Genomic DNA, 230686 nt, shown 5'->3' with positions numbered 1-230686 from the left:
CGAAGAGCGCTAGTAGAGACCAACTCATTAAGCTTGCTTGCCAGCTGCCCAATAGTTGGGTTAGAGGAACGCTAAACCCGGCTCCTAAGGCGCCGCCTAAACAGAGCGCCATGGTGTATAGACCGGTGAGCAGGTCGGCGCTGTCGGGAAGTTCACGCTTAACCAAGGCCGGTAGTAGAGTGCCACCAATGCCAATTGCACAGCCTGCCATTGCCGAGCCGACAAAGAGTCCGCCGGGAAGTGGCAAACCACGCAGAATAAGCCCTGCTGCCAGTAGTGTCAGCGCTGCACTCAGTGCTCGTTCGCTGCCTATGCGTTTAGCCAGCGTCGGAGCAAGTGGCGCGGAGAGGCCTAAAAACAGCACTGGAAGCGTGGTGAGTAGCCCTGCGGCGGTAGCGGAAAGCCCCGCACTCTCTTGTAGCCGGGTGAGTAAGGGGGCGACCGAAGACATAGCGGGGCGTAGATTTAGCCCCACCACAACCATCAGCAAAATAAACGTAATTGAACGACGCGATGCCATATTTATACTTATTTAAAATCCGCTTTTACTTAAGGTGGGGGCGCAAGTCTCCACGAACGGCATCGAGTAGCGTGATGAAATGGTAATCCTGGGGGGTATCCAGGCAGTCCACCCTGACGTTGGTGCGCATACCTTTATCCATATTCAATTGATCGAATATTTCCAACGTTAACTTGCGTGCAGGTTTATCGCCTGGCGCCATGATGCCGTCTTCAAGGGTAAAGGTTTCAAGCAGCGTGACGCGCACACGGGTACTGTTGCCTTCGCTAAGTACGCGGCGCACAAACAGCCAGCCTTCGCAGGGAAGGGCGTGGTTGTCCTCCCGCTGGCGTAAGAAGATCGTGCGGTAGCAAGCGCCTTCAACCGACGCTTTTTCAGCCATGCTGCGGTAGGCTTGAACTACTTGATTAGCTGACGCCCGGGCGTCCTCTAAGCGCTGCACGATCCCTTGATGTTCGCGGCTGAGCTGCTCTTGACGTTGAAACGTCAGCCATTGGCGGTACTCGGCCATTAGTTGAGAAGACGCCATATTCACTCCGTGAAAGGTGTTGGCTGAAATAGCTGCTGGAAACAGCGGCTTGGAATATACGAAGGGGGCACCTTCGCATATTCCTGCGCTCTGAGCTAGCGGCGAACGCGTCGTTTACGCTCACCACCCGTATTGGCACTCTGGCCATCGGGTTTGCGCTTGGCACGCGGCTGGCGCTGATTGCGTCGGCCATTCTCGATAGGCTCAGGTTTGATGCTGGGGTCGGGCTCAAAGCCTGGTTCAATATGTTTTGGCAGCGTCTGTTTGATGAGTCGCTCAATACTGCCCAGCAGGGCGTCTTCGTCAACACACACCAGCGAGACGGCTTTGCCATTGCTGCCAGCACGGCCGGTACGGCCAATGCGGTGGACGTAATCTTCCGCCACATTGGGGAGATCAAAATTGACGACGTGGGGCAGCTCATTGATATCCAGACCACGGGCAGCAATATCGGTGGCCACGAGTACCTGCAGGTCGCCACTCTTAAAGGCGGTTAACGCGCGGGTGCGCGCCCCCTGACTTTTGTTGCCATGGATCGCCATGGAGGGAATATCCTGCTTGGAGAGCTGCTCGGCCAAGCGGTTAGCGCCATGTTTAGTGCGCGTAAATACCAGCACTTGAAACCAGCCGTTTTGCTGGATTAAGTGGGCCAGAAGCTCGCGCTTCTTCTCGCGATCAACGCGGTAAATAGCCTGCTCAATTTTCTCGGCGGTGGCATTGCGCGGCGCTACTTCAATCATCGCCGGGTTATCCAGCAGCTGTTGTGCTAGGGCTTGGATCTCGTTAGAGAACGTTGCTGAGAACAGTAGGTTTTGGCGCTTTTTAGGCACCAGCCGCAGCAGGCGTTTAATATCATGGATGAAGCCCATATCTAGCATGCGATCCGCTTCATCAAGCACTAGAATCTCAACGCAGGAGAGGTCTACATGCCCCTGTTGGTGAAGATCCAGCAGTCGACCGGGGGTGGCAACGAGTACATCCAAGCCGGCTTTTAGTGCATCGATTTGAGGCTGTTGGCCAACGCCGCCAAAAATAATGTGAGAGCGCAGGGCCAGATGCTGGCCATAGGTCGACACGCTTTCGCCTACTTGAGCGGCAAGCTCACGGGTCGGGGTTAGCACCAGCGCCCGTACCTGACGTTTCGCAGGTCGTTTGCCGGTGTTCAGGCGTTGCAGCATTGGCAGCGTAAAACCAGCGGTTTTGCCAGTGCCGGTTTGGGCGCTGGCTAGCATGTCACGACCTTCTAATACGACGGGGATGGCCTGTCGTTGTATCGGGGTAGGTTCGGTGTAACCTTGCGCTGTGACAGCGCGTAACAAATCGGCGTGCAGGCCAAGTTCAGAAAAGCTCATGCGTTCTCCGCAATCACCTAGTGAATTAATACCGTTAAGTGGTTGTTATCACTAGGTGTAATGTTCAAAAAGCGAGGTTGATTCACCATCGCGGCAGCGAAGTGTGCCAGATAATTCAGTGTGCCGCGATGGTCGTTGGTTAGCCGTGGATGACAGGAGACGTGAAGGAGATAGCGCCAAGGCGCACTATCATCTGATGTGCACGGACACACCAGTAAACCTAGGCGTTAGTAACACGTGTCAGTAATAAGACGAATAGTGTAACACGGTTATGCAGCGTCAGCTTGTTTCGCTGTCACGTGTCAGTGATGGGTGCTGGGCATGCAGTGGAATTACCCGAGCTAAGGTAGCGGGCGGTAGTTGTAGTTGTGCCACCTGTTTAGGCGTTAAGGCAAAAAAGTGCTCAGGGGTGAAAACCCCCAGTTGAAAGAGTTGGCGCGCAGTGGCTGGCCCGACACCGTCGAGCGCCAATAGCTGTCGCGCAAAGAGGGCGATAAAGCGGCCGCTTTGCTGTTCATCAAATTCGCCGTTAACCGTTTGATAGTAGTGCCCAGCTTGAACAGTAATAAATTGCTCGATGCGCTGGAGCGCGGCCAGTGTTGAGGTGTCGAGTGTGCGTGCTGCTAGCTGATCGCGAAGGGCGTCGTGGCTATTGAGGGCTGTTTCAAAAACCCCTTGAGACGCTTCGCCCTCTATCAGCGCCGTTACTGTTTCCATTAGGGCGTTAATGGCATCACGCAGTTGTTCAACCGGCACTTCAGTCGTTTGGTTCGGTTCATCTGTCATGTGGGCACCCCAGAGAGGAATAGCATTAAGCTTAGTGCAGCAAGCCCCGTTTAGAAAAGCGCTGACTAATCAAAATAGTCGCCCTGGCGTATTGCGTTGGCGATAAGCTCGGCAGCCTGATCCCAGCTATCGCTTAATGCGCGCACCAGAGCGGGGTAGCCATCCTCTGCAAGGGCTGTTTCCGTGTGGAAATTTTCCATCGCTAGCAGTTCACCCACAGCGTTAAGCAATTGCCATTGGCCGCTAGCCACGGCGACACCGTCAAAGCGGCCCTGGAATTGATCAACGTTGAGGCGCAGGGTCAATGCGTTGGCCTGTTCACCTTCCTCACGCATAACCCTAAGCCTTGGCAGCGCTTGCGCTAAGTTAGCGCGCACCCTTCGCTCTAGCTGTCTGCCCAACCCTTCGGCCCACTGGTGTTCCCGCGCAGCGTTCAGGGTAATATCGTCGAGCTGCATCACGATGCCATCGACATCAAGGTAATGGGCAAGCCGAGGGGAGCTGACCAGTAGCGTGCCCTGTGGCTGTTGGGGAGTGCTTGCCAATGGCGCGCTCGGCAGCATATAGCGTGCAGGGGGCGTGACGCTGCTGGCGCAGGCGGAGACCAGTAAGCAGACCAACAGCAGCAGCAAATACCTAATCCATATCAACATACTTTGCTCCTTAATCACGCGGCGCACGCGGAATGGGGTCTTGGGCATCCAGATTGTCAAACAAAAGTGCTCTGGGGTTGTCATTGAGCGTTCGAGTGAGTGGCTGCAGGTCACGCATCAAGCGATCCAACCGTTCAATCGCCGTTGTAAGCTCCTGGTAGGCAGGCGATGAAGGGGATAAGCCCTGTAGCGTGCTGCGCAGTTCTTCTAGCGTCGCGTTTAGGTTGCCCCCAACAGCTTGTGTTTCCGGGTCATTGAGCAACTGGTTAAGGGAGGTGCTCACATCGCGAACCTCATTCAGCATACTCTCAGAAGCCTGCAGATTACGATCCAAGCCGGTTAACAGCGGCTCGACCTCAAGGGCGTTTAACTTCTCGAGTAAATCCGTCACCTGAGCTTGTATCTGGGCAAAGCCGCCAGGCACGGTGGGGAATACGGCTCGATCCGAGAAGCGTTCGGCAACATACTCATCGGCAAGATCACGCTGGAAGTTTAAATCGACAAACAGGGCGCCCGTCAGCAGGCTGCCACTTTTTAGCGAGGCGCGCAGCCCCAAGCCAAACATGCGCTGGAAGCGTGCCTCCCACTCTTCCAGGTCAATATCGCTATTTTCTATGCCCAGGCGCTGAGGCTCAATCCTAATCAGGACGGGAATCGCAAAGCGTGCGCGCGAGTCGGGCTGGGGTGCGGTAAAGTTCCAGGGCACTGCGGCAACGGTGCCCAGTCGCACGCCGCGAAACTCTACCGGCGCGCCTTTGGAAAGTCCGCGTACCGTTTCGTCTACCAGCAGCACATACTCCAAGTAGCGGTTAAAGGTGCCTTCCCGTGCGGCGTTTTCATCGGCATAGAGGGTGAAGTGCGTATTGGCTTCAACGGGTTGTCCCATCGGCAGGTCTTCGGGTACGCCGAAGGTAACACCGCCCCCCAGTAGTGCTTCTAGGGATTCAACGTTAACCCGAACACCGTCGGCGTCTAAGCGGAAATCAACACCGCTAGCGGTCCAGAAACGGGTGCTATCGGTGACTAAATTGGTATACGGCTCTTCAATAAACACCTGATGCTTCATGGTGCGTGACTCGGGCTCAAAACTATTCTCTTCGATACGGCCTACGGTGTAGCCTTGGTAGGAGACTGGATCACCTACCCGCAGTGAATTGCCCAGTTGACTCGTTAAGCTAAGACGCAGGCCTGCTTGGCCTGCTGGCGCAACAGGGGGGATATCGCTTACCGGGAATTCTCGCCGGGGTGCTGTCTCTGTGCCTGGTTCAAGCTGAATATAAGCGCCAGAGAGCACGGTGCCCAGCCCACTAATACCTTCACGGCCAATGCGCGGCTTGACCACCCAAAAGCGGGTGTCTTCGCGCAGCATATCCTCTACCTCTGGCTGAATGCGGGCGGTTAACACCGCATGGGAAAGGTCGTCAGACAAGCGCACGCTCTGCACTCGGCCAACTTCAACATTACGGCTGCGAATCAGCGTATTGCCCGCTTCGATCCCCTCGGCGCTCTCCATGGTCAGCGTTACTTGGGTGCCACGACTGGCGTAGTTGTCATAAACCAGCCATAAACCGATAGCGATCGCGACGATAGGCACGACCCAAATGGGCGAGAGCCGGGTCTGGCGTGATGTTTTGGCTTTATTTAGATCCTGACCGTTTGTTGGGCTGGGATTTGACGATGCTGGTTCGTTAGCCATCAACAGGTTCCTTGGTGGCCGCTTTACGGCGAAGAAGAGAGTGACGAGGTGGGAGTGGAGTATCCCAAATCAAGCGCGGATCAAAGCTCATAGCCGCCAACATGGTTAACACAACCACAGAGCCAAAGGCGAGTGCCGCCGGGCCTGGTGTAATGGACATCAAGGAGCCCGCGCGAATCAGCGCTACTAAGATGGCCACCACGAAGACATCGACCATTGACCAGCGGCCGATAAATTCTGTTAAGCGGTACAGCCGGGTGCGGCTTTGGGCGTTTAATGCACTGCTACGCCTGACGACTAAGCAAAGCCAGGTTAACGCCACCAATTTGCCGACGGGGACGATCACGCTGGCAATAAAGATAACTACTGCAATCGGCCATGAGCCCATCTGAATCAGTTGCACCACACCGCCAATAATGGTCGAAGGCGAGGAGTTGCCTAAGCTGGTGGTGGTCATAATAGGGTATACATTGGCTGGAATGTACATGATGGCCGATGCACCGAGAAGTGCCCATGTGCGCTGCAAGCTGTTCGGTAGCCGCTGATGCAGTTTTTCATGGCAGCGAATGCAGCGCCCACGGCCCTGTGGCGATAGCCTGTTGATCAGCCCGCAGGTGGGGCAGCCGGTTAGCCCTTGTTCGCCAGCCGGTAGCCCTGTCTGAGTGCCTTCGGGAGCCAGTGGTTCTCCCTCTAGCGAGAACCACATCCAATCGGCGTCCAGGGACTGACTGGTCATCAGTAGCAGTAGTGCAAAAGCACAAAATGCCCAGAAGGAGATGCCTATGGTCACGTCGGCCAGGCCGGCGATTTTTATCAGGCTGACCAATGCGCCGATAATAAACACATCGGCCATCATCCACGGCGTTAAGTGCGCTAATGACCTGGCAATATCACGGCTAAAGGGCAGGGGGCGATCGCGGAGTAGCCCAAACTGCAGCCAGATAACGCCCAGTAGGTAGACCGCGGGCAGTACCACAATGGTCATAATGACCGCTATGGCGACCACCGGCTGGTGAAAGCCGATCAACGTGGTGGCCGTCTGTGTCAGTTCAATGCGGTTACTCACTCCGCTGACAGTAAAGCTAATAAACGGGAACGACACTGCCATTATAAGGGCCGCAAGCGAGGCAATGGCTAGAGCCATGCTGCGCTGGGCTGGGTAGCGGTGGCGTTTAACCAGCACGTGTGAGCAGCGTGGGCAGCTGGCTTTCTCGCCAGAGTTTAACGGCGTCAACGCCGATACCCAGTCACACTCATGACAGGCACGCAAACGCCGTCGCTGAGTTCTGGCCTCAGGTGGCAAACGGTCAACGAGGGGGGCGTTGACCGGCAATGTAGGGCGTTTAATCAATCGTTGTGGAGGCAAAAACCAAAACTCTCAGTGCGAGCCCCTAGCAAAACTACTAGGATGTGGCGGATTAAGCTGTCAAATACGTAGTTTAGCAACTCTATGTCGCTGAAATAATCTTCAAAAACATAGGCTAGCCGCTTGACCAAGGCGTTAGTTTAGACAACGATGCTGCGGCGCAGTGACGAGCTGTTAAATATGCTCGGGATGGCCGCGTAATTCTGCGTCGGATTAGCTTCTCAGTGTCGCAATATAGTGGCAAGGATTGCTAGTAATAGCATCTTACTACCGTCGCTATGAAGTGTTATTTAGATCAGAATCTGTGAGCAGTGCCAATCATTATGCCACGAAGGAAACGAAATGTTGCTTCCCACATTAGCGGTTGTGTTTGGATTAGTCCTATTGGTTTGGAGTGCCGAGAAGTTTATCGACGGTGCTGCGGCAACGTCGCGTTGGCTTGGCTTGTCACCACTGTTGATCGGGATACTGGTTATTGGTTTCGGTACCTCAGCACCGGAAATGATGGTGTCGGTTCTTGCGGCGCTGGACGGAAATCCCGGCTTGGCGGTCGGTAATGCTTACGGTTCAAATATAGCCAATATTGGTTTGATACTCGGTTTGATAGCGCTTATCGCGCCCCTCTCGGTTCACTCTAGTGTTATTCGTAAAGAGATGCCGATATTAATGCTGGTGATGCTAGCAACAGGCTTGATGCTGCTGGACGGGTTTGTTGCGCGCTGGGAGGCTGTTGTTCTTTTGCTGGCGTTGGTTGTTTTTATTGTTGCCAGCATTTTGCGGTCTCGGAATCAGCCCGAAGATTCAATCGTATCTGAAGTGGCAGAAACCCTGGACAACAAGCCGATGTCCAGGGGGAAAGCCATTATGTGGACGTTAGTGGGGCTAGTGCTGCTGATCGCTAGTTCACGTCTACTGGTATGGGGCGCCGTTGAGATTGCGCTGCGCTTCGGTGTGAGCGACTTGATTATTGGTCTGACCGTGGTAGCTATAGGTACGTCACTGCCCGAGCTCGCATCCTCTATCACCGCTCTGCGTCGCAAGGAGCATGATATGGTGCTGGGCAATGTGGTTGGTTCTAACCTGTTTAACAGCTTGGCGGTCGTTGGTCTTGCGGGGTTGATTGCGCCTATCGAATCAGGGCGAGAGGTGCTGGTGCGGGATTGGAGCGTGATGACCGGCATGACGCTACTGATGATCCTGTTTGCGTTTTCTTGGCGCGGCCGCCCACGGCGCATTAATCGTCTGGAAGGGGGCGTTCTGCTGGCCCTATTTGTCGCTTACACCGGCTATATGGTCAGCGTGGTGATAATGTCTCGGTAGTGCTTTTATCGTCATGGCGTGCCGCTATGGTATTTAGGCCATCAAGGTTGGCGCAGGCTGATCGGTGCGTCAATGCGACTCATCTTGGGCAGTGAAGGCTTGTTGTATAATAATTGTCCAAGAGGGGCGCTAGTGACAGGGTCCTGGCGTAAAGCAATAAGCTTAGTGCTTATAACTAAAAGTGTCGTGCCATAAAGGCTCTACTAAGCTTGTGTTAACCCATATGGGATACCGATTCAGGTCTTAGGAGAGTGAAATGGAACTTGATCCGCTGGTATTATCGCGATTGCAATTTGCATTCGTTGTGTCGTTTCACGCTATCTTCCCCGTGTTCACGATTGGCTTGGCGTCCTATATCGCGCTGCTCCATGGCCTGTTCTTCAAGACGAAGAATCCTGCGTGGGATCGCCTCTCGCTATTCTGGACAAAGGTGTTTGCCGTTGTCTTTGGCATGGGGGTGGTGTCAGGCATCGTAATGTCCTTTCAGTTCGGCACGAACTGGAGCAACTTTTCTCAGGCCTCTTCGAATTTCCTCGGGCCCATGCTTAGCTATGAAGTCGTCACGGCGTTCTTTTTAGAGGCAGCCTTCTTGGGCGTGCTGCTATTTGGGCGCGGTAAAGTCCCTCAAGGGGTGCACCTATTTGCGGCGATTATGGTGGCGGTGGGCACCTTTATCTCTTCCTTCTGGATTCTATCGGCTAACAGCTGGCTGCATACTCCTGCCGGCGTTGAGCTGATCGACTTTCGCTTCCACGTGACTTCCTGGAGCGAGGCGATCTTTAACCCTTCGTTTCCTTACCGCTTTATGCATATGGCCGTTGCCTCGTTTTTGACCGGTGGCTTTGTTGTGGCAGGGGTGAGTGCTTGGTTCCTGTTACGTGACCGTGACCCCGAAGCGAATCGTCGTGCACTCTCCATGTGTCTCTGGCTGTTGCTGTTTCTGGCACCGACCCAGGCGGTCATTGGCGATTTCCATGGCATTAACACCTTAGAGCACCAGCCGACGAAAGTGGCTGCCATGGAAGGGCACTGGGAGACCTCTGGCAATGTGCCGCTGTTGCTGTTCGCCATCCCTGACCAGGACGCACAAACCAACCACTTTGAGCTGGGTATTCCGAACCTGGCCAGTATCATCTTGACCCACTCTCTTGATGGGGAAGTGCCTGGCATTAGCGAGGCGGCGCCTGACGAGCAGCCGCCGGTGCTGATTGTATTTTGGGGCTTCCGCGTTATGGTCGGGATTGGTCTGCTGATGATTGCGGTGGCGTTGACGGGGTTAATCTTGCGTCGCAAAGGTCGTATCTACGACAAGCGGCTATTTTTAAAAGGCCTGACGGCGATGATTCCCATGCCGTTTGTGGCTGTTTTGGCGGGCTGGATCGTCACAGAGTCAGGCCGTTCGCCGTGGCTGGTTTACGGCATGATGACCCATGCCGAGGGCTTAACCCCGTCGCTCACCGGCCCTATGGCGCTGTTTACGCTGATTGGCTATGCCTTGGTCTACGGCGTGGTGTTTTACGCGGGCATTTATTACCTCACCCGTGTGGTGCGTAACGGCATGCTGCCGGAAGAGGAACGCGAAACCACCGACGAGAACTTCAAGCGCCCCATGCGGCCTATGTCGGCGGCGCATACGCCTTTTGATGATGACGTTGACCCGGTGAGGAGCTAGACATGGAAATGTTTGATCTAACGTTAGTTTGGGCCTTCATCATCGGTTTCGGCATCATGATGTATGTGCTTATGGATGGGTTTGATTTGGGGTTGGGTATTCTCTACCCCTTTGCTCCCGATGAAGATGCTCGGGATGTGATGATGAACTCGGTGGCGCCGATATGGGACGGCAACGAAACATGGCTGGTACTCGGCGGTGCTGGCTTGTTAGGCGCCTTTCCGCTGGTTTATTCGGTGTTCTTGCCTGCGCTTTACATCGGCGTCTTCTTAATGCTGGCCGGGTTGATCTTTCGCGGCGTTGCCTTTGAATTTCGTTTCAAGTCTCGCCGCAACAGGCGTTGGTGGAACCGCGCTTTTTGCTGGGGGTCGGCGGTCGCCGCCTTCGCTCAAGGGGCTGTGGTAGGGGCCTATATTCAAGGCTTTCCGGTTGAAGATTTCGCCTATGTAGGCGGTGCCTTTGACTGGCTAACGCCGTTCTCAGTGCTAACTGGGCTTGGCTTGATGGCGGGCTACGCGCTGCTAGGGGCGACTTGGCTAATACTCAAATCAGAGGGCCATGTGCAGGATTGGGCCTACAAAATCACTCCGCTGCTGCTGGCGCTGGTGCTGTTTGTTTTCGCCGTGATTAGCCTCTGGACGCCGTTTGTGAATCCTCTGGTCTGGGAACGCTGGTTCGGCAATATTCAACTGATTTGGGTTTTTCCCTTTGCTGCCTTGGCTTGCGCTTTTGTGGTTTTCCGTTCGGTACAGAAGCGTCGTGAAGGGGTGCCTTTCCTGGCGACTATCGGCATTTATGTTTTCACCTACCTGGGTTTGATCGTCAGTAAATGGCCGGTGATTGTGCCCCCGAACTACACGCTGTGGGACGCGGCTTCATCACCCGAGTCACAGCTATTCCTGCTAGTCGGTATGGTGTTTGTCATCCCGATTATATTGACCTATACCGCCTGGACCTATTGGGTGTTCCGCGGCAAGGTGCGTGTAGGCGAGGGATATCACTGATCCATGGTAACTGAAGTCGCGCTTTCTCTTACGCCGCGCAGTTGGCTACAAACGTTGGCTAAGGGAGAGCGCAAGCGCCTGCTGGGCGCTGCTCTTTGCGGCGTGCTGGCAGGTAGTCAAACGATCGTTGTGGTAGTGGGTCTTGCCTGGCTGATTGATCAGTTGGTGGTTCACGATCAATCGCCCATGTCCCTAGTGCCGATATTTTCCCTGCTGGTGGGTTGCGTGCTGTTACGCGCTGCCTTTCAGTGGGGGCATGAAACGCTGAGCCTGGAAGCGAGCCTGCGCATTCGTCAACGTGCCAGGGCCCAGCTACTGGATAAACTATCTGCCTTAGGCCCGGTTTGGCTTACCAGTCAGCACAGCGGCTCCCTGGCCAACCAAGTGGTTGAACATATTGATGCGCTTGAAGGTTATTTCGCGCGTTTTTACCCCCAACTGCGTATCACGCTCTGCTTGCCGCTGTTGATATTGGCGGTGGCAGGTTGGCTCGATTACCTGGTGGCGCTGTTTCTACTTCTTTCTGCACCACTTATTCCGCTTTTTATGGCCTTGGTCGGCATGGGGGCTGAGCGCCTTAACCGTGATCAGTTTGTGGCCGTATCACGATTGTCAGCGCATTTTATTGACCATGTGCGCGGTATGACCACACTGCAGCTATTTGGCCGTACATCAGCCGCGCAGCAGGATGTTTGGTATGCCACCGATGGCTATCGGCGCCTTAGCATGCGTACTCTTCGGTTGGCGTTTCTCTCATCGGCAGTGCTGGAGTTCTTTTCCTCAGTGGCGATTGCGGTTGTGGCCATGTATGTCGGTTTTGGCCTGCTCGGCTACATCGAGTATGGGCCGTCGCAATCACTGACGCTTTTTTCGGGCCTGGCGGTGCTGCTGCTTGCGCCCGAGTTTTTTCAGCCGCTACGCACCCTTTCTCAGCACTACCATGACCGCGCAGCGGCCTTGGGTGCCGCTGAGAGCGTGGTGAATATACTCAATCAGCCAAGCTTGGTGAGCGATTATGGCGCTATGGCGCCGCTGTCGGATAGGTCGGTCATTGAGTTAATGGCGGCTTGCGTTGCTTATCCTGGCCGAGGGCAGGTGATAGGCCCTATCGATTTCACCCTTCAGCGGGGTGAAGTAGTGGCGCTTAGCGGTGCCTCCGGTAGCGGTAAGTCGACGCTGCTTGCTTTACTCGCGGGCTTTATCTCACCCAGCGCTGGAGAGTGCCGGCGGCAAAAAAATAGCCCTTACGCCTGGCTGGATCAGCAGCCCTGTCTCTTGCACGGTAGTTTGATTGATAATCTGCGCTTGGCAGCACCTGAAGCTAGCCGCGAAGAAATGGCCGCTGCACTACATCGCGCTGGTTTTGGACCTCTGTTAACCCAGCTACCCGATGGCTTGGATACGTTAATCGGCGAGCGTGGAGTCGGGTTGTCAGGCGGGCAAGCCCAGCGCTTGGCGCTTGCCCGCGTATATCTTAGCGATGCGCCACTGCTGCTATTAGATGAGCCTACGGCGAGTTTAGACCAGGAAACTGAGCAGTTTGTTTTGGCGGCGTTGTTAGCGCTTGCCCAAGAAGGGCGTACCTTAGTGATAGCGACCCATCATCCGGCGGTGATTGCTGTTGCTAATCGTCACTTGGCGTTTGAGCAGGGTGAGCTGGTCGAGGTGGTCTTATGATGGCTATTTATCGCGACTTTCGTCCCTGGCTGTTACTTTTAGTCCGGCGGCGCCGGCGCTTTTTATTGGGCGCTCTGCTGGTTTGGATCACCCTAATGGCTGGGCTTGCCCTGCTGGGCTTATCCGGTTGGTTTATTACTGCCAGCGCTCTGACCGGTATTGCCCTGGCTCTTGGCATTCCTGCGCGACTCGATGTTTATGTGCCCGGTGGCGGCATTCGTTTCTTCGCCTTGGCACGTACCGTCGCGCGCTATGTTGAACGTCTTTATAACCATAATACGGTGTTAACGCTGCTTGCCGATTTGCGCTATCGCGTATTTGGTTATTTAACACGCCTCGACGACGCTCGCTTGCACGGTGAGCGTGCCAGCGACTGGTTGAGCCGGTTAACGGCGGATATCGACACCCTGGATAATTTTTATCTGCGTCTCTTGGTGCCACCTTTGGTGGCGCTACTTGGCGTGGTGGCTGTGTCGCTTTTTGTGGCTATTTGGTTGCCGGGCATTGCCATGCTGATGGCGGTGACACTGAGCTTTCTCTGGCTAGTGGCGACACTATTGGCGGCTGTCTGGGGATTTTCGCAAAGCTATCAGCAGGTGGTTGACCAGCAGTCGCTGCGGCGTTTAGTGGTCGACCAAGTGCAGGGGGCTGCTGAGTTGATGAGCTATCAAACGACCCAGTGGCATCGGGCCCTGATCGCTAGTCAAGAGCAGCAAGCGTTTAGCAACCAGCGCCGTTTAGGGCGTAAGGCAGCGTTGATTAACTGCCTGGTGAGTGTTGTCAGCGGATTAATGGTGGTGGCAGTAGTGTGGTTCGCTAGCTGGGTGTTTAGCCAGCAGTTGGTTACAGGACCTATTTTGGTGATGGCGGCATTGATAGCACTGGGGGCGAATGAGTCGTTCATTACGCTACCGGCTAGTTTTGTCAAGCTGGGTGCTAGCTATGCAGCGGTGCGGCGGTTAAATGTGCTTACCGGCGATTCATCGTCGACGCCCCCCACTGTTACGCTGCCAAACGGTGTTGGTCTAAGCATTCAAGTTGAACGGCTCTCTCTGCGCTATGCGCAGACATTAGCGCCCGCGTTAAGCGATGTTGATTTCCAACTACCTGCAGGCAAACGAGCGGTGATTACCGGCAATTCCGGTGCCGGAAAATCGTCTTTAGCCAGGGTATTAATGGGGCGCTTAAAAGCGACCGAAGGTAAGGCGCTGGTAGGCGGCATACCATCCTGGCAGCTTTCCACCGAAAACCGTGCCACTCACTTTGCCATGCTGACCCAGCAGGTCGATCTGTTCGATGCTTCTATCGCCGAAAATCTGCGTATCGCCAACCCCGCGGCTAACGATGACATGCTTTGGGCGGTATTGAATGGAGTGGCCTTGAAAGGCTGGGTTGAGCAATTGCCGCAAGGCTTAGCTACGGCGGTGGGCGAGAAAGGCCAGCAGCTTTCAGGGGGGCAAGGCCGGCGTTTGGCATTAGCCCGCCTGATGCTATGCAACCCTCAAGTGGTCATTCTTGACGAGCCGTTTGCAGGCGTTGATGCGGCGACGGCCAAGCACATCGCGGCGACCCTGGATAAATGGCTGGTTGACCGAACGGCTATTTTCTTTGTCCATCAGGTTAGTTCGCTGACTCTATTGCCTGGGGTCGAGTACCACTGGCATCTAGATGCCGGTAAACTTGAGCAATGCCCGCTTAAATAATGAGTGGCATTGATCAATTGATAAGACAGCTAGGAGCCATTCATGCACGAATTTTTACGTGATCTTCCCAAAGTAGAACTCCATTTGCATATCGAAGGCTCGTTGGAACCTGAGTTAATGTTTGCTTTAGCGCAGCGCAATGGCATTGAGTTGCCCTATGCGACAGTTCAAGACGCCAAAGATGCCTACCACTTCAACGATCTGCAGGGTTTTTTGAATCTCTATTTTCAGGGTATGAGCGTACTTCGTAATGAAGAGGATTTTTACGACCTGGCGATGGATTATTTCAAGCGTGCACGGGGGGAGGGCGTTGTGCATATCGACATGCACTTTGACCCCCAGGCGCATCTTCAACGTGGCGTACCCCTTGAAGTGGTAATGACCGGGCTATTAAAAGCCAAGCAGGAGGCTGAAGAGACTCTCGATCTCTCTATCGGCATGATTATGGCTTTTCTACGCGATCGTCCGGCAGAAGAGGCCTTACATGTACTTGAACAGGCTGCGCCATATTGGAAGATGCTGGATGCCATTGGCTTGGATAGCGCCGAGCTAAACAATCCTCCCGCTGACTTTGTCGGCGTATTTGAGCGCGCTAAGCAGCTTGGATTGGTGCGCGTAGCCCATGCGGGGGAGGAGGGGCCTGCTGAGTATATTACAGAGGCCCTGGATCTACTTGATGTTCAGCGCATTGATCATGGGGTGCGCTGTATAGAGAGTGATAAAGTAGTTGGGCGGTTGCGCCGCGAGCAAATTGTTCTAACGGTCTGCCCGCTATCTAACGTCAGTTTGAAGGTGGTAGAGGATCTTCGTGATCATCCGCTCCCGAAACTTTTGGCTGAAGGGCTCAAAGTAACCATTAGTTCCGACGATCCCGCTTACTTTGGTGGTGGTATGCTGACCAATCACCTTGCCTGCGCTGAAGCGTTTGGCTGGGATCAGACAGTCTTTCGTCAGCTAACCCGCAATGCCATCGAAGAAGCCTTTGCTACCCCTGAGCGACGGGAAGAGCTCATGGCTCGCTTGGCTGCAGCGTAAAGGGTTCACGCCTAGTTTATTGGGTCGGTGTGACGGCTATTAAATACAGGACTAGGTTTTTGCTCATAAATGTTCAAATCGCTGTTGACCCTGACGGTGAATCGGGTAGTATACGCACACGTCAACGGGGCACGGCCTCTGCGACCAGCTCTTTAACAATTTGATCAGGTAATTCATGTGGGCGCTTGCTGGCGTTGGTGGCAAATCACCAAATATCAAGGCAAGCGACTCAAGCAATAAGGTTTTAAAGGATTCGTCCTTTGGGATCTGTTTTGAATGAATTCGTTTGAACCTTGAGCCAAGTTTGATCCGCTTTTGTTCCCTTCGGGTGACATGTAAGGATCACATAGATCTTAAACTGAAGAGTTTGATCATGGCTCAGATTGAACGCTGGCGGCAGGCCTAACACATGCAAGTCGAGCGGTAACAGATCTAGCTTGCTAGATGCTGACGAGCGGCGGACGGGTGAGTAATGCATAGGAATCTGCCCGATAGTGGGGGATAACCTGGGGAAACCCAGGCTAATACCGCATACGTCCTACGGGAGAAAGGGGGCTCCGGCTCCCGCTATTGGATGAGCCTATGTCGGATTAGCTAGTTGGTAAGGTAATGGCTTACCAAGGCAACGATCCGTAGCTGGTCTGAGAGGATGATCAGCCACATCGGGACTGAGACACGGCCCGAACTCCTACGGGAGGCAGCAGTGGGGAATATTGGACAATGGGGGCAACCCTGATCCAGCCATGCCGCGTGTGTGAAGAAGGCCCTCGGGTTGTAAAGCACTTTCAGCGAGGAAGAACGCCTATCGGTTAATACCCGGTAGGAAAGACATCACTCGCAGAAGAAGCACCGGCTAACTCCGTGCCAGCAGCCGCGGTAATACGGAGGGTGCAAGCGTTAATCGGAATTACTGGGCGTAAAGCGCGCGTAGGTGGCTTGATAAGCCGGTTGTGAAAGCCCCGGGCTCAACCTGGGAACGGCATCCGGAACTGTCAGGCTAGAGTGCAGGAGAGGAAGGTAGAATTCCCGGTGTAGCGGTGAAATGCGTAGAGATCGGGAGGAATACCAGTGGCGAAGGCGGCCTTCTGGACTGACACTGACACTGAGGTGCGAAAGCGTGGGTAGCAAACAGGATTAGATACCCTGGTAGTCCACGCCGTAAACGATGTCGACCAGCCGTTGGGTGCCTAGAGCACTTTGTGGCGAAGTTAACGCGATAAGTCGACCGCCTGGGGAGTACGGCCGCAAGGTTAAAACTCAAATGAATTGACGGGGGCCCGCACAAGCGGTGGAGCATGTGGTTTAATTCGATGCAACGCGAAGAACCTTACCTACCCTTGACATCTACAGAAGCCGGAAGAGATTCTGGTGTGCCTTCGGGAACTGTAAGACAGGTGCTGCATGGCTGTCGTCAGCTCGTGTTGTGAAATGTTGGGTTAAGTCCCGTAACGAGCGCAACCCTTGTCCTTATTTGCCAGCACGTAATGGTGGGAACTCTAAGGAGACTGCCGGTGACAAACCGGAGGAAGGTGGGGACGACGTCAAGTCATCATGGCCCTTACGGGTAGGGCTACACACGTGCTACAATGGCCGGTACAAAGGGCTGCGAGCTCGCGAGAGTCAGCGAATCCCTTAAAGCCGGTCTCAGTCCGGATCGGAGTCTGCAACTCGACTCCGTGAAGTCGGAATCGCTAGTAATCGTGAATCAGAATGTCACGGTGAATACGTTCCCGGGCCTTGTACACACCGCCCGTCACACCATGGGAGTGGACTGCACCAGAAGTGGTTAGCCTAACGCAAGAGGGCGATCACCACGGTGTGGTTCATGACTGGGGTGAAGTCGTAACAAGGTAGCCGTAGGGGAACCTGCGGCTGGATCACCTCCTTAAACGATGCGTCACAGTCGGTAAGCGTCCACAATGAATTACCTGATCAAAGATAGAGCAAACGGTAAAAAGCACGATCCCCTCTTGGGTCTGTAGCTCAGTTGGTTAGAGCGCACCCCTGATAAGGGTGAGGTCGGCAGTTCAAGTCTGCCCAGACCCACCAAATTTTATCTATCGCTGCGTTATTTTATAACTCGCATAGCAGGCTATGCGTCGTCATAAAATGTCTTGCGCTAAATAAAATTGGCCAGAGGTGACTGTGACGAAGAGTGACTACTAGATGGGGCCATAGCTCAGCTGGGAGAGCGCCTGCCTTGCACGCAGGAGGTCAGCGGTTCGATCCCGCTTGGCTCCACCATTTAGTACTACTTTTTACCTTAAATACCGTTTGTGAACGTTTCGTGACCATTGATAAGTCGCTGCGCTGTAGTCGCTATAAGTGTTGTTATAGCTACAGAATGCCGCTTTATCACTGTTCATTGAACAGCTGCTCTTTAACAATGTATATCATGCTGACAAGAACACTTCGCAAGAAGTGGTCTTAAATTGTGATACGCGTCAGCGTATCCGGCAAAATGAAACGTGATCATTGCGAGTCCAGACTCCTTCGGGTTATAGGGTCAAGCAATGAAGCGCACACGGTGGATGCCTAGGCAGCCAGAGGCGATGAAAGACGTGGTAGCCTGCGATAAGGTTCGGTGAGGTGGCAACAACCTGTGACCCGGACATCTCTGAATGGGGAAACCCACTCATCATAAGATGAGTATCGTGCACTGAATACATAGGTGTACGAGGCGAACCAGGGGAACTGAAACATCTAAGTACCCTGAGGAAAAGAAATCAACCGAGATTCCCCTAGTAGCGGCGAGCGAACGGGGACCAGCCCTTAAGCATGTGACTGATTAGGCGAACACGTTGGGAAGCGTGGCCGTAGCGGGTGATAGCCCCGTAGTCGAAAATCTGATCATGTGAAATCGAGTAGGTCGGGGCACGAGAAACCTTGACTGAAGACGGGGGGACCATCCTCCAAGGCTAAATACTCCTGGCTGACCGATAGTGAACCAGTACCGTGAGGGAAAGGCGAAAAGAACCCCGGAGAGGGGAGTGAAATAGATCCTGAAACCGTGTGCGTACAAGCAGTAGGAGCAGACTTGTTCTGTGACTGCGTACCTTTTGTATAATGGGTCAGCGACTTATATTCAGTGGCGAGGTTAACCGTATAGGGGAGCCGTAGGGAAACCGAGTCTTAACTGGGCGACACAGTCGCTGGATATAGACCCGAAACCGAGCGATCTATCCATGAGCAGGGTGAAGATTGAGTAACATCAATTGGAGGCCCGAACCAGGATCTGTTGAAAAAGATTTGGATGACTTGTGGATCGGAGTGAAAGGCTAATCAAGCTCGGAGATAGCTGGTTCTCCTCGAAAGCTATTTAGGTAGCGCCTCACGTAGTACCGCCGGGGGTAGAGCACTGTTTCGGCTAGGGGGTCATCCCGACTTACCAACCCGAGGCAAACTCCGAATACCGGTGAGTAACGCGTGGGAGACACACGGCGGGTGCTAACGTCCGTCGTGAAAAGGGAAACAACCCAGACCGTCAGCTAAGGTCCCGAAATCCTGGTTAAGTGGGAAACGATGTGGGAAGGCTCAGACAGCTAGGAGGTTGGCTTAGAAGCAGCCATCCTTTAAAGAAAGCGTAATAGCTCACTAGTCGAGTCGGCCTGCGCGGAAGATGTAACGGGGCTAAACCAGGTACCGAAGCTACGGGTTCATCCTTTGGATGAGCGGTAGAGGAGCGTCGTGTACGCCAATGAAGGTGGATTGAGAAGTCTGCTGGAGGTATCACGAGTGCGAATGCTGACATGAGTAACGATAAAGGGAGTGAAAAACTCCCTCGCCGGAAGACCAAGGGTTTCTGTTCGACGCTAATCGGAGCAGAGTGAGTCGGCCCCTAAGGCGAGGCCGAAAGGCGTAGTCGATGGGAAACGGGTCAATATTCCCGTACCGGACATGGTTGCGATGGGGGGACGAAGAAGGCTAGGTGAGCCAGGCGTTGGTTGTCCTGGTGAAAGTGAGTAGGCTGAGGGTTTAGGTAAATCCGGACCCTTTCAAGGCCGAGACACGAGATGAACTGACCACGGTCAGGAAGTCACTGATGCCACGCTTCCAGGAAAAGCCTCTAAGCTTCAGATCATGTGCGACCGTACCCCAAACCGACACAGGTGGTCAGGGTGAGAATCCCAAGGCGCTTGAGAGAACTCGGGTGAAGGAACTAGGCAAAATGGTGCCGTAACTTCGGGAGAAGGCACGCCGGCGTAGGGTGAAGAGACTTGCTCTCCTAGCCCGAACCGGTCGAAGATACCAGGTGGCTGCAACTGTTTATTAAAAACACAGCACTCTGCTAACGCGCAAGCGGACGTATAGGGTGTGACGCCTGCCCGGTGCCGGAAGGTTAAATGATGGTGTTAGCCGCAAGGCGAAGCTCTTGATTGAAGCCCCGGTAAACGGCGGCCGTAACTATAACGGTCCTAAGGTAGCGAAATTCCTTGTCGGGTAAGTTCCGACCTGCACGAATGGCGTAATGATGGCCACGCTGTCTCCACCCGAGACTCAGTGAAATTGAAATCGCCGTGAAGATGCGGTGTACCCGCGGCTAGACGGAAAGACCCCGTGAACCTTTACTATAGCTTCACACTGGACGCTGATGTTGCCTGTGTAGGATAGCTGGGAGGCTTTGAAACTCGGACGCCAGTTCGGGCGGAGCCAACCTTGAAATACCAGCCTGGCATCATTGGCGTTCTCACTCAGGTCCGTTATCCGGATCGAGGACAGTGTGTGGTGGGTAGTTTGACTGGGGCGGTCTCCTCCTAAAGAGTAACGGAGGAGCACGAAGGTACCCTCAGCACGGTCGGACATCGTGCATTGAGTGCAAGAGCATAAGGGTGCTTGACTGCGAGACAGACACGTCGAGCAGGTGCGAAAGCAGGTTCTAGTGATCCGGTGGTTCTGTATGGAAGGGCCATCGCTCAACGGATAAAAGGTACTCCGGGGATAACAGGCTGATACCGCCCAAGAGTTCACATCGACGGCGGTGTTTGGCACCTCGATGTCGGCTCATCACATCCTGGGGCTGAAGTCGGTCCCAAGGGTATGGCTGTTCGCCATTTAAAGTGGTACGCGAGCTGGGTTTAGAACGTCGTGAGACAGTTCGGTCCCTATCTGCCGTGGGCGTTGGATGTTTGAGAAGGGCTGCTCCTAGTACGAGAGGACCGGAGTGGACGACCCTCTGGTGTTCCGGTTGTCACGCCAGTGGCATTGCCGGGTAGCTATGGTCGGACGGGATAACCGCTGAAAGCATCTAAGCGGGAAGCCCCCTTCAAGATGAGACATCCCTGAGGCCTAGAGCCTCCTGAAGGGCCCAGCGAGACCAGCTGGTTGATAGGCACGGTGTGGAAGCGCTGCAAGGCGTTGAGCTAACGTGTACTAATGGCCCGTGAGGCTTGACCCTATAACACCCAAGGGGTCTGGTCGTAATGATGACGCAACATTAAAACACCGGATACGCAGCGTGTGGCCTGACTCAAACGAGCAGGCGGCACAATGAGACGATCACAAACAGCATGATGTACATTAACAGTTACGCCTGACGACCATAGCACGCGTGAACCACCTGATCCCTTGCCGAACTCAGAAGTGAAACCGCTTAGCGCCGATGGTAGTGTGGGGTCTCCCCATGCGAGAGTAGGTCATCGTCAGGCACTTATTTGAAAAATCCCTCAGGGCTTACGCCTTGGGGGATTTTTTTTTGCATGGGCGTGAGGGGTAAATAGTGAGGAGTGAGGGGGAATAGTGAGTAGAAAACGTTGGTGTAGGGGTATCTAACGAATATCCTGTTCCGCCTCACGCCTCACGCCTCACGCCTCACGCCTCACGCCTCACGCCTCACGCCTCACGCCTCACGCCTCACGCCTCACGCCTCACTTCTATAAATCCCTGCGGTGTTGGCAGATGCCACCCGCCCAGGTTTCATAAATCGCGCGGTCATCGGCGAGCATCATTAATGCAAAAAGTCGCTCGCCAAGCGTAGTGCAGTGGCTGATGCGTCGAGAAAGTAATGACGTCGCTTGAGTATCAATCACCACAAAATCTGCTTCCAGCGTGGGAGCCAGTTGGCCAATTTGGCTATCCAGCGAGAGTGCTTTTGCATTCCCCTTGGTTAAACCATAAAAGCCTTGCCAGGCAGTAAGCGGTTGTCCACCTAGTTGACCCACTTGATAGGCCGCTTTCAGCGTACCAAAGCCCGATAAGTCAGTGCCTGCACCTATATCGCTGGCAAAGGTGAATGCCATACCCGTCTGTTTGGCGGCCTCACGGTCAAATAAACCGCTGCCAAGAAAGAGATTGGAGCTGGGGCAAAAGGCAATATTGGCGCCTCGATCCGCCAATCGCTTGCGCATACCGTTATCGAGATGAATACCGTGGGCAAAGGTACTGCGTGGGCCAACGAGGCCTGCTTGCTCATAAACGGCCAAGTAGTCGCGGCTACCTGGAAACAGTTCGGCTACCCAGTCCAACTCACCGCTGTTTTCAGCCAAATGGGTCTGTAACCAGAGACTTGGATCATTACGAAGCAGGGCGCCTGCCGCATCCATTTGTGTTTTGGTCGATGTAGGCGCAAAACGCGGGGTGACACTGTAGCCGAGTCGCTCCTTGCCGTGCCAATCTTCAATTAGCCGCTCGCTATCGGCAATGCCCGAAGCACCGTCCATTAGGGCCTCTGGCGCGTTACGATCCATCAATACCTTACCCACCAGCATACGCAACTGGCGCTTTTCACAGGCGGTGAAAAAGGCATCCACGGAACCAGGGTGGCTAGACCCAAATACCTGAGCCGTTGTAGTCCCTGCGCGTAGCATCTCATCCAAAAACGCGTTAGACAGCGCTTCTGCATGGGCGTGACTCGCAAAACGACACTCTTCCGGAAAGGTATAGTCGTTTAGCCAGTCAAGTAGCTGACGGCCATACGACGCCATGATATCCAATTGAACGTAGTGCACATGGGTGTCAATAAACCCCGGCATAATAAGTTTGTCACGGTAATCGAGAACTTCCGCACCTTTGGGTAGCGACGGCGCCAATTCAGGAAAGTGGCCGACGGCATGAATATGCTGGCCTTTCAACCAGAGTAAGCCATCACCGTAGTGCTCTAAACTGCCCGGTTGAGGCGTATCGCCATCTCCAGGGTCGCGGGCAAAACTGATCAGTTCGGCACGAATAAACGTATCGGTAGAAGAAGTCGTCATATTAACTCGTGGTCGTCGGAGAATCGGTCAATAGCGTTCGCAGAGACTGGGAGTCCAGCCCGCGGTTATCTTGAGAAGTGGGCGTGTCCGTTAGCCAAAGCAGCTCAGCCACTACCGTTAGCGCAATCGCATAGGGGGTTTTATTATTCAGCTTAGTGGCGTGGATGCGCCCAATGGGGCTACGTACCCGCGCCATTTGTTCGTCAGAGTACCCGTCGCGTTTCAGCCGCCCGGTAAAGCTTGCCCACTTGCTGTCTGAACCAATCAATCCAATCGACGCGATGTCGTCGCGCTGAATTAACGCTTGGATCAGCGCATAGTCTTCGTCATGGTTGTGCGTCAACACCAGCGCATGGGTATCTGCAGGCAAGTTTGCGACACATTTCTCTGCATCATGAAGCGGATAACGGTGAAGTCGCGGTTGCTGCTGCCCGACGACAAACGCATCACGACGGCTATCGTACCAGTGCAGTTGCCAGGGAAGCGGGGCGCCTAGCTTGACGATCTCTTGACCGACGTTGCCTGCACCAAAGATAGCGATGTGAGCCGTAGCGCCGGGAAACGCTTCCAGAAGAATATTCACGAAGCCACCACAGCACTGGCCGCTTCGTCCACCTAGAGAGAAGGCTTCTAAGCTGAGTCCGTAGCGTTGTTCAGCCAAACAGGCCCGCGCGGCGGAAATGGTTTGCCACTCAAAGGTACCGCCTCCCAGCGTATCAAAGATGGCATCATCAGTGATCACCATGCGAGCGCCAGGCTCGCGGGGCGTTGAGCCTGCGCTGGTCACCTGGGTGGCTAGCACATGGGGGATGCCGTCGCGCTGTAAACGATGCAGTGCCGCATGCCAGGTTTCCGGTACTTGAAGTTCACTCACAGCGCTCTCTTCCTGATGGCATTGGCCGCGAGCATAACCCGCTCAGGCGTGGCCGGTGTGTCTAAGTGCGGTGATGTGGTGTAATCGGTAAGGCTCGAAAGGGCGTCACGCAACGCCGACCAGACACAAATGCCGAGCATAAAAGGGGGCTCACCGACTGCTTTTGAGCGGTAGAGACTGGCCATGGAGTTGGGATGGCCTTCCAATAGCGCAACATTGAAGATAGGCGGTAGGTCGCCAAAGGTGGGGATTTTATAGGTCGCCGGCCCATCGCTGACCAGCACGCCTTTATCGTTCCACTTCAGCTCTTCGCTGGTCAACCAGCCCATTCCCTGAATAAAGCCCCCCTCCACTTGGCCAATATCGATAGCGGGATTAAGCGAGTCGCCCACATCGTGCAAGATATCAACGCGGTCAACCTGATACTCGCCGCTCAGGGTATCCACGCTCACTTCAGCCACTGCCGCGCCAAATGCATAGTAATAAAAGGGGCGACCCTGGCCGACTGAGCGGTCATAGTGAATCAGCGGTGTAGCATAGAAGCCTTTTTCAGACAGCGATATCCGATGCAGATAGGCCGTTTGCACCAATTCTCCCCACGGAATACTGCGCTCGCTTTCGCCGAACCCGGCCACTAACATGCTGTCTTCCAGGCGCATGCCTTCCCGATCCAAACCCTCGGGATAGTGCTCGGTAGCAAAATCGAACAGACGTTCACGTAGTTTGCTGGCCGCATCCCGGGCAGCCATGCCGTTTAAGTCAGCACCGCTGGAAGCGGCGGTCGGGGACGTATTGGGGACTTTATCGGTTCGCGTAGCGGTAATGCGCACTTTGTCTAAATCCAGCCCCAGCTCCCTGGCTACTACCTGACAAATCTTGGTATGCAGCCCTTGGCCCATCTCGGTACCGCCGTGATTAATCATCACGCTGCCGTCGGTGTAAACATGCAGAAGGGCGCCCGCCTGATTCAGATGCTGGGCGGTAAATGAAATGCCAAATTTGACCGGCGTAAGTGCCAGGCCTTTTTTTATCACTGAGTTCGTGGCATTGAAGTCACTGACCGCTTTGCGCCGCGACCAGTATTCGCTGTCACTTTCTAGCCTTTCAACGAGTGTGTGCAACAGCTGCAACTGATCGACCTGCTGGCCGTAGTGGGTGACGTCGCGACCCTCGCGGTAGAAATTGCGCTTACGCACGGTGAGCGGATCTTCGCCAATCTGGCGGGCAATATCATCCATGGCCGCTTCAATGATCATCATCCCTTGGGGGCCGCCGAAGCCCCGGAATGCGGTATTGGAGGCGGTATGGGTTTTGGCTCGATGCCCGACTACCTGGGCATCCCCCAGCGAGTAGGCGTTGTCGGCATGAAACATGGCGCGATCAACGATGGCGTCAGAAAGATCCGGCGAGTAGCCGCAGTCACCGATCACCGTGATCTCACCCCCCTGAATAACGCCTTCAGCGTCAATGGCGAGCCGGTAGCGATTATGGAAGGGGTGGCGTTTCCCCGTGGCATGCATATCGTCGCTGCGTGGTAAGCGCAGGCGAACCGTCTTGCCGGTGCGGCGAGCAATAATTGCGGCAATACACGCCCAGGGAGACGCCTGAGTCTCTTTGCCACCAAAGCCACCGCCCATACGACGGACTTCGACGGTCACCGCATGAAAAGGGATATCGAGCACCTCCGCCACCAACTTTTGGGTTTCGCTGGGGTGCTGGTTGGAGGTGTGAACAATAACACCCTCATCCTCGGTAGGGTGAACCACACAGGCCTGGCCTTCCAGATAGAAGTGCTCTTGACCGCCAACAAACAGCTCACCTTCAACCCTCTGTTCCGCCTGGTCGAGTGCCTGTTGCCAATCACCCCGCGTCTGCACATGAGTGGGGCGAACAAACTCTTCCCGCTCTGTTGCGGCCACCGGGTCTAAACTAGCTGGCTGCTCATCGATGCTGATAGTGGCAAATTTGACGGCACGGCGAGCTGCCTGCAGCGACGTTGCCGCCACGGCGAACAGGCACTGGCCTGCATAGCTGATCTCATGATCGACAAAAATGGGATCGCCCGGAAAGACCGGCCCGATGTCGGTATGCCCCGGCACCTCATGAAAGGTGATCACATCGACCACCCCTGGCGCCTCTTTCACCTTGCTGAGATCAAGCTGCGTCAAGGTGCCGTGGGCGACAGGTGATAGGCCCAGCGCCACATGTAGCGCATCGGCCGGTACGGCTAAGTCGTCAATATAAGCCGCCTTGCCGGTGACGTGCTTTTCGGCACTCTCATGAAAACTTGCGCTACCCGCCTGGCGTTGGCCAGTACTGTCGACCGTATGGCGCGCCAAGGGGCCAGAGCCTTGAATGTGGTCGTGCAGTTCACGGCGGGCACGGCTACTATCGCCGTCCAGTTTAGTGAGCGTACGCATGGAGCATCACCTCTTGGTCGGGCACTGAGAGAGAAAGGTAGAGCCGTTCAATTAGATTCTGGGCAGCTTGCTGGCGATAATGTTGGCTACCCCGCACGTCACTCATAGGTTGGAAATCATCTTCAAGTGCCTGCTGAGCGGCGCGAAACGCCTCTGGGGTAATAGCGCTGCCCTCAAGCGCTGCTTCGGCTGCTAGCGCGCGTTTGGGAGTAGCGGCCATACCGCCAAAAGCGATTCGTACATCACGCATAACACCCTGCTCAACGCGGTAGCAAAAGGCGCCGAGTAGCGCGGAGATATCATCTTCGCGACGCTTGGAGAGTTTCCAAACGCGCAGTTGACTCTCTTCAGCCGCTTGCGGGATGAAAATTCGTGAAACAACTTCATCGGTCGCCAAGGCGGTCTTTTTATAATCCAGGAAGAAATCCTCAAGCGCTAAGCAACGCTTGCCGGTTACGCTAGCAAGCTCTACCTGGGTATCCAAGGCCAGTAGCACGGGGGGCGTATCGCCAATAGGGGAAGCATTGGCGATATTGCCCCCCAGGGTTCCCCGGTTGCGAATTTGCTGGGAGCCCAACCGGTGCAGCAGATGTGCAAATGCTGGGAAGTGCGCATTAAACAGGGGTTCGAGTTGGGTATAGGTCACCCCGGCGCCTATCCACCAGCCGGTTTGATTCTCAAACAGGGCCTCTTCAATGGTGAGTAGCTCGGCAACCCTAGAAACGTCAATCAACTGATCAAGGGGGGCCAAACGCTGAGTGCTCTCTAGCCAGAGATCCGTGCCGCCGGCCACCAAGCGCGCCTGGGGGAAGGCTTGGCGTAGCTGCGCTAGCGCGACCAAAGACGTCGGTTGGGCAAAAAATACAGCCGTTTCCGCTAAGTCTGTGATCTGCGCATCGCTTTCTGAATCTGGCAATGTAGCGTCAAACCACTGAGGGCGCAGGTAAGGAGTCGCATTCATACTCAGCGCTGCATCCCGAATCGGCCGATAGCCGGTGCAGCGGCACAAGTTACCGCCTAGAGCGGCTTCGAGTCGCTCGGGTGTTAGCGGAGAGGGGCGCTGGATAAGATCGCTATGCAGAGTGAAAAGCGACATGACAATACCCGGCGTACAAAAACCACATTGGCTACCATGGCATTCGATCATCGCTTCCTGAGCGGGGTGCAAGTGACCCTGTTCCGACAACCCTTCAACGGTCACCAAGTGCCTGCCCTGCAGTTGGTGAGCAGGCGTAATGCAGGCATTAGCGCTGGTATATCTGTGTGTGCCTGACGTTGGCTCGCTAATCGCCACGGTACAGGCGCCACAGTCACCTGAAGCGCAGCCCTCTTTGGTGCCCGTTTGGGCCAAATGCTCGCGCAAAAGGGTTAGAATGCTGGTGTCGGGTGAAACGTCACACCGCTGGGGGGTACCATTGAGCAGGAACGCAATCGTTGCCATGCCGAACTCCACTGTGATCGTATAGATCGGGATTGTGCTGACCGATCGGTCAATATGAGTTGAGCTTGGGACAAAACGTCCTCTCTTGCAAGTATTTGCTCGCTGCACAGGAGTGGGGCAAGCTTATGCTAAATGCCACTATTTGGGGCGATTAGCCTATCCACCGACTCTTATCAAGGAACACTGTTAATGACCGCCGTATCCGTCCCTTCTGAAAGCCCAAGCCGGGAAAAAATAGAGACAAGTATCCTGATTGCCGCGGAGCAGGTGTTTTCTCAGCACGGTTACCGCGGGGCAAGCTTGCAAGTGATCGCTGACCGAGCAGGTCTCCCCAAAGCCAATATTTTGTACTATATGGGCAGTAAACAGGCGCTTTACGTGCGGTTGCTTAACCGCATGATGCTTCGCTGGAATGAAGTGCTTGAAGACATTACCCCAGAAAGCGATCCAGCGACGGTGCTCAGTGATTTTATCCGCACTAAAATGGTGCTTGGTCAGCGCTATCCTGAAGGCTCAAAACTCTTTGCGGCAGAAATTTTAGCCGGTGCTCCCTTTTTAAGTGAGTATCTGGCGGGTGAGTTACGCGATTGGGTGGCTTCTCGCGCGGCAATCATGCGCCAGTGGTCGGTACAGGGCAAAATGGACGATGTCGATCCGCGCTGGCTAATCTTCCTGATTTGGTCTGCGACGCAGCACTACACTGAATATAGTGCCCAAGTGTCCGGTATTCTAGGTCGCGAGGCATTAAGTGACGATGACCTTGAGTCTATATCGGCTTTTCTTGAGCACGTTATCCTTAAAGGCTGTGGCATAACTCAGCCTGTTGCTAAAGCACGCCCGCTGGAAAAGTGAAACGAGAATGAGTGTGCTCCCAATTGACCAGCATCTTGATCATTTAAAAGATAGCTTAGCTGCCCACAATCGTCTGGTGCTGATTGCTCAGCCAGGGGCGGGTAAGACAACCCGCATTCCGCTGAGCTTATTGGCGAGCCACTGGGCCGAGGGTCAAAAACTACTGCTGTTAGAGCCACGTCGAGTCGCTGCTCGTTTGGCCGCTACGTTTATGGCCCAGCAGTTGGGTGAGAACGTTGGCCAAACGGTGGGTTATCGCATGCGCGGCGATAGCTGTGTCAGTGCACAAACCCGCTTGGAGGTAGTGACCCAGGGCGTACTCATCCGCATGCTACAAGATGACCCGCTGTTAGAGGGCGTTGCCGGGATTATTTTTGATGAATTCCATGAGCGCAGCCTAGAAGCCGATGTGGGCTTGGCGCTAACGCTGGATGTGCAAACCAGTATTCGCGACGATTTGCGCTTACTGGTGATGTCGGCAACCCTGGATATCGCGGCGCTCAAGCGAGTGTTGGGCGAGCAGGTGCCGGTCATTGAGTGCCATGGGCGCCAATTTCCGGTGGAGACGGTTTATCGTCCTGCTCAAAGCGGCGAGGAGAGCTTGAATCACGCACTTAGAGTGGTCAATGAAGTGCTTTGCATGCCTGATAGTCAGGATATATTAGTGATTTTGCCCGGTGTGGCGGAGATCAATCGTCTAGTACAGGCGTTGGAAAGAGCCTTGCCCGCTCTGGCGGTCAGACCATTGCACGGCAGAATGAGTATCGCTGAACAGCAGGCAGCCCTGGCAGCGAATACATCAAAACAGCGAATTATTGTGTCCACCGCGATCACTGAGTCGAGTATTACCGTGGATGGCGTGAATGTGGTGATTGACGGTGGTCTAGAGCGCGTGCCGCTTTTTCAGCCGCGCACCGGGCTAACCCGTTTAACCACGCGACGCATTAACCGCGCCAGCGCTGATCAGCGGCGGGGGCGGGCAGGGCGTCAGCGAGAGGGCAGCTGTTTTCGGCTTTGGGCTCAGGATCAGACGTTGGTGCCTTACGGTGAGCCGGAAATACAACAGGCGGATCTCTCGTCGCTGGCGCTGGAACTGGCGTGCTGGGGTGTTGCATCGCCCCAAGCGCTAAACTGGGTAACGCCACCGCCAGAGGGCGCCTGGCGAAGTGGCCAAGCGCTGCTGGTGCAACTGGGGGTATTAGATGAGCAGCACACACTAACCCCTCTGGGTAGTCGCTGTGCCCGCTGGCCAGTTGAGCCGAGAATTGCCGTGATGCTGGAGCGAGCAGCAGACTTTAATGCTGTGCCTCTAGCCTGTGGGGTTGCGGCACTGCTAGAGGAGCGTGACAGCAATGAGCGCTCGCTGCACGATGCGTTAGCCCTGCGGCTTCGCCAGCCAAAACGGTTCCCCAGTTGGCAGCGCGAGGCGCTTAGGCTGGCAAAGAGAGCAGGGGTAGCGCTTAGTGCCGCTGCGCTAGAACCACTTGGGCCACTCTTAGCACTGGCTTACCCTGAACGCATTGGCCAGCAAGTAAGCCCTGGTAACTTTCGGCTTGCCAATGGTAAAACCGCCACGCTGTCGTTAAGCGATACATTGGCGCATCAACCCTATTTAGTGGCCGTGGCGTTAAATAGCGCGGCAAGTGGTCAGGCACGTATTGCCGCGGGTGAACCGCTGTCACTTGAATCGCTGCTTTCGCTCTATCCCAGTATTCAACAATGGCAGCCGCGGATAACATGGTCGCAGGAAGAGGGGCGTTTAGTCGGTGAAGAGGTGCAGGCGCATGGCAGCCTCGCTATTGCCAAACGCCCTTTAGCGCATCTGCCGGAAGAGGCGGTGAAAGAGGCGCTATTGAACGCCTTACGTCAGCAGCCTGAAACGTTATTTGGCGATAAGCTACAGCAGTTACGCGGGCGAATGGCGCTGCTGCGTGAATATCAGGGAGAGGCTTGGCCCGACTGGTCTGAAGAGGCATTGCTAGCCACGTTAGACAGTTGGTTAGCTCCCTATCTGATCGGGGTCAATCGGCTGAGTCAAATTGAGAAATTGCCGCTAGAGCGCTACCTGCTCAATTCACTGCCCTGGGAGGCGCAAGGTGAATTTGAGCAGTTAACGCCATTAACGCTTGAAGTGCCTAGTGGCAAGCAGGTTGGCTTAGACTACCTGCCATGTCTTTCCCAACGCCCACCTATTTTAGCGTTGAAACTGCAGGAGGCCTTCGGCTGGCGGGTAACTCCTACCGTTGTGAATGACGCTGTTGCAGTGATGATTCATCTGCTTTCACCTGCGCGTCGGCCGCTGCAGGTAACCCAGGATTTAGTTAGCTTTTGGCAAAATGGCTACCCTGAAGTGCGTAAAGAGATGCGCGGTCGTTACCCCAAGCACCCTTGGCCAGAAGACCCGCTGACTGCCTCCGCCACCGCGCATACCAAGTGTAAGATGTGACAGTTTTGACATCCGCCGCGCTGGTAGCTACTCGCTGCGCTTTTCCGGGATCTCATCTGGAATCCGGTAGCGCACACCATCTACCCGCTCTTCTTCATAGCGCTGATTCTCCTCGTCAGGCACAACCCCGATGACGGTTTCCTGAGAGCCGTCCGGCCATGTATAAGTCGTACAACCAGCTAACAGCAGCAGAACAATAACAAATAGCGCATTGATGGGTAATGCGAGGCGGCGCTTGAGCATAAGGCACTCCATTGGGTGGCGCTGATCCTGAGAATAAGTTGAGTATCTCACATTAAGAAACTATAGGTAGTCATTTGCCTAGCTGTAAATGCTTAGATTTCGACACTTTACCCTGACGTAATGCTTATGTATGCCTATGATAATAGTGATTAACTCATTCAGGGCTGAATAAATGCAAGAGCGTCAATTCCCCTCGGAGGTTCTATGTGGTCGGTGGTGAAGTCAGTGCTAGCAGCCTTGCTAGGCGTTCAGAGCAACCAAAAGCGGGAGGAAGACTTTAGTAGTGGCAGGCCAGCAGCCTATCTTGTCACTGGTGTGGTGATTACGCTGCTGTTTGTTTTGCTGCTTATTTTTTTGGCCATCATGGCGGCCCGCTGAAAAGCGTTGATAGCGTTAAATGAGCAAAGCGTGACGAATCGCACATATTTTCTATACTGCTAATATCTCATTTCATCCTGCCCTAATCTAACGATAAGTAATAACAATAAAATTGGAGGTATCTATGCATTCACGGTGGTGGCTAATCGCCATATTCCTTACTGTAAATGAGTCGCAGGCTCAGTCCAACGGCTGGAATATGCCCGTTGGGGTAACAGATGTAAGCAGCGATATTTATGGCCTGCACATGACCATTTTTTGGATATGTGTCGTGATTGGCGTGGTGGTCTTTGGGGCAATGTTCTACTCATTGTTTCGTTATCGTCACTCCAAAGGAGCAAAGGCTGCTCACTTTCATGAACATACCAGTGTGGAAGTGTTATGGACTGCCATCCCCATTCTTATCCTGGTTGGTATGGCCGTGCCCGCCACAGCCACCCTAAAAAACATGTACGACGCATCAGACGCCGAGTTGGACGTCATGATCACTGGTCAGCAGTGGCGCTGGCGCTATGAGTATCTTGGTGAGGACGTAGCGTTTACCTCCAATATGAGTACCCCGAGAACGCAAATCAGTGGTGAAGAAGCCCGCGGTGAGCACTACTTATTAGAGGTTGACGAACCCCTGGTGCTGCCGATTAACCGTAAAGTACGTTTTCTAATGACCTCGGACGACGTGATTCACTCATGGTGGGTGCCGGACTTGGCGGTCAAGCAGGATACGATTCCCGGCTTTATTAATGAGAACTGGGTAAAAATCAACGAACCGGGTATTTATCGTGGTCAATGTGCTGAGCTGTGCGGTATTGATCACGGTTTTATGCCGGTGGTGGTGCATGCCGTAGAAGAAGAAGAGTTTGAAAGCTGGCTGGCTGAGCGGAAAGAGGCCGCTGAGCAAGAGGCAATGGGGGTAGACCGTGAGTGGGAAATGGCAGAACTAGTAGAGCGCGGTGAATCCGTTTATCAATCGATTTGCTCCTCTTGTCACCAAGCCGAAGGCCAGGGCTCGCCGCCGGCATTCCCGGCACTAGCAAATAACGAACAGCTATTAAGTGATGTGGATTGGCACCTTGATAAGGTGGTAAACGGTGTCTCGGGCGCGGCAATGCCCGCTTTTCGAAGCACCTTAAACCCTGTTGAAATCGCTGCTGTAGTCACCTATACGCGTAATGCTTGGGGTAATGATACGGGAGAGGTGGTGCAGCCTTCTGCAGTGGCTGAGTTAATCGCCCAATGACGTTGGTTTGCCACGCAATCGGACAACAACAATATTTTGGAGAGACACATGGCGCCCAAACTGCCCCCTCAGCCACCACTACAACATAGCTCTACAGCCGTCGCCGACGGTCAATCGCATGGTCATGCCGCGCCGCCAAAAGGTATTTTGCGCTGGCTATTGACCACCAACCACAAAGAGATCGGCTCTCTCTATTTGATTTTTTCGCTGACGATGTTTTTCATTGGCGGCATATTTGCCCTGGTGGTCAGGGCTGAGCTTTTCCAGCCAGGCTTGCAGCTGGTTGAACCTGAGTTTTTTAACCAGATGACCACCATGCACGGTTTGATAATGGTGTTCGCTGCGGTAATGCCCGCTTTCACCGGGTTAGCAAACTGGATGATACCGCTGCAGATTGGCGCGCCGGACATGGCGTTACCGCGGTTAAATAACTTCAGTTTTTGGCTGCTGCCGGTGGCGTTTACGCTGCTACTTTCAACGCTATTCATGCCCGGCGGGGGGCCTAATTTCGGCTGGACATTCTATGCGCCGCTGTCGACGAATTTTGCGCCACCCTCGACAACTTTCTTTATTCTCGCCCTGCATATTGCCGGCATTAGCTCCATTCTCGGTGCTATCAACATTATCGCAACCATTTTAAATATGCGTGCGCCGGGCATGCGTTTAATGGATATGCCGCTGTTTGTTTGGACATGGCTGATTACTGCTTTTCTGCTGATTGCCGTGATGCCGGTTTTGGCGGGTGTGATCACCATGATGCTTATGGATATTAACTTTGGCACCAGTTTCTTTGATGCAGCAGGCGGTGGTGATCCGGTGTTGTTTCAGCATCTATTCTGGTTCTTCGGTCACCCCGAAGTGTACATTATGATTCTGCCCGCCTTTGGGATTGTCTCGGCGATCATCCCCACCTTTGCACGTAAGCCTCTGTTCGGTTACGCATCGATGGTGTATGCCACCGCAGCTATTGCATTGCTGTCGTTTTTAGTCTGGGCTCACCATATGTTTATAGTGGGGCTCCCGCTGGTGGCAGAGCTGTTTTTTATGTACTCCACCATGCTGATTGCCGTGCCTACAGGGGTTAAGGTATTTAACTGGGTCACTACCCTGTTTCGCGGCTCAATTAGTTTTGAATCGCCGATGCTATTTTCCCTGGCCTTTGTGGTGCTATTTACCATCGGCGGCTTCTCCGGCCTGATGTTGGCCATCGCGCCAGCGGATTTTCAGTATCACGATACCTACTTCGTCGTCGCCCACTTCCACTATGTGTTAGTCCCAGGGGCGATCTTCGCCATCATGGCGGGGGTGTACTACTGGTTGCCGAAATGGACCGGTCACTATCCCAACGAGCGACTGGCTCAGTGGCATTTTTGGTTCTCGATTATTGGCGTCAATTTAACCTTCTTCCCCATGCACTTCGCAGGCTTGGCGGGGATGCCACGGCGAATCCCTGACTACGCCCTGCAGTTTGCTGATTTTAACTTGCTCTCAAGTATCGGTGCTTTCTTCTTCGGTGCGTCGCAGCTGCTGTTTGTATTGGGCGTGATCCTATGCATCCGCGGTGGTAAAAAAGCGCCCGCCAAAGCTTGGGAGGGAGCGGTTGACCTGGAGTGGACGGTGCCTAGCCCAGCGCCACTACACACATTTGAAACGCCGCCAGTGTTTCAGCGCACGTCTCACTAAAAATACATAAACCGCACGGGTCACCGGCCTAAGAGGTGTTATGAATAGTCAAGAACAGACACAAGTGGGAGTGCGACGCACGGTTATTAGGACAGTCGCCGTGCTGGTCGGCATGTTTGGGTTTGCCTTCGCACTGGTGCCGCTCTATGACGTTTTTTGCCAGATCACCGGTCTTAACGGCAAAGTGGATGCCACGGCGCAAAGTATCGTGCATGAAGAGGTGGATGAATCGCGTTATATCAACGTGCAATTTATCACTCGCGGCAGCCCCGGCCTGCCATGGCAGATGAGCGTTGAAATGCGCCAGATGAGCGTGCACCCCGGGCAAATGGCGGAAGTCGATTTTACCTTTACCAATAATAGTAATAGCGAAAGCTGGGGGAGAGCCGTGCCCAGTGTGTCTCCCTTCACTGCCACGACGCACCTGCGTAAAATCAGTTGTTTCTGCTTTCAAGAGCAGCAGTTGCAGGGCGATGAACGGTTAACCATACCGCTGGTATTCCAGCTGGCGCGTGACCTGCCTGCAGATATTAATACTATTACGCTGGTATATACCCTGTATCCCGTAGAGCATGCGATTCAAAATGCTTCACTGAATAGCGCTAATAGCGACTTAGAGAATGATGACGACCTGAGCAATGGTCCCGAAAACAGTCTCAGTAACGAGCCCAAAAACAATAAAGCGGTGGGAGAAGCGATATGAGCAGTGGTAGCTATTACGTTCCGGCGAGTAGTCGGTGGCCTGTTCTTGGCTCGGTTGCCCTAGGCGCCATGATGGTGGGTACCGGTATTAAGCTCGTCTACGACACGGGGTTGCCGCTGGTGTTAATCGGCGTAGTGGGCGTTATTGCGGTGATGGGGCTCTGGTTTCGTGACGTGATTAGTGAGTCTCGGGGAGGACTTTACGATGCGCAAATGGACCGTTCATTTCGCTGGGGGATGGGTTGGTTTATTTTTTCGGAAGTGATGTTTTTCGCCGCTTTTTTCGGTGCGCTATTTTACGTACGTATGTTTGCCATTCCATGGTTAGGGGGGGAAGGGGCAAAAGGCGTTTCCGCGTTGTTGTGGCCTGATTTTGTAGCCACATGGCCGTTGCTGAACCCGCCGGACTCATCTATCGCTGGCCCGCAACAAGTCTTTAGCCCGTGGCAGCTTCCTCTCGTCAATACCCTGATTTTAATTACCTCCAGCATCACATTAACCGTTGCCCACGAAGCGCTAAAGTTAGGCGACAGGAAGACATGCCGCAACTGGCTAACGGGCACCGTGCTGTTGGGATTCTGCTTTATCATGATTCAGGGCATTGAGTATTACGAGGCCTACGCGCATTACGGAATTACCTTAGAAGCCGGTATTTTTGGTGCGACATTCTTTATTTTGACGGGTTTTCATGGCGTGCACGTCATTATTGGCACGCTGATATTAGCCACCATGCTGGTGCGTATTATTAAGGGGCACTTCGCCGACGAAAACCACTTTGGTTTTGAAGCCTCTTGCTGGTATTGGCACTTTGTGGATGTGGTCTGGGTGGGGCTGTTTATTTTTGTCTATGTCTTATAGTCGCATTAGCCTAACTGGCCTGACCAATAGCCGAAAATAATAAGGGCTACAAGCAAACAACCTAAACCAATTCTCCATTTGAGAGAACGTAATAAGCGGTGAGAAGAGGCGTTATCTCGAATCAGAAAAACGGCGCCCATGGCCAGGCTGATGACCATCGCGATAAATACGGCGGCAATGAGTAGTTGTAACCACATGATGAAACCCTCTCGGCAATGGCGTTTTTATAGTTGGTGTCTGTTCTGGAGTGTACTGGTGGCGTTAGGCGCCTGTTTAGGACTATGGCAGTGGGAGCGGGCAGATGACAAGCGGTTAGCAATAGCCATGCGCGATGCAGCCCCCGCTTTGGTAAAACCGACAGCACAGCCAGCCCAAGGCGCCCAGGTGACACTGCGGGGAGAATACTTGGCTGAGCAAACACTCTATTTGGATAATCGCATCGTAGACGGAAGGGTCGGTGTGGCGGTACTAACGCCACTGCGTGATATTCACGGTCAGTTGTGGCTGGTGCAGAGAGGCTTTTTAGCCACCGGGCCGCGTCGCGAAACACCCCAGGCCGCAACACCCAGTGGGACGGTTGACCTGACTGGCGAGTGGCAGGAGGTACAGGCGGGCGGTCCGCTATATGGGGAAAACAGAGAAGGGGCACGGCTGCAGCAGCTCAGTCTTGAGCCATGGCGCGCTTCGCTAGGTGCCTTCAGCTACGCTGGCTGGTTGCATGCTTCCGAAGGCGATGGGGTTCTCACCCCGTGGTGGGAAGCCAATGTCATGCCACCCAGTCGGCATATGGGCTATGCGGTTCAGTGGTGGGGCCTAGCCCTGGCAGCCTTGGTGGTCATGTTTATCGGCGGCCAGAGGTTGCGTCGCGATGGGACTCAACAAAAGCGTTCAGGTTATAAAAATAAACAGGGGTGAAAGTATGCAGGATGCCAAACACATTCGCCGCCAGCGGCTCAAGTTAATCCTTATTTTTGTGATATTCGCGGCACCTATGGTCGCTGCGTGGGGAATGGTCGAGTTACGCATTGGTATTCCAGACCGGCATACGGCTCACGGCAAGGTTGACCTGAAATTACCCATGCTCGATGAATGGCCGTTAACCACGCTGGCTGATAATAGCCAAGAAGAGTGGATATTGGTGTTTGACTGCGCCCAGCAGTGCGAACAGCGCATGGATGAGTTTTGGCGGCTACACCGTGCTTTAGGTCGCGAGGCGCCGAGATTAACCCGTTTGCGGATCGGTGGGGATGCAGAGCCGCTACCGGGAGAGATGACCAGCGAATGGCAGCACTTACCCTCATGGCGTGAAGACAACTCAGTATGGGTACTCGATCCCATGGGGCGTCCTGCACTGGCTTTTGAGGCCAATGTAGCCACTAAGTATGTGCTCGAGGATATCCAGCATTTGCTTAAAGTGAATCCTCAGTAAAGCAAGCTAACCCCTGTTGTTAAGGAACCGCCATGCACGATTCATATGCGCGCCGCTTGCGGTGGTTAGTGCGATTAACGCTGGTAGGGGCTCTGTTTACCACGGTGGTCATGTTGGTTGGTGCCTGGACGCGTTTAGTCGATGCGGGGCTAGGCTGCCCTGATTGGCCGGGGTGCTATGGAAAGTTGTTAGTTCCTGATAGTGACTTGGCCACGCTGCGCCATCCTGATGTCCCGCTGGACCCTTTTAAGGCGTGGGTGGAGATGGCGCATCGCTATATCGCAACGCTACTGGGATTGGTGGTACTTAGCGTTGTGGTGTTGGGTTGGCCGTTGCGTCATCGTCGCGATTATCCATGGCATCTGAGTTTGATGCTGCTAGTGGTTATTTTGCTCCAGGGCGCCTTTGGTGCCTTCACCGTTACGCTTAAGTTGTGGCCTCAAGTCGTTACTCTCCATCTGCTGGGCGGGTTGAGCGTACTGTTGCTGTTCTTGTGGGTACATCTTCGCTTACGTCTCGCTGTGGCGCCAACGCCAATAAATGAACCGCGGCGTGCCAATGCATGGTGGGGCATTGCGGCTTGTTTGCTCGTTGCGCAATTGGCGCTAGGCGGCTGGGTAACTAGCAATTATGCCGGTGTGGCTTGCCAAGGATTCCCTACTTGCAATGGTCAGTGGTTGCCCGCCATGGACATCAGCGAGGGCTTTCACCTTACCCAGACCGTCGGGCCCAATTACCTGCATGGACAGTTGCATGCCGAGGCACGTACCGCGATTCAAGTGGTTCATCGTTTGGGGGCGCTGCTGCTGGGGGGCGGGCTGATAGCGCTTTGGTGGCGTTATCGGCATTGGCGGAGTGCTGCAAGGCCGCTCGCGATAGTTGTCGGTTTGTATGCGCTGCAGGCTGCGTTGGGGGTTGCCAATGTGGTGCTTTGGTTGCCGCTATGGCTGGCGCTACTGCACACCGCTGGCGCCATTGCGCTGGCCGCTGGGTTGGTTTGGGCGTGGTGGCGTTGGCGCTATCAAGTGGCTGAGGTTTACTCTACGACAACTCATTCACCTTATAACAACGTTATCGCTCAATAAAAGGGAAGCATGCCATGCGCAATATAACAATGACGCTACCCACGGCTGTGCCTTCTATGCTGTGGGGTTGGAAAGAGCTATTGGGCCTGTGCAAGATTAAAGTGGTGGCCGTTATGTTGGTGTGTACGGCCGTAGGGATGGCATTAGCGACCCCAGGCCTACCACCGCTGACGAACGTAATGCTTGGTCTAGCGGGGATCGGTCTCGCCTCTTGCGGTGCGGCTGCTTTTAATCATGTTATCGACCGCCGCCTGGATGCGGTAATGACGCGAACTGCTCGTCGCCCTGTGGCAAGTAAGCGGCTACCCGTGGCGATCGCTCTAGGGTGGGCGTGCATGCTGTCTGTCGCGGGTGTTGGGCTATTGGCGTGGCAGGTTAACCACTTAACAGCTGCGCTCACCTTTGCCTCCCTGATTGGCTATGCGCTGATTTATACTGCTTTTTTAAAACGTGCTACGCCACAAAATATCGTTATTGGTGGGGTAGCTGGCGCGGCGCCGCCACTTTTAGGTTGGGTCGCTATCACAGGGCACATCAGCTCTGAATCGCTGCTGCTGATGCTGATTATTTTTGCCTGGACGCCGCCACATTTCTGGGCCCTGGCTATTCATAAGCGCGATGATTATGCACGTGCGGGGATTCCCATGCTGCCTGTTACGCATGGCATTCCTTTTACACGGCTGCAAATTTGGCTGTATGGGTGGTTAACCGTGTTGGCCACCTTAATGCCGGTGATGATTGGCATGAGTGGCGCACTCTATCTGTTCGTCGTGATGTGTCTTAATGCACGCTTTATGGTGTGGAATTGGCGAGTATGGCGCGGGCAGGATCCCGCCGCCCCCATTAACGCGTTCTGGTTCTCGATTCGCTACCTATTGGGTGTTTTCGGTGCGCTATTACTCGATCATTACGCTGCCGTGCTTGTTTGGTAAGCCCGTGTAGCAAGTGGCTAGTGGAGTAAATATTTAGCTAGCTGGAACTCAAGCCTGGATGCCATTGGCAGAATGGTGGTATAAGGGTGTACAATTTTCGTCAAGTAATTTATCCGCTTAATGAGGAGTTTCATGAACTCAACGGTAGCGCTGATATTACTGGCCGTGGCGATTGCAGTGATTGTAGGACTATGCATCTACGCATGGGGGTTACGCAAAGAGGTCAGTCGCCGAGAAGCTTATCGGCGCGATGAAGATGCTCGCGCTCAGCAAAACAGCTTAGAAAACCTTGATTATGTCGCCAGCGCACTGGTTCAGGAGCAGGTCGATATCACTGAGGGCGCTTGGCGCTGTAAGGTGCTTCTTGAAATCATTGATCCTAGCTTAACGGAACGAGCGGAATTTAAGGCATTTCTTGACCACCATAGTCGCACTAAACACCTGAATACGCATTCCGCACGTCAGCAATTGACCGCCCGAGAGCGTATGCAGGAGGACAAAGAGCGGTTGATGGTGGAAAATGATATGCGCGAAGCTGTACTCGAAGCCGCTCGGGCAGTGTTAAAGTGGCGTGCTCAAGGTAAAAATGCGTTGCATTAACTATTGGATTTTGGCGGTTTAAACCGCCAAAATGCATAGCAAACTAATTTTTAGTGCCCATCGCGGCATTTTTGCTATGCTGAGGGATGTCGGTATTGGCAAGAAGTTGATATCTTGGCATTGTTGCCTTCTAGCGCTTAGGCGTTAATGATAGGTACACCGTTCTGTATTGACTGGGTTCTAGGTAATGAGTACGTCGTCATTAGTACTGAGAGCTTGGTTCATTAACCAGTGGTTCAGAACAGGCGAAAAATGGATGCTCTCGCAAATAAGAAGCATTGGATAGATTTGGTCACTTATGACCATTTCAGCATTGGATCAAGAAGGAGTCTTGCATGAAAAAATCAACGACTGGGTTGCTAATCGGTTCCGCCCTGGTAGTCGGCCTCTCTGGCTGTGCCAGTTCGGCCTCACAATCTTCCGGCCAATCAAGCGCTAGCAGTGACCGTAGCTGGTATCAGCATCCTGCGGTATGTGGTTTGGCCGGCGGTTTAATTGGTGGCAGCATTGGCTACGCCACCAGCAGCAGTTCTGATGAAGAGAGCGGTGCTGCTACTGGTGCCGCTGCTGGTGCTGCTATCGGCGGTCTGCTATGTGCTGACCGTACGCCTGAGCCGGTTGCACCACAGTGCCCAAGCTATGGCGAAGTGCCTGCTGGTGTTGCTGTTGACGCTGAAGGTTGCCCGCTAGATTCTGACGGCGACGGCGTACCGGACTACCGTGATCAGTGCCCAGGCACACCTGCTGGCGTTGAAGTTAATGCCAATGGTTGCCCGCTTGACTCCGATAACGACGGCGTGCCGGACTACCGTGATCAGTGCCCGAATACACCAGCTGGCGTAGAAGTTAACGCACTTGGTTGCCCGGATAGCGTTGTTCTACAAGATGTTAACTTCGAGTTTGACTCTGCTCAATTGACTTCTAACGCTCAGAATGTCCTGAACGGTGTTGCTGAGCGTTTGGTTAGCAACCCTGATGTGCGTGTAAGCATCGAAGGACACACTGATTCACGCGGTTCTGATGAGTACAACAAAAACTTGTCACAAGAGCGTGCACAGTCTGTTGCATCTTACCTCGCTAGCCGTGGTGTAGAAGCCAACCGCATGCGTGCAGTAGGTTACGGTGAAGAGCAGCCGGTCGCGTCTAACGAGACTGAAGAAGGCCGCTTCCAGAACCGTCGCGTTGAATTGGACGAGTGGAACTAAGTTCACTTATCCTCTGAGGGTTGTTGATTGCCTATAAACGGCTAGCTGCAACCCACAGGTAAAGAAACGGGAGGCTTATGCCTCCCGTTTTTATTTTAAGCGGTAGGTAAGTCTGCTAGGCTTGCCGCTGCTTTATAGCGGTACACTTTGCACCTCCCAAGACCATTGATAGCGAAATGTGATCCTTGGTATGGATCACCACTGCGCTCAAGGAACCTGAATGCCTATTGTTACTCTGCCTGACGGCAGTCAAAGAACGTTTGAAGCACCGCTGACCATTATGCAGCTCGCAGAATCCATTGGCCCTGGTTTGGCTAAGGCCTGTATTGCTGGGAAAATCGATGGTGTGCTGGTAGATGCCGCTGACCTGATTGAACAAGACGCGAAAGTGGCCATTATTACCGCGCGTGACGATGAGGGTCTGGAAATTATCCGTCACTCCTGCGCCCATCTAATTGGTCATGCGGTCAAGCAGATGTACCCCGAGGCCAAAATGGCGATCGGGCCGGTCATTGATGACGGTTTTTACTACGATATCGAGTTTGGTCAATCTGTGACGCCGGAAGACCTGGAAGCGATAGAAAAGCGTATGCAGTCACTGATTGAGAGCGAGTACGATGTCGTACGCGAATACGTTAATCGCGATCAGGCAATGTTGACCTTCTTGCATCGTGATGAGCCGTACAAGCAGGAAATTGTTCGCGATATTCCCGATGACGCGAAAATCCGGCTTTATCATCACGAAGAGTACACTGACATGTGCCGCGGGCCGCACGTGCCGAATACCCGCCACCTAAAAGCGTTCAAGCTGACAAAGCTAGCCGGTGCCTATTGGCGTGGCGACGCTGCAAACACCATGCTAACGCGCATCTACGGCACCGCATGGGGCGATAAAAAGCAGCTTAAAGCGTATCTCAAGCGTCTTGAGGAAGCCGAGAAGCGCGACCATCGTAAGCTCGCCCGCAAGATGGACTTATTCCATATTCAAGAAGAAGCGCCGGGCATGGTGTTTTGGCACCCCAATGGCTGGACGATGTATCAGGCCTTGGAAGAGTACATGCGCAACATTCAGCGCGAGCATGGCTACCAGGAAATCAAAACGCCTCAGGTGGTTGACCTCTCTTTGTGGAAAAAATCCGGGCACTGGGGTCATTACAGTGATCTGATGTTCACCACTGAGTCTGAGAAGCGCGAATACGCGGTCAAACCCATGAACTGTCCTTGCCATGTGCAGGTATTTAATCAGGGGTTGAAAAGCTACCGTGATTTGCCACTGCGTTTAGCCGAGTTTGGTAGCTGCCATCGTAATGAACCTTCCGGCTCTCTGCATGGTCTGATGCGCGTGCGCGGCTTTACCCAGGATGATGCGCATATTTTCTGCACCGAAGGCCAAATACAGGCTGAGGCAGAAGATTTTATAGCGTTAACGCTGCAAGTTTATAAAACGCTCGGTTTCGAAGATGTTGAACTGAAGCTCTCAACGCGCCCGGACGACTTCCTTGGCGAAGCTGAAGTGTGGGATCAGGCCGAACAGGGGCTTGAGGCGGCATTGAATGCAACGGGCTTGGCGTGGGATCTACAGCCAGGTGAGGGGGCTTTTTATGGGCCTAAAATTGAATTTGCACTGCGCGATTGTCTGAATCGTGTCTGGCAGTGTGGTACCCTACAGCTCGATTTTAACTTGCCAGGGCGTTTAGGGGCACAGTACGTTGATGAAGATGGCGTACGTAAGACCCCGGTGATGCTTCACCGCGCGATTTTAGGCTCCTTCGAGCGTTTCTTGGGGATTCTGATTGAGCACTATGCGGGCGCTATGCCATTATGGCTTGCGCCACAGCAAGCGGTTGTCATGACCATCACCGATTCACAGCGCGAATATGCGCTTGATTTGGAGAAACGCCTGCAAAAAAGTGGCTTGCGTGCTAAAGCGGACTTGAGGAACGAGAAGATCGGCTTTAAAATCCGTGAGCATACGTTACAGAAAGTTCCCTATCTCCTTGTGGTGGGAGATAAGGAAGTCGAAGCTGACTCAGTGGCCGTGCGAACACGCAGCGGCGAAAACCTCGGTACAATGACGGTCGATGAATTTATTGAACGCCATACTGCCGAGAGAGCAGCCCTGGCGACATCGTCAATTGCCTAAGGAGACGGAACGATCAAGAGAAGCAACCAGCGCGGGCGTCCAGCAGACAAACGCCCACCAATGAACGAGCGAATTGTCGAAGAAGAAGTGCGTCTTATTGGTAGCGACGGTGAGCAGCTGGGCGTTGTGCCCACCACCGAAGCGCTAGAGCGTGCTGAATCTGAAAGCTTAGATCTCGTGCAAATTTCGAATGCCGATCCCATCGTCTGTAAGATTATGGATTACGGCAAGTTCGTTTTTGAGACCAAGAAGCAGAAAGCGGCTCAAAAGAAGAAGCAGAAGCAAATCCAGGTTAAGGAAGTTAAATTCCGTCCTGGCACCGATGAAGGCGATTATCAGGTAAAGCTTAAAAACCTGACGCGCTTTTTGGAAGGTGGTGACAAGGGCAAAGTCACACTGCGCTTCCGTGGTCGTGAAATGGCGCACCAGGATATCGGCCGTAAGCTGATGGAAAGGATCGCGGCAGACCTGGAAGAGATCGGAGTGGTAGAGGCCTTTCCTAAAATGGAAGGCCGCCAGATGATCATGATTATTGCCCCGAAAAAGAAGTGATCCAACGGCGATGTCAACGGGCCACCGTTAAACCGGTGGTCGGCCCTGGGTTTTCTAAAAAATATCGAGCGGAGTTTTCCTCATGCCGAAAATCAAAAGCAACAGCGGCGCTGCCAAGCGCTTCAAGAAGACTGCTAATGGCTTTAAGCACAAGCAGTCTCACCGTAGCCACATCTTGACCAAGAAATCGACCAAGCGTAAGCGTCAATTGCGTGGAATGAAGCAGATCCACGCGTCTGATAAAGCGCTCATCCAGCGTATGCTGCCGAATCTATAAGTCGGGTTTTCGTTTTTCTGAGTGCACAATTTTTTTGCCTCAGCCTTAAAGTCAGGAGTGTGTTATGACTCGAGTTAAACGTGGCGTAGTAGCGCGTCGTCGCCATAAAAAAGTATTGAAGCTTGCCAAAGGTTACTACGGTGCCCGTTCGCGTGTTTTCCGCGTTGCCAAGCAAGCCGTTATCAAAGCGGGCCAGTATGCTTACCGTGACCGTCGCAACCGTAAGCGCCAGTTCCGCGCGCTTTGGATCCAGCGTATTAACGCTGGTGCACGCGTAAACGGCATGTCTTACAGCCGTTTTGTAGGCGGTCTTAAGAAAGCCGGTATTGAAATCGACCGTAAAGTATTGGCCGATTTGGCGGTACACGAGAAGGCTGCATTTGCTGCCATCGTGGAAAAAGCCAAGGCTGCCCAATAAGGTAGTATGCACTGGGCGTATGCCCGTGTTACGTGCCTGAGGTCATTTCAGAGTGACCCATCCAGGGGAAGAGCAGCCGCTCTTCCCCTGTTTTTTTGTCACCTTCAACGTGCCACGCCATCTTCACGGATGGACACCGCTTAATTCGGAGTGAAACGGATGGATCACCTTCCTACTCTGGTATCTGAGGCGCGCGACGCCATTCAGGCTGCGCAGAGTGTCGCCGCACTAGACGAGTTACGAGTACGCTACTTAGGTAAGAAAGGTGAGGTAACTGCCTTGCTGAAAGGCCTGGGTAAGCTGTCAGCCGAAGAGCGCCCGGCGGCGGGCGAGCGTATTAATCAAGCCAAGCAAACGCTGGCCGACGAAATTGATGCCAAGCGCGAACAGCTTGAAAGTGCTGCGCTGAGTGCTCGTTTGGCCGCTGAAAGTATTGATGTCACCTTGCCGGGGCGTGGCCAGGCCGGTGGTGGGTTGCATCCCGTGACGCGTACCCTCGAGCGTATAGAGGGTCTGTTCACCCGTATTGGTTATGATGTGGCGATAGGGCCAGAGATTGAGGACGACTATCACAATTTTGAAGCCCTCAATATTCCCGCGCACCATCCCGCTCGTGGTATGGCGGATACGTTCTATTTTGATGCCACGCGCTTGCTGCGTACTCACACTTCGCCGGTGCAAGTGCGCACCATGAAGAGTAGCGAGCCGCCCATCCGTATCGTCTGCCCAGGGCGTGTTTATCGCAGTGACTCTGATCTGACCCACACGCCGATGTTTCATCAGGTTGAAGGGCTGTTGGTCGATGAGGGGGTTAGCTTTGCTGACCTTAAAGGTACCATCGAAGACTTTCTGCAGGCATTTTTCGAGCGCGACGATCTTTCGGTGCGTTTCCGACCCTCCTACTTCCCATTCACTGAGCCTTCCGCCGAAGTGGATATTCAGTGCGTGATGTGTAGCGGGGCTGGCTGTCGCGTCTGTTCCCATAGCGGCTGGCTGGAAGTAATGGGCTGCGGCATGGTGCATCCTGAGGTATTTCGTCACTCGGGCATTGATACCGAGCGCTATACCGGATTTGCCTTCGGAATGGGGGCTGAGCGTTTGGCAATGCTGCGCTACGGCGTGAATGATTTACGCCTGTTCTTTGAAAACGATCTGCGTTTTTTACGTCAATTCGCTTAAGACCGCCGCCGAATACAGGATCAACCATGAAATTTTCAGAACAGTGGCTGCGTGAGTGGGTTTCCCCGCAGCTTGAAACGCAGGCAATGGCCGACCAAATCACCATGGCGGGCTTGGAAGTTGACGCTGTTGAAGCGGTAGCCGCCGTCTTTAGCGGTGTGGTGGTGGCTGAGGTGCTGAGTAAAGAGAAGCATCCTGACGCCGATAAGCTAAATGTCTGCACCGTTAATGACGGTAGTGGCGAACCTGTTCAGGTTGTCTGCGGGGCGCCCAATGTCGATGTTGGCCAGAAAGTACCCTTTGCCCAGGTGGGTGGTGTGCTGCCGGGCGACTTTAAAATCAAAAAAGCCAAGCTGCGCGGCGTTGAGTCGCGGGGGATGATCTGTTCGGCCTCCGAGCTGGGGCTTGAAGAGGAGACGTCGCCTGGCATTCTGGTGCTGTCGGCTTCAGCTCCAGCGGGTGTCGACTTCCGAGCGTTTATGCATCTCAATGACATGACTATTGAGGTCGACCTGACGCCCAATCGCGGTGACTGCCTAAGTGTTAAAGGGCTGGCGCGTGAAGTCGGCGTACTCAATCGCTTGCCGGTTCGCGGTCCCGCAATAGCACCAGTGGCGGCGGAGGTTGAAGATAGCTTTGCGATAAGCATAGAGGCGCCAGAGCAGTGCCCACGCTATCTCGGTCGTGTCATCAAAGGCGTCAATGTTCAGGCTGAAGCACCCCTGTGGATGGTGGAGCGCTTGCGCCGCAGTGGCGTTCGCTCCATTGACCCCGTAGTGGATATTACCAATTACGTCATGCTGGAGTTGGGCCAGCCGATGCACGCCTTTGATCGTGACAACCTGCAAGGGGGGATGGTTGTGCGCATGGCCAAACCAGGTGAGCGGCTAACGCTGCTTGATGGTAATGACGTGGCGCTGCGTCCTGAAACGCTGGTGATTGCCGATCATTCCGGCCCGCTAGCCATGGCAGGGGTGATGGGGGGTGAAAACTCCGGCGTTAATAAAAATACCCAGACTATTTTCCTTGAATCAGCCTTCTTTACGCCGCTTGCCATTGCCGGGCAGGCGCGCTCTTACGGACTGCACACCGACGCATCGCATCGCTTTGAGCGCGGTGTTGATCCGCAGCTGACGCCAGTGGCCGTCGAGCGGGCCACACAGCTGTTGATTGAGATCTGCGGCGGTCAGGCTGGGCCTGTTGTGGAAGCACAAAGTGTCGAGCATATGCCCGTAGAGCGCGCGATTCTGTTGCGCAGTGCGCGTTTAGAGCAGGCGCTTTCCAAGGCCCTCGATAGCGATGATGTGACCGATATTTTGCAACGCCTAGGGCTTGATGTCAGCGTACAGGATGACGGTTGGGCAGTCACCGCGCCAAGCTGGCGTTTTGATCTAGCCATCGAAGAAGATCTTATCGAAGAAGTGGCGCGTATCCACGGCTACAATAATTTGCCGGTACGTCGCCCTGCGGCGCGCTTGGCGTTGCGCTCTGCCGATGAGGCAACGCTCACCCAGGCTCGCTTGCGCCGCCAAATGGTGGCCCGCGGTTTTCAGGAGGCGATTACCTACAGTTTTGTGGCGCCCGAGCTGCAAGCGGTCATGCTGCCTGATGCTGTAAGCCCAGCGCTCGCTAATCCTATCTCGGCTGATATGTCGGTGATGCGCGCTAGCCTGTTTCCCGGCTTGGTGCGTACCATGGAGTACAACCTTAACCGCCAGCAAGCCCGTGTTCGACTGTTTGAAACCGGTTTGGTCTTTAACGGCGAGCTGGATGCATTGTCACAAGTGCCGATGCTCGGCGCCCTGGTGTGTGGCCCAAGGGAAGCCGAGGGCTGGAGTGATGCTAAAGGCCGCGTCGACTTTTACGATCTAAAAGGTGATTTAGAAAGTGTCCTGGCCTTGGGTGGCGACGCTGACGCATGGCGCTTTGAGCCAGCTGAGCACCCAGCGCTTCATCCTGGTCAAAGTGCGCAGCTGCTGCACCATGGAGAGCCCGCTGGCTGGATTGGCACCCTGCATCCGCAAGTGCGCGCCAAGCTGGGCTTAAAAATGGATGCGGTGCTGTTTGAAGTGCGCCTGGATGCACTGAGTCAAGGTCGGATTCCTGCTTTTGAGCCGCTATCACGCTTCCCTGAGGTGCGCCGTGATCTAGCGTTTATACTCAAAGAGGCGACACCTGTGCAGGCGCTACTGGATTGTGCCAAGCAACAAGCAGGCGAATATCTGCAGGATATTAAGCTTTTTGATGTTTATGTCGGTAAAGGTGTCGCCGAAGGGTGCAAGAGTATTGCATTGGGCTTGACCTGGCAGCATCCATCGCGCACGCTAAACGACGAAGAAATCAATCAGTTGGTCGATTCGATTGTCACACAAGTGCGTGTCAAGCTGGATGCGGAGCTGCGCGGCTAAGTTAGTAGTATAGGTAAGTACTATAATTAGTACCTACGTACCTGGGCCACGCCACGATGCTTATCACGTTCTTGGCAATGCGTTTGCCACTGTATGTTGACTACAGGGCGTTTGTTGCTGTGTTTGCTGCAAGGATAAGGAGAAGCCTTATGGGTGCGTTGACCAAAGCAGAGCTAGCTGAACATTTGCATGCGGAGCTAGCGTTGTCTAAACGAGAAGCGAAGGCCATGGTCGAAGCTTTTTTTGAAGAGATTCGAGCCTGTCTACGTGAAAACGAACAGGTTAAGCTGTCGGGGTTTGGTAACTTTGATCTGCGTGATAAGCGCGAGCGACCAGGACGTAACCCCAAAACCGGGGAAGAAATACCTATTTCTGCTCGTCGAGTCGTAACGTTTCGTCCAGGCCAAAAGCTCAAACAGCAGGTCGAACACTATGTAGGCGGTGAGTAGTCTATTAGTCTATGAGGTGCTATTGATTCCAAGGTGGTGGGTTGTGCTCATCGCCACCAATGCTCATAGCTAATCAGACTCATGCTTTGTAAAAGGAGTGCCTTCGGGCGCTCCTTTTCTTCTTGTGATGAGCGTTGGGGTCAGAACGCCTTTGTAGTGTGAGTTCATTGATGCCCTTAAATGCCACCACTTTCAATCAGCCAAGTAATCACCACTTTAATGACGTAGCCCAGCATGCCAGCGCCCAGCACCACAAACAGCATGATGGTGCCAAACTTGCCAGCGTTCGACTTTTTAGCCAGATCCCAAATAATAAAACACATAAATATGATTAAACCGCCAATCATTAGCGGGGTGATCCAAGCCTCGAAGGTTTGCTGCATAGCCACTCCTGTGTGCTGCGTGTGAGTCACCCGTTGCGGGTGATGTGTCTCATTCTAACCAGCCATGTTAATATTTGAGCAAATTCATCGGGTATTTGTCGACTTGACGGTTGGCACTGTGACACTTTGACAGGGGAGTGACGATGCCGAAGCTGAATATTTTGGTGGGCACCATGTATGGCGGTGCCTTAGATGTGGCAGAGCAGGTGAAACCCCTATTTGAGCAGGCGGGTTACGCTGTGGCGATTCTTGAACAGCCTGCTGTCGATGATATTGTCGGTGGCGATGCTGACTTGGTGCTGTTTTGTGTGTCGACCACGGGCAGCGGCGATTTTCCCGGCGGTTTCGTGCCCTTTGTACGCAATTTGCGCGATCAAAGCCCCTCGCTTACCTCGCTTCGTTACGGGCTCATCGCGCTGGGTGACAGCTCTTATGGCGATACCTTCTGTGGCGCAGGTCGCGCGCTTGACGAACTGCTGGCGGACCACGGTGCGACCCGGTTAGGTGAGCGCCTAGAGATTGATGCCATGGAAACCTTTATGGCCGACGATGCTGCCGTGCCCTGGGTGGAAGAGTGGATCGTTGCCCAGCAATTAGAGGTAGCTTAAGCGATGCAGCGAGCGCCTACTTCACCTGAGCGCATTAGCGTTGCGCTGGGCTTGTGTATCGTTATGCTGGCGACGCTGCCTCGCTACGTTGCGGGCGGGCATGAAACCCGCCAGACGCTGATTATCATTGCTCTGGCGCTGGTTGCCTTTGTAGCCGTTATACAGTGGCGCTTATTGGCCTTAGAGGCGCGTAGGCGGTTGCCACAACTGTGCAAACGGTTAGTGGTCATGCTGCTGCTAGGAATGGTTGTCATGGGTGGTTGGCACGCGCTGTTTACGGACTGGATTAGCTGGCAGGTATTCATCTCCCACGGGGCAACCCTTGGCGTGCTGATGCATGCGCTAAGCCTATGGTGGTCAGGTGAGCGTCAAGCTGGCTAGGATTTTTCTGCAGCGATTGAAAAAGTCGCTGCAAGACGCACAAAACAGTAGAATGGCAACAGTAATGCAGTGTGGGGGCCAATAATGAAGCCAAACACACCCTAAAACGGTTAATTGCTCGCTTATTGCCTTGTTTTTATAATCACTGCCCCCATGTTGCGAGCATGGTGCTTGCCACTATGCGTTGGGGTTCTTAAAATTGCCCCTTTGATCTTTTTAGACGCAATCAGCACAATTACATGCAATCAACACAACGCCCAGCCGTTAGAGGACAATTCATGCAAGTTTCTGTCGAGACGACCTCCCAGATCGAACGCCGCATTACCATTCAGGTGCCGGCTGCCGAAATTGACGAGGCCGTTAGCGCTCGCTTGAAAGACACCGCGAAGAATGTTCGCTTGAATGGTTTTCGCCAGGGCCGGGTGCCAATGGCAGTAGTCCAGCAGCGCTACGGCCAAGACGTACGTAACGAGGTGGTCAGCGAAGTAATGCGCGAGCGATACGTGCGCGCTATTACCGAAGAAGGCCTAAACCCGGCTGGCTTCCCGCAAATTGAACCTTCCGTTAACGAATCAGGCAAAGACCTTGAGTTCGTGGCGGTCATGGAAATCTACCCGCAGGTTGAGCTGACCTCCATCGAAGGGACTGAGGTTGAACGCCCGGTGGTTTCCGTCAGCGATGCTGATGTCGACGAAATGATCGATACGCTGCGTAAGCAAAACGCCGGCTGGGAAGAAGTAGACGCTGCTGCAGCCGACGGTGACCAAGTCGCTATCGACTTCCAGGGCTACATCGGTGATGAGCCGTTTGAAGGCGGTAGCGCCGAAGGCCACACGCTGGTCATTGGCTCCAATAGCTTTATTCCTGGTTTTGAAGAGCAGTTGATTGGCGCTAAGGCGGGCGAAGAGAAAACGCTGAACGTCACTTTCCCGGCAGATTACCAAGCCGAGCATTTGGCCGGTAAAGACGCCACCTTTAAAGTCACGGTGCATAAAGTCAGCAGCCAGAAGCTACCCGAAGTCGACGCTGAGTTCATTGAGCGCTTTGGTGTTGAAGGCGGCGACCAGGAAAAATTCCGCGCTGAAATCAAGAAAAACATGACCCGTGAGGCGTCACAAGCCGTTGATAATCGGGTTAAGCAGCAAGTGCTTGATGCGCTGAAAAAGGTTAACGAAATTCCTGTGCCTAGCGCCCTGGTTCAGCAAGAGACAGATGGCATGAAGCGCCAAGCGGCGCAGCAATTTGGTCTGGGCGAAGATTTTGATGTCAGCCAGTTGCCCAACGAACTGTTCGAAGAGCAGGCCAAAGGCCGCGTTCAGGTTGGTCTATTGCTAGCTGAAGTAATCAAAGCTAACGAACTCGATGCTGACGATGACGCTATCAAAGCTAAAGTGACCGAGTTGGCTGAGCAGTACCAGGATCCTGATGAAGTGGTCAGCTACTACATGGGTAATGAAGAGCTGAAAACCCAGGTTAAATCTGCCATTCTCGAAGAGAAAGCGGTTGCTAAGCTACTTGAGCAAACGAACATTAAAGACGTTGAAATGTCTTACCAGCAAGCCCTTGCTGCTGCGCAACAGCAGGCAGAGCAAGGTGAGGGTGCTGAAGAAGGCGAGCAAGCTAGCGCCTAACACCTTGGAACGTGGCGCACCTTTATGTCGGTGCGCCTTTCCCTTCCCGGACGCAAGGAATCACCTGAATGAGTGAGTTTGATATTCAAAACGCCGGTGGTCTAGTACCCATGGTGGTTGAGCAGAGCGCCAAAGGGGAAAGAGCCTACGACATTTACTCACGCCTTTTAAAAGAGCGTGTGATCTTTTTGGTAGGCCCTGTAGAAGACTACATGGCTAATCTGGTTGTCGCCCAATTGCTGTTTCTGGAGTCGGAAAACCCCGATAAAGATATTCACCTGTATATCAACTCGCCGGGTGGGTCGGTCACCGCGGGTATGTCGATTTACGACACGATGCAGTTTGTGAAACCAGATGTCTCTACAGTGTGTATTGGCCAGGCGGCCAGCATGGGCGCGCTGTTGTTGACAGCAGGCGCGGCTGGTAAGCGCTACTGCTTGCCTAACTCGCGGGTGATGATTCACCAGCCGCTGGGCGGTTATCAGGGGCAAGCGTCTGACATCGAAATTCATACCCGTGAAATTCTGGGTATTCGTGAGAAACTGAATCAAATTCTTGCCCATCATACGGGGCAGGATATTGAAGACGTTTCGCGTGATACCGACCGGGATAATTTTATGAGCGCCAATAAAGCCAAAGAGTATGGTTTGATTGATGCAGTGCTGGATAAGCGGCCTACATCCTGATAGCGTGATAGGATTCTGCTTTTCTAACGAGCTTTTCCGGCGGCGAAAGCCGCCGCAGTGATAGAGGTATGCGAATGGCCGACGGCAAAGGCAAGGACGAAGGTGGCAAACTGCTCTACTGCTCGTTTTGTGGCAAAAATCAAAACGAAGTGCGTAAGCTGATTGCGGGCCCGTCCGTTTATATCTGCGATGAGTGTGTCGACTTATGTAATGACATCATTCGCGAGGAAGTTCTCGAAGCCGATGCCGAGAGCGATGAGGAGCGTTTACCTACGCCTCGCGAAATACGTCATACGCTTGATGATTATGTTATCGGACAGGATCGCGCCAAAATGGTGCTTTCCGTAGCGGTGTATAATCACTACAAGCGTCTGAAAACAGATGTACGTGACGGCGATGTAGAACTAGGTAAATCAAACATTCTGCTGATTGGTCCCACTGGTAGCGGTAAAACGCTGCTGGCGGAAACAATGGCACGGCTACTGAATGTACCTTTTACCATTGCGGACGCAACCACGCTGACGGAAGCCGGCTATGTCGGTGAAGATGTTGAAAACATCATCCAGAAGCTGTTGCAGAAGTGTGATTACGACGTCGAGAAAGCCGAGCGCGGTATCGTCTATATCGATGAAATCGATAAGATTTCACGCAAATCGGATAACCCTTCAATCACTCGCGATGTGTCGGGTGAAGGTGTTCAGCAAGCATTGCTGAAGCTGATTGAAGGCACGACAGCTTCTGTGCCGCCTCAGGGCGGACGCAAACATCCGCAGCAGGAGTTTGTCCAAGTTAATACGGGCAATATTCTGTTCATCGTCGGCGGTGCTTTTGCGGGGCTGGATAAAGTTATTCGCGATCGCGCTGAGAAGGGCGGCATCGGTTTCAACGCGGCGGTAAAAAGCAAGGAGTCCTCCCGCGGGGTGGGTGAGCTGTTGGCCGACGTAGAGCCTGATGATCTGGTTAAATTTGGTTTGATTCCAGAGTTTGTGGGTCGCTTGCCGATCATCGCGACGTTGATGGAACTCACCGAAGATGCCCTGGTGCAGATTCTTACCGAGCCCAAAAACTCGCTGGTTAAGCAGTATGCCAAGCTGTTTGAGATGGAAGACGTAACGCTTGAGTTCAGAGATGAAGCGTTACGTGCGGTGGCTGAAAAAGCCATGGAGCGTAAGACAGGTGCTCGCGGGCTGCGCTCTATCTTAGAGTCGGTGTTACTGGATACCATGTACGAAATTCCATCACTTGACGGCGTCAGTAAGGTCGTTATCGACGCTTCAGTTATCGCTGGAGAAAGTGAGCCACTGTTGATCTACTCTCAGCAGGAAGAAGCACGTGTCGACGGCACTGATGGTTAGTGGTTAGTCGAGTATTGCGGCCCAGCTTCAACCGCTTACGCTAAACCAAGGGGTCGCCTAGGCGACCCCTTGTTCTTGCAGAGTTATTGCAGAGCTATGGTGTAGAGAGTTCTGGTGTAGAAGACTCTTATAAAGCGTGTGATGAAATCTAGCGATCTAGCTAGAGAGCTACAAAGCCTAATTCGTGAAGTGTTACTGCCTAGCCGATTCAATGTTAACGTTTTTAAACGTCAGCATTTTGAAAAGTGTGCAGTACTTTTCCAAGTACTCCTTTAAGTACTCATCCGATTTGTCGAGGAACGTCTGCGATGCAGCAGAACGCCGAACAGACACAATGTCTACCCCTGTTACCATTGCGCGATGTGGTTGTTTATCCGCAAATGGTCATCCCCCTTTTTGTAGGTCGTGAAAAGTCTATCCAGGCGCTCGAAGCGGCGATGGAGGCTGATAAGCGTGTGCTACTGGTGGCTCAGCGTGAAGCGTCTCAAGATGAGCCTGACAACGCGGATCTTTACGCAATGGGCACCGTGGCCGATATCATGCAACTACTTAAGTTGCCTGATGGTACGGTCAAAGTCCTTATTGAGGGCAATTTCCGGGCGGATGTTCTGAGTGTGGAAGAGAACGCCGCAGGCTACACTCAAGCCCATTTAACGCCCCGGGAGAGTGAGCCGCTTACCAGCCGTGAGCAGGAAGCGCTGGTTCGCGTGCTACTCAACCAGTTCGAGCAGTACGTTAAGCTCTCCAAAAAAGTCCCCAACGAAGTGCTTAATTCGTTGTCGGGGATTGAAGATCCAAGCCGTTTGGTGGACACCATTTGTGCCCATCTGTCGCTTAAGATTGGCGACAAACAAGAGCTGCTTGAGATGGATCGCGTGCGCGATCGTATTGAGCACCTGATGGCGCTGATTGAGTCAGAAATCGACCTGCTTCAGGTAGAGAAGCGCATCCGCTCGCGGGTTAAAGAGCAGATGGAGAAGACTCAGCGCGAGTACTATCTCAACGAGCAAATGAAAGCCATCCAGAAAGAGATGGGTGAGCTGGATAATGTGCCCAATGAGGCCGAGAAGTACGAGCTGGCGATTAAAGAGTCCGGTATGCCGAAGGAGGCGTCTGAGAAAGCCACGCAAGAGCTCAACAAGCTCAAAATGATGGCCTCAAACTCCGCCGAAGCAACCGTGGTGCGCTCTTACCTGGATTGGTTAGTCGCTGTTCCATGGAAAAAGCGTACCCGCGTCAAACATGATCTTGTCAAAGCGCAGCAGGTGCTGGATGAAGATCATTACGGGCTGGAAGAGGTTAAAGCGCGCATCCTGGAATATCTTGCCGTGCAGAAGCGCGTGCGCAAGATGAAGGGCCCTGTGCTGTGCCTCGTCGGGCCGCCTGGGGTGGGCAAGACGTCGCTTGGCCAGTCCATCGCCCGTGCCACCAATCGTAAATATGTGCGTTTGGCGCTGGGTGGTGTTCGTGATGAGTCGGAAATTCGTGGTCATAGGCGTACCTATATTGGCTCGCTGCCGGGTAAGTTAATGCAGCGGATGAGCCGGGCTGGGGTTAAAAACCCACTGTTCCTGTTGGATGAGGTCGACAAGCTAGGCATGGATCACCGCGGTGACCCGGCGTCTGCACTGCTCGAAGTGCTCGATCCCGAGCAGAACAACAGCTTCAGCGATCACTACCTTGAGCTTGACTACGATCTCTCCGAGACGCTGTTCATCTGTACCGCTAACTCGATGAATATTCCCAGCGCCTTGCTTGACCGTATGGAGATTATTCGTCTGCCGGGTTACACCGAAGATGAGAAGTTGGCTATCGCTAAGCGCTACTTATTACCCAAGCAACTAGCCGCGAACGGTTTAAAAGGCGATGAGTTAACGCTGGAAGACAGCGCGCTTTTAGAGCTTATTCGCTACTATACCCGCGAAGCGGGTGTGCGTGAGCTGGAGCGGCAGATTGCCAAAGTGTCGCGCAAGGTGTTGCGTGAGCGGCTTGAGAAAGAGCGTGACCCGCAAGCCGCCCAAGCGGGGCAGAGCTTAACGGCTGAGCAAATTGAGCACTACGCGGGCGTGCGCCGCTACAGTTATGGCTTGGCGGAACAGGACGACCAGATCGGCCGAGTAACAGGGCTTGCCTGGACATCGGTGGGTGGTGAGCTGCTCAACATCGAGTCAGTGGTGACGCCGGGTAAAGGGCGGATCAACAAGACCGGATCGCTGGGCGATGTGATGAAAGAGTCAGTGAGTGCCGCCCACACAGTGGTGCGCGCCAGGGCTGAAACTTATGGCATTGATCCCGAGCGGTTTGAAAAAGAGGATCTGCATATCCACGTGCCGGAAGGGGCAACGCCGAAAGATGGCCCCAGTGCGGGTATTGCCATGGTGACGGCGATCGTTTCCGCTTACACCCAGCGTGCGGTACGCTGTGATGTGGCAATGACCGGTGAAGTCAATCTGCGCGGAGAAGTATTGCCGATTGGAGGGTTGAAGGAGAAATTGCTGGCAGCTCGCCGCGGTGGTATAAAGACAGTGCTAATTCCTGAAGAAAACCGTCGTGATCTCAAGGAAGTACCTGACAATATCAAAGGTGCATTGGATATTCGTCCGGTACGCTGGATAGATGATGTCTTAGCCGTAGCGCTAGCTGATAAGGTAGAAGACGGTGCGCCATTGAAAAGCACCGAAGCATCGTTTAGTAATACCGTTGTTGCTAGTACCCATTAAGCTGTTAAAGTCCTCGTTGGTATTTAATTTTACTTAATATTTGCCCGCCGCTTGTGTGGCGGGTATATCGCAGTATGGTTGCTTGACAGATGTTTCAAGGCATTGCTATAAAACGCAGCTATGCTTTGATCGTCGTATCCATCGGTAACCATGCCGTTCAGAGCCATTTTTTGAAACAGTCAAGGGGTGAAGAGTGAATAAGTCCGAGCTGATTGAAGCCATTGCCGCGTCTGCAGATATTCCCAAAGCAGCGGCAACCCGCGCATTGGATGCCATGGTGGAGTCTGTCACCGATAGCCTTAAGAAGGGCGAAAGCGTATCTCTGGTAGGTTTTGGTACCTTCGCGATCAAAGAGCGTGCTGCTCGTACTGGCCGCAACCCACAAACGGGTGAGCCAATTCAGATCAGTGCTGCCAAAGTACCCAGCTTCAAAGCAGGTAAAGCGCTGAAAGACGCCGTCAACTAATTTGACCGCGTTTGCTGTAACCTAATGGGCGCATCGCATTGGCGATGCGCCCATGTTATTTTCTAACCCACTATTTATTAGGGGTTAGCGGGCCGATCTGTTTGGCTGTGACTATCTGAGGCTAGCATGCTGCAAAGTATTCGAGATGGCTCCAGGAGCTGGGGTGCCAAAATTATTATTGGTGTTATGGTCGCTGCCATGGCACTTTTCGGGATTGAGTCACTGTTTGGGCTTTTTGGCGATGATCCAAACGAAGTAGCGAGTGTTAACGGTCAGCCGATTATGCGCCAGCAGCTTGAGCTTGAGGTTCAGCGTGCGCTGCGTTCCGGCCAAGTACCGCCAGAGCAAGAGCGCGCTCTGCGCCGCGATATGCTCGATCAGTTGATCACTCAGCAACTGCTATCCCAGTATGCTGAGGAGGGTGGTTTTGCCGTTTCTGAACAGCAATTAGATCAGTTAATTGTCAGCCTGCCGGAGTTTCACGACCAAGATGGCCGCTTCTCCGCCGAGGTATTCCGCAATCGCCTCGCCAGTGCAGGCTATACGCCGGTTGCCTTCCGTGAAGAGTTACGTGTCGATATTCAGCGGCAGCATTTACAGCAAGGCTTAGCCTTCAGCGATTTTAGCCTGCCGAACGAACAAGAGCGCCTAGCCGAGCTACAGCGCCAGCAACGTAGCTTTCGCTACCTGATCCTGGATAGCGACGATGTCGAGGCTGATGTCGGTGTTAGCGAGGACGATCTCCAGGCTTATTATGATGCCCACCAGGAGCGCTATGAGCGTCCTGAGCAGGTGCGCCTTGAATATGTGTTAATTGACCGCCAAGCCATGGCGGAGGGGCGTGACGTAGACGAAGAGACACTGCGTGATGCATGGCGTGAGCAAAACCGTGATGCCGATCGCCGTGTATCCCATATAATGATCACCTTTGGTGATGAGCGCAGCCGGGATGAAGCGCAGCAGTTGGCTGAGACCGCCCGAGAAGCGCTGGACAACGGTGAGTCGTTTGCCGATACAGCCGTTCGCTACTCTGATGATACCGCCAGTGCGGAAGAGGGTGGTGATCTTGGGGTAATTAGCCGTGGTTTCTTTGGCGACAGCTTTGATGAAGCTGCCTTTGGCCTTGAAGAGGGCGATGTTTCCCAGCCGGTTGAGCTGGATAGCGCTTTCCATATTATCCAAGTGACGGATATTCAGGGGCCCACCTTTGAAGAGCAGCGCGATGAATTGGCGCGTGAAGTCGCACTACGTGATGTAGATGATGAGTTTAATCAGCGGGTTCAGCAATTAATCGATGAGAGCTTCGCTGCCGATGACTTGCAGAGTGTTGCCGATGATCTTGATCTGACCCTGCAGGAGAGCGACTGGCTCGCCAGTGATGATGAGGCGGAAGGCGTGTTATCTGAGCCGGGTGTAATGTCGGCGGCGTTTAGCAGCGATGTGCTTGAAGAGGGCTACAACAGTGAAGTGATCGAGTTGGATCAGGATCGTCGTTTGGTGCTTCGAGTTGCCGAGCAGCGCGATGCGACATTGCTGCCGCTGGATGAAGTACGTGAAGAGGTTGAAGTATCGGTAGCCGCCGAGCTGCAGCAACAAGCGCTGCGTGAAGAGGCGCAGGCGCTGGTCGCCAACCTGCGAGAAGATCAGCAGGTGGATGTTGATTGGCTCGAAGCCAATAACGTAAGCCGCCAAGCTGACACCACTGTGCCTCAGTTGATTGTTCAGGAAGCCTTCCGCATGGCGCGCCCCGAAGAGGGCGAGAGCGTCTATCGCACGGTTGAACTCCCGCAAGGTGTTGCTGTGGTGGCTCTGGATGGCGTCAGAGATGGTGAGGTCGATGAACAGATGGAGGCGTTTGTTGCCCAAATGGCCGAGCAGTTGCGTGCTCAATCGGTGCTGCAGGGATTAATTGATGACCTACGCAGCGATGCGGATATACAGCGGTAGGCACGCTTAAGTCCGAGTTTAAAATAGTAATAGCAAAAAAAAGCCGATCTCGTGATCGGCTTTTTAATGCGTAAAATGCGCTTAGGCGTCAGGCAGTTGCGTTAAAGAAAACTGACGCAGCCGTGGCGCCGTGTGGTCGCTGCGCTCGATAATAATATCCCAGCCGTGCTGAGCATCCCAGTCGCCTAGCACATAGCGTTTGGCCGGCACATCTTCTACCGTCAAGTCATGGACGTGCGGACGGTGGGTGTGACCATGAATCATGGTGCTCACACCGTGGCGCTCCATGACATGGATGACCTCCTGGTGAGTGACATCCATGATCGCCTCAGCCTTATTGGCATTGGCCTCACCCGATTGCGTGCGCAAACTCTGGGCAAGCGCTACGCGCTGCTCCAAAGGTAGCGCAAGCATTTGTGCCTGCCATTCAGGGTTGCGCGACTGCTGGCGAAAAGCCATATAGGCTTCATCCCGAGTACACAGGCTGTCGCCGTGCAACAGCACAATCGGTACGCCCTGAATTTCCACTTCCTCAATATCCGGTAGTAGAAACGCCTGACAGGCATTGATAAAGCGCTCGCCGAGCAGAAAGTCGCGGTTGCCGTGCATTAAATACACAGCGGTGCCATCGCTGCTAAGTTTGCGTAAATGCTTGATAACCTCTTGGGCAACACCGCAAAGTGGGTGCGTATTGGCGTCGAGTAGATCATCGCCAATCCAGGCATCAAAAAGGTCACCAAGAATATACAGCGCGTCGGCTCCTGGAGCGGTGTGCTCTAAATAGCGGTAAAACCCCTGGTTGATCTCTGGGGTATCGCTACTCAGATGAAGATCGGCAACAAGCAGTGTGCGCATAAGGCTCCCGGCGTTATTCTGCGCCTTTGACGTACGCGCGCTCGATAATGACATCTTCAGAGGGCACGTCGGCGTGCATGCCGCGACGGGTCGTCGCTACGTTTTTAATCTCGTTGACCACATCCATGCCGTCAACGACTTCGCCAAAGACCGCATAGCCCCAGCCTTGCAGGCTTTTACCGCTGTGATCAAGAAAACTATTATCGCCCACATTGATAAAAAACTGGGCAGTCGCCGAGTGTGGGTCTTGGGTGCGAGCCATTGCCAGCGTGCCAATGGTGTTTTTCAAGCCATTGTCAGCTTCGTTGTCGATAGGGTCACGGGTCGGCTTTTGCTCGAAGTCTTTGTCGAAACCACCGCCTTGAACCATAAAACCATCGATGACGCGGTGAAACAGGGTGCCGTCGTAGAATCCGTCGCGAACATACTGCTCAAAATTCGCTGCGCTAATCGGCGCTTTTTCGTGGTTAAGGGCGATGGTGATGTCACCATGGTTGGTCTGTAATACGATCATAGATAAATTCCTGTTCAATAAAGGCGTTCGCCTTGGCGCTGTGCATCGGCGTCACGTTATAATAGCGGTTTTGACCTGCACCGCGAAGGGCCATAGGCGTATCCTATGTTTTCACAGCATGTTTTCACAGCATGTCTTCACGGCTCAGTACGCCATCCACCACGAGGTTATCAACACCATCATGACCAACGAGACCACCCCAGCGCCGAACTTCATTCGCAACCAAGTACGCGACGAAATCGAGGGCGGCCAGGTCACTAAAATCGTGACGCGCTTCCCCCCGGAGCCCAATGGCTTTCTGCATATCGGCCATGCGAAGTCTATCTGTCTAAATTTCGGGTTGGCGAAGCAACTGGGTGGCGAGTGTCATCTACGCTTTGACGACACCAACCCGGCCAAAGAAGAACAGGCCTACATCGATGCGATCAAAGAGGACGTCAGCTGGCTAGGCTTTGAGTGGGCAGGCCCAGTGCGCTTTGCCTCCGACTATTTCGACCAGCTCTACGCCTGGGCGCAGCACTTAATGCGTGAAGGCAAAGCCTATGTCGACGACCTGTCGCCGGATGAAATCCGTGAGTACCGCGGTACCCTGACAGCGCCGGGTAAACCTAGCCCCTACCGCGAACGTAGTGCCGAAGAGAACCTGGATTTGCTGGCGCGCATGCGTGAAGGTGAGTTTGGCGAAAGTGAAAAGGTGGTGCGCGCCAAGATTGATATGGCTTCACCCAATATCAATCTACGCGACCCCATTATTTATCGCATTCGCCACGCCACCCATCACCAAACCGGTGATAAGTGGAAAATTTACCCCTCTTATGACTTTACCCACGGACAATCAGACGCCATTGAGGGCATTACCCACTCGATCTGCACCCTGGAGTTTGAAGATCACCGCCCGCTGTACGAGTGGTTTTTAAATAATCTGCCGGTACCTGCGAAACCGCGCCAGATTGAGTTCGCGCGGCTGAATCTTGACTATACCCTGACCTCCAAGCGCAAACTGAAGTTGCTGGTGGATGAGCAAATCGTGGATGGTTGGGATGATCCGCGTATGCCAACGATCTCGGGCATGCGTCGCCGTGGCTACACGCCCGCGTCGATTCGTAAATTCTGCGAAATGATAGGCGTTACCCGTGCTGACGGTGGCTTAGTGGATATCGCCATGCTGACCCACGCTATTCGCTCGGACCTGGAAGACAACGCGCCCCGCGCCATGTGTGTGTTAAAACCGTTAAAAGTCGTGCTCACCAACGTGCCGGAAGACCACGAAGAGGTTTACGAAGTGGCGGGCCACCCCGCCCGAGACGATATGACCATGCGCAAAGTGCCGTTTAGCCGCGAGCTGTATATCGATCAAGACGACTTTATGGAAGATGCGCCCAAAAAATTCTTCCGCCTAGCGCCCGGTAAAGAAGTACGCCTGCGCAATAGCTACGTGATTCGCTGTGACGAGGTGATCAAAGACGCCGCCGGTGAGATCAGCGAACTGCACTGTTCGGTGGATTTCGATACGCTGGGTAAAAACCCAGAAGGGCGCAAGGTCAAGGGCGTTATTCATTGGGTTAGCGCTAGCCACGGCGTTCCAATGGAGGTCCGTCTTTACGACAACCTGTTCACCGTTGAACAGCCTGATCGTGATAAAGATGTCGATTTTCTAGAGCATCTTAATCCGGAGTCGCTGGTCGTTTGCCAAGCCATCGGAGAGCCCAGCTTAGCCTTCGCAACGCCCGAGTCACGCTTCCAGTTCGAGCGCGTCGGCTACTTCTGCGCTGACCGTCACGACTCTACGCCAGAGCATTTGGTGTTTAACCGTACCGTGGGGTTGAAAGATAGCTGGGCTAAAATCAAGCAGAAGGGCTAAAACAAACATGGATAGCCATATGCATATTTACAATACGCTGACGCGCCGCAAAGAACCTTTCACCCCGCTGGAAGCGGGTAAAGTGAGCATGTATGTCTGCGGCATGACGGTGTATGACTACTGCCACCTGGGGCACGCCCGTGTCATGGTCGCCTTTGACGTTATTACCCGCTACTTGCGTGAACGTGGCTATGACGTTAACTACGTGCGCAACATTACCGATATTGACGACAAAATCCTCAAGCGCGCCGACGAGAATGGCGAAAGTATTACGGCGCTGACTGAGCGCATGATTGACGCCATGCACGAAGACGAGCAACGCTTGTTTGTTTTGCCGCCCAGTCATGAGCCCCGCGCCACCGGCCATATCGACGATATTGTGGCGATGATTGAAACGCTGATTGAGAAAGGCTTTGCTTACGCGGCAGATAACGGCGACGTCTACTACCGGGTACGTAAATTTGCCGATTACGGCAAACTCAATAATCGCCAGCTCGACGATATGCGCGCAGGCAGCCGGGTTGATGTGGATGTTCATAAAGAAGATCCGCTCGATTTTGTGCTCTGGAAAGCCGCTAAACCAGGGGAGGCGCACTGGCCGTCACCCTGGGGTAACGGCCGCCCAGGTTGGCATATTGAGTGCTCGGCAATGTCGACCTGCTGCTTAGGTGATACCTTTGATATTCATGGCGGTGGGCCGGATTTAACCTTTCCGCACCATGAAAATGAGATTGCTCAATCAGAGGCAGCCACGGGTAAAACCTACGTCAACACCTGGATGCATGCAGGTGCCGTGCGGGTGAATCAGGAGAAAATGTCCAAATCCCTGGGCAACTTTTTCACCATCCGCGACGTGCTGGCCGAGCACGACCCAGAAGTGGTGCGTTTTCTGCTGGTGGCTAGCCACTACCGTAGCCCGATCAACTACTCGGTTGATTCACTGACTGAGGCGCGTAAATCGCTAACGCGCTTGTACACCGCGCTGGAAGGTATTGAGCTAGGAGGCGCAAATGGTGATGCAAGCGGGGACGCTTCGGCTTACCGTAAGCGCTTTACTCAGGTAATGGACGATGACTTCAATACGCCTGAAGCCTTGGCAGTGATGTTTGAGTTGGCACGAGAGGTTAATCGCGCTAAGCAAGAGCAACCTGATGGCGCCGCCAAGCTTGCGGCCGAGTTAAAGCAGCTAGGGTCTGTTTTGGGACTGCTCCAGCAAGCGCCGCAAACGTTCCTAAAAGGCACCCAGCAGCAGGGGATGCCACTAAGTGAGGGCGAGGTCGAAGCCAAAATTGCTCAGCGTATCGCGGCTAAAGCCAATAAAGACTTCGCCCAGGCGGACGCGATCCGCGATGAACTTGCTGCGATGGGAATCATGCTCAAGGATTCCCGAGAGGGCACGTCTTGGGTGTTTGAAGCGCCTTAATAAGGAACCTTAATCACTCGTTGGTAGCTCATGCGCTAACTTAAACGTTGAAGGCTTTTATGCTGCAACGCTGAAGGCTCTTATGCCGACAAGCTGAAGGCTCTTATACTGAATAAGAGCCTCAGAAGACAATACCAACGTAAAAGGAACTCAAAATGCGCTTTTCAGCTAATGCTTTAATTGCTGCCTGTGCCGTATCTGCTATCTCCCTTTCCCAGGCCAGCGCCAATGAGCCTGTCGTAGTGTCATCCAAAATCGACACGGAAGGTTCGGTATTGGGCGAACTGATTATTCAAACCCTGGAACGCCACGATATTACTACTGAAAACCGTTTACAGCTGGGTGGCACCAGCGTCGTACGCACGGCTTTAGAAGCTGGTGAGATTGACCTTTACCCAGAATACACGGGTAATGGTGCGTTCTTTTTCGATATGGCCGATAGTCCGGTATGGAATAATGCCGATCAGGCTTATGAAACAGTACGCGAGCGTGATGCGCAGCAAGGCTTGATATGGCTGCAGCCCGCCAGCGCTAATAACACCTGGGCAATGAGCATCCGGGAAGATGTCGCCGCTGAAAATGAGCTGGTGAGCCTGGACGATCTTGCTGCTTATTTAGCCGATGGCGGCGATTTTAAATTTGCCGCAAGCGCTGAATTTGTTGAGTCTGCTCAAGCACTGCCAGCGTTCCAGGAAGCCTACGGTTTTGAGCTCAGTGATGATCAACTGTTGGTGCTCTCTGGTGGCAATACCGCCGCCACCATGCGGGCGGCCGCTCAGCAGACCAGTGGCGTTAATGGCGCTATGACCTATGGCACGGACGGTGGCTTAAGTGCGCTGGGATTGGTCGTACTGGAAGACACGAAGGGCGTGCAGCCGGTGTATCAGCCAGCTCCCGTGGTGCGTGAAAGCGTACTGGAAACGTACCCAGAAATTGAAGCGCTGCTCAATGAGGTGTTTACCACTCTCGATTTGGTCACCCTGCAAACGCTCAATGCCGATGTCGCCGTAAATGGCCTGTCGCCATCTCAAGTGGCTAGCGACTACCTCGATACGCTTAATAATTAATGCCTGGTACTCTTATAAATTAATGCTAATGCTAGGGATAACTAATTAATGTCGTTAATGGATGCACTGCCTACCCCGCGGCTTCGTTGGGAGGGGCGGCACCCTAACATTGTGCTCGTTAGCCTTAGCTTTCTCATGCTAGCCTCATTCTGGACGTTTGACGTCGTTAGCATGGCCCCCAACCGGATTGTGTTGGGGACGGGGCATGGCGCACTGGAGGCCTTTGGTTGGCCTGGCGCGCTATTGGTGACCCTGCTGCTCTCTTGCATCGGTATTCTCGCCTGGCAACCGAGCCATCGTCACTACCGGGCGCTACTTGCGGCGGTAGTGGTCATAATGGCGCTGATGCCGGTTGGGTTGATGGCGAGCAGCTATTTACTGATTGACCCTGAGTTGCCCCAGGCGCGTTTAGGCTTAGGCGCGGCGTATTGGGTAGTGTTATTCGTACTGCTGCTGTGCTTGGTAGAACTACGTTTGCGTTTAAACCTAACGCGAATATGGCCCACGCTGTTGCTGTGTGGTGTCGCGCTGGTGTGGTGGCTATGTGCGGCTTTTGGCTTGGAGACGCTCGCGCTTGTTCAAGAGTTTAGAGCACGTGACCAACAGTTTTTACGCGCCGTTGTGCAGCACATTAAGCTGGTAAGCCTCGCCGTTAGCGTCAGTATTGTGCTTGGGATGGCACTCGCCATGTTAATGCGCCGCTATGCCCGACTACAAAAAGGTGCTTTTGCACTCCTCAATTTTCTACAGACGATACCTAGCCTGGCGCTATTCGGACTACTGCTGGTGCCGCTTGCCTGGCTTGCCGCCAGCGTGCCTGTGTTAGACCAACTTGGCGTTAGCGGTATTGGCACGACCCCCGCCTTAATCGCACTGATCGCTTACAGCCTGCTGCCCATTGTCCGCAATACCTACACGGCGCTTGAGCAAGTGAGTGCCGATACCTTGGAAGCCGCAAAAGGAATGGGTATGCGTGCCGGCCAGCGGTTTTGGCAGGTGCGGCTACCGCTGGCGCTACCGGTGCTGTTGGAAGGGGTAAGGATTACCACTGTTCAGGCAATTGGACTCACCGCCGTTGCCGCTCTGATTGGTGCGGGCGGGCTGGGTACGTTTATTTTTCAAGGCTTAGGCCAGGCCGCCATGGATATGGTGTTACTTGGTGCACTGCCGATCTTAATGCTGGCTCTGGTGGTGGATGCGAGCTTAGGTGCTCTTGCAGAAGCGCTGCGCCCCGGAGGAATGAGATGATTGAGCTGTCCCATGTATCCAAGCGGTTTGGGGATGAAACTGCGGTGGACGATATTTCACTACGGGTGCCAAAGGGCAAGTTTTGTGCATTAGTAGGTACCTCGGGCTGTGGGAAATCGACCACCTTGCGTATGATCAATCGCTTAATTGCGCACAGCGAAGGCGATATCATCCTCGATGGGCAGGCGATTGACGTCTACGACCCGGTGAAGCTGCGTCGTCGAATTGGCTATGTGATTCAACACACGGGGCTGTTTCCTCACTGGAACGTTGCGCGCAACATCGGCCTGGTTCCGCGGTTATTGAAGTGGTCAACAACCGACGTTCAGTCGCGGGTTGCGGAGCTAATGCATTTACTCGGCTTGCCGGTTGATGAGTTTGGGCATAAATATCCCCATCAGCTTTCCGGGGGGCAGGCCCAGCGCGTGGGCGTTGCACGTGCCCTGGCGGCAGACCCAGACATTCTGCTGATGGATGAGCCGTTCGGCGCGCTGGACCCTATTACCCGCGAAAAGCTGCAGGATGAGCTGGCCAAGCTACAGGCACGACTGCACAAAACCGTGGTGTTTGTGACCCACGATATGGATGAAGCACTTAAGCTGGCGGACCACTTAGTGGTGATGCGTGAAGGTCGAATTGTGCAGCAAGGTTCACCGCTGGCGCTATTACAAAACCCCGCCGACCCGTTTGTCGAGTCGCTGTTGGGTGGGCTGGAAAGGGGACTCAAACAGGCAGCATTAACCCGGGTGAAAGATCACATGACCTCCATGGGGCCTACCTTGCCCGCGCAGTCGCGGATCCCTGGGGTATTCTCGCTACGTCAGGCACTCTCCATGATGCTGCGCGACCATACCGACCGGCTGACCGTCGTCGACCAGCATGATGTGCCGGTCGGCGAACTGTCGTTGCGTAGAATTATCAAGGAGGCTCAACTGGATAATGGACACCCACGTGAGTAACTCCCTAAGCGTTGCCCAGCCCGATAAAAAAGCCCCCCAATGGCTATGGCCACTGCTGTGGAGTGCGCTACTGCTGGTTAGCGTCGTGGGCATGTCTGCTGCCGAACCGCTGTTTCGCTGGATAGAGCCTGAAGCACGGCAAGTTATTTACAACCGCGCCGAGTTTTACGTTCTGCTAGGCCGTCATCTCTTCGTGGTCGGTATCGCCGCAGTCGTAACCATTATCGTGGGGGTGGCCGCGGGCATCGCGGTGACCCGCAGGTGGGGCAGCGATTTTCTACCGCTGGTGGCTCAACTGGCATCACTGGGGCAAACGTTTCCGCCGGTGGCCGTTTTAGCGCTGGCGGTACCCGTGCTGGGTTTTGGCACCTTACCTATTATTGTCGCCTTAATGCTCTACGGGCTACTGCCTATCGTGCGCAATACCCTTGCCGGTCTGCACGGAGTGGAGAGCGATATTAAAATGGCTGCCCACGCCATGGGCATGACGCCAGCGCAAATCCTACGCCAAGTCGAACTGCCGCTGGCAGCACCGGTCATTTTGGCGGGCATCCGTACTTCGGTGACGATTAATATTGCTACCGCAGCGCTCGGGGCGACCGTGGGTGCCAGTAATCTGGGCGACCCGATTATCTCCGGCATCGTCAACGGCAATATGGCTTATGTGGTTCAGGGGGCGCTGACCATTGCGCTATTGGCGCTGACGATCGATAGCCTGTTTGAACTGCTGCAGCGTCAACTACGTTCCCGCCTCTCTGCGCCTTAAGCTCTCTCTGCACCTTAAGTAGCATCCCTAAAGTTCTTGTGCTGCGGTACTGTCCTTATTGTTGTGGTAACCCTGGATGTTGCGTTGGCCTATGGCAGATAAATCCACTGGCATAAACGGTCAATACCAACAACACTGCCCTCAAAAGGGGTAAAACAAGGACAATAATGATGACACAGTACGTACACCAGCCGGACTTCATGACCGGCGATGAATTTTCGATTCCCACCTTTAGCCTGCTTAATCCCGAGGGTGAGCTCTATAGTGGCGCTGATGAGCCTGCGCTTGAGCGTGATCACGCCCGGCGTATCTATCAGGCAATGCTGGCGACGCGCATTCTCGATGAACGCATGATGGCGGCTCAGCGCCAGGGGCGGCTGAGCTTCTACATGCAGTGTACCGGCGAAGAGGCCGCTGTAGTGGGCGCCACCGCTGCGCTAAATGACGCCGATATGATTATGGCGCAGTACCGCGAGCAGGGCGCCTTGATGTATCGCGGCTTCTCGATCGACGAATTTATGAATCAGCTGTTCGGCAACGAGCTGGACTACGGCAAAGGCCGTCAAATGCCGATTCACTATGGGTCGCGCAAGCTGCACTACATGACCATCTCGTCTCCCTTAGCGACTCAGATTCCTCAGGCCACGGGCTACGCCTACGGCCAAAAATTGGCTGGTAACGGTCACTGCACGTTAACTTTTTTTGGGGAAGGCGCTGCCTCCGAGGGTGATTTCCACGCCGCGCTGAATATGGCTTCAGTGCATCAGGTGCCGGTGATTTTCTTCTGCCGTAACAATGGATATGCCATTTCCACGCCTGCCGTCGAGCAGTTTGCCGCCGACGGTATCGCTCCGCGTGCCTTTGGCTACCATATGCACGTGATTCGGGTCGATGGTAACGACGTGCTGGCTGTTTACGAGGCAACTCGGCAGGCACGCAAAATCGCCGTTGAGCACAATCAGCCGGTGTTAATTGAGGCCATGAGCTATCGCCTTGCCGCGCACTCTTCTTCCGATGACCCTTCTGGCTATCGCTCGAAAGATGAAGAGGAGGTGTGGCGCGCCAAAGACCCACTGCTGCGACTGCAAAAATGGCTCTTGAAGAAGCAGTGGTGGAGCGAAGAGGAGGAGACCTCCCAGCAGGAAACCCTGCGCCGCGAAGTGCTGGAAACCATGAAGCGGGCAGAGAAACGCTCGTCACCGCCGCTGGAGAGCCTGATCAGCGATGTGTATGCCGATATCACTCCGTCGCTGCAGCGTCAATTCGATCAGTTAAAACGCCATATTCGTCGCTACCCAGAGGCTTATCCCCGCGGTGCGCAGTCGTTGGATTTAGACGTGGGCACCGAGACTGATACCCAGGGAGAGGCGTAACATGGCTACCATGAACATGCTCCAGGCAATTAATAATGCACTGGATATCGCCATGGCAGAGGATGAAAAAGTCATCTGCTTTGGTGAAGACGTGGGTATCTTTGGCGGTGTCTTTCGAGCTACCAGCCACCTGCAGGAGAAGTACGGCAAAGCGCGCTGTTTCAATACGCCACTTGTCGAGCAGGGCATTATCGGCTTTGCCAACGGCTTGGCAGCCCAAGGCTCGGTGCCTGTTGCAGAAATACAGTTTGCCGACTATATCTTTCCGGCGTTTGACCAGATCGTTAACGAAACCGCCAAGTTCCGCTACCGCTCAGGCGATCTGTTTAACGTTGGTGGTTTGACCATTCGCACCCCTTACGGTGGCGGTATCGCTGGTGGCCTCTATCACTCTCAATCACCGGAAGCTTATTTCACCCATACACCTGGATTAAAGGTAGTGGTGCCGCGCAACCCCTATCAGGCCAAAGGGCTACTGCTCGCCGCTATTCGCGATCCGGATCCGGTACTTTTTCTGGAGCCGAAGCGTCTTTATCGCGCTTCAGTCGGTGAAGTACCCGAAGAGGATTACCAGCTACCCATTGGCGAAGCCGAAATCACCAAAGAGGGCACGGATATTACCGTGGTGGGCTGGGGCGCGCAGATGGAGGTGATCGGCAAAGCGGTCGAGCTAGCCGAAGAGCAGGGCATCGCCTGTGAAGTGATTGACCTGCGCTCACTGTTGCCCTGGGATGCGGATACGGTGGCTGAGTCGGTGCTGAAAACCGGCCGGCTCGTGGTGAGTCATGAAGCCCCCTTAACCGGCGGCTTTGCCGGTGAAATTGCCGCGACTATTCAAGAGCGTTGTTTTCTCTACCTGGAATCGCCCATTGCCCGGGTGACAGGGCTGGATACGCCTTTTCCGCTGGTGTTGGAAAAAGAGTATCTGCCTGATCACCTGAAAATTTTTGAAGCGATTCGCGAAAGCGTCAACTTTTAGTGCCTATTAATGCCTAAGTACGCATGGGGAGAAAAACAATGAGCGATTTTTTACTGCCGGATATTGGCGAAGGCATCGTCGAGTGCGAAGTGGTTGAGTGGCGCGTCGCGGAAGGCGATCAAATTGAAGAAGACCAGCCCATCGTTGAAGTGATGACCGACAAGGCGCTGGTGGAGATTACCGCCCCCGAAGCGGGTGTCGTCACCAAGCTGTATGTGGCTCAGGGGCAAATTGCCAAAGTGCATGCGCCGCTATTTGCTTATCAGGTGGAGGGGGAGAATCAGACCGGCGACCCGACTAGCAACAATAAGAGTGAGGCTGAGACAGAAACGGCCCAATCGGCCGCCAGTGAAAAGCCGAGCGAACGGCCGGCAGAATTCTCCACCGCTACAGCTACACCGGCTGCTGGCCGCTTATATAACAAGGTTCCCGCCAGCCCTGCCGTTAGACGCCTGGTGCGTGAACACGCCTTACAGCTCACGGAGATCGCGGGTAGCGGTAAAGATGGCCGAGTGCTAAAAGAGGATGTGCTAACGCATCTTGACCAAGCATCGCAAACCGCTACCCCATCCAGCCAAGCAGCGGTTAAAACCCAAGCCGAAAGCAGCGCGCCCAGGGTAGAGCCACTGCGCGGCGTGCGTGCAGTGATGGCCAAGCGTATGGTGGAAGCGGCGAGCACCATTCCCCATTTTCACTATGGCGAAGAGATTGACGTGACCGCACTGCTGGCGCTGCGGGAGCGCTTAAAGCCATTGGCAGAAGCCCAGGGTGAACGGCTGACGCTAATGCCGTTGTTTATGAAAGCCATGGCACTGGCGGTCGCCGAAGAACCCATCGTTAATGCCCAATTAAATGCCGCCGGGGATGAGCTGCATTATTATCCCCAGTGTAATATCGGTATGGCTGTCGATAGCAAAGCGGGCCTGATGGTGCCCAATGTTAAAAACGTTGAGCGCCTAACCCTGCTGGAGATTGCGCGGGAAGTCGGCCGGTTAACCACGGCGGCACGAGAAGGGCGGGTGGATCAAGCGGATCTAAAAGGCGGCACCATCAGTATTTCCAATATCGGTGCGCTGGGAGGCACCTACGCCGCACCGATTATTAACGCCCCGGAAGCCGCTATTGTGGCGATTGGTAAAACCCAGTGGCTACCGCGTTTTGATGAACAAGGCGCCGTGCAGCGCCGCGCGATTATGACCATCACCTGGGCGGGCGATCACCGCTTTATCGACGGTGGAACCATCGCACGCTTCTGCAATACCTGGAAAGGTTTTCTGGAAGCGCCAGACAGTATGCTGCTCCATTTGGCATAGCTTTTGGAATAGCCTCTGGAATAGCCATTGGAAAAGAGATGATCTCTCAGGCACCGCTTCAGCAGTTCTATATACCCGAAGAGCAGTCGGTCTACCTGCTGAGTCATCACGATGCCCGCAAGCTGAAAGACTGGGTGGCGCTGTGTCAAGCGCAGCTCACCCAGTTGGGCTATCAAGGCATCGAGTTAATTGGCAAGGGCGCCTACGGCTTTGTATTTGCCGGAAGCACCGTCCACCAAGGCGCTACTGCCCACTACGTGTTTAAGTTCTCGCGCATTACCCTACCTACCCATTTGCAGGAGCGCCTCGAAGAAGAGGCGTTCATGCTCGATCAGGTCTCGCACCCGCGAATACCTGGCCTGATCGCCTACCAGCGCTCCCGGGGCCAATCCATTTTAGTCATGGAGCGTGCCCCTGGCTGGAATTTAGAGCAGGTATCGCTTAAGCGGGGACGCTTGTCGCCTAGGCTGATCGTGCGTATCGCCGCCCAGTTGGCTGATATTCTTGCCGCCCTTCGGCGTGAGTCAGGCCCTCAGGCTCGTCCGGTCGTGCATGGCGATATAAAGCCTTCCAACCTGGTGTATGACAACGAGCACGAGTCTATCGCGCTAATCGACTGGGGTTCATCGGTATTTGCCCAGCTAGATGCACAGCTGCAGTTTGTGGGCGCTAATGTGATGGAGCTGATGTCGGATAATTTGCAGCAAACCAATGCCCGTCTGGGCGATGTCTACTTTATCGGCGAAGAGCAATTGAACGGCGCGCTGTCGTCACCACGATTTGATGAGCAGGGGGCAGCGGGAACCCTGTATGCGCTGGCGTCAGCGCAGTCGTGTCGCTTCGGCTGTCGAGCGATTCCCGCCAGTTCGCTGGGTCTGCCGATGGAGTTTGCCCGAACCCTGGATGGCATGCTCGACCCCGACCCTCAGGTGCGGCGCAAAGCCGGCGACTACTTTTTAAACAACATGCCGCGTATGGCCAGGGTGGTGATGATTGATCTGCCTGCATCGCTGAATGTACCGCTGGTGCCTGTATGGGCGCGACCCGCGCATCAGGAGATCGATACCGTGGTGTACAGCTCGCGCAAGGCCTTTCTACGCGAAGTCTTTTCACAGGAAGAGCATGCCCAAGAAACCCTGAATGATGTCAATGATGTGCAGTTAGACCGCTACTACAAGCAGTTTATGCAGGGTATGGGTGAAACCGAAAAAGCCTTTTTGGCATCGGTCAGCCGACTGGGGAAGTACCCGGTAGTGGGCGGCTTGGCGGTACGCTGGGAGCGGGAGGGTGTGTATATCGACTCGTCGTTAAATTTACACGACCCGGCACTCAAGCCTGCCTTCATCGAGGCGGTTAATAATATGGTGCATCTGGCGCGGGCAATTCATCGCCAAGGGGTATTTAAAAGCTGCCTGTTTAATGCCCGCCAGACGCTTCATTTAGAACGTGCTTCTGTCGATGAGGCGTTTGTCAGCGAACCCAGCATGGCCATTGGCTACGAACTGAGTGCGGTGCCGGAGCTTGAAGATCGCACCCGCCAACACAGCTATTTTGAAGATGGGCCCGATCCCGAAGAGCTACTCATACTGCCTGAATCGATAATGCGCGTGCTGCAGCAGCTCAATGATATTCACCATACTGGCATGATCATTTTTGAAGCGCTGCCCCAGCACCTCAAAATACATAGCTACTACCGCCTGCTGGATCCAGCCCGAGAGGGCGAGTTCCGCACGCTGCTGGCGCACATTCTTGCCTCGGTAGACCAAATCGAGGGCCTAGGCGTCTCGGGCTACATGAAAATGCCCTATAAAGACACCCGCTACTTTACCCACCTGGCAAGCCAGCCTGAGCGCTATTACCCCCGCGACCCAAAGGAATATGCGAAAAAATTAACAGAACAGTAAAAGCACCCTCTATTTCTGCTCTGAGCTGTTCATTGCATCCGTCTGATCCGCCAACCACGCTGTCAGCTGTTCAGTGAGCTCGTCGCTGGCGCTGCCAAACGCATCCACCACGTTGGCAATAGCGACGCTGCTCGCTTGAGCGCTGGTGGTGAAGCTCTGAGTGGCAATAGACGTGCGGTTTTGAGCGCTGACGAGCTGTACATCGAGCTGTACTTTCACCGTGGGCGGCTGGGTCACATAATCGCTCTGGAAGTGGCGTAGTTCGCTGAGTAGCAGAAGCTCGGAAGGCAGGCTGTCGCTTCCCACACTGGCAAAGAGGCGACTCTGCTGTAACCCTGCGATCAAGCGCGTCTGGAGTAAGTCTGGGGCATTCTCCTGCCAGCGGGCGCCTTCATACACATTAACGGTATTGCCCTCTGGGTAGACCACAATGCGGTTGCTGCTGAGTAAATGGCCCGCTTGTGGGGCAGCCACCGCGAGACGTTGTCTAGTCGTCAGCGAATTGGATGAGGGGGTAACGGGCTGTATATCGGCACTGGGCAAACGATACAGCGTCGCTGGCTCACTTTCGGGCAATATTGAACAGCCACTACTCATTAGCAGTACGGCAGAAACGCAGACAACAGAAACGAAAGCAGCGGGGCGTAACTTCATGGGCGGAACTCCTCTACCTGATCACGGCCGAGGAAAAAGTCCGTTGGGCTCTCCTCTAGCTGGCGGGTAATACGATCTAGCGTAGCGAGCGTGGAGCGCAGCGAAGAGAGCGCCGGGGCAATATCTTGCGCACCCTGTAAGCTACCTTCGATGGCCCCAGCGTTAGTCTCCACTAACTGCTCGATGCGCTGTGCCGCACGTGCCACATCGCGGCTTGCATCGGCAGCGCTCTCCATCACCAGGCGGCCATCCTGACGCAGCAACTGGGTTGCTTCCTGGCTAAGTGCATCAATGCTGCTGAGTGTGGTCGTAGCTTGACGGGTCGCCTCGCCGAAAAGTGCCATGTTTTGGTCTAGAGCGTCCTGCTGGGTGGCAATCATTTCGGTGATCTGAGCAATATTGGTTAAAATACTGCCTGCCTGCTCACGGTTGTTATCGTCAAACAGTTCGTTGACGTTTTGCAGGATTGAATTGATGTTTTCGATCATATCTTCGCCCTCATCAAACAGCGTAGCGATGGGCGAAGGGTCTGCGTTTATAAACGGTGCTTCGATATTGGTTTGGTCAATTAGCAGTGGGGCTTCAGGGGTGCCGCCATGGAGCTGAACAGACATGCTGCCGGTGATGCTGGCAAAGGCGAGCTTTGCCCGGGTGTCTGTCTTGATCGGCGCGTCATCGTAAACGCGGATATGGGCAATCACTTGCCGAGGATCGTCAGGATTGAGGTTAAGCTCGGTGACGTCACCTACCTCAATACCGTTATATTGCACACGACTGCCGACTGATAAACCGCTCACGCTGCGCTCAAATAGAATACGGTAAGGCTGATAGCTACGTTCGCCTGCTGCATAGCTCATCCATAGCGCAAACAGCAGCGCCGCGGCGGCGGTGCCCAGCGTGAATAAACCGATTAACACGTGATGCGCGCGGGTTTCCATCTACCCTCACTCCTGTGTGTAAGCATTCGTTGAAGAGGCAGTATGAGCACGTTGCGCGGCTCGACCACGCGGCCCATGAAAGTAATCTTGAACCCATTCATCGTCGGTCTCCGCGACCTTGTCGATGGTATCCACCACCAACACGCGTTTCTGCGAGAGCACGGCGACCCGATCACAGGCGGCGTAAAGCGTATCCAGGTCATGGGTGACCAGAAAAACACTGAATCCTAAAGCATTGCGAAGGGTGACCAGCAACTGGTCAAAAGCCGCCGCGCCAATAGGGTCAAGCCCTGCCGTCGGTTCATCAAGAAATAGAATGTCGGGGTCCAGTGCTAAAGCCCGGGCCAGCGCCGCGCGCTTCACCATGCCGCCAGACAGCGATTCAGGGAACTGAAGCGCAGCCTGGGGCGGTAAACCGACCAGCGAGAGCTTTACTCTGGCAAGATGTTCGGCATCTTCACGGGGTAGCTTGGCATGCTCAATCAGCGTTAGCGCAATATTCTCTTGCAGGTTCAGCGAACTAAACAGGGCTCCGCGCTGAAACAGCACGCCAAAGCGCCGCTCTATTTGGCTGCGCTGTTGGTCGTCTAGCTCGTTAAGCGTATTGCCAAGCACTTCAACCGTGCCGCCATTGGGGCGTTTCAAACCAACGATACTACGCAAAAGCACTGATTTACCGGTACCTGAACCGCCCACAACGCCAAGAATTTCTCCGCGCTTAAGGGTTAAATCCAGGTTTTCATGAACTACATGGGCGCCGAAACGGTTAACTAATCCCTTTACCTGAATTACCGGTTGATCGGATTGTTCTGTCGATTTAGCTGAATCTATCACCAGCCCATCTCCATAAAGAACAGCGCGGCGACGGCATCAATCAGAATCACCATAAAAATCGACTGAACCACGCTTGAGGTGGTGTGTTCGCCCACAGATTGTGCGCTACCGCTGACCTTAAAGCCTTCAAGGCAGCCGATAACGGCGATCACAAAGGCAAATACCGGTGCTTTGCTAAGCCCTACCAAAAAGTGCATCACCGACACGTCTTTTTGCAGCGTGGCCATAAACTGGGTGAGTGAAATATCCAGTGACAGGGAGGTGACCATAGCGCCACCGGCTAAGCCGCTGAGCATACCCACAAAGGCGAGCATGGGCAGGCTAATTAACATCGCCATTACCCGAGGCAGCACCAATAGCTCGATCGGGTCTAGCCCTTGGGCTTGCAGGGCATCGATCTCTTCGTTGGATTTCATGGCGCCAATTTGGGCGGTAAAGGCGCTGGCGGTGCGCCCTGCTAATAGAATCGCGGCCAGCAGAACACCGAACTCGCGTAAGAACGAGAACGCCACAAGATCAATGGTATAAATCGTCGCGCCAAAGTCCTGCAAAACAGTGGCCCCAAGGAAGGCGACGACAGCACCCACCATAAAGGTGAGTAGGGCGACGATAGGCACCGCATTAAGGCCGCTCTGCTGAATGTGGGCGACGGTGGCCGTTAAGCGCCAGCGGCGCGGCCGTAATGCCAGATGGAAAAGGGTGGCAATGACCAGGCCAATAAACGCAAGCAGCTGGCGCTGTTGAGACCACAGCCCCACCATTTGCTGACCAATGCTGGCAAGTGCTTGATTAATCCGTGAGTGGGAAGGTTTATCAACGTTGAGCGGCGCGTTCATGGCCTCGGCAATGCGGATCAGCAACGCCTGCTGCTCCTTCGGCAGTTCGCTTGCCCATTCGGTGACTGATATGGCTTTTTCAACACCAATCAGCTCAATAATCAGTACCGCACCCGCTGTATCTAGCCGAGTAATCGCGTCTAAGGAAACAGTTTCATGTGTTGCCTGGCCAACATCACTCTGGGTAAGCGCTGATTTAATATCGCGGTAATGGGCAAGCGTCCACTCACCTTGTAGCGCTAACGTTTGATCATGACGCGCAATCCACTCGCTTGGCATCCTAGCTCCTTGGCGCTCTGGGTATCGATGCGCTTGTTTAGCAGGCTATGATGCATTCAAACGAGTGTTAGTTAAAGTCTTCCTAGGTCTAAGTTATCGAGCAGAAGGGTTCCTTGGCGCCAATTCTTGCTTTATCTGGTTAGCGACTTCTTTGAGCCTTGGGCCTAGATTGTTGACCAAGCGGTCATGGTCCAAGCGCAGGCTGGAGCCACCGCAGTTGATTGCCATGACCTCTGCGCCATCTTCGAGGATCAGCGGCATGGCTACCGCGCTAATATCGCGCTGCCAATCCTGTTCTGAAAGACAAAAGCCATACTGCGCATAGTCTTTAAGGCTCTGTTGAATGCCCGCTTCATGCTGCGGCCAGTCGTCACCGTATTCGCTTGCCAACTCTTGAAGCACCTGCTGACGGCGTTCGTCGGATAAGCCGCAGAGCCAAGCGCGACCAATGGCGGAGGTGACGATCGGCAGTCGTGAACCGGTATCCAGGCGAATGATGAGGGGGCCATGGCCGTGGCAGGTTTCCAGATAGACCATATCGCTGCGATCAGCGCCGCCCAGGCTAACGTTGCAGTCCGTGGCATCGGCGAATTTCTGTAGATGTGGGCGGGCAATTTCACGAATGCCCATATTGGCGAGAAAGCGATACCCCAGCGCCAAAACGCCGGGGCCGAGGCGATACTTCTCTAAATGCGTGTTGTGCTGCAAATAGCCAAGCTGGGTCAGGGTGTAGGTTAACCGTGACACCGTCGGGCGGGGAATATTGGTACGGTTGGAGAGTTCGGCGTTGCCTAAATACTCTTCACCCGTGCCAAAGGCGCGCAGTAGCTCTAAACCGCGCGCTAGCGCGGTCACAAAATTACGATCTTTTCCTGGCAGCTGCGGGTCGTCAGCATCAGTGTCGGTGGGGTGCATTGAGTATCCCAACAATAGGTGGCTTATGGCGCCCAGTATTGCATATCTACTTAGACGCAGCTGTTATGCCCATCAACGAAAAGGCGTTGGTTATAAAACTATCTCACCCATCCAGACGCTCAATAATCGTGGCGATGCCCTGGCCGACACCGATGCACATGGTGACCAGCGCGTAGCGTCCGCCAGTGGCTTCTAACTGACGTAAGGCCGTCAATGCCAAGCGCGCGCCAGAGGCACCCAGCGGGTGCCCGATAGCAATTGCGCCGCCGTTGGCATTTAAGCGCGTGTCGTCACAGGAAAGCCCCAACTGCTGAACGCAGCCGAGTACCTGAACGGCAAAGGCTTCGTTAATTTCAATCACGTCGATTTGCTCAAGGGTCAGCCCTGCGCGGGCAAGGGCTTTTTGCGAAGCGGGAACGGGGCCCAAGCCCATCACTCGCGGCGCAACACCGGCAACGGCGCTGGCAACAATGCGCGCGCGTGGGGTTAAGCCTACACGCTCACCGGCAGCCTGGGTGCCCACAATCAGGGCGGCGGCGCCATCGTTAAGGCCTGAGGCGTTGCCTGCGGTCACCACGCCGCCCTCAAACAGTGCGGCTAACTTGGCCAATTTATCTTCCGTGCTTTGCGGACGTGGATGCTCGTCTTTATCTACCAGCAGGGGGGGCTGTTTGCGCCCTTGAGGAACCTCAACACCCAACATTTCGCCGTCGTAGAAGCCGGCTGCCAGTGACTGGGCGTAGCGCGCCTGGGAGCGGGCGGCAAACGCATCGCTGGCATCGCGGCCAATGTTGAGATCATGGGCAATGTTATCGGCGGTTTCCGGCATGCTGTGGCTGCCGTACTCTTTGGCAATCCAGGGGTTGGGGAAGCGTGAACCTATCACCGTGTCGAACATCGGCTGGTTGCGGGCAAAAGGGGAGTCTGCTTTACCCAATACATAAGGTGCGCGGGACATGGACTCAACGCCACCGGTCAAAAACAGCTCGCCTTCACCCAGTCGAGCTGCCCGGGCAGCATCCATCATCGCCGCCAAGCCACTACCACAAAGCCGGTTGACGGTTTGGCCCGCCACTTCAATAGGCAGGCCTGCCAACAGTGCACCGTGGCGGGCCACGTTACGGGAGTCTTCACCTGCCTGGTTGGTGCAGCCTGCCAACACCTCTTCATAGCTTTCCGGCGCAAAGGGGTTGCGGGCTACCAGCGCTTTCAGCGTCAGCCCCAGCAGTTCATCGGGGCGAATAGCCGCCAAGCTGCCACCGTGGCGGCCAAAAGGGGTGCGTAAACCGTCGTAAATATAGGCGTCTTGCATGATGGTTTTCCTGTTGTTGTTAAGTTGTTGTTAAGCAGTCGTTAGCGACATTTGCAGAGCGGCACGACGGCGCAGCCATGGGCTAGGGCGATAGCGTGGGTCACCGGTGGCCTCGAGCAGGTTATTGAGTATCGTCATAATGCGCGTGGCGCCGTAATGGTCACCCATACGTAGCGGGCCCAAGGGGTAGCCCAAACCCAGCTCAACTGCGCGGTCGATAGTGGCGGGTTCCGCGACGCTTTGCTGGGCAATCTCGGCACCAACGTTAACGATGCAGGCAACAACGCGTTGAAGTACAAAGCCGTTACTGTCTTGAAGCGTGCTCACCGGGGTGCCGTCGTGGTTGAGTAGGCTTTGCGCTGCTTGAATGAAGGTGTGCTGAGTTATCGGTGTGGTCATCATGCTGCGGCGTTTATCTAGCCCCGCGAGCATATCCACCGCCACGCACTGTTTGGCGTCCAGCCCTTGGCGCAGCGCACAGCTAGTAGCGTCTTCACCAAAAGGCGTCAGCAGGCAGAGCGCTTGCTCAGTGGGCTGTGGGCCGGTCTCTAATGGCCAGCCCGCCGTGTTGACCAATTCAGCGAGCGCTGCGGCGGATTCGGGGTCGTCTTGACTGATCCACACCGGGCAAGGAGACACCGCCGCGATAGCGGGCTCATCCGCCATTTGTTGCTTGCCTTCCACATAGCGGTAAAAGCCTTCGCCGGTTTTACGCCCCAGCAAGCCTGCAGCCAGGCGCTGCCGCGTTAGCGGTGAAGGTCGGAAGCGCGCTTCCTCATAATACTGGTGATACACCGATTCCATCACCGCGTGGGAGACATCCAGCCCGGTAAGATCCAGCAACGTAAACGGCCCCATTCGGAAACCACCCTGATCAACCATAATGCGATCAATGGTGGCTGGGTCGGTAACGCTTTCGCCTAGAATACGCAGCGCTTCGGTGCCGAAGGCGCGCCCGGCGTGGTTGACTAGAAAGCCAGGCGTATCGGTAGCCTGGGCAGTAAAGTGGCCCATGGCTTTGCCCAGAGCATTCAACCGCTGGGTGACCTCATCGGCGGTGCGTAAACCAGGAATGACCTCGGCAATCTTCATCAGTGGGACGGGATTAAAGAAGTGGAAACCAATCACTCGCTCAGGGTGTTGGCAGGTAGCGGCAATGGCGGTGACGGATAGTGAAGAGGTATTGGTCGCTAGCACGGCCTGCTGGCTGACAATCGTTTCTAAATCACTGAACAGACCCTGCTTGGCCTCAAGCTTCTCGACAATGGCTTCTACGACGATATCGCAGGGGGCCAGCGCGGCGAGTTCGCTTGCCTCTGTCAACTGCTCACTATAATGCTGCGCCTGCTCTTTAGTGATGCGCTGCTTATCAGCACTTCTCTCCCATAGGCCGTTAATAAACGTTTTGGCTTCTTTTACAGCACCCTCCTTAACATCGAACAGTATGACCTTTAGGCCTGCTTGGGCCGCCAGTTGAGCGATTCCACGGCCCATGGCGCCAGTGCCGACAATGCCAAGCGTGGTGAAGGGGGAAGGTGTTGATTCGCTAGCCATACGCCAAATCCTCGCTGCAAGTGAGTGCTTTATAGATTTTGATTCTGCATTGCAGAACTGTGTTTCAATTATTGACTGCCATCCTAGGCTATGCAAAAGTGCCTGACAAGAATAGTGAACAATAGTTTTGCTATGCAAAATATGCGCATTGTCCATGCTCAGCGCTACTTCTAATGATAACGCTAACTATAAAACCCGTTGCCACCAGGAGCCGTCATGATTCGCGATCCCGAACTGATTAACCAGCTTGTCGATACCATCGCCCGTTTTGTCCGTGAACGCCTAATTCCCAATGAGGCGAGACTGGCAGAGGAGGACGCGGTACCGCCGGAAATCCTTGCTGAAATGAAAGAGATGGGGCTGTTTGGGCTTTCGATTCCAGAAGGGTACGGCGGCCTGGGGCTGACCATGGAAGAAGAAGCGTTGGTGGCGATGGAGATAGGTAAAACGTCGCCCGCCTTCCGCTCGGTGTTTGGTACTAACAACGGCATTGGTGCTCAGGGCATTTTGATTGATGGCACCGACGAGCAGAAAGCCAAGTATGTGCCGCGTTTGGCAACGGGGGAGATTCTTAGCTCGTTCTGTTTGACCGAGCCGGATTCAGGCTCCGACGCGGCCAGCCTGCGGACGACCGCGGTGCGCGACGGCGACCACTACATCTTGAACGGCACCAAGCGCTATATCACCAATGGTCCCGAAGCTGACCTGTTCACTGTGATGGCACGCACCAACCCGGAGAATAAAGGCGCGGGCGGTATTTCTGCGTTTATTGTTGAAGGCGACACACCTGGCTTAGTGCGCGGCGCGGCGGATAGCAAGATGGGACAAAAGGGGGCTCACACCTGCGATATTATTTTTGATAACTGCCGGGTCCCCGCCGAAAACATTATTGGCGGTAAAGAGGGGCAAGGTTTTAAAACGGCCATGAAAGTACTGGACCGCGGACGGCTGCACATTTCTGCAGTCTGTGTCGGTGTGGCTGAACGCTTAGTGGAAGAGTCTTTACGCTACACCATGGAGCGTAAGCAGTTTGGTGCTGCCCTTGCCGAGCACCAGTTGATTCAAGCCATGCTGGCAGATAGCAAAACCGAAGCCTACGCAGGCAAAACCATGGTAATTGACGCTGCACGGCGCAAAGATGACGGCGAAAATGTTTCGACACTGGCCTCCTGCTGCAAACTGTTCTGCGCCGAAATGGTAGGCCGTGTGGCCGACCGCGCCGTTCAGGTGCACGGCGGCGCTGGCTATATGTCCGAGTACGCCGTTGAGCGCTTCTACCGTGATGTACGGCTATTCCGTATTTACGAAGGTACTACGCAAATTCAGCAGATCGTGATTGCTCGGAATATGGTGCGGGAGGCGTCCTAATGGCTTTGTCGGTACCTTACCAAGCGCCGGATGAAAGTATTTTTGGACGTCTCGCTAGCGAACTAGTGGCTGAGCTTCCCGAGCGGCTCAGCACCCGCGTGCTTGAAAATGCCAAACGTATGGGTGGTCAGCCCGCCATTGTGGATGGCAGTGTGCGTTGGAGTTATGCAGAGCTGGGTGAAGAAATACACGCCGCCTGCGACTGGTTAAGCGCGTTGGATATTCGCCAAGGCGACCGGATTATGACGGTGAGCGAAAACTGCCGCGCCCTGGTCGTGCTATTGCTGGCCGCCAGCGAGATGGATGTGTGGGTGGCGATTGTGAATTCGCGCCTCTCAGCTCAGGAAGTTGACCTGATCCAGGGCAACTGCTTGCCCCGGCGCGTGTTCTATACCTGCGATGCGTCGCCAGAGGCGTGCCAGCACGCCGAGCGCCACGCCGCCGACCGCTATCAGCACCCTCAGTTGGGTGGGCTGGCGATTTCTTCTCTCTACGAGAGCGAACCCGAGCCGGTTTGCGCTAGCGGTGCCGATCAGGTGGCCGCAATGATCTACACCTCGGGCACGACCGGCACCCCTAAAGGCGTCATGCTGACTCATCGTGGCATTCTCTATATCGCCTCAATCTCAGGCGGTATGCGTCACTTAAGCGAAGGCCAACGGGTGTATGGCGTGCTGCCAATGTCTCACGTGTTCGGTCTCTCATCGGTCTGTATGGGGTCGCTGTATAACGGCGCCTGCCTCTATACCGTGCCGCGTTTTGATGCAGCGCATATGCTGGACACACTAAAGCAGGAGCGAATCACCGTGCTCCAGGGCGTGCCTGCTATGTATGCCCGGGCGTTAGAGTTTTTAAAACGCGAGCAACGCACTCTTGAAGCGCCTGAGCTGATTTACATGTCTGCGGGTGGTTCGCCGCTGGATAGCGACACCAAAGTGCGGGTGGAGGCAGCCTTTGGCCTAACGCTACATAATGGCTACGGATTAACCGAGGCCAGCCCCACCATCAGTCAAACCCGTATTGATGATCGCCATACCAACAGCACTGTTGGTCGTGTATTGCCCCTGTTGGAGTATCGTCTGGAGCCGCTAAGCGATAGCGGCACTGCCGAGCAGCCCGGTGATGAAGTGGGTGAACTGTGGGTGCGCGGCCCCAATATTATGAAAGGCTACTTTCGCCAACCGGAAGCCACCCGCGCTACTCTGACCGAAGAGGGTTGGCTCAACACCGGCGACATTGCCAAGCTCGATCATGATGACCAGCTGTATATCGTGGGGCGTAGCAAAGAGCTGATTATCCGCTCGGGCTTCAATATCTACCCACCGGACGTGGAAGCGGTGATCAACGAGCACCCGGCAGTAACACTGACTGCCGTGGTAGGGCGCCAGATCGCCGGTAACGAAGAAGTCGTGGCCTTTGTGCAGTGCGAGCCGGGCGTTGACGTTGATATGGCGGAGCTCAAGGCGTTTATCGCCGAGCGGTTGGCGCCTTACAAACGGCCTACTCAAATTGTATTGATGGATACGCTACCTTCCACCGCCAGCGGCAAAATTCTTAAAGGGCGGTTGCGGGATTTAGCACAGCAGGAGAGCGGGTTATGAGCCCTTCGCAAATACATACGCCAGATACGTCTCAACAAGCGCTGATGGGCTATCACGAACTGCTGGGCATGCAGGTGGTTGAGTGGCAGCCAGACCGCGCCGTGGTAGAACTCACTATCGAGCCCAAACATCTAAACCGTAGTGGTAATGTACACGGTGGCGTATTGGCCTCGATGCTGGATAGTGCGCTGAGCTTGGCAGGTCTGCACTGTGACGTACCCGGTAATATTCGCCGGGGAATGACGCTATCACTGACTACCACCTTTGTTGGACCCGCTCGGCAGGGCGTGCTAAGGGCAACAGGCAGTGTGCGCGGTGGCGGTCAGAAAACTTATATGAGCAGCGGCGAGATCGTCGATGAACAGGGCACTTTAGTGGCCATGGGTGAAGGTTCATTTCGGCGTCGCAGGGGTAGCGAATCGCCTGAGGGCTTTGCGGATAACAACCCCGGGGAGCCTGCTGAGTGAGCCCAGCCCGTCTGCGGGTCTCGCTACTGCTGCTAGTCACTCTGGCAACGCTATACCATCTGGTGGTCGGCAACCTATTCTGGCAGGCCGTTGGCATTGGCGCATTGCTGCTCTATTTAGCAACGCTGGCGGGGCAGCTTACCCGTATGGCCAAAGGGTTGCTGCTGGTGGCGGGCGTGTTGACGCTAGTCGCGTTGTGGCGATCGCCAAACCCCGCTCAACTGCTGTTTGAGGCCAGCGGGCGTTTTGCTTTTTTTGCCACCTTTGTGGTGGCGCTGAGTATGCTGCGCTTACCTGCCTATCGTTCCCGTTTGGTGCGCCGATGCGGTCAGAGTATGTTGCATCACCCCCCCAGCCGCCGTTACCCCATTTTGTCGTTAGGTTCGGCACTGTTTGGAATTATCCTTAATATTGGCGTGCTTAATCTGTTCGCCGCCATGATCGAAAAAAGCAACACGCTAGGTGCCGCCCAAGGGCGCGCCTGGGTTCGCGAAGCTCGACAGCGGCGCATGATGCTGGCGCTGCTGCGTGGGTTCTCCCTGGCGCCACTTATTTCGCCCATGGGTATCGGCGTCGCCGTCGTACTGTCGAGCCTTCCTCAAGTCACCTGGCTTGAGCTTGCGCCGTATATTTTGGGCGCCGCAATACTGATTTTTCTAGCGGGTTGGGCAGTGGATTACTTAACCGGTCCGCATCCGCCTGCCAATAAAGCACAGGCAACTTCACCTTCTTTACGCCCGCTGGCGCAGTTTAGCGTGTTGCTTGTCGGTATTGTCGCGCTGGTATTCTCTATTGCCTGGCTGCTTGATTTACGGCTGCCTATTGCCGCGCTGTTGGGCGCACCTACCGGTGCATGTCTATGGCTTGCCTGGCAGCGACGCAGGCTCGGCTATGGCGGGCTACCTGCGGCAATGACGGTGGTGCATCGTCAGCTACCTTGGTTGCTGTCGCCCAGTACCAATGAAATCGTGGTGTTGGGAGCAGCGGGCTATTTAGGCCACTTATGCGTTGGACTAGTGGATACACAACAGTTGGCACCGCTATTAACCGTGTTAAATCAGTGGGGCGCCTTTAATGCCGTGCTGGCTATGCTAATGGTGGTGGGGCTTGCCCAAATAGGCGTTAATCCGATTGTAACGGTGACGCTATTGGTGGGCTTACTGCCTCAATTAGCTATTGAGGGCCTGACGCCGCCGCTAATTGGCGCGTCACTCATGGTAGGTTGGGCGCTGGCGCTAATGTCGTCGCCGATGACGGCATCCATGCTGATTTTATCGCGGTTTACCGGGGTGCCCGCCACGCGCATTGGCTACCGTTGGAACGGCCGATTTCTGGTAACCTCGATTCCACTGTTAGCGGGGTGGTTTGTCTGGTCACCTTTTTAAGGGGCGCCACAATAAAGAAGCGCTTGACCTTTGTCCGGCGTTTTTTTATTGTTCTTGTTATAAAGTGAAATAATATTCTGCTATGCGAAACTATATGTTTATTAATCGCATGAAGTATTTATTAATCGCCTGGAGCACGCCTTATGAAAATTCTCGTCGCGGTTAAACGCGTTATCGACTACAACGTCAAAATTCGCGTTAAAGCGGATCACTCGGACGTCGACCTTACCAATGTCAAAATGGCCATGAACCCGTTCTGCGAAATTGCTGTGGAAGAAGCAGTACGCCTGAAAGAGAAGGGTGTGGCCACCGAAGTGGTTGCCGTCACCGTTGGCCCCAAAGCCGCCCAAGAGCAGCTGCGTACGGCACTGGCGCTGGGTGCGGATCGTGCTATTCATATCGAAACCGATGAGCGCGCCGAATCCCTGGCCGTGGCCAAGCTACTGGCTAAAGTGGTCGAGGAAGAGCAGCCGGGCTTAGTGGTTCTCGGCAAACAGGCCATCGACACCGACAACAACCAGACCGGCCAAATGCTTGCCGCGTTGACCGGCCTGCCCCAGGGGACGTTTGCGTCAGAAGTGGCGGTGGACGGTGACAAGGTGCATGTGACCCGTGAAATCGACGGCGGTCTGCAAACCATTGCCCTGACGCTGCCGGCGATTGTGACCACCGATCTGCGCCTCAACGAGCCGCGCTACGCTAAGCTCCCCGATATCATGAAGGCCAAGAAAAAGCCCCTGGAAGTCAAAACCCCCGCCGATTACGGTGTCGAGGTTGCCTCCAAGGTGAGCCTGCTAAAAGTCGAATCGCCAGCGGAGCGCAAGGGTGGCGTTAAAGTCGCCTCGGTAGACGAACTGATCGATAAACTCAAAAACGAAGCCAAAGTACTTTGAACAAGGTGCTTTTACTTTGAACAAGGTGCTTTAAAGAGGAGCTGATTCCATGAGCATTCTGGTACTTGCTGATCTACACGAAGGCCAACTGGCCGGTGCGACGGCTCACGTGATTGCGGCCGCCCAAGCCATCGGCGGCGATATCGACGTTCTCGTTGCCGGTGAAGGGGTGCAAGCCGCGGCCGAGTCTGCCGCCAAGCTCGACGCCGTGAGCAAAGTGCGCGTCGCCGATAACGCCGTTTACGCCCACCAGCTGGCCGAGCCCATGGGTACGCTACTGGTCGAACTGGCAGGTGATTACACCCACGTACTTGCCAGCGCCTCCACCACTGGCAAAAACGTGCTGCCGCGCCTGGCGGCGCTAAAGGACGTCAGCCAACTGTCGGATGTACTTGGTGTAGAAAGTGCCGACACCTTCCTGCGCCCGATCTATGCCGGTAACGCCATCGCCACGGTTAAAAGCGATGACGCGCTGAAGGTCATCACCATCCGCACCACCGGCTTTGACGCGGTAGGCGCTAGCGGCAGTGCACCGATTGAAGCGGTCGACACCGTGGTGGAAAACACCCAGTCCAGCTTTGTCAAAGAGGAGCTGGCGAAGTCTGATCGGCCTGAGCTGGGCGGTGCCAAGGTGGTGATCTCCGGTGGTCGCGGCATGGGCAACGGCGAAAACTTCAAGCTGCTTGACGGCATTGCCGACAAACTAGGCGCGGCCATTGGCGCTTCCCGTGCCGCGGTAGACGCAGGCTTTGTACCCAACGATATGCAGGTCGGCCAGACCGGTAAGATCGTTGCCCCGGATCTCTACATTGCCGTGGGTATCTCCGGTGCCATCCAGCACCTGGCGGGCATGAAGGATTCCAAGGTGATCGTCGCGATCAACAAGGACGACGAAGCACCTATTTTCCAGGTGGCGGATTACGGCCTAGTGGGGGATCTGTTTGAGATCCTGCCGGAGCTTGAGAGCAAGCTGTAAATGCTTCTGGCATCCACGTATTGGTCGGAACAACCCGTAGCGGGGGTCTTTCGCCAGGGGTGGCGAAAGTAGCGCCCATGGATGGGTTCACAGCGCCCCCGCGTAGGGTTGTTCCGACCATGCCATTGCAGTGTGACATCTTCTTGAAAGGCCCAGTGGGGCCTTTTGCAGTATTGCCTCACAATAACAACCAGCGAGTTTCCCATGCTAACGCGCCTAACCGCTTCATTAACCCTGCCGGTGATCGGTTCACCCATGTTTATCGTCTCCGGGCCAGAACTGGTGATTGCCCAGTGCCAAGCGGGCATTCTGGGTGCTTTCCCCGCGCTCAACGCCCGACCTGCTGACGTATTACGTGAGTGGCTACAGCAGATCACTCAAAACCTGGCAGACTACGACGAACAGAACCCCGAACAACCCTCAGCGCCCTTTGCGGTGAACCAAATCGTGCACCCCACCAATGATCGCCTAGAGCACGATGTCGCGCTATGTGCCGAGTTCAAGGTGCCGCTGGTCATCACTAGTCTGCACGCACCTAACCAAGTGGTGGAAAAGGTGCACGCCTATGGCGGGCTGGTGTTTCATGATGTGACCACGTTGCGGCACGCCAAGAAAGCGATTGAGGCGGGGGTCGACGGGCTGATACTGGTCTGCCACGGTGCGGGCGGCCATGCCGGACGCTTAAACCCTTTTGCGTTTGTGGCCGAGGTGCGGCGCTTCTACGACGGGCCGCTGGTGCTGGCGGGGGCGATTACCCAAGGCGAACAGATCGTTGCCGCTCAAGCGCTAGGCGTTGACTTGGTGTATATGGGCACGCGCTTTATTGCCACCCAAGAGGCAAACGCTCAAGCCGCCTATAAGCAGATGGTGTTAGACGCCGCCGCGGGGGACATTGTCTATACCAACCTGTTTACTGGGGTGCACGGTAACTATCTACGTCAGAGTATTGAACAGGCAGGATTGGACCCGGATGCGCTGCCTGAAGGCGATAAAAGTGCTATGCGCTACGGCTCGGGGGGTAGCAGCAAAGCCAAAGCGTGGCGGGATATCTGGGGGGCGGGGCAGGGCGTAGGCAGTATTTCCACACTTAATAGCGTGGCAGAAGAGATAGACACGCTGCGCCAGGACTACCAGCAAGCGCTGAATCATTTACGCCGGCTTTGACGAAACGCCGCCAGGCGTATCTGGAAATCTTCAGAGGCTTTGCACTGATCCTGTAACTCGCCCTCCAACGCCATCGTGTCATTCAGCGAGCGTTGTGCGGCTTCACGCAGGGCGCATTTGGTAGCGCTTAATGCCTGGGACGACTGCGCGACCAGCGCTTGGGCCAACGAACGCGCCTCCGCTAGCACCTGGTTATCTTCGACGACGCGGTTAGCCAAGCCGAGTGCGACGCAGCGCTCACCCGCAATGGGGGTTGCCAAGGCGGCCATTTCAAACGCCTGAGCATGGCCAAGCTTGCGTACCAGATGCCAGCAGGCGCCCCCGTCGGGAATCAAACCAATATTGATAAAGGCAAGCTTGAGATAAGCAGAGCTGCCCATCACCACCATATCGCTGGCGAGCACATAAGAAACGCCTATACCTGCAGCAGCTCCGTTAACGGCCGCTATCACCGGCTTATCCATCGTCATTAAACTGCGCAGGGCGGGTAGAAAGAGCGTTTCCAGCCGCTCGCTGGCGGGCTCAGCCGTGGCTTTCTCAAACTCCGCCAGATCAGCGCCAGCGCAAAACGCGCTGCCTTCCCCACGCAGAATCACGCAGCGAACCTGTTCATCAATTGCCACTGCCGCTAGCGCCTCATTGAGTGCCAAGGCGGTGGCTTCATTGAGGGCATTACGTACCTCTGGGCGCGCAATCGCTACTTCGACGATGCCATCATCAATAGCGCTGACAGTGACTAACTCGCTGAGAGGGTCTGGCATATAGCGCTCCACTTTAACTTTTCAAGGCAACATTGTTAGGCAATATCGTTAGGCAACCTTTAATAGTTCGCTGACCGTTTCAAGGTGGTAGTCGCTGTCGCCTAAATGGTGATCGAACATTACCAGATGCTTGGCGTAACTGGCGACATAACACTCTTCGGACATCCCCATACCGCCGTGGAGTTGGATCGCCTGTTCGGCAATAAAACGCGCCGATTCGCCGCAGTACGCCTTGGCCGCGGCAATTTTATAATCCCGCTCACTGGCTGGCAGGGTTAGGCTAGTGGCAGCTAAAATCGCCATTGAGCGCGACTGTTCCAGGTGCAGATGCATATCCACCATGCGGTGCTGAAGCGCCTGGAAGGTAGATAGCGGCATGCCAAACTGCTTGCGCTCTTTCAGGTAGGCCAGGGTCTGATCGCAGGCCTCTTCCATTGCACCGATAGCTTGGGCACACAGTGCGGCACGACCAAGGGCGAGAACCTCGGCCAGCGCATCGCCGACATCGTCACTCAGGCAGTTGGCTGGCGGCAGCGTGACGCTGTCCAGGGTCAAATCACCGGCGGGCTGGTCGTCGATAGTGCGGTAAAAGTGCGACGATGTGCCCGGTGCATTCGCAGGGACGATAAATAGTCCTAGCTTGCCGTTATCCAATCGAGCGGAAACCAGACTAGCCGCTGCTGCTTCAAGGTTCAGGACGACATCTTTTCTGCCGCTTAACTGCCATTGCCCATCTTGCTGGGTCGCTTGGGTAGCGATCGCCAAGGCGTCGTAACGGGCGTTGTGCTCTTGCCATGCAAGGGCTAGCTGGTGTTCGCCTTCAAGCAGCGGGGTTAGCCACTGGGTTTGCTGATCGCTATTGGCAGTTAACGCCAGCAGTTGACCTGGCAGCACCAGACCGGCCAGATAGGCTTCTGGCACCAAGCCGCGTCCCAGCGCCTGCATGATAATCATCAGGTCGGTGCCGTCGCCGCCTAATCCGCCGACGTCTTCGCCAAAGGGCATATGCAGCAGGCCCAGCTCGGCAAAAGTGCGCCATAGCGCAGAAGCACCATTGGGAGTAGCGGCAAGCATAGTACGGCGCTGTTCGGGCGAAACCTGGTCGGCCACCAAACGGGTGAGCGTCTCTTCGAGCATGCGCTGCTCGTCGGTTAAAGCAAAATCCATGGTGACCTCACATGTTTAAAATGGTTTTGGCGACGATACTTTTCTGTATCTCGTTGGCACCGCCATAAATCGACAGCTTGCGACGGTTGAAGTACTGGGCGCTGGCGGCTGCGCTTTGGGCGCGCTCGTCATCCAGGCTGCCTTCGCCATGCAGGAAGTCGGGGAAGAATGGCAGTGCGGCGGGGCCAAGGGCACGGCGGGTGAGTTCGCTTAGCTCCTGGCGAAGCTCTGAGCCACGTACTTTGAGTAGTGAGCTTTCTGCACCGGGTACGCCGCCATCCCGGGCCGCGGCAATCACGCGTAGGTTGGTGACTTCCAGCGCCATCAATTCAAGCTCGGCTTTGACGACACGGTGGCGAAAGCTGGGCAGCTCCAGCAGCGGCTTGCCGCGATGCTCGATTCGGCTGGCCAGTGACTTTAAGTGACGCAGCGCCTGCTTGGCGTGGCCAAGCCCTGCAATGCCGGTGCGTTCGTGGGTGAGCAGGAATTTGGCGCAGGTCCAGCCCTGGCCCTCTTCACCGACACGGTTTTCAACCGGCACTCGAACGTTATCTAAAAAGACTTCATTAACCTCATGGGCGCCATCCAGGGTAATAATGGGCCGCACGGTAATGCCAGGGGTTTGCATATCAATCAGCAGAAAACTAATGCCTGCCTGCTTTTTCGCCTCTGGGTCGGTACGTACTAAGCAAAACAGCATGTTGGCGTGCTGGCCTAGGGTCGTCCACGTCTTCTGGCCATTCACGATATAGTGGTCGCCATCGCGCACCGCGCGTGTATTCAGTCCCGCCAAATCAGACCCTGCGCCGGGCTCAGAGTAGCCTTGGCACCACCAATCCTGGTTGCTCAAAATACGCGGCAGGTAATGCTCCTTTTGCTCAGCGCTACCGAATTTCATAATCACCGGCGCCACCATATTAACGCCAAAGGGCACGACTGTCGGCGCGTGGGCCGCGGCGCACTCTTCATCAAATATATGCCGCTGCACGGGCCCCCAGCCTGGGCCGCCATGCTGTTTAGGCCAGTTAGAGGCTAGCCAGCCCTGTTCGCTGAGGAGGTTCTGCCAGCGCAGGTGATCATCGGCACGCAGGTGGCGCCCTAGGCGCACGCGTTCACTAATATCGCTGGGCAGCGCATCGGCTAGAAAATGGCGAACCTCTGCGCGAAAGGCCTGCTCTTCGGGGCTAAAGGTGAGGTTCATCGGGGGGTGTCCTTTAGGGTTGATTGACGGTGAGGCCCACCTAAGTGACGCGGGTATCCCAGTACTTCCACCGCCAACAAATCGATATCGCTCTCGCGGTAGCAGAAGCCGTTCTTTGCGATGCCGACGCTCGCCTGTTCAAGGGCAGTTTGTCTGTCGCTCGCTGTAGCCTGCTGGCTAGCAAGTTGCAGCGTATTCAGAAGGCTTTGCTGTCGGCTGACCACAACGTTTAACCGCAATGCTTTAAGAGTGAGTGCCGCTCGCTGTTGGGTAAGTGGCTCTGCGCTTAAGTTGACCAGCTCTACCATGCTGCCGTTTTCAGCAACGATAAGGCTTAGCGCGCTATCGCTGCCGCGGCTGATGCCAATGTTTTCTAGTGCGATGGTAGGGAGCGCTGTGCCTGATTCCCTCGCTGCATTTGGCGCCAATAGGCAGAGTTCAGTAGCGTTGTCTGGTGCACTGGTTAGGGTAATGCCCGCCTTTTGTGCGGCTTTTTGCAGGCGCTCAAACAGTGGATCTTCGCCGATTAGCGCAACGTGTTTAAACGCGTCGGCTTTCTCAACCTCAGGCACCATATGGGGGCTACGCGCAGCGAAAAAGAGATGAATCAGTCCGGCGCGTTGAGGGGAGTCCATACAGGCCAAAAACAGCTCCCGCTCACGGCGCAGGCCGTCTTGGAGTGATTCAGCCGTCACAGAGGCCTCCACAGCTTCCACAATGCGAAACGGTGAGAAGAGCTCGGCAGCGTCTTGATGCAGCCGTTCCAACATAGCGGAGATTGCCTGGGGATTAGCCGTTGGCGCTGGCAGTTGGCCCGTAACACGTGCCATTGGGTTGTCTGCAAGCACTGCTTGGGCCGCAGCTAAACCCGCTTCAAGCGGTGTTTCAGCACTGCTAATGGCGTCGATAATGCCTGCCTCAAGTGCTTCTTCTGCTTCCACAAAACGCCCGCTGGTGATCATCTCTAAGGCGCGCTCAACGCCTACTAAACGCGGTAAACGCTGGGTGCCACCAGCGCCGGGCAGTAGACCCAGCTTAACCTCCGGAAGACCCACCCGGGTTCCCGCCAGTGCCACTCGATAGTGGCAGCCCAAAGCCACTTCCAATCCACCGCCCAGGGCTGTGCCGTGCAGGGCGGCAATCAGCGGTTTTGGGCAGGCTTCCAGTTGGTTAATCACATCGGGCAGCAGAGGGGCTTGAGGCGGCTTACCAAACTCACGAATATCTGCCCCGGCAATAAAGGTGCGGCCATCGGCGAGCACGACCAGCGCTTTAGCATCTGCGTCAGCAACACCCTCTTTAAGCGCATCGACTAAGCCACTGCGTACCGCGTGACTTAAGGCATTGACCGGCGGGTTGGCTATTTGAATAACGCCTATATCGCCGTGACGCTGATAATGAACGGACATAGTTAGGCTCTCGTATTTCGCATGATAGTGAATTGAAAAGAGTACGCTTGGTGCCCCATCTGTTACGCAGCAGAGGCGCTTTGCGAACGCCGATGGTGGCGCTGGCTTAAGCGTGCCATCAAAACACCGGGTACCAGCGCGGCTGCGGCCAGACCGATCAATTCCCACTGGCTAAGCGGCACCATCCCACCACCCGGTAGCGCCAGGAGCAGGCCAGCGATCAGTATCAGGGCACGAATCACGATCTCTTGCAGTGCGCCATAGCCCAGTCGACCAACCCCCATCAGGTAGCCCTGCATGGCAGAGGCAAACAGGATGATGCCGATGACCGCCTGGATAAAGACAGCCACGATCATCAGCGGCGCGCCCTGCATAATCAGCGCGGGGTTGAGTACGAATAGGAAGGGAATAAAGTAGATCACGCTACCCAGACGCATCGCCTGCAGGCCCGTTTCCATGGGCCGGGCACCGGCCACGGTAGCCGCGGCAAAGGCACCCAGTGCCACTGGCGGGGTAATAAAGCTCAGCATGCCCCAATAGAGAATGAACATATGTACGGCCATGGGATCCAGTCCGCCGCCTTGAATCAGTGCAGGGGCTAGAGCAACGGCGAGGAAGATATAGGCAGCCGTCACGGTCATGCCAATACCCAGCACAAAACTGGTAACTGCGCCCATAATCAGCAGCAGCGGCACGCTGCCACCGGCAATATTGATAAAGTCGTTAGCGATGGTGCCGGAAAGGCCGGTCATCGAAAGTGCGCCCACCAGCATGCCCACGCCAGCCAAAATAGCGATTAACTCGGCAAACAGCTTGGCCGCAGACGACAGCGTATCGGCTACATCCTTCCAGCCCCAGCGGTTATGTTTGGAAAGCTGGTTGAGCACCAAAAGCAGCGCGGTGGCGTAGAAAGGTGCCACGGCTTCGCGCTGCATAATCAGCAGCATCCAAACTAATAAAGCAAAGACAAAAATAAAGTACCAACCCTCTTTGAGGGTTTGCCATAGCGAAGGCAGTTCAACGGCGGGCAAGCCTTTAATGTCGTGGCGGGCCGCGTAGGCATCAATCTGAATAAACAGACCCAAGAAATACAGAATTGAAGGAATGACGGCAGCCAGTGCTACCGCGGAATAGGGAATGTCGAGAAACATGGCCATGACGAAAGCGGTTGCGCCCATCACCGGTGGCATCAATACACCGCCGGTTGAGGCGCAGGCTTCCACACCGCCAGCAAAGGAGCGGCTCATACCGATACGACGCATGGCGGGAATCGACAAAACACCGGTGGTTAGTACGTTACTAATAACGCTGCCGCTCATCGAGCCCATCAGGCCGCTGGAGAAAATCGACACCTTAGCGGGGCCGCCGCGCACATGGCCCAGCAGCGCAAATGCCAGGTTGATAAAAAACTTACCGCCGCCGCTTTTTTGCAGCACGACACCAAAGACCAAAAAGCCGATCACCAGGCCCGCGAACGCCTGCAGCGGCACCCCCATGATGCTTTCGGTACTCATGGTGTGGTACATAGCGGTCTGTTCAAGCGTCGAAGGAAACGCCTGGATAGGGCCGGGGACGATATCCGCCACCAGCGGGTAAAGAGAGAAGACCCCCGCAATAATAGCAATCGGTAAACCGCCTGCCCGGCGGGCCGCTTCGATAATGAGCAGCCAGTAGGCATAGCTGGCATAAATAGCGATCTCAGGCGCAGAAAACGCCCAGCCGCGCTCTAAAATAGGGACTGCGTTATAAACAAAATAGCCGCCAACGATTAGCGTTATAGCGCTCAATAGGTAGTCGTACCAAGGGATAGGCTGTTCTTGTTGGCGACTCCGCATGGGCCAAAGCAAGAAAACCAGCGGTAGCAGTAGTGCCACAACGGCATAGTAGAACTGTGTTTCCAAGCCGGTTACGAACGTCAGCAAGCCAACGTTGAAAAGATAATCCAGCGTCATCGCCATCAAGATGACGGTGACCGTGGCGGGGATCCAGCGCAGCGCAGGGGGAAGCTGACGAATTTGGCTGATTTTTTCTTTAACCTGCTGATTATTGGCAGGTGAGGTATCTGTGGTCATGAGGGCATCCGTCAATCAGCAGGGGGCGGCAAGTGCCGCCCCGTGGCGTATTACTCGAAGATCGGTTCGAAACCGGCATCGCTAAGCGCGGTGGCTCGGGCTTCCATCCAGTCGGCAGTAAACGCCTCGTCATCACTGGGGGCGTCTTGCATAAAGCTTTCCCAGGCGCTTAGCAGTACATCCTGACGTTCAACCAGCTCATCCTGATGGGCCTGCATTTCATCAGTCCATACGTCGATCTCTTTGTAGTACTCCACGACCGCATCGTGGAACGGCACTACCCATTGAAGATCTTGCTGTTCCAAGGCGTAGCCAAGCGCCCCTGGGGCGTTATCTTTGTAGTCGTCGAAATTTTCCTGCATGGCCTTGATTAGGCCATAAGCGACGTTGTCATCCAGGTCTTGGTTGGCGACCACAATGGGGTATGGGTAGCTAGCGCTGGGCACCGGGTTTTCGGCGCTGATGCCACCAGCCCCAGAAGTGACTTCGTGCGGGCGGAAGTAGGGCGCAACGGCGGCCATGCGCTCCCAGCCTGCTTCGTCGTTGGGGTCTAGCACTGGCCAGCTAATGCCGCGCGGACTACTGGCCAGCTGCTGGGCTGGCGGGGTCACCGTGGTGGTAAAGGAGGCATCCACATCGCCAGCGATAATGCCATCGAACGAGCGCCCGTAGCCGGGGTAATCAACCCGCTCTACGTCATCCCAGGTCAAGCCACCAAAGGCAAGGTAAGCTTCGGTGCCTTTATTGAGCGCATCGTCACCGCGGATATAGGCGATGCGCTTGCCGGCCAGGTCAGCGGGCGTTTCAACGTCCAGGTCGCCCGCAACCGCAAGAGAAAGACCAAAAGAGGCAGTGGAAGTGGTAATGACGCGTAGTGGCTGAGGACCCCAGTCGCGGTCGGCAAACATCATTACCCCTTCAGCGCCGTAGTAGCTGGCGATCCCGCAGGCGCAAAGGTCAACGCGGCCCTGCTTAAGCGGCGTCATCCGTGAAACATCGTTGTCCCCCGGCAGGATACGCACTGATGAATCGTATTTGTTCTGCAGCATATTGCCGATGGCGACGGCTTGGGCATAGCCGCTTGAGTTAGTGCCATAGGCCGTCCAGGCCATGGTGCCGGGGAGTTCAATGTCACTGGCGTGGCTGACTGCTGCGCCGAGTAGCGATAAAGGTAAGGCGGCGATGAGTAGGCGGTGAGCAAATGGATGCATTGGGATGCTCCTTTATTGTGGTTGTGTTTAAGGTTTTAGTTACGTTTTGCTACATAGTGTTTTGCTATGCGGTACTTGGTTTTGCTAAGTGGTCGGCTGATAGTAGAGAAGCCGCTGGGTGGCTGTCAATGCTGTTGTCAGCAGCGGTGCCCGTTGGTATACAACAGGTATAAAAAAACCAGGCAAAAGCCTGGTTTTTCAGAGCGGTAGCGAGAGCAATGCAGTTAAGAAAATTCACGCCAAGCGGCGTAGGTGCTTAAAAACACCCGCCCGGTAAGCGCATCCAGAAAGTCACTCTTCTTTAGCTGATCCATCACCGGGCCTTTGACCTCGGATAAATGCAGTTTTACATCGGAGTCTTTTAAGCGGGCGTTGATGGCATCCAGGCTTTCTAGCGCCGAGGCATCAATCAGGTTAACCGCCGAACAGATCAATACAACGTGCTCAAGCTCGGGGTGGCTCGCTACCAGGTTATAGACGGTGTCTTCCAAATAGCGGGCATTGGCAAAATAGAGGCTCTCATCAATGCGCAGCAGGGCAACGGTATTGACCGTCTCGACATCGTGGCGGGTAGTATTTCTAAAGTGTTCGGTGCCGGGGACGCGGCCTACCAAGGCGCTATGAGGGCGGCTGGTGCGGTACAAAAATAGCGCAATAGAGAGCGTTACCCCGCTGATGATGCCCGCCTCAACGCCTTCGCACAGTGTCAGCAAAATCGTCACCGCCATGGCGGCAAAGTCGCTGCGGGAGTAGCGCCAGGTTTGCCGCAGCATGGGGATGTCCACAAGCGTCAAAATCGAAACGGTGATCGTTGCGGCCAGGGTCGCGATGGGCAGGTAGTAGAGCCAGCCGGTGAATGACATAGTGACCAGCGCAATACCTAGCGCCGCAAAGGCACCTGCCGCAGGCGTTTGTGCGCCTGCATCGTAGTTGATGACCGTGCGGGATAACCCCCCAGTGACTGGCATGCCGCTGGAAAGCCCGGCGGCTAAATTGCTGGCACCAAGGCCCACAAGCTCCTGATTGGGAGAGATACGCTGGCGCCGCTTCGCGGCCAACATCTGGCCCATGGAAACCGACTCCACAAAGCCGACCAGACTAATCAGCAGCGCGGGGATCACAAGTGCCCGCCACAGTGAGTAGTCTCCCAATGGGAAGCTCAGTGCGGGTAACCCGCCTGGAATTTGTCCCACAACGCTGACGCCTTTATCGCCCAACTGCCAGTACCAGGTAACCAGGGTGGTAATCACGACGGCAAAGACCGGCCCTGCTTTGGCAATCAAGTCTGCCAGGGTGCGTGGCAAGCCCATTGAGTGCAGGGCGGCTTTACCATGGCGTCGCATAACGATCAAAAACAGCAGCGTTCCACTGCCGATCAGTAAGGTGGGTAAGTTGAAAGTGGCTAAATTAGGCACCAGGGTGACAAGGCGTTCCACCAGGGTAAAGCCACTACTCTCAACCCCCAGCAAGCTGCCCAGCTGGCTAGCAGCGATCAATATGCCCGACGCCGTTAAGAAGCCGGAAATAACCGGGTGACTGAGAAAATTGCTGAAAAAGCCCATTTTAAGCAGCCCCATGATTACCAGCATGCCACCGGAAAGCAGGGACAGGATGAGCGCGGCCTGTAAATAAGTCTCTGTGCCTGTGACCGCCACGGAGGAGAGTGCGGCACCGGTCATCAAAGCGATGATGGCGACCGGCCCGACGGCAAGGGTCTTGCTGGTGCCAAACAGGGTATAGACCAGTTGCGGCAGGATGCTGGCGTAGAGGCCTACCACTGCAGGCAGTCCGGCTAGCAGCGAATAGGCCAGCGACTGGGGAATGACCATCACCGTGACGATCAAGCCCGCCAAGAGATCGGCCCCAAACAAGCGTTTATGGTAGTGGGGTAGCCACGTCAGGATCGGCAAATAGCGCTTTAGCATGGGTTCCAGGTGTTATCGGAGTGGCAGAATAAAGAGAGTAAGGGATATTCCATTTCATTGCAGTGCTTATATTCATTTCTACTGCGGTAAGCCAATGATGAACCAGCGCTTATACACTTTCGTTCTGCCCCCAAAGTGCTACTTCTTTCATTAGCGTAACACGCTAAGCTTAGCCGCAAAGGGGAGTTAAGCCCCCTAAAATAGGGTTTTCGATACTCAATAACGTCAATAAAAAGAGTACTGCTCATGCGCTTACTGCGATTGTTAGTTCCGGGGTTTTTGTTGGCGCTGTCCGTAGGTCTTGTCGTACAGGGCGGTGTCTGGATTTATCTGGCGCTCCTGTCCGCTGCACTGGGGGGCGGCGTTGTACTGCTCAGTGCGCTTGAAAGCGTGTACCGGGCCGACCAACGTCGTCTTGAACAGCGCCAGCGTGGCTTTAAGCCCCTACGTGATTACCGTTCGTTACGTGGTATGGCGTACCGGTTAATGAATCGCGCCAGCAGTACCGCGATTGCCTCGGCAGAAGTGTCACACTATGCCGACCTGATGGATCAGCGCCTTTCCAAGCAAGAGGCCATGGCCCGTGAGGCTTCATCGAGCATGACGGCGATTAATGCGGCCATTATGCAGGTCAGTGCCAGCGCCAGCCAGGTGGCGGCACTGGCAGAGAGCGCCCGAGAAGCTAGCCATCACAACCATGCTGAGCTGGACGATATAATCCAGGATATGAGCGACGTTGCCGACCGCTCCAACCAAGCATTGGAAATGCTGACTGCGCTGAACGATAAGATTGAGCGCGTGCGCAGCGTCACCTCCATGATCGAGGATATCGCTGAGCAGACCCATCTGCTATCGCTCAATGCGTCAATTGAAGCAGCACGTGCGGGGGAGCACGGGCGTGGGTTTGCGGTAGTCGCGGGTGAAGTGCGTAATCTGGCACTAAAGACCTCAACCGCGACCCAGAGCGTCGATGAATTAGTTAAGGATATGCATCAGAGCGGTCAATCGGTGGTCGCTACCATGGGTCAGTTAATGACCCGCATCAGCGAGCGTTCCAAAGGATTGCAAGTGGTCGGCAATAGCCTGGGTACGATGACCCAGGAATTCGATCAGGTGCAGAGCGAAATTACCCGGGTTGCCGGTGCGATGGAGAACACACGCCAGCATAGCCAAACCGTGGCGGATGGCCTTAGCCAGCTAGAAGATGATGTGGATGAAGGCAACCGTAATATGCATGATTTGGCCGAGCAGGCGCGGGCGCTGATGGAAGCCGCAGAAGGCGTCGATGGGGAACTGGCTCAACAGCATTTAGAAGGGCGCCACCAGCAGGTGTTCCGCGCGGCACGCTCAACGGCCAATAAATTGGGCAAGTTGCTGGAAAAAGCGATAGCCAGCGGGGAGCTTTCAGATACCCACCTGTTCCAGCCCCAGTATGAACAGATTCCGGGTACGCAGCCGCCACAGTATACAACCGGCTTTGATAGTTTCACCGATAGGTATCTACCTGATCTGCAGGAGCCTTTGCTCACTCAGCTAGGTTTGAGCTACGCAATTGCCTGTGACCGTAAAGGCTATGTGCCTACCCATAACAAGGCAGTTAGCCTCGCGCCAACCGGTGATTACGCCCACGATCTAAAATTCTGCCGCAACAAACGCATTTTCGATGACCCAACCGGCAGCCGCTGTGGCGCTCATGAAAAGCCGTTACTGCTGCAAACCTACAAGCGCGACACCGGCGAGATCATGCACGACCTCTCGGTACCGGTGTATGTCCAGGGTAAGCACTGGGGCGGTTTCCGGGTTGGCTACCAGCCTGAGCGTGATATAGCGGCTCCCCCTGCGTTGCAGTCAGAGACCGCTCCAGCGCCACCGCTTGCACTAACTAGCCGCAGCGTAGCGCGGGCGTGACTGCCACGCCGACCAGGAGTAAAGCGCGAGCCCGATCCAAATAAGCACAAAAGTGGCCAACTGGATAATGCCCAGGGGCTCGCCGAAAACCGTTAGCGCGATGAGAAATTGGATACTGGGATTGATGTACATAAGAAAGCCAATGGTCGCTAAGCGTAGCCGACGGGCCGCGCCGGCAAAAGCCATAAGCGGCAATGCGGTCAAGACACCGCTGGCGATTAGCAGACTAGTGGTAGATGTATTTTGCAAAAAGTGCGAACTGCCGTTCCAGCTTAGCCAAGTCAAGGCGATCAGGGCGAGGGGAAATAGCAACAGGGTTTCTACAAACAGTCCTGATAAGCCGTCCAGCGGCACCTGCTTACGAAACAGGCCATAACTGCCGAAGCTTAACGCCAGCATCAGGCTAATCCAAGGCAGTTCACCCAGCATCACAAACTGGATGGCAATGGCCACGCTGGCCAGCCCCAAGGCGACCAACTGCAACTTTGCCATCACTTCCCGCAGCACCAGCATGCCCAGGGCGACATTCACTAGCGGCGTTAAGAAGTAGCCCAAACTTGCCTGCAGTACCTGCTTAGACTCCACTGCATAAATATAGATACCCCAGTTAAACGCAATCAATAGCGCGCAGGCCAACACGCGGCCAAGCCGCTTGGGTTCACCCAGTGCAGTGACCACCGGCGGCCAGCGGCGCAGTAAGGTAATCAAGCCGACCAAGAAAAGACACGCCCAAATGATACGGTGAATCAATATTTCAAAGGCGGGAACGCCGTCAAACAGGGCAAAAAAGAGCGGAAAGCAGCCCCACATGGTGTAGGCGGTTAGCCCAAACATAACGCCTTTGACGGCAGCGGGATCGCGTGTTGGAGTAGGAAGCATAGCAGCCTCATTATTTAAAGATGCTAATCTAGCATAAACTTTGCAATCACACTGGCGGAATGGAGGTGTTCAATGAGTGACTCTGGAAACAGCCAACTTAGCAGCACGCTAGTGCAGTGCGACCTGCGCTGGGAAGACCCCCAGGCCAACCACGCCCATCTTGAACAGTTGCTAGGCGAACTGGATGGCCGCGATACGGATCTGATTGTATTGCCGGAAATGTTTGCCACTGGCTTTACCATGAACTCCCGCGAGATGGCTCAGCCGATGGCAGAGAGCCAAAGCGTTGCTTGGCTGCAGGCCCAGGCGAAGGCGCGCAAATGCGTGATGACGGGCAGCGTGGCGATTGAAGAGCAAGGCGAGTTTTATAATCGCTTGATCTGGGCCACCCCAGAGGGCGACTTAACCCACTACGACAAGCGCCACCTGTTCCGTATGGCCGGTGAGCATGAGCGCTATGGCATGGGTAGTGAGCGCAAAGTGGTGGAACTCAACGGCTTTAAACTGCTGCTCAGCGTTTGCTATGATCTGCGTTTTCCTGTGTGGATGCGCCAGCAGCCAGCAGAGGGGGAGCATTTCGAGTATGATGCGCTGCTGTGTATTGCCAACTGGCCAGCACCGCGTCGTCACCCTTGGCGCACGCTGCTACAGGCCCGTGCGGTAGAGAACCTAAGCTATGTGATTGGCGTTAATCGCGTTGGAGAAGATGCCAAAGGGCTTGCCTATAGCGGCGACTCCCTGTTGGTCGACTTCAAAGGCGAAGCGTTAATTGATAAACCTGCCCATACCCCGTTTATAGAGACGGGCACGCTGGATAAAACTGCCCTTGATGCTTTTCGTGAAAAATTTCCTGCCTGGCAAGATGCCGACCATTTTAAGCTGCTGCCAGGAGTCGGTTAATGATGCGCCTTGATCGCTTTTTGAGTGAAACCTCACCGTTAACCCGCAGTCTCGCCAAGCGGGCACTCAAAAATGGCGAAGTGACCCTGAACGGTGAGCCGATCAAACAGTCGGCGACCCAAATCGATACCGATAATGATGTGGTGGTACTCAACGGCGAGCGGCTAGCGCTGGTAGGCGTTCGCTACATTATGCTGCACAAGCCCGTCGACGTTGAATGTAACGCCCGCCGCGGTCTCTACCAAAGAGCAATCGATCTAATTGATCTACCCAAAGCGGATCGGTTGCAGCCGGTAGGGCGGTTAGATGTAGATACCACGGGCTTACTGCTATTAACCGATGATGGTCAGTGGTCTCACCGCGTCACATCTCCGCGCCATCGCTGCGCCAAGGTGTATATCGCCGAGCTAGCCGAGCCTATGGAAGGCGCCGCGGCGGAGTGGGCGATTGGCCAGGTCGCCGATGGCCTGATGCTGGATGGGGAAGAGACACCGACCCAACCTGCAACGTTAAGACTTCTTTCGCCTACCCAGGCGGAGCTCACCATTACCGAAGGGCGCTATCACCAGGTGAAGCGGATGTTTGCCGCCCTGGGAAACCATGTGAACTCACTGCACCGAAGTTCCATCGGCGATTTAGCGCTGGATGAGAACCTGGCGCCTGGCGAGTGGCGGGAATTAACCAGCGACGAAATCGCGCTTTTCTGAGTGCCGGTTTAAGGTCTGCTTTAGCCGCTTCCTCAATGGATGAGCGGCTTTATTTTTAATTTAATATTTATACCGTTATCTTACGTTTTCGCCCCAAGTTATTGCCTGGAGATTGTGCGAATCAGGTGGAAAGTCGTAGGCGGAAACTGCCTTCCAGCAGTTCCGTTAGCCGTTGCTTCGTCTTAAGGGGCTAGGTGGGCAGCAGCAATCAGCGCTTGGGTATAAGCGTGCTGGGGCGCTGAAAGCACCTCTAGGCAGGGGCCTTGTTCGACCACTTCGCCATCCTTGAGCACCATAATGCGGTGTGCCATGGCGCGGACAACGGCTAAATCATGGCTTATAAACAAATAGCTAAGCTGCCGCCGCGACTGTAGGTCACGCAGTAGCGCGACTAACTGCTTCTGCACGGTACGATCTAGCGCTGAGGTCGGCTCATCCAGCACCAGCAACTCTGGTTCTAGGATAATCGCTCTGGCTACGGCAATGCGCTGGCGCTGACCACCGGAGAACTCGTGGGGATAGCGGGCGGCACAGCTTTCGGGCAAACCTACCTCGTGCAGGGTTTGATTAACCCGCTGGGCGACTTCTTCAGTGGTGAGGTGAGGGTAGTGAAAGCGCAGGCCCTCACTAACGATATCGAACACCGGCATACGGGGTGAGAGGGCGCCATAGGGGTCTTGAAACACCATCTGCAGCCTGTGGCGATGACGGCGCAACGCATCGCCGGTCAGGGAGCTTAGCTTATCGGTACCAAGGCTAACCTCGCCATGGCTGGTAACCAGTCGCATGACCGCCGAGGCCAGCGTGGTTTTACCTGAGCCGGACTCGCCCACAATGCCCAGAGTCTCTCCCGGCGCAATATGGAAATCGGTTGGTTGAACGGCTACAAAAGCGGGCGGCTGGCGCTTAAATAAGCCGGTTTTAGGGCGCTTAAAGCTGACGCTTAACTGACGAGCGGTTAATAGCGGCGCTGTTTGCTCAATGGCTTGGGGCCGACCCTCCGGCTCGGCAGCCAGTAACGCTTTGGTGTAATCACTCTGCGGATGCTGAAAGACCTGCTCCACCGGGCCGATTTCCTGAATGCGCCCCTGGTACATCACGCAAATTCGGTCTGCATAACGGCGAACTAGGTTTAAGTCGTGGCTGATAAACAGCATACCCATGCCATGGTGATCGCGTAGTTCACGCAGCAGAGCGAGAATCTCCTGCTGTACCGTGACGTCCAGCGCAGTGGTGGGCTCATCGGCAATCAACAGTGAGGGATTGTTGGCAATCGCCATGGCAATCATCACCCGTTGACGCTGCCCACCCGAGAGCTGGTGGGGCCAGGCGTCCAGCAGTTCGTCCGGGCGCGGTAGTTTTACTTGTTCCAGCAGCTCTTTGCTGCGCTCACGGGCCGCCTGGCCGCGCAGTCCTTGATGCAGCCGTAACGCTTCACCAATCTGCTTACCCACCCGATGCAGTGGATTGAGCGAGGTCATCGGCTCCTGGAAGATAAAGCCGACGCGATTACCGCGTATAGTGTTCCACTCAGTTTCCGTTAAAGTGGCCAGATTGGTATCACCCAGCCAGCGTTCGCCCTGAACGCTAGCGTTACTGGGCAGCAGATTTACCATACCCAGCGCCGATACCGATTTGCCGGAGCCTGACTCACCGACAATAGCCAGGGTTTCGCCCGCATTGAGAGTGAGTGAGAGTGACTGGACCACCGGGTTGCCATCAAAGGCGACATCAAGATGTTCAATGCGCAGCAGGGGATTATGCATGCTGAGTCTCCTGGGCAGGCCCAGCTTGGCGCTGCTGCACGTGACGAGGATCAAAGGCATCGCGCAAGCCTTCGCCGATAAAGACCAGCAGCGAGAGCATGATCGCCAGGGTCATAAACGCCGTGATACCCAGCCAAGGAGCGTGAAGATTATTTTTACCCTGGGCTGCCAGTTCACCTAGCGAGGGAGCGCCGGGGGGCAGGCCGAAACCGAGGAAATCCAGTGCGGTGAGCGTGCCAATTGCACCGGTAAACAGAAACGGAATAAATGTCAGTGTCGCGACCATGGCGTTGGGCAGCACGTGGCGCCACATGATCAGGCGTGACGGCAAGCCCATGGCTTTGGCCGCGCGCACGTACTCGAGATTGCGCGCGCGCAGGAACTCGGCGCGCACGATATCCACCAAGCCCAACCATGAGAAAAGCAGCATAATCCCCAGTAACCACCAAAAACCTGGCTGAACAAAGCTGGCCAAAATAATCAGCAGGAACAGCACCGGCAAGCCGGACCAAATTTCGGTGAAGCGCTGCCCAATCAAATCAATTTTGCCGCCAAAGTAGCCCTGCACGCCGCCCACCACAACGCCGATGACTAATGACCCGGCGGTGAGTACCAGGGCAAAGGCCACCGAAAGACGAAAACCATAAATGACCCGTGCCGATACATCCCGCCCCTGGTCGTCGGTGCCCAGCCAGTGGCGGCTATCCGGTGGAGCCGGGGAAGGGCGGGTCATATTCATATCCAGAGTCTGATACGAAAACGGAATGATAGGCCAAAGCGCCCAGCCGTGATCTTTAATCTGTTGTTGAACAAAGGGATCCAGATAGTCCGTTCGGGTCGGCAGGAAGCCGCCAAACTCGGTTTCTGGGTAGTCCACCTGCATGGGAAAGTACCACTGGCCTTCGTACTGCATAATGATCGGTTTGTCGTTGGCAATCAGTTCGGCAAACAGGCTAACAATAAACAGCGTGGCAAATAACCAGAGTGACACCCGGGCACGACGATTGGCTTTAAAAGCGGCCAGCCGACGGCGAGTGATAGGTGCTAAACGTGACGATAAAGCGGCCATTATCACGACTCCCGAGTCGAAAAGTCGATACGCGGGTCTACCCACACGTAGGTCAGATCGGAAATCAGCTTGAGGATTAAGCCGATCACGGTATATAGAAACAGGGTGCCGAAAATTACCGGATAATCCCGCTGCATCACCGCTTCAAAACCGAGCAGTCCCAGCCCATCCAGGGAGAAGATCACTTCGATAAGCAGCGCCCCGGTGAAGAAAATGCCGATCATCGCAGCGGGTAGGCCGGCGATAATAATCAGCATGGCGTTGCGAAACACATGGCCGTAAAGCACGCGCCGCTCGTCGGCGCCCTTAGCGCGAGCGGTAATCACATACTGCTTGTGAATCTCATCAAGGAAGCTGTTTTTGGTAAGCATTGTCAGGGTGGCAAAGCTGCCAATCGAGGCGGCGATTACCGGCAGCGTGATATGCCAGAAGTAGTCTTTGACCTTGCCCCAGGCTGAAAGCTGGTCGAAGTCGGGTGAGGTCAAACCGCGTAAAGGGAATAAGTCCCAGTAGGTGCCCCCGGCAAACAGGACAATGAGCAGGATGGCAAACAGGAAGCCCGGAATGGCATAGCCGACAATCACTAGTCCGGATGACCAGACGTCAAATCGGGAACCGTGACGCAGTGCCTTTTTGATGCCTAACGGGATGGAGATTAAATAGACCAGTAACGTTGTCCAAAGTCCTAATGATATGGAGACCGGCAGCCGCTCTATCATCAGTTCGGTGACCGGGCGGTCACGGAAGAAACTGGTGCCAAAATCGAGGGTGAGGTAGTCCGCCATCATGCCGATAAAGCGTTCATGGGCGGGTTTGTCAAAACCAAACTGCTGCTCTAGCTGTTCGATAAAGCGCGGATCAATGCCCCGGGCACCTCGGGAGTCGTCGCTGACCTGGACGTCGGCGCCGCCCATATCCAAGCGAGTGCTGGCCATGGCGTCAGCACCCTCAAACCGCGCCAACATCTGATCAATTGGCCCGCCCGGCGCCGCCTGAACAATCATAAAATTGAGTAGCATGATGCCGAACAAGGTCGGAATCATTAGCAGCAGTCGGCGTAAGGTATAGCGGGCCACAGAGCACTCCGAGGTTTATGACGATGAAACCGTTAAGGATAAGCCGTTGCAATCAGTCGTTGTCATCGCGGCCGTGTTAGCGTCCGCGTTGACGGCGCTGTAGTGCTGCTTCACGGTCGGTGTCTACCCACCACGCATCCATATCCATGGCGTACTCTGGGAACGGCTCGGGGTAGCCAAACTTATCCCAAATGGCGATACGGGTCTCCCCTGAGTGGTAGTGGGGAATCACATAGAACCCCCAGCGCAGCACACGATCCAGCGCGCGGGTGGCGGTATCCAGCTCTTCACGGCCATCGGCACTAATGATCGTTTCCACCAGGGCATCGACCGCAGGGTGTGCCAGCGCCATCCGGTTGCGGCTTTGCGGCGCCTCGGCGGCGGCACTGGTCCAGAAGTCACGCTGCTCATTGCCCGGATTGTTCGACTGAGGGAAATGACTAATCACTATGTCATAGTCGTAATTGCGCTGCCGATTTAAATATTGATTAATATCAACGATACGCAGCGATGTCTGCACCCCTAAGCGGGCCATATTGCGCAGCATGGGTTGAACCACCCGTTCAAGTCCAGAATCGTAAAGTAAGACTTCCAGACTTAAAGGACGTCCGCTGTCTTGGTTGACCAGCACGCCGTCCTCAACCCGATAACCTGCCTCACGGAGTAAATCAAGCGCTTTACGCAGCCGTTCGCGTAGCTCGACGGGCTCATCGATAGGCAGCGGCTCGGTAAACAGGCGATCAGAGCCATGGGAGGCCATTAACTCTTCACGGAAGGGCTCCAGCAGCGCTAGCTCTGCCTCTGAAGGCAGCCCGGTGGCTTCCATTTCAGAATTTTGGAAAAAACTCTCGGTGCGTTGGTAAGTACCGTAAAAAATATTGGTATTAAGCCACGGGAAATCGAAGGTAAGGCTCAATGCTTCTCGTACCCGTGGGTCTTGAAACTTCTCCTTCTGCAGGTTGAAGACAAACGCCTGCATCATGGATGGATTAACGTCCGGCACGGTAAGTCGCTTGACCAAGCCCTCTTCGTAGGCAGGAAAGTCGTAGCCAATTGCCCAGGTGGCGGCGCGGGCATCGGTACGAAAATCGGTCAGACCGGCTTTAAAAGCTTCCCAGGCAATGTCGCGGTCACGGTAGTAGTCGTAAATGATGCGATCGATATTGTAACGACCCACGTTGACCGGTAAATCTTTACCCCAATAGTTCTCATCGCGCTGATAAACAATGCGCCGACCAGGGTCGACTTCGCTAATACGGTAGGGCCCGGAGCCTGGGTGCGCGACTAGGGTGGGTGAGGTGAATTCCCGGGGCTCCCAATAGTGGCGGGGGAGTATGGGTAACTGGGCAATGATTAACGGCAGCTCTCGGGACTCGGTATCGTTAAACGTAAAACGCACCTGATGCTCGTTTAGCGCGATGGCTTCCTCTACCCCAGCGTAGTAGCTGGCGTAAAACGGGTTGCCTTCTTCGCGGAGCAAGTTAAGCGAGAACACCACATCATAGGCCGTAACCGGCTCACCATCCTGGAAACGTGCTTCAGGGCGCAGGTCGAACTCAATCCACTGCCTATCTGGATCAAGGCGTACACCCTCAGCCAGTAAGCCGTAGAGGCTAAAGGGCTCATTAGGGTTGCTGGCCATTAGGGTGTCGTAGATTTGTGAAATGCCGGTAACCGGCGTACCGCGAATAATAAACGGGTTTGTCGAGTCAAAGCTGCTGCCCACGGCGGTATGGGTAATGGTGCCGCCTTTGGGGGCCTGCGGGTTTACGTGAGGGAAGTAGGGGAAATCTGCTGGTAGCTCGGGGCTATCGTACAGCGATAGCGCGTGAACGGTTTCAACCGGCACCACGTTATGCGCGTCGGTATTTAAATCACCCACCACGTTGGCGCTGGAGGTGGTGTCAGAAGCATCGCTATTAGTCGCTGTTTCTGAAGCGCTGGCCTCTGAAACAGTGTTCTCTGAAGCGATGCTCTCTGAAGCCAGTACCGATACGTTGAATAGCAGGCCACTGATGAGTAGAAGCGATTTCGCAAAAAACAAACCACGCGGCATTGGTGACATCCCATGTGAACAAAGCCAACTATGTTAACCCGGTTTAACGCCCTGAAAGTGTCAGCAGTTGGCCTGGTTGTAAAGCGCCGGGGCGGTCAATCGCATTCCAGCGGATAAGGTCTTGCTGGTTGACATTATAACGGGCTGCAATCGCCGAGAGGCTATCGCCACTTTCAACGCGGTGGGTATCGGCGCTGCCATTTTGTGCAACCGCTTGGCGACTGTCTTGTGCTTGACTACCGTCTTGTGAGAGTTGCGCGAGCATCTGCGTGTCGACCTCTTCAGGTACCAGCAGGGTCTGAGCACTGCGTGGATCGATACTGCCATTCAGCAGGCCTGGATTGAGCTCGGTTAACGCCGTCTTACTGACATTCAGCAGCTGCGAGGCTTCCGAGAGCGTCACCGCGTGGGTCAGCTTCACTTTCGCGAAGGCTGGGTCAACGTGTATTTCCGGTAAGCTGACGCCGTACTCCTGAGGATCGTTAATGATCGTCGCGATGGCTTTCAGTTTGGGCACATACTGCATGGTTTCGTAGGGCAGCGAGAGATCCCAATAATCGCCGTTTAAACCTTGAGCCTGGGCCTGATGCTGAGCACGGTTAACGGTTCCGGCGCCTGCGTTATAAGCGGCTAATGACAGCATCAGATCACCTTCGTACCACTGATCAGCCTGCATTTCCAAGTAGTCCAGCGCTGCCTCGGTGGAGGTCAAAACGTCTAACCGGCCATCGTAGTTTCCATTACGTACCAACCCCAACGCATCCCCGGTACCGGGCATAAACTGCCATAGCCCAGCGGCACCGCGGTGGCTCCGCGCGCCTGGGTCAAAGGAGCTCTCTACAAAAGGAATTAATGCCACTTCACCGGGTAGACCGCGCTCACTAACCTGCTGGGTAATCCAGGCGAGCCAAGGGGTAGCGCGTTCGGTGATAGTGGCAATATTTTCGGGGCTTGAACGGTAGTACTCAATCCACTCGTCTACCCGCGCTTGGGCCTCGGCGGGTAGTGACTTCTCTTGCCACTGAAAGCTTTTACGCAGCGTTGTCCAGGCGTCTTGAGGCTCCAGTTCCAGCGCTTCCCAGAAGTGGATCTGGAACGGCGTTGGGCGTGGCTTTGTAGCGTCTACTGGGGTGCCTGTTGATGCAGTTGGTCTTTCATAGGCTGTGGCAGAGGCTTGAGAGCTTGCCGCAGCGGCTAACATTAGGCCCATAATTACGGTACTGCCAGCGCTCAGCATCAAGCGCTGGCGAATCGTTCGATAGGTCATAGTGGCATTCGTTTGGTTTCGATAGCGTTCTTAAAAACGGTTCTTCCACTCGCGTAGAGTGGTGAACGTAGCGAGATCATCATTATTAACACCCTGGGTACCTGCCGCCTGGCGCACGCTATCAGTGCCCACGCGGAGGTAGGGATTAATCTTCAGCTCGCGTCCTATCGTGCTGGGTAAGGTGGGGCGATCCAATGCCCGCGCCTTCTCACACTCCTGCAAAGCGTGTTTGACGTCTTCGTTTTCAGGATCCGCAGCACGAGCAAACGTTAGGTTTGCCTGAGTGTACTCATGGGCTGCAAAGACCAGTGTATCTTCAGGGAGTTCCGCAAATTTTTTCAGCGCGGTATACATTTGCTCCGGCGTACCCTCGAATAAACGACCGCAACCGGCGCAGAAAAGTGTGTCACCGCAGAACAGTAGCGCAGGGATACCGGCGGTGAAGTAGCTGATATGATCCAGCGTGTGGCCGGGTGTCTCCATAACGTCAAACAAACGGCCCATAATGCGAACTTCGTCGCCGTCGCCCACGGTTTCATCAATGCCTGCAATGTTAGGATTGGCCGGGCCGATCACGTGAGGCGAATAGCGTTTAATTAATTCCGCTAAACCACCGGTATGATCATGATGATGGTGGGTAATCAGAATACAGTTTAGGGTTAGCGACTCACGCTCAAGAAACTCGATCACCGGGGCAGCTTCACCGGGATCCACCACGCAAACGCTTTGACTATTATCTTGTCTTAATAGCCAAATATAGTTGTCGCTAAGGGCGGGGATCGGTGTCACGCTCATCATCGACGAGATCCTTTAAGTTACGAAAAAACACATCAAACTTTGCGCTTATCAGCGCTAAATCGGTGCGTAAAAGACGTTAAAAAGCCGTTACTGTGGAGGGAAGCGCTGTTCATGTCAAATTCGACGACGGCCACGACACTGGCTAAGCGCTTACAAAGTAGCCAGCCTTATTGGCAAACAGAGGCGGGGCGTTCGCTTTGGGAAACTCAGCGCGCCTGCTTAGGGCCCGTGGTGGAATCGCGGGTGGGCGGCCACAGCTTGGAAATGAGCATGGGGCCGACACTGATGACCATGTCGGCCATTCCACACCCCATACGCTGGTCGCCTACGCGTCAGTTAGCCGATACCGATAGCACCTTAATATGTCCGCCGGATCAGCTTGCGCTGCCGGATCGCTGTTTGGACGTAATGGTCATTCACCACTGGCTTGAGCATTTAGCTGATGCCCACTTCACGCTTCAGGAGGCCGCACGGGTGACCGCCGATAACGGCATTATGGTGCTGTTTGGTTTTAACCCTATCGGTGTGAGCGGGCTTGCCCGGCAATTGCGAAAGGGGCAGCAGGCGTTTCCCTGGAACGGTAGCTGGCGCTCCGCTAGCCGCCTGCGCGACTGGTTGGCGTTTGTCGACTTTGAGGTGGAGCGAGTAGACTATTGCTGCTTTCGGGGGCGGATGAATGCCAAGTGCGGTGAATATTGGGAGTCGTTAGGGCGGCGGCATAACCTGCCGTTGGGCGAAAGTTATATGATTCAGGCTCGCCGACAGCAGCGCCAAGCGCCGGTGCAGCGCCTGAAATTTGGCTTGAAGGCACCGGCATCCCCGGCGTCGTTGGGTGTTACCCGCTCAGGCACATCTGCCCATTACTCGTCTTATCAAGAGTATCCGACTCAAGTGGCTCCCGCTAAAAGGCATGAACCTGAGTCGCAAAAAACCGGGCCATTTAAAACTAAGTCACGCAAAACTGTTTCATTTCAACCAGGGGATCAAGAGTTTGACTAAAGAGGCGGCCGGAGATCTACCCCGGGTAACGGTGTATACCGATGGAGCGTGCCGTGGCAATCCAGGCCCCGGCGGTTGGGGCGTCGTGCTGGCGAGTGGCGAGCATGAGAAAACCTTGAAAGGTTATGAGGCGGATACCACTAATAACCGCATGGAGTTAATGGCGGCGATCATGGCACTGCGCACCCTTAATACCCCGTGCGAAGTGGCGCTATGGACCGACTCCCAGTATGTTCGCCAGGGTATCACCCAGTGGATTCATAACTGGATCAAGCGCGGCTGGAAAACTGCTGCCAAGCAGCCGGTCAAAAATGCCGAGCTGTGGAAAACCCTGCACGAAGAGACCCAGCGCCATAAAGTCGAGTGGCACTGGGTAAAAGGGCACAGCGGGCACCCAGGCAACGAGCGTGCCGATTCGCTGGCCAATGAAGCGATTGATGAGCACCAAAAAAGGAGAGCATGATGCGTCAGGTGATCTTAGATACTGAAACCACGGGTATCGACCCCAAAGATGGCCATCGCTTAGTCGAAATTGGTGCCATTGAAATGGTCAATCGCCGCTTCACTGGTCGCACTTATCACCAATACATCAACCCCGAGCGGCATATCGACGCTGAAGTCGTCGACGTTCACGGGATTGATGACGCCAGAGTTGCTAACGAGCCGATATTCGCTGCAATTGCCGATGAGTTTTGGGCGTTTATCGAAGGCGCAGAGCTGGTGATTCATAACGCCCCCTTCGATGTGGGCTTTATTGACCACGAGCTCGGCATGTTGAATCGGCAGCGTAAATCCCCTCTGTTGGGGCCCGTCAGCGATCATTGCAGGATACTCGATACGCTGACTATGGCGCGCAAAATGCACCCCGGCCAGCGCAACAGTCTTGACGCATTATGTAAACGCTACGATATCGACAATGGCCACCGGGTGCTGCACGGCGCCCTGTTAGACTCTGAGATTCTCGCTGAGGTCTACCTGGCGATGACCGGTGGGCAAACCGCGCTGACCTTAGACGCGGCCAGTGCCGCGGAACAAGAACAGGCGGATACCTCCAATGAAGGGCTGTCGATTCAGCGTGTCTCCCTAACGCCTGGCCAACTGCGCGTGGTGCGCCCAACCGACGAAGAACAAGCGGCCCATAAGGCCAAGTGCGAGGCGCATAAGCTGCATTGGTTTGAGGGTGCGGCCAGCGATGCTTAGGCGAGAAATTCCCCATCATGAACAAGCCGGGCGGGTAATTCGTCTATCGCGCAGCCTGTTGGCGCCCGCACCGCTAAGCGGCAGCGAAGCATTAACGCCGTTGCAGCCCTACCAACCCTGGACAGAGCAGATGCAGCCGCTTTGCTACTGGGATGACGAACCGGTGGCGCTGCTCGTTGAGCCCCAGGCCGGAAGCGGTTGGATTGACGGTCGCCAATGGATGAGCGAACTCTCCACCGGCTGGTTTAGCCTGCTCTCTACGGCGCTACAGGTAGGTGCTTGGTTAGAGAACCATCGTTTCTGCGGACGCTGTGGTGCACCGGCCACCAAACTCACAGCGGAATTCGCGATGCACTGCCACGCCTGCGGGCACCGCAACTATCCGCGTATTTCCCCGTGCATTATCACCCTGGTAACCAGCGGGGAAGCGATGCTGCTTGCCCGTGGCCCGCGCTTCCCACCCGGGCGCTACTCCACCTTGGCAGGTTTTATCGAGCCAGGGGAGTCAGCGGAAGAGGCGGTACACCGCGAGGTGTTTGAGGAAGTGGGCGTGCATATCGATCAACTGCGTTATCACCAAAGTCAGGCGTGGCCATTTCCGCACTCGCTGATGTTTGGCTATTTTGCTGAAGCGACCACTCGGCGCATTCGTATCGACGGGGTAGAGATTAGCGATGCGGCGTGGTTTTCACCCCGTCAGTTGCCCTCTCTGCCGCCGCCTTACTCGATATCCCGCGAGTTGATCGAAACGCATTTGGCACGCTGGCGCGAGTAAATGGCGCCGCGTGCCGATATCGCCATTACTCGCTAGGGAATAAGCTTGTCAGCTTTGTGGCCAACATGACATTGCCGGTGGCTTTCAGCTTGCCGGTCATAAAGGCCGTCATGCCATTGATCTCGCCACTCATAATGCCTTTCAGCGTGTCAGTGGTTAGGCTTAAGCTGACAGAAGGATCGTCGTGCTCACCCTCTTGTACGTCCAACGTGCCATCTTGGATGTTTAAGTAGTAGCTGCCAGCATCGGTAAAGTGAAACTGGAAAACTTCATTCATGCCCTTTGCTGCTTGCGGACTGAAACGCGCTTTTAGCTTCTCAAGGGTAGTGTTTGACATAACATATCTCTCAGTTAGGTAGATGAACTTAAGTAGATGGGACTAAGGCTAGCGACCACCGCCAATATAAACAATCGCAAAGGCAAGCGAGGTTATTTCATACGTGCGTTCCAATCAAGCACTGTCCCGATCAGGTATATGCCAAAGTACACGTCATAAAGGAATCAACCCTCTAAATGGAGAACGTCAATGAGTGAATGGGTAGCAGAAATAGGCACCTTTGTTGTGCAAACCACTATCGTGATGGCGCTGATAGGCGTTGGCTTGCTGCTGATTGCGCGCACCAAGCAAGACAAAGAGAGTGACCTGAAGCTCACTATCGAGCCGCTAAACGATCAGCGCCGCCGCCGTGGTCGGCGTTTACGGCTGGCTGCTACCTTGCCGGGGGCGCGTAAAAAGCTGCTGAAAGTATTTCGTAGCGAAGATAAAAAGCGCCAGAAGGGGCATAAATCGGAGCAAGATGCTGCCCCAGCGTCGCAGGTTTGGGTGCTCGACTTCCACGGCGACCTGAAAGCCTCCCAAACTGAGCATTTTGCGCAAGAGGTGTCCGCTATTATCGACGTTGCCGCTAAACAGGATGAGGTAGTGGTGCGCCTTGAGTCTGCGGGTGGGCTAGTGCATGCCTACGGCCTGGCAGCCGCCCAGTTAGACCGGCTGCGCACGGCAGGGCTGACCACCACGGTGTGTATCGATAAGGTGGCAGCAAGCGGTGGCTACTTGATGGCGTGTACCGCACAGCATATTAAGGCCGCGCCCTTTGCGGTGATTGGCTCTATCGGCGTGGTGGCACAAGTCCCCAATATTCACCGCCTGCTCAAGCGCCACGATGTTGACGTTGAGCTGCTTACCGCCGGCAAATACAAGCGCACCTTGACCGTGCTGGGTGAAAATACCGAAGAGGGCAAAGCAAAGTTCTTAGAGGATTTAGAGAATACTCACCGCTTGTTTAAAAGCTATGTGGCAGAACGGCGCCCCACCATGGACATCGATACACTCGCTACGGGCGAGATTTGGTACGGCAGCGAGGCATTGCCCCAACAGCTTGTTGACAGCGTAGGTACCAGCGAAGCCTATTTGGTTGAACGCATGACCGAGGCGCAAGTCTTCCTAGTGAAACTAGAAGCACCTAAAACCGTCAGTCGGAAACTGGGCTTGGCCGTGTCGGAAGGGATCGAAAAAGCGGCGCTGAAGGCGCTGGGTGTAATCGACGCCGCTGGGTGGCAGCGGCGCTGAGATTAACCTTAAAACATCAGGCAGCGTAATGGTGTGCCAAGGTGGCGATTACTGCCTTGGCACTTTCACTGCTTAATGAGTAATAGATCGTTTGTGACTCCCGCCGGGTATCGACGAGCTCATCACGCCGCAAAATAGCCAGATGTTGAGAAAGCGCTGACTGGCTTAACGCAAGTTGTTGATTAATTTGCGTTACTGACAGCTCTTTCTCGGCAAGAAGGCAGAGTATTTGCAGCCGTTTCTCGTTGGCCAACGCTTTAAGCAGGTTAGTACCCGCTTCAATCGCGCGACAGTTATGTTCAAGCAGGCGTGTGGCGGCGCTTGTAGAAGCAGACATAAAGTTCTCCTTGCCTACACTGTTACATCAGCGTTTTATAAGCATTGTTATACGTTGTCGAGGCATCGTCGCGTCGCGAGGATTAAGTTGTTTAATGATCAGTAATTTAGCGAGTTTTGTCCAAGCTGCTGTTTAACGATTAATCAATGGTAGTTGTTCGCCATCTTGTCGACAATGTCGAGGGCTGTCTAGCGCTTTAGTCGCTATTTAGCCCATAGTATGAGGGTGAGGCGTCGGTTTCCTTTGTAAAGTGTCAACAATCCTTTTTGATCGCTACTACAAAAAAGATAGGGACACCATGAGCCGCTACCAACACACCTTCCAACGCTCCATCGAACACCCGGAATCGTTTTGGGCCGAGCAGGCCAAACGTATTCCCTGGTACACGCCGCCGCAAACCATACTCAGTTTTGATGGCCAGCACCCTGCACAAAAACATGCACGCTGGTTTAGCGACGGTGAAATGAATCTTAGCTACGCTGCGCTGGATTACCATGTTGAAAATGGCCGCGGTGACCAGGCGGCGATTTTTTGGGATTCGCCCGCCGCCGAGGCCAAGCTAACCATTAGCTACCGGGAAATGCGTGACAAAGTGGCGTACTTCGCGGGGGCGCTGACCCAGCTAGGTGTCACCAAGGGGGATCGTGTGATCATCTATATGCCGATGATCCCCGAAGCCCTGGTGGCTATGTACGCCTGCGCCCGTCTTGGCGCCATTCACTCGGTGGTGTTTGGAGGCTTCGCCCCCCATGAACTGGCGGCACGCATCGAAGACGCCGAACCTAAAGTGGTGGTTGCCGCTTCCTGCGGTATCGAATTGGGCAAGGTGTTGCCCTATAAGCCAATGGTAGACCAAGCCGTTGCATTAAGCGCCCATAAGCCGGATGCCTGTGTGGTTTATCAACGCGCAGCACACCGTGCTGAACTGGGAGCAGGCGATCATGACTGGGAAACGCTGGTCGCCAAGGCGCCGTTTGCAGAGTGTGTCCCGGTAAAGGGCACCGACCCGCTGTATATCCTGTATACCTCGGGTACCACTGGAAAGCCCAAGGGGGTTATGCGCGATACGGGTGGCTACGCGGTGGCGCTGGCTTATTCGATGCAGGCGATCTACGCCATGGAGCCCGGCGACGTATTCTTTACCGCCTCGGACGTGGGCTGGGTCGTCGGGCACTCGTATATTGTTTATGCGCCTTTGTTAGTGGGTTGCACCACAGTAGTGTACGAAGGAAAACCGGTAAAAACTCCTGATGCAGGCAGCTTTTGGCGGTTGATTGAAGAGTACCGGGTTAAGAGCTTCTTTACCGCGCCCACCGCCTTTCGCGCGATTAAGAAAGAGGATCCCGATGCCAAATTGCTGCAGAACTATGATATCAGCAGCTTGAAGCACCTTTACGTGGCCGGTGAACGCCTTGATCCTCCTACATTTCATTGGCTGGATGACCTTTTGGATGTGCCGGTGATAGACCACTGGTGGCAAACCGAAACTGGCTGGCCGATTGCCGCTAATTTGCCGGGCATTGAGTCAACGCCGACCAAAGCGGGGTCAGCGACATTCCCGGTTCCCGGCTTTAATGTACAGGTGCTTAATCGCGACGGTGAGCAGGCCAAACCCATGGAGCAGGGCAGTGTGGTGATCAAACAGCCCATGCCTCCGGGGTGTTTGACCGGCGTTTGGCGGGACGAAAAGCGCTTTCATAGCGCCTATATGGCGGCGTTCCCCGGCTACTATTTAACCGGCGATGGCGGCTATTTTGATGAGCAGGGCTATCTGTTCATTATGGGCCGCACCGATGATGTCATTAGCGTCGCGGGTCATCGGCTTTCAACAGGGGAAATGGAAGAGGTGGTCGGTGCCCACCCAGCGGTGGCCGAGTGCGCTGTAATTGGGATTCATGATGATCTGAAAGGGCAGCTGCCAATCGGCTTAGTGATTCCCAAAGATGGCTTTGATGGTGATGAAGCCACACTAGAAGCCGAACTGATTGCGCGGGTTCGCGAACACATTGGCCCGATTGCCTGCTTCAAGCAGGTGTTAGTGGTAGATCGTTTGCCCAAAACCCGTTCGGGTAAGATTTTGCGCAAGCTGCTGCGCACGATTGCTGACGGTCAAGAGTTTGCTATTCCCTCCACTATTGATGACCCCACCAGCTTGGCGGATGTTCACGCCGCCATGCGTGAGCGCTCGGTAGGCGCGGCGGACAGAGCCACTCCGCTGGATTGACGTTTGGCAGGCCCAAGCCGCCCGAGATTGAGGGCGGCTTTCATTAGCCGACTTTTAATACCCCACAGAAGCCGTATAATGCGCTCCCCAGAACAGCGCCAGCTTTATCAACGTTGATGTAGCGATGCGCTTACTACCCCGAGGGTTCCCTAACCCCTCTTCGCTATTAAAAAAAGGTCTACCCGTATGTTTGCATTGAGTGAAACTCAGCACCGCCGTTGCCTAATGGTGATGGTGGCTTTCCATATCGGCATTATTGCCGCCAGTAACTATCTCGTTCAGCTGCCGTTTACGCTGTTTGGTTTTCACACCACCTGGGGGGCGTTTAGCTTTCCGTTTATTTTTCTAGCGACCGATCTAACCGTGCGTCTGTTTGGTAAAGGGCCCGCACGGTCGATTATTCTGCGCGTGATGCTACCCGCGCTGCTGGTCTCTTATGTGGTCTCAGTGGTGTTTCCCCGTGGCAGCTTTGCCGGTATTGAAGCGCTGTCGGAGTGGAATCTGTTTGTTGCCCGTATCGCACTGGCTAGTTTCTTGGCCTATGTGATCGGCCAGCTGTTGGATGTTCAGGTGTTTGACCGCTTGCGCCAGTGGGCATGGTGGGTGGCGCCGGTCTGCTCAACGGTGCTGGGTAACCTGGCCGATACCTTTGCATTCTTCTCGGCGGCGTTCTATAACAGCCCAGACCCGTTTATGGCCGCCAACTGGATCGAAATTGCTGCCGTCGACTATGCCATTAAACTCGCCATCAGCCTGCTGTTTTTCCTACCGCTGTATGGCTTGCTGCTTGCCTGGCTAACGCGCCGTTTGGTGGTTTGGACAGGTCAGGTGGACGCCGCACCCCGAACGGCGTAATGGCGTAATGGCGTAATGGCGTAATGACGTAAACACCACACAGACCGCAAAGCTTAGGAGCTAGCATGACTGCCGTTGCCACCGTTGATCTGCATTTTATCGATATGCCCGCCGAAGAAGCCGCCGCGGATACCACCCCACTGGTGATTATTCACGGCTTGCTGGGAAGTGCCGATAATTGGCGTTCGCACTTGAAAGTGTGGCAGCGCAGCCGCCGTGTGATTGCGCTGGATCTGCGTAACCATGGCCGCTCGCCCCATGCAGAAGGCATGCGTTACGCGACCATGGCGGATGACGTTATAGCGCTACTGGATAAGCTTTCGATTGAGCGCGCTCACGTGCTGGGCCACTCCATGGGCGGCAAAGTGGCGATCAGTCTGGCGCGCTTGGCGCCCGAGCGTGTGGCATCGCTGATAGTCGCCGATATTGCCCCAGTGGCTTATGAACATGGCCATGACGATGTGTTTGCCGCGCTGGACAACGTGCGGAAAGGGCAGCCCAAAAACCGCCGTGAAGCCGATGACCTGCTGGCTGAACATGTGGATTTCCGGCCCACAAGGCTGTTCTTAGCCACCAATCTGGTGCGCAATGACGATAACGTGATGGCGCTTCGGGTAGGCTTAGATGAGATCAAGCGTGGGTATGGCGACATTATCGGCGTGCCGGATGGCGAGCAGCCCTACGATGGCCCAGCGCTGGTGCTGCGTGGCGGCGATTCCCACTACGTGGCCGACGATATGCTGCCCGCACTGCGTGAAGTGTTGCCCCGCGCCCGTGTGGTAACGCTTAAAAATGCCGGTCACTGGCTACACGCCGACCAGCCGGATGCCTTTCAGCAGGCGGTCGAGGCGTTCGTCGACGCCCAGTAGATGCACGCGCAGTCATACAAACAGGCGCTGCCTTATCAGAGCGGAGTGACCGTTAAGCCGTGCTGCTCTGGATAACGCAAGAAACGGTTCAAAATTCGGTAGCTATCCACATCGAAGCTTGCGGACGTTTCCGCAAGCGTTTGCGCGTTGTTAAAACTGGTCGCGCTGCCTAGATAGCACCACTGGCGAACGACATGCCATGCAGACCCTGTAGCGCCCGCTGACTTCTCCTCAATAGCAATACTGCCCGGCCAGGGCCACACGTTGACCTGAAGCTGGGTGAGTGCTTTTTGCGCCCGCTGGGTATGCGCTGCTATCGACTCCTGACCATTGCACGCTCCACGGCACTTGCCCACCTGATTGGCAAAACAGCGCCCCTTACCTTTTTCCAGCCCCAACACCCGAGGGCAGAGCTGCTGCTCTTCAGCAATGGCGCGCAATGCATTCTTGGCCTCGCGTGCATTACGAAACAAGCCATACAGCGTGCCGCTTATAGGCTGGGTCAGGGCGTTACCGCTAAGCAACTCAGGGTGGTCGGCTTCCTCCGCCCAGTGCCAGGTAGTTAACTTGCGCTGTTTGCGTAGCTGCCGGTTCATAATCGGCATTAACGTTTTAACCAGCTGCGCCTCACGCAACTGGGCGCCTAAATCGCCAGCGGTCTCTTCCCACTCGATATGCTGAACCTGCTGGGCGAGGCGCATCTCTTTGTCGTCCTGGTGGTCGCGTTGAAAATGCCCTAGTACACGGCTGCGCAAGTTGACGCTTTTGCCCACATACAGGGGCAGCCGGTTGTGGCCATAAAACAGGTAGACGCCAGGGCGGGCGGGCAAATCTTGCAACTGGGCGCTATCCAGATGGGCAGGTAGCGTGCGGTGGCGGCGTTCATCGCCCAGCAGGCGCTGCCACGCTTCGTCGCTGTGTTCTGCCTGCCATGCCTGCCACAGCGACCACAGTGCATCCACATCGTCTCCGGCACGGTGGTGGCGGGTGGGTGTAATGCCGTAGCGGTTAAGCAGCGCTTTCAGATTGTGCTGACGCTGTTGGGGCGCTATCCGTCTTGATAACCGCAGTGTGCATATCAGCGGCGCCCGGAAATCCTGCCCAGCACGCTTAAATTCGTTGCGCAGAAAACTGTAGTCAAAGCGCGCATTGTGGGCCACTAATTGCCCGTCGCCCAACCACTCTCGAAGCGACTCGGCTATCTGTGCAAAGCGTGGCGCATCAACAAGCATGTCGTCGCAAATCCCGGTCAACTGGGTGATCTGCGCGGGTACCTTGCACTCCGGATAGATCAAGCTCGACCAGCGGTCAATCAGCTCGCCATTGATGACTTTAAGGGCGGCTATTTCGGTGATTCGATCCCGCGTCGCGCGGGTGCCAGTAGTCTCAACATCAACAAAAATTAAAGCTGTTTCGCTCATGGGCCGCCAGGTTCGTGGATAAAGAGCTATCAATACGCGGTTATAGAGTGTGGGGATTTACCGCCAGGCGCGATACTGGCAGCGTGTCTTCAATAATGCCCGCTTGTTGCAAAAAGGTTTCAAAGCCAGCGTAGCGTCGGCTGTCCAGCGCTGCAGGGCTCAATGCCATACGGCGCAGAATATCCTCCCAGGCGTTGGCGTTAATGTCATTGTCGAGCACAGGGTGCGCGCTAACCAGCAGATCCCAGGCTGCGTCAGGGTTGTCAATAATCCAGTGGCTCGCCTGCTCAAGGGCAAGCACGAAGCGAGACCAAGTATCAGCGCGGCGGGCAAGCGTATCGCTATTGGCCAGCACCACCAAGCCGTCATTGCGTGGAATATCTAACTCATCGAAGCGAATGACGTGGGTGTTAATACCCTCAGTCGCCAACTGCTGGGGAAGGTAGTGGTAAAAGCCATCGGCGACGGCGTCAATTTGGCCTTCACGTATCGCCCGGATGGGATCAAAGTGCAGGTTGACCGGTGGCGTAAAATCATCGGTTTGCTGCACCGAGCGGGGCAGTAAACGCGGAATGCTCAGATCGCGGCCTTCACCGGTGGTATAACCGTAGTGTAACCCTGCCAGGGTACTCTCTGTTTCTGCCTGCTCTTCACCGGTCACGATTACCGCTGTTAACGACGTTTCAATCAATGTCGCGATCCGGGTGATGTGCGCGCCATTATGGACTTGCAGATGAAGCAGCGGCTGACGGGTTAACGCCAAATCGACTTCGCCTGCGGTTAGCAGCTTGATGGCGATAGAAGGGTCGGCCGGTGACTGAATCTCCACCTCAAGCCCCTGGGCAGCATAAAGCCCTCGCTCTTTAGCAATCACCAAGGCCGCATGCTGCGGGCTCAAGTACCAATCCAGCATCAGCGTCACGCGTTTAACCGGGGGAGGCTCAAGCGGCGGTGCTGGAGTTTGCGCCATGGTGGGCACTTCCTCTTCGCTTTCGCTGTCAATGTTTCGCCAAAACGCTTCCGGCACCTCGACGTCTGTATCCAGCGTCAGCGGGTTCGTTTCTTGAGGAGTCTCTTGTTCAGAGCTCTCTTGTTGAGGGCTTTCTTCGCTCTCTTCATTAGCGTAAATAACTGAATTAGAAAACAGTAAGGTAACGATGAGACTCAATAGAATGGGGTGCCACCAGCGTGATAGGCAACGCAACATAGTCAGTAACTCCAGAGGTCGTAACGGCGAAGTGTAGCCGCCTGGGAAAGCTTCTGACCAGCCCTTTGACAATAAGAGGGCGCGGAGAAGAGACAGTAAATTCAACGGTTACATGCAATAATAGCGCTGTATTGATGTAGAGACGGAGAGTCATGGACGCAATTTATATGTTCTTTTTGGTAGGCGGTTCGCTAATGGCGCTCAGTATTCTGGCCAGCCGTTTATCGTCGATGATGGGTGTGCCGCTGCTGCTGATCTTCCTTGGGCTAGGCATGCTGGCAGGGGAAGAGGGCGTGTTGGGCGTCGTGTTTGACGACTACTCCATGGCCTTTGCTATCGGCCACCTCGCGCTTGCCATGATTTTGTTAGACGGTGGCTTACGTACCCGCCTCAAAACCTTCCGGGTAGGTTTTAAACCCGCGCTCTCTCTGGCTACCTTTGGGGTCTTTATCACTAGCGCCATTGTTGGCGTTATCGCCATGTGGATTTTTGACCTAACCATCATTCAGGGCCTGCTGGTTGGAGCCATTGTGGGTTCCACCGATGCTGCAGCAGTTTTCTCCATGCTGAGCGGTCGCGGCGTTAATCTCAACGAACGGGTAGGGGCAACGCTGGAGATTGAGTCGGGTACCAACGACCCGATGGCAATTTTCTTAACCCTGATGCTGGTCGAGCTGTTAGTGGGGGATATTGGCGGCCCCGTTCAAACGCTGCTGTTTTTCATTTCCCAGTTTGGTATTGGTTTGATTGTTGGCCTGGGGGGCGGTTGGCTGAGTGCCAAGCTGCTACGCTGGCTCGATTTAGCGCCGGGCCTTTACGCCATGTTAGCGCTGGCACTGGGGTTCAGCGTGTTCGGTTTAACCAGCGTGCTGGGCGGTAGTGGCTTTTTGGCGATCTATCTTGCCGGCTTGATGATTGGTAATCAGCCCGGGCGCCACCTTAACTTTATTCTACCTGTGCACGATGGCTTGGCGTGGCTAAGTCAAATCGGCCTGTTCCTGGTGCTTGGCCTGCTGGTCACCCCCAGTGAATTGTGGGACGTGGCACTGCCCGCTGGTTTAGTGGCGCTGGCGCTTATCTTTATTGCCCGCCCACTGGCCGTGCTGATCACCATCAAGCCGTTCTTTAAGTTCCGCTGGCGGGAAACCTTCTTTATCGCCTGGGTAGGCTTGAGAGGGGCGGTGCCTATCGTACTGGCGATATTCCCGGTCATCGGCGGGGTCGAAAACGCCTCGCTCTACTTTAATGTCGCGTTTGCTGTGGTGTTGATGTCGCTGCTGATTCAGGGCGGCTCGCTGACGCTGATGGCCAAGTGGTTGAAGGTGGAAGTGCCGGTAGGCACCGTGCCTAACCGACGCGGCCCGCTAGGCATATTGCCGGAAAACGACTTTGAGCTGTTCGTGTACGGGGTCGAGAACCAGGATTTAGAAGACGTGCCCATTCGGCTGCTGCGTTTTCCATCAGGTGCTTTGATTTCCGCGCTGTTCCGCGACCACGCCATGCTGCACCCCAAGGGCAGCACACGCTTGAAGCTGGGCGATGTGATTTGTGTGATCGGCCGCTCAGAGGACTTGTACGCGCTTAACCGACTATTCAATGGCGATGCCAAGCTCAAGCAGGAGCGCGCCTTCTTCGGTACCTTTACCCTGGATGGCAGCGCGCAAATGCAGGACATCGCCCAAGCCTATGGCCTAACGCTCAGCCCCGGCGAGCAGAACATGACGCTGGCGGAGTTTATTGCCCTGCGCGTGGGTGGCCACCCGGTGGTCGGGGACGACGTGGATTGGCACGGCATCCATTGGGTAGTCAGCGATATGGAAGGCGGCAAGATTACCCGCGTCGGGTTACGTTTGTACTAAAAGGCGTTGACTTCCAAGGAAAAGCTGTTAGTATACGCACCCATAAGCCGGAGGGATGGCAGAGCGGTTGAATGCACCGGTCTTGAAAACCGGCATAGGTTAATAGCCTATCCAGGGTTCGAATCCCTGTCCCTCCGCCACTTATTCAAGGGAATCAGCTACTTAGCTGGTTCCTTTTTTTATGTCTAAGCATCGGAAAAGGGCGAAAATATAACGAGGGGAACACCTACCGTTATACTGCTCCAGCCAGACCAGTGCATAATAGACTAAAGTCTAGTCTTCTAAGAACTCTCCCGCTCCCAGCGTGCTTACCGTCAACACTCGCTTGGCACGTAGATAGACCTCAGTCGTTCGCCGGTCGCTGTGCTGCAAATTGGTCATGGCGTTATAGCCTTGGTCATCTGCATCAGTTGCGTGCTTGGCGCGTATATCATGCTCGGTAAACCGTTCGATATGGCCCTCATGCATCGCCTTACGCATCCCATACTGCCAGCGGCTGTGAAACTTATCCTTGTTGTAAGGCATGCCGTCCCGCTTACAGGACAGCGTAGGGCCTTGCTTGCCACGGCCTAGGTTGTCGGCCTTTATCTCCTGCACTAAACGCCTTAGCTCATCATCCCAGGGGATCACAGCTTGTTTGCCTGCTTTGCTGCTGCGTAAAGCGATGCCGTCTGGAGTAAGTTGGTCTAGGCGCAGAGTGAGAAGGTCGCGTTGACGTAGTCCGGTTTTGTACTTCAGCAGGGCATAGCGGCGCACCCACGGGGAAGTGAATTTCAGGAAGCGGCTAAACTCAGCGTGCGTGATATAGCGGTCACGCGGCTTGAGCTTGAACTTGGTCACCGGATCGGCGGGGTTGTGCTCGACAATTCCCCAGCGCTGGGCATATCGAAAAATGTGCTTGAGCAGAGCCAACTCATGGTTGGCCTGCGTTTTGGACTGAACGCCGCGGGCGTCCATATAACGATAAATGTCGTGAGCCGTTATATCTCTTGGCTCGCATTCAGCAAATACTACATACGCTCCAGCACTTCGCCTTTGCTGTTTTCAAACGCCAGCAGGTGGCCCCAATCTTCTATCAGCTCGACCATTTCCTCCTGGTCGAAGGTGCTGCCATCGGCATTTAGGTAGGCAGTGAACTCTGGTGTTTTGGGCAGGTTCAAGGTAGCGGAATGATCGCAATGGCCAGGGCGCTCAGTAATGCCGATATCCAGATAAGAGCATGCCGCCATGGCGTCGCGGAATACAGGAGCTTCACTCTGGCGACCCGCCACGTAGGCAATAAAGTCTTTCAGACCCTCGGTTTTGAATTGCCCACGAAAGCGGCGGCGCTGGTCTTGATACTTTTCCATGTCCACCAGTGTTGACGCACATGACCGTTTCGGTGGTGTGTTCTTCCGACTGTGTGCCGTGTTCGGTCGGAATCTTGAAGGCCAGCTTGTGGGTAACGCCGACCCGGGCACCTGAGCCAATGTTCTCGACTGTTAGATCAATCGACACTTTGGCTTTCTTCTTCGGGTTGTCCGTTGCCAACGCTGCTGCGTGGCTAAGGACTTTACCCAGGCGTTCAGCCAATACGCCGTCTGGTCACATCGGTTGGGTGTGACATACGAGTACTACGTAGCGAGGGTGGGTGTGAATGGGAGGCATCAAAAAGGCCACCTCAGTGGGTGGCCTTAAATCAGCGCGTATTAAGCGATGGTGTTACGTTAGCAGTCTTCTGCAATCCAACGATTTTCTTGGGTCGTCGTAATTGTTTCGCTACTAATCAGCTCGGTCTTGGAGGTAGTGTGCTCTTCGCTATGCTGCGTAATGGTGATATTAATCTCAACATCTTGATCACCGTATGAATTAGACGCAGAAGCATGAACTGTGTTGCCGCTCTGCGGGGGCGAGCCTCATTGAGCTTGAGGGTGATTTTTTGCATATTTCAACAGTAGCTAAATTTCAACTGCTTAGATAGATGGATATAGCGTAGGTTTAATGCTTTTCTGCCTCATTACGAAAGGTCAGTCAGTGCTTCAGGGTGTTTTTCAGCTACTCGTAGCAATGTGCGTGCAGTGCCGGTAGGCACGCGACGGCCTTGTTCCCAGCCGCGAAGCGTACCAGGGCTTACGTCCAGCAGCTTAGCAAACTCACCTTGAGAGAGCCCCATGCGATGGCGAATTTCTGCGGCCTTGGGTACTTCTACTTGCGTCTCACGAGCGGCTTTGCCTTGCTTCATTTGGCGTATGGAAGCCAGCAGCGTATTGCCAAGCTCTTCACCGGTCATAAAGTCATCACTCTGCATCTTCAATCTCCTCTTTAATCTGCTTGAGGATGTGAGAGGGGATATTCCCACGTACTGATTTAGCGTATATCACCAATAGCCAAATCTTTCCATCCGGTAAGCAGTTGTAATGAATGACACGTACGCCGCCGCTTTTCCCTTTACCCTGTAGCTTCCAACGCACCTTTCGGCACCCACCCGATCCTGGGATAACATCACCAGCTTCAGGGTTTTTGGCTAACCACTCGAAGAAGGCTGTTCTTTCAGCTTCACTCCAAAGTGAGTCAGCGCTGGCTTTAAAGATATCTGTTTCGGCGATCGTGTACATAAGCCTATTGTGCGTCACTGACGTATAAATGGCAAATGCAAATTTCCAGATGGTGTACTAGATAGGTGGAGGGGGAGATAGATTTGGGGAGGTAATTGAGGGCTTCAGATCAGTTTGGATTCAGGATAGCAGTAGGAGGGGATAGTCAGTAATATCAGATAACGGAAAGGCGCAGTATTGGGATGGGAACAGAGCTAAAACACATGAGTATAACCGAGTATCAGTTATACTGATGCATTCTAAGTTACTGTTATATTTGGAAAAATAGAGGCTAATTCTCTGGTCTTGAAAACCGGCATAGGTTAATAGCCTATCCAGGGTTCGAATCCCTGTCCCTCCGCCACCTCGATACTAAAGCCCCTGATTCGTCAGGGGGGCTTTTCTAGGCTCTTCGCTTCCTCCCAAGTAAGCCCTTTATAAAATGCACCGGTCTTTCACTGTAATCCGGAAGTTCGTAATGCGCGCACTGGTGCACGCGCTCTTAAATCCTTCCCGCAGATTTCCAAGTCGTTCACCATCTGCCTTCGAGACCACCCATTCGTTTTCCTTCTTCGTCTGGGGGTGTCGCAGCTACCACCTTAGCGGGATTCGGCGTGGCTTTCTATTCCCGTACTTGCAGCCGATTACCTAAGGCAAATCAACCGTCATTCATGGGGTTGAATGATTGCTTGGTAATCCGCCTTAGGCAGTGCCTGCAGGTTCATATACGACACGTGAACGGCCATTTCCGTCAGCGTGAATGTCGCCAGCTCGTCGATGAGCGAAAGGGCAAGATCGTAGCTGGAGAGGCTGGTGGCAATCCCTGGTGTCCAGTGGTGAGCTTTGATGGCGCGGGCTATCAGCACATCTCTATCAGCATCTAGTGGGAATGCAGCGCCTCGGTAGGCTTCACGCCAGTGGTCGCAATAACAAGCAACGACAAACTCCCGGAAGGTATTAATCAGCATTTTGTGCAGCGCTTCGACGTTTTCGACGCCCGACTCTGGCAGGTTGCTGTATTCCCGCTGCATCTGCTCGAGCTGATCCCAACGTTTGTGGTAGGCGGCCTTGTCCAACGCTTTCCCCTTATCCCTAGTTTAGAAGCCACCAATATAGCGATATTGGATGGCTTTGCTCAATTCCTCTTTGGCCTGAGACTGGGCTTTCTATTTTAGGGGATTGCTATGAAAAAGGTTTCGCCTATTCGCCATTATCAGATGAGCAGTAATGCGATATGCCCTAACCGATAAAGGGTAATAATCACTCTTCATCAAGCCTCAAGTGATCAGCTTTAATAAGCGTTCCCACTTGTTGAGAGCAACCACTCCGTTTGTGCGCCCGAGCTGCACACAGGTATCGTTAAAAGCAGGCTTACGAAGGCCTTCTATATCGGGAAAATCAATCAAAGCGATTCTACACGTTTCACATTCGTATTCTTCAAAGCTGTAAGTCGTTTTCTTCATGTAGAGCCTCTGAAAGCGTCGCCTTGCCTTGCGACATTGAGCTGCATTCTTTGAATGCTCGACCAGACCGATGGGGGGGTGGCGTGAAGAGTTCAAAGGCGGAAGGGCTTGGGAGGTGATTTATCATCGTTATATGGATTGGAAACTCAATCAGGAGCTAAGGCTATGAGCTTGATTCAAAAGCACGGCCAGAACATGAATGGAAGAGATTTTATCGTTGGTGACATTCATGGGCAGTACGACCTGCTGCTTGAGTCCATGGCGCGCGTTGACTTCGATAAGTCAAAGGATCGGTTGTTTTGTGTAGGCGACTTGATCGACCGGGGGATGGATTCTTTCGAGTGCTTATCGCTAGCCTTTGAGCCTTGGTTTTTTGGCGTGCGTGGCAATCACGAGATGTTGGCCATAGATGCGCTTGAGCATGGTGGAGAGGCGGAAGACCTTTGGATGATCAACGGCGGCACCTGGTCGATAACTGAGAATATGATCGAAGTCCGGCAAATTCTTCGTGAGGCGCTGAAGTATCTGCCTTACGCCCGCCAGATAGATGTTTTGGGGCAGCAGATTGGCATCGTTCATGCCGAGCCGCCTGCGGACTGGTCGCAGGTTGAGATGGCGGATGATGTAGGCAAAGTGGCAATGATATGGGGCCGGACTCGTATAAAGAGAAGGGACACGACGCCAGTGGTCGGCATCGATGCTGTAGTGGTCGGGCACACCATTGTTGAGCAACCTACTTGGCTGGGCAATGTGTTCTATATCGTCACGGGTGCTTTTCATACGGGCCGGTTGACGTTGATCAATGCCCGAGAGGTGTTGGCATGAGCTGGCGCTAGCAAACCACTGCCAAAAAGCTACGCCGTCCTCGAGCACTAACCAAAAGCGGCGCGCCCCGGGCAAAACCTGTTGATTGGGAAGGGCAGGAGCAAGCCGTCCTGATCCGTTGGCTGTATGGCGAGAAGATGCGCGGTCATCCGGTAGGTGAGTTGTTTGATGCCACCTTCCACGTGCCCAACGGTGGCCACCGCAATAAGAAAACCGCGAGCGACCTAAAGCGCCAGGGCGTTAAGGCAGGTGTGAGCGATCTCCCCGTTCGCCAAGCCCGCGGCGGTTGGTTTAGCCTGTACCTGGAGTTCAAGGCCACCCCGCCCAAGGATGCGCCGTTAGCCGATAGCCAATTCAAGTGGCTGGAAGATAGCGAATATGAGGGCTATTGCGCCGTGCTGGCGCTAGGGCTTGAGGAGGCAAAAGCAGTGCTTAGGGAATACGCTAGTTGGCCCCGTACGCAAATAACCGGCGAACGGCTGGCGCTGGAGAGTGGTACCGAGTGGAGGAAGGGGTGATGACACAGCAGAAGGGGAGCCAGATGCAGTTTGATGATTGGAAGCGAGTAGCAAACCCCTGGCGTGTCGTAGAGGCGGCAAAGAGTGATAAGCGAGCGCGTGATGCTGCAGTATCACGCATCATAGACACCATGCTGGAACTGCAGCTGGATTATCGCCAGATAACCCCGGTTTCCAGCCGTTCAGTGTGACGGCTCTAGCAGGTGAGGTACCTGGAGGTGGTGGCCGCAGTGACCAGGCCATGCTGGCCGCGCTTCGCTACCACCCTCAAAGCCAATGGCATAAAGCCTGCGGCGTACTGCTCGATCAACTGCCCAAACGCCAGGCTGCTGCGATGCTGATACAGGCCGCTCGCATTCGCCCCGAGAAGATTGGCCATAGCATTTGGATGGTGACTGCCAGGCAGATGGTTGAGCGGCAGGAGGTGTTGCTTAGGGCGCTTGGGCTAAATGAGGGAGTAAGGCATTTTGAGAGTGTTGAGGTGTTGCAGGTGGCGGGTAAGCGAGGGCGTAAGCGGCTTTGGCAGGTGTTGGCGGTGGGGGAGGTGCGCCAATGAACTACCTTTAGATTATGCAGGCATATATCGGTCTAAAATCACGAATAGACCACAAATATTTGACGTATTCATTTTGCTCTTCGACCTGGCTACGGTTACTCTGGTCTTCACAAATGAAGTGACTAACCAAATTAGGCCATAGAGAAAGATGAGCATCCCAAACCCAGACATACTCAGGTGGGCGCGTGAAGGGGCCGGGCTGAGTCTTGAAGAGGCAGCGAGAAAGCTTTCTCTGAAGAGCAAGGGCATGTCTGGTGCTGAGCTATTGTCAGCATATGAGACGGGTACAAAATTGCCGACCCAAAAAAAGCTAATGGATATGGCAAAACAATACCACCGTCCGTTCATTACTTTCTTTCTCTCAGAGCCGCCCATGAGTGCTTCTATGGGCGAGGATTTTAGACTGCTTCCGGATACACAGTTTGACGAGCACGAGGGAAGTGTTAAAGCACTTGTGCGAGACATATACATTCGTCAGTCTATAGTCAAAGAGGCGCTGATTGACGGTGATGAAGATGTTGGCATTGAGTTTGTCTCAGAAGGCAGTACAGATACGCCAATAAAAAAAGCCTGCCAAGTTGCAATCAATTATTTTAATATTAATATAGAAAATTATCGCCGCAATGCAAATCCACATGATGCCTTCAACTACCTAAGAAGATGTGTGGAAAGGAAAGGAATTTATGTTCTTCTTGTAGGCGATTTGGGGAGCCACCACTCATCCATTAGTACTGAGGCTTTTCGCGGCTTCGCTTTGTCTGATCCAATAGCGCCTTTTGTAGTTATTAACCAAAATGACTCGAAAGCAGCTTGGAGTTTCACGCTCTTGCACGAAGTCGTGCATGTTTGGCTGGGAAAAACGGGCATCAGTGCTCAGAATAACGAGCATATTGTTGAGCGATTCTGCAATGATGTTGCTAGCAACCTACTAGTGACTAGTGGTGAAGTCATAAAGCTATACGATGAAGCCATGCACTCAGATGAGGATTTCCTGCCTGCGCTGCAGAGGCTTGCTCAAAATTTGAATATTAGCGCCTCACTCGTAGCTTATCGGCTATTTAGGCAAAATATGATTTCACAAACTGAATGGGTTCAAGTTAGAACTGAGCTGCGAGATCTTTGGCTCAAGAGTAAAGCTCAACAAAAATCTAAAACGTCAGATGCTGGAGGTGACTTTTATAACACGCGCCGACATCGTGCGGGTGGGGCTCTAATTGAGCTTGTACGTCGCTCTTTGCATGATGGCGTTATTACAGAAACGAAAGCAGGCAGAGTGCTCGGTGTGAGCCCAGGTAATGTTGCTCAAATGGTGGGGCTGTGATGTCTGCACAAAAAAAAGAAATTTTCTTGCTCGATGCAAATATCATCATCCATGCTCACGATCTATATTATCACATGGATCGAGTTCCGGAATTTTGGCGGTGGTTAGAGTTTCATGCTGATAATGGGTCAATCAGAATGCCAAAAGAAACTCATAGCGAAATCAAAGGCGGTGTTAAAGCCCAGCATGTGCAATGGGCTAAACATAAAGATGTGCGAAAAAGCTTAATTCTGGCTGAAGACTTCGAAATAGCTCTTCTTAATAGAGTTATTAGTGAAGGGTATGCCTCTGATTTGAACGAAATTGAAACTGAAAAGATTGCAATGGATCCTTTCTTGGTAGCTTATGCACTCAAGGATCCACAGAATCGAATTGTAGTGTCTAACGAGGTCTCAAAGCCGAGCAAAAAGCGTGCCAATCGAAAAGTGCCAGATGTCTGTGATGCTTTGGGCGTTCGGTGTTGTAATGTTTTCACTCTTCTCCGCGAGTTAGATTTCCGTACGGACTGGCAAAAAGTAATTTGATGGTCTGAGTCATCTAAGATTTGTCTCATAGATGCTTACAGCTTTTCATCAGGCTATAAGGACACATGTAAAATATGTCCATGTTTTTTGCTGGTCAAACAATATGATATAGTCAACATTTTGAAAAATCGAAAGCTACAAGTATTGGCTAAATAAAGATATTAGCTTTTATGGGTGAAAGCACGCGTGAGAGTCAATGCATGTCTGGGAGGTTAGGTGTGTATTTATTCTTGTGATGTCGAAGTTGTTAGCTAGTTAATACTGTCTTTGAATATGCAGTAAGTCCATGACCGTTTCTGGCTGATACAGAGCAGTCAGGCAGGACTGCTGCCTGACTCCCATGAGCAATCCTAGTCAATAAATCTGTGGGATTACTTTCATCGCGTTGTTAATTCTGACGCCCTTTTTTTAGTATTTTCCAGGCCTGGGTGAATAACACCATCAACAGCAGGGCGATGATTCCCTGCGAAATAGGACGAGTAAATAGGGATCCCCAGTTATCCTGGGAAATCAGCATTGCCAAACGTAAGTTTTGTTCCGCCATTGGCCCTAACAACACTCCCAGCACTACTGGCGCAAGTGGGAAGGCTAGTCGATGGAGTAAATAACCGAGCAACCCAAAGGCTAGCATTACATAGAGGTCTGTCATGTTCCCTTTGACGGTATAAACACCCACGGCCATGAGCACCAACGTCGTTGGTACCAAGAGTGCGGTGGGCATGCGCAAGACCTGAGCAAATAGGCGGGTGGCCACCATGCCTCCTAGTAACAGGAGTAGCATCGCAGTAAACAGCATTTGCCACATGAAACCGAAGACCACATCAGGCGACTTCGTAAACAGTTGTGGGCCGGGCTGAAGTCCATGAATCATCAGCGCGCCGAGCACTAAGGCAGCAACCAAATTGCCAGGAATCCCTAATGTTAGGGATGGAATCATTGCAGAAGCATTGTCGGCACTGTTACCTGATTCAGCTGCTGCAACCCCCACAGGATTGCCCGTGCCGAAAGATTCGGGGTTCGTGGACTTGCGCTTCGCTTCGTTATAACTCAGTAATGCTGCCAGATTGCCACCGGCACCTGGCAAGATACCTACACTAACGCCTATCATCGACGAGCGAGTCCAAGTGCGCCAGTGCTGACGTATCAGTCCCAGTGCGTTGCCGCTAGCATCAACCTTGAAGCTTCCTGCATCATAGTAAGTCGCGTTGCTTTTCTCCGCCATCTCCAGTACTGGCGGTATCGCGTAGAGGCCGATGAGTACAATGATCAGGTCGAACCCCCCACTTAAATAAAGCGAATCGAACGTATAGCGTTCCGCTCCACTGATTGTGTCAACGCCTACAAGGCCGATGATTACGCCCAAAAGGGCGCTGAGCATGCCTTTGCTGATATCACTGCCCACCAATACGGCGATGCTTACAAGTCCGAAAACGGCTACCCAGAAATACTCGGTGGGCCCAAAGGCAAGCGTGACCTGTGCCAAAAGGGGGGCTAGCGTCATCAACGCTATGGCGCTAATAATTCCACCGATGGCGGACGACCAGCACGCGGTCTTGAGAGCCAGCCCGCCCTGGCCGTTACGTGTCATAGGGTAACCGTCGAATGTTGTCGCGATTGCAGCTGGCGTTCCTGGGATTTTTAGTAAGATGGCCGGAATAGCTCCACCGTACATTGAGCCATTATAGATACCTGCTACCAACCCTAGAGCAATTACAGGATCGAACCCATACGTCAGTGGGAGCATGAGAGCGATTGCCATGACCGGGTTGAGCCCAGGTAGGGCTCCGATCAAGATACCCACCAAGGTGCCGACGAAGAGGCTGACTACGGAGCCAAGTTGCAAGGCCACAGGTAGTGCGTTGAACAGGGAATCAAACATATCGTGTAACCCTATTTAGGAAACCAGGAAAAATTCGACGGGCAAGGGTCGTTTTAGCACCATCGCAAAAAGCCCGTATAAGAGGATGATGAAGCCCACCGTAATACCTAAAACCACGATGGGGCGCCTTTCACCCAGTACCAGAGCCAGCAGGATGATGAACAGGGTGCTAGTGGAGTAGAAACCCACGGTTGGCATGGCTAAGTAGTAGATCAGGCAACAGGCGACTGTCGCCATAAACCTTCCCGGATGATCGATTAAGGCGGCGGCGCTGCTCAAGCCGCCATTTTGATGCGTTTGCACCACGCCCTTAAAGACCAGAGGAAGTGAGAAAAGGCACATCAGAATGCCAACTCCCATGGGCACGTAAGCTGCACCGGCATCAAAGCCACTCCCCACCCAGACCACCGTGCAGCCAAAGATGAGGAAGGCGATGCCAGAGATAATATCTCTGAAGTTCATGAGCAAGTTACCGTCCATTCAGGCATGAATTAGTTTTTCTTAAGCCCAAGCTTTTCGAGCGTCTCTCCAATCGCTACGGTTTCCTGATGCAGACGCTCACGGAGCTCTTCACCTCGTACGAGATTCAGCGTCTCTCCTTGAGATGTCAGGAACGCTTGGAACTCAGGATGCTCGACGGCGCTAGCTACGGCATCGGCGATGACATTAACGCGCTGTTCATCCATGCCCTCCGGTGCCAGCATCATGCGCCATAGCACGGTTTCCAGTTCAGGATGACCGAGTGCTGCTAGGCCTGATGCCTGGGGTAGTGCTTCGTTATCGTCGGCTGAAGTCACGAGTAAGCACTTTGCTTTTCCGTCCTCAACATAGGGAAGTGCGGGTGTGATGGAGCCACCGTAGATATCCACGTGTCCACCCAGGAAGTTTTGGAGGGTCTCACCAGCGCCGCCAAAAGGAATAGGGCGGGCTTCAATGTCATAGGCTTCAAAGATACGCTCTGCTGCCAAGCGCATGGTTCCACCGACCCCGTCATTGCCGTAGGTGTACTGACCAGGGTTATTCTGTAGCTCGGCAAGGAATTCCTCACCTGTTTCAGCTGGAAAATCGGGGGCTACACACATAGTGTAAGCACTCTGCGAAGTGCTGGTGATCGGGGTCAATGTCTCGTAAGAGTACTGAACACGCTGCATGTGCGGTACGGTAGTGATAGGACTATTCCAGGTAGAAAGCAGCGTGTAGCCATCGGGCTTGGCACGGGCAATCTGGTTGACCCCAATAGCACCACCTCCACCAGCGACATTAAGCACAGCAAGTGACTCTCCTAGCTCTTCTTGCAGGTACTGATTGAGCATGCGCGCAACGTTGTCAGTGCCGCCGCCGGCTGGTGCCGGTACGATTATTTCGATGGGACGATTCGGATAGTCGTCAGCCATGACAGGCATAGCGGTAAACGCTGATAGCGCAACTAAAGACGTAAGCTGTAATGTTTTCATTGTTAGTTACCTTTTTTTGGAATGCAGGGTGATGAGGTGTGCATTTAATGCGATCTCAAGCAGGTTGATCACCGAGCGTGACACGGTAGCGGAACCGCTCTGGCCTTCCGTGTACTCGTCGAAACTCGATGACTCTGCCTGCAGGATTGCGGGCAATGCGCTGGATGGCGGCGACCGGAGCCCCAGTGGCTAGTTCTAGATGCTTTGCACTGGCCTTGGTGGCGGTGCCGAACGACAGCTCGTCGGTTGCCGACGAGATCAAAATCCCGAATTCCTCCAGAAATACGGGATACAACAAAGGGCCCATCGCTTTTGGGTTTAGCGACAACAGCCCGTTGAAATCGGGTAAGCGTAGATAAATTTCTTCAAACAGCAGTGGGTCGCCTGACCAAAGGCGGACACGTTCCAACTTTATACAGTGGCTGACTGATTCTTCGCCGAAGGCCTGCTTTACGTCGGCGGGAAGGGCGACTTCCTGATGACTGAGAATTCGACTTTCCGGGATAACGGGTACATCGGGATCTTCCACATCATGTACATGGAAAAAACGAAACAGATCGGCTCGGAAGGCGGGTTGCTTAACGAAAGTGCCGGTACCTCGCCGCCGATCCAGCAGCCCCTCATCGACCAGCTGCTTCAGGGCCATCCGCATGGTTGCTAAAGCAACGCCATACTCTTCGGCTAAACGGTTCTCCGAGGGAATCATGTCGCCTGGTTTCCACTCACCATTGGCGATCCTTGAGCCTAATTGATCACGGAGTTTGGCGTACAGGGGTAATCTTCCGTCCGTATTAGCAGAGAACTTGGCTTGCATAGGGTCACCCAGTGGTTATCTTGATTTCTTGAGGTCATTGAAGACCCGTGTATACTTCCAGTCAACCAGTTCTCTAGAGAACTAGACTTATGTATAACAGCTCAGGGATACGAAATCCCCAGTCAGAACGTAATGAGGTGCCAAAAGTGAAATTAGGTTTTGATTGTCATGCTCATGTCTACGGGGCTGTTAAGGAAGCCAACGGGTCTAACTACAGTCCATCCCGTCCTGCACCACTTTTGAATTGGCAAGAAAACCTAGAAAGCTGCAAATTAAGAGGCGGGGTACTGGTGCAGCCGAGCTTTCTGGGAAACGACAACCGGCAACTGCTTGAGATTCTCTCCAGACTAAATCATGCGTATCGCGGAGTCGTTCAGCTAGCCAAGGAGACGACGCTAGAGGAGATAGCCGCCCTTGATGCTGCAGGTATTGTAGGGGTGCGATGGAATCTCATTGAGGGGCGCAGCGCATTGCCAAACCTCAAGGATCCTCAATGGATAGACTTTCTAGATAATATTAAAGCTATGGATTGGCATCTTGAGCTGCATCTGGAAGGGAACCGGTTACCTGAAATTTTTCCAGCATTACATGAGCATGGCGTGAAATTAGTCATTGATCATATTGGGCTGCCAGTCGAAGACGTTCCTATGCAAGACCCAGGCTGCCGTCTTCTGCTTGCGTCAGGACAGGCAGAACGAACCTGGGTGAAGCTCTCAGCCCCCTATCGTTCCCCTGTGTGTGATCTTAGACCGCATGTCCAGGCTTTGTTGCATCATCTTGGGCGTGATCGGTTAGTGTGGGGTAGTGACTGGCCGTGGACGCGCCATGAGAATAAACACACTTACCGCGATACTTACGGATGGCTCAATGACTGGGTTAGAGATGCTGATGATCGTCAGTACATTCTAGATACTAGTCCTAAGGCTTTGTTTCAACTAGGGTAATCCTCGACATTCTTCATTGACGGTACTGAGCGAACCACTGCCGGGTAGTGCTAGTAGTTTATTGACTGCTAGCTAAACCATAAACCCACGAGATTCATGAGTTGCCAAATCAATGTGCGGTGTGCGGTGTCGTCATCACATTATTCTTGGCAGCCAGGGCGAGTTAGCAAGGAGAGCTTCTTCGGCTAACACATCAAGCCACAACTGCACGGATATTTTACTCAAGCACCCGCTCATCGACAGAGTCTTGGCTTGCTCAAGTGGTAAATAGCTGTCGTCTTTTCCTACTCATAATAGTTTTCCTGCTCAGCGATACGTTTGCCAACGCTGACTGGCTGTCAAAAAATGCACGCTGAACACCTGGTGTTCATACTCCTGTTGACGTCGCTGCCTAGCATTACCTTGCTACGCAAGGAAATTTATTAAAAAAACCAATTTGGTCATTTCTCTACTTCGGTCACGTTGTGCCGAAACAAAGCCCAGCAGTAAGCTCCTTACTCAGGCTTACATAGCCTGCAAGATAAAAACAATTAATAACGCTAGGAGAAACGCAATGTTCAAGAAAACCGTTCTTGCCGCATCAGTCATCATGATATCGACCACGGCAGCTCAGGCTGAAGGCCCTTACCGCATCGGTATAACCCAAAATAATGTAGGTGTTGATAGCTATCAAACCACCTATGAAAGTGCTTTTGAAGAGGCCGCCGAGCGTGAAGGCAATGTCGATATCGTGGTGTTAGATGCCGGTGGTGATGTTGCTCGTCAGATTGGCCAAATGCAGGACCTCATTCAGCAGCGAGTTGATGCCATCATTATTTGGCCGACCAATGGTCAGGCCGTTATTCCGGCGATTCGTCAAGCGCATAATGCAGGCATTCCTGTGATCGTTACCAACTCTAAAATTGCTGAAGCGGGGCTAGAGTACATCGCTGCCTTCTCTGGGCCTGATAACGTACAGCAAGGCGTTTCCTCTGCCGAGATGATGTGTGACGCCTTAGGTGGCGAAGGGCAGATCGTACAAATTGCTGGCCAGCCCGGCTATACCACTGCGATGGAGCGTGCAAAGGGATTTGAGGATCGGCTAGCTGAAGCGTGCCCGGGTGTTGAACTGATGGAAACGCAACCAGGCAACTGGAACCGTGAACGTGCTCAGCGTGTTATGGAAGATTTTTTGACCAAATACGACCGTATTGACGGCGTTTATTCGGGCGATGACAACATGGGTGTTGGCGCTCTGAATGCGGCTAAAGGCGCTGACCGAGCTGATGAGATTATTTTCATTGGCGCCACTAACTTCGCCGTTGGCTACGATGCGATTGAGCGTGGTGAGTATTACGGCTCTATTTATCAGTCTCCCGTAGATGATGCTGAAGCTGCTCTGCAGACAGCACTGGATGTTCTGGCGGAAGAAGACCTGCCGAAGATGAATTTCTTCGATACCCCCAAAATCACCGCTGAAAATCTCAGCGAGTTCGACCGTCCCGTTTTCTGAGGTAAGGCATGCTGCCCGGAGTGACTGCGTTTAGTGTGCAGTTTCCGGGATACAGCATGCGCCTGAAAGCAGGGTTTCCTGCGCGTGGAGTGCGCGGAAAGCATCAATGGAAATATGTTTGCCCATTGCGCTAACCGGTCTTTCCAAGTGATTTTATAACAGGTGATTAGCATGGCTTCCGCTGAACAATCTAAATCCAGGCTGCCGACAGGAAAGCTTAGTAAGGCTAGCGTGATGAGCTTTCTGTCAGCTCAGGGAATTCTCATTTTTTTCCTGCTCGGCATGTTCGTTTTCTCTTTCTTTTCTGAGCAGTTTCTTTCCCAGTCGAACATTATGACGGTGATCCGCCAGGCCTCGATTATTGGCATTATCGCGGTAGGCGTCACCGTGGTGATCATTGGTGGAAACTTGGATCTTTCGGTGGGATCGATGCTGTCATTTTCGACGGTGCTCGTCGTGGATTTACACGACAAGATAGGTCCCACCAATGCCATCCTGATGATGTTTGCATTGACGCTTATGATCGGTGCCGTCAATGGTTTTTTAATCGGCTTTCTGCGCCTTAATTCGCTCATTGTGACGCTTGCCATGCTGTCGGCGATCCAGGGCTTTGTGCTGATCTATAGCGGCGGCCAGAACGTTGATATTGCTAACCAAGATGGCACGTGGTTCGCCTTCTTTGGTCGTGGCTATATCACGGGAATTGCTGTTCCTATCCTGCTGTTTGGGTTGTTGGCCATTCTGGTTCAAGTAGTCATGTCCTACACCGGCTACGGGCGACGTATCTTTGCTGTCGGTGGCAACCCAATGGCTGCCGTTTACTCGGGTATTCGCAAGAACTGGTGCGTCTTCAGCACTTATCTGATTTCAGCCTTTTGCGTGGCATGTGCGGCACTGGTGCTTGGCTCTCGTGTTATGGGTTCCCAAAACAACGTTGGCCAGGGATACGAGCTGTTGGTGTTGGCCGGCATCATTCTCGGTGGCACCAGCTTACTGGGTGGTTCAGGCAGTATTTGGAAAACTGTGATTGGTGTACTGATCCTGGGCTTTATTCAGAATGGGCTGCTGTTGATGGGCTACCCCTATTACATCCAGTGGATCGTGACCTGGGTAATTATCATCCTGGCCGTATGGCTGGACCTCGCTAACAAGCGTAAGCGCTTGTTGACGACCCACTCATAACGCGGAGGAGTGACAGATGACTTTTTTAAAAGGGTTCTTCCGTGGCAAAACGGCTATCCAACCGATATGGGTCTTCGTCCTAGCCATCTTCATTTTTTTCAGCTTCACGTCAGAGTACTTTCTGTCGTTTGGCAACATTTCTAATATTTTGGTGCAGACGTCCACTATCGGCCTAATCGCATTAGGCATGACCTTAGTCATGATCAACGGCAACATCGATTTGTCGGTTGGGGCAACCTTAGGGCTGGCTGCTTCACTGGCGGTAGGTTTGCAGGAAACCAGCATGATACTGGCAATCCTTGTGGCACTCGGCTCAGGCATTCTGCTGGGCGCCATTAATGGTTTCATCGTTTGGAAAACGGGTGTTAACGCTTTCATTGTCACGTTAGGGGCCATGCTGGGGGTGCGGGGCCTGATTTTCTTGTACACCGGTGAGCAGTCGTTTTATGCATTGAATTTCGCTTTCTCTGACTTCGGTGCCAGCACCATTGGGCCTTTTCCAGTACTGGCGATTATCTTCCTGATTTGCACACTGATCATGCACTTGGTGCTCACGCGAACGGGCCATGGCCGTAATACCTTTGCGGTGGGTGGCAATCCGGAAGCCTCGATTGATGCGGGGATTCGCTTGGGGCGCCACATGATGATCAATTTCATTATTGTTGGTTTCTTCGCTGCATTAGCTGGCGTGCTGCTCGCCAGCCAAATGGGCGCGGCAACTCCCAATTTAGGTCGTGACTATGAGCTCTGGGTGATTACGGCCGTGGTGTTAGGCGGTACCAAGTTGACCGGTGGCTACGGAAGTATTGTTGGCACTCTGGGTGGTGTACTCGCCATTGGCATTCTGCGTAACGGCATGAACTTGATGCAGGTGCCCGCTTTTTATGTGCTGGTGATCCTCGGCGTCATCCTTATTTCCGTACTGATTATCGACAAGAAGCTCAATGTACCCTCGGCTAAGGAGGTGCGGATATGAGCCCTTCACAAGAAAACCTGTCTCAAAATTTAAATGAACAAGGCAGTGCCACGAAGCGGCAGCCGGTCAACGCGGATCCGATACTTCGTCTAGAAGGGATTACCAAACGTTTTCCTGGTGTGGTTGCTTTAAATAACGTGGATTTTGACGTGCGGCCCGGCGAAGTGCATGCGCTGCTGGGTGAGAATGGTGCAGGCAAGTCGACGTTAATGAAGGTACTGGCGGGTAAGCACCAAGCCAACGAAGGCAAGATCATTCTTGGTGGGCAAGAGATGGCTTTCGAAAATCCCAAGCACGCTAAGCGCGCAGGGGTAGTGCTGATCCACCAGGAGCAGTCGCTGGTTTCCGAGATGACGGTAGCCGAAAACATCTTTCTCGGCAGCCTGCCCAGAAAGCCATTCAATCGCGTTGATTGGCACAAACTGCGTGAAGATACCAACGCTATTCTGGCGGCTCTCAAATGCAGTTTTCAACATGACGACCTAGTAGGGTCGCTATCGATTGCCAAGAAGCAGATGGTTGAGATCGGTCGCGCGCTGGCGTTTACCCCGCGAGTAGTGGTGTTTGATGAGCCGACGGCATCACTCACCGACTACGAAAAACCCGTGCTGTATGACGTAATTAATTCGCTATGTGAGCAAGGTGTAGGGATTGTTTATATCTCCCACCGCATGGATGAGATTTTTCACCTATCGCACCGCATTTCGGTACTGCGTGACGGTGAGTACACCGGAACCGTCAATACGGCAGATACCAACGAGGACGAGATCACCCGAATGATGATCGGTCGCAGCTTGGAGCTCGATCATGCCAGTAAACCGAGTGATTTCGGCGACAACATGCTGGAAGTGCGCAACCTCTCGGTCAAACGAGTATTCGAAGATGTCAGTTTCAATGTCCGTAAAGGCGAGATTGTCGGAATGTATGGCCTGGTGGGGGCGGGGCGTTCCGAAGTTGCAGAAACGATCTTCGGTTTGCGCACGCCCTCCGCCGGTGAAGTGGTATTGGACGGCAAGGTGGTGGCGTTTCGTAACTCCCATGATGCGGTGGTCAATGGGGTCGCGTTAGTGCCGGAAGACCGTAAGGATCAGGGGTTGATTCTGGGTATGAACTGTCGCGATAACATGACCCTGGCAAGCCTCTCCAGTGTGTCGTCGTTGGGCTTTATGACGAGTTCAGAAGAGCGCCAGGTCTACGATAAGTATCAACAGGCGATGAAAATCAAAACGCCCAGTTGGCGTCAGAAGGTGGGCAACCTAAGCGGTGGTAATCAGCAGAAAATTGTTATCGGCAAGTGGCTACATACCCACCCTAAATTACTCATTCTCGATGAGCCTACCCGCGGTATTGATGTGGGTTCCAAGTCGGAAATCCACACCCTCGTGAAAGATCTGGCCAAATCCGGCTATGCAGTGTTGGTGATCTCCTCAGAGATGCCGGAAGTCCTAGGGCTGAGTAACCGCATTATCGCCATGTATGACGGCCGCGTGACCGCTGAGTTTGATGGCGACAACGTCAGCGAGGATGAGCTGGTACAAGCGATTACTGGGATGGGCAAGCAGGCACAGGCGAGCTAGCTCGCCTGTTGCGACGGGTGCGCTCTGTCAATCGCGCACACATACCACATCAGACGTATAAGGAATGTTTCATGCAACCCTTTGTTTATGATGGCCTGCCATCCCGCGTGGTGTTTGGCCAAGGAACCCTGTCACGGCTAAGAGAAGAGCTTGAGCATCTCGGCTGTACACGCGCCCTGGTGCTGGCAACGCCCCAGCAGCACGAGCAGGCAAGACGCGTGCTCGAGCAGTTGGGTGAGAAGGGCGTTGGCGTTTACGCAGAAGCCGCCATGCATACGCCGGTCGAGGTGACCGAAAGTGCCTTGCAGGTGGTGAAAGCGCTAAACGCGGATTGCACCATTGCTATTGGGGGTGGCTCGACCATTGGCTTGGGTAAAGCGATTGCGCTGCGTACGGGCTTACCTCAGATCGCTATTCCCACCACCTATGCCGGTTCAGAGATGACGCCGATCCTGGGTGAAACCCGCGATGGTATCAAGACCACTCAGCGCACCTTGGACGTACTGCCGGAAACGGTGATTTATGACGTTGACCTCACCTTAACGTTACCCGCTGTGATGTCGGGGACTAGCGGTATTAACGCCATTGCCCATGCAGTAGAGGCACTTTATGCCCGCGACTGTAATCCGGTGATTGCGCTGATGGCGGAGGAGGGCATCGCGGCGCTGGCAAGAAGCCTGCCCGTAATAGCTAGCGGCCCTACCCATGCTGAGGCGCGCTCTGATGCGCTTTACGGCGCCTGGCTGTGCGGCATTTGCCTTGGCTCGGTGGGTATGTCGCTGCACCACAAGCTTTGCCATACCCTGGGCGGTTCCTTCAACCTACCCCATGCGGAAACGCACACCATTGTGCTGCCTTATGCGCTGGCTTATAACGCGCCTGCGGTGCCTGATGCGATGGCTCGTATTAGCCGCGCGTTGGGCTGTGACGATGCGGCCGCTGGCCTCTATGACCTGGGGCGTGCGGTCGGTGCGCCCAGTGCACTCTCCGAGTTAGGGTTTAGCGTGGAAGATGTTGACCGGGCCACTGAGATTGCTACCCGCAACCCTTACTGGAATCCACGTGACGTCGAAGCCAGTGGCATTCACCGTTTGTTAAGCGATGCCCAATCGGGTCTTCGACCCCAGGCGGGTAGTGGGGGTGGGCAATGAACAAACTGTTTATTAACGCCACTCTTGTCACTATGGATCCGCAGCTGGGTGAGCTAAGCGATGGCCAGGTTCTGGTTGAGGGTGACCGTATTACCGCCGTGGGTCATGACCTGACCGCCGACCCCAAGGCACAAGACGCCGAGGTGATTGACTGTGACGGAGGTATCCTTATTCCCGGGTTGGTTAATGCCCATATGCATACCTGGCAGACCGGCCTGCGTGGCGTTGCCGCCAACTGGACGCTTCTTGAGTATTTTCGCCACGTACACCGGGGGCTTGCCGCGCTATTCACGCCGGAAGACATCTACATTGCCACCCGCATGGGCGCGATTAATCAGCTTAACTGCGGTACCACAACGCTGGGTGACTGGTGCCACAACAACCCGACCCCTGCGCATACTGACGCGGCGGTAAAAGGCTTAAAGGAGTCCGGTATTCGTGCGCTGTTTATGCACGGCTCGCCCAAGCCCGACCCAAAACCTGGTCAGCCGCACTTTAGCGAAATTCCCCACCCGCGCCATGAAATAGAACGCTTGTTGAGCGGTGAACTGGGAAACCCGGAAGGGCTTGTCACCTTAGGCATGGCCATTCTTGGCCCTCATTATTCGACCCTGGATGTGACCCTGCAGGACTTTGCCTTGGCCAAAGAGTTTGATCTGGTCGCCTCAATGCATCAGGGCGGCGGCGAGGCAGTGGCGCCCGGTGCATGGGACGAAGTGGAAGCGCGTGGTTTGCTTGGCCCCGACATCAACATTGTGCATGGCCAAAGCCTGGATAATGGCCAGATATCGCGGTTCTGCGCCAGCGGTGTGACGTTCTCGATTGCGCCGGAAAATGAGATGACCCAAGGCCACGGCTTTCCGGTGACGGGGCTGGTGCGCCAATACCGAGGCGTGGTGTCACTGGGGGTTGATCTTGAGTCTGTATTGTCAGGTGACATGTTCAGTGTAGCGCGCATGGCGCTGGGTATGCAGCGTGCCCTTGATAACGATGCATCGCGTCGTGAGCAAGGCAAGATTCCTGATACTTCCACGATTACCACCCGAGAAGCGCTGGGCTGGATCACGCTGGATGGGGCGAAAGCCCTCGGTCTTGACGACCGCATTGGTAGCCTGACCCCTGGCAAGCAGGCCGACCTGGTACTGCTGGATAGTAATCAGCTGAATATGCAGCCAGTCAACGACCCTGTTTCTACGGTGGTCATGCAAACAAGCCTTGCCAACGTCGACAGTGTGATGGTGGCTGGGCAGTTCAAAAAACGTGGCGGCCGTCTGTTAATCGAGACTCAGCAGGGTATCGCTGAGCTTGCCAAATCTGGCCACCGTATTCACTCCGAACTGCTGGCGCGTGAAGCGCAATCGACACAGGAGGCAACCCCATGACAACCGTTTCCACAACGTCCCCTTCGTCCTCTAAAGTGGCTTGGGTAGGCTTAGGTAAGCTGGGCTTACCGATGGCCGCCAGAATTATTAAATCAGGCACCGCGGTAGAAGGATTTGACCTTTCCTCGGAGCGGATGGCTTTAGCAACGCGTATCGGTATTACCCCCCATCAGAACCTGACTAGTGCCGTTGCCGATTGTGCACTGGTGTTTGTCTCGATCCCCGATGACCGCGCACTGATCAATCTCTGCATTGAATCGGGTGAGCTTGTGCGTCACATGATGCCCGGCACTATTTTGATTGAGACCAGCACGGTAAGTGTTGAAGCCTCTGCACGAGTGGCCGAGGCGGCGAAGGCCCATGGCATTGCCTATTTGCGCAGCCCCGTGTCAGGGAATCCGGTAGCAGCAGAGGCGGGCACGCTGTCGGCGATGGTCTCTGGCCCACGCGAAGCGCTGGAAACGGCTAAACCCGTATTTGACGCCTTTACCAAGGCGCAGTACTGGCTGGGCGATGAAGAGCAGGCCCGGGTGGCCAAACTGGCGATCAACCTGATGATTGCAGTGAGTGCCGGGATGATGAGTGAAGCCCTGACCCTGGCGCGCAAAGGCAACATTGAATGGGACGCCATGTTAGAGCTTATATCTGACAGCGCGGTGGGTTCGCCCATGGTGAAGTACAAGGTACCACCACTTTTAGAGCGCGACTTTACCTCGACGTTTTCCGCCGCCCAAATGGCCAAAGATCTTGATCTGATACTCGATTGTGCCCACGGCTCAGGGGTGTCTACGCCGCTGGCAGCGCAAATGCGCGAAGCCTATACCGCGCTCATCGCCACGGGGCATGGCGATGATGACTATATCGCCACCGTACACCACACCGAGCGCCTTTCAGGGCTGGGTGAACCGATGCCAGCAAAGCATGGAGGGCAATAAGATGCGTAACTTAACAGCCGACAATATTACCGCAGCGGTGATCGATGAGTTTTCCAGCTGTGATGATGAACGGCTTAAAACGCTGCTTAATGGCTTGGTTAAACACCTGCATGCCTATCTGCGCGAGGTGCAGCCCAGTGAGAAAGAGTGGACCCAGGCAATTGAGTTTCTAACCCGTGCGGGGCAGATGTGTGACGACGAACGCCAGGAGTTCATCCTGCTGTCTGACACTCTTGGTGTGACGATGCTGGTCGATGCGATTAACCACTCGAGCAGTGATACTAACATTACCGAAAGTACTGTGCTGGGGCCTTTTTACGTGGCTGACCCTCCCCAGGCGAATCAAGGTGATGCCATAAATTGGGGTGTTGAAGGCGAGCCGCTATTCGTCGAGGGCAACGTGCACGATGCCCAGGGTAAACCGTTGGCGAATGTCACCATTGATGTGTGGCAGTCCGACAGTGAAGGCTTTTATGACGTTCAAAAGCCTGAGCTGGAAAACGCCTCATTACGCGCGCGCTTTCATACCGACCGCCAGGGTCATTATGCCTTCTGGACGGTGACTCCTTCACCTTATCCGATTCCCACTGACGGGCCTGTGGGCAAAATGCTCGACATCACCGGGCGTCACCCATATCGACCTGCCCATGTACATTTCATGTTGATGGCACCGGGGTATGAAACCTTGGTGACCCAAATCTTCGCTGAGGACGATCCCTACCTCGATTCTGACGCGGTATTTGGTGTCAAAGATTCACTGGTCAAGGAGTTTGCTCAGCAGCCGGCGGGGCAGGCGCCCGACGGTCGGCAAATGGAAACGCCTTACCGCTACTTTCACTACGACTTCGGTTTGAAGACGGCCTGAACGTTTCACCCTGAACGTCCAGCTCGTACTGAGCTGGCTAAATCGAAAGAGGAAATAACATGACAACGATTGATCAAACGGCTATCGCAACCCTGTTTACAGAAGCACGCACCCACAACGTTTGGCAGGATCGTGAGGTCAGCGAGGAGACCCTGCGCGAACTGTATAACCTGATGCACTTTGGGCCCACTTCTATGAACTGCCAGCCCTCGAGAATTATTTTTCTGACCACCGATGAAGCAAAAGAGCGCCTGAAGCCTGCTCTGTTACCGGGTAACCAAGAAAAAACCATGAAGGCGCCTGTGGTTGCTGTCATTGGCTTTGACACTGAGTTTTATGAGCATCTGCCGCGTATGTTTGCCCACAATAAGGATGCCAAGTCGCTGTTCGAGGGTAAGCCTGACTTTATTCACTCCACGGCCTTCCGCAATAGCGCCATTCAGGGCGGCTACCTTATTTTAGCAGCGCGTGCGCTAGGGTTGGATGCAGGCCCCATGTCCGGCTTCAATAATGCCGCCGTGGATGAAGAGTTCTTCCCGGATGGCAAAGTGAAGAGCAATTTCCTATGCAACCTAGGCTATGGCGATGCCAGCGCGCTGTTCCCACGTGGCGATCGTTTCTCCTTCGATGAAGTGTGTACAGTGCTGTAAACATTAGCATCGCTACGCTTAATTGTTTGCCTAAACGAAAAGGGGCCGTGACTGTCATGGCCCCTTTTTTCGATCGTAATAAGAGGAGCTGCGGCTCAAGGCTGAAGAGGCTTTCAGATGGTTGTTGACTGGGTGTTTGTGGCGCTAATGGTGACGGCTGTGCTACTCACGGGTATTTCCAAGTCGGGTTTTGCCGGTGGGGTAGGCGTGGTGGCTGTGCCGCTAATCTCACTAAAGGCGAGCCCGACCTTTGCAGTGGCGGTGATGCTGCCGCTACTGATCGTGATGGATGTGTTTAGTCTAAAGGCGTGGTGGCGACAGCGGGTTGATCGTTTATTGTGGCTTATGTTTCCACCTGCGGTGCTGGGTGTGGCGATAGGCTATTTCACCTATGGCTGGTTTGACGAAGCGCTACTGAAGCTATTGCTAGGTGTTTTTTCGGTGCTGTTCGGCCTGTGGGGGTTGTTCAAACCGCTGCGCGGAAAGCGGCTGCCTGGTTGGGTGGGGGGCTTGTGTGGTGGGGTGGCAGGGTTTACCAGTTTTATCGCCCATGCTGGCGGCCCTCCGCTTAACTTTTACTTACTGCAGTGCCAATTAACCAAGCAGCAATTTTTGGGGACGGCTGTCGTCTTTCTAGCGATTACTAACTTGGTGAAGCTGGTTCCCTATACCCTGCTGGGCTTGGTGAATATCGATAACCTGACGATAGCACTGCTGCTGATGCCTGTTGCGTGGTTGGGGGTTCGGTTGGGGCTGGTTATTCAGAAGCGCATCGATGGTGAGCTGTTTTTCCGAGTGATCCTGTGTTTACTGATTTTGCTGGGCATTCGGCTAATTATGGACGGTATAGGCTGATTGTCAGCCTTATGGCTATGTGATGTTTTGGAGTCGTCATGAGAGACGGTCATGTTGAGATAAATGAGGCTAAACCAGAAGGGCCTTACGATAAGCTGTCGCAAATGCCCGCCTCAAAAATTTCTAATACAGAGTTCGCACGATTCATCGATTTCATTGAAAAATTCGAAGACGAAACTGAAAGCACGCTTTCCATGTCGTTGGGCTATCGAGAGATGCGTATGTTACTGCACGTTATGCGTAATCATCTTGCGGGAAGATTAACCACCCCAACATCATTGGCTGATGCGTCTGGCCTTACCTATGGGACGGCAAAGCGCGGCATCGAAAGCATCATGCAGCGCGGTCTGCTGATCTCACGCCCACGCACTAAGTCAGGTAAAACGGTTTCGCTGCATCCTTCCGCCCAAATGATCCAGGAGTGGGAAAGCTACGCTGAGCGAATCAAGGGGTTCCTTGGGCCATTGTTCGGGATAGACCCGGCATCTGATACCGCCAGTAAGATATTTCTTGGCACCTCATCAATAGAGCGCGTGATATCGACCCCAGCCGTGCTGTCTGCACGACTGGAGCTGAAGGGCGGGTTACGTGTGCTGGCGCATGCTGACCCCACATTTATGGCCATGCATAACCTGAAGCGTCAATTGGAATCGATTTTTGGGCTGGAAATTCGTAACAAAGCAAAATCCATCGATAATTTGCTAGATGAGATTTTAGACAATGCCCGTTTGGCTAAGTCGCGTTATGACGTCGTGGCCTGTGACCTACCCTGGTTTGGTGAGCTAGCGGCGAGTGGAGTGCTTATGCCTCTCGACGCGTTAATCAAACGCGATGATTATGATCTCTCCGATTTCCACCCAATGGCTATTCAGAGCTCCAGATACGCAGGCAGCCAGTACGGAATACCGGTTCAAACAACCCCCGAATTGCTTTGCTATCGCCAGGATATTTTCGAAGCAGCGCAGTTGCCGCCTCCCACCACAACGGAAGCGCTGGTTAAAGTGGCAAGGCAGTTACATGCCCCTTCCAAAGGACGTTACGGTATCGCCTGGAATGCGGCGAGAGGAACGCCCCTTGGGCACACCTTTAGTTTTTTAATGGCGAAGTTCGGCCAGCCGTTGCTTAATTTACCCATCTGTCAGGGCGGTTATGACTTTCAGCAAGCCGCGGGCGAGCAACTGCGACCTATGTTCGACTCAGATGCCGCTTATCGGGCCTGCGAATATATGCTGGATATTTTGAAATATTCGCCGCCTAATATTCTCACTATGTCCTGGTACGAGCGAGCCAAATCGTACGCTTCTGGGGAAGTCAGTATGGCCTATTGCTATACACTTCTGGCGCCTCTGTTTGAGTTAGATAAGCAATCACCGGCGTATGGCAACACTGGCTACTTACCCCATCCAATTGGCAATCACGGTCGCGCTATAACTCCCATCGGCGGTTATGCCCTGGCCATTCCTGCTAACTTGGCACCAGAGCGAGTTGAGGCAGTCTGGACGGCGCTTAAGCACCTGACCTCTGCCAACATGTCCAAGCTTTATATTATGAATGGCAGCCTGGTAACGCCTCGCTTTAGTGTCAGCCAGGATCCTGAAGTGTCTGCATTATCGCCGCTGATTAAAATCGTCAATGATATGGCTAAACAGGACATTTTACAGGCCTGGCCACGCCCGCCTGTACCTGGAATAACTGACATCATTAGCATCGCGGGGAATGAGATATTCGACGTGCTGGATGGACGGCGCTCGATCAAGAAAGCGCTCTCTATTGCTCAAGAGCGTGCCGATAAGGTAATGCGAAGCAGAGGCGTTTACTGATTGAGCGGCAAAATGAACGATCCCCATGTTCCAGTAAGCAAAACATGGGGACGATCAACGCGGGTAGCTACTGCATGATCATACCGCCATCGATCATAAGCAGTTGTCCTGTCATGTAATCCGATTCCTGACTGGCCAGAAAAGAAGCGGTACCGACCACATCTTCAGGGTAAGAGTAACGCTTCATTAGAATCATTTTCTCAGCAAGTTCATCCATCGACTGTCCCTGCTTATCGAATTTGCCGATGCTAACCAAATCTTTATCGAGCTGTTCCCATAGTTCAGTGCGCACTACGCCGGGGCCATAGCCATTAACGGTAATATTGTGATCCACGAGCGCTTTAGCACCGCCGTTGATCATGGCTAGCACCGCATGTTTGCTGCAAGAGTAGGGGACTACATCGTCAAACGCTTGGCGAGAAAGAATCGAGCCAACGTTAATGATTTTATAAGGGCCGTTGTCTTTACCCTGGCTGATCATCTGCTTAGCGGCTTCCTGCATGCCAAGCAGGCAGCCCAACGCGTTAACATCCATAATCTGGTGCCAGTTTTCCTCGGTAATATCGAGAAACATCAATGGCTTGTTGATACCCGCATTATTGACCATCACGTTCAAGCTGCCAAAGGCGTCGACAGTGGCTTTAACAGCGGCAGTTACTTCAGCACGGTCGGTCACATTGAGTTTGACCGCAATGGCGTCGCCGCCGTTTGCCTTGATACGTGCGGCAACTTCTTCGCACCCTTCAAGGTTGATATCCGCCACGCAAACGTTTGCTCCTTGTGCAGCATAGTGTTCGGCAACGGCGGCCCCCATGCCACGTGCAGCGCCGGTAATCAAGCAGTTTTTACCTTTAAGTCGAGTGTTGTCCATGAGCTTACCTTGTAAGTTTTGTTTTGGGTCAGTCCACGCTACCAACGTTAATTAATCCTGGTGACTTGGCGCATGGAGCCTTTGTTAACAAGGGCTTCCGTCGTTTATTCGTCAATGCGAATGACAGTTTTTTATTACCTTGTGTTGACATATTCTCGGGATGTCGTCTTCGCAATGACAGGTTGGTCTGTTGCTAATATGACCAGATTGGACGTTTCAGTGGGCGTTGCGATGGGAAAGCGAATCTAATGAGAGCTTGATGACATCTTCTTAGTCGTTGGCAGTGGGGTCGTACTTGTGTTGCGCCTGATTACCTTCGCTTAGACGCTCAATGGATGCGTTACCTTGCTTCGCCAGGGTTGCCAAGCGGTTGATCTGCTCGTCCAGGCGGGGTAGGGCTTCCTGACGATAGTTTGAGAGATCATCAATGGCGCCCATCACCTCCCCAAACGCTTCCTCAAGCACTTGCATGTCGAGCATTGCGGAAGAGGCTCGTTTCTGGATGTCTACGCCTTGCTGGCGCAGCGCCTTGGCAGTGCCGCCAATCATCTGCGAGGTGGTCGTGTTGAGGGCTTCGACGCGATCCAGCACTAGACGCTGGTTGGCCATTGCCATGGCGACCGTCACTGCCACGGTGAGGGCTGAGACGGTGACATTGATGGCTCTGTCCACACCGCGCATCAATTCCCGGTTGTTGCGGATGATCACTTCCAGCGCCAGCACACCCTGCTGGCTTACCGCCAGCTGCTGCTGGAGATCAACGATGCGCTGCCGAAGTGGAAACAGTAGTTCTTCCTCAAGAAATTGACGCCGTGGGTCATCGCTGTCTCGGGCGGCTATCTCGTCGCACAGGCGTTGATCAATCAAGCGCCCCAGGGCGATCTGGCGGTTCAGCTCGGTTAGGATGTCATTGAGGGCTTTCTGGTCATCGCTCAGCGTCAGGTTGTCACGATGTAGCATGTCGCGACCGCTTTCCAGATCCTCAATGATCGCATCCAGGGCTTGCTGAGCATTCTCAAACTTATGGAAATAGCGCTGTAGCCGACTATCGATACCGGGAATGATCGCTAGAACGCGATCCAACGCGCTTGGCATCAGGCGATGACGTGAAGGGTCGAGACCCTCCATGCGGCCGCGTAGATCGGTCAGTGCCTTGGCAACGGGCCCTCCTTCATCGCCCTGGTGGGCCAGCTTGCGCAGTGGCGTTTGTAGCATGGCGCTGCGGTGGGCGGCCTGCTGTTGCAACTCAAGGCCCATCTCGTCCACGGCCCGGCGCTGGCGAACAGTTGACGCCTCGTCACCCTCGGCAAGGATATCCTCGACAAAGCGGTCGGCCATCGCCTCAAGCTCAGGGTCGCCGGAGCCGGCTTGACTCGTGCCCAACTGGCTGGCGATCTCGTCCACCGGGGGCAGGGAGAGGCGAGGTTGGTCATCGGATTGCTGCGTCATGGGCATCTCCTGAGCTGTCTAATAAAAACGTATGAATACCGCTCGCAGCCAGTGGCCGCTGGATTACTCCTTACGGGCATAGCGATCCGCGCCTTCGACAAATTGGCGCAGATCCTCCAACGCCTTCTCGGTGGTGACCGAGGCCTGTGGTCGTGCCGTCTCAATACGCGCCATGGAAACGGCGGTATCATCAAGCACGGTCAGGGCGGATTCAATGCGGGCGGAGAGCTTATTTAGCCGATGTTCGGTCTCTACCAGCAGATCCAGGCGTCGCACCAGCGCGGCGCGTTCTTCATCGCTTAACCGTTTGCCCTCCCGGTCCAAACGATCCCGAACGTAATTACCATCGACGCTAACCACCCCGCGCGCCTGCGAAGCCATGGTCGTCAGCGTATCCACCGCGCCGAAACAGACCTGGGTAACCAACCCCCGCGAGCGCTCGAAGGCCAGCTCGCCAGTTTGGAATCGGCCACTCAGCACGTTCATTACATGGCGGTAGCGGCTATAGAGGCGATCTGAAAGGATCGCTAGGTCAGGGCGCTGCACGTCAAGTAGGCTCTGTTTGGCTTGACACATGGCGAGCACAAGGTCGTCGGATCCCACGGGCGGCCTTGCTGGATCAAGCACTAACACGCCAGCTTCATAGGCCTTGCGCTCCTCTTGGGCACGGCGCTGATGGGCTTCGGCCTCTCGTTGTGCTTCCCAGCGACGTTCGCGGCGGCGGGCCAGCCAGCCGCGCAGTCTTCGCTCGATAGGCAGCGCCACAGGAATGGCAACAATACCCGCTAGCCAGCCCAATAGGCTCGGGCTGAAACCACCCCATAGGGAGGTCAGCCACAGCAGCATACTGATAAAAGGGATGATCAGGCAGTAGCGGGCGATGACCTGCAGGCGGCCCTGGGTCGCCACTGGAAGTGCCAGCCCAGGGTTGAATAGGCCAACCAGTAGCCAGGGCAGGCAGGTCATAAACAGGCCATAGGAAAATCCCTGCAGGAATCCCAACATAGATGCGGCTATCCTTCGGTCATGGAACGCAAACACGAAGTGTAGAGTAACTGAGGTTGGGACGCTAAGCACCCGTTGGGCAACTGCAGGGCATTGGCTGACGCTGAGGTGTTATTTAACCTTGCAGGTATTGATGCCCAGTAGCTTGTAGGCTGGGCAAAAGTTAAATAGCCCGGTGGCTAACGGCACCACGCCGATCCAGCCCCAAACACCGATGGTTCCGGTTAGGGCCAGTACGATCAGTGCAATGCCTACCAGGATGCGTAAAATCTTATCGATACCGCCTACGTTGCTAGTCATGACAGGCTCCTCAAAAAAACTGGGTTCAAGTGCTTAAAAATAGCCGCAGTAGCGGCTGTCAGTGCCAGGGCAGTGGTGCTGGTTTATGGGCGTTATTGATACGATTACCTCGTTGGGTTTTTAGGCATAGGTATCAATCATTTTTATTGGCTTTTGATATAAGTTAATAACCTGTACTTATATAACGAGCATAGCCGCCTTTTTGCTCATGAACACGAGGCAAGTGGTCGCAGCTTGATCTATATCAAGCCTGTGGGGCTTTTAGTGGTTGCGAACAGCTGTATCGCTGGAGAAGGGCGCAATTACTTGGATGGGCAGGGGCCATGACGGCGTCTTCCAGATAAAGAGCATGCGTCTATCCGGAGAGGGGTATGCTTAAATCGTCACAATATCTGCGGCAATCTAGGCCGGTATAACTGGGATTCTCCTGGTTACCGTTGCTGCGTTTGAGAGGTTTCATGCTGTTAAAACTGCTTCTCTGGGTGATCCGTTTATTGGTGATCTTGATGTTAGTGGTGGCCTTGCTGCCATTAATACCCAGCGGTCAATGGTGGGTCAGGCTGTGGGATTTTCCGCGCCTGCAGCTAACGGGCGCGCTGGTTCTGCCACTGCTGCTCCTGGGTGTGCACGCGTGGCTTAAGCGTCCACGAAAAGAACACGCCGTGTGGGGCGTTGTCATCCTAGCCATAGCGGGGTGGCACTTAACGCACATCCTGCCGTTTACATCCGTTTGGTCGACCGAGGTGCCTACCGCTGAGGTACAGCCTGGTGAAAACCGGACGACGCTCAAAGTGCTGACGGCCAATGTTACTTACACGAACGATCACTACGCTGAAGTCCTGGAGATGGTTCAGCGTGAAGATCCCGATCTACTGCTGCTAATTGAAGTCAATAGCGCCTGGGCCGAGGGACTGGCGCCCCTTGATGAAGATTATGCCTATCGAGTAGGCGAGGTACGCGGTGAGGGCCTTGGGATAATGCTGTGGTCACGAATTCCGCTGCTGGAAGATGAGGTTAAGTATTTGGTCTCTGAGCGTAGGCCCTCAATTTTCGCGACCATCGACGCGCCAGGCATTGGGCCCGTGCGCTTTGTTGGCGCCCACCCGGTGCCGCCAGGCTTAGAGGAGAGAACCGTCAGCAACGAGGATAAACGTCGGGACAGTCGTGAACGCGATGCAGAGCTGATGCTCATTGCCCGTAATGTTGAACAAGACCCGGACAACCGCTGGATCGTCACTGGGGACTTCAATGACGTAGCGTGGTCTGACACCACTAAGCTTTTTGCCGATTTGAGTGATCTTAAAGATCCTCGCCGTGGTCGGCGACTGCTCAGCACCTACCATGCAGAACACCCATGGTGGCGATACCCGATTGACCACCTGTTCGTTTCTGATGGGTTCCATCTTATTGATATCGACAGAGTGAAGGTGCAGGGTTCGGATCACTTTGGTCTTTCTACCACGCTAACCGTTGGTCAAAAAGATCAAGGAAAACCAGAGGCTTCTCCCGAGGAGGAGGAGGAAGCTCAAGAGATGGTCGAGGAAGGAGCTGAAGACGCTGCCGAGCATGATGGTGGTTAATCACAGGCAGCTAGGGGCATCGATAAAGCCGGGTTTTTGTTAATTTTTAAAATAGGTGGGGCTATTGTGCCCTAGAAGACAGGCAGAATTATTCTTTAATAATCTTTAGATAACTTCTACAGCTATTCAACAGGAATTCTACAGTTTAGTTGCCATTTGTAACCGTATCGACTAGCTTAATTACTAGGGGTGCGCTAAAAAATACCCTAATGCTGGCTTACTCAATCGCCACTGAGCACCACTGACTGCGGCTCAGCTCACTTGGTGCGCTCTAATCCCAGCGCAGTCAATTTGGGTCAACCAGCAAGGAGGACATTGAATGTCGATAACATCAGAAAAGCAATTACCCGAAGCAGTAGCGGCTTGGCGTGATCCAGAATTGGACTCGGTTAAAGGCACTGAGACCCCTAAAGATCCAAATAAGGGTTACATCGCCCTACTTGGCTGGAGTGTGAACGCGATCAAGGCTGCGCAAAAATTTGACCGCCGCTATGTCGTTGTTGCGCCGGAGTGGGCCGCGGATTTTTGTACTGCTAACAATATCCCTTTTCTCCCCTGGGACTTCATTCGACTGAATGATCGGTCGATGGAAATTGCTGAAAGATTGAAAGAAGAAGGCGTGGACGTTGCCATCCCGCTGTTTGAGGAAACCGTTGAGTGGTCCGGCGCGATCAACTCCGTGCTCCTTGATAGTCCGCGGATGTTCGGACAGTCCATCCTTTTCCGCGACAAGGCCCTAATGAAGCGCCGTGCTCAGTTGGGTGGCATTCGTGTCGGGATCTTTGAAGAGGCTCATGAGAAAGAGGACATCGTCCGCTTCATGAAACGCGTCAACCAAACGCTGCTCAAATTGGACGGTGATCCGGATGACCCGATTCACGTCAAAGCATTCGACAAAGCCGGTTGCCTTGGCCACCGGATGATTCGGACGATAGACGAAATCGAGAATATTCCGGATGACGAATATCCGCTGCTGATGGAAAGTCACTTAAGCGGCTGGGAGTTTGCCGTAGAAGCCTGGATTCACGATGGCAAAATTCAGTTCCTGAACATTTCTGAATACGTGACGCTGGGCTATTCGGTCTTCGTACCCGCGACCGCGGAACTGGAAAGCTGGCGCAATGCGATCACCAAGCAGATTGAGTTGCTGATCAAAACGTTCGATATCCAGTTCGGTTTGATTCACCCCGAGTACTTCGTCACCGCTGATGGTGAGATGTACTTTGGCGAGGTTGCCTATCGTCCGCCTGGCTTTAAAGCGTTTGAGCTGATCGAAAAAGCCTACGGGTTCAACGCCTATCAGGCGTCGATGCTGGTGTTCGATCCGAAAAGCAGCAAAGAGGAAGTGGCTGCCTTCTTCCCACGCGAAGTGGTCGATGCGAAGGGTTATGCCGGTTGCTTTGGTGTATACCCTCGCCGTCGTGTTGTCAGCAAGCTGGAAATGCCGGAAGAAACGATTAATCATCCGTATTTCGAGTCACACGAACTGGTCGCGCCAACTGAAGAGACCGTTCCTGACCGCTCGGCCTTCGGGACGCATTGGGGCTTGCTATTCTTCTTTGGTGACGACCCCATCAAGATGCGCGATTTGCTAAAAGCCCAAGAGGATCTGGACTTCTACGTCTAACGTTCGTTAACGCAATGCGCTGATCTATGGGCGCGTGTATCAGTATCAGGAGTACTCAACCTCCCGATGCTGATATACGCGCCCTTTATTTTTGTCTGCGCTCCGAGAGAAAATTGATGCATCCTATATTTATATTAAAAATCAATTGCTTATTATTTTTCTGACTTTTTCTTTGTTGTGCACCATACGGTACTGACTGGCTAGACGCGTTGGTACTACCGTGCTAAGTTATTGTTAATAAACGGTCTAACATCTGACTGATAACACTTGAAGTGTTTTTGGTCTGCCTGAATGCTTAAAATTCCACTGCTATGTTCGATAGCGCACGGTAAGTGTTTGCTTTAAGGGCCATCCTACAGGTGAGCGAGGCAAAGGATATGCCTACACAGGGACGTTGCGCTATGCGCTGCAGGGGACGCAGCGCCCCTTTCTCACAGTAAACCGATTGTTCGATAGTATCTCATTCTTCGTACCGCGCTTTGTCCTTGGCATCAGGGATCGTTACCTGGCGCTGTTCTCAACGGGTGGTTTCTATCCTCGGTTTGGCAGAAGTAAACTGGCAAAGGAGGGCATATGCCGACATCTTCAGTTAGCCTTGATCGTCTGACCGACATGAAGCAATTCGGAACTGACCCTGGGTCGTTGCATGCGGATACTTACATACCTAAGAACTTCCCAAAGAACGGGCCGCTCGTGGTCGTGCTACACGGCAGTACCCAGTCGGCAGAGAGTTATAATCGCGGTTCAGGCTGGTCTTCCCTCGCTGACGAATGCGGGATAGCACTCCTGTATCCGGAGCAAAGAAAAACCAATAACCCGCTTAGTAGCTTTAACTGGTTCAAGTCTGGCGACAGCCGCCGGGGAGATGGAGAACCGCTCTCTATTCGCCAGATGATCGAGCAGGTCGTTGATGATCACGCCATCGACCCGTCGCGCATCTTCGTCACCGGGATGTCTTCGGGGGGCGCCATGACATCTGTGATGCTGGCCACCTATCCTGAGGTGTTTGCAGGTGGGGCGATCATCGCTGGTTTACCCTACCGCAGCGCGGACAACCTTATAGAGGCGATGGTTCGTATGAAGGGGTATGGGGGCCCATCGGATCACAGGCTCGACGCGCTTGTGCGCGAAGCCTCGACCTTTGAAGGCCCTTGGCCAACGATATCGGTCTGGCATGGCGGTAGCGATTCGACCGTCGATAATGCCAACGCCGATTCCATCGTTCGGCAGTGGCAGCAGATCCACAAGGTTGAAGGGCCACCGACACGTGTAGAGGAACTCGATGGTTTTCCCCGCCAGATCTGGTGCAATGCGGGTGGGCAGGAGGTGATCGAGGAGTACATCATCAAGGGAATGGGCCACGGCACACCGATCATGGCCGGTGGAGACGAAGGCCTAGGGGAAGCAGACAAGTATATGCTGGAAGTCGGCATTTCTTCGACCCGCCATATAGCGCATTTCTGGGGCCTTACGGAGTAGTGGAGCGGTGGTCGGGCGTGTCCCGCGGCCACCGCTCTTTAAATCTGCGCATTACCTCCGCCCCAGTCACATTTGCCTAACATAGCTGCCTGGGGCGTACTCCATGTCGGGTAGCCTTTTGAACCAATGCCTGGCGCCGGAGCTAGATGTCCTGAGTGCTCCTTCTTAGCCTCGCCAGTGAAGCCCGCACAAACCTATCCAGACTGCCGCATTGAGTATCGTCGAACAGCATAAGCACTATCCCCCTCCAACGATTGCAGTATTTATTTCAAGTCCTATAGTTCACACCAAATACGCTCTCGGAAGTCTTCACTAAGCTCTGACACGTTGCGCATACGGTTAAAAGTGGCTTCTGTCATATCACCAGCAATTTGGTGATAGCAAGACGCTACTGATTCCGGTGTCAACGGCCCATTGAGGCCCAGCATGCAGTGGGTGAGCTTGCTATATACCGGTGCCATGGTCGCAAGAAAATCGATTTCATGGCGCAATGCGTCGTTAAGTGTTGCTAGCCAAAGGCATTGCAGCTTGGCCGCCGAATGGGTCGTTTCAGTCCACGGCTGATACCAAAAAGTGAGAAAGTCTTTGTTATCGAGCATGTTGCTATTGGCGATGTTAAGAGCGGCGTTTGGAAACGTTGATGTTGTCATTTTCTTGGCTCCTCAAGTGAAGTAATAAGTATAGTGCTCATCAATTTCACAGCCGTATTTAATAGCCGCTGGTTTGACCGACATCAATGTTGTAGTGGGGTAAATAATGGCTAATGAAATGTGCCGTGGCGGTAGTGCTCAACCTGTAGCGGCGATGCCTGATTCCCTCTGTTTTTGCTGCTTTAGGAGACGGTATGGAGACACCCACTGCCGAAAACGGAACGTTATTAGATAACCGACCAGCGGAGGTTCATGCTCGGCATGCTGATGATGTCCTGGCCGACTTGGCGACTTCGCCTTCAGGACTAGCGGTCGATGAAGCTTCAAGGCGCTTGGAGAAGTACGGACGTAATCAGTTACCAGCAGTGGCTGGTCGACACCCGCTGCTTCGCTTTCTTTCTCATTTTCATAACGCGTTGATCTATTTCCTGTTAGCGGCCGCTGGCGCTGCATTGCTGCTGGGGCATTTTGTCGATGCAGCGGTCATTGTGGCAGTGGTATTGATCAACGCTGTGGTCGGCTTTGTGCAGGAAGGCAAGGCGGAAAAAGCGCTCAGTGCCATCCGTAACCTTATCGCACCGCACGCTCATTTAGTCAGAGAAGGAAAGCACGTCGAAGTACCCGTCGATGAAATCGTTCTGGGCGACATCGTATCCTTGGAGGCAGGAGATCGAGTGCCTGCAGATCTGCGTCTTATTCGTGCCAGTGCATTGCGAATCGAGGAAGCTATCCTGACCGGCGAGTCGGTGGCTGCAGAGAAGCGGGTGACACCAGCGCCAAAGGAGGCCGCACTTGGCGATTGTCACTCCATGGCTTACTCGGGCACGTTGGTGGCCACTGGGCAGGCGACAGGGGTTGTGGTGGCCACCGGGATCGATACTGAGATCGGACGAATCAGTACGCTGCTGCGCGATGTTCGACCACTCACTACGCCACTACTACAGCAGATCAACCGCTTCGGGACGCAGTTCACCTGGATTACCTTGGTCGTGGCGGTCGTATTGTTTGCCTTTGCGGTGCTAGTGCGCGGGCATATCTGGTCGGAGGCGCTGATTGCCGTGGTGGCCTTAGCCGTCGCGGCGATCCCAGAGGGGCTGCCTGCCGTTATTACCATCACGCTCGCTATCGGCGTGCAGCGTATGGCACGGCGCAACGCCGCTATTCGGCAGCTTCCTGCGGTGGAGACGCTGGGAGCTACGTCGGTTATCTGCTCCGACAAGACCGGCACGCTAACGCGCAACGAGATGACCGTACGTCGGTTGGAAGCCTGCAGCGGCCGAATGATGGTGTCCGGGTCTGGCTATGTACCGGAAGGGCGACTGACAGCGGAGACAGCGGCGAACGTGGAGGATACACGGCCAACGGATATCGACTGCCTGATACTGGCCGGGCTGCTGTGTAACGATGCCCAGTTAAACCATACCGATGGAGAGTGGCATGTGATTGGCGACCCCATGGAAGGGGCGCTGGTGGCGTTGGCCATAAAGGCTGGCCTGGAACCCGAGTCTACTCGGCATGAGTGGCCCCGCCTTGACGAGATTCCTTTCGATGCCAAACATCGCTTTATGGCCACGCTCAACTGCCATGCATCTGAGGGGGCGCGTATTTTCGTCAAGGGTGCCCCAGACGAGTTGCTGCAACTATGCTCCCTTCAGGCGGGTGGCGAGGGAAGTAGGTCCCTGGAACGGGATGCCTGGACGGCACGCATCGCAGAGGCGGCTGCTCAGGGGGAACGGGTGCTCGGCTTAGCGACTAAGCGGGTGTCGTCCGGTACCCACAAGCTAACGTTTGCTGACCTCGATGACGAGTTGATTTTTGTTGGCTTAATAGGCTTTATCGATCCGCCACGAGAGGAGGCAATGGCCGCTATTAAAGAGTGCCACTCCGCCGGCATTATGGTGAAAATGATTACCGGCGATCACGCCGCGACAGCCGCGGCTATTGCTCGTCAGTTAGGGCTCGATGACGACCCGCACGTACTGACGGGGCGAGAGCTCGACGATATTACCGATAGCGAGCTGACTGGCATTGTTGCCGCGACCAGTGTTTTTGCCCGAACCAACCCCGAACACAAACTGCGCATTGTTCGAGCGCTGCAATCGACTGGCGCTATTGTCGCCATGACCGGTGACGGGGTTAATGATGCGCCGTCATTAAAACAGGCGAATGTCGGCGTCGGCATGGGACACAAGGGCACCGATGCGGCAAAAGAGGCATCGCAGATGGTTCTGCTCGATGATAATTTCGCTTCTATTGTGGCCGCTGTAAATGAAGGCCGAGTGGTCTACGACAATATTCGCAAGGTGACAGCGTGGACGTTACCAACTAATGGGGGGCAGGTGCTGGCTGTCGTTGCCGCGATTCTGTTTAATTTCGCTATGCCGATGTCAGCGGTCCAGATCCTGTGGATTAACCTTATCACGGCGGTCACACTAGGCTTGTCTTTAGCATTCGAAGGGGCCGAACCGAATGTTATGCAGCGTCGGCCGCGGCCAGCGGGGCAGGGCTTACTGACCACTTTTCTGGTCTGGCGCATCGTGTTTGTATCTTGCCTGTTTCTAATTGCAGCACTGGGTATTTTCTTCTACTCACTGGGCCGTGGGGACGAGCTAGCCATGAGCCGCACCTTGGTGGTTAACACTATCGTGGTACTGCAAGTGTTCTATCTGTTCAATGTGCGCTATCTACACATGACCTCCTTTAACTGGCGTGGCGTGCTGGGAACCCCTGCTGTGCTGACAGCGGTCACTGTGGTCTTCATTGCTCAGCTTGCCTTCACGTATCTGCCGGTCATGCATGGCCTGTTCGATACTCGGCCGCTAGGTATTGCGGACGGGGTGTTAATCATCAGTATCGGTATCGCCATGATGATAGTGCTGGAAGTTGAGAAGACACTGATGCAAAGGGCCGGTTGGCTGGGGCAGTGAGCATGCAAGGGCATGCCCATCAAAAGGGCAAACCCGCTTAGCAAAGGGGAAGAAGGTGAACGTCACGTTGTTAACTTTCTGCGGAGAGTAACTCACTCAATTGCAGCTGTGAAAGCCGCGTATTGGCCATGTAGTAAACAATGTCGCCGTCCTGCAATGGGCGGTCAGTAGTGGGGTTAAGCATATTACCGTCGCTGTCGTCACTGCTGTTAGCGAGTCCTAGCACGGTAGCGTTGCAGACTTTTTTCGCTTGCATAAACAGGTCACCAAAGGTGGCACCGGCAGGCGGTTGGTTTAGCCTGGTTTGGTACTGGGTAGCGCCACGATCAACCGCAAGCAGTTCATTAACGACTCGTGAAATTCCCGCATCAGACGCTGAGCGTACCAACATTTCAAGCGCTAGTGCTTGGGTGCATTCGATGCCGGGCAAGGTGCGTCGCAACATGGCTGCGGTGTCGGGATTAGCGCAGTGGGCGACGATATGGGCGTTTTTTGCTTTAAGGCTGTAGGCGCTCAGCGCGACAGTGGCAACACGGTCATCGCTGGTATCGTAAATAATGATGCGGCTGGCGCTCTCAACTCCTGCCCGCTTTAATAGGTCGGCATTGGAGAAACTCTCCCCTTTAATAAATTTCAAATCGGCCGGGCGAGGATTGCTCATCTCTTTGATAACGCAGAGCACTATTTCATCAGGCAGGCTCTTATCGGCTTGGAGAATGTCCAAAATGCGCTCTGTGGTTTCACCGTGCCAGCCAATAACAAGCGTATGGCCGGATAGATGGCTAAAATCGCCTTTTCCTTGCATTTGTAGTCTCCAAAAATTAGAGAGAGTGACAGTGGCTTTACCGATTAAGGCAGCAAACAGCGAAATGCCGCCAGGGATAAGATAGAGCGTGGCGATCCACTTGCCAGCCACGGTGGTCGGGCTAAAATCGCCGAAACCCACGGTACTGGAGACGACCACATAAAAATAAACCCAATCGGTAGCGGAATCAGCCATTGCTTCGCCGACCAGTGCAAACAGCACCCAGGTGGTGCCCATGTGGGCGAGCACAATCAGGAGAAGAAAGGTCCACGAAATTTGTAGCGTGGAGGCTTTTAGAACGCGGAGCAGTCGCTGAATAACGGGCATAACGGTCTCTTACAGTAATGGTGTGGCAGTCTAATTTGCTCGGCGTTGATTAGCTTTTGAAGCACTAGCACTTAAAGCACAGCAAGGCGCGCCTGCTATCGTGCTCTGAATAAACAAAAGGGCCGCTATATGCGACCCTTTCATATTTGTTAACGGGACTTGTCAAACAAATCGTTTGGCGAGCCAGGAAAATGCGCTATCGGTTAGCGATTTTTTACCGTGGTGCTCGCGGTGCTGACTCCACACCATACCGCCAGACACAACCGCTAGGCTCATCAACATACCGGCAAGAATAAGTTCATTCATAGCCTTTCATCCTCATCTGAGGTTTTATCGCGCTCTACATAACCATAGCCGAACGACCCTACAAAAATCAATATTATACCTAGCCCCACGCCGAGCCAAACGTTATCGGTATTTAGGCTGGGGTTTGTGACTACCCAGCCGGCAGTGAAGCAGGTAGCAACCACAATAACTCCCACGTTCCGAGTCGCCTCTAAGAACTGTTGTCGAGTCGCTCGGGCGCCAATTCTACGCCGATGGGCTGAAGCCCTGCGTTCTTGTAAACTTTTCTGGAGCCTCGCTCGCAGGGCCTCCTGTGGGTCCTTACCGCCATGAGGTTCTTTCATGCCACCAGCCTGCCATTAATCCAGAAAATCAACGTGAAAACAATGCGGTATTAAAAACCTGCCTTATTCACTTGGGTGCCGCGTATGCAGTCACCATAGACCATGGTGTCGCCAGCCTCTTCTGCTAGTTGGCGGCAGTCTGCGGTTCTTGAAGAGGTAGGGCCTGAACTACAGCCTGCAAGTATCAAGGTAAGTAGGCAGAGGGCGGTGAGGGCTTTCATTGGCAACTCCTTGTCAGCAAATAATCCTTTCGGCATTTAACCTCATAGGTATCGCATGTGTCGATGATATGTTTCGGAACATCGCGCTAAACGTGAATGTCATAGCTAGGGCTTTGTTTTTCTAGGATAGGCATATGGATCGTGTATTTGCATGGGATCACCACCACCGTCAGATCGTTTACCGCATCCCCGGCCATCAGCATGAAGATGGCCGGGAAGATAGCGATCTCTCTCCCGTATGGTTGCCCGCGGAGGAGTCAGACTTACCCGATGGGGTGACGGTTGAGGATCTGCGCAAAGTATCCGTTAAGGATTAGCCGTTAGTGGTCTGATCTGTTGAGCCGCTGCTATACGTGCTGTTCAGGGCTTTTAAACAGGTATGTTCAGGCTCATAAAATAGATTGTGTTTGGCTAGCGATCAGCTAAAATTCGATTGCTAGCCCCTCTATCTCTGGATATACCGCCATGTTGAAAGGTTTGATTGTCTGTTTTGCGGTGCTATTTGCGCAATTGGCGGTACTGCATGTGATTGATGCTCGTCTTTACAACTCCCCTCAAGATGCGCGACAAACGGCGGCGACCACCGTTACCCCGCATAAAGATGAAAAAGACGATGAAGAAGAAGTGCAAAGTTAAACGTTAGCTATCTTCACTCAGGTTTTCCCAACGGGTGTGGTACTAGACTGCTCTGCATTTAAGTTCTTAGCGGCGCCCAGCGCCGCTGACGTTGTTGGCTTTAAAGCATTTCATCCAACCAGACGTTGAAGGCCTCCCAAGAGCGTTGATCGGCGCGCTCGTGATAGGCATCACTACCAAATACGCTAAAGGCATGGGGCGCTCCAGAATAGATGCCTACTTCATAAGTAACGCCTGCGGTTTCCAGCTCCTCCGCCAGAGTAGCAACATCCTCTAAGCTTACCGCGCTATCAGCGCCGCCGTGGGCGATAAAGATAGGCGCCGTTTCACTTGAGTAGGCCTGGCCTTCGGGCGTTGTTAGTCCACCGTGAAAGCTTGTATAAGCGGCTATGTTGTCGGCTTCGCCGGAGCGGGCGATCTCTAATGCCACCGCTCCTCCAAAGCAGTAGCCCATGATCACCGTTTGTTCGGCAGCGCCTTGCTCTCGTGCTTGGGCTAAGCCGCCCAGCGTGAGGGCGCGCATCCGCTCTCTATCTTGGTAGAGCCGATTGGTAGCGGCGCGCTTATCATCGACTGCCTGGGGGCGATTGCCTTCACCATAAAGATCCACAGCGAACACGTCGTAGCCTTCATCGGCCAGCATATCGGCACGCTGGCGCTCATAATCATCCAACCCATCCCAGTCATGAACGATCAGTACACTGCCTTTAGCGTTGTCACCCGCGGAAACGAAGTAGCCCTGAAAATTCTCTTCATTCAGGCTGTAGGCAATATCCTCTCCAGCGGGTGAGAAAGCCATGGCAGGCAGAGCCAGGGTTAAAAGTGTTAAGGTGCTGACAGGCAGTAGAATTTTTTTCATCTTTCTGGTGTCCAAAGAAGTGTTCAACAAGCATAGACAATGATTGTTGAACTGTTTCAACGTTGAATAACCATTTAAGAGAAAGTCTTTGTGTATTAGACAAAGGCTTGCGTCTGGAACTCGGTAACGGCATTCTTGTCAGTTGTTGGAAATACCATTTAGGGAGCATGAATACATGGCTTACAACGATCTACGTACGGCACGTCCTCAGTCGAGCGGCGTTGCCAACAGTGTCAGCACTAACAAGGTGTTGCGTAACACCTACGCGCTATTGGCAATGACACTGCTGTTCTCAGCTGTCACCGCGGGTGCTGCTGTGGCCCTCGGTATCCAGCAAATGAACATCTTCGTGTTCTTCATTGGTGCTTACGGCTTAATGTTCCTGGTTCACAAAACCGCGAACTCAGCGGCTGGTTTGTTGGCGACGTTTGCCTTCACCGGTTTTATGGGCTTCACCCTTGGGCCGATTCTTTCTGCCTACCTGACCCTGCCTAACGGCGGTGCGTTGATCATGAATGCGCTGGCCATGACAGGCCTGACGTTTGTTGGCCTTTCCGCGGTCGCGTTGACTACTAAGAAAGACTTTAGCTTTTTGAGCAACTTCCTGATGGCAGGTGCCATCGTGTTGATTCTCGCTATGGTGGCTGGAATCTTCTTTAACATTCCGGCGCTTTCGTTGATGGTGTCCGCCGGCTTTGTGCTGTTTGCTTCTGCCGCCATCCTGTATCAAACCAGTGAGATTATTCACCGTGCTGGCGAAACTAACTACATTCTCGCCACGGTGACGCTCTACGTATCCATCTACAACCTGTTCGTTAGTCTGTTGTCTATTCTGGGTATTATGAGCAACGACTGATCTAAACAAGCGGTAGACGATATGACAGGCCCTATTGCAGGGCCTGTCTTTTTTTAGGGTAACTGTTACCAGGTATTATGATCATGCAGTACGGCTTATTGGTGATGGGCGCGCCATATAGCAGCCCGGCACCTCACTCTGCATTGCGTTTTGCCCATGCCTTACTATCGCGCGGGCATCAGATTACGGGTGTGTTTTTCTATCATGATGGCGTCCATAATGCCTCATCGCTGATGGCTCCACCCCAGGATGAGCTTAACCTGCGAGAGGCCTGGGTTGAACTGAATCAGCAACAGGCGGTTCCATTAGACGTCTGTATTGCCGCAGCGCTGCGGCGCGGACTGATGAGTGAGTCGGAAGCGCAACGGCATGGCAAGCAGGCTTTTAATGTAGCGCCTCCCTTTGAGTTGACCGGACTTGGTCAATTACTTGAGCTTCAGCAACGCGCTGATCGCTTAATTACCTTTGCTTAAAGGAGGGCCAATGGTGACACCTGAAGCGCTACTAGTAATAATCCGCCATGCACCTCACAGTTCAAACTTGTTACGGGAAGGGTTAGATGCTGCATTGGTCGCAGCGGCCTTTGGCCAGCCCGTGCATTTGCTATTTATGGGCCAGGGGATAATGGCGCTGCTGAAAGAGCAGGGCAGTGGTGCGCCCGGCCAAAAAGCTACGCTGCCCACCATCGATATGCTGGAAATGTACGATATCGACCAGCTTTTGGTTCCTGAAGGGGCGCTGCAAAGTATGCAAATATCCGCCGATTCGCTGATAGAAAACGCCACCTTGATAGCGGATCAGCAAATACCTGGGTTATTTCAGCAACACGCCACGATACTTAACTTCTAGGGTGAGTGCATTATGATCCTACACATCCTTACCAAAGCGCCTGATAGTAGTGCAGCTACGCAAATGCAGCAGGCGGTAGGAGATCAAGATGCCGTGCTGTTAATCGAGGCCGCGGTAACAGCTGCGCTCGATGTGTCCTGGGATGCTTGGCAGCAGTACCCGTCGCGTATATTCCTACTCTCAGAAGATCTTATCTCCCGCGGACTGGCCAATATTGCTGAAGATAACGAGCTGCCTACCCTAGAGATGGAAGGCTTTGTTGCACTTACTGAACAGTATGAAAAGACGGTCACCTGGTACTAACTATGTCAGAAGCAAAAATATACCGTTATCTTGATTCACCAAAAAAATATCCGCTAGATCCTGAAGGTTACTTAATTTATCAGTCCGAGTGGGATGAATCCGTCGCGAATTTAATGGCTGCCGAAGAGGGCTTAACGCTTACCGCTGAGCACTGGGAAGTGATTGACGTTGTGCGAGCATTTTATCAGCGTTACGAAATGGCACCGGCGATGCGACCACTGGTAAAAGCGACCAAGAATGCCTTGGGTGAAGAGAAAGGGCGCTCGATTTATTTGATGCAGCTATTCCCTGGCAGCCCGGCAAAGCGCATTGCTCGCCTGGCCGGTTTACCGAAGCCTACTAACTGCTTATAGCTGAGCCTAGGCCGTGTCGCCGCGGGTACAGACCGACAGAACAACGGCATCGTCTATGCTGGTGGATACCAGGGCGTGCCCCATGTCACTATCGAAATAGATGCTGTCGCCCTCGGCCAGCACTAGCGGGGCGTAGAATTCGGTATAGAGCATGATATCGCCATGCAGCACCATCAAAAACTCTTCACCATCGTGGCGTACCCACTGGTGATACTCGTCAAAGCTACGCGCCCGGACAATGGTTTTGAAGGGAATCATACGCTTTTGGGCTAGCTGATGACCCAGTAATTCGTGCTCGTAAGTGGGGGTGGGGTGCAGTTGCCCTTTGCCTTTACGTGTTAGGTCGCGCCGTCCCATGGTGTAACGCTCCCGCTTAGGCGGCGTGAGCAGCTGAGGAAGGTCGATATTTAAGCCGGTAGTGAGCTTCTGCACCACGCTAAACGTTGGCGAGACCTGGTCATTCTCAATTTTCGATAGCGTTGAGCGGGCAAGCCCTGTCCGCTGGCTAACGTCTTCCAGCGTCCACTGATTCGCGAGGCGAATTTGCTTGAGCCGCTCGCCTAAACGCAGCGGCTCAACAAAGGGTTTGCTTCCCGATGCGATACGCAGCGCGGCATGATGCTCTTCAGTTGTAGCGGTCATAGGTCGTCACATTGGCTGCGTTGTCAAACGATGCGTGTCTATAGGCGCGCGTGATATGCCAACATGATATCACAGCCAAGAAGTGGCTAAGAACGGTTGCCCGAGGCGAGTAAGCTCATGGTACCTCAGCAAAAGGAAGGCCCAAAAGTGCTTTTAGATGCGCCTCAACGCCACTCGCCAGCGACTTCGGGTTATAGCCCCCTTCAAGCACCGATACAATGCGGTTATCGGCATACAGCGTGGCGATCTCCATAGCCAGATGGGTTATCCAGTAGAAGTCCTCATCCTCTAAACAGATATCCCCCATGGGGTCATCCCGATGGGCATCGAAACCGGCGGATAGCATCACCAAGTCAGGTTTAAAGGCGTGCAGGGCAGGTAGCCAGTGGTTCTCAATAATGCGCCGAAACTCTGGGCCATCGGTACCCACTTCCAACGGTGTGTTGACAACGTTTTGCCACTCGCTGCGCAGATAACGCCACGGGTAAAACGGATACTGGAAGCTGGTGCAGATGAGTATCTCAGGGTCGTTTTTAAAGATATCGATGGTGCCATTGCACTGGTGCACGTCAAAATCCAGAATCGCGATACGCTTGGCGCCGTATTTGGCTCGCGCATGGGCCGCGCCCACGGCGATATTATTGTAAAAGCAGAATCCCATCGCATCGCTAGCTTCTGCGTGGTGGCCTGGTGGTCTAACCGCACAAAAGACGTTATCTGCCTGACGCTTAAATACCTGATCCACACCACGAATAACCGCCCCGGCAGCAACCCGCGCGGCTTGCAAGCTGTCAGGGTTCATCATGGTATCGCTATCTAGCGTAACAATGCCTTCGGTGGGCAAACACTTATCCAGCGAGCGCAGATGGCGCAAGGGGTGTACTCTGGCAAGAGCCTCTTCGTCGGCTTCCTTGGCATCCGCCTGCATGGTTTGTTGTAATAATCCGGCAAGCGACAGGCGAGCGCGAATAGCCTCCAGACGCTGAGGGCTTTCAGGATGCTCCGGCCCCATGTGATGCAATGAGCAGTCTGGGTGGGTAAGGTAGGCGGTAATCATTCCAACGCTCCATTATTATTGATGCCACCTTAATCGCCTTCAGGCCTTGGGCGACAGTGTCAATAAGTCGTACAGCTGCGATTCATGTTCAGGGGAGACGCATTTTGAGCACGCGCTTTTTACACCATTTTTTCGAACCTCGCACACTAGCGGTGTTTGGCGCCTCTGAAAAGCCTGCGTCGTTAGGCGGTTTAGTGCTGAGAAACATCCAAGAGGGCGGTTTTAAGGGGCCGCTTTGGGCGGTCAACCTTAAAGGCTACTCCCAGGTCTTTGGCGTGCCGTGCTTTAGTCGTGTAAGCGATCTACCCGAAGTGCCCGACTTAGCCGTGGTCTGCTCGCCTATTGAAGGCGTTCCCAGCCTGATTAAAAAGCTTGGGCAGTACGGTGTCAAAGCGGCTCTGGTTCTCTCAGGCGGTGCTTATCTGGACCGCGATAAAGGCAATAAGGGCTCTATCCGCGAGCGAATGCTCAGTGCGGCACGGGTTTCGGGTATTCGTGTGCTGGGCCCAGAGTGCATGGGGCTGATTGTACCGGGCAAAAAGCTGAATGCCTCTTATGCCAGTCAGCCAGTAAAAGCGGGCCGCGTGGCCTACTTGGGCCAATCCGGTATGCTCGCCAATGCGATGATCGATTGGGCCGCTGGGCGTGATGTTGGGTTTTCCCATTTGATTACCGTTGGCGATAGTGTGGACGTGCTGCTCCCGGATCTGATCGATTACGTTAATCAGTTCTCTCCCGCTCAAGCCATTATGCTGCACTTGGAGCGAATCAGCGACGCTCAGCACTTTATGACCGCGGTGCGGGATGCGTCACGTAACCGCTTGGTGTTGGCGATAAAAAGTGGCCGCACCCCAGAGTCAGATATATCCGGTATGGCGCCCACCCCAGGGATTGCCAATCGTGATGTAGTGTTTGATGCCGCCTTTGCCCGAGCAGGGGTGGTGAGGGTCGACGACTCCGATGAACTGCTTGATGCATTGGAAACCCTGTCGCGCATGAAACCCCTCAAGGGCGATCGTCTGGCCATTGTGTCTAACGGCTTAGGGCCCGCGATGCTGGCCATTGATAAGCTGATTAGTGCGGGCGGCAAATTGGCTGAATTTAGCGACGAAACCCAGGCAGCGCTGCACCGCAGCGAGGTCGATATGAGCAAGCCAGGGGAGAACCCGGTGGACGTGGGGGGCAACGCTTCGCCGGAGCGATTTGTCCAAGCCCTGGAGATTGTCGCTGCTGACGCCAATGTCGATGCGGTACTGGTGGTACACGCGCCCACCCGAATGGCGCCATCGCTAGTGACTGCCCAGGCGCTGATCGATAACCGCAAGAAGTTTCGCCGCAACCTGCTGACCAGTTGGATGGGCTTAAAAGAGGCGCTTAATGCCCGCCATATATGCAATTTAGCCGGAATTCCGACCTATATTTCACCCGAAAAAGCCGTTAAGGCCTTTATGCATATGGTGATCTATCAGCGCGTTCAAGCGCTGCTACAGGAGATCCCACCCAGCCTGCCGTTTTCCACTAGCCCGGAAATACGCGCCCAGTGCCGTACGCTGATTAAACAGGCAAAAGAGCAGGGCAGACAAACCTTAACTCACTCTGAAACCGCCCAAGTGCTTGAGGCCTATGGTATTCCCACGGCACCCAGCGTCTATTTGGCCAATGCCGATGAAGCGCTCGCCCGCGCTGCGGAGATTCCTGGCACCAAGGCGCTTAAAGTAGTGCATGAAGGCAACTGCCGCCCATATCGCTACCGTAAGCACCCGCATAAAATTTCGGCGGGTCTGCTGCAGGATTTAGACACGCCTGAACAGGTGGCGGAAGGCGTTCGCCAACTAGGCGAAAAAGTCGCTGAGAAATTCCCCGAATACGCGATCCGCGAGTACTGTTTGCAGCCCATGCAGCGTGGCAAGCACTCGATGCAGATTTGCGCGGGCATAACCCGTGACCCAGTCTTCGGCCCGCTTATCGTGTTTGGCATTGGCGGTTATAAAGTTAACGTACTGGCTGACCGCCAGGTCGCGCTACCGCCGCTCAATATGAGTCTGGCCGCCGATGTGGTGGGCAGAACCCACGCCGCCTCATTAATTCGCGAACATTCCGCCGACCCTGAGCGTGACATTCAGCACCTTTGCCAAATGCTGGTCAAACTATCGCAAATGGCGTCTGATCTAAGCGATCTGCGCGGGCTAGAAGTCAATCCTCTGCTGCTGAATCGTGACGGTATGGTCGCCGTCGATTTCGCCCTGGATCTTGGTTCGCCATCGCGCTTTGCGATCATGCCGTACCCTGAAGAGCTGCGTGAGTGGGTGACGCTGAAAAACGGCTGGCAGGTCGAGGTCAGGCCTATTCGTGCCGAAGATGCCCACCTAATCACCACCTTCCATCGCCAGCTCTCGGAAGAGAGTATTCGTTTCCGCTATTTCCACAATAAGTCCAACCTGACCCAGCGTGACTTATCGATCCTCTCGCATATCAATTACGACCGTCAGATGGCGTTTATTGCCGAGTATTTAGGCGACGATGGCAGCAAAGAGATGCTTGGCGTGGTCCGGGTGTGGAACGACCCAGATAATATTCGTACCGAATTCTCGGTCATTATCCGCGATGATCTGCAGGGCCTGGGTATTGGCAGCCTGCTGATGAAGAAGATGATTGATTACTGCACTAATATTGGCACCCTGGAGATGATCGGCAAAATTATGGTCGATAATCATCCTATGCGCGCGCTAATGAAACACTTAGGCTTTAAATGCCGCTATAACATGGAAGAGCAGGTAATTGATGCCGTGTTGCGCCTCAACGAGCCCGAAAGTGAGTGGCAGCGACACCGCCTTGAAAGTATGCCGGATTAGGCCTTTTAACAACGTAAAACCGCTACAAGGCCTGCGTACAACACGCAGGCCTTAATTGAATTGGTAAGCTTCGTTTTAGACGTTACGGCGCCATGCGGAAACGGCTCCATTCACCGCCGTCGCGACGTTCAAAGCGTAGGCGGTCGTGTAGGCGGCTAGGCTGGCCCTGCCAAAACTCAATCATTTCCGGACTGACACGATAGCCACCCCAGTGAATCGGGCGGGGAATGTCCTGTCCATCGTAGGCTTGTTCAAAGCGCTTTTGGCGCTCTTCGATCCAGTTGCGGTCAGGGATCACCACACTTTGAGTCGCAATCCAAGCGCCCAACTGGCTGCCTCGGGGGCGACTGGCAAAGTACTCATCAGACTCGTCGGCGGAGACCTGCTCAACGGGGCCTTCAATACGCACCTGTCGGGAGAGCGAGGGCCACCAGAAGGTCATGGCCGCGTAAGGCACATTGCTCAGCTCGCTGCCCTTGTGACTGTGGTAGTTAGTAAAAAAAACCATGCCGCGTTCATCGAATCCCTTGAGCAGCACCACTCGGGCGTGGGGGCGGCCTTGGCTGTCAACGCTGGCTAGCGTCATGGCGTTGCCATCTTTACCTTCTTTTTCCAGCGCAAGGGTGAACCACTCATCAAATAACACGAATGGATCGTCGGGTGTCTGGGACTCTTCTAGCCTGCCGCCTTCATAATCACGCCTAATGTCGGCTATGTTACGTGTCATCGAATGCTTCTCCCTGTAGTTTCATCCATGTTCGCTGGTCTGCCTTTAAAGCTCAAGTGACCGACATCAATGGATGTTAAACGCGTTGACGCACTGCTTTTATTTACCCAATGTTCTGGCTAACGATGGCGGCTAACTGTCTCACATTCTATGAGACAGGCTCAATTAATGCGAAGCTATCTCATCATTCCGGGCTCACCCACTGTAAGCTCATCACTGCTAATGAGGATAGGTTATGCGCGAGAAGGTAGCGATTGAGGTATGGGATATTTGGGTTCGCCTATTTCACTGGGGGTTAGTGGCGGCGGTGTTGGTCTCCTTTTATACCACCAAGACCAGCGGTGCGCCCTTTCTATTTCCGGTTGAAGTGCACGCCCAAGCGGGCTACCTGGTAATAGGTTTACTCGTCTTTCGTGGGCTGTGGGGCCTACTGGGTAGCGTGTATGCGAGATTTAAAACGTTTTTATATCCACCCGTTGAAACGGTTGCTTATTCCCAATTGCTGCTAAAGCGTCGGCCCGGCGCTTATGCCAGCCATAACCCGCTAGGCGGGTGGATGGTACTGCTGATGCTGCTTTCGCTTAGTTTTCAATCAGTTAGCGGCCTGTTTTTAAGTGACGATATCTTTTTTCAGGCGCCGCTCTATGGCGTATTTGGCGATGGAGCAGGTGGCCAGCTTAGAACCCTGCATCAACTCAATAGTGATCTACTCATCATTCTAATCGGGCTGCATCTAGCTGGCTTGATCGTACATCGGCTGCTGGGTGAACCGCTAGTAACAGCAATGCTGGTAGGTACCAAGCGCTTTCGCCAGCAGCCAGTCGATGCGCGTAACGAACCGTGTAATGTTGCCACGCTGCGTTTACGTGCCATCGGCAGTTTATTTATTGCTGCTGGCGTCGTCCTATGGCTGTGGTTTTAAAGCACTTATTTTTATTGCCCCGTTTTCTGTTGACGCAACTGTCGACTGCGAAAGCGCGCATAGCCCATGCAGCCAGCAAACAGCACCAGCGCGACAACCGCCTCTAGAATTCCGCGCAGACCTTGCCCAGGCAGGGTTATTAACATCACGCCTTGGGTGAAGTAGAGCAGGCTAACAAAAGCGAGCCATGCGTGCCCGCGTGCGCGTTTACCAATGATGGAGGGTAAAAACAGCACCAGGGGAAGCACGAACGCGACCACAGGGCGCCAATTAAATTCGTCGCCTTGGAGTACAAGGCCACGGTAAACAACCAGTAGCAGCAGTATGGCAAAGCTGGCTAATACCACCTGTCGGCTTCGAAGGGTCAGTTTATCAAGCCCATGGCGTGCTTCTACATCTTCCAGCCACTGCCTCATAATGCCTCCTGACGCATAGCGTGCAGTGCCAAGGCAAGACGCGCCAATCGTTTACCCTGGGCAACACATAGTGCGCGCTCGTGCTCGTCGACCGAGCGGTCACTCCGCGTCCCTGCCAAATGGCTCGCACCATAGGGGGTGCCGCCGGTGCGTGTCTCTAGCAAGGTGGTTTCGCTATAAGGCACTCCTGCATAGACCATACCGTGATGCAGTAGCGGCACCAGCATGGTGAGCAGGGTGCTCTCCTGCCCACCGTGCAGGCTTGAAGTAGAAGTAAAAGCGCTGGCTGGCTTGTCGATTAAAGCGCCGTTCATCCACAGGCTGCTGGTAGAATCGATAAAATACTTAAGCGGTGCGGCCATGTTGCCAAACCTAGTAGGGCTGCCCAGTGCTAACGCGCTGCAGTTGCGCAGGTCGTCCAGGTCAACGTAGACCGCGCCTTCAGCAGGAATTTCTGGGTCAACGGCTTCGCAGGTTGTTGATACCGGCGCTACCGTGCGCAAACGCGCCTGAATGCCGGGCACACTTTCCACGCCGGCCGCGATCTGCTGCGCCATGGTGGCGGTCGCGCCTGAACGCGAGTAGTAGAGAACCAAAACGTAAGGGGTCATCTCACTCATCACTATTCCTGAATGGGTTCATAAAAGCTGGCTGGGCAATAGGGCACCGCGCAACTGCCTATGGTACCAGAGCTATCGGCAAGTCCGTGTACGGTAGCCAGGCTTTTTGTCGCGCTGGCAGGCGTTGGTAGACCCAGGCGCGAGTGCCATCGTCGAGGGTTATCGCCACCCGCTCGTAGCGAACTCCAAGTCGCTCGTAGCGGTCAAGGCGCGCCAGCTGTTTGGCGTCCACACGTAACAATAGGCCCTCCACGTTACTCCCCGGCTGCGGTGAAAGATCGAGACCGTTGCGCTGGTACCCCTCAAGCACGGCTTCCTCAGGGTCGCCGAAGCTACCCATAACGACCAAGCGCACAGGTGCATAGCGTAGCGTGCCGTAAACAAACACCTGATGGGTGCGCTGTTCGATAGCGGGGAGGTCGTCAGGGCGGTCATAAAACCAAGGGCTGAGCATGGTTAACCAGAGCCACCCGGCTAGGGCGAAGAACCCCACAGCGCTTAACATTAACAGGCGTTTTAGCCACACCATACGTTGCCTCACTATCTTTAACTCACTATGAACGATACAAAAATGGCTGGTTAGCTTGGCGCGCCCAACAGACAATGACAAGTTCTAGGTTATCGACTTATTGAATCTTCTTAAGCAAAGTGCCTGGATTTGCTAGGATAGCGAGTAGACCTTAACGGAGGAGCCTGCAATGAATCAGCCACTTCGTGAACATACGGATTTTCGTGCTCTTGTTGGCGATGTTAAGCCACTGCCACCGAGCAACCGTGCAGACCCAGGCGCTAACCGTACGAGCCCTTCTGAATCACAGTTGGCCCGGCGAGAATGGGCAGAAGAAGAGATGGGCGCGCGCAACTTTCTATCCGACGATTTTGTCGATCTGCTGCCCCCCTTTGATCCCATGGAGTATCGCCGTGAGGGCATTCAGCAGGGCGTTGTCGATAAATTAAGGCACGGTGGCTATAGCGTTCAATCGCAGTTGCATCTATTAAGGCGGCCATTAAGTGAGTGTCGCCGAATGCTGTTTCCGTTTATTCAAGAAGCCTACGCCCACGATTTACGCTCCGTTATGATCGTGCATGGCCGTGGCCGCGAGATTGATAGTCCAGCGAACGTGCTGCGTTCGTACCTAGCCAAGTGGCTCAGCCAGTTCGAGGAAGTGCAGGCGTACGTATCCGCACAGCCTTCGGAAGGGGGGCTGGGGGCTACCTGGGTGATGCTACGCAAAAGCGACCGCGCTAAGACCAATAACCGCGAGCGCCAGCAAAAGCGCCGGGGATGACGGTTTTACAATAACGCTGTTCACAAATAAAAAAGGGCAGCTGACGCTGCCCTTTAACATTACTTGATGGATGGAATGTGCGTTTAATCCCTAGTGGCTAAGCGGCGTTCAAACAGCGCCTGACGCTCTTCCACATCAGGCTGGTAGCGAACGCTGATAAAGCTGAGCGCACGCAGGGCATCATCTGGATGCTGGTCATCACGCAGCGCCATCGCACTGAATCCACAGCGGCGCATGTAATCCAACTGATCAACCAAGACGTCGCCTACAGCGCGCACTTCACCACGGTAGTCGTAACGCTCGCGAAGCAGGCGAGCGATGGAGTAGCCACGGCCATCAGTGAAGGCGGGGAAATCAATGGCGACCGCCGCAGAACTACCCAGCTGCTTGGCTAATTCTGCCGTCAGCTCGGTATCGCTGGTAAGTAGCGGTGCCAGCTCATCATCATCTTGATTCGCTTGCCATAGTGGCAAAGGCACAAACGCTGGGCGTTGCTCGGGTAGCGTGTCTTCATCATAGGAGACACACCAAGCGTTCTCCGCCGCCACCTCGCCGTTGGCAATCAGGTGATCGACATGAACCGGTGTTTGCTCAACCGCTTCAGTTTGCGTCTCAGCTGTTTTATTAGGCATAGACACGCTCCTTAAAGGGTTTTAGGCCAATACGGCGGTAAGTATCCAAGAAGCGTTCGTCCTCATGGCGCTGTGACACATAGACTTCCAATACTTTTTCCACTACGTCCGGCACGTCTGAGCGGAAAAAGGACGGGCCTAAAATCTTACCCAGCGAGGCATCGTCGGTGGAGTTACCGCCAATCGATATTTGGTAGAACTCTTCACCTTTTTTATCCACGCCCAGGATGCCGATATGGCCAACGTGGTGGTGGCCACAGGCGTTCATGCAGCCGGAGATATTCAGATCCAGCGGGCCAAGATCATACAGGAAGTCTAGATCTTCAAAGCGCTCCTGCAGTGCTTGGGCGATGGGAATCGATACCGCATTGGCCAGGCTGCAGTAGTCGCCGCCAGGGCAGCAGATAATATCGTTGAGCGTGCCCACGGTGGGGTTCGCCATACCCAGCGCTTCAAGCTCTTGCCAAAGTGCTTCCAGCTCGTCGACCGGAACGTCAGAAAGCACCAGGTTCTGCTCGTGAGTGACGCGCACTTCACCAAAGCTGTAGCGATCGGCTAAATCAGCCACGGCTTCCATCTGATCGGCGGTGACATCACCAGGCGCGTGCTCGCGGCGCTTCAGCGATAGCGTCACGGCTTTATACCCAGGCACCTTATGATCGGTTACGTTGTTAGTGACAAATCGTGCAAAGCTGCGATTTTCTGCACGCAGGCGGTCAAATTCTTCGTTTGCGTTTACTGCAACCGGGCGACGATCAGGCTCGGGGAAGTGAACTTTAGCCGCATCAACCGCTGCTTGGTTAAGCGTCTGCGGGCCGTCTTTCAGGTGCGCCCACTCTTCATCAACCCGACGACGAAACTCTTCAATACCCAGCGCTTTGACCAGAATTTTAATCCGCGCCTTGAACTTGTTATCCCGGCGACCAAACTGGTTGTAAACCCGTACGCAGGCTTCCAGGTAGGTCAACAAATGCTGCCAGGGCAGATCTTCACGAACCACGTCCGCAATCATCGGGGTACGGCCCAGGCCGCCACCGGCCAACACTTTTATACGCAGCTCGCCGTCGGCGTTGTACCAAAAACGCAGCCCAATATCGTGAACCTGGATCGCGGCACGGTCTTGGGCCGCACCGCTGACCGCGATTTTGAACTTGCGGGGCAGATAGGCGAATTCCGGGTGCAAGGTTGACCACTGGCGGATTAACTCACACCAAGGACGTGGATCTTCCACTTCATCGTTGGCGATGCCGGCAAACTGGTCGCTGGTGGTGTTACGAATGCAGTTACCACTGGTTTGAATGGCGTGCATCTGCACCTTGGCGAGATCGGCCAGAATATCCGGCACGTCTTCAAGGGCAGGCCAGTTCAACTGTAAATTTTGCCGCGTAGTAAAGTGGCCATAGCCGCGGTCGTAACGGCGAGTGATCTCAGCCAAGGCACGCAACTGGCTGCCTGCCAGCATGCCGTAAGGAATCGCAATGCGCAGCATGGGCGCATGGCGTTGAATATAGAGGCCGTTTTGCAACCGTAACGGACGGAACTCTTCTTCTCCCAAACGCCCGGCGCGGTAGCGTTCCATTTGGTCACGGAACTGAGCGACACGCTCATCAACCAGGGTTTGGTCGTGAATATCATAACGGTACATGGGGCACGATCCTGCTAAAAGCGAAATGGTCACGTTGAGACGGACGTTAATATAGTGTCACCTTAACGCGGGCGTCATATTCTACAAAAGAATATATAATTATCTTTTTATCTCTAAAAGCTATTTAGAACACATATCATGGGCCAGTCAACGAGTTAGAAAGCGGGGGCCAGCCAGCGGCGGCGCTGCCATACCCATAAAAATCCGGCTGAGTTTATCAATCGATAAAGCAGTTGCATAAGCCAAATACCTAATAAACCCTGTTCTAAGCCAATCCCCACCCACCAGGCCAGGGGTAAAAAAAGCAGCCACTGCATCCCCAGGGTGAGCATCATAACCGTGCGCTGGGCGCCTGCGCCCATTAACGCCTGGGCAAGCACCAGGGCGGCGGCATCCAGCACAATCATCACGCCGGTTAGCTGCAGCGGCAGTTTACCCAGCGCGACTAGCTCGCTACTGCTGAAAAATATCCCAAGTACCTGTTCGGGTATCACTAACATTGGCAGCGCCAGCACAAGTAGCAGTAGCCATGCGACCCGCAGCGCATCCAGACCCCAGCGGTGGGCTTCGTGCTGAGCATCTCGGCCTAATGCCTCACCCACTAAGCTCATCGCCGCAACGCCAATACCCACTCCCGGCAAAATTAGCAGCAGTGAAAGATTAATCAACACATGGCCAACCGCGACACTGGCCGTGCCTAGCTGGCTAAGTAACCAAATGAGTACCGCATATCCCGCTGCAAATAAAAACTGCTGCAAAGAGTGAGGAGCGGCAAGTACCAAGGTCGTACGCAGGGTGGCTAAGCAAGGCATGCGTGTCAAAAAATGGTGGATAAATGGGCTTTTTATGCTCACCCAACACCAAACAATCAAGCCAATAAACAGCGATAGTGTTGTGCCAGCACCCGCACCGCTCGCCCCCATTTTGGGTAGCCCGGCAAATCCATAGATCAACCCAGCACTGACCACCACATTAATCAAGTGAACCGCCACGATGATACGCAAATAGAGATGCGTTTGCTGGCGACCGTTCCAGTAGCCACGAAAGCAGAGCGTTAGCGCAATGGCCATCAGTGACACCACCCGCCAACGAAAATAGCTAACCGCTACGCCTTGAACGTCATCGGCCTGGCTAATCAAGCCAATCAGCAGCGGTGCTTGCCACCAAGCCCAGACGGACAGCGGCAGGCCAAACACAAGCCCAATCACCAGCCCCGAGTTAAGCGGTTGGGCGATCTCTATGTTGGCAGCACCGACGCGATGTGCAGTTTGTGACTGCACGCTGGAGGAGAGTCCAAACACGACAGCGCTGAGCATAAACATGGCGTAACCGCCCACTCCCACGCCAGCAAGGGCTACCTCGCCTAAATGCCCTACCAGTGCGGCATCGATCAAGTTGAGCATGCTCTGGGAGAGCATGCCCAGCATGATCGGTAAGGCAAGACGCATAACCTTGCCGTGACGGCCAACTGACAGCATTAATCAGCTCGGGTCGTAGGAGAGTACCGGCGAGAGCCAGCGCTCCATTTCCTCAAGGGGCATCTGCTTACGTGCGGCGATGGCCTCGACCTGATCTCGGGTGATCTTACCGGTAGAGAAGTATTTCGACTGCGGATGGGCAAAGTACCAGCCGGAAACCGCCGCTGCGGGCCACATGGCGAAGTTTTCGGTTAGCGCCAGACCGGTATTTTCAGTGGCATCGAGCAACCGGAATAGCGTGGCTTTCTCGGTGTGATCCGGGCAGGCGGGGTAGCCAGGGGCAGGGCGGATACCCTGGTATTTCTCGGCGATCAAGGCATCGTTGTCCAGAGTTTCTTCCGGCACATAGCCCCAAAACTCTTTGCGCACCCGTTCGTGCATGCGCTCGGCGAAGGCTTCCGCAAGGCGATCCGTCAACGCCTGCACCATAATCGCATTGTAGTCGTCACCGGCGGCCTCATACGCTTTGGAGAGCTTATCGACACCGTGGCCGGTGGTGACCGCAAAGCCACCAATCCAATCGGCTTTGCCGCTCTCTTTGGGGGCAATAAAATCGGCCAGGCTGTAGCAGATGCCGTCGCGGCCTTTGGTGGTTTGCTGGCGAATGTGATGCAGACGCTCGACGACTTCGCTGCGCGACTCATCCGCATAGACCTCAATAACGTCGTCATCGACGCTATTGGCGGGCCATAGGCCGATAACACCGCGGGCCTGGACGCGCTTCTCCTCAACCAGCTTGCGCAGCATGACTTTGGCGTCTTCAAACAGATTGCGGGCTGCCTCGCCGACGACTTTGTCGTCGAGAATTTTGGGGTACTTGCCCGCTAGCTGCCAGCTCATAAAGAACGGCGTCCAGTCGATGCGTTCGATCAGCTCTTCCAGGTCGTAATCATCGAAGGTTTTTAACCCCAACATATTGGGCTCGGCGGGGGTGTGGTTGTTCCAGTCGGTGCGAAAACGCCGCTTGCGCGCCTGAGTGTAGTCAAGATCCGCTGCTTTGGGGCGGCGCTTGGCGTTACGCTCGCGAACCTTTTCGTACTCTTCACGGATTTCGGCGACGTAAGGTGTTTTTAAAGCAGGCGTCAATAATTTGCCCGCTACGCCAACGGCCCGGGAGGCGTCGGTCACATAAATCACCGGATGCTCATACTGCGGTTCGATTTTGACCGCGGTATGCGCTTTAGAGGTGGTGGCACCGCCAATTAGCAGCGGTAGATCCATGCCGCGGCGCTGCATCTCTTTGGCGACGTGCACCATTTCATCCAGCGACGGGGTAATCAGGCCCGAAAGACCGATAATATCGGCGTTGTGATCTTTGGCTGCCTGTAAGATTTTGTCGGCGGCGACCATAACGCCCAGATCAATCACCTCGTAGTTATTACACTGCAACACCACGCCGACAATATTTTTACCGATATCGTGGACATCGCCTTTGACCGTGGCCATCACGATCTTGCCTTTGGCCTTGGTCTCTTCGCTCTTTTCGGCCTCGATATAGGGGATCAAGTAGGCGACGGCCTGTTTCATCACTCGCGCGGACTTAACCACCTGCGGCAAGAACATCTTGCCATCGCCAAACAGGTCGCCGACCACGTTCATGCCGTCCATCAGCGGGCCTTCAATGACCTCAATTGGGCGTTCGGCCTCGGCGCGGGCTTGCTCGGTGTCATCTTCGATATACACCGTAATGCCTTTCACCAGCGCATGTTCAATACGCTTATTGACCGGCCAACTGCGCCACTCGAGATCCTCTTTCTTGGCCGCGCCGCTACCGTCGCCTTTATACTTATCGGCAATATCCAGCAAGCGCTCGGTGCCGTCGCTGCGGCGATTGAGCACCACATCCTCTACAGCGTCGCGTAGCTCGGCGGGGAGGTCGTCATAAACGGCGAGCTGGCCCGCGTTGACGATACCCATGGAAAGGCCCGCGCGGATCGCATGATAAAGGAACGCCGAGTGAATCGCTTCGCGTACTGGGTTGTTGCCACGGAACGAGAACGAGACGTTAGACACACCACCCGAGATCATTGCGTGGGGCAGGTTGTCGCGAATCCATTGAGTCGCTTCGATAAAGTCGACCGCGTAGTTGTTGTGCTCCTCAATACCGGTGGCGATGGCAAAGATATTGGGGTCAAAGATAATGTCTTCCGCGGGGAAGCCGATTTCATCCACCAGCAGGCGATAGGCGCGCTGACAAATTTCGGTTTTGCGGGCGAAGGTATCTGCCTGGCCATCTTCATCAAAGGCCATGACGACAATCGCAGCGCCAAAGCGGCGGCACTTGGTCGCCTGTTCGCGGAAGGCGGCTTCGCCCTCTTTAAGCGAAATGGAGTTCACCACCGCCTTGCCCTGGACGCACTTCAGGCCCGCTTCGATGATCTCCCACTTGGAGGAGTCGATCATAATCGGTACCCGGGCGATATCCGGCTCGCCAGCGATCAGGTTTAGAAAGCGCTCCATGGCTTCCTTGGACTCGAGCATGCCCTCGTCCATATTGATATCGATGACTTGCGCACCGCTTTCGACTTGCTCCAGGGCGACCTCTAACGCCGTGGTGAAGTCCTCTTCTACTATCAAGCGCTTAAAGCGCGCCGAGCCGGTGACGTTGGTACGCTCGCCGACGTTGACGAACAGCGAATCGGCTTCAATATTGAACGGTTCTAGACCGGATAAACGGCAGGCGCGGCTGCGCTCAGGAATGACCCGGGGCGCCATATCGCGAACAGAATCAGCAATGGCGCGAATATGCTCGGGCGTGGAGCCGCAGCAGCCGCCGATAATATTGACCAATCCGCTTGAGGCAAACTCGCTGACGATCTCCGACATCTCTTCCGGTGTTTGGTCGTACTCACCAAACTCGTTGGGCAGCCCCGCGTTGGGGTGGGCGGAGACAAAGGTGTCGGCCTTGGTAGAGAGCTCTTCCAGATAGGGGCGAAGCTCCTCGGCGCCCAGGGCGCAGTTTAAGCCCACCGAGAGTGGCTGAGCGTGGCGCACCGAATTCCAGAACGCTTCTGTGGTTTGACCCGAAAGCGTGCGGCCAGAGGCATCGGTAATGGTGCCGGAGATCATTACCGGCAGGCGCTCACCGCGGTCATCGAATAGCTCTTCCAGGGCATAAATCGCTGCCTTGGCGTTAAGCGTATCGAAGATGGTTTCGATCATGATTAGATCGGCACCACCTGCAATCAGCGCCTCGGCGGCTTCATAGTAATTCTCGCGCAGCTCATCAAAGGTGACGTTACGCTTAGCGGGATCATTCACATCCGGCGATAGCGAGGCGGTGCGCGAGGTGGGGCCTAACACACCGGCAACATAGCGGGGCACGCCGGTTTCGGCGGCCACCGCATCACACACCTCGCGGGCCAGGCGTGCTGATTCGCGGTTAAGCTCAACCACCAGCGATTCCATGCCGTAATCAGACTGTGACAGCTGAGTGCTATTAAAGGTGTTGGTCTCAATAATATCGGCACCGGCTTCCAGGTAGTCACGGTGAATCCGCGTGACCACTTCGGGGCAGGTAAGCGCGAGCAGATCATTATTGCCTTTGAGATCCGAGGGCCAGTCGCTAAACCGTTCGCCGCGAAAATCTTCCTCGATCAACTGGGCATTCTGCAGCATGGTGCCCATGCCGCCATCCAGAATCAGGATGCGTTCAGCAAGGCGTTGGGTGAGGGTTGCGATCAAAGCACTATCAGCCATGGCAGGGGGAGTTCTCCAGCGTCACAGTCGTCAAAGGGGATGTTGTTATCGTCGGAAAAGCAGCATCTGTCGTTATAAGGCGCATAATGATAACAAAAGGGATGGCAAAAGGCGCCCCTACGGAGGCTATACGCAAGATAAGGAAAGATAATTAATAGTCGCCCGTAAAAAGAGCTGTTTAAAATAGCCGACTAAAACAGTCGGGATTGTGTCAGCGCGCTGTTTTGCTTACCATAGACACAAATGACATGTGAAGTGGCGCCGCCACTACCACGGGAGGAAGACAGCCCTCATGACCACGACTAGCGAAAAAGAAACCAGTGTTGATACCCAAGGTATTGATATTACGAACAGTGCGCAAGAATACTTGGCAGAACTGCTGGAAAAGCAGAACGTTGAGGGTATTGCCGTACGCATTTTCATTACCCAGCCGGGCACACCCTACGCGGAAACCTGCCTAGCTTACTGCCGTCCCGGCGAAGAAGAGCCGACCGATGTCACGCTGGAGCTCGAGAAAATCAATGTATTTCTCGATAAAAACAGCTTAGCGTTTTTGGAAGAAGCGGTGGTGGATTTCAACGCCGACCGCATGGGTGGTCAGCTGACGATCAAAGCGCCCAACGCCAAGATGCCTAAGGTCAATGCCGATAGCCCGCTGGAAGACCGTATTAACTACGTACTTTACAGCGAAATCAACCCTGGGCTGGCGGCCCATGGCGGTGAAATCAAGCTGGTTGAGCTCACCGAGCAGCAGTATGCGGTATTAGCCTTTGGCGGTGGTTGCCAGGGCTGTGCAGCGGTCGATTTAACGCTGAAAGATGGCGTTGAGAAAACCCTGATGGAGCGCATTCCCGAGCTTGCCGGCATTCGCGACGTCACCGACCATACCGATACGACCAACGCTTACTACCGTTAAACCAACGGTATCGCACCAAAAGCCCAGCCTTTAACAGCTGGGCTTTTTTATATTCTCCGTTTTAAGACCAGTCTTTTAAGAACGCAGCTTTGATCACTGTTCTGGTTCATTACCCTTGGCACTCTGATGTGAAAGCGCGTCGGGAAGTGCCGTTAGCTGTGTTTGCAACGCCTCCATACGGTTCCACAACTTCTCTTGCCACGCTTGCTGTAGCGCGGTTTCGCGATCGGCATGCTGTTGGGCCTGCTTCTTGAGCGCCACCTTCGACTCATCCAGCTGTAGGGTAAGCGCCTTCAACTGCTTTTCCAGAGATGTGATTTGTTGCGCCTGGTCACTAAGCCGCTGCTCGCGTTCGTTGCCTTCCAGCTGCAGTTGATGCAGGGCCTGCTGCTTTGTTTTTAACTCCTGACTTAATGTCTCCACACGCTGCTCAGACTGCAGCTGACGTTTTTGGTAACTCTTCTCCTCCTGGGCGCGTGCCTGTTGAGCACTATCCAGCATCGCCATCAGCCTGCCTTCCGCTGCCTCATGACGCTGCTCTTCTTGTGCCAGCCGCTGCTCCCACGCCACCTGCTGCTCACTAAGGGCTTGGCTATGCGTATCTCGCTGCTCCTCTATCTGGCTCTTTAGCTGCTGTTGCGCCTGCTTCAGTTGATTGACTTCACTGTGTGACGCTTCGGCAAGCTGGTGCCAGTGGCGCTCACTGGTTTGACTCGCAGCTAATTCCCGGTTTAACGCCTCCATGCGCTGATCAATATGGCGTAAATGCTCGGCGAGGGCGCTTTCACGCTGTTCGGCGTTGGCCGCCTGCTGTTTAGCCTCCTCAGCAAGCTGCTGGGCATCTGCCACTTGACGGTCTGCATCTTCGCGATAGTGGAGCAGCGTTTGATTCGCTACCTCTTGGGCTTCGCGCCATAGCTCGCTGGCCATAGTCACCACGACTTCCGGCACCCCTCTGGGTGGTGGCACGTCGCGATTTTGCTCCCGCTCGCTGCGCCACTGGCGAAAGTGATCACTAATCGTGGTGAAGCTACCGGTGCCCAGCACATCGCGGATGCGCTGCACGCTGGGCGTGTCGCCGCGAGCCTGCAGGGTATCTATCGCTTGTTGCACATCGCTGTACTGAATGCCGTTGCGGGCCATGAAGCGCTCCTTCCTTGCGGGCTTTTCTTACCGGATTTGTCGTCGCCATTGTCGGCATTAATGATTCAAAAGGCAATAATTACGTATTATGTAATACGTAAAATTATTTATGATATTGCGTATAAATTCAAGATTACCCGTATTATCTTGAATTTATTCAGCTACAGCGGCACACTTACGACCTATAGAGTGTCAATAAACCCTATAAACAAGGGCTTGGATAAGGGTAGAGAAAGGTATGGCGAATAATGTTATTACACCCACTGACCTGCTATTGCCGCTAAACACCTTGCCCAATGACGGACGCATTAGCGCCCAAAATGATGCCCAGGCGGTGATGGCGTGGCTGGAGGAGTACGTGGATAGCCCGCAAACCTGGAAAGCTTACCGCCGTGAGTCGGAGCGCCTGCTGCTGTGGCTGGCTAGCCAAGGGCTTACACTGGCCGACATAAACCGCGAAACGCTGCGCCAATTCGAAGCCTTTCTCACCGACCCACAGCCCTGCGAGCAATGGGTCGGGCCATCAAAACCCCGCTCGCATCCGGCGTGGAAGCCATTTCGCGGCGTGCTGTCGCCTGCCAGTCGACGCCAAAGTCTGGTGATACTGCAGGGTATGTTTGCTTGGCTGGTGGAAGCCGGGTGGGTTAACCACAACCCGTTTCGTTTGATGCGCGATAAATCGCGTCGACTGAATAACCAGACGCCGCGTATAGAGCGGTACCTGGAAAGCGATCTATGGGCGTGGCTATGGACGTGGCTGAATACACCGTTAGCGGCTGGGGAGGGGAGTCGCGCCCGTTTTGAACATGCACGACGGCGCTTTATCTTTGGCTTTGCCTATTTGCTGGCACCGCGCATTAGCGAGATGGCCGATGCACGCATGGGCGATTTCCAGCGCAGTGAAGGCCGCTGGTGGTGGCATGTGGTGGGCAAAGGCAGCAAGATGGCACGCATTCCGCTGCCTGAGGATATGCTGAACTGCCTTCAGCAGTGGCGCCAAGCACTGGGGCTGCCTGACACCCACAGTCAGCTGGAAACCGCTATGCCGTTGCTTCGCGCCCTGGATGGTCAGCGCGGCCTGGGTCATAACCAGCTTTATCGACTTATTCGAGAGACGTTTCAGCAGGCGGCGCAAGCACTTGAGGCTAGCGGCGGCGCACCTGAACATATTGCCGCACTTCACCAAGCAACGCCGCACTGGTTGCGGCATACCTCGATCACCCACCAGGCCCAGTCGGGTATTAGCCTGCGCCATTTGGCCGAGAGCGCACGTCATGCGCGACTGGATACCACTTCGCGCTATCTCCATAGCGAAGACGCTGAGTGGCACCGTGAGCAGCAGCGGCATCGATTAAACAATTCACTTCCTGATAGCTCCCTCAAGCCGCCTTTGAGTCGTTATAATGAGGTAGATTCATAAACATGCAGATACCACCGAAAAGGAAGCACCATGAGCACTTCCGGCGCCGAACAGGCCCAGCAAGAGCTGATCGAAGATTTCGAGATATTTGATAACTGGATGGACCGTTACCAGTACATTATCGATATGGGTAAACAGCTGCCTGACTTTCCCGATGAGTGGAAAATCGAGGAGTTTAAAATTCAGGGCTGTCAGTCCAATGTGTGGCTGCGCCATGAAGAGGAGGGCGATAAGCTGGTTTTTAAAGCGACGTCTGATGCAGCCATCGTGTCTGGCCTGATCGCCGTACTGCTGCGTATTTACAGCGAGCGAACAGCCGCTGAAATCCGTGCCACTGAACCACATTTCTTGGCTGATTTAGGCCTGGACAAACACCTCTCGCCAACGCGTAGCAACGGTTTGCACGCCATGCTAGAGAAGATCTACGCAGTTGCACAGCAGAAATAGCCAAAACAGAAGCAGGTAAACGCATTAACGAGGATGATGGTCACAGCAGGAGGACGGCGCCTGTTCATCATCCTCGCGGCACAGCTGCTCGCTACGGCCGCCGGGCACCGGATCCATACCGCCGGGATTGCCTGGGTGGCATTTGACGATGCGTTTAAGCGCCATCCAACCCCCTTTTAAGGGTCCATGCACCTGAATTGCTTCAATGGTGTATGACGAGCAGCTGGGCCAGAAGCGGCAGCGGGGGCCCAGCAACGGACTAAGCGTATATTGATAGACCCTGACGCAGCCAATCATCACTTTCATCACCGCCCAGCGTGAAGCTGAGCACAGCGTTGAAATAAATCGAGTCATGGCTAAGCATTTCATGTGTAGAGCTAGGTTTTCTTGCCGTAGAGCGTGTCAGGATCAATCAGCGGATTACTGGTGATCGAAGCCTGCTCTTCGTTAACGGCAATATAGAAACAGCTGCGCCGCCCAGTGTGGCAGGCAGGCCCGGTTTGCTCGACGTGCAACAGTAGCGTATCGCCATCGCAGTCAAGCGCGGCGGAGATAAGCTGCTGCTGCTGACCCGACGTCTCTCCCTTCCGCCACAGCGTTCCCCGCGAGCGCGAATAGTAGCAAACACGCTGGGTGGCTAAGGTCTCTTCAAGTGCCTCGCGATTCATCCACGCCATCATCAACACTTCTTTTGAGTCGTGCTGCTGCGCAATTGCCGGAATTAAACCGTCGGCATTAAAGCGCACAGCCGCCAGCAGAGTGGAAACTGCAGGCAGGCTATCTTCGGGGGTGGCACGCTCTAGTTGTTTAAACAACGCCTCCGGCGCGACTTGATCAAAACGGGACATGATTTACTCGCTGACTATACGAAAAAATTAGCTGTTCGCGATTAGCTGGCTCAGACTCAGTTCGATCGACAATCCTGGCAGAGCCCTTGGAGCTCAATGGTTTGGCGCTCAACGTTAAAGCCTTGGCTTTTTGCCAGCGCTGCCAGTTGGTCGCTGATCTCGTCCAAATGCAGCTCTTCAACATAACCGCATTGGCGGCAAATAAGCAGCTGAAAACCGTGAGCATGCTCTGGGCAAGCACAGGCCACATAAGAGTTCTGCGACTCAATCCGATGCACCAGCCCTTGATCAATTAAGAACTCCAGCGCCCGGTATACGGTCGGGGGACGGGCGGCTGCGTGCTCAGTAGAGAGCTTATCGAGCAAATCGTAGGCTTTTAGCCCACCGCCATTTTCAGCAATCATCTCAAGCACGCGTCGGCGAATAGGAGTGAAACGCACGCCGCGGATATGGCACTGAGACTCCGCCTGCTGTAGTAGTGTACTCGCTTGGGTCATGGGCAACTCGGTTGAACGTGATTAGCCTACTCGATAGTAGTCTACGCGCCGGTGGAAGGGGTGTCAGGGCTTTCTACCCGCTCGCTATCTACCAGTTCACTCTGCCGCGCGAAATGGTGCTGGGCAAAGGCCACACGCTGCTTAGCCGGCACGCCATCGGGTTGACGCTCAATAAGATCCAGGCGGCGGCGCAAGCCTTCGCCATTGGTCATTTGAATGGCCAAGCCAGGACGCGCGTTTAGCTCAAGCAGCATCGGGCCGTACTTGCGATCCAGCACCATATCGGTACCCAGGTAGCCAAGCCCGGTCATCTCATAACAGCCCGCTGCCAAATTAAGCAGCGTTTCCCACTGGGGCACGACCAAACTTGCCAGGTCGTGACCGGTATCCGGATGGCTAAAGCAGGGCCGGTCAAACTGGACGGCACGCAGGGCCGCCCCGGTGGCTATGTTTAAACCCACGCCCACCGCACCCTGGTGTAGGTTAGCTTTGCCGTCAGATGCCGCGGTGGAGAGGCGCATCATGGCCATAACGGGGTAACCTTTAAAAACAATTACCCGTATATCGGGAACCCCTTCATAGGTGTAATCCATTAGGCTTTCATCGAAATTAATCAGCGTTTCAATCACCGCCACGTCGGGCGAGCCGCCTAACGAGTACAACCCCGACAAAATATTCGACACGTGCCGCTCAACATCGGTAAGAGAGAGCTTGGCACCACTTGGCTTGATAAAGGCGTTATCTTCGACTTTTTCAACCACCAGAATGCCTTTGCCACCGCTCCCTTTGGCAGGCTTGATAACAAAGCCTGCGTGGCCGGTGAGCATTTCGCCAATGTGCTTAACGCCAAACTGAGTGGTCACGGTGCCAATCAGTTCGGGGCTGGTAATTCCATACTGCTGAGCCAGCAACTTGGTTTTAAGCTTGTCATCGACCAGAGGGTAAAGGCGGCGCTTATTGTATCGACCAATATAGCGAATATTGCGCCGATTCATACCAATGATGCCTTTATCCCGCAACCGTGTGGGCCAGGTCCAGTTCTTCAGCCAACTCATGAGGGTTTCTCATCATCAGTGATTGGCTTGAAGCGGCGCAGTTCCAGTAAACGGTAGCCGGTGTAATTACCCAGCAGCAAGATCAGCGCCATCAATATCAACTGCACACCCAGGAAGTTGAACGTTATGTGGCGCACCCAGGGGTTATTCATCGCCAGGTAGGCAAGAATGGCCGTGACCAAACTACCGCCACCCTGGATTAGCACCTGCTTGGGGCCTTCCTCTTCCCATAGAATCGACATCCGCTCGATCGTCCAGGCCAGGATAATCATTGGGAAGAAGGTAATCGTTAAGCCCGCACTAAGCCCCATGCGGTAGGCCAGCACAGTGAAGATCGAGATAATCGCAATCACCGTAATAATCACCGCAGAGACCCTGGCTACCAGCAATAAATTCAAGTAAGAGAGATAGTTACGAATAATCAAACCCACAGCAACGATAAGCAGGAAGCCAATCAAACCGGTTGGCAGGGTGGTTTGAATGAAGGCGAGGGCGATCAACACCGGCATAAAGGTACCGGACGTTTTAATACCCACCAATACACGCAAAAACACCACCATTAACGCGCCAATGGGAATCAGCAAGATAGTTTGGAACAGTGCTTGCTCTTCCAGAGGCAGGCTGTGAATAGAGAAATTCAGCAGCGTGTCTTCAGAGTAGTGGTTGCGCACCGCCGCCGAAGCCGGCTGGTCGTGGGTCATCATGGAGAACGTAACCCGTGAGTTGGTACCGCCTTGAACCTCCAGTACCGCTCGACCACCGGTTTCCCACAACAATAAATTGTCAGGCTTGCCTTGTTCGCCCGTCAGTGGGTGAAAAATGGTCCACTCTTCGCCGGACTGATCAAACACCTGGATCCAACTGCTGAGCGTTTGGCGACGACGGCCATCTTCCAACAGCAAGCCGCTCACCTCACGTGCCTGAACGCCCGCCTGGTTCAGTAACCGCACCACCAGTGCCGCCGGATTTTCTTGCGTCAGCAACAGACGTGCATTTTCCTCCTGACGCTCACCATTAATATCGCGAATTAGCTCGCGGGCGAAGGTGGCATTGTTGGCGCTGCGTGCCCAGGCTTGTTCAATCAGCTGGTTGGCCGCCGTGTCGTAGGGGCTTTCCCAGGGCGTGGTAATGGGTACTTCAGGGGCTGTTTGTACCGGTGAGCGAGCGTCTTCCGACACCAACATTTGCACCGAGTAGTAGAGCGTTTGGCTACCCACTGCTTGACGAATTGTCCAGCGGGCAGTGCGGCCTAATTCATCCGCTTGATAAGCAAGTCCATAGCCTGACGATGCGGTGTTTTCAGTCAGTACCCGGTAGCCTGCCTGATGAGAGGGCAGTGCCAAATCGACCTGAACAGGACCGTCTTGCGCATTGAAGTTAATGCCCGCCTCAATTTCCCACACCTGGCGTTGTTCGCCGGGCAGCCAAGGAATTTCAAACTGCACATGGCGATGCACGCTGGTCGCAATACCTGCGATCAGCAAAAAGCCGACAATAATATAAAACATTAACCGTGACATGGAGATTCCTTTCTACGTAAAACGCCAGGGGAGAGTAGTTACTCTTCAGTATCGTCTTCATCAACTGCTTCATCTTCAGCAGCTTGATCGGCTGGCTCACCGCCAGGAAACTCGGGGCGGTCATGCAAATATGTATCGGCCACATCAATCACCGCAATATCCATTAAAAAGCGCCGCCCAAGCAGCACTGGATAATCTAAATGGGAGCGATCATTGAGCGTGAATTCGACATTTTCACGAATTGGCCCTAAGGTCATTAATAGCGAAATGACCGGCCGCGACTCTTCACCTGAGGCTTGAACAATACGCACTCGGCGAACAATGGGCGCTTCAATCCATTCATCACGCTGTGATTCAACGGCCACATCATCTTCGTTTAATGCCAACTTGAAACGCACCCAGTTTTCACCATCACGTTCGAAACGGGTGATCTCTTCAGCAGAAAGTGACGACGTGTTGGCACCGGAATCGACACGCGCTTTGAGATAGGTACCCAGACTCGGTAGCCCTATCCATTCACTGCGACCCAGCAGTGTTTTGGTGGTTAAGCTCTCATCAATTTCACACTCTTCGCGAATGATGACAGGCTCTTCACCGCGGGCTTCCAACTGCTGCACATCTTGACGAAGGTAGCGCAGCAAACTGCCCACTTCACGCATGTCGGCAGTCAGTGCCTCTTGGTGGTCAAGCTGGCGTTCCTGCAGTGCCGACTGGGTGTCGCATTGCTGGGTTAGCTGGCTCTCTAATTCCAGGATACGGGAGTTGAATGAGGCTTCGCTTAAAGGGGGCGGTTGATTCGTTTCCGGCTGGGTTGCTGCACAGCCTGTGATCGCGAGCGACAAGCCAGCTATAAGCCACAAAACACCTGGGCGCATAACGAGAGATATCCTTGGACAATAGGTTGGGGAATGATAAGGAGATGGGGGGCGAGTGTCCAACGCCATCACAGCTTTTCGGACACCTATTAAAGACGACCAGAACACCCTATTTAACATAATATATATTAAGCGAACCCGGTGGTGCGCAGTAGTCACAGCCACTTAGGTGCTCTATGCTATAGAAATACTTTACCATAGTTGTACCGACTTCCATTTCAATATAGGAAATATCTCCATGACCCGCTCCCTGCGCATTAGTTTTTTCACACTGCTTTTCTTGCTGGCTGGTTGTGCTGGCGTTGATGTTGAAGACTACGCTGATTCTGAACCCCGCCTGGATATCGCCGAATACTTTGCGGGCACCACCCGAGCCTGGGGCATGGTGCAGGATTACTCCGGCGAGGTACAGCGACGTTTCACCGTAGATATCCAAGGCACCTACGAAAATGACACTCTCACACTGGATGAGTCTTTCGTTTTTTCAGACGGTGAAACCGATCGCCGCGTTTGGACATTTGAACGCGTTGATGAGCACCGCTGGATTGGCACCGCCAACGATGTAGATGGCCAAGTTGAAGCACACCAATACGGTCATGTCTTCCACATGCGCTATCCGTTAGATATCGAAATTGATGGCCGAATGATCTCATTTACCATGGATGACTGGATGTACCTTCAGCCAGATGGCCGTTTGATCAATCGAACCGCCATGCGCAAATTCGGCTTCACGCTGGGTGAAATTACCCTGGTGTTTGAGAAAATATAAGCCCATAGTAAATTTCTCTGCATAAAACCCAGGCTCAACAAAAAAGCAGCCCGCTTCATTTAGCAGGCTGCTTTTGTTATCTCATGCTAGCGCTATGCTTACTCTGGGGCTGCGTATGAGCCATCTTCCTGGTGAACTTCATTACCGGTGATCGGCGGTGTGAAGACACAGGCAACGGTCATGCCTTTCTCTTTACCGCGCAGCAGGTGTTCGTCATGCTGGTCTAGCAGATAAATATCACCTGCTTTGATGGGCCAGATTTTGCCGTCGGCCAGGGTTTCAACTTCACCTTCACCTTCATAGCAGAACACTGCTTCATAGTGATTTTTGTAGTGAATATGCGTCTCAGTGCCAGGAAAAATGCGGGTAATATGGAACGAAAAACCGGCATTGTCATTGGCCAGAACAAGGCGCGTGCTGTCCCAGTTACCATTTTCAGCGGTCACTAGACGCTCTGTTTTACGCGCTTCTTCAAGATTACGAACGATCATAGGAGTACTCCATTGAAAACGGCTGGCGACTACCAGCCGCTATATCCCTAACTAAAAAAACCTGTGAGCTTACTGTTTCAGCGTAACACCTAATTCTAGTGCCAAGTTACTCGCTAGCAACAGCCTTGACGCACGTTTCGAGGATATCCAAGCCTTCCAGCAGGTCTTCATCGCTGATGGTTAGCGGGCACAGACACTTAACCACTTCGCCGTCCTGACCACTGGTTTCAATCACCAGTCCATGCTCAAAGGCTTTGCTGGTAATCTTATCGGCAATGTCACCCGATACGACGTCAATCCCGCGCATCAGACCACGACCACGCTCAGTGGCGGGCATGCCGTGCTCGGTCAACAGCGCCGCTAGCTTCTGAAAACGCTCTTCTACAATACGTCCTTTACGCTGAACATCGCGTTCAAAGGTGTCATTAGACCAGTATTTTTTCAACGCTGCGGTGGCGGTCACCATTGCCAGGCTGAAACCACGGAAAGTGCCGTTATATTGGCCCGGCTTCCATTTATCCAGCTCTGGGCGCATCAGCACATGCGCAAATGGCAAGCCGAACCCGGAGAGTGATTTCGAGTTGGTGATAATGTCAGGCGTAATACCCGCATGCTCGAAACTAAAGAACTTACCGGTGCGACCACAGCCTGCCTGGATATCATCAATAATCAGCAGAATGTCGTGGGCACGGCAGATACCTTCAAGACGCTTCAGCCACTCCAGGCCTGCCACGTTAATACCGCCCTCGCCCTGCACGGTTTCAATGATGACACCCGCTGGAATATCCAGACCGCCAGATTTATCGCCGAGCAGCTTTTCAAAATAGTCCAGGGTATCGGTATGTTCACCCATGTAGCCATCGAAAGGCAGGAAGCTAGCGCCCTGAGTGGGTATGCCACCAGTGGCTTCACGGAATTTACGATTACCCGTGGTCGCCAGAGCGCCCATGGTGACACCGTGGAAACCATTGGTGAAGGTGACAATATTATGCCGACCTTTAGCTACTCGGGCTAGGCGAATAGCGGCTTCTACAGCATTGGTACCGGTTGGGCCAGGTAGGTGTACTTTGTAGTCAAGCCCACGGGGCTTAAAAATAACTTCTTCAAGCGTTTCTAAATAATCACGCTTAGCATTGGTCCACATGTCCAAACCGTGAACGACACCGTCAGTCGACAGGTAATCGATCATCGCCTGCTTCATGTGCGGATTATTATGGCCGTAGTTAAGCGTGCCCGCGCCGGCGAGGAAATCAATATACTCACGGCCGTTCTCATCGGTTAAGCGCGCATTTTGCGCTTTGGTAAACACCACCGGAAATGAACGAGAATAAGTACGTACATTGGATTCCATGCGTTCAAGCGTCTGGGTCTGCATTGCGACCTCCTTGGTTGATCATTTTGCCTTTAGGCGTTAAGCGTTACTTGCCCGGAGCAACATAAGCGGGAAAACCGTCAATCCACAAAACCACGTATTAGATGCGGTCAGTTTGGAACGGGCCAATACGCACCAGGTTTTCCGGGTCATGCTCCCCTCCGAGCTGTTCGGTAGAGAAGTATTCGCGGCTATTGAGCGGCGCATGCCAGCGCGCCGCCAAACGGCGAAACAAGCCCCAAGAGGCTAGATTGTCAGGTGTGATGGTGGTTTCAAGGTGATGCACATCGTCAAGTTCGGGGCGCGACATAATAGCCTCGACCAAGCGGCGCGCTAACCCAGTGCCACGGGCTTTTTCACCAACAGCCACTTGCCATAAAAAGTAGGTATCGGGGGCATTGTCCTTGACATAACCAGACACAAAACCCACGACTTCACCCTCTTCATTGGTAGCGACTGCACAGGTATCACGAAACTGGGTGGCGAGTAGCAGGTAGGCGTAGGCTGAATTAACGTCCAGCGGCGGGCAGGCTTTAATAAGCTCGTAAACTCCCCAGCCATCATCCGCATTGGGTTTGCGAATAAATAGTGGTGTCTCTGCATGACCGACAACGGCATCAGCGACTGTCGGCCGTGCAAGGTCGGCAGAGGGGGTAAACGGTTGTGTCGGCGTACTCATAGTTATGCTTCGCTGTAGCGAATTTGATGATCATTATAACAGCTGATTATGAGCAATTCAAAAACCATATTATTCTCCAACTCACTTTCCATAATTTTTTGTTATGAGCGGATAATCCAAAATGCCCGTTCACGCCAACCACTTCGCCGCTCTCACTTATAGAATAGTGCAAGTAGCCGGGAAAAAAGCGTGCCTACGGGCACGCCTCACGGTCTTTAAGCTATTACCGGCGGGTGAGCGTACGTAGCGTGACAAACTCTTCAGCCCCGGTTGGGTGAATGCCCACGGTGCGATCAAAGTCCTGCTTGGTAAGGCCTGCTCTAACCGCAATGGCAATGCCCTGAATGATTTCCCCCGCATCGTCACCGACCATATGAGCTCCCACCACCACGTCTGTCGCATCATCCACGATCAGTTTCATTAGCGTACGCTCTTGGCTACCCGACAGCGTATGCTTCATGGCACGAAAATCGGTGCTATACACGCGTATATGGGTAAATTTATCCCGCGCAGCCTGTTCAGAAAGCCCTACGGTACCAATATTGGGATGGCAAAAAACAGCGGTTGGAATCGTGGTGTAATCCAACGGCTGCGGGGTCGTATCGGCAAAGTGAACATCAACAAGCTGCATCGCCTCTGCCAAGGCTACCGGGGTTAGTTCAGGCCCAGCGATTAGATCGCCTAGCGCGAGAACAGAAGGCAGCGCTGTTTCAAATCGCTCATTAACAGGGACTTTTCCCGATTCATCCAAGCTCAACCCCAACGCTTCAAGCCCTAAATCACCAATGTTGGCTTTTCGCCCAGTGGCTGCGAGCACCACATCGACTTCAAGCACATCACCGTTGGTAAGATGCACGTTGTAGGCATCGTGGCTGGGCTCAATGCGCTCAATGTTGGTGTTGAAGTGAATATTGACGCCCTTCCTTTGCATTTCAGCGCAGGTAAACTCGCGAACCTGCTGATCAAAGCCTTTCAAAAACATTTCGCCGCGGTAGATGAGATGTGTCTCACTGCCCAGCCCATTAAAGATACTGGAAAATTCCACCGCAATATAGCCACCGCCCAGCACTAGAAAACGCTTGGGGAAGGTATCCAGATCAAAAATCTGATTGGAATCCAAGGCGTGCTCACTGCCAGGAAAATCGGGTACCCAGGGCCATCCACCGGTAGCGAGGAGGATTTTTTGCGCCGTTACCGATATATCGCCTTGCTCGCCACTCAACGTTACCGTATGAGCGTCAGCCAAGCGTGCTCGGGCGTTGAACAGCGTGACCCCAGCACCTTCCAGCATGCGCTGATAAATGCCATTGAGGCGTTTAATTTCGCTGATCTTATTATCACGCAGCGTGGCCCAGTCAAAGCTGGCAGGGCCTGGTAGCTGCCAACCAAAACCTACTGCATCGTCAAAGCTGTCATGAAAATGAGCAGCGTACGAGTAGAGCTTTTTGGGCACACAACCAACGTTGACGCAGGTTCCGCCCAGGTAGCGGTCTTCGGCGATCGCCACCTTGGCGCCGGTGGCGGCAGCCATACGCGCCGCGCGCACACCCCCTGAGCCTGCGCCGATCACCAGAAGGTCATATTCGTATTCAGAAACGTCTGCCATGCTTTGCTCCTGGGGAGTTAGAATTTGTATTAATCAATAGTCGTAGTGCCCATGGGCCAAGTGCGGTGGTTGACCTGACTGCCAAGGGAGGTTAAAACCTTCTGCGGCTATTTTGAACTAGCTCATATTTTATACAGTCCCTAATTTTATACTGCGTAGGGTTTGATATTCCGTTTACCTACCAGCAATTTGAAACCCCTCAACCTTACTGGAGACGCTATGTCTGACCCTATAGCCACACTACTTGATAATAATCGCGCCTGGGCTGAGCGCATGTGCGAAGAAGACCCCGACTACTTTAAACGCCTCTCGAACCAGCAAAACCCGGATTATTTATGGATTGGCTGCTCCGATAGCCGCGTGCCTGCGAACCAAATTATCGCTCTCCCGCCTGGAGAGGTATTTGTCCATCGTAACGTCGCCAACCTGCTTCACCATACCGATATGAATGCCCTCTCGGTGGTTCAATTCGCGGTGGATGTCCTTAAAGTCAGCCATATCATGATTGTCGGCCATTACGGTTGCGGGGGCATTAAGGCCGCCATGATGGGAGGTGAATGCGGCGTGGTGGATTACTGGCTGCATTCGGTGCGCGAACAGTACAACCACCACCGGAGCTCGTTGGATCATCTCCCGCTGGAGGATCAAATCGATCGCATGTGCGAACTCAACGTTAAAGCCCAGGTGAATAGCTTATGCCGCACCAAGATTTTGCAGCGCGCCTGGCAGCGTGGCCAGCAAATCTCCGTGCATGGCTGGGTGTATGGGTTAAGCGATGGTCGCGTTAAAGACCTGAATTGCACCGTAAGTGGCCTAGAACAAGTGGAAACGCTTTACCGTATTGATCGTATCCAGCAGGGCGACTAAGCGCCCTCCCCCAGCGTCTACTTTTCAAGTCGCTATTCTCCGATACCTACCGCTACGCTAGTCGTAGCGGTAGGTACGATGACAGCTCTTACAGCTTGCCCCTACCTCTGAAAGCGCGCTAGCAGTGTCACGGGGATTCTGTTGCTCGGCCACGTCTATCAAATTGGCGATTTTATCCTCAAGGTCGGTAAAACCGGCAGCGAACTGATCCCACTCCTCCCAAATAGAGGCCCGCGCCTCGGAACCACTACCATGTGTCCCGTTGATAAAGGCTGGCAGTAAATGCTCTGCACTGGCGCGCTCTTGAAGCTCCATTAGGCGTGGCGTGGCGACCTCAAAATCCTGGTTATTAACCAGGTCAAAGCGCAGCTGACGCACCAGACTTTCAATATCTTTAAGCTCCTCACGGCGCCAAATCACGGCTTCGCGTTCGCTTGCGAATGGCGTGTCGCTAACGGCCTGCGGCATGGCTAACGCATTTAGCTCCTCACCAGCCCAGGCCAGCGGCGTGCAAATTAGTAACGCCAAGGCACTGCCCACCGCGGCGTGACCAGAAGCCCTTTTCAAGCGATGACGTTGCTGCATACTGGCTTCCTGTCGATGATTCGCTGATAAACAATTTTAACAAGCGTTGTTAACCGATGGGGCACGTGACACCTGTGCCTTTTAAGCCGCAGTAACCATGGGGATTTTTATCAAGGTACTGCTGATGATAAGCCTCTGCATAATAAAACGCTTCGAGTGGCTTAATCTCAGTGGTGATCGCTCCCCTACCCGCTTTGTCGAGCGCCTGCTGATAGGTAGCCGCACTCTGCTCGGCTGCCGCTTGCTGCGCTTCGCTGGTGGTGAAAATGGCGGAGCGGTACTGGGAGCCAACATCATTACCCTGACGGTTGCCCTGGGTCGGATCGTGCTGTTCCCAAAAAACCTGCAGCAGCGTTTCCAGCTCTACTTGCTTAGGGTCATAAATTACCCGCACCACTTCTGTGTGGCCAGTACGCCCTGTGCATGTCTCATCGTAGGTGGGGTTAGGCGTCTCGCCGCCAGCATAACCTGCCGCGGTGACGAAGACTCCGGGCAACTGCCAAAACAGACGCTCAACGCCCCAGAAACAGCCCATACCCAGCACGATCTCCTCGTGACCTTCGGGAAATGGCGGATGTAGCGAATGGCCGTTAATGGTATGTACATCGCTTGTCTTTATAGGCATATCGCGCCCCGGTAGTACACGGCTCGCATTTGAAGCCGTATTGGAAAATGTATTTGAAAACAATGACATATCGCCCTCACTTATTGCTGCTGTATGATTTCAGGATCACCGGATCGGGTGAAGGTGTAGATTAAATCCACCGCTTGGTTGGTACCCGATACGGCCTGTACATAGAGGTTGCGCCACAGCGTGTAGCGTAGTGTTAGTTCGGCAATCGGCGAGAAAATTCCCACGCCGTAACTAATCCTTAAATCATCGGTGAGTTGGCCACTAACGGCGACTTGACTGTCGTCACCGGCACCGGCGGTATCCAGCGTTAAGTCGTCAATACCGAAGGCTTCGCCAATGGAGCCCACCGCCCCACCGGTGCGCCCTAATGACATACCTATTAGTGCTGTTGTTAGCGCGCTATCAACACCGCCCCCTGAAGCATCCGGCGCGCGCCCCCGTAACAGATAGGAGAGTGCACGAGATTCATCCATCGCCGGTTCAGAAAAGATCAGGACGTTCGGTGCTTCAGCACTGCCCGTCACCCGCAAGCCCGCGATCACATCATCTTCGGTCACGTCAGGGTTGCGAATAGCCTCGAAGTCGAGTGTCGGCAGACCTGGCGGGCCGCTAAACAGCAGTTCACCGCGACGAATAACCAGGTCTTGGCCGAACGCCTGGAAACGTCCATCAACCAAATTAACATCGCCAAACAGCTGCAACGCCCCGCTGCTTTGGCGAATTTCCAGCGCGCCTCCTAATCCCGACTCAAGACCGTAGGCTGAAATTTGCATATCACGGCCCAGGGTTAAGGTTACCAGCACATCAATGGCCATGCCGCTGGCGGCAAGCTCATCAGCAGCGCTGGGCCCGTCTTCATTGGCAGCCGCGCGCTGGGCCTCTATTTCCGCCTGACGATCGTCGCGTTCGGTAATAATGACTTCGTCGCCACTCGGCGTGACGGCTGATGAGGGCATATCGCCAATTTCAAGCCGCGCCCAGGGTAAATTGACATCCCCTCTTACTTGTAGCCTTTCCGGCGTGACCCGGATACGGATATCCGGCGCTACCTCAAGACGGCCAAACTGGGGGAGTACCACCAAGATAGGCTCTTGAACGGCATTCAGGTCAACGCCTATCCGCCAATCATCGCCGCTTGGCCAATACGCATCACCGGTAATTTCCAGGCGGCCCCGCTCGGCGGCCAGGTAGCCATCTATATCGCCCTGTTCACCGTCGAAAGAGACCACCATTTCGCCACCCTGAACATCGACAGGAATATCCGGACCACTCACCCCTATACCGCGTAGCCCAAGCTGACCCTGTAAATCAGGCTGAGCGGTCGAGCCGGAAATTTGCACACTGCCACTAAGATCCCCCTCCAATCGGTCCATGCCTACCAACATGGGCCGATAGGGCTGCAGCGACACATCATTGGCGCGTAGTTCACCTGACAGTGCACCGGCCCCCAAGGGATCATTAATGGTTAGGTCTAAATTGAGATCGCCCGCCTCGGCAAGCGAAAGCGATACATTGGTGTCTGCCCGGGCTTGGGTGGCTTCAATCTGCGCGTCTAAACTAATCTCCGGCAGTGGAACAGGCTGACCATAATCATTAACGGCGGTAATCGCAAGTTCGCTAAGAATTTGCAGATCGGCCTGCCATTGGGCGCCACCCTGGCGCCAGTTAGCAGCAAGATCCGCCGTTGTATCGCCCTCTAACTGCCACTCTTCCGGCAAAAAAGGCTCCAGCATTTCCATCGGCACTTCACGTACCGAAAGCACAGCATTGCCCTGCTGCGCAGAGGCATTGATTTCCTCTTCAGAACAGACCAGCCCGCCCTGCTCACGGCGCAGACAGAACGACGATAGACGTGCCGCGCCATTCGCTAGGTTGTAGCGCACGTCCAGGGGGGCTTCCAAGCGTATATCTCCAGCGTCAGAATCGATTTCCAGCGGTGTTACGCGAGCTTGATACACCTGGCCCGGCTGGTCAAAACGGCCATCCAAGGCAATCAGTGCACGGCTTAAAACATTATTGTCTGCCCCCAGGGCAGACAGCTCAAGCTGATGTTCAGAGAGGCGCCCGGAAAGGTTTGCCTCAATGTTTGCCAGCGACTGCCCACCGGCATTGACGTTTTGTAGCGCCAGTTGTACGTCAAGCGTGGGGTCATCGATGCCCTGTACATCGGCATCCAGCGTCAACCGTTCAACCCGGTTCTCGCCAAAACGCACGCCATCACCCTGTAAATTGGCAAGTAACTGGGGCTGATTAAAACTGCCACTAGCCTCTAGCGTACCCACGACAGTGCCAGCCAAGTCTGGTGAGAGGGTTTGCAGCTGGCGTAGTGCAATATCCGCATTTAACGACATGGCCTGTTCGCTGACTTGACCGGCTGCTTCTAGGCGATTATCCCCCTGGGTGAACAGCAGTTCATCAATATCCAGTTCCAGGTTGCTGTTAGCGTCAAAGGCCGCTTGCAGGGTTAACGGGTAGTCACGCAGTTCACCGTCGATCGCTAAGTTGGGCACGCTAATGGCCCACAGTTCCCCTTGCTGGCGCAGCCTAAGCTCAATGTCGCCGTTTAAATCGCCCTCTAGCTGATCGACGAAGTGGGCCGGATTAAACTGATCCAAACGAATGGTCGTGTTGACCTGTAGCGGTGCTGCCCAGCTGATATTGCCTTCGCTGCGCAGGGAGCTTTCGTCGACCACGAGGGTGAGAGGTTGCCAGCTAAACTGCTCAAGATCACCCTCTCCGTCGACGTTAATTTGCGTACGCGGCAGGCTGGGGCCCTCAACCGCCATAGCAAGTTGCGCGCTATAATCGCTAAGGCTTCCGGTTATTTGTAGATTCAGGTCATCAACTATATAGGGGGCGGGGGCAACATCGCCATCGGCTTGGGCAGTCTCTTCTTCGCTGCTGTCATCTATACGCTCATCGCTGCTGTCAGTTTCGCTTGCAGGCAGCGGCCACTGAACTTGATCGCTTTGCAACTGTAGTTGAAACGGTAGCGTTGGTGCTAGTGCGTCGACTTGACCGCTTAGTGACGCATTGACCGCACCGGATGCCTCCAACTGCGCTTCAAGTGCATCCAGTGTGCCGGACAGCGTTAACGTTAACGTCTCGCCACTAAGTTGAGGATAAATCTCAGGTAAAAACAACGCTACGTTTAAGCGGGCATCGAGTGGATAGTTGCCGCTTAAGGTTGCGTTAGCCGTTAACTCAGCCTCAGCATCCGGGGTAACCAAGGAAAGCTCGGTTAACTCAACGTTATTTCCCTCGGTTAGCAACCCTAGCCGCAGACGCTCAACGCGATACTCGGTGGCCCCTTCAAGACGAAAATCGTTGAGCGTGAATTCAGGTAGCTGAATATCGATCGGTAGCGTGATTTCGGGTAATTCCAGGCGCTCGCGTGCTTCGAGCTGCTCTTCTAACGATTCAACTGCTGCCACGGCCTCTTGTTGCGGCTGGTTGAGCAATATAGCGGCATCGATGGTTGCGGCATCAAGCGGCGTTTGTATGCCTTGCGTTAGCAGGGTACCCGCCGATGGGGGTAAATAAACGCGGGGCTGCTCCAGGTGCGTTGGCGAGAGGCGCACTTGGGTGCCTTCAGCAATGGCCGCCGAGCTTAAAGATTGCCACGCTATCTCGGTACCATCGGCTAACCGCAAGCTGACATCGTCCAGTAGTAGCGAACGCAGTTCGATGGGAAAAGGAAAATGAATAGCCAACGGCGCTCCTTCCTCTTCGGGAGGTGGTGGCTGCTCGCTGGATGAACCTAAGCGGATGTCGGCGCCCACTACACGCAGGGTGTCGATACATAAGCGCCCTGACAGTACACAGTCATCCGCCCACTGGAGCTCAAACTCATCCACGCTGACGCGGGTTTCACCCAGCTGTAGTTGGAAATCTTCGAGCTGAAAATGGTCGAGCAACCCGCCTTCATGATGAGCGTAGGAAAAAAAATCACGCTGCTCACCCTGTGAAAGCAACACCCCGGTGCCCCAGGGAGATAACGCCACCCCAACAATCAGCGCCACAATGCCGAACAGCCAAATCGGTAGCACGATAACTAAACGCACAAAGCTCCAGAACAGAAGCCAAGCGCGATACCGGGGAGACAATATACGGCGTTTATCAGATGAAGCTGGTGCAACCTGGGACAAATCTTTCTCCTAGAATTCCGGGCCGATAGAAAAGTGCAAACGCCAATCGTCTTCATGGTCAAAGGGGTGGGCAATGTCAAAACGAATCGGCCCTACCGGTGAGACCCAGCGCACCCCGGCCCCAGCACCGGTTTTCAAATCATTGGGGCCCCAGTTATCAAAGGCGTCGCCGTTATCCACGAAAGTGGCCCCCCACCAATTTCCCGTCACCCGGCGCTGATACTCAAGGGTTGAGGTGAGCATTTGTTGGCCGCCGCGCAGTCGACCCTCTTCGTTGCGGGGGGATAAGCTCTCATAGGAGTAGCCGCGTACACTACGGTCGCCGCCCGCGAAAAAACGCAGCGATGGCGGTATTTTAGCAAAGTCATCCGTTTCAATAGCGCCCAAACTAATTCTCGCCAAGAAGCGGTTATCGTTGCCGATCATACGAATCCACTCCGTATCCCCCGTGATGCGCGCGAACTTAGCATCCGAGCCCCAGACGGTGTCCGAGTACTCTACAGAAAGCTGCTGGCGGTCACCCCATAATGGAAAGCGCTGAGGGCGTGTTCGGGTGCGAGACCACTGGATACCTGGATAGAATAACCATACTTGATCCGCTTCACCGCCCTGCTCGAAGTCCTCGTAGGTAGTGCGGAAATAGAGTGTTTGAACCCAGTCGTTATCGAATTGCCATCGCCGAGCTAGTTCGACAGTGCCTTCTATTGACTGAGTATCGCTATCGTCGATATTACGGATGCCGTATTGAAGCCGGTAGCTATCGCGCAACGGGTCTTCAAGCGGTACGTTATACACGCCGGTAAAACGCTGCTCCGGGGCGGATAAATAGAGATCATGATCAAGGCTATGGCCATAGCGATTAATCCACGGCTGCTCCCAACCAAAGCGCAGTCGCGGCCCGACATCAGTGGCGTAGCCAATACCCACTTCAAACTGATGACGGTCAGCCGGTTCAACGCTGACATCAATAGGCAACTGGGTATCACTGGGTTTATTAAGGCTTAGCGCGCTAGCCAAAGCAGCGCTGGTAACGCGTGGGCGCTCTGGCTGTGAAGCCGTTGCTTCACTCCACCAAGGGGCTCCGCCGCCGGCAGGAGCAATCACCAGCTCTTGAGCAGTTTCAAGGCGTGGACGCACGGAAACTGAGCTAAACCAGCCGGTTTCCGCAAGCGATTGATTATAGTCGGCTAGGGTTTGCGCCAAATAGGGATCACCGCTTTCAAAGGGTTGCATGCGGAGCAATCGATCTAGTTCAATATGGCTGCCGGTGATCGAGGTTTCACCAAACTGATAGCGAGGGCCGCTATCAAAATCCATATAGAGGCGGGCACTTTGCAAATACGGGCGTACTTCCATACGCCGATCGGTAAATCCCCAGTCAAAGTAACCTCGCTCGATAGCCAATCCGGAAAATTGGCTGCTGAGTCGATCCCAAGGGGCATGTCGCAGCACATCCCCCTCTTCCAGAGGAAAGTCTTCTACGGCCTGCTGAAAAGGCCGATCTTCACTGGCATCGCCTGCCACATTGATGGACAGAATTTCAATTTCAACCTGAGGCCCAGGCTCAATTTCAAGCTGCACACGCTCGTCAGTGGCGCTTTCAAGGGTTATCTCAGGTTCGTAATAGCCATAAACGCGCATGGCTTCCTGGGTGCGACGGCGAATTTCACCTTCTAAACGCACCTCAGTATATTGCGTTGCATCGATATTCTGTAAATAGGCTTGGATGTTGCCTTCAACCTCATCGGAAACACCCGTAATCGTTGCCTCTAGTGCCCATGTTCCAGGTGATACGCACAACATCGGTAGCACTACAATAAACGAGCGTCCTGTGGCTGATGTCCATCGCCGTTGTCTTCCCATACATTTTTATCCCAACCTAAATCAGCGGCTTCATCGACTAAGCCCAACGCATTACCATATTTAAAGATTAAGCAGTCACTCTCATACTTACGACGCAACACAGCTTATTAACGCAACATTTCTAGCTGAGCACTGAAGGCAAGCTGTGCTTGGCGTACTTGGCGCACATCGCTTTCTAGCGAATTTAGGCGTTGAGCCCACTCTTGCTCCAATGCTTCCAAGGCCTCTTGATCCGCCGGCGCTTCTACCTCCGCCAGTGACGCTGAAAAAGATGTTTCCAGCTCATCAAAACGAGCCTCTATCGCGGTTCTTTGCGCTGACAGCTGCTCTTCCCAGTCACTGCTAACATCGTTGATCTGACTATCCAGTACCGAGAGACGCTGTTCGGTCAATTGCTCCAGGTGGGACACTTCCTCCACAAGGTTTTGACGACCGGATGTACCCGTTTGTTCCAATGCATCGAGAGATTCCCGCATCGCCATGAGCTGTCCGTCGCGCGACTCGGCCTGTTCCCTGAGCTGGGTCAACTGTTGCATCAGCGTATTGATCGAATCACTGGAAACCATATCCTCGTTAGTGGTGAGCAAACTGTATAACTCTTCGCGGGTAGTGGCCAACGACATAGAGAGCTGCTCCTGCTCTTGGAAAAGCGTCGACATCTGAGCTTGTACAAAGGTTATCGTATCTTGTACGTCAGTGTCATCCGAATCCAGGCGAGCATGCACATTGGAAACCTCTCCACTCACTCGGTGCAGCTCAGCTAACAGTCGTTCACGCTCGTACCAAAGTCCTGCCGCCGAGGCGCCCAATAGCGCAATGATCAGTAGCAAACATAACCATAGCGGCCATAGGGTGGGCCCCTTTCGGTGGCGCAAGTGTTGCGCCGTCAAGCTTTGATCCACATCGGGCACGATACGAGAGGATCCGGTGGCGTCTGGCATGACATTTCCTCAAAGAGTCTTCGGGTCGGCACGACGGCCAATACCTCGGTACATTAATCCACAGCTGGCAACAAACTCGGGATCGTAAATATTGCGCCCATCTAATACGAGTTTAGCGTTTAATAGCGAACCGAGCCGGTGCCAGTCAGGGTTCCAATACGTTTTCCATTCGGTCACCAGCATCAGCACATCGGCCCCTTCACAGGCTTGATAGGGGTCATGAGTATAGGTGCGCAGGTCGTCGCGCTCGCCTACCAAGGCGCGCAGAGCAGGCACCGCCGCGGGGTCATGGAGCTGAACCTTAATACCCTGCGCCCATAGCGCCTCGAGCAGCGTTAATACCGGCGCATGGTCAATACGTGCAGTGCCGGGCTTAAACGCAGCCCCCCAAATCGCCACGGTTTTACCCGCCATTTCGCCAGCAAAGTGAGCCCACAGCTTGCGAAACAGGGTCTCTTTTTTCTGCTCGTTAATATCCATCACCTGCTCAAGCAGCGCGGAGTAACGGCCACTTTGCAGTTGAACATCGGCCAGGCGCATCAAATCCCGGGAGAAATTCGGCCCGCCAAAGCCACACCCTGGGTAGAGGTACTCAAAACCGATGCGTGAGTCGGCGCCCATTCCCTGTCGAACATGTTCAACATCTACCCCCAGGGTATCAGCCAAGCCAGCAATTTCATTCATATAACTGATGCGCGTAGCGAGCATGCCGTTAATGGCCAGCTTAGTGAGCTCTGCCGCGCGGCGTGGCATACACTGAAATACTTCGCTGCGGCGATTAAACGCGCGTAACAGCTCTCTGGTGACCTGCTCTCCCGTTGCATCATCACAACCCAGCAGACGCCTGGTGGGGCGAGTAAAAGAGTCCCACGCGCGGCCCTCTTCCAGCGTATCGGGAAGCGCCACACTGGTGTGTTGTGCTCCCATCAGGGCATGCAGGCGCTCGGTTTCGCCGACCGGAAACGTTGAGTTATTGATAAGCACAATGCCCTGCTGCTCAGCTAACAGCGGATCTTCAACCAGAGCACTCGCCGAATTGCGCTGCGCGGGAGATAACGCCAGCCAAATCACTTCAGGTGTGGCAGCCTCCTGAAGCTGTTCTATGACTTGAAGCGTCCCCTCCGCCAAGCCTTGTTCCAGATGTGCCATCAGAAGGGGTTCGCTGCGTAGCCAGTCCACCTGGGAAAGTGCGGACCAGGGGGCATCAGCGTGCGGTAACCACTGCACCTGATGTCCCACCCAGGCCAACGCCGCCGCCGCTGTCGCCGCGCTTAATTCGCTACCGTAAAGTAACACCCGCATGGGTTACTCTCCTTGGTGGTAACGTGATAGCAGGGCTTTGAAACCCTCGCCAAACTCGGGATGACGACGAGCATAAGCAAGCGTCGCTTCAAGGTAACCCAGCGGTTGGCCACAATCGTAGGTAGTGCCCTGCATACGGTAGGCCTGAACGCCCGACTGCTCGCGCAATGTTTCCAGCGCATCGGTGAGCTGTATTTCACCCCCGGCGCCCGGCGGCGTAGCTTCTAAAATGGAGAAAATATTCCCTGGCAGCGCGTAACGACCAATCACCGCCAGATTTGAGGGCGCGGCATCGCGCTTAGGCTTTTCCACCATACCCACTAAATCTGCCGACTGATTCGGTGCGGGCACGTCACCGGCTGGCGCCACGATGCCATATTTTTCAACTTGTTCCCAAGCCACCTCTTCCACCATCAGCTGCGCCGTTTGCTGCTGATCATACGCCGCTAACATACCGGCTAAATCCGTTGCTGAATTGGCACTATTATCGACCAACACATCGGGAAGCAGCACCGCAAAAGGTTCGTCGTCGCCAATGATCGGGCGAGCACATAGCACCGCATGCCCCAGTCCTAGCGGTACACCCTGGCGAATACTGATAATGCTAACGTTATCCGGCACCAGGTTGCGCAGCATCTCCAAAAGCTCGTGCTTACCTTTCGCTTCCAGGCTAGCTTCCAGCTCGGCGTGGGTATCGAAGTGGTTTTCAATCGCGCTTTTATTGCTACTGGTGACCAGTACAATTTCACGAATGCCTGCGGCAATCGCCTCTTCGACCACATATTGAATGACGGGCCTATCGACAATCGTAATCATCTCCTTGGGAATGGCCTTAGATGCAGGCAAGCAGCGAGTGCCAAACCCAGCGACAGGAAGTACGGCCTTGCGAATCATAGAGAGGTCCTTTTCATGCGTTCCGACACAGGAGTGGTTAGAATGTCCATAATACTGAAGGCGCGGATGGATGCCACCTCGCCAATGGACGATAACGAGTGTTAATGGTTAATAACCAGTGATTAGGCGTCAACTTTTTGCTTAATACTCAATGACAATGGGAGTCACAACATGCAAGCGACACCACAGGATAGCACTGCTGGTCACTATCAAGGCAACGTCGATGCAGCCGAAGTCGCTAAATTTGAAGCACTCGCTAGCCGCTGGTGGGATCCGCAGGGTGAATTTAAACCGCTCCATGAGATAAACCCTTTGCGCCTCGACTTCATCGATGCCCGGGCAGGCCTGGCGGGTAAAAAGGTGCTTGATGTGGGCTGTGGCGGCGGTATTTTAAGCGAATCGATGGCTAAGCGAGGGGCTAACGTCACCGGTATTGATCTTGGTGAAGCACCGTTAGCAGTAGCCAGGCTACATGCGGAAGAGCGTGGCGTTGAGGTTGATTATCAGCACATCAGCGTAGAAGCCATGGCGGTTCAAAAGCCCGGTTTTTACGATGCGGTGACCTGCATGGAAATGCTTGAGCACGTGCCCGACCCGGCATCTGTCATTCGTGCCTGCAGTGCCCTGGTTCGCCCAGGTGGCTATGTATTTTTCTCTACGCTAAATCGCACCGCCAAGTCTTACGCTTTCGCCATTTTAGGGGCCGAGTACGTGCTTAGACTGCTGCCCCGGGGCACGCATAACTATGCAAAATTTATTCGCCCTTCAGAAATGGCCGCCTGGTCTCGCGACAGTGGCTTGGAAGTACGTGAGCAGACAGGTCTTACCTATAACCCGTTAACCCGCCACTACCGCTTGGTTAGCCATGACGTTTCGGTTAACTACATGATGTACTGCCGCAAGGTGAGTGAATAAATGCCGATCCAAGCGCCTCAAGCGATACTCTTCGATCTAGACGGCACCCTGGTCGACACCGCTCCCGACTTAGCTCAAGCAACCAATGCGCTGCGTGTTCATCATGGCTTAGCCCCGCTCCCTTTTGAAGTCATTCGTCGCCAGGTCTCTAACGGCGGTAGTGCCCTGGTCACCCTGGCACTGGGGTTAGAATCCACATCAGACGGGCATTCTCAAGCGCGTCAGTTTTTGCTTGACGCCTATGAGCAGGCAGTTGCCGTTCACAGTCGGGTTTTCTCACCACTCGATGTATGGCTGAAGGAGTGGCATGGCGACCAGCGTCCCTGGGGAATTGTGACCAACAAACCGCGCCGCTATACCTTACCACTGCTGGAAGCCTTGGCTCTTCAGCCCGGTGCGCTGCTGTGTGCAGATGATCTAAACGTGAAAAAGCCAGCACCTGAGCCACTTTGGGAGGCTGCTCGCCGCCTAGGCGTTGAGCCTGCACAGTGCTGGTATATCGGCGATCATGCGCGGGATATCGAAGCCGCCATCGCTGCAGGCATGACCGCCGTAGCGGTGGGCTATGGCTATATCAGCGAAGAGGATGACTACCAGCAGTGGCCTGCCGATTTATGGTTTGCAGAGTGCGAGGCACTCGTCGATGCCCTCGGGGCGTTTAAACGCTAGCCGCCGAGCACATCGACATTTGAGTGTTTATACCCTGGGCGGCTGGGCATCAAACTTTTGGCCGCTCGTGCCTGTACTGTCGCGCCCCATCAGCCATAAGTAGGTAGGCATGATGTCTTCCGGGGTGCGTAGCGCTAAAGGATCTTCGCCGGGAAACGCGGTACGCCGCATTTGGGTACGCGTTGCCCCTGGGTTGAGCGAATTAACCCGGATATTGGGTTGGTTATCCAGCTCGTCGGCCAATACCTCAACAAACCCTTCGGTGGCGAACTTAGACACAGAGTAAGCGCCCCAGTAGGCGCGACCTTTGCGGCCAACGCTTGATGAGGTAAAAATCACCGAAGCATCCTCAGACGCTTGTAGCAGTGGCAATAGCGCCTGGGTCATCCAGATAGGCCCGTTAATATTCACCTGCATCACCTGCTGCCAAAGCTCAGGGTTATACTGCTCAAAGGGCGTGATGCGACCTAACAGTCCGGCGTTATGCAGTAAGCCATCCAAGCGGCCAAACTCTTTATCCAAGGTTTCCGCCATCTCATGAAAATCTTTGAGCGTGGCGCCTTCAAAGTTGAGCGGAAAAATCGCAGGCTGGGGGCCTCCGGCCGCTTCGATTTCATCGTAAACGCGCTCTAGCTTGGCAATGGTACGCCCCAATAGAATCACAGTGGCCCCGTGCTGGGCATAGCTTAATGCCGCGGCACGGCCAATGCCGTCCCCTGCGCCGGTTACCAACACGATGCGATTTTCCAACAGGTTGGGCGCTGGTTGATAGTCGATCTTGCAGCTCATGGTGATTCCCTGAAGCAAAAAAAGAGCAAAAAATATTAACTTGCTGATTGACGTAAAAAGTCATTGGCAAGGCCCGCGGCACTGCTTTGCGGGTAGTCATCACGTACTTGCTCAAGCAGCTCTCTACTTCGCTCTGCTTCGCCTTTACGCGCTTTCACCAAGCCTAGCTTATAGATCGCATCCGGCACTTTACTGCTGCCGCTATACTCATCGATTACACGGCTAAACGCTTGATCAGCAGCATCCAGCTCGCCCTCTGCAGCATATAGTTCACCGAGCCAGTAGTGACCATTAGCCGTTAGACTAGTATCAGGGTGGTCGCTAACAAAAGCTTCAAAGGCCGCAATCGCTTCGTCAAAACGGCGCGCCTGAACATGCGCAAAAGCCGCTTGATAGTCGGCCTGGGCATCCTCACTGACATTGCGACTTGAGGGTGCATTGACCACTTCCTCGGCAGCTTCAGGCTCTACCGCTGGGGTGGACTGCTCAATCTGGGTTGGACCGCTGCTCATCAGACGATCTTCAATATCGAGATATTGCTGCTGCGACTGGCGACGCAACTGCTCCAACTGGTGACGTAACTCTTCAATCTGACCACGTAGCTGCTGGATTTCCTGCTGGTGCTCCTGTACTTGGTTAAACAGTACAAGATTGCCACTGGACGCTTCCTGACGCTGCGTCTGCTGATAGAAGCTGCTGTTGGAATCGTTGGAAAGGTCTTGAACGAGCGGCTGTTGGGCGATGGCCGTTAGGGGCAATACGGACAGCGGGAGCACTAAGGCTCCCGCACCGCACAGCCTCTCAACGTAACGCTTGAGACTGTAATTCATGATGACTCCGGAGACGTAAACGGCGTGCGGTTAGCCGCACGCCGGATTCATCAGTAGTTAAATACGACGCGACGGTTCTGAGCGTAGGCGCTCTCGTCTTGGCCATTAACGGCTGGACGCTCTTCGCCATAGCTAACAACGCTCATTTGTGAAGAAGAGACGCCTTGAATATTCAGGAAGCGCTCTACTGCACCGGCACGACGCTCACCCAGCGCCATGTTGTATTCACGGGTACCGCGCTCATCCGTATGCCCGTGGAGAACCACCTGGGCATTAGGGTTGGCACGTAAATAGCGCGCATGAGCCATGACCACAGACTCGTACTCGCTTTTAATCGTATCGCGATCGTAATCGAAATAGATCGTGCGTACTTCTGGAATGCGTGAATCAGCCTGCTGACCAGCGCCTGAACCAGAAGTGGAACCATACTGACTGCCCGTGCCTGTACCTGAGGTGCTGGAACCGGTCGTGCTGCCATCCTGGCTACCGTACGAGTCACCGTCTTGGGTTCCGCCGGTGCTGGAACAGCCAGCGATTACTACGATAGATAGCGCTGCTGCTAATGAGCGAGCCAACGGTTTAAGTTGCATAATCAGACTCCTTGCCTGAAAACTAAAATTTCAATGTTAATCAATTTAAGAAGGGTGACCAAGCTGGATCACGAACATCGCCTTGTGCTGATGGCAGCCTGAATGATGAACGGCCATCGGCAGAAACAGCACTTAGCACCCCACTGTTACCCTGCTGGGTAGCGAAGATTACCATGGTCCCGTTCGGCGCAACACTAGGAGATTCATCTCTTGTTGATTCACTTAATACTACCAAGCGGTCGCCGCTTAGATCTTGCCTCGCTACTTGATAGCCACGGCTAGAACGGTGGATCAGGAATATCTGCTCGCCCTCGGGTGAGTAGCGACCGCGAGCGTTGTAGTTTCCGGTAAACGTCAGCCGTTGGGCCTCGCCACCACCCAATGCATATTGATAGAGCTGGGGGCCACCGCTACGATCCGAGGTAAACAGCAGGCTGCGTCCATCCGGTGCCCATGCGGGTTCCGTATCGATGCTGTTGTTATTAGTAATGCGCTCTACAGAACGGCTGCCGACATCCATAATATAAATTTCAGGCTGACCATCTTTAGACAGCGACATAGCGATACGCCGCCCGTCGGGTGACCACGCTGGCGCGCCGTTAATGCCTTCGAACGAGGTTGCTTGCACGCGCTGGCCAGTCGCTACATCTTGGATGTAAATAGCAGGACGCTCAGTTTCAAATGAGACATAGGCGAGCTTAGTGCCATCTGGCGACCACGCCGGTGACATGATCGGTTCGTCAGAGGTCAACACCTGCTCGCTACGGCGACCATCGGCGTCGGCAACGTACAGGCCAAACTGCATGTCGTCCCCTATACCCTGGGCCGTGACGTAAGCAATCTTGGTCGAGAAGGCACCACGAATATCGGTAATCTCTTCAAAGATTTGGTCGCTGATGTAGTGAGCAGCACCGCGCAGATCATTGCCCCTGACGGTGACGGTTTCACCCATCATCCGGCGTTGGCCGCTAATATCCATTAGCTCAAACTGCAGCTCAAAGCCGCCATCCGTCTGTTCGGCCGTACCTACCACCAAATAGCGCACGTCTAGCGAACGCCAAGTGCCGAACTCAACGTCGCCGGACTCGCTAGGCTGCTCAAACATATCGCCGCGCGCCAATGGGTCAAAGTATCCACTGCGCTCAAGATCATCTTGAACAATCTGTGCAACATCTTCAGGCAGGCCGTCTGAGCCTGCGAATGGCACAACACCTATCGGCAGTGCTTGATCGCTGCCTCGCGTGATTTCAATGGTTAAGTTAGCACTTGCCACACTGCTAAAAGTGATCAGCAAGCAAAATAACCAAAATTTCTTTAACACTTGAGTTTGCATCAACGGACTCCCCCTGGGGAAAAGTTCAAAGTGATATTGCGTCGGACTTCGCGCTGTTGATCTTCTGACAATTGTAGTAGCTCAGAAAACGGTGCCGCTTGCTCAACCGCCTGAACAATTGATTGATCAAAGGCACTATCGCCACTTGATGATGTTACGTTTACTAATAATACCTCCCCTGACGGCCCCAGGCGCACATTCACAGAAGCCCGCATACTATCACTTGATCCGCCGGGAATTATCCAGGCTTGTTCAATGGCGCGTTTCATTAAGTTACTAAAATTATTCGCAGCCTGCTCCGCTTGTTGGGCATTGGCAGCTGCTTCGGCTTCCCCTTCAAGCTGGCGCTGCATGGCTGCCTCTGCGGCTGCTTCCGCTTGACGTTGACGCTCTGCCTCCGCTTCACGACGTTGCTGCTCTTCAGCTTCACGTTGTCGCTGCGCCTCAGCCTCGCGCTCCCGTTGAGCCTCCTCTTGCTCACGAAGACGCTGCTCTTCAGCTTCACGCTGGCGTTCGGCTTCTGCTTCTTCGCGCTGCTGCTGTTCTGCCGCTTCACGCTGACGTTCAGCTTCTTCCGCTTCCCGGCGCTGTTGCTCTTCCGCTTCGCGCTGGCGTTCTGCTTCGGCCTCTTCGCGTTGCTGTTGCTCTGTGGCTTCCTGCTGGCGCTGCGCCTCTTCCACTTCACGTTGGCGCTGTGCGGCAGCTTCCGCTTCGGCTTCACGTTCAGCTGTTTCGGCCGCTTGCTGTTCAGCCTGCTCAGCCGCCTCTTCTGCTCTGCGCTGGGCTTCAGCCTCTGCAGTAGCACGCGCTTCTTCTAATGCTTGCTCTTCAGCTTCCGCCGCCTGCTGGGCGGCCTCTTCTGCTGCTTGCTGCTCGGCAGCAGCCTGCTGTTCACTGGCTGAAGGCTCCTCACTAGCTGAAGACTCTTCCGGCTCGGTAGGGGCTTCGGCGGGCGCATTCAATGCCGCTTGCTCTTCTGTGGCCTGCTGAGCCTGATCGGTAAACGTTTCGGTACTGACCAGTGTCGCCTGAACAATCGAGGAGCTATCGGGCTCTGCGTCTCGACTAGGCAGGCTGATCAAGCTAAACGCTACAATCGCGACGTGCACGCCTATCGCCAGCACAGTCGGCCATTTATAGCCGACATCTTGAGGATCGCGCGGGGCTTTCGGTGCCATGTGCAGCTTACCCTTACCCATCTTGCGGCGGCTCGGAAAGCAGCCCCACATTAGCCACACCGGCGCCTTGCAGGGTACTCATCAAGACGACAATCTGCCCATAGGCCACATTACGGTCACCGCGCACCATGACCGGTGTACCCGGACGGCGCTCAAGAATCGTCGTCACCCGCTGGGACATCTCGTCCAGGGTAACCGATGTGGAGTCTTCTCCCAGCGTGATGAAGTAGCCCCCGTCGCTGTCCACCGAGATAACGATGGGATCATTATCTTCCTGGGTCTCAATGGGTTGGGAGGTGACTTGCGGCAACTCTACTTGTACGCCCTGGGTCAACATCGGCGCGGTGATCATAAAAACCACTAGCAGTACCAGCATGACGTCGATAAAAGGGACGACGTTAATCTCCCCCATCGGCTTGCTTTTATTACTGCGATTGAACGGTCCTTGCATGGCTCTCTCCCTTAGCTGGCGCTCGGTTTGCCGTCACGACCTTGCAAATTGCGGTGCAGGATCGCGTGAAACTCTTCGGCAAAGTCTTCGTATTTGCCCAGCAGACGAGAGGATGAGTTGGACAGGCGGTTATAGAAAATCACCGCAGGAATCGCCGCAAATAGCCCCATGGCCGTTGCGATTAGCGCTTCGGCAATCCAAGGAGCCACCGTGGCAAGAGTGGCTTGCTGGGTGAGCGATAGGGCCTGAAACGAGCCCATGATGCCCCACACGGTGCCGAATAGGCCGATATAGGGGCTCGCAGAGGCCACTGTGGCAAGAAAGACCAAGTGTTGGGTTAAGCGATCCTCTTCCCGCGACCACGCCACGCGCATACTGCGCTGCACACCTTCCAGCACGGTATCCGGGTCGCGGGTTTTAGGCATCAAACGGTTAAATTCGCGAAAACCGGCTTGAAAAATATGCTCGGCGCCGTGGCGCGGGTCATCAGTAGGGATCTCACGGTAGAGCTCGTTTAAGTCGACACCTGACCAAAAAGATTCCTCAAATTGGTTGTACTCTTTCTTGGCACGGCCCAGCGCAATACTGCGCTGAAAAATCACTACCCAAGAGAGGATCGACCCCACCAGCAGTAGTAGCATTACCAGTTGCACTACCGTACTGGCATTCATTATCAAATGGGGAATGGACATGGTGTTATCGTTCACAGGTGCCCTCATCAATCTATTAGGGTCGGTATTGCCGACACAGTGAATGACCTCTTGGTTAAGAGGCCCGGGTCAAAACGTTAAGCGCTGCTGGCCATGCTTTGGGTCGCAAACGCTCGGTGCTCAAGCAGGCTATCTCGACTGTGGCAGAGCAAAGGAGTTCCTCAGCACGCCAAACCTGCTGTTCAAATGTCATCCGACAGCGCCCAACATCGCTAACGTTGGCGCTAATTTCCAACGCATCGTCTAAACAAGCCGGTTTCGCATAGTGACAGGCCAAGCGGTATACCACTAGCTGTGTACCTTCGTCTAGCAGCGTTTGCTGATCCAGGCCCAACTGGCGGAGCCATTCGCTGCGCGCACGCTCCATAAACTTCAAGTAGTTAACGTAGTAGACAATACCTCCCGCGTCAGTATCTTCCATATAAACACGCAGCGGCAGTCGGTAGCCTTCGCTTATGTAACGGCTCACGGACGGCGCTCTCCTTCCATGTCGGTTGCCTGTTCGTGGGGCACACGCTCAAAGTGCAGCCACGCTTGACGGGTAACCACCCGCCCACGAGGGGTGCGCATCATCAAGCCTTGTTGAATAAGATAGGGCTCAATCACATCTTCGATAGTGTCACGCTCTTCGCTGATGGCAGCGGCGAGCGAGTCAATGCCCACCGGCCCGCCATCAAATTTATCGATCATGGCCAGTAGCAGCCGTCGATCCATATGATCCAAACCGTGGTGATCCACATTAAGCATATTAAGGGCGGCATCAGCCATGGCCACATCGACGACGCCGTTACCTTTCATTTCGGCATAATCGCGCACCCGGCGTAGCAACCGGTTGGCTATTCGCGGCGTGCCGCGGGAGCGTCGGGCTATTTCAATGGCGCCATCGTGGCTGGTCTCAACCCCTAACAAACGCGCTGAACGCGAAACAATTTCCGTTAATTCTTCAAGATTATAAAACTCAAGCCGCTGAACGATACCAAACCGATCACGCAGTGGAGAGGTTAATAATCCTGCCCGGGTAGTCGCGCCCACCAGGGTAAAGCGGGGAAGGTCCAGCTTAATCGAACGTGCTGCAGGCCCTTCACCAATCATGATATCGAGCTGAAAATCTTCCATGGCAGGATAGAGCACTTCTTCAACTACCGGCGACAGCCGATGAATTTCGTCAATAAACAGTACGTCGCCAGGCTCTAAATTAGTCAACATGGCGGCTAAATCGCCGGCCCGCTCGAGCACTGGGCCGGAAGTCGATTTCATACCGACCCCCATCTCAGTGGCAATAATATGCGCGAGGGTCGTTTTACCTAACCCTGGGGGGCCGAATACCAGGGTGTGATCCAGACTCTCTTCGCGCTGCCGGGCAGCACCAATAAAGATTTCCAACTGTTCCCGTACACGCGGCTGGCCAATATAGTCATCCAGCCGCTTAGGACGAATAGCGTAATCAATGCGCCCCTCACCCTGTTCAGGCTCTGCGGCGATCAGCCGATCGTGTTCTAGCATAGGTGCTCTTCTTTATGGCGATTGCAAAAGGTCTACTCGTTATCCGCAACATCGGACTTATATCACTGTCTGGTTAGCAACTCATGCGCTGGGTAAGGGCGGCTTTGATCAGTGCTTCGGTGGACTGATTGGGGTCGATGTCGGCGAGCATTTTCGACGCCTCAGTCAGTTTATACCCCAAGCTAACCAAAGCGGCTTCCGCATCGGCAAGATTATTGCGGGCAGAGGCACGGCCATTGGTTGCTTCAAGGGGGAGTAGCGCGTTGCTGCCGTCTTCCCATTCTGGAAAACGGTCTCGCATTTCAATTATCAGCCGCTCAGCGGTTTTCTTACCCACCCCTGGCAGCGTTGTCAGCGCTTTACTGTCGTCATCACGCACGCAGCGCATAAAGGCGTCTTCGTCCATACCTGACAGGATGGCCAGTGCCAGCTTGGGCCCTACGCCATTGACCTTGATCAAGGCGCGGAACAGTGCACGCTCGTGCTCACGACCAAACCCATACAGTAGGTGTGCATCATCACGAATGGTCAGATGAGTGAATAATGAAACGCTCTCGTTCACCGCCGGGAGCGCGACCAGGGTATTCATTGAGGTTTCCAGCTCATAACCTACACCGTGAACATCAATCACAATCCAGGGTGGTTGCTTCGCCACTAGCTGGCCACTCAGACGTCCAATCATAAATTCGCTCGCACAGGGGTGAAAAAGAGTGAAAAACAGATGATTACTATAAAGCGACTCTGTACAGGTGACCAGTAGTTCAAGGTGAGTGGTGAGGCCAGATTTCCGCGAGGGCGCTACTTTCGCCATCTGACCGCCATGGATGGCGGAAATGCCGAAATTGTTGGGAACACTTTCCGGCCCTGGTCAAAAGACCCTCGCTTCAATCTGCCCTCAGACACGGCTATGGGCACATTGTCTAAGCGTCATTTAAAGCCGCCAGCGGCCAGTGGAGCGACGCCGTCCCCGAGATGGTGCGGCGGGTAGACCCTGGCCGCTAAAGGCGTGGCCGTTATAGGCATGGGTTAGCGCAATGGCTAACGCATCCGCAGCGTCGGCTTGAGGAGTAGCAGAGAGCTGCAGTATCGCGGTAACCATATGCTGCACCTGCTCTTTATCCGCGCCGCCCTGACCGGTAACTGCCTGTTTAATTTGACGCGCAGCGTATTCAGCCAGGCTTAAACCATGGTTGGCCATGCACACCATGGCCGCACCGCGAGCCTGACCAAGCTTCAGCGCTGAATCAGGGTTTTTGGCCATAAAGACCCGCTCAATAGCGACCTCGCTGGGCCGATGCAAACCGACGACTTCACTTAAACCGGCGTAGATTTGCGCCAAGCGCTGCTCTAACGCCCCTTCCGCGGTACGAATACAGCCACTCGCTACATAGCAAGGTTTAACCCCGACCACATCAATCACCCCATAGCCAGTCACCCGGGACCCTGGGTCAATGCCTAAAATGCGGATAGGTACGGCGGGCGGTGTTGCATCCATAGCATTAACCTATAAAAACACCGACGCCGTAGCGTCGGTGTTAGGCAGTCAACCAACCGACTTATTCGGCGGCTGTTTCTGCTTTAGCTTTTTGGCGCAGGCGAATGTTCAAATCTTTCAACTGCTCGGGGCTGACTTCGCCCGGCGCGTTGGTCATCAAACAGGCAGCGCTCTGGGTTTTCGGGAAGGCGATCACTTCACGAATCGTCTTAGCACCAACCATCAGCATTACCAGGCGATCCAAGCCAAAAGCTAAGCCACCATGGGGGGGCGCACCGTACTGCAGCGCATCCAGCAGGAAGCCGAATTTCTCTTGGGCTTCTTCTTCACCAATGCCTAGAATCTCAAACACTGTACTCTGCATGGTTTGGTCGTGGATACGAATAGAGCCGCCGCCCAACTCGGTCCCGTTGAGCACCATGTCGTAAGCGCGGGAAAGCGCATTGGCAGGATCTGCCTTCAGCTCTTCCGGCGTACAGGAAGGCGCGGTAAAGGGGTGGTGCAGCGGGCTCAGGCGACCATTATCGTCGGCTTCAAACATCGGGAAGTCGACCACCCACAGCGGCGCCCACTCCTGGGTGTAGAGTTCAAGGTCAGCACCCAGCTTAACGCGCAGCGCGCCAATGGCTTCGTTGACAATACGCGCTTTATCGGCACCGAAGAAGATAATGTCACCATCTTCTGCGCCCACGCGGTCGAGCAGCTCTTCAACGATGTTTTCCATAAACTTGACGATCGGTGACTGCAGACCTTCAAGCCCTTTGGCACGCTCGTTGACCTTAATCCACGCCAAGCCTTTGGCACCGTAGATGCCAACAAACTTGGTATATTCATCAATCTCTTTACGCGACAGCTTGGCACCGCCGGGTACTTTCAATGCCGCGACGCGACCATCATCTGCGCTAGCGGGGCCAGAGAAGACTTTGAAGTCAACCTGCTGCATCAGGTCGTCCACATCGGTCAGTTCCAGCGGGATACGTAGATCCGGCTTGTCGGAACCGAAACGATCCATCGCTTCCTGCCAGGTCATGCGGGGAAACTCAGGCAGTTCAGCTTTTAGTACGTCCTGGAAAAGCTGACGAATCATGGCTTCAGTAATGCCCATGATGTCGCTCTCTTCCACAAACGACGCCTCGATATCAATCTGGGTAAACTCAGGCTGACGGTCGGCGCGCAGGTCTTCATCGCGAAAGCACTTGGCAATTTGGTAGTAACGGTCAAAACCCGCCACCATCAATAGCTGCTTAAACAGCTGCGGTGACTGGGGCAGCGCAAAGAAACTACCCGCGTGGGTACGGCTGGGCACCAGGTAATCCCGAGCACCTTCTGGCGTGGCGCGAGTGAGTACCGGCGTTTCGATATCCAGGAAGCCCTGGTTTTCGAGATACGCCCGCACGTTGTGAGAAATACGCGAGCGCAGCCGCAGCTTCTCAATCATATCCGGGCGACGCAGGTCGATGTAGCGATGCTTTAAGCGCACCTCTTCACCCACTTTGTTATGCTCGTCCAACTGGAATGGCGGGGTAACAGCGGTGTTGAGGACTTCGACATCTTTTGCCAACACCTCAATCATGCCCGTCGGCATGTTGGGGTTTTGAGTGCCTTCTGGGCGCAGCCGAACGCGACCAGTAATACGCAGGACAAATTCACTGCGGGCACGGTCGGCATTAGCGAACGCCTCGGCGGTATCAGGATCAACCACGAATTGAGCGATACCATCGCGATCGCGCATATCGAGGAAAATTACCCCACCGTGGTCACGGCGGCGATGAACCCATCCGCATACCGTAACCGTTTGATCCACCAAAGTTTCGTTCAGCTGGCCGCAATAATGGCTGCGCATGTCAAATCCTGTTCTGTTGCGTGGCAATGTAAGTGTCGCGGGTCGTTTCGACCCTGATTGCCGCGGCTATGCCGCGGCGCCCTTGTCTTTGGGAGTAATGCTCTTAGCGGTAGCGCTGGAATCGCTGGATTTTCCGGCATCTGCAGAGGCAGTTTTGCCATCAGCGACGAGGTTCTTTTTGCTACCCGTTTTGAAATCGGTTTCGTACCAACCGCCGCCGGCCAGACGGAAACCCGCGGCCGAGACAAGCCGTTCCAAGCCATCGCTTTGGCATGCAGGACAATCCTTGAGAGGATCGGCGCTAATTTTCTGCAATTTTTCCATGCGATGGCCGCAGGCCTTGCACTCATATTCATAGATGGGCATCTTAATGACTCCTAATAAGCTCAACCCTAACAAGCCTGGTTCTTAAAGCTAAGTTTTTAAAGACTAAGCTCTGAATGACCCAGTTTTTAATAACCCAGCTCTGAAGGCTCAGTTCTGAAAGAAAAAGAACAATGGCGAACACAAACGCTGCCAGGCTGCAATATGTGGCCAGTCGGGGTAAATTCCAAGGCTGCGGTTGATAAAGCGCCACCATTATACCCTTTTGTGCCCCCTGGCGAGCAAGGTTATACAGCCCCAGGCAGTTAATGGAGAGAAGAAAATGCCCCATGCGGTGATACTGGATGCAGAAAGCCTCGGCCCGGAGATCAATTTAGACGCTATCCGAGAGTCGGTCACACACCTGGAGGTGTTTGAGCAAAGCACGACCCAGCAAGCGCGGGAGCGCCTGGCCGGTGCAGACATAGCGATTGTGAACAAGGTGGTGCTGGATGCCGAGACCTTGCAACAGCTACCCAACCTGCGGCTGATATGCGTATTGGCAACAGGCCTCAATAACATTGATCTTGAAACCGCAAAACAGCAGAACATTACAGTAAAAAACGTTGCGGCTTACGGCACCGCCAGCGTTTCCCAGCACACCATGATGCTAATGCTGACATTAGCCAATCGCCTTCCCCTCTACCAACGCGATGTCGCCGCAGGCGAGTGGCAGCGCAGTGCTTTCTTCTGTCTGCAGGACTACCCAACACTCCAGCTGTCAGGCAAACAGTTAGTGATGGTCGGGCAAGGTGAGCTTGGCACTGAAGTAGCACGCTTGGCGGAGGCTTTTGGCATGCAGGTCACCTTTGCCGCCCGTCCCGGTAATGAAACGAATGATAAGCGCCCTGCCCTGGATGATCTGTTACCCGATGCAGATGTGATCAGCTTGCACTGCCCGCTAAGCGAGGCTACCAAGCACCTGATCAATCGCGAGCGTTTAGCGCGCGCCAAACCGTCGCTGATACTATTGAACTGCGCCCGCGGCGGTGTGATTGATGAAGTAGCCGCGCTGGCAGCGCTACGCAGTGGCAAACTAGGTGGATTAGGGGTTGATGTTCTGCCCGCCGAGCCGCCCAGAGATGGCCACCCGCTGCTGGATGCGCTCAGCGAGCCACTCAACTTAATCGTCACCCCTCACAATGCCTGGATCACCCCAGAGGCACGCCAGAATATTGTCAGCCTAACGGCGAACAATATTGCCCATTGGAAAGCCTCTTAACATCACTGGGTCGCAAAGTGATCCGGGGCGTGGCAACCATCCAGTACGTCGAGTTCGACGTGGGTAACCCGCGCCCCCTCTGAGCCCTGCCATAGCCACTCACTCAGCAGCTTGACCGCATCAGAGTGGCCGCACATCAATACTTCAACCCGGCCATCGGGCAAGTTCTTGGCGTAGCCGGTGATGCTATGTTGAAGGGCTTTCTCTTGAGTAGCACGGCGATACCAAACACCCTGCACCTTACCGGTCACTAGAGCACGTACACAGCAATCGCTCATACTCTCCTCCTTAGCTTTCACTTCTTAGCAAAATGCTAAACAAACTCGCGTTTGACAACCACGGCACTATTGCGCGGGATAAGCGGGCGCCCACGGCGCAGCAGCAATGAACGGGTAAACGCTGCTCCAAACAAAAGAATAAGCGAACTGTAATAGACCCAGAGTAGAATCATTACCACTGACCCGGCGGCGCCATACGTGGATGCTGTTGCCGTATAGGCTAGATAAATCGCAATCACGCTGCGGCCTAGGGTAAACAACACGGCGGTTACAACAGCGCCAATCAGCACATCCTGCCAGCGTAGCACTACGTCAGGCAGGACTTTAAAAATGGTGGCAAACAGCAAGGTGACAACGCCCAGCGAGATCAGCGACTCTACGGATGTCGTTAACAAGCTGGCATAGGGAACTAAATTATCGGCTGCTTGCAACATGCCTCGCAGCACGACGCCCATCACCAGTGAGACCAGTAATATAAACCCAATAGAGAGCACCACCGTTAGTGATAGCAAGCGACTTTTAATAAATCGTAAAGCACTATTAGAGGTAGGCTTTGCCGTTACCCCCCAAATGGTATTAAGCGAGAACTGCATCTGGGCAAACACCGTTGTCGCCCCGATCACCAGCGCCCCCACGCCTAATAGTGTTGGCAAAATACCGGACTCTTCAATTCTCGACTGAGCGACGGCTTCTTGAATAGCGACCGCTGCGTCCACCCCCAAGGTACCTTGCAACTGAGCAACAATCTGCCCTTGAGCCGCCTCTTCACCCATAACAACCCCGATCACTGTGACGGCAATAATGATCGTAGGCGCCAGTGAGAAAAGTGTATAGAACGCTAGCGAGCCAGCGTAGCTAAAGGCATTGCGCTCCAACCATAGTGACGTGGCGTCTTGGACTACTTTCCACCAAAAGATAGCAGTGCGTTTGATCATGTTCACTCCCTGTGTACCGGGTGCCGGTGCTGGATATCGAGGCGTTTTACAAACGTTATCAATAGCCTATTTTTTTCTAGCATACCTAACCACAGCGTTTAGCGCAGTTTTCTGGTACGTTGCATCTTTGAGATCACCACACCCAAAAGGAAGCTTGGATGGCCACTGACACTTCGCGCCCCGTGACCGCCTGCAACTTCGACTTCGACTGTTTGGTGTTCATTGGCCGTTTTCAGCCACCGCACCTGGGGCACCTGGCGATAATCCGTGAGGCGCTTAAACGCGCACGGCAAGTGATTGTGCTGGTAGGCTCTTCGTGGCAAGCACGCTCACTGCGTAACCCCTGGCGCTTCGATGAGCGTCAAGCCATGCTGCGCGCGGGCTTTGACGACACCGATAATCAACGTTTGGAAATTACCCCGCTACTTGATGCACTCTATAACGACGACGTGTGGGTGCGCGACGTGCAGCGCAAGGTGCGAGATTTAGCTGCGCCTGCCAATGCCCGCCTACCGCGCATTGGCTTGATTGGAGCCAGTCGAGGCCAATCAAGCTACTACTTGTCACTGTTTCCTCAGTGGGAGTCGGTCAGCGTTCCGTCGGTGGAGGGGATTTCAGCCAGTCAAATACGCGAGCGCCTGTTTCGCTCTCCTAGCTCAACGGATGATTACCTGAGTACCGGTGCGTATCACGATTTACCGCCGGGCGTTGTGGCGAGCGTCAAACACTTTTGCAATGAGCGCGCCTATCAACGACTGCTGGAAGAGCAGCAATTATTGGATCAGTACCGTCAGGCATGGGCTCACGCGCCTTATCCACCTATTTTTGTCACGGTCAATGCGGTGGTAGTACAGTCTGGCCATGTGCTGCTGGTGCGGCGCACCGCGGCACCGGGAAAAGGCCTTTATGCCCTGCCAGGGGGATTTATTAACCCTCACGAGCGACTGCTGGACGCCTGTTTGCGCGAACTTCGCGAGCGCATCCGCTTGAAGGTTCCCGAACCGGTGCTCAAAGGCTCGCTGCGTGGTCAACGCCTGTTTGATGAGCCCCATCGCAGTTGGCGTGGTCGCACCTTGGCAGAAGCTTTCTACTTTGCGCTACGCCCTGATCAGCAGTTGCCGCGCTTAAAGCCCGTGAAAGGCGGCGATCATGCACGCTGGGTAGCGCTTGCCGACCTTGAGCCCGACAGCTTGTTTGAAGACCACTTTTTCATTATTCAGAACTTCCTGGGGTTGCCTGCCGATTTCGGCAGTGGCTAGACTACTAACATTCACCATTCACCATTCACCATTCACCATTCACCATTCACCATTCACCATTCACCATTAACTAATTAGGCCTGAAGAAAGTCTCGCGGCAGCTTCATCATCTGCCGCCACAAACGCTCCACACCCGGTTTATGCACCATAGAGCAGCGATATAAACGAATTTCCAAGGGTATATCCCAACTCGGGGCGCCTGCCCTTACCAAGCGGCCACTTTTTAACTCCTCGCGAATACAAAAATCGGGTATCCACGCCACCCCAACGCCTTGTAGCACCATTCCTTTTAAGCCTTCGGCCATGGCGGTTTCGTACACGGTGCGTAGCTTCATGCGCAACGGGTCATTCTTGAGCAGCATACGCACGCTGCGTCCTAAGAAAGCCCCCTGGGTGTAAGAAAGATAGGGAATGGAGGTGTCGTGCTGGAGTGAAAATTTTGCTTTGCCATGCTCGTCTGGCAACGAAACGGGCAGCATATTGACCTTACCAATCGAGAACGAGGGGAAGACCTCGGCATCTAGCTGCATAGTGGCAAAAGGGTCGTAATAAGCGAGCATCAGATCGCAGTTGCCCTCCCGCAGCACATGAATCGCTTCGCCCACATTCATGGCGACCAAGCGAGTCGGCAGCTCACCCAAGCCCTGCTGCAGGCGAGAGATCCACGGCGGATAAAAACTCAGCGCCAAAGAGTGCGCGGCGACAATATCCAGCGCCTCGTTAGCAATCGACAGGCCGCGCAAATGGCTAAGCGATTCGTTTAATTGCTCGACCAGGTTGCGCGCAGTGACCAGAAACAACTGCCCTTCTGGCGTTAACCCAACGGGGGTCGTCGAACGGTCCACCAAAGTGACATCAACGGCCTGCTCCAGCGCTCGAATACGACGACTAAATGCCGGTTGGGTAACGTGTCGCTGGCGTGCTGACGCAGAAAAGCTGCGCGTATTGGCCAGCGCTACAAAATCTTCCAGCCATTTTGTTTCAAGATTCACCCCATGACTCCTTGTATCACCCTGCTTTCACGCATGTTGGCTTTCCTTTTGGGCTAACTTAATTATTGAACCGGGGCCATTAAATAGGCCGCACGCGAGACGACTTTCATCCACACCGGACGCTGGTTAATTTCATCGATGGTCACACGCCGACAGTGTGAAAAGTCTTTTTCCAGCATCTCTTCAACGCTGGTCGCAAAATCGCGGCTTGGTATAAACGCGGTAATCTCAAAATTTAACCGAAACGAGCGATTATCCAAATTGACAGTACCCACCGTCGCTGCCTCGCTATCTACCAGCATGACTTTTTGATGTAAAAACCCCGGAAGATAACGGTATATTTTTACACCAGCCCTTAACATATCGGGTAGGAATGAGAACGCCGAGAGGAAAACTAGCAAGTGGTCGGGACGCTCGGGGATCATGACCCGAACGTCGACACCGCGCATCGCCGCAAGGCGCAGCGCGTCCTGAACTCCCTGGTCGGGAACAAAATAGGGGCTGGTCACCCATAGCCGCTGCTTGGCGCTATGAATAACCTGCTGCACTAGCAGGCTGGCGGTGTCCTGGCGGTCAGCGGGGCCAGAAGGCACAATAACCACGTGATGGTCGGTGGTGGGCGATGTATCCGGGGACCAGTTCAGGCTAATCACTTCATCGGTGGCCCAATGCCAATCTTCCCAAAAAGCCTCCTGCAAGCCCAATACACTGGGCCCTTCCAGCTTAAGATGAGTATCCCGCCAAGGCCCATGGCGCGGATTCTCACCGAGATACTCGACCCCAACATTAAAACCTCCTACCCAGCCCTCCTTACCATCTATCACGGTCACTTTACGATGGTTGCGGAAGTTAAGCTGAAAACGATGCTTAAGGCCTCGCGATGAGCGAAAGGCACTCACGGCTACCTCATCAGTGATTAAATCATTGAGGTAGCTATCGGCTAATTTACGGCTGCCCACCTCATCATAGAGAAAATACACCCGCACGCCACGCTGCGCAGCACGCTGTAAATGATGCTTCAGGCGCTGCCCAAGGGCATCATTGCGAACAATAAAAAACTGCAGCAAAACATACTGCTCAGCGCGATCAATACCGTCAAACAAGCTTTCGAAGGTCGCGGTCCCATCGATGAGCAGTGTCGCTTGATTGCCATGGGTAAGCGGCATCATGGCAAGCTGTTCCACCGCCTGAATATCCGCACTGCTGGAGGGGGCCACATAAGGCTGAACATTGGCCCGGTAGCGCACGAGCACTCGGCGTAGAACGGTGTCTCGCTGGCCTCGGGCAGATACATAGCCATAAAAACGCGGTCGCCCGAAAAACCAGTAAGCAGGAAGCGCCACATAGGGGAACGTCAGTAGCGATATGATCCATGCCACGGCCCCCTGGGAGGTGCGGCTGGACATCAGTGCCATAATCGCGGAGACAAAGCCTAGCAGGTGTATCAGTAAGATGCCGGTCCCTAGCAACCAGGAGGTCATATCAACGTCCTCATAAAGCAAGGGCCTCGCCGTCAGCGAGGCCCTTATGCGTTTAAAGCCTAATCAACCTTACCACTCCATCATGCCGACTGGGCAATAATCTCTTTCCACTTCGCCGGACCGGTTTGATGTACCGATGTGCCCAGGCTATCAACAGCCACGGTCACTGGCATATCTTCGACCTCAAATTCGTAGATCGCTTCCATACCCAGATCTTCGAAGCCCACTACCCGCGATTTTTTAATCGCCTGTGCTACAAGATAGGCAGCGCCACCGACGGCCATTAAGTAGACAGCTTCATTATCACGAATAGCATCTATGGCGAGCTGCCCACGCTCTGCTTTACCTACCATGCCCAGCAGTCCAGTCTCTTCCAGCATGGTGCGGGTAAATTTATCCATTCGTGTGGCGGTAGTCGGGCCAGCAGGTCCCACTACTTCATCGCCAATCGGATCAACCGGGCCGACGTAGTAGATAAAGCGACCTTTCATATCGACGGGCAATGGCTCGCCTTTGGCCAGCATATCGATCATGCGCTTATGGGCCGCATCGCGGCCAGTTAGCAGCTTGCCATTTAACAGCAGGGTATCACCGGGCTGCCAGGTTTTGACTTCGGCGGGCGTCACCGTATCAAGGTTGACACGTTTTACGTTCTCGCCCGCCTCGCGGGTAATTTCCGGCCAGTCCTCAAGCTTCGGCGCTTTTAGCGCTGCGGGGCCAGATCCATCCAGCGTAAAGTGGGCGTGACGGGTCGCCGCGCAGTTGGGAATAATCGCTACAGGCTTGTTGGCCGCATGGGTCGGATAGTCTTTAACTTTAATATCCAGCACGGTGGTTAAGCCGCCTAGCCCCTGGGCACCAATACCGCTCTTGTTGACCTTATCAAACAGCTCTAAACGCAGCTCTTCAGCACGGTTGCTGGGCCCGCGAGCCTGCAGATCCTGAATATCGATAGGATCCAGCAGCGCCTCTTTGGCAATCAGCATGGCCTTTTCAGCGGTGCCGCCGATACCAATCCCCAGCATACCGGGCGGACACCAGCCAGCGCCCATCTTCGGCAGTTGCTCCATCACCCAATCAACCACGCTGTCGGAGGGGTTAAGCATGGCAAACTTGGATTTTGCCTCGCTGCCACCGCCCTTCGCGGCAACGTGAATATCGACGCTGTCACCGGGCACAATTGAGTGGTGAATAATCGCCGGCGTGTTGTCTTTGGTGTTGGCCCGCTTGCCGTCGGGATCCGCCAGCACCGAGGCACGGAGGATATTATCCGGCAGCAGGTAAGCGCGACGAACACCTTCATTGATCATGTCGTCCAGGCTCATGTCCGCTTCCCAGGTAACGTTCATACCCACGTGAACGAACACGGTGACGATGCCGGTATCCTGGCAAATCGGGCGATGCCCGGTGGCACACATACGCGAGTTAATCAATATCTGAGCAATGGCGTCTTTGGCGGCGGGGTTCTCTTCGCGCTCGTAGGCAGCCGCCATGGCGTCGATAAAATCTTTGGGATGGTAATAAGAGATGTACTGCAGAGCATCGGCAACGCTTTGAATAACGTCGTCCTGGCGAATCACGGTCATGGACTAATTGCTCCTAGGTTATCGTCTAGTTAGCGGCTTTCGTCCGCGCCTGCGGAAGTGCCGTCTTAGCGTGAACCCAGTATACCGTATTGGCCCTTACGCAGCAGCACTCTGCGGTGTAGAACTGATTACTTCAGCAAATCTTGATCCAGGTGTGTTTCTACCAGCAAGATAACGGTATAAATATTAAAGCCAGCGCTGCGACGCGCTTTGGCGCTGCTTATCCTGACTGGCAGTGAGGGCAGAGATAGAGCCGCCGCGAACCGATCATTTTGCGCTCAATCACCGATCCACAGCGGTGGCACTCAAGACCTGCCCGATCGAAAACCGCGAAACGCCACTGTCTGCGCGCCTCGCCTGCAGCTTTGGCCTGGGAGATCCAGGCCTCACGATTGGTGACGCCTGCGGTTTGGTAGGCTTGGCGGGTAATGTCAATGATGCACTCAGCCAGGGTTTGCTGCTGTTCTGGGGTCAAATCCACCGGTCGAGCGCTTGGCGGCAGTTGAGAGAAAAACAGGATTTCAGAGCGCAAATAATTACCCAGCCCGGCGACCAACCCCTGGTCGAGCAGCAGTGCCCCCAGGCTGCGTTTATGAAATCGCTTCAAATTCAGGCGCTGCTGCACATCGGATGGAGCCACATCTTGGCTCAACAAATCAGGGCCCAAGCGGGCTAAGAAAGGGTGCTCGGTGAGATTGTCTGCATGCCAGAGGGAAATATCCGATGCGCTATAGAGACTGGCGCTACGCCCTTCTGCTGTAAGTCGAACACGCAGGGTGCGCTTGGTGTTGGGCGGTTTATCCTCACTATGCAGCTTCCAAACCCCATAAAGCTGATTGTGGGAGTAAAGCACGCGCTGGTCGGCAAAACGGATCAACATTGCTTTGCCCCAGGTATCTACCCGAGAAACCCGAATACCGATCAGTGACGCGGCCTGCTCGGCAAGCTCTGGAAAGGCGAACCAAGCATCGTCAATCACCCGCCCGCCTATTTGCTGTTCAATACGATCCGCCGCGCGGCGAATTTCTGGGCCTTCCGGCATACCGTTAGCCCAGCGCCAGCTGTTTTTCTTTCATCTGGTGGAGTTGATCACGCAGCCGCGCGGCCTCTTCAAACTCGAGATTTTGTGCGGCTTCAAACATGGCATCCTCAAGCTTACTGATGGCACCCAGCAGGTCTTGGTTGCTCATGGTGGTGATATCGTACTCTGCAGCGCTTTCCGCCACTTTACGCTCGTTGCCACGGCGACGGCTGCTCTTCTTGCTGCCTGGCGCCTGGGCGGCTTCAAGTATATCGGCCACCGACCGCGTCACGGTGGTCGGTGTAATGCCATGCTCAAGGTTGTGTTCGGTTTGCTTCGCCCGCCGCCGCTCGGTCTCATCGATCGCTTTGCGCATCGAGTCAGTAATCCGGTCACCATAGAGAATCGCCTTGCCGTGGGCGTTACGGGCCGCTCGGCCAATTGTTTGGATCAACGAGCGCTCGGCGCGCAGAAAACCCTCTTTATCAGCATCGAGAATCGCCACCAGCGACACTTCGGGAATATCCAAGCCTTCGCGCAGTAGGTTGATACCTACCAACACATCAAACTTGCCTAGGCGTAAATCACGAATAATCTCAACCCGCTCGACGGTGTCGATATCCGAATGCAAGTAGCGCACCCGAATGCCGTGCTCGTCAAAATACTCGGTCAGGTCTTCCGCCATGCGCTTGGTTAGCGTGGTTACCAGCACCCGTTCGCCTACCGCAGTGCGCAGACCAATCTCCGAGAGCAGATCGTCTACCTGAGTGCTGGCCGGGCGCACCTCAATTTCAGGGTCCAGCAGCCCGGTGGGACGCACCACCTGCTCTACCGTTTGGCTGGCGTGCTCGCCCTCATAACGGCCTGGGGTGGCGGAGACAAAGATCGTTTGCGGGGAGATTGACTCCCACTCCTCAAACTTCATGGGCCTGTTGTCCAGCGCCGAGGGCAGCCGAAAACCATACTCGACCAACGTCTCTTTACGCGAGCGGTCGCCTTTATACATGCCGCCTACCTGGGGCACGCTGACATGTGACTCGTCGATAAACAGCAGCGCGTCGTCGGGCAAGTAGTCGAAGAAGGTCGGCGGTGGCTCGCCCGGCGCACGGCCAGAGAGATAGCGGGAGTAGTTTTCGATACCATTGCAGTAACCCAGCTCCAGCATCATTTCGATATCATAGAGGGTGCGCTGCTCTAAACGCTGCGCTTCTACCAGCCGCTCGTGCTTACGCATCCATTCAAGGCGCTCTTTGAGCTCCTGTTTAATGTCATCAATGGCGCCTAGAATCGTTTCCCGCGGGGTAACGTAGTGGGACTTGGGATAGATGGTCATCCGCGGCACTTCCCCGCGCACGGCACCGGTGAGCGGATCGAACAGGCGAATGGTGTCGATCTCGCTATCGAACAGCTCTACCCGAACCGCCTCTTCGTCGGAATCAGCAGGGAAAATATCGATCACATCCCCGCGCACCCGGTAGGTACCGCGGCGGAAA

The 230686-nt window shown here is 54.3% G+C and carries 212 protein-coding genes, 3 tRNA genes and 3 rRNA genes (2 of these 218 running past the window's edge); 110 read left to right on the top strand and 108 right to left on the bottom strand.

Going from position 1 to position 230686, the window contains the following annotated elements:
- The 7 genes from U738_RS09480 to U738_RS09450 all read right to left on the bottom strand — a co-directional run.
- A protein-coding gene (locus U738_RS09480) for an MFS transporter (protein WP_035579589.1) crosses the window boundary here: on the bottom strand, positions 1-520 show its beginning. 692 nt of this gene lie to the left of the window's left edge; only the first 520 of its 1212 coding nucleotides appear in the window; its start codon is at positions 518-520; its stop codon lies off the left edge, out of view.
- A gap of 25 nt (positions 521-545) precedes the next feature.
- Entirely contained in the window at positions 546-1049 is a 504-nt protein-coding gene (locus U738_RS09475) for a hypothetical protein (protein WP_035579587.1), read from the bottom strand.
- Positions 1050-1144: 95 nt separating this feature from the next.
- Positions 1145-2401, bottom strand: a complete 1257-nt coding sequence (locus tag U738_RS09470; RefSeq protein WP_035579586.1) for a DEAD/DEAH box helicase — start codon at positions 2399-2401, stop codon at positions 1145-1147.
- Between the two features lie 279 nt (positions 2402-2680).
- Complete coding sequence (locus U738_RS09465; RefSeq protein ID WP_035579584.1) at positions 2681-3187, bottom strand: helix-hairpin-helix domain-containing protein; 507 nt, start codon at positions 3185-3187, stop codon at positions 2681-2683.
- Between the two features lie 65 nt (positions 3188-3252).
- On the bottom strand, positions 3253-3840 hold the full coding sequence (locus U738_RS09460; protein ID WP_035579583.1) for a PqiC family protein: 588 nt from the start codon (positions 3838-3840) through the stop codon (positions 3253-3255).
- A 10-nt stretch (positions 3841-3850) separates the two neighbouring features.
- The gene (gene pqiB / locus U738_RS09455; RefSeq protein WP_035579581.1) at positions 3851-5536 is read right to left on the bottom strand and encodes an intermembrane transport protein PqiB; all 1686 of its coding nucleotides are present in this window, start codon (positions 5534-5536) and stop codon (positions 3851-3853) included.
- Positions 5529-6902, bottom strand: a complete 1374-nt coding sequence (locus U738_RS09450; protein WP_231896840.1) for a paraquat-inducible protein A — start codon at positions 6900-6902, stop codon at positions 5529-5531. The genes pqiB and U738_RS09450 overlap by 8 nt, the downstream gene beginning before the upstream one ends.
- A gap of 342 nt (positions 6903-7244) precedes the next feature.
- On the opposite strand from U738_RS09450, the gene U738_RS09445 reads away from it, so the two are divergent.
- From U738_RS09445 to rrf, 11 genes are all read left to right on the top strand, one after another.
- Entirely contained in the window at positions 7245-8222 is a 978-nt protein-coding gene (locus tag U738_RS09445) for a calcium/sodium antiporter (protein WP_035579578.1), read from the top strand.
- A gap of 256 nt (positions 8223-8478) precedes the next feature.
- On the top strand, positions 8479-9894 hold the full coding sequence (locus tag U738_RS09440) for a cytochrome ubiquinol oxidase subunit I (RefSeq protein WP_035579577.1): 1416 nt from the start codon (positions 8479-8481) through the stop codon (positions 9892-9894).
- Between the two features lie 2 nt (positions 9895-9896).
- Positions 9897-10898 (top strand): cytochrome d ubiquinol oxidase subunit II, encoded by a 1002-nt coding sequence (cydB, locus tag U738_RS09435; protein ID WP_035579575.1) that lies wholly within the window; start codon positions 9897-9899, stop codon positions 10896-10898.
- A 3-nt stretch (positions 10899-10901) separates the two neighbouring features.
- Positions 10902-12575 (top strand): thiol reductant ABC exporter subunit CydD, encoded by a 1674-nt coding sequence (gene cydD, locus U738_RS09430; protein WP_035579574.1) that lies wholly within the window; start codon positions 10902-10904, stop codon positions 12573-12575.
- Positions 12572-14278: a thiol reductant ABC exporter subunit CydC gene (cydC, locus tag U738_RS09425; protein WP_035579572.1), complete on the top strand. Its 1707-nt coding sequence runs from the start codon at positions 12572-12574 to the stop codon at positions 14276-14278. Before cydD ends, cydC begins: the two co-directional genes overlap by 4 nt.
- Before the next feature lie 42 nt (positions 14279-14320).
- A complete protein-coding gene (locus U738_RS09420) occupies positions 14321-15313 on the top strand; it encodes an adenosine deaminase (protein ID WP_035579571.1) in 993 nt (330 codons plus the stop codon).
- A gap of 355 nt (positions 15314-15668) precedes the next feature.
- A 16S ribosomal RNA gene (locus U738_RS09415) occupies positions 15669-17201 on the top strand.
- An 84-nt stretch (positions 17202-17285) separates the two neighbouring features.
- Positions 17286-17362: transfer RNA gene (locus tag U738_RS09410), tRNA-Ile, on the top strand.
- A gap of 119 nt (positions 17363-17481) precedes the next feature.
- Positions 17482-17557: transfer RNA gene (locus U738_RS09405), tRNA-Ala, on the top strand.
- Between the two features lie 260 nt (positions 17558-17817).
- Positions 17818-20708 (top strand): 23S ribosomal RNA (locus tag U738_RS09400).
- Positions 20709-20842: 134 nt separating this feature from the next.
- Positions 20843-20958, top strand: a 5S ribosomal RNA gene (rrf, locus tag U738_RS09395).
- Together the 16S, 23S and 5S rRNA genes with 2 tRNA genes alongside form the textbook arrangement of a ribosomal RNA operon.
- A 225-nt stretch (positions 20959-21183) precedes the next feature.
- Here rrf and guaD read toward each other — a convergent pair.
- The 4 genes from guaD to xdhA are packed head-to-tail and all read right to left on the bottom strand — an operon-like array spanning position 21184 to position 27238.
- Entirely contained in the window at positions 21184-22503 is a 1320-nt protein-coding gene (gene guaD / locus U738_RS09390) for a guanine deaminase (protein ID WP_035579570.1), read from the bottom strand.
- Between the two features lies 1 nt (position 22504).
- Positions 22505-23377: a xanthine dehydrogenase accessory protein XdhC gene (gene xdhC / locus U738_RS09385; RefSeq protein WP_035579568.1), complete on the bottom strand. Its 873-nt coding sequence runs from the start codon at positions 23375-23377 to the stop codon at positions 22505-22507.
- Positions 23374-25797, bottom strand: a complete 2424-nt coding sequence (xdhB, locus tag U738_RS09380) for a xanthine dehydrogenase molybdopterin binding subunit (RefSeq protein WP_035579567.1) — start codon at positions 25795-25797, stop codon at positions 23374-23376. The genes xdhC and xdhB overlap by 4 nt, the downstream gene beginning before the upstream one ends.
- Positions 25781-27238 carry a xanthine dehydrogenase small subunit gene (xdhA, locus tag U738_RS09375; RefSeq protein ID WP_035579566.1) on the bottom strand — a complete coding sequence of 486 codons (1458 nt, stop codon included), beginning with the start codon at positions 27236-27238 and terminating at the stop codon, positions 25781-25783. The genes xdhB and xdhA overlap by 17 nt, the downstream gene beginning before the upstream one ends.
- A gap of 189 nt (positions 27239-27427) precedes the next feature.
- Here xdhA and U738_RS09370 point away from each other — a divergent pair, with 189 nt between their 5' ends.
- Both U738_RS09370 and hrpB read left to right on the top strand, forming a co-directional pair.
- Positions 27428-28090 carry a TetR/AcrR family transcriptional regulator gene (locus U738_RS09370; protein WP_035579564.1) on the top strand — a complete coding sequence of 221 codons (663 nt, stop codon included), beginning with the start codon at positions 27428-27430 and terminating at the stop codon, positions 28088-28090.
- A gap of 7 nt (positions 28091-28097) precedes the next feature.
- Positions 28098-30536: an ATP-dependent helicase HrpB gene (gene hrpB / locus U738_RS09365; RefSeq protein ID WP_035579563.1), complete on the top strand. Its 2439-nt coding sequence runs from the start codon at positions 28098-28100 to the stop codon at positions 30534-30536.
- A gap of 27 nt (positions 30537-30563) precedes the next feature.
- Here the strand turns inward: hrpB and U738_RS09360 are convergent, their stop codons facing one another.
- Positions 30564-30779, bottom strand: a complete 216-nt coding sequence (locus U738_RS09360; protein WP_035579562.1) for a hypothetical protein — start codon at positions 30777-30779, stop codon at positions 30564-30566.
- A 204-nt stretch (positions 30780-30983) separates the two neighbouring features.
- Here U738_RS09360 and U738_RS22910 point away from each other — a divergent pair, with 204 nt between their 5' ends.
- From U738_RS22910 to U738_RS09340, 5 genes are all read left to right on the top strand, one after another.
- The gene (locus U738_RS22910; protein ID WP_081899074.1) at positions 30984-31157 is read left to right on the top strand and encodes a DUF2970 domain-containing protein; all 174 of its coding nucleotides are present in this window, start codon (positions 30984-30986) and stop codon (positions 31155-31157) included.
- A gap of 124 nt (positions 31158-31281) precedes the next feature.
- Positions 31282-32394, top strand: a complete 1113-nt coding sequence (coxB, locus tag U738_RS09355; RefSeq protein WP_035579560.1) for a cytochrome c oxidase subunit II — start codon at positions 31282-31284, stop codon at positions 32392-32394.
- A gap of 48 nt (positions 32395-32442) precedes the next feature.
- A complete protein-coding gene (gene ctaD / locus U738_RS09350; protein ID WP_035579559.1) occupies positions 32443-34077 on the top strand; it encodes a cytochrome c oxidase subunit I in 1635 nt (544 codons plus the stop codon).
- Positions 34078-34117: 40 nt separating this feature from the next.
- The gene (locus U738_RS09345) at positions 34118-34780 is read left to right on the top strand and encodes a cytochrome c oxidase assembly protein (protein ID WP_035579557.1); all 663 of its coding nucleotides are present in this window, start codon (positions 34118-34120) and stop codon (positions 34778-34780) included.
- Complete coding sequence (locus tag U738_RS09340) at positions 34777-35637, top strand: cytochrome c oxidase subunit 3 (protein ID WP_035579555.1); 861 nt, start codon at positions 34777-34779, stop codon at positions 35635-35637. The genes U738_RS09345 and U738_RS09340 overlap by 4 nt, the downstream gene beginning before the upstream one ends.
- Positions 35638-35642: 5 nt before the next feature.
- On the opposite strand, the gene U738_RS09335 is transcribed toward U738_RS09340, so the two are convergent.
- A complete protein-coding gene (locus U738_RS09335; RefSeq protein WP_035579553.1) occupies positions 35643-35834 on the bottom strand; it encodes a DUF2909 domain-containing protein in 192 nt (63 codons plus the stop codon).
- Here U738_RS09335 and U738_RS09330 point away from each other — a divergent pair.
- The 13 genes from U738_RS09330 (at position 35833) to U738_RS09270 (ending at position 48314) form a co-directional block, all read left to right on the top strand.
- Positions 35833-36552 (top strand): SURF1 family protein, encoded by a 720-nt coding sequence (locus tag U738_RS09330; protein ID WP_035579551.1) that lies wholly within the window; start codon positions 35833-35835, stop codon positions 36550-36552. The genes U738_RS09335 and U738_RS09330 overlap by 2 nt on opposite strands.
- A 4-nt stretch (positions 36553-36556) precedes the next feature.
- Positions 36557-37066: a hypothetical protein gene (locus U738_RS09325; protein ID WP_035579549.1), complete on the top strand. Its 510-nt coding sequence runs from the start codon at positions 36557-36559 to the stop codon at positions 37064-37066.
- Positions 37067-37098: 32 nt separating this feature from the next.
- Positions 37099-38151: a COX15/CtaA family protein gene (locus U738_RS09320; protein ID WP_035579547.1), complete on the top strand. Its 1053-nt coding sequence runs from the start codon at positions 37099-37101 to the stop codon at positions 38149-38151.
- 14 nt (positions 38152-38165) lie between these two features.
- The gene (gene cyoE, locus U738_RS09315) at positions 38166-39083 is read left to right on the top strand and encodes a heme o synthase (protein WP_035579545.1); all 918 of its coding nucleotides are present in this window, start codon (positions 38166-38168) and stop codon (positions 39081-39083) included.
- A gap of 132 nt (positions 39084-39215) precedes the next feature.
- A complete protein-coding gene (locus tag U738_RS09310; RefSeq protein WP_035579544.1) occupies positions 39216-39683 on the top strand; it encodes a DUF2489 domain-containing protein in 468 nt (155 codons plus the stop codon).
- Positions 39684-40018: 335 nt separating this feature from the next.
- Complete coding sequence (locus U738_RS09305; RefSeq protein ID WP_035579542.1) at positions 40019-40888, top strand: OmpA family protein; 870 nt, start codon at positions 40019-40021, stop codon at positions 40886-40888.
- A 220-nt stretch (positions 40889-41108) separates the two neighbouring features.
- A complete protein-coding gene (thrS, locus tag U738_RS09300; RefSeq protein WP_035579540.1) occupies positions 41109-43031 on the top strand; it encodes a threonine--tRNA ligase in 1923 nt (640 codons plus the stop codon).
- A 60-nt stretch (positions 43032-43091) separates the two neighbouring features.
- Positions 43092-43583, top strand: a complete 492-nt coding sequence (gene infC / locus U738_RS09295) for a translation initiation factor IF-3 (protein ID WP_009287797.1) — start codon at positions 43092-43094, stop codon at positions 43581-43583.
- An 82-nt stretch (positions 43584-43665) separates the two neighbouring features.
- Positions 43666-43860, top strand: coding sequence for a 50S ribosomal protein L35 (rpmI, locus tag U738_RS09290; RefSeq protein WP_027959586.1), 195 nt, complete (start codon positions 43666-43668; stop codon positions 43858-43860).
- Between the two features lie 64 nt (positions 43861-43924).
- Positions 43925-44278: a 50S ribosomal protein L20 gene (rplT, locus tag U738_RS09285; protein ID WP_007114344.1), complete on the top strand. Its 354-nt coding sequence runs from the start codon at positions 43925-43927 to the stop codon at positions 44276-44278.
- A gap of 159 nt (positions 44279-44437) precedes the next feature.
- Positions 44438-45457: a phenylalanine--tRNA ligase subunit alpha gene (gene pheS, locus U738_RS09280; RefSeq protein ID WP_035579538.1), complete on the top strand. Its 1020-nt coding sequence runs from the start codon at positions 44438-44440 to the stop codon at positions 45455-45457.
- A 26-nt stretch (positions 45458-45483) separates the two neighbouring features.
- A complete protein-coding gene (pheT, locus tag U738_RS09275) occupies positions 45484-47865 on the top strand; it encodes a phenylalanine--tRNA ligase subunit beta (protein ID WP_035579535.1) in 2382 nt (793 codons plus the stop codon).
- Positions 47866-48014: 149 nt separating this feature from the next.
- A complete protein-coding gene (locus tag U738_RS09270; protein ID WP_035579533.1) occupies positions 48015-48314 on the top strand; it encodes an integration host factor subunit alpha in 300 nt (99 codons plus the stop codon).
- A gap of 176 nt (positions 48315-48490) precedes the next feature.
- Here the strand turns inward: U738_RS09270 and U738_RS09265 are convergent, their stop codons facing one another.
- On the bottom strand, positions 48491-48697 hold the full coding sequence (locus tag U738_RS09265) for a DUF2788 domain-containing protein (protein WP_035579531.1): 207 nt from the start codon (positions 48695-48697) through the stop codon (positions 48491-48493).
- Between the two features lie 143 nt (positions 48698-48840).
- Here U738_RS09265 and U738_RS09260 point away from each other — a divergent pair, with 143 nt between their 5' ends.
- The 8 genes from U738_RS09260 to U738_RS09225 all read left to right on the top strand — a co-directional run bounded on the left by U738_RS09260 (position 48841) and on the right by U738_RS09225 (position 58491).
- Complete coding sequence (locus U738_RS09260) at positions 48841-49305, top strand: flavodoxin (RefSeq protein ID WP_035579530.1); 465 nt, start codon at positions 48841-48843, stop codon at positions 49303-49305.
- A gap of 3 nt (positions 49306-49308) precedes the next feature.
- A complete protein-coding gene (locus U738_RS09255) occupies positions 49309-49686 on the top strand; it encodes a hypothetical protein (RefSeq protein WP_035579528.1) in 378 nt (125 codons plus the stop codon).
- 278 nt (positions 49687-49964) lie between these two features.
- Positions 49965-51317: a trigger factor gene (tig, locus tag U738_RS09250; protein ID WP_035579526.1), complete on the top strand. Its 1353-nt coding sequence runs from the start codon at positions 49965-49967 to the stop codon at positions 51315-51317.
- 68 nt (positions 51318-51385) lie between these two features.
- Positions 51386-52003 (top strand): ATP-dependent Clp endopeptidase proteolytic subunit ClpP, encoded by a 618-nt coding sequence (gene clpP, locus U738_RS09245; protein ID WP_035579525.1) that lies wholly within the window; start codon positions 51386-51388, stop codon positions 52001-52003.
- Positions 52004-52077: 74 nt separating this feature from the next.
- Positions 52078-53358 carry an ATP-dependent Clp protease ATP-binding subunit ClpX gene (gene clpX, locus U738_RS09240; RefSeq protein ID WP_035579522.1) on the top strand — a complete coding sequence of 427 codons (1281 nt, stop codon included), beginning with the start codon at positions 52078-52080 and terminating at the stop codon, positions 53356-53358.
- Positions 53359-53666: 308 nt separating this feature from the next.
- Positions 53667-56078, top strand: coding sequence for an endopeptidase La (gene lon / locus U738_RS09235; RefSeq protein ID WP_035579520.1), 2412 nt, complete (start codon positions 53667-53669; stop codon positions 56076-56078).
- Positions 56079-56271: 193 nt separating this feature from the next.
- Positions 56272-56544: an HU family DNA-binding protein gene (locus tag U738_RS09230; protein WP_035579518.1), complete on the top strand. Its 273-nt coding sequence runs from the start codon at positions 56272-56274 to the stop codon at positions 56542-56544.
- A gap of 126 nt (positions 56545-56670) precedes the next feature.
- Positions 56671-58491 (top strand): SurA N-terminal domain-containing protein, encoded by a 1821-nt coding sequence (locus tag U738_RS09225; protein ID WP_035579516.1) that lies wholly within the window; start codon positions 56671-56673, stop codon positions 58489-58491.
- Between the two features lie 81 nt (positions 58492-58572).
- On the opposite strand, the gene U738_RS09220 is transcribed toward U738_RS09225, so the two are convergent.
- Together U738_RS09220 and U738_RS09215 are read right to left on the bottom strand one after the other, a co-directional pair.
- Positions 58573-59346, bottom strand: coding sequence for a UDP-2,3-diacylglucosamine diphosphatase (locus tag U738_RS09220; protein WP_035579515.1), 774 nt, complete (start codon positions 59344-59346; stop codon positions 58573-58575).
- 13 nt (positions 59347-59359) lie between these two features.
- Positions 59360-59860, bottom strand: a complete 501-nt coding sequence (locus U738_RS09215) for a peptidylprolyl isomerase (RefSeq protein ID WP_035579513.1) — start codon at positions 59858-59860, stop codon at positions 59360-59362.
- Between the two features lie 181 nt (positions 59861-60041).
- Between U738_RS09215 and U738_RS09210 the strand changes: the two genes are divergently transcribed.
- From U738_RS09210 to U738_RS09165, 10 genes are all read left to right on the top strand, one after another.
- Positions 60042-61721, top strand: coding sequence for a glutamine--tRNA ligase/YqeY domain fusion protein (locus tag U738_RS09210; RefSeq protein WP_035583405.1), 1680 nt, complete (start codon positions 60042-60044; stop codon positions 61719-61721).
- Positions 61722-61740: 19 nt separating this feature from the next.
- Positions 61741-63144: a cysteine--tRNA ligase gene (gene cysS / locus U738_RS09205; protein ID WP_172821673.1), complete on the top strand. Its 1404-nt coding sequence runs from the start codon at positions 61741-61743 to the stop codon at positions 63142-63144.
- Between the two features lie 155 nt (positions 63145-63299).
- On the top strand, positions 63300-64211 hold the full coding sequence (osmF, locus tag U738_RS09200; RefSeq protein WP_035579509.1) for a glycine betaine ABC transporter substrate-binding protein OsmF: 912 nt from the start codon (positions 63300-63302) through the stop codon (positions 64209-64211).
- A 48-nt stretch (positions 64212-64259) separates the two neighbouring features.
- Positions 64260-65459 (top strand): ABC transporter permease, encoded by a 1200-nt coding sequence (locus tag U738_RS09195; protein WP_035579507.1) that lies wholly within the window; start codon positions 64260-64262, stop codon positions 65457-65459.
- Entirely contained in the window at positions 65456-66418 is a 963-nt protein-coding gene (locus U738_RS09190) for an ABC transporter ATP-binding protein (RefSeq protein ID WP_035579504.1), read from the top strand. The genes U738_RS09195 and U738_RS09190 overlap by 4 nt, the downstream gene beginning before the upstream one ends.
- A complete protein-coding gene (locus tag U738_RS09185) occupies positions 66399-67184 on the top strand; it encodes an ABC transporter permease (protein ID WP_035579502.1) in 786 nt (261 codons plus the stop codon). Before U738_RS09190 ends, U738_RS09185 begins: the two co-directional genes overlap by 20 nt.
- A 170-nt stretch (positions 67185-67354) precedes the next feature.
- Positions 67355-68557, top strand: coding sequence for a thiamine pyrophosphate-dependent dehydrogenase E1 component subunit alpha (locus tag U738_RS09180; RefSeq protein ID WP_035579500.1), 1203 nt, complete (start codon positions 67355-67357; stop codon positions 68555-68557).
- A gap of 1 nt (position 68558) precedes the next feature.
- A complete protein-coding gene (locus U738_RS09175; RefSeq protein WP_009287805.1) occupies positions 68559-69536 on the top strand; it encodes an alpha-ketoacid dehydrogenase subunit beta in 978 nt (325 codons plus the stop codon).
- Positions 69537-69574: 38 nt separating this feature from the next.
- On the top strand, positions 69575-70849 hold the full coding sequence (locus U738_RS09170) for a 2-oxo acid dehydrogenase subunit E2 (RefSeq protein WP_035579497.1): 1275 nt from the start codon (positions 69575-69577) through the stop codon (positions 70847-70849).
- Positions 70850-70890: 41 nt separating this feature from the next.
- Positions 70891-72753: a serine/threonine protein kinase gene (locus tag U738_RS09165; RefSeq protein WP_035583397.1), complete on the top strand. Its 1863-nt coding sequence runs from the start codon at positions 70891-70893 to the stop codon at positions 72751-72753.
- A gap of 9 nt (positions 72754-72762) precedes the next feature.
- Here the strand turns inward: U738_RS09165 and U738_RS09160 are convergent, their stop codons facing one another.
- The 7 genes from U738_RS09160 to U738_RS09130 form a co-directional block, all read right to left on the bottom strand.
- Positions 72763-73407, bottom strand: a complete 645-nt coding sequence (locus U738_RS09160) for an ABC-type transport auxiliary lipoprotein family protein (RefSeq protein WP_035579495.1) — start codon at positions 73405-73407, stop codon at positions 72763-72765.
- A complete protein-coding gene (locus tag U738_RS09155; protein WP_035579493.1) occupies positions 73404-74345 on the bottom strand; it encodes an MlaD family protein in 942 nt (313 codons plus the stop codon). Before U738_RS09155 ends, U738_RS09160 begins: the two co-directional genes overlap by 4 nt.
- Positions 74346-74351: 6 nt before the next feature.
- Positions 74352-75176, bottom strand: coding sequence for an ABC transporter ATP-binding protein (locus U738_RS09150; protein ID WP_035583380.1), 825 nt, complete (start codon positions 75174-75176; stop codon positions 74352-74354).
- Positions 75176-76294, bottom strand: a complete 1119-nt coding sequence (locus U738_RS09145) for an MlaE family ABC transporter permease (RefSeq protein ID WP_035579490.1) — start codon at positions 76292-76294, stop codon at positions 75176-75178. The genes U738_RS09150 and U738_RS09145 overlap by 1 nt, the downstream gene beginning before the upstream one ends.
- 93 nt (positions 76295-76387) lie before the next feature.
- Positions 76388-77209 (bottom strand): IclR family transcriptional regulator, encoded by an 822-nt coding sequence (locus tag U738_RS09140; protein WP_035579488.1) that lies wholly within the window; start codon positions 77207-77209, stop codon positions 76388-76390.
- Between the two features lie 103 nt (positions 77210-77312).
- Positions 77313-78521, bottom strand: coding sequence for a 3-oxoadipyl-CoA thiolase (locus U738_RS09135; protein WP_035579486.1), 1209 nt, complete (start codon positions 78519-78521; stop codon positions 77313-77315).
- A gap of 30 nt (positions 78522-78551) precedes the next feature.
- The gene (locus U738_RS09130; RefSeq protein WP_035579484.1) at positions 78552-80075 is read right to left on the bottom strand and encodes a 3-hydroxyacyl-CoA dehydrogenase; all 1524 of its coding nucleotides are present in this window, start codon (positions 80073-80075) and stop codon (positions 78552-78554) included.
- A 216-nt stretch (positions 80076-80291) separates the two neighbouring features.
- On the opposite strand from U738_RS09130, the gene U738_RS09125 reads away from it, so the two are divergent.
- From U738_RS09125 to U738_RS09095, 7 genes are all read left to right on the top strand, one after another.
- On the top strand, positions 80292-81443 hold the full coding sequence (locus U738_RS09125) for an acyl-CoA dehydrogenase family protein (protein ID WP_035579482.1): 1152 nt from the start codon (positions 80292-80294) through the stop codon (positions 81441-81443).
- Entirely contained in the window at positions 81443-83044 is a 1602-nt protein-coding gene (locus U738_RS09120; RefSeq protein WP_035579480.1) for a class I adenylate-forming enzyme family protein, read from the top strand. Before U738_RS09125 ends, U738_RS09120 begins: the two co-directional genes overlap by 1 nt.
- Positions 83041-83511 carry a PaaI family thioesterase gene (locus U738_RS09115; RefSeq protein ID WP_035579478.1) on the top strand — a complete coding sequence of 157 codons (471 nt, stop codon included), beginning with the start codon at positions 83041-83043 and terminating at the stop codon, positions 83509-83511. Before U738_RS09120 ends, U738_RS09115 begins: the two co-directional genes overlap by 4 nt.
- Positions 83508-84896 (top strand): hypothetical protein, encoded by a 1389-nt coding sequence (locus tag U738_RS09110; protein WP_035579476.1) that lies wholly within the window; start codon positions 83508-83510, stop codon positions 84894-84896. The genes U738_RS09115 and U738_RS09110 overlap by 4 nt, the downstream gene beginning before the upstream one ends.
- A gap of 143 nt (positions 84897-85039) precedes the next feature.
- Positions 85040-85789 (top strand): electron transfer flavoprotein subunit beta/FixA family protein, encoded by a 750-nt coding sequence (locus tag U738_RS09105; protein WP_035579474.1) that lies wholly within the window; start codon positions 85040-85042, stop codon positions 85787-85789.
- A 49-nt stretch (positions 85790-85838) separates the two neighbouring features.
- A complete protein-coding gene (locus U738_RS09100; RefSeq protein WP_035579472.1) occupies positions 85839-86765 on the top strand; it encodes an electron transfer flavoprotein subunit alpha/FixB family protein in 927 nt (308 codons plus the stop codon).
- Positions 86766-86969: 204 nt separating this feature from the next.
- A complete protein-coding gene (locus tag U738_RS09095; RefSeq protein WP_035579469.1) occupies positions 86970-87929 on the top strand; it encodes an NAD(P)H-dependent flavin oxidoreductase in 960 nt (319 codons plus the stop codon).
- On the opposite strand, the gene U738_RS09090 is transcribed toward U738_RS09095, so the two are convergent.
- The 7 genes from U738_RS09090 to U738_RS09060 all read right to left on the bottom strand — a co-directional run bounded on the left by U738_RS09090 (position 87911) and on the right by U738_RS09060 (position 97675).
- Positions 87911-88690, bottom strand: a complete 780-nt coding sequence (locus U738_RS09090) for an enoyl-CoA hydratase/isomerase family protein (RefSeq protein ID WP_035579467.1) — start codon at positions 88688-88690, stop codon at positions 87911-87913. The two genes, U738_RS09095 and U738_RS09090, sit on opposite strands and share 19 nt — an antisense overlap.
- A gap of 48 nt (positions 88691-88738) precedes the next feature.
- The gene (locus U738_RS09085) at positions 88739-89857 is read right to left on the bottom strand and encodes an acyl-CoA dehydrogenase family protein (protein WP_035579465.1); all 1119 of its coding nucleotides are present in this window, start codon (positions 89855-89857) and stop codon (positions 88739-88741) included.
- 7 nt (positions 89858-89864) lie between these two features.
- Entirely contained in the window at positions 89865-91058 is a 1194-nt protein-coding gene (locus tag U738_RS09080) for an acyl-CoA dehydrogenase family protein (protein ID WP_035579462.1), read from the bottom strand.
- Entirely contained in the window at positions 91055-92467 is a 1413-nt protein-coding gene (locus tag U738_RS09075) for an enoyl-CoA hydratase/isomerase family protein (RefSeq protein WP_035579460.1), read from the bottom strand. The genes U738_RS09080 and U738_RS09075 overlap by 4 nt, the downstream gene beginning before the upstream one ends.
- Before the next feature lie 62 nt (positions 92468-92529).
- Positions 92530-94539, bottom strand: a complete 2010-nt coding sequence (locus U738_RS09070) for a TRAP transporter permease (protein ID WP_035579458.1) — start codon at positions 94537-94539, stop codon at positions 92530-92532.
- Positions 94540-94589: 50 nt separating this feature from the next.
- Positions 94590-95750 (bottom strand): TAXI family TRAP transporter solute-binding subunit, encoded by a 1161-nt coding sequence (locus tag U738_RS09065; RefSeq protein WP_035579457.1) that lies wholly within the window; start codon positions 95748-95750, stop codon positions 94590-94592.
- A 224-nt stretch (positions 95751-95974) separates the two neighbouring features.
- On the bottom strand, positions 95975-97675 hold the full coding sequence (locus U738_RS09060) for a SulP family inorganic anion transporter (protein ID WP_035579455.1): 1701 nt from the start codon (positions 97673-97675) through the stop codon (positions 95975-95977).
- Between the two features lie 246 nt (positions 97676-97921).
- Here U738_RS09060 and U738_RS09055 point away from each other — a divergent pair, with 246 nt between their 5' ends.
- Positions 97922-99583: a methyl-accepting chemotaxis protein gene (locus tag U738_RS09055; RefSeq protein WP_035579451.1), complete on the top strand. Its 1662-nt coding sequence runs from the start codon at positions 97922-97924 to the stop codon at positions 99581-99583.
- Here the strand turns inward: U738_RS09055 and rarD are convergent.
- Positions 99554-100462: an EamA family transporter RarD gene (gene rarD / locus U738_RS09050; protein ID WP_035579450.1), complete on the bottom strand. Its 909-nt coding sequence runs from the start codon at positions 100460-100462 to the stop codon at positions 99554-99556. The genes U738_RS09055 and rarD overlap by 30 nt on opposite strands.
- A gap of 72 nt (positions 100463-100534) precedes the next feature.
- On the opposite strand from rarD, the gene U738_RS09045 reads away from it, so the two are divergent.
- Together U738_RS09045 and U738_RS09040 are read left to right on the top strand one after the other, a co-directional pair.
- Entirely contained in the window at positions 100535-101362 is an 828-nt protein-coding gene (locus U738_RS09045) for an amidohydrolase (protein ID WP_035579448.1), read from the top strand.
- A 2-nt stretch (positions 101363-101364) separates the two neighbouring features.
- A complete protein-coding gene (locus U738_RS09040) occupies positions 101365-102069 on the top strand; it encodes a pseudouridine synthase (RefSeq protein WP_035583370.1) in 705 nt (234 codons plus the stop codon).
- 182 nt (positions 102070-102251) lie between these two features.
- Here U738_RS09040 and U738_RS09035 read toward each other — a convergent pair whose 3' ends face one another.
- The 6 genes from U738_RS09035 to gloB all read right to left on the bottom strand — a co-directional run bounded on the left by U738_RS09035 (position 102252) and on the right by gloB (position 110101).
- Positions 102252-103835, bottom strand: coding sequence for an ABC transporter ATP-binding protein (locus tag U738_RS09035; RefSeq protein WP_035579446.1), 1584 nt, complete (start codon positions 103833-103835; stop codon positions 102252-102254).
- Positions 103828-104904 carry an ABC transporter permease gene (locus U738_RS09030; RefSeq protein ID WP_035579444.1) on the bottom strand — a complete coding sequence of 359 codons (1077 nt, stop codon included), beginning with the start codon at positions 104902-104904 and terminating at the stop codon, positions 103828-103830. Before U738_RS09030 ends, U738_RS09035 begins: the two co-directional genes overlap by 8 nt.
- Positions 104905-104906: 2 nt before the next feature.
- Entirely contained in the window at positions 104907-105980 is a 1074-nt protein-coding gene (locus U738_RS09025; protein WP_035579443.1) for a microcin C ABC transporter permease YejB, read from the bottom strand.
- Positions 105981-106056: 76 nt separating this feature from the next.
- Positions 106057-108036 (bottom strand): extracellular solute-binding protein, encoded by a 1980-nt coding sequence (locus tag U738_RS09020; protein WP_035579441.1) that lies wholly within the window; start codon positions 108034-108036, stop codon positions 106057-106059.
- A 43-nt stretch (positions 108037-108079) separates the two neighbouring features.
- On the bottom strand, positions 108080-109303 hold the full coding sequence (locus tag U738_RS09015) for a transglycosylase SLT domain-containing protein (protein ID WP_035579439.1): 1224 nt from the start codon (positions 109301-109303) through the stop codon (positions 108080-108082).
- 30 nt (positions 109304-109333) lie between these two features.
- Positions 109334-110101, bottom strand: coding sequence for a hydroxyacylglutathione hydrolase (gene gloB, locus U738_RS09010; RefSeq protein WP_035579436.1), 768 nt, complete (start codon positions 110099-110101; stop codon positions 109334-109336).
- Between the two features lie 111 nt (positions 110102-110212).
- On the opposite strand from gloB, the gene U738_RS09005 reads away from it, so the two are divergent.
- Genes U738_RS09005 through nudC form a run of 4 tightly spaced genes read left to right on the top strand, consistent with a single transcriptional unit; the run spans position 110213 to position 113075 of the window.
- Positions 110213-111100, top strand: coding sequence for a class I SAM-dependent methyltransferase (locus U738_RS09005; RefSeq protein WP_035579434.1), 888 nt, complete (start codon positions 110213-110215; stop codon positions 111098-111100).
- Entirely contained in the window at positions 111093-111563 is a 471-nt protein-coding gene (rnhA, locus tag U738_RS09000; RefSeq protein WP_035579432.1) for a ribonuclease HI, read from the top strand. Before U738_RS09005 ends, rnhA begins: the two co-directional genes overlap by 8 nt.
- On the top strand, positions 111563-112300 hold the full coding sequence (gene dnaQ / locus U738_RS08995) for a DNA polymerase III subunit epsilon (protein WP_035579430.1): 738 nt from the start codon (positions 111563-111565) through the stop codon (positions 112298-112300). Before rnhA ends, dnaQ begins: the two co-directional genes overlap by 1 nt.
- Positions 112293-113075 (top strand): NAD(+) diphosphatase, encoded by a 783-nt coding sequence (gene nudC, locus U738_RS08990; RefSeq protein ID WP_035579428.1) that lies wholly within the window; start codon positions 112293-112295, stop codon positions 113073-113075. The genes dnaQ and nudC overlap by 8 nt, the downstream gene beginning before the upstream one ends.
- 25 nt (positions 113076-113100) lie before the next feature.
- On the opposite strand, the gene U738_RS08985 is transcribed toward nudC, so the two are convergent.
- Positions 113101-113412 (bottom strand): SCP2 sterol-binding domain-containing protein, encoded by a 312-nt coding sequence (locus tag U738_RS08985; RefSeq protein ID WP_035579427.1) that lies wholly within the window; start codon positions 113410-113412, stop codon positions 113101-113103.
- A gap of 189 nt (positions 113413-113601) precedes the next feature.
- On the opposite strand from U738_RS08985, the gene sohB reads away from it, so the two are divergent.
- Positions 113602-114645, top strand: coding sequence for a protease SohB (gene sohB / locus U738_RS08980; protein WP_035579424.1), 1044 nt, complete (start codon positions 113602-113604; stop codon positions 114643-114645).
- Between the two features lie 16 nt (positions 114646-114661).
- Here the strand turns inward: sohB and U738_RS08975 are convergent, their stop codons facing one another.
- Positions 114662-114982, bottom strand: coding sequence for an ArsR/SmtB family transcription factor (locus U738_RS08975; RefSeq protein WP_008956925.1), 321 nt, complete (start codon positions 114980-114982; stop codon positions 114662-114664).
- 250 nt (positions 114983-115232) lie between these two features.
- Between U738_RS08975 and U738_RS08970 the strand changes: the two genes are divergently transcribed.
- The 3 genes from U738_RS08970 to U738_RS08960 all read left to right on the top strand — a co-directional run bounded on the left by U738_RS08970 (position 115233) and on the right by U738_RS08960 (position 118930).
- Positions 115233-117206: a propionyl-CoA synthetase gene (locus tag U738_RS08970; RefSeq protein WP_268746282.1), complete on the top strand. Its 1974-nt coding sequence runs from the start codon at positions 115233-115235 to the stop codon at positions 117204-117206.
- 186 nt (positions 117207-117392) lie between these two features.
- A complete protein-coding gene (locus U738_RS08965; protein ID WP_035579420.1) occupies positions 117393-118061 on the top strand; it encodes a 7-cyano-7-deazaguanine/7-aminomethyl-7-deazaguanine transporter in 669 nt (222 codons plus the stop codon).
- Positions 118062-118126: 65 nt separating this feature from the next.
- A complete protein-coding gene (locus tag U738_RS08960; RefSeq protein WP_035579418.1) occupies positions 118127-118930 on the top strand; it encodes an alpha/beta fold hydrolase in 804 nt (267 codons plus the stop codon).
- 35 nt (positions 118931-118965) lie between these two features.
- Here U738_RS08960 and U738_RS08955 read toward each other — a convergent pair whose 3' ends face one another.
- Both U738_RS08955 and U738_RS08950 read right to left on the bottom strand, forming a co-directional pair.
- Positions 118966-120351 carry a 3'-5' exonuclease family protein gene (locus tag U738_RS08955; protein WP_035579416.1) on the bottom strand — a complete coding sequence of 462 codons (1386 nt, stop codon included), beginning with the start codon at positions 120349-120351 and terminating at the stop codon, positions 118966-118968.
- Positions 120352-120391: 40 nt separating this feature from the next.
- The gene (locus tag U738_RS08950) at positions 120392-121558 is read right to left on the bottom strand and encodes an ABC transporter substrate-binding protein (RefSeq protein WP_035579415.1); all 1167 of its coding nucleotides are present in this window, start codon (positions 121556-121558) and stop codon (positions 120392-120394) included.
- 152 nt (positions 121559-121710) lie between these two features.
- On the opposite strand from U738_RS08950, the gene U738_RS08945 reads away from it, so the two are divergent.
- Positions 121711-123417, top strand: coding sequence for a potassium/proton antiporter (locus U738_RS08945; RefSeq protein ID WP_035579413.1), 1707 nt, complete (start codon positions 121711-121713; stop codon positions 123415-123417).
- Positions 123418-123466: 49 nt separating this feature from the next.
- Positions 123467-123557: transfer RNA gene (locus U738_RS08940), tRNA-Ser, on the top strand.
- 133 nt (positions 123558-123690) lie between these two features.
- Here U738_RS08940 and U738_RS08935 read toward each other — a convergent pair.
- From U738_RS08935 to U738_RS08905, 6 genes are all read right to left on the bottom strand, one after another.
- Positions 123691-124374, bottom strand: a complete 684-nt coding sequence (locus U738_RS08935; RefSeq protein WP_235208639.1) for a tyrosine-type recombinase/integrase — start codon at positions 124372-124374, stop codon at positions 123691-123693.
- A gap of 53 nt (positions 124375-124427) precedes the next feature.
- Positions 124428-124766 (bottom strand): DUF2303 family protein, encoded by a 339-nt coding sequence (locus U738_RS08930; RefSeq protein WP_231896705.1) that lies wholly within the window; start codon positions 124764-124766, stop codon positions 124428-124430.
- Between the two features lie 647 nt (positions 124767-125413).
- Entirely contained in the window at positions 125414-125704 is a 291-nt protein-coding gene (locus U738_RS08925) for a helix-turn-helix domain-containing protein (protein WP_088701400.1), read from the bottom strand.
- Positions 125694-126011, bottom strand: a complete 318-nt coding sequence (locus U738_RS08920) for a hypothetical protein (RefSeq protein WP_035579411.1) — start codon at positions 126009-126011, stop codon at positions 125694-125696. The genes U738_RS08925 and U738_RS08920 overlap by 11 nt, the downstream gene beginning before the upstream one ends.
- A gap of 644 nt (positions 126012-126655) precedes the next feature.
- The gene (locus U738_RS08910; protein WP_035579409.1) at positions 126656-127066 is read right to left on the bottom strand and encodes a hypothetical protein; all 411 of its coding nucleotides are present in this window, start codon (positions 127064-127066) and stop codon (positions 126656-126658) included.
- A gap of 201 nt (positions 127067-127267) precedes the next feature.
- Positions 127268-127453, bottom strand: a complete 186-nt coding sequence (locus U738_RS08905) for a hypothetical protein (protein ID WP_035579407.1) — start codon at positions 127451-127453, stop codon at positions 127268-127270.
- Positions 127454-127618: 165 nt separating this feature from the next.
- Here U738_RS08905 and U738_RS08900 point away from each other — a divergent pair, with 165 nt between their 5' ends.
- From U738_RS08900 to U738_RS08875, 6 genes are all read left to right on the top strand, one after another.
- Positions 127619-128278 (top strand): metallophosphoesterase, encoded by a 660-nt coding sequence (locus U738_RS08900; RefSeq protein ID WP_035579405.1) that lies wholly within the window; start codon positions 127619-127621, stop codon positions 128276-128278.
- Positions 128279-128415: 137 nt separating this feature from the next.
- Entirely contained in the window at positions 128416-128796 is a 381-nt protein-coding gene (locus U738_RS08895) for a VRR-NUC domain-containing protein (protein ID WP_050713480.1), read from the top strand.
- Entirely contained in the window at positions 128796-128987 is a 192-nt protein-coding gene (locus U738_RS08890; RefSeq protein ID WP_035579403.1) for a hypothetical protein, read from the top strand. The genes U738_RS08895 and U738_RS08890 overlap by 1 nt, the downstream gene beginning before the upstream one ends.
- Positions 128984-129352, top strand: a complete 369-nt coding sequence (locus U738_RS08885; protein WP_152561132.1) for a hypothetical protein — start codon at positions 128984-128986, stop codon at positions 129350-129352. The genes U738_RS08890 and U738_RS08885 overlap by 4 nt, the downstream gene beginning before the upstream one ends.
- A 148-nt stretch (positions 129353-129500) precedes the next feature.
- On the top strand, positions 129501-130673 hold the full coding sequence (locus U738_RS08880; protein ID WP_035579399.1) for an XRE family transcriptional regulator: 1173 nt from the start codon (positions 129501-129503) through the stop codon (positions 130671-130673).
- Complete coding sequence (locus U738_RS08875) at positions 130673-131197, top strand: DUF4411 family protein (RefSeq protein WP_035579397.1); 525 nt, start codon at positions 130673-130675, stop codon at positions 131195-131197. The genes U738_RS08880 and U738_RS08875 overlap by 1 nt, the downstream gene beginning before the upstream one ends.
- A 388-nt stretch (positions 131198-131585) precedes the next feature.
- On the opposite strand, the gene U738_RS08870 is transcribed toward U738_RS08875, so the two are convergent.
- Genes U738_RS08870 through U738_RS08855 form a run of 4 tightly spaced genes read right to left on the bottom strand, consistent with a single transcriptional unit; the run spans position 131586 to position 135344 of the window.
- Complete coding sequence (locus U738_RS08870; RefSeq protein ID WP_035579395.1) at positions 131586-133076, bottom strand: tripartite tricarboxylate transporter permease; 1491 nt, start codon at positions 133074-133076, stop codon at positions 131586-131588.
- A 15-nt stretch (positions 133077-133091) separates the two neighbouring features.
- On the bottom strand, positions 133092-133538 hold the full coding sequence (locus U738_RS08865) for a tripartite tricarboxylate transporter TctB family protein (protein WP_231896709.1): 447 nt from the start codon (positions 133536-133538) through the stop codon (positions 133092-133094).
- A 29-nt stretch (positions 133539-133567) separates the two neighbouring features.
- Positions 133568-134530: a Bug family tripartite tricarboxylate transporter substrate binding protein gene (locus U738_RS08860; protein ID WP_009287855.1), complete on the bottom strand. Its 963-nt coding sequence runs from the start codon at positions 134528-134530 to the stop codon at positions 133568-133570.
- Positions 134531-134585: 55 nt separating this feature from the next.
- Positions 134586-135344: a GntR family transcriptional regulator gene (locus tag U738_RS08855; RefSeq protein WP_035579391.1), complete on the bottom strand. Its 759-nt coding sequence runs from the start codon at positions 135342-135344 to the stop codon at positions 134586-134588.
- Positions 135345-135490: 146 nt separating this feature from the next.
- Here U738_RS08855 and U738_RS08850 point away from each other — a divergent pair, with 146 nt between their 5' ends.
- The 12 genes from U738_RS08850 (at position 135491) to U738_RS08795 (ending at position 149173) form a co-directional block, all read left to right on the top strand.
- Positions 135491-136288, top strand: coding sequence for an amidohydrolase family protein (locus tag U738_RS08850; RefSeq protein WP_231896710.1), 798 nt, complete (start codon positions 135491-135493; stop codon positions 136286-136288).
- Between the two features lie 553 nt (positions 136289-136841).
- Entirely contained in the window at positions 136842-137780 is a 939-nt protein-coding gene (locus U738_RS08845) for a sugar ABC transporter substrate-binding protein (RefSeq protein ID WP_035579387.1), read from the top strand.
- 234 nt (positions 137781-138014) lie between these two features.
- Positions 138015-138962 carry an ABC transporter permease gene (locus U738_RS08840; protein ID WP_035579385.1) on the top strand — a complete coding sequence of 316 codons (948 nt, stop codon included), beginning with the start codon at positions 138015-138017 and terminating at the stop codon, positions 138960-138962.
- Positions 138963-138978: 16 nt separating this feature from the next.
- Positions 138979-139938, top strand: coding sequence for an ABC transporter permease (locus tag U738_RS08835; RefSeq protein ID WP_035579384.1), 960 nt, complete (start codon positions 138979-138981; stop codon positions 139936-139938).
- Positions 139935-141515: a sugar ABC transporter ATP-binding protein gene (locus U738_RS08830; protein WP_081899072.1), complete on the top strand. Its 1581-nt coding sequence runs from the start codon at positions 139935-139937 to the stop codon at positions 141513-141515. The genes U738_RS08835 and U738_RS08830 overlap by 4 nt, the downstream gene beginning before the upstream one ends.
- A gap of 71 nt (positions 141516-141586) precedes the next feature.
- Positions 141587-142666 (top strand): maleylacetate reductase, encoded by a 1080-nt coding sequence (locus U738_RS08825; RefSeq protein WP_035579382.1) that lies wholly within the window; start codon positions 141587-141589, stop codon positions 142664-142666.
- Positions 142663-144048, top strand: a complete 1386-nt coding sequence (locus U738_RS08820; RefSeq protein WP_035579380.1) for an amidohydrolase family protein — start codon at positions 142663-142665, stop codon at positions 144046-144048. The genes U738_RS08825 and U738_RS08820 overlap by 4 nt, the downstream gene beginning before the upstream one ends.
- Positions 144045-144983, top strand: coding sequence for an NAD(P)-dependent oxidoreductase (locus U738_RS08815; RefSeq protein WP_035579378.1), 939 nt, complete (start codon positions 144045-144047; stop codon positions 144981-144983). The genes U738_RS08820 and U738_RS08815 overlap by 4 nt, the downstream gene beginning before the upstream one ends.
- A gap of 1 nt (position 144984) precedes the next feature.
- Complete coding sequence (locus U738_RS08810) at positions 144985-145848, top strand: intradiol ring-cleavage dioxygenase (protein WP_035579377.1); 864 nt, start codon at positions 144985-144987, stop codon at positions 145846-145848.
- Positions 145849-145907: 59 nt separating this feature from the next.
- Positions 145908-146498 (top strand): malonic semialdehyde reductase, encoded by a 591-nt coding sequence (locus tag U738_RS08805; RefSeq protein WP_035579375.1) that lies wholly within the window; start codon positions 145908-145910, stop codon positions 146496-146498.
- A gap of 117 nt (positions 146499-146615) precedes the next feature.
- Positions 146616-147353 carry a sulfite exporter TauE/SafE family protein gene (locus tag U738_RS08800; protein WP_035579373.1) on the top strand — a complete coding sequence of 246 codons (738 nt, stop codon included), beginning with the start codon at positions 146616-146618 and terminating at the stop codon, positions 147351-147353.
- A gap of 38 nt (positions 147354-147391) precedes the next feature.
- Positions 147392-149173, top strand: coding sequence for an ABC transporter substrate-binding protein (locus U738_RS08795; RefSeq protein WP_035579372.1), 1782 nt, complete (start codon positions 147392-147394; stop codon positions 149171-149173).
- Between the two features lie 67 nt (positions 149174-149240).
- Here the strand turns inward: U738_RS08795 and U738_RS08790 are convergent, their stop codons facing one another.
- The 4 genes from U738_RS08790 to U738_RS08775 all read right to left on the bottom strand — a co-directional run bounded on the left by U738_RS08790 (position 149241) and on the right by U738_RS08775 (position 152798).
- On the bottom strand, positions 149241-150044 hold the full coding sequence (locus tag U738_RS08790; protein ID WP_035579370.1) for an SDR family NAD(P)-dependent oxidoreductase: 804 nt from the start codon (positions 150042-150044) through the stop codon (positions 149241-149243).
- A 270-nt stretch (positions 150045-150314) separates the two neighbouring features.
- The gene (locus U738_RS08785; protein WP_035579368.1) at positions 150315-151493 is read right to left on the bottom strand and encodes a toxic anion resistance protein; all 1179 of its coding nucleotides are present in this window, start codon (positions 151491-151493) and stop codon (positions 150315-150317) included.
- Positions 151494-151556: 63 nt separating this feature from the next.
- The gene (locus U738_RS08780) at positions 151557-152498 is read right to left on the bottom strand and encodes a hypothetical protein (protein WP_035579366.1); all 942 of its coding nucleotides are present in this window, start codon (positions 152496-152498) and stop codon (positions 151557-151559) included.
- A gap of 111 nt (positions 152499-152609) precedes the next feature.
- On the bottom strand, positions 152610-152798 hold the full coding sequence (locus tag U738_RS08775; RefSeq protein ID WP_035579364.1) for a YgaP family membrane protein: 189 nt from the start codon (positions 152796-152798) through the stop codon (positions 152610-152612).
- 458 nt (positions 152799-153256) lie between these two features.
- Between U738_RS08775 and U738_RS08770 the strand changes: the two genes are divergently transcribed.
- The 3 genes from U738_RS08770 to U738_RS08760 all read left to right on the top strand — a co-directional run bounded on the left by U738_RS08770 (position 153257) and on the right by U738_RS08760 (position 157484).
- Complete coding sequence (locus tag U738_RS08770; RefSeq protein ID WP_035579363.1) at positions 153257-154378, top strand: endonuclease/exonuclease/phosphatase family protein; 1122 nt, start codon at positions 153257-153259, stop codon at positions 154376-154378.
- A 319-nt stretch (positions 154379-154697) separates the two neighbouring features.
- The gene (locus tag U738_RS08765) at positions 154698-156005 is read left to right on the top strand and encodes an ATP-grasp domain-containing protein (protein WP_035579362.1); all 1308 of its coding nucleotides are present in this window, start codon (positions 154698-154700) and stop codon (positions 156003-156005) included.
- A gap of 573 nt (positions 156006-156578) precedes the next feature.
- Complete coding sequence (locus U738_RS08760; RefSeq protein ID WP_035579360.1) at positions 156579-157484, top strand: extracellular catalytic domain type 1 short-chain-length polyhydroxyalkanoate depolymerase; 906 nt, start codon at positions 156579-156581, stop codon at positions 157482-157484.
- Between the two features lie 275 nt (positions 157485-157759).
- On the opposite strand, the gene U738_RS08755 is transcribed toward U738_RS08760, so the two are convergent.
- Positions 157760-158134 carry a hypothetical protein gene (locus tag U738_RS08755; RefSeq protein ID WP_035579358.1) on the bottom strand — a complete coding sequence of 125 codons (375 nt, stop codon included), beginning with the start codon at positions 158132-158134 and terminating at the stop codon, positions 157760-157762.
- A 194-nt stretch (positions 158135-158328) separates the two neighbouring features.
- Here U738_RS08755 and U738_RS08750 point away from each other — a divergent pair, with 194 nt between their 5' ends.
- The gene (locus tag U738_RS08750; protein WP_035579356.1) at positions 158329-161061 is read left to right on the top strand and encodes an HAD-IC family P-type ATPase; all 2733 of its coding nucleotides are present in this window, start codon (positions 158329-158331) and stop codon (positions 161059-161061) included.
- A gap of 70 nt (positions 161062-161131) precedes the next feature.
- Here U738_RS08750 and U738_RS08745 read toward each other — a convergent pair whose 3' ends face one another.
- From U738_RS08745 to U738_RS23325, 3 genes are all read right to left on the bottom strand, one after another.
- Positions 161132-162193 carry a potassium channel family protein gene (locus tag U738_RS08745; RefSeq protein WP_035579355.1) on the bottom strand — a complete coding sequence of 354 codons (1062 nt, stop codon included), beginning with the start codon at positions 162191-162193 and terminating at the stop codon, positions 161132-161134.
- Between the two features lie 162 nt (positions 162194-162355).
- Positions 162356-162499, bottom strand: coding sequence for a hypothetical protein (locus U738_RS23440; RefSeq protein ID WP_157693171.1), 144 nt, complete (start codon positions 162497-162499; stop codon positions 162356-162358).
- A gap of 373 nt (positions 162500-162872) precedes the next feature.
- Positions 162873-163043 carry a hypothetical protein gene (locus U738_RS23325; protein WP_157693172.1) on the bottom strand — a complete coding sequence of 57 codons (171 nt, stop codon included), beginning with the start codon at positions 163041-163043 and terminating at the stop codon, positions 162873-162875.
- A gap of 134 nt (positions 163044-163177) precedes the next feature.
- Between U738_RS23325 and U738_RS08735 the strand changes: the two genes are divergently transcribed.
- Both U738_RS08735 and U738_RS23435 read left to right on the top strand, forming a co-directional pair.
- The gene (locus tag U738_RS08735; protein ID WP_035579351.1) at positions 163178-163360 is read left to right on the top strand and encodes a hypothetical protein; all 183 of its coding nucleotides are present in this window, start codon (positions 163178-163180) and stop codon (positions 163358-163360) included.
- 148 nt (positions 163361-163508) lie between these two features.
- Entirely contained in the window at positions 163509-163679 is a 171-nt protein-coding gene (locus tag U738_RS23435) for a hypothetical protein (RefSeq protein ID WP_172821674.1), read from the top strand.
- A gap of 100 nt (positions 163680-163779) precedes the next feature.
- Here the strand turns inward: U738_RS23435 and U738_RS08730 are convergent, their stop codons facing one another.
- Positions 163780-164538: a dienelactone hydrolase family protein gene (locus U738_RS08730; RefSeq protein ID WP_035579350.1), complete on the bottom strand. Its 759-nt coding sequence runs from the start codon at positions 164536-164538 to the stop codon at positions 163780-163782.
- Between the two features lie 175 nt (positions 164539-164713).
- Between U738_RS08730 and U738_RS08725 the strand changes: the two genes are divergently transcribed.
- From U738_RS08725 to U738_RS08705, 5 genes are all read left to right on the top strand, one after another.
- Positions 164714-165394, top strand: a complete 681-nt coding sequence (locus tag U738_RS08725; protein WP_035579348.1) for a Bax inhibitor-1/YccA family protein — start codon at positions 164714-164716, stop codon at positions 165392-165394.
- An 83-nt stretch (positions 165395-165477) separates the two neighbouring features.
- Positions 165478-165867: a sulfurtransferase complex subunit TusD gene (tusD, locus tag U738_RS08720; RefSeq protein WP_035579346.1), complete on the top strand. Its 390-nt coding sequence runs from the start codon at positions 165478-165480 to the stop codon at positions 165865-165867.
- A gap of 10 nt (positions 165868-165877) precedes the next feature.
- Positions 165878-166243, top strand: a complete 366-nt coding sequence (locus tag U738_RS08715; protein WP_035579344.1) for a DsrE family protein — start codon at positions 165878-165880, stop codon at positions 166241-166243.
- A gap of 12 nt (positions 166244-166255) precedes the next feature.
- A complete protein-coding gene (gene tusB / locus U738_RS08710) occupies positions 166256-166546 on the top strand; it encodes a sulfurtransferase complex subunit TusB (RefSeq protein WP_035579342.1) in 291 nt (96 codons plus the stop codon).
- Positions 166547-166548: 2 nt separating this feature from the next.
- Positions 166549-166899, top strand: a complete 351-nt coding sequence (locus tag U738_RS08705) for a TusE/DsrC/DsvC family sulfur relay protein (protein WP_035579340.1) — start codon at positions 166549-166551, stop codon at positions 166897-166899.
- 6 nt (positions 166900-166905) lie between these two features.
- On the opposite strand, the gene U738_RS08700 is transcribed toward U738_RS08705, so the two are convergent.
- Together U738_RS08700 and U738_RS08695 are read right to left on the bottom strand one after the other, a co-directional pair.
- Positions 166906-167541, bottom strand: a complete 636-nt coding sequence (locus U738_RS08700; RefSeq protein ID WP_035579338.1) for a helix-turn-helix domain-containing protein — start codon at positions 167539-167541, stop codon at positions 166906-166908.
- 115 nt (positions 167542-167656) lie between these two features.
- Entirely contained in the window at positions 167657-168598 is a 942-nt protein-coding gene (locus U738_RS08695) for a histone deacetylase family protein (protein ID WP_035579335.1), read from the bottom strand.
- Between the two features lie 104 nt (positions 168599-168702).
- On the opposite strand from U738_RS08695, the gene U738_RS08690 reads away from it, so the two are divergent.
- On the top strand, positions 168703-171450 hold the full coding sequence (locus tag U738_RS08690; protein ID WP_035579333.1) for a bifunctional acetate--CoA ligase family protein/GNAT family N-acetyltransferase: 2748 nt from the start codon (positions 168703-168705) through the stop codon (positions 171448-171450).
- 82 nt (positions 171451-171532) lie between these two features.
- On the opposite strand, the gene pdxH is transcribed toward U738_RS08690, so the two are convergent.
- On the bottom strand, positions 171533-172177 hold the full coding sequence (pdxH, locus tag U738_RS08685) for a pyridoxamine 5'-phosphate oxidase (protein ID WP_035579332.1): 645 nt from the start codon (positions 172175-172177) through the stop codon (positions 171533-171535).
- Between the two features lie 235 nt (positions 172178-172412).
- Here pdxH and U738_RS08680 point away from each other — a divergent pair, with 235 nt between their 5' ends.
- A complete protein-coding gene (locus tag U738_RS08680) occupies positions 172413-173099 on the top strand; it encodes a cytochrome b/b6 domain-containing protein (protein WP_035579329.1) in 687 nt (228 codons plus the stop codon).
- An 11-nt stretch (positions 173100-173110) separates the two neighbouring features.
- Here the strand turns inward: U738_RS08680 and U738_RS08675 are convergent, their stop codons facing one another.
- The 3 genes from U738_RS08675 to U738_RS08665 are packed head-to-tail and all read right to left on the bottom strand — an operon-like array spanning position 173111 to position 174664.
- Positions 173111-173515 carry a DUF2069 domain-containing protein gene (locus tag U738_RS08675; protein WP_035579327.1) on the bottom strand — a complete coding sequence of 135 codons (405 nt, stop codon included), beginning with the start codon at positions 173513-173515 and terminating at the stop codon, positions 173111-173113.
- Positions 173512-174135 carry an NAD(P)H:quinone oxidoreductase gene (gene wrbA / locus U738_RS08670; RefSeq protein ID WP_035579325.1) on the bottom strand — a complete coding sequence of 208 codons (624 nt, stop codon included), beginning with the start codon at positions 174133-174135 and terminating at the stop codon, positions 173512-173514. Before wrbA ends, U738_RS08675 begins: the two co-directional genes overlap by 4 nt.
- Positions 174136-174193: 58 nt before the next feature.
- Positions 174194-174664, bottom strand: a complete 471-nt coding sequence (locus U738_RS08665; protein ID WP_035579323.1) for a gamma-glutamylcyclotransferase family protein — start codon at positions 174662-174664, stop codon at positions 174194-174196.
- Positions 174665-174833: 169 nt separating this feature from the next.
- Between U738_RS08665 and smrA the strand changes: the two genes are divergently transcribed.
- The gene (gene smrA, locus U738_RS08660; protein WP_035579320.1) at positions 174834-175424 is read left to right on the top strand and encodes a DNA endonuclease SmrA; all 591 of its coding nucleotides are present in this window, start codon (positions 174834-174836) and stop codon (positions 175422-175424) included.
- A gap of 83 nt (positions 175425-175507) precedes the next feature.
- On the opposite strand, the gene U738_RS08655 is transcribed toward smrA, so the two are convergent.
- From U738_RS08655 to metH, 4 genes are all read right to left on the bottom strand, one after another.
- Positions 175508-176056, bottom strand: a complete 549-nt coding sequence (locus U738_RS08655) for a DUF934 domain-containing protein (protein ID WP_035579318.1) — start codon at positions 176054-176056, stop codon at positions 175508-175510.
- Positions 176049-177701: a nitrite/sulfite reductase gene (locus U738_RS08650; protein WP_035579316.1), complete on the bottom strand. Its 1653-nt coding sequence runs from the start codon at positions 177699-177701 to the stop codon at positions 176049-176051. The genes U738_RS08655 and U738_RS08650 overlap by 8 nt, the downstream gene beginning before the upstream one ends.
- A gap of 155 nt (positions 177702-177856) precedes the next feature.
- Positions 177857-179179: an MATE family efflux transporter gene (locus U738_RS08645; protein ID WP_050713486.1), complete on the bottom strand. Its 1323-nt coding sequence runs from the start codon at positions 179177-179179 to the stop codon at positions 177857-177859.
- 3 nt (positions 179180-179182) lie between these two features.
- Positions 179183-182878, bottom strand: coding sequence for a methionine synthase (gene metH, locus U738_RS08640; protein WP_035579314.1), 3696 nt, complete (start codon positions 182876-182878; stop codon positions 179183-179185).
- 292 nt (positions 182879-183170) lie between these two features.
- On the opposite strand from metH, the gene nfuA reads away from it, so the two are divergent.
- Complete coding sequence (nfuA, locus tag U738_RS08635; protein WP_035579311.1) at positions 183171-183794, top strand: Fe-S biogenesis protein NfuA; 624 nt, start codon at positions 183171-183173, stop codon at positions 183792-183794.
- A 93-nt stretch (positions 183795-183887) separates the two neighbouring features.
- On the opposite strand, the gene U738_RS08630 is transcribed toward nfuA, so the two are convergent.
- Entirely contained in the window at positions 183888-184937 is a 1050-nt protein-coding gene (locus U738_RS08630; RefSeq protein ID WP_035579308.1) for a DNA-binding protein, read from the bottom strand.
- A gap of 238 nt (positions 184938-185175) precedes the next feature.
- On the opposite strand from U738_RS08630, the gene U738_RS08625 reads away from it, so the two are divergent.
- Positions 185176-186357 carry a tyrosine-type recombinase/integrase gene (locus U738_RS08625; RefSeq protein ID WP_035579306.1) on the top strand — a complete coding sequence of 394 codons (1182 nt, stop codon included), beginning with the start codon at positions 185176-185178 and terminating at the stop codon, positions 186355-186357.
- A gap of 30 nt (positions 186358-186387) precedes the next feature.
- On the top strand, positions 186388-186804 hold the full coding sequence (locus tag U738_RS08620) for a SufE family protein (protein WP_035579304.1): 417 nt from the start codon (positions 186388-186390) through the stop codon (positions 186802-186804).
- A 24-nt stretch (positions 186805-186828) separates the two neighbouring features.
- On the opposite strand, the gene yidD is transcribed toward U738_RS08620, so the two are convergent.
- Genes yidD through U738_RS08590 form a run of 6 tightly spaced genes read right to left on the bottom strand, consistent with a single transcriptional unit; the run spans position 186829 to position 191599 of the window.
- Positions 186829-187158, bottom strand: a complete 330-nt coding sequence (gene yidD / locus U738_RS08615) for a membrane protein insertion efficiency factor YidD (protein ID WP_035579303.1) — start codon at positions 187156-187158, stop codon at positions 186829-186831.
- Positions 187159-187181: 23 nt separating this feature from the next.
- Positions 187182-187652, bottom strand: coding sequence for a phosphoribosyl-AMP cyclohydrolase (hisI, locus tag U738_RS08610; RefSeq protein ID WP_035579300.1), 471 nt, complete (start codon positions 187650-187652; stop codon positions 187182-187184).
- A gap of 56 nt (positions 187653-187708) precedes the next feature.
- Positions 187709-188149 carry a transcriptional repressor gene (locus U738_RS08605; RefSeq protein WP_035579298.1) on the bottom strand — a complete coding sequence of 147 codons (441 nt, stop codon included), beginning with the start codon at positions 188147-188149 and terminating at the stop codon, positions 187709-187711.
- A 41-nt stretch (positions 188150-188190) separates the two neighbouring features.
- On the bottom strand, positions 188191-189204 hold the full coding sequence (locus tag U738_RS08600) for an alpha-L-glutamate ligase-like protein (protein WP_035579296.1): 1014 nt from the start codon (positions 189202-189204) through the stop codon (positions 188191-188193).
- A complete protein-coding gene (locus tag U738_RS08595) occupies positions 189201-190724 on the bottom strand; it encodes an inactive transglutaminase family protein (RefSeq protein ID WP_035579294.1) in 1524 nt (507 codons plus the stop codon). The genes U738_RS08600 and U738_RS08595 overlap by 4 nt, the downstream gene beginning before the upstream one ends.
- A 38-nt stretch (positions 190725-190762) precedes the next feature.
- Positions 190763-191599, bottom strand: a complete 837-nt coding sequence (locus U738_RS08590) for an ATP-dependent zinc protease family protein (protein ID WP_035579292.1) — start codon at positions 191597-191599, stop codon at positions 190763-190765.
- A 238-nt stretch (positions 191600-191837) separates the two neighbouring features.
- On the opposite strand from U738_RS08590, the gene U738_RS08585 reads away from it, so the two are divergent.
- Entirely contained in the window at positions 191838-192368 is a 531-nt protein-coding gene (locus U738_RS08585; protein WP_035579290.1) for a DUF3833 domain-containing protein, read from the top strand.
- A 98-nt stretch (positions 192369-192466) separates the two neighbouring features.
- Here U738_RS08585 and U738_RS08580 read toward each other — a convergent pair whose 3' ends face one another.
- The 4 genes from U738_RS08580 to gorA all read right to left on the bottom strand — a co-directional run bounded on the left by U738_RS08580 (position 192467) and on the right by gorA (position 196516).
- Positions 192467-192859 (bottom strand): ectoine synthase, encoded by a 393-nt coding sequence (locus tag U738_RS08580; RefSeq protein WP_035558199.1) that lies wholly within the window; start codon positions 192857-192859, stop codon positions 192467-192469.
- A 106-nt stretch (positions 192860-192965) separates the two neighbouring features.
- The gene (gene ectB / locus U738_RS08575) at positions 192966-194234 is read right to left on the bottom strand and encodes a diaminobutyrate--2-oxoglutarate transaminase (RefSeq protein WP_035579288.1); all 1269 of its coding nucleotides are present in this window, start codon (positions 194232-194234) and stop codon (positions 192966-192968) included.
- 97 nt (positions 194235-194331) lie between these two features.
- Positions 194332-194910 (bottom strand): diaminobutyrate acetyltransferase, encoded by a 579-nt coding sequence (ectA, locus tag U738_RS08570; protein ID WP_035579286.1) that lies wholly within the window; start codon positions 194908-194910, stop codon positions 194332-194334.
- 223 nt (positions 194911-195133) lie between these two features.
- A complete protein-coding gene (gene gorA / locus U738_RS08565) occupies positions 195134-196516 on the bottom strand; it encodes a glutathione-disulfide reductase (protein ID WP_035579285.1) in 1383 nt (460 codons plus the stop codon).
- Positions 196517-196735: 219 nt separating this feature from the next.
- Here gorA and can point away from each other — a divergent pair, with 219 nt between their 5' ends.
- A complete protein-coding gene (can, locus tag U738_RS08560) occupies positions 196736-197383 on the top strand; it encodes a carbonate dehydratase (protein ID WP_035579283.1) in 648 nt (215 codons plus the stop codon).
- A gap of 57 nt (positions 197384-197440) precedes the next feature.
- Here can and U738_RS08555 read toward each other — a convergent pair whose 3' ends face one another.
- The 7 genes from U738_RS08555 to galU all read right to left on the bottom strand — a co-directional run bounded on the left by U738_RS08555 (position 197441) and on the right by galU (position 207750).
- Positions 197441-197968: a cytochrome c gene (locus U738_RS08555; RefSeq protein WP_035579281.1), complete on the bottom strand. Its 528-nt coding sequence runs from the start codon at positions 197966-197968 to the stop codon at positions 197441-197443.
- Positions 197969-198017: 49 nt separating this feature from the next.
- On the bottom strand, positions 198018-198662 hold the full coding sequence (msrA, locus tag U738_RS08550; protein WP_035579279.1) for a peptide-methionine (S)-S-oxide reductase MsrA: 645 nt from the start codon (positions 198660-198662) through the stop codon (positions 198018-198020).
- An 11-nt stretch (positions 198663-198673) separates the two neighbouring features.
- Entirely contained in the window at positions 198674-202750 is a 4077-nt protein-coding gene (gene tamB / locus U738_RS08545; RefSeq protein ID WP_081899071.1) for an autotransporter assembly complex protein TamB, read from the bottom strand.
- Positions 202751-202759: 9 nt separating this feature from the next.
- Positions 202760-204613 (bottom strand): autotransporter assembly complex protein TamA, encoded by a 1854-nt coding sequence (gene tamA, locus U738_RS08540; RefSeq protein WP_035579275.1) that lies wholly within the window; start codon positions 204611-204613, stop codon positions 202760-202762.
- Positions 204614-204720: 107 nt separating this feature from the next.
- Positions 204721-205554, bottom strand: a complete 834-nt coding sequence (locus tag U738_RS08535) for a hypothetical protein (RefSeq protein WP_035579273.1) — start codon at positions 205552-205554, stop codon at positions 204721-204723.
- Between the two features lie 9 nt (positions 205555-205563).
- Positions 205564-206856: a nucleotide sugar dehydrogenase gene (locus U738_RS08530; RefSeq protein WP_035579270.1), complete on the bottom strand. Its 1293-nt coding sequence runs from the start codon at positions 206854-206856 to the stop codon at positions 205564-205566.
- A gap of 3 nt (positions 206857-206859) precedes the next feature.
- Positions 206860-207750: a UTP--glucose-1-phosphate uridylyltransferase GalU gene (galU, locus tag U738_RS08525; protein WP_035579268.1), complete on the bottom strand. Its 891-nt coding sequence runs from the start codon at positions 207748-207750 to the stop codon at positions 206860-206862.
- A gap of 171 nt (positions 207751-207921) precedes the next feature.
- On the opposite strand from galU, the gene ubiG reads away from it, so the two are divergent.
- Entirely contained in the window at positions 207922-208665 is a 744-nt protein-coding gene (gene ubiG / locus U738_RS08520; RefSeq protein WP_035579266.1) for a bifunctional 2-polyprenyl-6-hydroxyphenol methylase/3-demethylubiquinol 3-O-methyltransferase UbiG, read from the top strand.
- Positions 208666-209334 (top strand): HAD-IA family hydrolase, encoded by a 669-nt coding sequence (locus U738_RS08515; protein ID WP_035579264.1) that lies wholly within the window; start codon positions 208666-208668, stop codon positions 209332-209334. It abuts the gene before it with no gap.
- A gap of 27 nt (positions 209335-209361) precedes the next feature.
- On the opposite strand, the gene U738_RS08510 is transcribed toward U738_RS08515, so the two are convergent.
- The 13 genes from U738_RS08510 to U738_RS08450 form a co-directional block, all read right to left on the bottom strand.
- Positions 209362-210123, bottom strand: a complete 762-nt coding sequence (locus tag U738_RS08510; protein ID WP_035579263.1) for a YciK family oxidoreductase — start codon at positions 210121-210123, stop codon at positions 209362-209364.
- Positions 210124-210158: 35 nt separating this feature from the next.
- Complete coding sequence (gene ybgF, locus U738_RS08505; protein ID WP_035579261.1) at positions 210159-210953, bottom strand: tol-pal system protein YbgF; 795 nt, start codon at positions 210951-210953, stop codon at positions 210159-210161.
- 50 nt (positions 210954-211003) lie between these two features.
- Entirely contained in the window at positions 211004-211543 is a 540-nt protein-coding gene (pal, locus tag U738_RS08500) for a peptidoglycan-associated lipoprotein Pal (protein ID WP_035579258.1), read from the bottom strand.
- Between the two features lie 40 nt (positions 211544-211583).
- Positions 211584-212876: a Tol-Pal system beta propeller repeat protein TolB gene (tolB, locus tag U738_RS08495; protein WP_035579256.1), complete on the bottom strand. Its 1293-nt coding sequence runs from the start codon at positions 212874-212876 to the stop codon at positions 211584-211586.
- A complete protein-coding gene (gene tolA / locus U738_RS08490; protein WP_035583356.1) occupies positions 212876-214054 on the bottom strand; it encodes a cell envelope integrity protein TolA in 1179 nt (392 codons plus the stop codon). Before tolA ends, tolB begins: the two co-directional genes overlap by 1 nt.
- Before the next feature lie 13 nt (positions 214055-214067).
- Positions 214068-214505 carry a protein TolR gene (gene tolR, locus U738_RS08485; RefSeq protein ID WP_035579254.1) on the bottom strand — a complete coding sequence of 146 codons (438 nt, stop codon included), beginning with the start codon at positions 214503-214505 and terminating at the stop codon, positions 214068-214070.
- A gap of 11 nt (positions 214506-214516) precedes the next feature.
- Positions 214517-215212 carry a protein TolQ gene (gene tolQ, locus U738_RS08480; protein WP_035579252.1) on the bottom strand — a complete coding sequence of 232 codons (696 nt, stop codon included), beginning with the start codon at positions 215210-215212 and terminating at the stop codon, positions 214517-214519.
- A 58-nt stretch (positions 215213-215270) separates the two neighbouring features.
- Positions 215271-215684, bottom strand: a complete 414-nt coding sequence (gene ybgC / locus U738_RS08475; protein ID WP_269449296.1) for a tol-pal system-associated acyl-CoA thioesterase — start codon at positions 215682-215684, stop codon at positions 215271-215273.
- Positions 215681-216718, bottom strand: coding sequence for a Holliday junction branch migration DNA helicase RuvB (gene ruvB / locus U738_RS08470; RefSeq protein WP_035579250.1), 1038 nt, complete (start codon positions 216716-216718; stop codon positions 215681-215683). The genes ybgC and ruvB overlap by 4 nt, the downstream gene beginning before the upstream one ends.
- Positions 216719-216791: 73 nt before the next feature.
- Positions 216792-217400: a Holliday junction branch migration protein RuvA gene (ruvA, locus tag U738_RS08465; RefSeq protein ID WP_035583352.1), complete on the bottom strand. Its 609-nt coding sequence runs from the start codon at positions 217398-217400 to the stop codon at positions 216792-216794.
- Between the two features lie 249 nt (positions 217401-217649).
- A complete protein-coding gene (gene ruvC / locus U738_RS08460; protein WP_035579248.1) occupies positions 217650-218213 on the bottom strand; it encodes a crossover junction endodeoxyribonuclease RuvC in 564 nt (187 codons plus the stop codon).
- 61 nt (positions 218214-218274) lie between these two features.
- The gene (gene aspS / locus U738_RS08455; RefSeq protein ID WP_035579245.1) at positions 218275-220056 is read right to left on the bottom strand and encodes an aspartate--tRNA ligase; all 1782 of its coding nucleotides are present in this window, start codon (positions 220054-220056) and stop codon (positions 218275-218277) included.
- A gap of 66 nt (positions 220057-220122) precedes the next feature.
- Positions 220123-220422, bottom strand: a complete 300-nt coding sequence (locus U738_RS08450; protein ID WP_035579243.1) for an FmdB family zinc ribbon protein — start codon at positions 220420-220422, stop codon at positions 220123-220125.
- Between the two features lie 280 nt (positions 220423-220702).
- On the opposite strand from U738_RS08450, the gene U738_RS08445 reads away from it, so the two are divergent.
- The gene (locus U738_RS08445) at positions 220703-221641 is read left to right on the top strand and encodes a D-2-hydroxyacid dehydrogenase (protein ID WP_035579241.1); all 939 of its coding nucleotides are present in this window, start codon (positions 220703-220705) and stop codon (positions 221639-221641) included.
- A 2-nt stretch (positions 221642-221643) separates the two neighbouring features.
- Here the strand turns inward: U738_RS08445 and U738_RS08440 are convergent, their stop codons facing one another.
- Positions 221644-221919: an acylphosphatase gene (locus tag U738_RS08440; RefSeq protein WP_035579239.1), complete on the bottom strand. Its 276-nt coding sequence runs from the start codon at positions 221917-221919 to the stop codon at positions 221644-221646.
- Between the two features lie 35 nt (positions 221920-221954).
- On the bottom strand, positions 221955-222854 hold the full coding sequence (locus U738_RS08435) for a YihY/virulence factor BrkB family protein (protein ID WP_035579237.1): 900 nt from the start codon (positions 222852-222854) through the stop codon (positions 221955-221957).
- Positions 222855-223012: 158 nt separating this feature from the next.
- Here U738_RS08435 and U738_RS08430 point away from each other — a divergent pair, with 158 nt between their 5' ends.
- Complete coding sequence (locus tag U738_RS08430; protein ID WP_035579234.1) at positions 223013-224113, top strand: bifunctional nicotinamide-nucleotide adenylyltransferase/Nudix hydroxylase; 1101 nt, start codon at positions 223013-223015, stop codon at positions 224111-224113.
- A gap of 74 nt (positions 224114-224187) precedes the next feature.
- On the opposite strand, the gene U738_RS08425 is transcribed toward U738_RS08430, so the two are convergent.
- From U738_RS08425 to uvrB, 5 genes are all read right to left on the bottom strand, one after another.
- The gene (locus tag U738_RS08425) at positions 224188-225105 is read right to left on the bottom strand and encodes a LysR substrate-binding domain-containing protein (RefSeq protein ID WP_035579232.1); all 918 of its coding nucleotides are present in this window, start codon (positions 225103-225105) and stop codon (positions 224188-224190) included.
- Between the two features lie 62 nt (positions 225106-225167).
- Positions 225168-226586: a cardiolipin synthase gene (cls, locus tag U738_RS08420; protein WP_035579229.1), complete on the bottom strand. Its 1419-nt coding sequence runs from the start codon at positions 226584-226586 to the stop codon at positions 225168-225170.
- A gap of 80 nt (positions 226587-226666) precedes the next feature.
- Positions 226667-228172 carry a fumarate hydratase gene (locus U738_RS08415; RefSeq protein WP_035579226.1) on the bottom strand — a complete coding sequence of 502 codons (1506 nt, stop codon included), beginning with the start codon at positions 228170-228172 and terminating at the stop codon, positions 226667-226669.
- 220 nt (positions 228173-228392) lie between these two features.
- Positions 228393-229214: an endonuclease VIII gene (nei, locus tag U738_RS08410; protein ID WP_035579222.1), complete on the bottom strand. Its 822-nt coding sequence runs from the start codon at positions 229212-229214 to the stop codon at positions 228393-228395.
- A 4-nt stretch (positions 229215-229218) separates the two neighbouring features.
- Positions 229219-230686, bottom strand: partial view of an excinuclease ABC subunit UvrB gene (uvrB, locus tag U738_RS08405; RefSeq protein WP_035579219.1) — the 3' portion only. The gene runs 560 nt beyond the window's last position; 1468 of the gene's 2028 nt are visible here — the last part of the coding sequence; its start codon lies beyond the right edge, outside the window; it ends in the stop codon at positions 229219-229221.

The organism is Halomonas sp. TG39a (assembly GCF_000744395.1).
GTDB lineage: Bacteria > Pseudomonadota > Gammaproteobacteria > Pseudomonadales > Halomonadaceae > Vreelandella > Vreelandella ventosae_B.
Note: the sequence above shows the minus strand (reverse complement) of the source record. Positions and strands in the feature narration are given on the sequence as shown.

Excerpts from the sequence above, each read along its gene's own strand:
- U738_RS09475 (WP_035579587.1), bottom strand. The coding sequence starts at position 1,049 with ATGGCGTCTTCTCAACTAATGGCCGAGTACCGCCAATGGCTGACGTTT.
- U738_RS09470 (WP_035579586.1), bottom strand. The coding sequence starts at position 2,401 with ATGAGCTTTTCTGAACTTGGCCTGCACGCCGATTTGTTACGCGCTGTC.
- U738_RS09465 (WP_035579584.1), bottom strand. The coding sequence starts at position 3,187 with ATGACAGATGAACCGAACCAAACGACTGAAGTGCCGGTTGAACAACTG.
- U738_RS09460 (WP_035579583.1), bottom strand. The coding sequence starts at position 3,840 with ATGTTGATATGGATTAGGTATTTGCTGCTGCTGTTGGTCTGCTTACTG.
- pqiB (WP_035579581.1), bottom strand. The coding sequence starts at position 5,536 with ATGGCTAACGAACCAGCATCGTCAAATCCCAGCCCAACAAACGGTCAG.
- U738_RS09445 (WP_035579578.1), top strand. The coding sequence starts at position 7,245 with ATGTTGCTTCCCACATTAGCGGTTGTGTTTGGATTAGTCCTATTGGTT.
- U738_RS09440 (WP_035579577.1), top strand. The coding sequence starts at position 8,479 with ATGGAACTTGATCCGCTGGTATTATCGCGATTGCAATTTGCATTCGTT.
- cydB (WP_035579575.1), top strand. The coding sequence starts at position 9,897 with ATGGAAATGTTTGATCTAACGTTAGTTTGGGCCTTCATCATCGGTTTC.
- cydD (WP_035579574.1), top strand. The coding sequence starts at position 10,902 with ATGGTAACTGAAGTCGCGCTTTCTCTTACGCCGCGCAGTTGGCTACAA.
- cydC (WP_035579572.1), top strand. The coding sequence starts at position 12,572 with ATGATGGCTATTTATCGCGACTTTCGTCCCTGGCTGTTACTTTTAGTC.
- U738_RS09420 (WP_035579571.1), top strand. The coding sequence starts at position 14,321 with ATGCACGAATTTTTACGTGATCTTCCCAAAGTAGAACTCCATTTGCAT.
- guaD (WP_035579570.1), bottom strand. The coding sequence starts at position 22,503 with ATGACGACTTCTTCTACCGATACGTTTATTCGTGCCGAACTGATCAGT.
- xdhB (WP_035579567.1), bottom strand. The coding sequence starts at position 25,797 with ATGCGTACGCTCACTAAACTGGACGGCGATAGTAGCCGTGCCCGCCGT.
- xdhA (WP_035579566.1), bottom strand. The coding sequence starts at position 27,238 with ATGGCAACGATTGCGTTCCTGCTCAATGGTACCCCCCAGCGGTGTGAC.
- U738_RS09370 (WP_035579564.1), top strand. The coding sequence starts at position 27,428 with ATGACCGCCGTATCCGTCCCTTCTGAAAGCCCAAGCCGGGAAAAAATA.
- hrpB (WP_035579563.1), top strand. The coding sequence starts at position 28,098 with ATGAGTGTGCTCCCAATTGACCAGCATCTTGATCATTTAAAAGATAGC.
- U738_RS09360 (WP_035579562.1), bottom strand. The coding sequence starts at position 30,779 with ATGCTCAAGCGCCGCCTCGCATTACCCATCAATGCGCTATTTGTTATT.
- U738_RS22910 (WP_081899074.1), top strand. The coding sequence starts at position 30,984 with ATGTGGTCGGTGGTGAAGTCAGTGCTAGCAGCCTTGCTAGGCGTTCAG.
- coxB (WP_035579560.1), top strand. The coding sequence starts at position 31,282 with ATGCATTCACGGTGGTGGCTAATCGCCATATTCCTTACTGTAAATGAG.
- ctaD (WP_035579559.1), top strand. The coding sequence starts at position 32,443 with ATGGCGCCCAAACTGCCCCCTCAGCCACCACTACAACATAGCTCTACA.
- U738_RS09345 (WP_035579557.1), top strand. The coding sequence starts at position 34,118 with ATGAATAGTCAAGAACAGACACAAGTGGGAGTGCGACGCACGGTTATT.
- U738_RS09340 (WP_035579555.1), top strand. The coding sequence starts at position 34,777 with ATGAGCAGTGGTAGCTATTACGTTCCGGCGAGTAGTCGGTGGCCTGTT.
- U738_RS09330 (WP_035579551.1), top strand. The coding sequence starts at position 35,833 with ATGATGAAACCCTCTCGGCAATGGCGTTTTTATAGTTGGTGTCTGTTC.
- U738_RS09335 (WP_035579553.1), bottom strand. The coding sequence starts at position 35,834 with ATGTGGTTACAACTACTCATTGCCGCCGTATTTATCGCGATGGTCATC.
- U738_RS09325 (WP_035579549.1), top strand. The coding sequence starts at position 36,557 with ATGCAGGATGCCAAACACATTCGCCGCCAGCGGCTCAAGTTAATCCTT.
- U738_RS09320 (WP_035579547.1), top strand. The coding sequence starts at position 37,099 with ATGCACGATTCATATGCGCGCCGCTTGCGGTGGTTAGTGCGATTAACG.
- cyoE (WP_035579545.1), top strand. The coding sequence starts at position 38,166 with ATGCGCAATATAACAATGACGCTACCCACGGCTGTGCCTTCTATGCTG.
- U738_RS09310 (WP_035579544.1), top strand. The coding sequence starts at position 39,216 with ATGAACTCAACGGTAGCGCTGATATTACTGGCCGTGGCGATTGCAGTG.
- U738_RS09305 (WP_035579542.1), top strand. The coding sequence starts at position 40,019 with ATGAAAAAATCAACGACTGGGTTGCTAATCGGTTCCGCCCTGGTAGTC.
- thrS (WP_035579540.1), top strand. The coding sequence starts at position 41,109 with ATGCCTATTGTTACTCTGCCTGACGGCAGTCAAAGAACGTTTGAAGCA.
- infC (WP_009287797.1), top strand. The coding sequence starts at position 43,092 with ATGAACGAGCGAATTGTCGAAGAAGAAGTGCGTCTTATTGGTAGCGAC.
- rpmI (WP_027959586.1), top strand. The coding sequence starts at position 43,666 with ATGCCGAAAATCAAAAGCAACAGCGGCGCTGCCAAGCGCTTCAAGAAG.
- rplT (WP_007114344.1), top strand. The coding sequence starts at position 43,925 with ATGACTCGAGTTAAACGTGGCGTAGTAGCGCGTCGTCGCCATAAAAAA.
- pheS (WP_035579538.1), top strand. The coding sequence starts at position 44,438 with ATGGATCACCTTCCTACTCTGGTATCTGAGGCGCGCGACGCCATTCAG.
- pheT (WP_035579535.1), top strand. The coding sequence starts at position 45,484 with ATGAAATTTTCAGAACAGTGGCTGCGTGAGTGGGTTTCCCCGCAGCTT.
- U738_RS09270 (WP_035579533.1), top strand. The coding sequence starts at position 48,015 with ATGGGTGCGTTGACCAAAGCAGAGCTAGCTGAACATTTGCATGCGGAG.
- U738_RS09265 (WP_035579531.1), bottom strand. The coding sequence starts at position 48,697 with ATGCAGCAAACCTTCGAGGCTTGGATCACCCCGCTAATGATTGGCGGT.
- U738_RS09260 (WP_035579530.1), top strand. The coding sequence starts at position 48,841 with ATGCCGAAGCTGAATATTTTGGTGGGCACCATGTATGGCGGTGCCTTA.
- U738_RS09255 (WP_035579528.1), top strand. The coding sequence starts at position 49,309 with ATGCAGCGAGCGCCTACTTCACCTGAGCGCATTAGCGTTGCGCTGGGC.
- tig (WP_035579526.1), top strand. The coding sequence starts at position 49,965 with ATGCAAGTTTCTGTCGAGACGACCTCCCAGATCGAACGCCGCATTACC.
- clpP (WP_035579525.1), top strand. The coding sequence starts at position 51,386 with ATGAGTGAGTTTGATATTCAAAACGCCGGTGGTCTAGTACCCATGGTG.
- clpX (WP_035579522.1), top strand. The coding sequence starts at position 52,078 with ATGGCCGACGGCAAAGGCAAGGACGAAGGTGGCAAACTGCTCTACTGC.
- lon (WP_035579520.1), top strand. The coding sequence starts at position 53,667 with ATGCAGCAGAACGCCGAACAGACACAATGTCTACCCCTGTTACCATTG.
- U738_RS09225 (WP_035579516.1), top strand. The coding sequence starts at position 56,671 with ATGCTGCAAAGTATTCGAGATGGCTCCAGGAGCTGGGGTGCCAAAATT.
- U738_RS09220 (WP_035579515.1), bottom strand. The coding sequence starts at position 59,346 with ATGCGCACACTGCTTGTTGCCGATCTTCATCTGAGTAGCGATACCCCA.
- U738_RS09215 (WP_035579513.1), bottom strand. The coding sequence starts at position 59,860 with ATGATCGTATTACAGACCAACCATGGTGACATCACCATCGCCCTTAAC.
- U738_RS09210 (WP_035583405.1), top strand. The coding sequence starts at position 60,042 with ATGACCAACGAGACCACCCCAGCGCCGAACTTCATTCGCAACCAAGTA.
- cysS (WP_172821673.1), top strand. The coding sequence starts at position 61,741 with ATGCATATTTACAATACGCTGACGCGCCGCAAAGAACCTTTCACCCCG.
- osmF (WP_035579509.1), top strand. The coding sequence starts at position 63,300 with ATGCGCTTTTCAGCTAATGCTTTAATTGCTGCCTGTGCCGTATCTGCT.
- U738_RS09195 (WP_035579507.1), top strand. The coding sequence starts at position 64,260 with ATGTCGTTAATGGATGCACTGCCTACCCCGCGGCTTCGTTGGGAGGGG.
- U738_RS09190 (WP_035579504.1), top strand. The coding sequence starts at position 65,456 with ATGATTGAGCTGTCCCATGTATCCAAGCGGTTTGGGGATGAAACTGCG.
- U738_RS09185 (WP_035579502.1), top strand. The coding sequence starts at position 66,399 with ATGGACACCCACGTGAGTAACTCCCTAAGCGTTGCCCAGCCCGATAAA.
- U738_RS09180 (WP_035579500.1), top strand. The coding sequence starts at position 67,355 with ATGACACAGTACGTACACCAGCCGGACTTCATGACCGGCGATGAATTT.
- U738_RS09175 (WP_009287805.1), top strand. The coding sequence starts at position 68,559 with ATGGCTACCATGAACATGCTCCAGGCAATTAATAATGCACTGGATATC.
- U738_RS09170 (WP_035579497.1), top strand. The coding sequence starts at position 69,575 with ATGAGCGATTTTTTACTGCCGGATATTGGCGAAGGCATCGTCGAGTGC.
- U738_RS09160 (WP_035579495.1), bottom strand. The coding sequence starts at position 73,407 with ATGAAGTTACGCCCCGCTGCTTTCGTTTCTGTTGTCTGCGTTTCTGCC.
- U738_RS09155 (WP_035579493.1), bottom strand. The coding sequence starts at position 74,345 with ATGGAAACCCGCGCGCATCACGTGTTAATCGGTTTATTCACGCTGGGC.
- U738_RS09145 (WP_035579490.1), bottom strand. The coding sequence starts at position 76,294 with ATGCCAAGCGAGTGGATTGCGCGTCATGATCAAACGTTAGCGCTACAA.
- U738_RS09140 (WP_035579488.1), bottom strand. The coding sequence starts at position 77,209 with ATGCACCCCACCGACACTGATGCTGACGACCCGCAGCTGCCAGGAAAA.
- U738_RS09135 (WP_035579486.1), bottom strand. The coding sequence starts at position 78,521 with ATGCAAGACGCCTATATTTACGACGGTTTACGCACCCCTTTTGGCCGC.
- U738_RS09130 (WP_035579484.1), bottom strand. The coding sequence starts at position 80,075 with ATGGCTAGCGAATCAACACCTTCCCCCTTCACCACGCTTGGCATTGTC.
- U738_RS09125 (WP_035579482.1), top strand. The coding sequence starts at position 80,292 with ATGATTCGCGATCCCGAACTGATTAACCAGCTTGTCGATACCATCGCC.
- U738_RS09120 (WP_035579480.1), top strand. The coding sequence starts at position 81,443 with ATGGCTTTGTCGGTACCTTACCAAGCGCCGGATGAAAGTATTTTTGGA.
- U738_RS09115 (WP_035579478.1), top strand. The coding sequence starts at position 83,041 with ATGAGCCCTTCGCAAATACATACGCCAGATACGTCTCAACAAGCGCTG.
- U738_RS09105 (WP_035579474.1), top strand. The coding sequence starts at position 85,040 with ATGAAAATTCTCGTCGCGGTTAAACGCGTTATCGACTACAACGTCAAA.
- U738_RS09100 (WP_035579472.1), top strand. The coding sequence starts at position 85,839 with ATGAGCATTCTGGTACTTGCTGATCTACACGAAGGCCAACTGGCCGGT.
- U738_RS09095 (WP_035579469.1), top strand. The coding sequence starts at position 86,970 with ATGCTAACGCGCCTAACCGCTTCATTAACCCTGCCGGTGATCGGTTCA.
- U738_RS09090 (WP_035579467.1), bottom strand. The coding sequence starts at position 88,690 with ATGCCAGACCCTCTCAGCGAGTTAGTCACTGTCAGCGCTATTGATGAT.
- U738_RS09085 (WP_035579465.1), bottom strand. The coding sequence starts at position 89,857 with ATGGATTTTGCTTTAACCGACGAGCAGCGCATGCTCGAAGAGACGCTC.
- U738_RS09080 (WP_035579462.1), bottom strand. The coding sequence starts at position 91,058 with ATGAACCTCACCTTTAGCCCCGAAGAGCAGGCCTTTCGCGCAGAGGTT.
- U738_RS09075 (WP_035579460.1), bottom strand. The coding sequence starts at position 92,467 with ATGTCCGTTCATTATCAGCGTCACGGCGATATAGGCGTTATTCAAATA.
- U738_RS09070 (WP_035579458.1), bottom strand. The coding sequence starts at position 94,539 with ATGACCACAGATACCTCACCTGCCAATAATCAGCAGGTTAAAGAAAAA.
- U738_RS09065 (WP_035579457.1), bottom strand. The coding sequence starts at position 95,750 with ATGCATCCATTTGCTCACCGCCTACTCATCGCCGCCTTACCTTTATCG.
- U738_RS09060 (WP_035579455.1), bottom strand. The coding sequence starts at position 97,675 with ATGCTAAAGCGCTATTTGCCGATCCTGACGTGGCTACCCCACTACCAT.
- U738_RS09055 (WP_035579451.1), top strand. The coding sequence starts at position 97,922 with ATGCGCTTACTGCGATTGTTAGTTCCGGGGTTTTTGTTGGCGCTGTCC.
- rarD (WP_035579450.1), bottom strand. The coding sequence starts at position 100,462 with ATGCTTCCTACTCCAACACGCGATCCCGCTGCCGTCAAAGGCGTTATG.
- U738_RS09045 (WP_035579448.1), top strand. The coding sequence starts at position 100,535 with ATGAGTGACTCTGGAAACAGCCAACTTAGCAGCACGCTAGTGCAGTGC.
- U738_RS09040 (WP_035583370.1), top strand. The coding sequence starts at position 101,365 with ATGCGCCTTGATCGCTTTTTGAGTGAAACCTCACCGTTAACCCGCAGT.
- U738_RS09035 (WP_035579446.1), bottom strand. The coding sequence starts at position 103,835 with ATGCATAATCCCCTGCTGCGCATTGAACATCTTGATGTCGCCTTTGAT.
- U738_RS09030 (WP_035579444.1), bottom strand. The coding sequence starts at position 104,904 with ATGGCCGCTTTATCGTCACGTTTAGCACCTATCACTCGCCGTCGGCTG.
- U738_RS09020 (WP_035579441.1), bottom strand. The coding sequence starts at position 108,036 with ATGCCGCGTGGTTTGTTTTTTGCGAAATCGCTTCTACTCATCAGTGGC.
- U738_RS09015 (WP_035579439.1), bottom strand. The coding sequence starts at position 109,303 with ATGACCTATCGAACGATTCGCCAGCGCTTGATGCTGAGCGCTGGCAGT.
- gloB (WP_035579436.1), bottom strand. The coding sequence starts at position 110,101 with ATGATGAGCGTGACACCGATCCCCGCCCTTAGCGACAACTATATTTGG.
- U738_RS09005 (WP_035579434.1), top strand. The coding sequence starts at position 110,213 with ATGTCAAATTCGACGACGGCCACGACACTGGCTAAGCGCTTACAAAGT.
- dnaQ (WP_035579430.1), top strand. The coding sequence starts at position 111,563 with ATGCGTCAGGTGATCTTAGATACTGAAACCACGGGTATCGACCCCAAA.
- nudC (WP_035579428.1), top strand. The coding sequence starts at position 112,293 with ATGCTTAGGCGAGAAATTCCCCATCATGAACAAGCCGGGCGGGTAATT.
- U738_RS08985 (WP_035579427.1), bottom strand. The coding sequence starts at position 113,412 with ATGTCAAACACTACCCTTGAGAAGCTAAAAGCGCGTTTCAGTCCGCAA.
- sohB (WP_035579424.1), top strand. The coding sequence starts at position 113,602 with ATGAGTGAATGGGTAGCAGAAATAGGCACCTTTGTTGTGCAAACCACT.
- U738_RS08975 (WP_008956925.1), bottom strand. The coding sequence starts at position 114,982 with ATGTCTGCTTCTACAAGCGCCGCCACACGCCTGCTTGAACATAACTGT.
- U738_RS08965 (WP_035579420.1), top strand. The coding sequence starts at position 117,393 with ATGTTTGCATTGAGTGAAACTCAGCACCGCCGTTGCCTAATGGTGATG.
- U738_RS08960 (WP_035579418.1), top strand. The coding sequence starts at position 118,127 with ATGACTGCCGTTGCCACCGTTGATCTGCATTTTATCGATATGCCCGCC.
- U738_RS08955 (WP_035579416.1), bottom strand. The coding sequence starts at position 120,351 with ATGAGCGAAACAGCTTTAATTTTTGTTGATGTTGAGACTACTGGCACC.
- U738_RS08950 (WP_035579415.1), bottom strand. The coding sequence starts at position 121,558 with ATGTTGCGTTGCCTATCACGCTGGTGGCACCCCATTCTATTGAGTCTC.
- U738_RS08945 (WP_035579413.1), top strand. The coding sequence starts at position 121,711 with ATGGACGCAATTTATATGTTCTTTTTGGTAGGCGGTTCGCTAATGGCG.
- U738_RS08935 (WP_235208639.1), bottom strand. The coding sequence starts at position 124,374 with ATGGACGCCCGCGGCGTTCAGTCCAAAACGCAGGCCAACCATGAGTTG.
- U738_RS08930 (WP_231896705.1), bottom strand. The coding sequence starts at position 124,766 with ATGGAAAAGTATCAAGACCAGCGCCGCCGCTTTCGTGGGCAATTCAAA.
- U738_RS08925 (WP_088701400.1), bottom strand. The coding sequence starts at position 125,704 with ATGCAGAGTGATGACTTTATGACCGGTGAAGAGCTTGGCAATACGCTG.
- U738_RS08920 (WP_035579411.1), bottom strand. The coding sequence starts at position 126,011 with ATGTACACGATCGCCGAAACAGATATCTTTAAAGCCAGCGCTGACTCA.
- U738_RS08905 (WP_035579407.1), bottom strand. The coding sequence starts at position 127,453 with ATGAAGAAAACGACTTACAGCTTTGAAGAATACGAATGTGAAACGTGT.
- U738_RS08900 (WP_035579405.1), top strand. The coding sequence starts at position 127,619 with ATGAGCTTGATTCAAAAGCACGGCCAGAACATGAATGGAAGAGATTTT.
- U738_RS08895 (WP_050713480.1), top strand. The coding sequence starts at position 128,416 with ATGCGCGGTCATCCGGTAGGTGAGTTGTTTGATGCCACCTTCCACGTG.
- U738_RS08890 (WP_035579403.1), top strand. The coding sequence starts at position 128,796 with ATGACACAGCAGAAGGGGAGCCAGATGCAGTTTGATGATTGGAAGCGA.
- U738_RS08880 (WP_035579399.1), top strand. The coding sequence starts at position 129,501 with ATGAGCATCCCAAACCCAGACATACTCAGGTGGGCGCGTGAAGGGGCC.
- U738_RS08875 (WP_035579397.1), top strand. The coding sequence starts at position 130,673 with ATGTCTGCACAAAAAAAAGAAATTTTCTTGCTCGATGCAAATATCATC.
- U738_RS08870 (WP_035579395.1), bottom strand. The coding sequence starts at position 133,076 with ATGTTTGATTCCCTGTTCAACGCACTACCTGTGGCCTTGCAACTTGGC.
- U738_RS08865 (WP_231896709.1), bottom strand. The coding sequence starts at position 133,538 with ATGAACTTCAGAGATATTATCTCTGGCATCGCCTTCCTCATCTTTGGC.
- U738_RS08860 (WP_009287855.1), bottom strand. The coding sequence starts at position 134,530 with ATGAAAACATTACAGCTTACGTCTTTAGTTGCGCTATCAGCGTTTACC.
- U738_RS08855 (WP_035579391.1), bottom strand. The coding sequence starts at position 135,344 with ATGCAAGCCAAGTTCTCTGCTAATACGGACGGAAGATTACCCCTGTAC.
- U738_RS08845 (WP_035579387.1), top strand. The coding sequence starts at position 136,842 with ATGTTCAAGAAAACCGTTCTTGCCGCATCAGTCATCATGATATCGACC.
- U738_RS08840 (WP_035579385.1), top strand. The coding sequence starts at position 138,015 with ATGAGCTTTCTGTCAGCTCAGGGAATTCTCATTTTTTTCCTGCTCGGC.
- U738_RS08835 (WP_035579384.1), top strand. The coding sequence starts at position 138,979 with ATGACTTTTTTAAAAGGGTTCTTCCGTGGCAAAACGGCTATCCAACCG.
- U738_RS08830 (WP_081899072.1), top strand. The coding sequence starts at position 139,935 with ATGAGCCCTTCACAAGAAAACCTGTCTCAAAATTTAAATGAACAAGGC.
- U738_RS08825 (WP_035579382.1), top strand. The coding sequence starts at position 141,587 with ATGCAACCCTTTGTTTATGATGGCCTGCCATCCCGCGTGGTGTTTGGC.
- U738_RS08820 (WP_035579380.1), top strand. The coding sequence starts at position 142,663 with ATGAACAAACTGTTTATTAACGCCACTCTTGTCACTATGGATCCGCAG.
- U738_RS08815 (WP_035579378.1), top strand. The coding sequence starts at position 144,045 with ATGACAACCGTTTCCACAACGTCCCCTTCGTCCTCTAAAGTGGCTTGG.
- U738_RS08810 (WP_035579377.1), top strand. The coding sequence starts at position 144,985 with ATGCGTAACTTAACAGCCGACAATATTACCGCAGCGGTGATCGATGAG.
- U738_RS08805 (WP_035579375.1), top strand. The coding sequence starts at position 145,908 with ATGACAACGATTGATCAAACGGCTATCGCAACCCTGTTTACAGAAGCA.
- U738_RS08800 (WP_035579373.1), top strand. The coding sequence starts at position 146,616 with ATGGTTGTTGACTGGGTGTTTGTGGCGCTAATGGTGACGGCTGTGCTA.
- U738_RS08795 (WP_035579372.1), top strand. The coding sequence starts at position 147,392 with ATGAGAGACGGTCATGTTGAGATAAATGAGGCTAAACCAGAAGGGCCT.
- U738_RS08790 (WP_035579370.1), bottom strand. The coding sequence starts at position 150,044 with ATGGACAACACTCGACTTAAAGGTAAAAACTGCTTGATTACCGGCGCT.
- U738_RS08785 (WP_035579368.1), bottom strand. The coding sequence starts at position 151,493 with ATGACGCAGCAATCCGATGACCAACCTCGCCTCTCCCTGCCCCCGGTG.
- U738_RS08780 (WP_035579366.1), bottom strand. The coding sequence starts at position 152,498 with ATGTTGGGATTCCTGCAGGGATTTTCCTATGGCCTGTTTATGACCTGC.
- U738_RS08775 (WP_035579364.1), bottom strand. The coding sequence starts at position 152,798 with ATGACTAGCAACGTAGGCGGTATCGATAAGATTTTACGCATCCTGGTA.
- U738_RS08770 (WP_035579363.1), top strand. The coding sequence starts at position 153,257 with ATGCTGTTAAAACTGCTTCTCTGGGTGATCCGTTTATTGGTGATCTTG.
- U738_RS08765 (WP_035579362.1), top strand. The coding sequence starts at position 154,698 with ATGTCGATAACATCAGAAAAGCAATTACCCGAAGCAGTAGCGGCTTGG.
- U738_RS08760 (WP_035579360.1), top strand. The coding sequence starts at position 156,579 with ATGCCGACATCTTCAGTTAGCCTTGATCGTCTGACCGACATGAAGCAA.
- U738_RS08755 (WP_035579358.1), bottom strand. The coding sequence starts at position 158,134 with ATGACAACATCAACGTTTCCAAACGCCGCTCTTAACATCGCCAATAGC.
- U738_RS08750 (WP_035579356.1), top strand. The coding sequence starts at position 158,329 with ATGGAGACACCCACTGCCGAAAACGGAACGTTATTAGATAACCGACCA.
- U738_RS08745 (WP_035579355.1), bottom strand. The coding sequence starts at position 162,193 with ATGCCCGTTATTCAGCGACTGCTCCGCGTTCTAAAAGCCTCCACGCTA.
- U738_RS23440 (WP_157693171.1), bottom strand. The coding sequence starts at position 162,499 with ATGAATGAACTTATTCTTGCCGGTATGTTGATGAGCCTAGCGGTTGTG.
- U738_RS23325 (WP_157693172.1), bottom strand. The coding sequence starts at position 163,043 with ATGAAAGCCCTCACCGCCCTCTGCCTACTTACCTTGATACTTGCAGGC.
- U738_RS08735 (WP_035579351.1), top strand. The coding sequence starts at position 163,178 with ATGGATCGTGTATTTGCATGGGATCACCACCACCGTCAGATCGTTTAC.
- U738_RS23435 (WP_172821674.1), top strand. The coding sequence starts at position 163,509 with ATGTTGAAAGGTTTGATTGTCTGTTTTGCGGTGCTATTTGCGCAATTG.
- U738_RS08730 (WP_035579350.1), bottom strand. The coding sequence starts at position 164,538 with ATGAAAAAAATTCTACTGCCTGTCAGCACCTTAACACTTTTAACCCTG.
- U738_RS08725 (WP_035579348.1), top strand. The coding sequence starts at position 164,714 with ATGGCTTACAACGATCTACGTACGGCACGTCCTCAGTCGAGCGGCGTT.
- tusD (WP_035579346.1), top strand. The coding sequence starts at position 165,478 with ATGCAGTACGGCTTATTGGTGATGGGCGCGCCATATAGCAGCCCGGCA.
- U738_RS08715 (WP_035579344.1), top strand. The coding sequence starts at position 165,878 with ATGGTGACACCTGAAGCGCTACTAGTAATAATCCGCCATGCACCTCAC.
- tusB (WP_035579342.1), top strand. The coding sequence starts at position 166,256 with ATGATCCTACACATCCTTACCAAAGCGCCTGATAGTAGTGCAGCTACG.
- U738_RS08705 (WP_035579340.1), top strand. The coding sequence starts at position 166,549 with ATGTCAGAAGCAAAAATATACCGTTATCTTGATTCACCAAAAAAATAT.
- U738_RS08700 (WP_035579338.1), bottom strand. The coding sequence starts at position 167,541 with ATGACCGCTACAACTGAAGAGCATCATGCCGCGCTGCGTATCGCATCG.
- U738_RS08695 (WP_035579335.1), bottom strand. The coding sequence starts at position 168,598 with ATGATTACCGCCTACCTTACCCACCCAGACTGCTCATTGCATCACATG.
- pdxH (WP_035579332.1), bottom strand. The coding sequence starts at position 172,177 with ATGACACGTAACATAGCCGACATTAGGCGTGATTATGAAGGCGGCAGG.
- U738_RS08680 (WP_035579329.1), top strand. The coding sequence starts at position 172,413 with ATGCGCGAGAAGGTAGCGATTGAGGTATGGGATATTTGGGTTCGCCTA.
- U738_RS08675 (WP_035579327.1), bottom strand. The coding sequence starts at position 173,515 with ATGAGGCAGTGGCTGGAAGATGTAGAAGCACGCCATGGGCTTGATAAA.
- wrbA (WP_035579325.1), bottom strand. The coding sequence starts at position 174,135 with ATGAGTGAGATGACCCCTTACGTTTTGGTTCTCTACTACTCGCGTTCA.
- U738_RS08665 (WP_035579323.1), bottom strand. The coding sequence starts at position 174,664 with ATGGTGTGGCTAAAACGCCTGTTAATGTTAAGCGCTGTGGGGTTCTTC.
- smrA (WP_035579320.1), top strand. The coding sequence starts at position 174,834 with ATGAATCAGCCACTTCGTGAACATACGGATTTTCGTGCTCTTGTTGGC.
- U738_RS08655 (WP_035579318.1), bottom strand. The coding sequence starts at position 176,056 with ATGCCTAATAAAACAGCTGAGACGCAAACTGAAGCGGTTGAGCAAACA.
- U738_RS08650 (WP_035579316.1), bottom strand. The coding sequence starts at position 177,701 with ATGTACCGTTATGATATTCACGACCAAACCCTGGTTGATGAGCGTGTC.
- U738_RS08645 (WP_050713486.1), bottom strand. The coding sequence starts at position 179,179 with ATGCTGTCAGTTGGCCGTCACGGCAAGGTTATGCGTCTTGCCTTACCG.
- metH (WP_035579314.1), bottom strand. The coding sequence starts at position 182,878 with ATGGCTGATAGTGCTTTGATCGCAACCCTCACCCAACGCCTTGCTGAA.
- nfuA (WP_035579311.1), top strand. The coding sequence starts at position 183,171 with ATGACCACGACTAGCGAAAAAGAAACCAGTGTTGATACCCAAGGTATT.
- U738_RS08630 (WP_035579308.1), bottom strand. The coding sequence starts at position 184,937 with ATGGCCCGCAACGGCATTCAGTACAGCGATGTGCAACAAGCGATAGAT.
- U738_RS08625 (WP_035579306.1), top strand. The coding sequence starts at position 185,176 with ATGGCGAATAATGTTATTACACCCACTGACCTGCTATTGCCGCTAAAC.
- U738_RS08620 (WP_035579304.1), top strand. The coding sequence starts at position 186,388 with ATGAGCACTTCCGGCGCCGAACAGGCCCAGCAAGAGCTGATCGAAGAT.
- yidD (WP_035579303.1), bottom strand. The coding sequence starts at position 187,158 with ATGACTCGATTTATTTCAACGCTGTGCTCAGCTTCACGCTGGGCGGTG.
- hisI (WP_035579300.1), bottom strand. The coding sequence starts at position 187,652 with ATGTCCCGTTTTGATCAAGTCGCGCCGGAGGCGTTGTTTAAACAACTA.
- U738_RS08605 (WP_035579298.1), bottom strand. The coding sequence starts at position 188,149 with ATGACCCAAGCGAGTACACTACTACAGCAGGCGGAGTCTCAGTGCCAT.
- U738_RS08600 (WP_035579296.1), bottom strand. The coding sequence starts at position 189,204 with ATGAGTTGGCTGAAGAACTGGACCTGGCCCACACGGTTGCGGGATAAA.
- U738_RS08595 (WP_035579294.1), bottom strand. The coding sequence starts at position 190,724 with ATGTCACGGTTAATGTTTTATATTATTGTCGGCTTTTTGCTGATCGCA.
- U738_RS08590 (WP_035579292.1), bottom strand. The coding sequence starts at position 191,599 with ATGCGCCCAGGTGTTTTGTGGCTTATAGCTGGCTTGTCGCTCGCGATC.
- U738_RS08585 (WP_035579290.1), top strand. The coding sequence starts at position 191,838 with ATGACCCGCTCCCTGCGCATTAGTTTTTTCACACTGCTTTTCTTGCTG.
- U738_RS08580 (WP_035558199.1), bottom strand. The coding sequence starts at position 192,859 with ATGATCGTTCGTAATCTTGAAGAAGCGCGTAAAACAGAGCGTCTAGTG.
- ectB (WP_035579288.1), bottom strand. The coding sequence starts at position 194,234 with ATGCAGACCCAGACGCTTGAACGCATGGAATCCAATGTACGTACTTAT.
- ectA (WP_035579286.1), bottom strand. The coding sequence starts at position 194,910 with ATGAGTACGCCGACACAACCGTTTACCCCCTCTGCCGACCTTGCACGG.
- gorA (WP_035579285.1), bottom strand. The coding sequence starts at position 196,516 with ATGGCAGACGTTTCTGAATACGAATATGACCTTCTGGTGATCGGCGCA.
- can (WP_035579283.1), top strand. The coding sequence starts at position 196,736 with ATGTCTGACCCTATAGCCACACTACTTGATAATAATCGCGCCTGGGCT.
- U738_RS08555 (WP_035579281.1), bottom strand. The coding sequence starts at position 197,968 with ATGCAGCAACGTCATCGCTTGAAAAGGGCTTCTGGTCACGCCGCGGTG.
- msrA (WP_035579279.1), bottom strand. The coding sequence starts at position 198,662 with ATGTCATTGTTTTCAAATACATTTTCCAATACGGCTTCAAATGCGAGC.
- tamA (WP_035579275.1), bottom strand. The coding sequence starts at position 204,613 with ATGGGAAGACAACGGCGATGGACATCAGCCACAGGACGCTCGTTTATT.
- U738_RS08535 (WP_035579273.1), bottom strand. The coding sequence starts at position 205,554 with ATGCCAGACGCCACCGGATCCTCTCGTATCGTGCCCGATGTGGATCAA.
- U738_RS08530 (WP_035579270.1), bottom strand. The coding sequence starts at position 206,856 with ATGCGGGTGTTACTTTACGGTAGCGAATTAAGCGCGGCGACAGCGGCG.
- galU (WP_035579268.1), bottom strand. The coding sequence starts at position 207,750 with ATGATTCGCAAGGCCGTACTTCCTGTCGCTGGGTTTGGCACTCGCTGC.
- ubiG (WP_035579266.1), top strand. The coding sequence starts at position 207,922 with ATGCAAGCGACACCACAGGATAGCACTGCTGGTCACTATCAAGGCAAC.
- U738_RS08515 (WP_035579264.1), top strand. The coding sequence starts at position 208,666 with ATGCCGATCCAAGCGCCTCAAGCGATACTCTTCGATCTAGACGGCACC.
- U738_RS08510 (WP_035579263.1), bottom strand. The coding sequence starts at position 210,123 with ATGAGCTGCAAGATCGACTATCAACCAGCGCCCAACCTGTTGGAAAAT.
- ybgF (WP_035579261.1), bottom strand. The coding sequence starts at position 210,953 with ATGAATTACAGTCTCAAGCGTTACGTTGAGAGGCTGTGCGGTGCGGGA.
- pal (WP_035579258.1), bottom strand. The coding sequence starts at position 211,543 with ATGCAACTTAAACCGTTGGCTCGCTCATTAGCAGCAGCGCTATCTATC.
- tolB (WP_035579256.1), bottom strand. The coding sequence starts at position 212,876 with ATGCAAACTCAAGTGTTAAAGAAATTTTGGTTATTTTGCTTGCTGATC.
- tolA (WP_035583356.1), bottom strand. The coding sequence starts at position 214,054 with ATGGCACCGAAAGCCCCGCGCGATCCTCAAGATGTCGGCTATAAATGG.
- tolR (WP_035579254.1), bottom strand. The coding sequence starts at position 214,505 with ATGCAAGGACCGTTCAATCGCAGTAATAAAAGCAAGCCGATGGGGGAG.
- ruvB (WP_035579250.1), bottom strand. The coding sequence starts at position 216,718 with ATGCTAGAACACGATCGGCTGATCGCCGCAGAGCCTGAACAGGGTGAG.
- ruvA (WP_035583352.1), bottom strand. The coding sequence starts at position 217,400 with ATGATTGGACGTCTGAGTGGCCAGCTAGTGGCGAAGCAACCACCCTGG.
- ruvC (WP_035579248.1), bottom strand. The coding sequence starts at position 218,213 with ATGGATGCAACACCGCCCGCCGTACCTATCCGCATTTTAGGCATTGAC.
- aspS (WP_035579245.1), bottom strand. The coding sequence starts at position 220,056 with ATGCGCAGCCATTATTGCGGCCAGCTGAACGAAACTTTGGTGGATCAA.
- U738_RS08450 (WP_035579243.1), bottom strand. The coding sequence starts at position 220,422 with ATGCCCATCTATGAATATGAGTGCAAGGCCTGCGGCCATCGCATGGAA.
- U738_RS08445 (WP_035579241.1), top strand. The coding sequence starts at position 220,703 with ATGCCCCATGCGGTGATACTGGATGCAGAAAGCCTCGGCCCGGAGATC.
- U738_RS08440 (WP_035579239.1), bottom strand. The coding sequence starts at position 221,919 with ATGAGCGATTGCTGTGTACGTGCTCTAGTGACCGGTAAGGTGCAGGGT.
- U738_RS08435 (WP_035579237.1), bottom strand. The coding sequence starts at position 222,854 with ATGATCAAACGCACTGCTATCTTTTGGTGGAAAGTAGTCCAAGACGCC.
- U738_RS08430 (WP_035579234.1), top strand. The coding sequence starts at position 223,013 with ATGGCCACTGACACTTCGCGCCCCGTGACCGCCTGCAACTTCGACTTC.
- cls (WP_035579229.1), bottom strand. The coding sequence starts at position 226,586 with ATGACCTCCTGGTTGCTAGGGACCGGCATCTTACTGATACACCTGCTA.
- U738_RS08415 (WP_035579226.1), bottom strand. The coding sequence starts at position 228,172 with ATGACCGTGATTCGCCAGGACGACGTTATTCAAAGCGTTGCCGATGCT.
- nei (WP_035579222.1), bottom strand. The coding sequence starts at position 229,214 with ATGCCGGAAGGCCCAGAAATTCGCCGCGCGGCGGATCGTATTGAACAG.